Origin of the sequence: Flavobacterium sp. W1B (assembly GCF_047344965.1) — a bacterium.
GTDB lineage: Bacteria > Bacteroidota > Bacteroidia > Flavobacteriales > Flavobacteriaceae > Flavobacterium.
Genome location: NZ_CP178845.1, coordinates 1,326,446 through 1,557,131 on the forward strand (window position 1 = coordinate 1,326,446; position 230,686 = coordinate 1,557,131).

The window sequence follows — 230,686 nt, forward strand, 5'->3', positions numbered from 1 at the left end:
TAAGTGGTATTACTATGATTGCAATGGTTACTGTATACCTAAAATCAAGAGGATATTTAGAATATGTGAATACGAGTCATATCCACGATTTAGCTAAATTCATGTTTGGAATTAGTGTTTTCTGGACTTACCTATGGTTCTCTCAATTCATGTTAATATGGTATGCGAACATTCCTGAAGAGGTTACTTATTTCATAACTAGAATTGAATTGTATAACCTACCGTTTTTTGGTGCAGTTGTTATGAATTTTGTTTTCCCATTATTAATATTAATAAACACAGATTTCAAAAGAATCACTTGGGTAATAGTTATGGCAGGTGTCGTAATATTGGCAGGACATTATTTAGATTTTTTCAATATGATTATGCCTGGAACAGTAGGTGACAGATGGTTTATTGGTGTGTCTGAAATTGCATCGGTTCTTTTCTTCCTTGGATTATTTATTTTTGCGGTTTTCACTGCATTGACTAAAGCTCCTTTGTTGCCAAAAAGAAATCCATTTATAGAAGAAAGTAAACATTTCCATTATTAATATTTAAAGAGATAAACAGATGACAAGTTTGTTGGTAATTATAGTTTTAGTTTTATTGGCTGTTGCCTTGTGGCAATTGACAAAAATATTTGACCTTACTCAAGTAGGTTCAAATACAGACTGTTCGGAAATAGCTACAGATAAAGATAATAATGTTCAGGGATATTTAATGTTTGGTTTTTTAGCCTTTCTTTACATATTTTCAATTTATGGATTAATCAAATGGGGACCTTTAGTACTTCACACACCTGCATCTGAGCATGGTAGTGATGTTGATTATCTAATGAATATTACTTGGGTTTTAATTTTTATTGTTCAAGCAATTACACAGGTTTTATTGCATTATTTTGCTTTTAAGTACAAAGGTAAAAAAGATCAAAAAGCGTTGTTTTTTGCTGATAATAACAAATTAGAAGCAATTTGGAGTGTAATTCCTGCGGTTGTATTAGCTGGTTTGATTTTATACGGACTTTATGCTTGGACAAATATTATGTTTGTTGATGAAGATGAAGATACTGTTGTGATTGAATTATATGCACAACAATTTAAATGGACTGCAAGATATGCTGGAGAAGACAATGTTCTTGGAAAAGCTAATGTTAGATTGATTGAAGGAATAAATACTCTTGGAGTTGACATGTCTGATCCTTATTCACAAGATGATATTGTGGTTTCTGAATTGCATATTCCAAAAGGGAAAAAGGTGCATTTTAAAATGAGATCGCAAGATGTTTTACACTCAGCTTATTTCCCTCATTTTAGAGCACAAATGAACTGTGTTCCGGGTATGGTAACTGAATTTGCTTTTGAGCCTGTTTATACTACTGCTGAATATAGAGAATTGCCTTACATGATTGAGAAAGTAGCTAATATCAATGCTTTGAGAGCAAAGAAAAGTGCTGAGCTTATTGCTAAAGGTGGAAGCGCTTTAGATCCTTATGCCTTTGATTATTTGTTACTTTGTAATAAAATTTGTGGAGCTTCACATTACAACATGCAAATGAAAATAATTGTTGATACTCCAGAGGATTATAAAAAATGGTTGAATGAGCAAGCTCTTTTAGTAAAACAAGTGAAAGAAGCTAAAGCACCAGCTGCTCCTGTTGATGGAACTATTCAGGTAGATTCTACAAAAGGAGAGGATACCACAGCTGTTGCAAAAATAGCAATGAAATAAAATTATTAAGAAAATTTAAAGTATACATATATGTCAGCAGAAGGTCACGATCACGCACAGGATCACGAACACGAACACCATCATAAAGAAACTTTTATTACTAAATATATTTTTAGTATAGACCATAAAATGATTTCCAAGCAGTACCTGATAACGGGTATTATAATGGGAGTTATAGGGATTTTGATGTCTTTGCTTTTTAGAATGCAAATTGCTTGGCCAGAAGAATCTTTTAAAATATTCAATGTGTTGTTAGGAGATAAGTTTGCTCCTGAAGGTGTCATGGCTAATGATATTTACTTAGCTTTGGTTACAATTCACGGGACCATCATGGTTTTCTTTGTTTTGACTGCCGGTTTAAGTGGAACTTTTAGTAACCTACTTATCCCACTTCAAATTGGAGCTAGAGATATGGCTTCTGGATTCATGAATATGGTTTCTTACTGGTTGTTCTTTGTTTCAGCTGTTATTATGATTTGTTCATTGTTTGTTGAGGCAGGTCCTGCATCATCTGGATGGACAATTTACCCTCCTTTGAGTGCATTGCCACAAGCAATTCCTGGTTCAGGTATGGGTATGACACTTTGGTTGATTTCTATGGCTATTTTCATCGCTTCTTCTTTAATGGGATCTTTGAATTATATTGTTACTGTAATTAACCTTAGAACAAAAGGGATGTCAATGACAAGATTACCGTTAACAATTTGGACTTTATTTGTTACAGCTATCATTGGTGTGGTTTCGTTCCCAGTATTATTATCAGCAGCTTTATTGTTGATTTTCGATAGAAGTTTTGGTACTTCTTTCTTCTTGTCAGATATTTATATCGCTGGAGAAGTTTTACATTACCAAGGTGGTTCTCCAGTATTGTTTGAGCACTTATTTTGGTTTTTAGGTCACCCAGAGGTATATATTGTAATTTTACCTGCAATGGGAATTGTATCTGAAGTTATGGCTACTAATGCTCGTAAACCAATTTTTGGTTACAGAGCGATGATTATGTCTGTTCTCGCAATTGCATTCTTATCTACAATTGTTTGGGGGCACCATATGTTTATTTCAGGAATGAATCCATTTTTAGGTTCTGTATTTACATTTACGACCTTATTGATTGCGATACCATCAGCGGTAAAAGCTTTTAACTGGATTACAACTTTGTGGAAAGGGAATTTACAATTAAATCCTGCAATGTTGTTCTCAATTGGAATGGTTTCTACTTTCATCACTGGAGGTTTAACAGGAATTATTCTTGGAGATAGTACTTTGGATATTAATGTGCATGATACTTATTTCGTTGTTGCTCACTTTCACTTGGTAATGGGTATTTCTGCTCTTTATGGAATGTTTGCTGGTGTTTACCACTGGTTCCCTAGATTGTACGGAAGAATGATGAATAAAAACTTAGGTTATGTTCACTTTTGGGTATCTGCAATATGTGCTTATGGAGTATTTTTCCCAATGCACTTTATCGGATTAGCAGGTTTGCCAAGACGTTACTATACAAATACTAACTTCCCATTATTTGATGATTTGCAAAATGTGAATGTGCTTATTACTGTATTCGCTTTAGTTGGTGGAGTTTTTCAATTGGTTTTCTTATACAATTTCTTCGTTAGTATTTTCTACGGTAAGAAAGCAGTTCAGAATCCTTGGAAATCTACTACTCTTGAATGGACCGCTCCAGTTGAACATATACATGGAAACTGGCCAGGTGAAATTCCAGAAGTTCACAGATGGCCATATGACTATAGCAATCCGAATCATGATGTGGATTTCGTTCCTCAAAATGTACCAATGAAACCAGGTGAAGAAGTTTTACATCACTAGTTTCTATAAATATAAAAAATGCCTTTCTATTCAGAGAGGCATTTTTTTTTACTTGTAACTTTGTTCTATCTTTGTTCCATGAATGAAAATTTAGATCCAACAACCAAAGGGTATAATTCGGAAGAATTTGATCTTGAAAAAAAATTAAGGCCATTATCATTTGATGATTTTGCGGGTCAAGATCAGGTATTAGAAAATTTAAAAGTTTTTGTTGAAGCTGCAAATCAAAGAAACGAAGCGCTTGATCACACTCTTTTTCACGGACCTCCGGGTTTAGGTAAAACGACTTTGGCTAATATTTTGGCTAACGAATTACAAGTTGGAATAAAAATTACTTCCGGTCCTGTTTTAGATAAACCAGGTGATTTAGCCGGATTGTTGACTAACTTAGAAGAAAGGGATGTCTTATTTATTGATGAAATCCATCGTTTAAGTCCAATTGTTGAAGAATATTTATATTCGGCAATGGAGGATTTTAAGATTGATATCATGATTGAATCTGGGCCAAATGCACGTACTGTGCAGATTAATCTGAATCCTTTTACCCTGATTGGAGCGACAACACGTTCAGGGCTGTTAACAGCGCCTATGAGAGCGCGTTTCGGTATTTCATCGAGATTGCAATATTATACCACTGAATTGTTAACGACAATTGTCGAGCGAAGTGCTTCTATTTTAAAAATGCCTATTTCTATGGAAGCAGCAATTGAAATTGCCGGCAGAAGTAGAGGGACGCCGCGTATTGCGAATGCTTTATTGCGCCGAGTTCGTGACTTTGCACAAATAAAAGGAAATGGAACTATCGATATTGAGATTGCTCGTTATGCATTAAAAGCCTTAAATGTTGATGCGCATGGACTCGACGAAATGGACAATAAAATTTTGAATACCATTATCGATAAGTTTAAAGGTGGTCCGGTTGGCTTGTCAACTCTTGCAACCGCCGTTTCCGAAAGTAGCGAAACCGTTGAAGAAGTTTATGAGCCTTTCTTGATTCAGGAAGGATTTATTATGAGAACTCCTAGAGGGCGTGAAGTGACTGATAAAGCTTATAAGCATTTGGGAAAAATAAAAGCAAATATTCAAGGGGGATTATTTTAGGAGCTTTTCCTGATCCCGATGGTTCGGTACGTTATATCCACGCTAAAAACGATTGGTTTAATTAATTATATATAGAATTATCAATTCAAAATCTCAATATACACAGTTTATAAAATCCGAAGCCAAACGCCTCGGATTTTTGTCTTGTGGTATATCAAAAGCCGGTTTCCTTGAACAGGATGCGCCAAGACTTGAAGATTGGTTAAGCAAAAATAGAAATGGTCAAATGGCTTATATGGAAAACCATTTTGACAAACGTTTAGATCCAACTAAGCTTGTAGATGATGCCAAAAGTGTTATTTCTCTTTTGTTGAATTACTATCCGGATCAACAACAATCCAGAAGCGACGGGACAGATTATTATAAGATTTCTAAATATGCTTATGGTCAGGATTATCATTTTGTAATTAAAGAAAAGCTAAAAGAATTTTTGTTTTCAATTCAGGAATCCATCGGTGAAGTTTCCGGTCGCGCCTTTGTAGATTCGGCTCCAGTACTCGATAAAGCTTGGGCAGCCAAAAGCGGTTTGGGCTGGATAGGAAAAAACAGTAATTTGTTGACTCAAAAAGTGGGCTCATTTTATTTTATAGCCGAATTAATTATTGATCTCGATTTAGAATATGATCACGTTACTACAGATCATTGTGGCACTTGTACTGCCTGTATTGATGCTTGTCCTACTCAGGCAATTGTATCTCCCTATGTTGTTGATGGAAGTAAGTGCATATCCTATTTTACCATTGAACTCAAAGAGAATATTCCTTTGGAAATGAAAGGAAAGTTTGATGATTGGGCTTTTGGTTGCGATGTATGTCAGGATGTTTGCCCGTGGAACAGATTTTCAAAACAGCATTCGGAACCATTATTCAATCCTAATCCGGAAATGCTTTCTATGTCTAAAAAAGACTGGGAGGAAATCACCGAAGAAACTTTTAAAACGGTATTTAAAGATTCTCCACTAAAGAGAGCAAAGTTTCAAGGCATTAAACGTAACATCGATTTTTTAAAATAACAATCCTGTTTTCGAGTTGTCAAATGTTTCTTTTTATTTGGTTCCCTGTATTTTATTTTAAAGTGCTGACTTACAATATTGTTTTTTTTAAATTTTGATTTTGTTACAAGTAAAAAATATTATTTGTATACTTTTTTTTATAACTTTAGAGTAAATTAAATTGTGTGTTATGACTGTAAATCAAATATTAAGCAGAAAAGGAAATGCAGTCTATTCTGTTGTTTCTACAATTACGGTATATGAAGCCTTAAAAGTAATGGGTGATAAAAACATTGGTGCTATTTTGGTAATTGATGATTCGGATTTAAAAGGAATTTTTTCAGAAAGAGATTATGCCCGAAAAATTATTTTAAAGGATAAAGCTTCCAAAGAAACGCTCGTTAAAGAGATTATGGTACAAGAAGTCATCACCATAAAACCAACTGATAATTTAGATTATTGCATGGAATTAATGGCTACAAGAAGGGTTCGCCATCTTCCGGTTGTAGAAAATAATTTGGTTTTGGGAATTATTTCCATAGGTGATGTTGTAATGGAGATAATCGAACTTCAAAAAAGTACTATTCAACATTTGGACTCTTATATTAGTGGAAGTAAGACTTAGGTTAAAAATTATGAGATTTGTATTAATAGCTGCAAACTTATGCAGCTTTTTCTTTTTGTTTTCAAAGAAGCTGGTTTTTTATAAAAGAATATTATAAAAGCTTCCTTTTTAGGCCAAGTCTTATATCTTTGTAAACTAGAATAAAATCTAATAAAATGAACAAAAATAGCAAAAGAAGAGAGGCATTGTTATATCATGCTAAGCCTACTCCAGGGAAAATTCAGGTGGTTCCTACCAAGAAATATGCAACTCAAAGAGATTTGTCATTAGCTTATTCTCCGGGTGTGGCTGAACCTTGTTTGGAAATCGCCAAAGATGTAAATAACGTATATAAATATACGGCAAAAGGAAATTTAGTTGCTGTAATAACTAATGGAACTGCTGTTTTAGGACTTGGGGATATTGGTCCAGAAGCATCAAAGCCAGTTATGGAAGGCAAGGGATTATTATTTAAAATATTTTCTGATATTGACGTTTTTGATATTGAAATAGGAACTAAAGATATAGAGGAGTTTATACAAACGGTAAAAAATATTGCTCCAACTTTTGGAGGTATAAATCTTGAGGATATTAAAGCTCCCGAGTCTTTCGAAATCGAGCGCAGACTTGTTGAAGAGTTGAATATTCCGGTAATGCATGATGATCAGCACGGAACGGCTATTATATCCTCGGCGGCATTAATAAATGCATTAGAACTGGCTGATAAAAAAGCAGAAGACGTGAAAATGGTTGTGTCGGGAGCTGGTTCGGCAGCAATAGCTTGCGCAGATTTATATGTTTTGCTAGGAGTTAAGGTTGAAAATATATTGATGTTTAACAGTAAAGGTGTTTTGACAAAAGACAACCCATCTCTGTCTGCTATGCAACTAAAATATGCTAAAGATATAACGCCAGTAAGTCTTGAAGAGGCTTTAGTGGGTGCAGATATATTTTTAGGTTTATCATCAGGAAATATCATGACAGCCCAAATGTTGTTAGGTATGGCTGAGAACCCGATTGTTTTTGCTATGGCAAATCCTGATCCGGAAATTGATTATAATTTGGCTGTTGAAACCCGTAAGGATATTATAATGGCAACGGGAAGATCGGATCATCCTAATCAAGTGAATAATGTACTTGGATTTCCATACATATTTAGAGGAGCATTGGATGTTCGTGCTACCAAAATTAATGAAGAAATGAAGATGGCTGCCGTAAAGGCACTAGCTATATTGGCCAAAGAATCAGTTCCAGAGCAGGTAAATATTGCTTACGGAGCTACTAAATTAGTTTTTGGTAAAGATTATATTATTCCAAAACCATTTGACCCTAGGTTAATTTCGATTGTTGCTCCTGCTGTTGCAAAAGCGGCAATGGATTCTGGAGTAGCATTAAATCCTATTACAGATTGGAAAAAGTACGAAGAAGAGCTTCTAGATCGCTTAGGGAATGATAATAAAATGGTTCGATTGATTACCAATAGAGCCAAAATGGAACCAAAAAGAATTGTTTTTGCTGAAGCTGATCATCTGGATGTGTTAAAAGCGGCTCAAATTGTATTCGAAGAAGGTATTGGTTTTCCGATTTTATTGGGAAACAAGGAAATTATTTTGGAACTGAAAGAGGAATTGGGCTTTGATGTCGAAGTCGAAATTATTGACCCGAAAATAAAAGAAGAAGAAGCTAGAAGAAACCGATTTGCAAACAAATATTGGGAATCTAGAAAAAGAAGAGGTATCTCTTTGTTAGATGCTCAGAAATTAATGAGAGAGCGAAACTATTTTGCAGCTATGATGGTCAATGAGGGCGAAGCTGATGGTTTAGTATCTGGATACTCCAGAAGTTACCCTTCAACAGTGAAGCCAATGTTGCAGCTTATCAGTAAAGCGCCAGCAGCTTCTATTGTGGCTACCACAAATATGATGATGACTGCACGTGGACCTATGTTTTTATCGGACACGGCTATAAATATAAACCCATCGGCGGATGATTTGGCTAAAATTGCAATTATGACTGCAAAAACAGCCAGAATGTTTGGAGTAGAACCGGTAATTGCTATGGTTTCATTTTCTAATTTTGGATCATCGACTGATGCTAACGCAGCTAAAGTTAGAGAAGCGGTAGCTTACTTGCACGCGAATCATCCGGAGATGATTATTGATGGTGAAGTTCAGGCTGATTTTGCTTTAAATCCAGAGATGTTAAAAGAGAAATTTCCGTTTTCTAAATTGGCAGGAAAAAAAGTAAATACCTTGATTTTTCCTAACCTTGATTCGGCAAATATTACTTATAAGCTATTAAAAGAATTGAATAAGGTTGACTCAATAGGGCCAATAATGTTAGGAATGGGGAAACCGGTTCATATTTTTCAATTAGGAGCTAGCGTAGAAGAAATGGTTAATATGGCTGCCATCACAGTTATTGATGCGCAAGAAAAACAGAAGAGAAAAAACAATTAATTTGAATTGAAGGTTCCTTGAGGATTCAAGGAACCTTTTTTTGATTTTAAAAAACAGATAGGTATTTTGATTTATATAAAAAAATAAATGATAGCACAACTTCAAGGGAAATTAGTAGAAAAAACACCAACGCATGTTGTTATCGATTGTGGAGGTGTAGGTTATCATATAAATATTTCATTACATACTTATTCGTTGCTTCCGAATACTGATTTTATAAAATTATTTACGCATCTTCAAGTAAAAGAAGATGCACATACTTTGTTTGGATTTATTGAAAAATCAGAGAGAGAAATTTTTAAATTGCTATTGTCTGTTTCGGGTGTTGGTGCCAGTATCGCCAGAACGATGCTTTCTTCTTTAGACCCTAAACAAATTACAAATGCAATTGGCTCAGCTGACGTGGCTACAATCCAGTCTGTAAAAGGGATTGGAAGCAAAACAGCTCAACGGTTAATACTTGACTTAAAAGAAAAAGTGTTAAAATTGTACGATTTGGATGAAGTTTTGGTTTCGCAAAGCAATACAAATAGAGACGAAGCGTTATCAGCTTTGGAGGTTTTAGGTTTTGTTCGAAAAAACTCTGAAAAAATTATTGAAAAAATCGTAAAAGAGGACCCGGAAGCTTCTGTTGAGTCGATTATAAAGAGAGCTTTGAAGATTCTATAAAAGTATTCAAAAACACGAATTGTATGTATAGATTTCATATTTTTTTGCTGGTTTTGTTTTGTGGTTTTATATCACAAGCCCAGATAAAACAAGAAGTTCAGGATACAGTTAAAGCTGGTTTTTCTAAAGGCAAGATTCAAATAAAAGACCCTAAAAGTATTTTATCGGGTTACACTTATGATCCTGTTAGTGATAGGTATATTTATACTAATTCCATAGACGGATTTTCCATTAATTATCCTGTGGTCTTGACTCCAAAAGAATATGAAAGTTTGGTGTTGAAAGAATCTATGAAAGCCTATTTCAAGAAAAAAGCAGACGCCATTGATGGGAAAAAAGAAGGTAGCGAAGAAGCTAAAAAAGATTTATTGCCTAAATATTATGTAAATTCAGGTCTTTTTGAATCTATTTTTGGAAGTAATACTATTGATGTAAAACCCACCGGTTCAGTAGAAATGGATTTAGGTGCTCGATATACCAAACAAGATAATCCGTCCTTTTCTCCTAGAAATAGATCCAATCTTTCTTTTGATTTTGAACAGAGAATAAGCATGAGCTTGATGGGGAAAGTGGGTACACGATTGAATGTGAATGCTAATTATGATACCCAATCTACTTTCGCTTTCCAAAACCTAATGAAATTAGAATATGCTCCATCTGAAGATGATATTATTCAAAAGATTGAGGTAGGAAATGTAAGCATGCCTTTGAACAGTTCTTTGATTAGAGGTGCTCAAAGTTTATTTGGGGTAAAAGCCCAATTACAATTTGGAAAAACAACGGTTACAGGAGTTTTTTCGGAACAGAAATCGCAAACTAAAAGCGTAGTTTCTCAAGGAGGTGGTACCATTCAAGAATTTGATGTTTTTGCCCTCGATTATGATAGTGACAGACACTTTTTCCTGTCGCAGTATTTTAGAAACAAATATGACGCTTCGCTAAAAAATTATCCTTTTATAGATAGTAGGGTTCAAATAACAAGATTGGAAATTTGGGTAACAAATAAGCAAGCAAGAGTTAATACAACTTCTAATAATTTAAGGAATATTATTGCGCTTCAGGATTTAGGTGAAGGACAATTAACAGATTTAAAAGGCAACCTAATAAATGACAACGAAGTAGTAGTTTTGAATCCGTTACCAGCTAACTTTTTTAAAAACCCAGGTGTTTTTGATTTACCTTCAGATAACTCAAACAATAGGTTTAATCCATCAGATATTGGGGGTACAGGTTTTTTGAATAATAATATTCGTGAAATCGTAACCGCAAATTCAGGATTTACGAATGATGTAACAATTAGTGAGGGACAAGATTACTCAAAATTAGAAAATGCAAGAAAGCTTACATTGAATGAATATACGTATCATCCTCAATTAGGTTATATTTCATTGCAACAAAAATTAGCTAATGACGAAGTACTTGCTGTGGCATATGAATATACTATAGGGGATAAAGTGTATCGTGTGGGTGAGTTTGGAAGTGATGGGATTGATGCAACAGTTGTAACGGGCACAGATTCAAATAAGGCGATTGTTACTCAAAGTTTGATTTTAAAAATGCTGAAAAGTAATTTGACCAATGTTAAAAACCCGGTTTGGAATTTGATGATGAAAAATATTTATCAAATACCAGGGGCATATCAAGTAAAACAAGAAGACTTTAGGTTTAATATTCTTTATACGGATCCTTCTCCTTTAAATTACATAACAGAAGCTAAGGATGCGGCCGGAAACCCGATTCCATTTCCTAGCAATCCGTCTGCAGAAAACAAGGTAAAAGAAACGCCGCTACTAAAGGTGTTTGATTTAGATAAACTGAATTACAATAATGACCCACAAGTTGGCGGGGATGGTTTTTTTGATTTTATACCGGGCTTGACGATGGATTCTCAAAACGGGCGAATTGTTTTTACTACCAAAGAGCCATTTGGTGAGCTGCTGTTTTCTAAATTGTCCAACACAGGTGCAGGCGAAAATTATAATGATGCCAATTCGTATAATCCAAATCAAAAAAAGTATGTGTTTAGAAACATGTACCGCAACACTCAATCTGGTGCCTTGCAAGACAGCGAAAAAAATAAGTTTCTTTTAAGAGGTAAGTATAAATCATCTAGCGGAGACGGGATTCCTATTGGTGCATTTAATGTTCCTCAGGGCTCGGTTGTTGTTACCGCCGGAGGAAGGGTTTTAGTAGAAGGTATTGATTATAGTGTGAATTATCAATTGGGAAGAGTTCAAATTCTAGATCCATCACTTCAAGCCTCTAATACACCGATTAATGTTTCTTTGGAAAATAATTCAATTTTTGGACAACAAACCCGACGCTTTATGGGGGTCAATGTAGAGCATAAAATTTCGGATAAATTTTTGGTTGGAGCTACTTTCTTAAAAATGACCGAAAAACCATTTACCCAAAAATCCAGTTTTGGGCAGGAATCGGTTAACAATACTATTTTTGGTTTCAATACTAATTTTTCTACAGAGGTTCCTTTTTTAACGAGATTGGTTAATAAATTACCCAATTTAGATACAGATGTTCCATCGAATCTTTCTGTAAGAGGGGAAGTTGCTTTCTTGAAACCGGATTCACCAAAAGCGGATCGTTTTGAAGGAGAGTCTACTATTTATATAGATGATTTTGAAGGTTCACAATCTACTATCGATATGCGTTCGGCTTATGCGTGGAGTTTGGCATCTACTCCTGCAAATAACACCTATAGCACCTATGATTTTAATGCCAATGCCAATGATTTGAGTTATGGTTTTAAAAGAGCAAAGTTGGCTTGGTATTCGATAGATCCTATATTTTATGCTCAAAAACCAGCTGGAATTTCAAATGATGATTTGTCATTTAATACCACCAGAAGAATTTATAGCGAAGAATTGTATCCCTTGACGGATATTGCACAGGGACAATCACAAGTAATAAATACGTTGGATTTAAGTTATTTTCCTTCAGAAAGAGGACCATATAATAATAATATAAATTATGCTGCTGATCCTGCTTCTAACTTTGGTGGAATTATGAGATCCATAAATTCTACAAATTTTGAACAAGGAAATGTAGAGTATATTCAGTTTTGGGTTTTAGACCCCTATGTCGGAAAAGGTAAAATGGCTGATACGAACATGGGTAAAATTTACTTCAATCTAGGAGAAATATCAGAAGATGTTTTAAAGGATGGAAGAAAGCAATATGAAAACGGTTTAGGTCCAGATCAAATATTGGTGAATCCAAAACCAATTTGGGGAGATGTTCCTGCTTCGCAATCTTTAATTTACGCCTTTGATACCAATGCGGATAATCGAAAAAATCAGGATGTTGGTTTAGATGGTTTATCTAGTGCTAATGAGGGAGCTGTCTATGATAATTTTGCTTCAGAATTAGATCCGGCGGCTGATGATTATACGTATTATTTAAACACCACAGGTAGTGTTATAAAGCGATATAAAGGTTATAATGGCGTAGAAGGGAACTCGACGGTTGATATTAATGATCCTAATAGAGGATCTACTACAGTTCCTGATGTTGAGGATATCAACAGAGATAATACTATGAATACCATTAATGCTTATTATGAATACAGTATTGATATTAGGCCTGGTATGGATATAGGACAAAATTATGTAACAGATGTAAGAAATAAGCAAGTTACATTGGTTAATGGAGAAGTAACAGAGTCCAGATGGCTACAGTTCAAAATTCCGGTTTCGCAACCGCAGAATACGATTGGGAATATTTCTGATTTTCGATCAATCCGTTTCATGAGGATGTTTATGACTGGCTTTAATGAAGAAGTTACGGTTCGTTTCGGAGCTTTAGATTTAGTAAGAGGAGAATGGAGAAGATATACTAATTCGCTTGATGTTAATGATGTAAATACAGTTGATGACGGAACAATTTTAGATGTGTTGGCAGTAAATGTTCAGGAAAATAATGAAAGATGTCCTGTAAATTACGTAATCCCTCCAGGTGTTCAACGTGAACAGTTGTATAATAATAATACGCTTATAAATCAAGACGAACAATCTTTATCATTAAGGGTTTCCGGTTCTGGATTAGAACCAGAGGATTCAAGAGCTGTTTTCAAAAACGTAAGCGTGGATATGCGTCAATTCAAAAAATTGAAAATGTTTTTGCATGCAGAATCTCTGCCAAATGAAACGGTGTTAGGCGACAATCAGATGGTAGGTTTTATCCGTTTTGGAAATGATTTTACTCAGAATTTCTACCAAATAGAAATTCCTTTGAAAGTTACCGTGCCTTCATCAACATCAAGTTCAAATTGTTCGCCTTTGAGTGCAGAATTGGTTTGGCCCGAAGCCAATGAAATTGATTTGTCATTGGAACTATTGACTCAATTGAAAATTATGGCCATGAGTGTCAATCCAAGTGATTTGCCTTTAGACGGAGTTTATTATAAAAATGAAGAGGAACTAAACCCTGCTTTGGCCAATAAAATAAATAAATTGAGATTAGGGATAAAAGGAAATCCTAATTTTGGATTAGTTCGAACTTTGATGGTAGGTGTAAAAAGTAATGAGACACACCAAGATATAAAAGGGGAGGTTTGGTTCAATGAATTGCGTTTGGCAGAAATGGACAATAAAGGTGGGATGGCAGCGGTATTGAATGTTGACTCCAATCTAGCCGATTTTGCCACCGTTTCGGCCACCGGAAAAATGAGTACCATTGGATTTGGAGCTTTAGAACAAGGTTCTAATGAAAGAAGCCGTGAGGATATCCAACAGTATAATATAGTAACTAATATTAATCTTGGGAAACTATTGCCAACAAAATGGGGAATTAATTTGCCTTTTAATTACGGGATTGGGGAAGAAATAATAACACCTGAGTATGATCCTTTTAATCAGGATATCAGGCTGAATCAATTATTGGATAATACAGCAAATGCCGCCGAGAGAGATAATATTAGAAACAGAGCTATAGATTATACAAAAAGAACCAGTATTAATTTTATTGGAGTTAGAAAACAAAGAAGTCCTGAGCAAAAACAACACGTTTACGATCCGGAGAATTTTACTTTTTCTCAGTCTTATAATAAAGTAGAGAGACATGATTTTGAAATTGAAGATTATGCTGATCAGCAAGCCAGTTCCTCTGTTGATTATGCTTATAGTTTTCAACCAAAGTCAGTAGAGCCTTTCAAGAATACTAAGTTCATGAAAAAGAGCAGTTATTGGAAATTGCTTAGCGATTTTAATTTTAATTATTTGCCTTCTAATATATCATTCAATACTAATATTAATAGACAGTACAATCGTCAGCAATTTAGACAGGTAGAAGATGTTTTAGGTATTGGGCTTGATCCGCTTTACAGAAGAAACTTTGCATTTAATTATCAATACGGATTCAATTATAATCTGACTAAATCTTTGAAGCTGAGTTATGCAGCTTCATCTAATAATATTGTTAAAAATTATTTGAATCAGGACAATGAGCCAATTGATAGTTTTACGATTTGGGATAGTTATTGGGATATTGGAAATCCGAATCAGCACATGCAACAGCTCGTTCTAAATTATGAGATTCCGATTAACAAAATTCCATTATTTAGTTTTGTAAAGGCTAATTATTCGTATACGGGAGATTATAGCTGGCAGCGTTCGTCTACAGCATTGTCTCAAATTGAAATTGGTGGAATCGACTATAATTTAGGGAATACAGTCCAGAATGCACGTACTAATAATCTGAACGCAAGTTTTAATATGGAAATGCTGTACAAATATTTAGGATTGTCAAAAAGCAGCAATAAACCGGTAAGTAAACCTAAAGCACAAGCTCCTAAGCCTGGAGAAAAAGTGGTAAACACAAGTGCAAAACAGCCAGCCAATAGCAATGAATTTATGGATGGTTTTATGGGGGTTTTGACTAGTGTGAAAAATATTCAAATTAATTATACTGAGAACAGTGGTACTGTTTTACCGGGTTATACGCCAAGTATAGGATTTTTGGGTTCGTCAAGACCTTCGTTAGGATTTATTTTCGGAAGTCAAGATGATGTGCGATTTGAAGCTGCTAAAAACGGATGGCTGACCAATTATCAGGAATTCAATCAAAATTTTACTCAGGTTGCCAATAAGATGTTTAAAGCAACGGCAAACGTAGATTTATTCCCTGATCTAAAAATAGACTTGACGGCAGACAGATCTTTTTCAGAAAATTTCTCAGAACAATATGATGTTTTTGATGGGATTTACAATTCGCGTTCACCATATACCTATGGTCTGTTTTCTATATCAACGGTTTTAATTAAAACGGCATTTTCAACTAGCAATGAATCTTTCTCGGAGGCTTTTGATGATTTTAGGGCAAATAGGCTTGTGGTTGCTAATAGATTAGCAACACAGCGCGGTATAGACGTTAGTAATCCTGCCAATCTTGATCCAGAAGGCTATCCACTGGGTTATGGTAAAAATAACCAAGCTGTTTTGTTGCCGGCTTTTTTAGCAGCTTATTCAGGAAGCGATGCTTCGGGTGTTTCGCTAGGTGTTTTTAGGAGTTTTCCAATTCCAAACTGGTCCGTTAGATATAATGGACTTATGCGATATAATTTGTTTAAAAAGAACTTTAAGCGTTTTTCATTGCAGCACAATTATAGAGCTTCTTATACAATCAATCAGTACAGATCTAATTTTGAATATGATAATGCACCAAATGGATTTGATACTAATGGGAACTTTTTTAATAAAACCATCATGTCAAATATTAACTTGGTCGAGCAGTTTAGTCCACTTATCCGAATGGATTTTGAATTGAAAAGCTCTTTGAAGTTGCTTACTGAAGTGAAAAAAGACCGAGCTTTATCTATGAGTTTTGATAATAATTTATTGACAGAAGTTAAAGGAATTGAGTATGTAGTAGGTCTCGGATATCGATTCAAAGACGTAATTTTCTCTTCTCGATTAGCGGATAATCCTTCCGGAATAATAAAAGGAGATATCAACATGAAAGCTGATTTCTCTTATCGAAATAATCAAACGATTGTACGTTATTTAGATTACGACAATAATCAACTGGCAGGTGGGCAAAATATTTGGTCCTTAAAATTAACTGCTGATTATACTTTTAGTAAAAATCTGACCGCTATTTTCTATTATGACCATTCTTTCTCAAAAGCAGTGATATCAACAACATTTCCTTTAACAAATATTCGTTCCGGTTTCACGCTTCGTTATAATTTTGGAAATTAATTTTTTGAATCTAAACAAGATTTAAATAGAAGATTGTTACATTTGCCAAACGAAAAAGAATTAATCAATTATCATTAATATTATTATGAGTATACCAGCAAATTTAAAGTACACAAAAGATCACGAATGGGTTAGTCTAGAAGGTGATATTGCAACTGTAGGAATCACACATTTTGCTCAAAAAGAATTAGGAGATATCGTTTATGTTGAAGTGGAAACTTTGGACCAAACTCTAGAAAAAGACGAAGTTTTTGGAACAGTTGAAGCAGTGAAAACAGTTTCTGATTTGTTTCTTCCATTAGCTGGAGAAATTGTAGAATTTAACGATGCTTTAGAAAGTGCTCCTGAAACTGTAAATTCAGATCCTTACGGTGCTGGATGGATGATCAAAATTAAAGTTTCGGATGTTGCTGATTACGATTCGTTGCTTTCAAGTGAGGCTTACAAAGAACTTATTGGTGCATAAACTAATTTTTTTTTGGCTTGCTTTTTCTTGGACCGCTATCGTACTTGTTCTTTGTTTGATTTCATTTAACAATGTTCCATCGGTAAATGTTCAGAATTTTGATAAATACGTTCACGTTTTTTTTCATTTTGTATTTACGTTTCTTTGGATTTTATTTTTAAAGGAACAAACGAAAAATGGAAACAGTAAAAAACCTTATCTTGTCTCTTTTTTGTTTTCTGTCTTTTTTGGAATGCTAATCGAAATAGCGCAAGGAGCGTTTACAATAAATCGACAAGCAGATGTGTTTGATGTTTTAGCAAATACAACAGGAGCTTTTCTAGCTGTTCTAGTTCTCTCGATTTATTTTAGGCTGAAACGCTAAAAAAATATAAATACTAATCCCACTTCGGTGGGATTTTTTTGTTATAAACAAAATTTGTCTTCCATTGGGGATTGTAATGTATTGTTTTTAAAAGTGAAATGATTATATTTATGCCAATGAGGATGTAATATGCATTTTTGTAAATCGTTGATTAGTATCAATATGAAATTTTAAGAGTAATGAATATCAAACAATATTTAGATTCAACTTATTTAAAAACCGCAGCACAAGCGGGGCTTGATGAAAATGAAAATCTTCAGGTAGTTAAGGGTTTTGTTCAAGAAGCAATAGATGAAAAATTTAAGCTTATTATGGTTCGCCCGGATATGGTAGTTATTGCAAAAAAAATGATTGTAGATTCCGGTTCAAAGGTTCAAATAGGAACTGTGATTGATTTTCCGGAAGGGAAGTCAAGTATTACGGATAAGCTTAAGGAGGCAGTTCAAGCCATTGAGGATGGGGCAGATGATTTGGATTTTGTTTGCAATTATGAGGCATTCAAAAATGGCAAAGTTGATTTGGTGAAAGAAGAAATTCTGAAATGCACCCAGTTGGGATTAGAAAATAATAAAGTCGTAAAATGGATTATAGAGGTAGCAGCCCTCAATGAAAAGCAAATTACTCAATTATCGGCTTTGATAAAAAATGTAGTTATTTCAAATTTTAAGGAGGCTGATTATGCGTCGGTTTTTGTGAAGTCTTCAACAGGGTTTTATAAAACGGATAATAATTTGCCAAATGGCGCCACAGTTGCAAGTATAATTATGATGCTCGAAAATGCCTCACCGCTTCCTGTAAAAGCGGCGGGAGGAGTAAGAACGTATGAAGAAGCAATCGAAATGATTCGATTAGGGGTGAAAAGAATAGGAACCTCAGGCGCAAAAGCAATTGCAAATCGCGAAAACGCAAAGCTCGGATACTAAATCAACAATCAGAATCATATGGAAAAAGGTTGGCTAACATTGGTTTTATCATTTTTTTATTTTTTTGCGTATTCTCAAAATATAAATAATCGTGTTTCGCAATCCAATCTTTCTGCTGAACGATTTCCTGTTTTTCCTAATTGCATTGGCTTAGAATCTAATGAATTGGAAAATTGTTTTTATGACAAGGTGCAAGACTTTGTTTTTCAAAATTTTGTTGTTCCCGAAAAACTGATTCGAAGTCATTTTAATGGAAATGTGAAAGTGCTTTTTGAAGTTGATGAAAACGGAGTCTTTAAAGTGATTTATGTGAATGCTTTGGATACGGAGTTGATTCAGGAAGCTAAGAGGGTTTTTGCTAAGCTTCCTAAGATTATAGCAGCAACTTATAATGGCGCGCCAACTTATTCAAAATACAATATTAATATAGCGATTCCGCTGAAAAGTCCTGAGGCAATTGCTGCGGAAGCCCTTGCTAAAGCCGAAATTTTACAGAATAACAGCCAACAACTTACGGAACTGGATAGCATTTTATATAAGCAATATAGAAATCCAGAATACACAAGCCACTTGAATATTCCTTTTTCTCACAGTTATTATGCGCAATTTGATGCTTCGTTAAATCGAGTTGGGAGTAATAATCATACGGGATCAAAACCTTATACTTATACTGAGGTCGCGAAGTATTATGATGTAAAAGGGCAAAAAGAAAAGCTCAAAAAAAACGTATCGGGTTGGTGGGCTAGAAAATTATGGAATGAAAACTTGGTTCAGATTCAAGGTGAGGATTATTGGGTTGCATTAAATCCAATTTTGGATTTACAGCTCGGAAAAGCTTCTGATGATAAAGCTTCTTATACTTATGTGAATACTAGGGCGATAAATTTTCGAGGAGGATTAGGAAAACAGCTTAATTTTACGACGACTATTTTTGAAAGTCAAGGGCGTTTTGCGGATTATTTTAATAATTATGCTAAGTCTATCATGCCTGCGGGTGGAAATCCCGCAATCATTCCCGGAATGGGAATAGCTAAAGATTTTAAAACGGATGCTTTTGATTTTCCTTTGGCAGAAGCCAATTTGACTTTTGCGCCTTCAAAACACATCGATTTGCAGTTGGGTTATGGGAGAAATTTTATTGGTGATGGCTATCGTTCTTTGCTTGAAAGTGATGGAGCCAGTCCGTATCCTTATTTTAAAATGAACACTAGTTTTTGGAAAATAAAATATACAAACACCTATATGTGGCTTAAGGATGTTCGCCCCGCCGTTACACTCGAAAGAACCTATGCGACCAAGTTTATGGCAAATCATTATTTGAGTTGGAACGTGTCAAATAGATTGAATCTCGGATTCTTTGAATCGGTTATATGGACCGATACCAATGATAGAGGCTTTGATGCTAGTTTTGTGAATCCAATTATTTTTTATCGGTCTGTTGAGTTTGCTTCTTCGGCCAGAACAGGAAATGCGCTTTTGGGATTAACGTCTAAATACAAATGGAACAATCAGGTCAATTTATATGCGCAGTTTCTTTTGGATGAATTTTCGCTTGGCGATATAAAAAAAAGAGATAATAGTTGGAGAAATAAATATGGATACCAATTAGGGGTTAAATATTATAATGCTTTTCATGTTGATAATTTATTATTGCAGTTAGAATACAATAATGTGCGTCCTTATGTGTATTCTCATAGTGAGCCTATTACGAATTATGGGCATAATAATCAGAGTGTAGGACATCAATGGGGTGGAAATTTCAGAGAGTTTATTGCAATTGCTCGCTATCATAAAGACCGATATTTTGCCGATGCCAAAATAACAATCGGAACTAGAGGATTGGATTTTGATACAAATGAAGATGATCGTAATTATGGTGGGAATATTTATAAAGATTATGATGAAAATAGACCTTTTGATTCGGGTGTAAAAGTAGGGCAAGGAAATAGGACGAATGTTTTTATAGCAGATATTCAAGGAGGGTATTTGGTAAACCCGGCTACAAACTTGAAGCTTTTTGGAAGTTATATTTATAGAAGCTTTGATCCTAGAATGAATACTGCGACTACTTTTAATCAAAGCACGAATTGGTTTGCTTTAGGATTAAGAGCCGATGTGTTTAATTGGTATTTTGATTATTAGAGGTTTACTGTTAATTTGACTTGTGTTTTGATTGATTATTAGCGATTAAAATGGATTATTAGCGATGTGTTTTCTTAATAATCTATTGTCGAAAAAAATGTAAATTCTTAATTTCTATTTCTGTATCTAATTTGTACATTTGCAACAGTTTTATAAAATCTAAAGAAAGCCGCATTGAATACGATATCTAATACATTTTCCCTTAAAACGGTTTTTACGGATTTCAAAGAAATCACAAAAGCAGGACTAGCTATAAGTGTTTTGTTTTCTTCAATTGCAGGTTATTTCCTAGGGATTGATGATAAACATCCGTTTCAGTGGTCTGTTTTGATAATGCTTGCAATAGGTGGCTATTGCATGGTTGGAGCTTCTAATGCTTTTAATCAGGTTATTGAAAAAGATTTAGATGCTTTGATGGATCGTACAAAGAACCGGCCGGTTGCTTCGGGAAGAATGTCTCCCATTGGGGCTTTGGTTTTAGCGAGTACTCTTACGATAATTGGAATTTCGTTGCTTTATGCGATTAATCCTAAAACGGCCATGTTTGGCGCTATTTCAATATTTTTATATACAAGTGTTTATACTCCTTTGAAGACGATGACTTCCTTGTCTGTTTTTGTTGGGGCTTTTCCTGGAGCAATCCCTTTTATGTTGGGTTGGGTTGCTGCAACAGGTGAATTTGGAATAGAAGCAGGGACATTGTTTTTGATTCAGTTTTTTTGGCAATTCCCTCATTTTTGGGCTATTGGATGGTTTTTGTATGAGGATTATGAAAAAGCGGGTTTCTTTATGTTGCCTACGGGTAAGAAAGATAAAGGTACGGCGCTTCAGGTTATTTTGTATAGTGTTTGGCTTCTTATAGCATCGCTTTTGCCAGCATTAGGGTTTACAGGGCAATTATTCATTACGCCAATATCAGCAGTGATTGTTTTTTTATTGGGGCTTTGGATGTTGTTTTATGCGGTTCGGTTATATAAAGTAAGAAGTGCAAAGGCAGCTAGGACTTTGATGCTGGTGAGTGTTTCTTATATTACCTTATTACAATTAGTGTATATATTTGATAAATTTTTAAGATAGTTATGAGTATGATAATGACAACAGAAGAGCATAAGGAAAGGGCAGCGAGGTCATCTAAGATGATATTGTTGTTCGCTATAATTAGTATGACTATGATGTTCGGAGGATTGACGAGTGCTTTTATAGTGAGTAAGTCCCGGGTAGATTGGTTGAAAGATTTTAATTTGCCAACAGTCTTTTATTTTAGTACAATTGCAATTGTAGGTTGTAGTATTACGATGCATTTGGCAAAAAAAGCGATCCAAAAAGACAAAAGAAGCGAAACTTCTTCGTATCTTTTAGCTACATTAGCGTTGGGGATTTTGTTTGTTATTTTGCAGTTTGTAGGCTTCTCTAATCTGATTGGAATGGGGTATTATCCTACAGGTCCTTCAAGCGTAATTACAACAACATTTTTATACGTTATTGCATTTGTGCACTTGTTGCACTTGGCTGGAGGTCTAATTTCACTTCTAATTATAATTTATAATCATTTTAAACAAAAATATAATTCGACTCAAACTCTTGGCATAGAACTAGGTGCAATGTACTGGCACTTTCTAGATTTGTTATGGGTTTGTTTATTTGTATTTTTATATTTCTTTAAATAAGAAAAAAACGTAAATTTGGGAACTTTTTAACGAATAACTTTTATGAAAGCGACAGTTACTACTGCAAATAGTGAAGAAAAAACTTGGGGAGGCGGCAATGAGCCATTGGGAGCAAGTTATGGTAAATTAATGATGTGGTTTTTTATCATGTCTGATGCCTTAACGTTCTCTGGATTTTTAGCAGCTTACGGTTTTTCTAGATTTAAATTTATTGAAACTTGGCCTTTGGCCGATGAAGTGTTTAATCACTTCCCATTTATGCATGGTGTAGATGCACCAATGTATTATGTGGCATTAATGACTTTTATTTTGATTTTCTCATCTGTAACAATGGTTTTGGCTGTTGATGCAGGTCATCAAATGAAAAAAAATAAAGTTATTGTTTATATGTTTTTGACCATTGTTGGTGGTATGATCTTCGTAGGATCACAAGCTTGGGAATGGAAAAATTTCATAAAAGGAGAGTTTGGTGCAATCGAAACAAAAGGAGGTAGTTTACTTCAGTTTGTTGACAAAGATGGTAAGCGTGTAGCGCTTGCTGATTTTGCGGCAACTTTGAATGAAGGTAGAGATCAACTTAAAAGAAATGATGCAACTTGGTTTATGGGCGAAGGGTCTTTGCCTAGTTATTCAGTAGCAGAAATTCAAGCTGGTTTCAAAGCACATCCTGAATTGCTAATTAGAACAGAAGTTATTTATGAAGGTGGTCCGGAAGCAATTAAGGATACTAAAGTAAATCATGAATTGTCTAAAGTGAAGTTCAAAACGGTTTTGACTAGAGCTGAATCTGAGTTAAGATTAACCCAAGCAGCTCATGTTGTTGAAGGTGCTAACTTGGTAAGAAATGAATATGGAAATAAATTATTTGCTGATTTCTTTTTCTTTATAACAGGATTTCACGGGTTTCACGTATTCTCAGGGATTATAATCAATATCATCGTGTTTTTTAATGTACTTCTTGGTACTTATGAGAAAAGAAGAAGTTATGAAATGGTTGAAAAAGTGGGGTTATACTGGCACTTTGTTGATTTAGTTTGGGTATTTGTATTTACAGTTTTCTACTTAGTTTAATTTTAGATTTATTATTATGTCACACGAACACGTTTCTAATTCAAAAAGAATTTGGTTTGTTTTCGCATTGTTATCAGTGGTAACAACTGTAGAGGTTTTCCTAGGTATTTATAAGCCGGCAATATTTCATATGAATCATTTTCTAGGTATGAATTTGCTGAATTGGATTTTTTATATCCTTACGGTTTATAAAGCATATTATATTGTATGGTCATTTATGCACTTAGAGGGTGAAAAATCAAGTCTTAGATGGTCAATTGTTTTGCCTGTTGTTTTCTTGATTTTGTATATACTTTTTATTCTTTTGACAGAAGGAGATTATATTTTCGAGGTTTTTAGAGATTCTACCATTAAATGGAACTTTTAACAATATATTAATTCAAAAAAAGGGTACGCATTGCGTACCTTTTTTTATTTTTGCCGATTAAACATTATCTTAATTATAATGAAAAAAAATATCGTTCTTTTTGTTCTTTTTATTTTACCAATTGTTGCTTATTTATTCTTTGCATCTGGTGTAAATGGTTTTACAAAATTACCTGTCATTATTCCTAAAATTGCTGATTTTGGTCAATGGCAGTCTTTAGACGGTAAAAAAGCTACCTTAGATAACAAGATAACAATTCTTGGTTTTGGTGGTTCCGAGGTTTTAAAAAACAGAGGGAATCTTTTTAATCTTAACGAGAAAATTTATCAAAAATACCATACGTTTAAAGATTTGCAATTTGTCATGATTTGTCCTTTGGGAACAGAAGGAGATGTCAAGAACATTATGGATGCTTTTGATGATTTTACGGATGTGTCCAGTTGGCATTTCTTATTTGCCACGCCTGAGGAAATCAATGCCTATTATAATAAATTGAACCTAGTTGAGAAATTGGATTCAAATTCGGGAACTCCAAATGTATTTATAGTAGATAAAGAAAGAAATCTTAGAGGAAGAAAGGAAAAAGAGGAATATAAAGAAGGGTATAATACTTTTCATCCCTCAGAGTTAAGTAATGAAATGGGAGATGATTTTAAAATCATCTTGTACGAATACAGAGCCGCTCTTAAGAAAAACAACAATGCTTCAAAGCAGCTTTAAATCTATTAACTATGTTTAAAAATAAATCTTATATCGGAATTTCATTTGTAATTCTTGTCTTTGGCATTTTTGCAGTGCCCAAAATAGTTTCAAGAATTGAGAATGGCGAAATTGTTAAAGGAGAGCGTTTAGATAAGGTGTCTTCTTCTGCAAAAAATGATGATGGTAAATTAGTTGAAATTGGTCCAGCACCAAAGTTTGAATTAACGAGTCAAAATAATGTGAGCATTAGTAACGAAGCTTATAAAGGGAAGGTATATGTTTTGGAGTTCTTCTTTACATCTTGTCCTACGATTTGTCCAAAAATGAATCAAAGCATGTTGGAAATTGAAAAGAAATTCTTTGGAAATCCTAATTTCGGAATTGTTTCCATTACAATTGATCCTGCTAATGATACGCCCGAAGTTTTGAAATCACATGCGGATTTATTAGGTGTTAAATCTTCAAACTGGAATTTTTTGACAGGAGATAAAACAGCTATTTTTGATTTAGCAAATAAAGGATTTAATCTTTATGCTGGGGAGAACGCTAAAGTAAATGGCGGATTTGAACATTCGGGATTATTTGCTTTGATTGATAAAAATGGAAATATTCGCTGCCGAAGAGATAATTTTGGGAATCCAATCTTATATTATGATGGTTTGGATAAAAATGGTGTGAGAGATATTCAACAAGATATTAGCCAATTATTAAAAGAATAAAACAGAATGAAAGATCAAAATTTAGAACAAAAATATAATAAATGGATTGTGGTATTGTCAGTGACAATTCCGCTCGTTGTAGCCCTGCTTTTTGGTGTTAATTTGAGAAAATTGGGTTATGATGTTGAACCTCTTTCCTTTTTGCCTCCTATTTATGCAACAATAAATGGGTTTACTGCATTGTTTCTAGTTTTGGCTGTAGTGGCTATCAAAAAAGGAAACAGGAAATTGCATGAAAATTTGATGAAAACGGCTATCGGATGTTCTGTTGCCTTCTTAGCAATGTATGTAGCTTATCACATGACTTCTGATTCTACTAAGTTTGGTGGCGAAGGAACGATTAAATATATTTATTATTTTATTTTGATAACACATATCATCTTGTCTATTGTCATCATTCCATTGGTGTTGATTACTTATGTTCGAGGATTGGCTCAAGTATTTGATAAGCACAAAAAAATTGCCAAAATTACTTTTCCTATTTGGTTATATGTTGCGATTACTGGTGTTGTAGTGTATTTAATGATTTCTCCTTATTATGTATAGTATGTCTAAAGTAAAAAAATTGGAGTATAAAAAAGGGAATATGAAGTTTAAAGTAACTGTTGCTTTTCTGTTTGTATCTATTTTGTTTTCTCTTGAAGCAACAGCGCAATGTGCTATGTGTCGCGCTGCCTTAGGAGGAGATTCTAATACGGAACAAGCGCAGGCTGTAAATGACGGAATCGTATATTTGATGGCAATTCCTTATATGCTCGTTGCGGTTATTGGTTATGCGGTATATAGGATGAGAAAGAAAAAAGTAAAGTAAGACAGTATATTGTAAAATACCAAAGGCATCAAGTTTAGATATAAATTTTGATGCCTTTTTTTATTGTAAAATCGTCGATGTTTTTATAATATGCTTTTACTTTAAGCCATCAACAGCAACGTTTATTTCACCGTCTATTTTTATAAAAGCAATGATGGCATTATTTGTTAGTTGAATTTTTTGAAATTGGATGTCGCCTATTTTTCCATTTACAAAAACACCAGGCATGGGTGAATAATTTTTTAAATAAGTCATCATGGTTTGTTTGCCTTCTTCTAAATTTGGTTTTATTGAGTAGCGGCAACTTTCCTGAATTTTCCTCAAGATGATTCCTTGGGCTAGCCAGTTTGCCGTGCGCATTAGTTTGTTTTTTGTATCCAAAGCATAATCCAGTTTGTCGAAATATATTTCCTTTGTTTTGTCATCGTATTGCGGCAAACCGGCCAGATAAATAGTTCCGTTTACTGAGCCTAAAAGATCCAACGCAATGACCATTTTACCGTCTTTATGCCAAATAGCAACATTCTGAACTTTTACTTTCTTAGTTCCTGAACCAAATTCTTGTCCGAAAAAATTTTTTGTCATTATTTTTGAAGCATCTCTATAGCTAGAAACGGCAACAATATTGGCCGAAATTTGATTCGGGATTTTGATTACTGGTTTTAGAATAATTTTATTGGAATCAAACTTTGTCTCGGGTTGCTGACCAATTAAAGTTTCCATAGTGCATTTCATCCCCATTTGTAATAAAAAAGAATCGTTTTTTAATTTGGCAGCTGTTGAATATATTTCTACGGGAACAATTCTAAGCCAGCTTTCGTAAGCCTCATTCATTTTAAACGGCGTACACATTTTCTCTAAGGCAGCGAGAACATTAGGTTTAAAATCCATTGATTTTTCAATTGCGTCATCAATTTTTCTTTCTATTTTGGATTTGAATAATTTTATGGCCGGGTTGATGAGATAGGTTATTGGTACATTTTTTCCAAAAACATTCATCGTAGGACTTTCGTTCCATTCTAATGATTTTAATTCGGTTTTTGTTTTCAGATTCCAGTTGTTTAAAGCAACATCGCTGGTTAAGGTGACTAGTCCGTTCAAATTGAATTCCCGAGTGTTGTATAGTTCAGTACCTAAAGTTTTTGTGCCAATTCGGTATTTAACCAATGCTTTTAATGGTAATATTGTTTTTATTTTTTCTCCTGCTTTTCCGTTGTCATTCTCAATTGTGATTGGTGCCAGCTTCCAAATTTTTATTTCGATATCATTATCTTCGATGTTATTGTCCTCATAGATCAGTCCTTTTAATAAAGAATTGGTTTGGTTTTCAATATCTTTTAGTTTTACGCTAATAGGTATATTAATAAAGGAAGGGCTGTTGTCGTATATTAAAGGGCTGGCATCATCCGGTTCCAGCTTTAAGGCAGTTATTTTTTGAGAACTTGTACAACCTGAAATGCTAAAAACGAATAGAATTACAAGGAAGGCGCAAAAGAATTTTATCATTTGTTTGAATTTATTACGGCAAAATTACTAAAAGAGGAATGTTTTTTTGTTTGAAACTGTAACATTTTAACTCAAATCTTGTCTTATTTAAAGAAGTAGGAAAAGTTATTAACGTTTCTTTAGTACAATTTCTTTTGCAAAATATTTAATATTGTTTAAAATAGTAAGAATATGATTGAAATTAAAGATCTCCATAAATCCTATAAAATGGGAAATTCGGAATTGCACGTTTTAAAAGGAATCAATTTCAATATAAAAGAAGGAGAGTTAGTAGCCATAATGGGTTCGTCTGGTTCAGGAAAATCAACTCTGTTGAATATTCTGGGAATTTTAGACGAAGCCGATTCCGGGAATTACATTTTGGATAACGTAGCCATTAAGAATCTTAATGAAACGATTGCTTCTAAATACCGAAATCGGTTTTTAGGTTTTGTTTTTCAATCCTTCAATTTGATTAATTATAAAAGCGCTTTAGACAATGTGTCTATGCCATTGTATTACCAGGGTATAAAAAGAAAAGAACGTCATGAAATTGCTATGAGCTACCTCGAAAAAGTAGGTTTAGCATCACATTCTCATCATTTGCCAAATGAACTTTCAGGAGGACAAAAACAACGTGTTGCAATTGCAAGAGCTTTGGCTTCAAATCCAAAAGTATTATTGGCCGATGAGCCTACTGGGGCTTTGGATACAAAAACTTCTTATGAAGTGATGGAATTGATTCAGGGCATTAATGATGAAGGGAAAACGATTTTGATTGTCACCCACGAACCGGATATTGCCGCTATGTGCAAAAGGAATGTGGTTTTAAAGGACGGTTTAATCATTGATGATAAAATGGTAGAACAAGTTAGAGCAGCTGATTATGTTTAATATCGAGCGTTGGCAGGAAATATTTGAGGCAATTGCCAAAAACAAGCTGAGAACCTTTCTTACCGGCGTTTCTGTGGCATCGGGTATATTTATTTTGGTAATTCTTTTAGGAGCTGGAAAAGGGCTTCAAAACGGAATCGAAAGACAATTTGAAAATGATGCCAATGGTTTGATTTCAGTTTGGACGGGCACAACAAGCAAAGAGTATAAAGGTTTAAATCCGGGAAGGCAAATTCAATTAAGAAACAGCGATTATGATGTTGCTGTGCAGAAATTCGATGATAAATTAGAAATTAGATCTGCCAGTTATACTTTCTGGAGTGGGGTTATGGTTTATGGCAAAGAATCGGGGAATTATAGATACATAGGAGTTTATCCGGATTATCAAGGTGTCGAAAATGCTGTGATTATTCAAGGAAGATTTATCAATGATAATGATTTGATTAATAGTGAAAAAGTAACGGCGATTGGGCAAAAAGTAAAGCAGGATTTATTTAAAGACAAAAATCCAATAGGAGAACAAATTGTCATAAGCGGAATTAATTTTAAAGTTGTTGGGGTTTTTACGGATCCTGCGGGAGAAAGAGAGGAGTCAAGGGTTTATTTGCCAATAACGACGACTCAAAAAGCCTTTGGTGTAGGGGATAAAATTAGTAATCTGAATTTTACCCTCAAGAAAAAAGACACTTATGAAGAAGCATTGGCACAATCTAACAAGTTTACCGAAGAGTTAAGCCAGTTGTTAAAAAGTAAAAATACTATAGCGCCAGATGATGATAGTGCGATAGGAGTTCACAATTCAATAAAGGAGGCCAAACAGTTTTATGATTTGAATCTTTATATCAGGCTGTTTTTTTGGTGGGTTGGAATTTGTACCATAATAGCTGGAGTTGTAGGTGTTAGTAATATCATGTTGATAATTGTAAAAGAAAGAACCAAAGAGATTGGTATAAGAAAAGCGCTTGGAGCTTCTCCTGTTTCTATTGTTGGGATGATTTTGCATGAGTCGGTTTTTATTACTACAATAGCAGGATTCATGGGGCTTTTGGCTAGTTTGTTACTTTTAGAACTCGTGGGGCCACAGGTAAAAAGTGATTATTTTTTGAACCCAGAAGTTGACTTTAGCGTTGCGCTTACAACCTTAGTCATACTTGTACTTGCAGGAGCAATGGCTGGTTTTTTTCCTGCCTATAGAGCCGCCAAAATTAAACCGATTGTAGCACTTAGAGACGAATAGTTATGTTTGATAGAGATAATTGGAACGAAATTTTAGAGGCACTTACAGCAAATACTTTTAGGACTATCCTTACCGCTTTTGGTGTTTTTTGGGGGATTTTTATTTTGGTGATTTTGCTTGCAGCCGGAAATGGTTTAGAAAATGGCGTTAAGAAAGGTTTTGATGGCATTGCAACTAATACCATGTTTATGTGGACACAAACTACATCAAAACCCTATAAAGGATTGCCAAAAACGAGAAGATATGATTTTAAAAATAGTGATGTTGCAGCCTTAAAAGAGAGTTTACCTGATTTGCTATATGTTTCACCTCGAAACCAACTAGGCGGTTTTGAAGGAGCAAATAATGTAGTTAGAGGTACAAAAACAGCAGCTTTTACCGTTTATGGGGATTATCCGGAACTGATCAAGCAGCAACCAAAAGATATCATCAAAGGTCGTTTTGTGAATCAGCAGGATATTCTTTTAAAGAGAAAAACAGCCGTTATAGGTCAAGGAGTCATTAAGGAATTGTATGATAAAACTGAAGAAGTTATTGGGAGTTATATTAAGGTTAATGGTGTGAATTTTATGGTAGTTGGAATTTATAATTCCAAATCGAATCAAGGTAACGCTGAGGAGGAACAGAAAGAAATATTCGTGCCATTTACCACCTTTCAACAAGCATTTAATTATGGAGATAGAGTAGGCTGGATGGCAATTACGGCAAATGATAATTCTTCTATAACCGATTTGAAACCAAAGATACTAGATATAATTAAATTGCGACATTCTATAAATCCTACAGATGACAGGGCTATTGGTAATTTTGATTTATACGAACAATTTAATAAGATACGAGGACTTTTTACAATATTAAGATTTATAGCTTATTTTGTTGGTACTCTGGTCTTGATTTCAGGAGTCATCGGGATTTCGAATATTATGTTAATTGTCGTTAAAGAAAGAACTAAAGAAATTGGAATTCGAAGAGCATTAGGTGCCACGCCGAGAGCCATTCGTTCCCAAATATTATCAGAAGCTATTTTTTTAACTATTATAGCAGGGATGTTTGGCATTGCTGCCGCAACAGGATTATTGGCTATTCTCAATATGGTTTTAGATTCAATGCCTAGCGAAGGGATGATGTTTGCGAATCCAAGCATTGATTTAGGCGTTGTGTTTATTGCCTTGCTTATATTGGTTGGCTCCGGTTTATTGGCCGGATTTATACCTGCCCAAACGGCTATAAATATAAAACCCGTAGATGCCTTGCGTACCGAATAAATTATCAATCAAAAAATAACCGACTAATCTAATATTTCAATGAAAAAAGGAGCTACAATCACAATCTTAATTTTTATAACAGTACTTTTTTTTGGATCTCTCTATTATTTGTATGCAAAAAATCAGGAGTCTCCAGTAGTTTTTGAGACAGATAAAGTAGAAGTGAAAACAATTGTTAAAAACACCATTGCTACGGGTAATATTGTTCCAGATGAAGAGGTGTTGATCAAGCCGAATATTTCGGGTATTATTGAAGCAGTTTATATCAAAGCTGGTGAAAATATCAAAGCGGGAGATTTAATAGCAAAAATAAAAGTAGTTGCCAATGTTTCTAATTTGAGTAATTCTCAAAATCAGGTTCAAACAGCTAAGATTGCTTTAGACAATCAGGAAAAAGTATATCAAAGACAGAAAACCTTGTTTGATAAAGGAGTGATTTCTGCTAATGATTTTGATGCTGCCCAATTGGCTCATAAGCAGGCCAAGCAAGCCTATGCTTCATCTAAACAAGGTTTTGATATTGTAAAAACAGGAACAACATCCGGCTTGGGGAATTATGCCAATACCTTAATCCGATCTACTGTAAACGGAATGGTGCTTGATGTTCCGGTAAAAGTAGGAAATCAGGTTATTGAAAGTAATAATTTTAATGAAGGAACTACCATTGCTAGTGTTGCCGATGTGGGAAGGATGATATTCGTTGGTAAAATAGACGAATCAGAAGTTGGTAAGATAAAAGAAAAATTACCGATCGAAATTACGATTGGTGCAATTGAAAATAAAAAGTTTGATTCTGTTCTAGAATACATTGCTCCAAAAGGTAAGACAGAGAATGGAGCGATTCAATTTGAAATAAAGGCTTCGCTTTCTAACGCAGAAAATACTTTTATCAGAGCAGGTTTGAGTGCTAATGCTTCGATTATATTAGAAAAAGCCGATAAAGTTTTGGCAATCAAAGAATCGCTGTTGCAATTTGATAAAAAAACACAAAAACCTTATGTCGAAGTAGAAACTGCCGGTCAAAAATTTGCTAGAAAAGATCTTGCGTTGGGAGTTAGTGACGGAATTTATGTCGAGATAAAAAGTGGTTTGAAAGCTTCGGATAAAATTAAAGTATGGAATCAAGGCTTGAAAAAGGAAGAGCCTAAGCCTTAATTTGACTTTAAAAAGAAATTTTGTTTTAAAAAAAATGTTAATCTTGTGTAGTATCTTTGCTACACCACCATTTAGAATATATGAAAAAAAATAGCTGTATATCTTTAGTCTTAATCTTCATCTTTAGTTTGTCTGCTCAGGCACAAACCAAAAAATGGTCGTTAGAAGAGTGTGTGAATTACGCCATACAAAATAATATTACAATCAAGCAAACCGAATTGGATACTAAAACGGCTCTGATTGATAAGAAAGGGGCGATAGGAAATTTTCTACCTTCTTTAAATGCAAATGCATCACATTCTTGGAATATTGGTTTAAACCAGGATATCACGACTGGGCTTTTGCAGAATCAAACGACTCAGTTTACTTCTGCCGGGGCTAGTGTGGGGATTGATATTTATAAAGGTTTGCAAAATCAGAATACACTCCGAAAAGCCAATCTTTCGATTGTTGCGGCAAAATATCAGTTGTTAAAAATACAAGAAGATATTGCGCTTAATGTTGCCAATGCCTTTTTACAGGTTCTTTTTAACAAAGAAAATTTAAAGGTTCAAAACGAGCAAAGAAGTATTAATGAGAAACAATTGTCTCGTTCGGAGGAATTAGTGAAAGCAGGAACAATTCCGAGAGGAGATTTATTAGACGTGAAAGCGACACTGGCATCTGATAATCAAAAAGTAATCACAGCCGAGAATGCGTTGCTGATTTCTAAATTAAGTTTAGCCCAGTTGTTGCAACTAAAAGATTTTGAAAATTTTGACGTAGTAGATGATACAATGGCCAAAGATGAGAATAACATTCTTTCCCAAACTCCGGTTACCATTTATGATAAGGCTAAAGAAAATAGGACAGATCTAAAAATTGCTGAAACAAATCTTGAAATAGCACAGAAGAATTTAGCTATTGCAAAAGGTGGTTTTCAGCCTACTTTGCAAGGTTTTTATAACTTTAGTTCTAGGATTTCATATGCTGATATTCCTTTGAGAGATGTGAACGGTGCAATAATTGGAACGCAATCGCCACCGCCATTTTTTGATCAATTCAATACTAACAAAGGGCAATCGTTTGGAGCGCAATTAAGTATTCCAATTTTTAACGGATTCTCTGCCAGAAATAATGTGGAGCGCTCTAAAGTGAATTTAGAAAAATCTAAAATTGCCGTTGAGCAACAAATTTTAGATTTACAAAGAAATGTTTACACCGCTTTTACGGATGCTAAAGGAGCTTTAAAAGCACATGAATCAGCGCTTGTGGCATTAGAATCAAGACAGGAATCCTATAATTATGCCAAAGAAAAATTTGATGTTGGTTTGATGAATTCCTTTGATTTAAACCAATCGCAAACTTTACTCTCTAATGCACAATCAGATGTGTTAAGATCGAAGTACGATTATATTTTTAAAATTAAAATATTAGAATTCTATTTTGGAATTCCTATCATTAAAAACTAATACATTATGTCTAAAAAAACGATTTATTATATAATTGGCGGAGCAGTTTTACTAATAGCTGTATTGATTGCACTTTCAAAAAACGGAGTGATCGGGAATAAAGATCATGGGATTGAGGTGGAAACGGCCCAACTAAACATTTCAACAATTGTTGAAACGGTTTCTGCCACAGGTAAGATTCAACCGGAAATTGAGGTTAAAATTGCTTCGATGGTTTCGGGTGAAATTATTTCTTTGCCGGTAAAAGAAGGGCAAGTGGTGAAAAAAGGGGATTTGTTAGTTAAAATTAATCCAGATTTATATACTTCTAGTTTGAATAGAACCATTGCAGGTTTATCAGGGTCTAAAGCGGGCTTGACTCAAGCAGATGCACAGTTTAAAGAAGCGAAGTCAAGTTATGACAGAAACAAGGCTTTGTTCGAAAAAGGCATTATTTCTAAATCAGATTGGGACAAAGCCACAGCTTCTTTTGAAGTAGCAAAAGCAACTAAACAATCGGCTTATTTTAATGTTCAGAGCGCTTCGGCATCTGTAAATGAAGCGCAAGATAATTTGGGACGAACCATAATTTATTCGCCTGCAGATGGAACTATTTCGATGCTTAATGTAGAATTAGGGGAACGCGTATTGGGAACGCAACAAATGACTGGGACAGAAATTCTAAGAGTAGCCAACCTGAATAATATGGAAGTTGAAGTTGATGTTAATGAAAATGATATTGTAAAAATAAAAGTAGGAGATCTGGCAAATGTTGAGGTTGATGCTTATTTGAAAAAACAATTTAAAGGAGTAGTTACCAGTATTTCAAATTCAGCAAGTACGGCATTGACAGCAGATCAGGTAACAAATTTTAAAGTTAAAGTAAGAATTTTAAAAGAATCCTATGAAGATCTATTAGCCGGAAAACCGGAAACTTATTCTCCTTTTAGACCAGGAATGACAGCTACGGTTGATATTATTACTAAGACAAAATCGAATGTTTTAAATGTGCCAATAAGCTCTATAGTTATCAAGACAGATACTGCAGCTGTAAAAGGAGTGAAAATTCCAGATGCAGATGATAAGAAAACAACTCCTAAAAGCGATAAAAAGTTTGAATGTGTGTTTGTAAAAGTAGGTGATAAAGCCAAAATACGTATAATCAAAACCGGTATTCAAGATGATACTAACATTGAGGTTTTAAGTGGTCTTAAAAAAGGAGATGTTGTGATTACGGGACCTTATACAACAGTTACCAAAGAATTGAATTCAGGAGATAAAGTGACTATTAAGACAGATAAAGAAAAGGCTAAAAAATAAATAGTTTTATTTTACATTTGTAGCTCTTATCGATTTTCAATCTTAAATATAAAAGCATTGTCCTATATTCTTAATATCGAAACCTCCACAAAAAATTGTTCAGTAGCTGTAGCAAAAGAAGGAAAAACTATTGTGTGCAAAGAAATTGCCGAAGAAGGCTATTCTCATGCAGAGCGATTGCATGTTTTTATTGAAGAAAGTTTAAAAGAAGCCAGAATTACTTATAAAGATTTAACTGCTATTGCCGTAAGTCAAGGGCCTGGTTCCTATACTGGTTTGCGAATAGGAGTTTCGGCAGCTAAAGGCCTGTGTTTTGCGTTAGGGATCCCTTTGATAGCGGTAGATACGTTACAGATTTTGGCAGCTCAGGCAAATATTCCTGATGGATTAATCATTCCGATGATTGATGCCAGAAGAATGGAAGTTTATAGTGCCATATTTACTCCTGATTTAGAAAATAAAAGAGCAACTGCGGCAGAAGTTATCACAGCGGATTCCTTTGAGGATTTTGAGGAAAGGCTCTATTTTGTTGGAGATTGTGCCGAGAAATGCAAGACTGTTTTGGTGAAAGATAATTTTATTTTCTTGGATGAAATTAAGTATCCTTCTGCAAAAGAAATGAGTTTGCTGAGTTTTGATAAGTATAAAAAAAGCGACACGGTTGATGTCGCTTATTTTGAGCCTTATTATTTAAAAGATTTTATGATTACAACTGCCAAAAAAGTATAGAACTGTACTTTATAATTAAAATCATATTACTTATCGAAATTTATTTGGTGTGTGGCTGGATTGAAATCCCTGCCGCATCAAATGCTGTTTTGCAGCTTTCTAATGTTTGAGAAGAAACGGTGCCAAAATCTTCATTATTTGCCCATGGCCTTACCGCAAATTGAATTGCAGAGTCAGTTAGGTTTTTTACAAAAACTTCCGGCTTAGGAGTTTGAAGTATTTTTGGATTAGTAGTTAAAACAGTTGTGATTATATCTTTTGCTTTTTTGATATCCGAATCATAGGAAATGGCAAAGGTCAAATCAGCTCTTCGATAGCCTTGCATCGAATGGTTGATAATAGTGCCATTAGACAAGGCTCCGTTTGGTACGAAAACAGTTTGATTGTTTGCTGTTATTAGTTTGGTTACAAATATTTGTATTTCACTAACCGTAGCTAATACACCTTGTGCCTCAATGGTATCTCCAACTTTGAATGGTTTGAATAAAATTATCAATACGCCACCTGCAAAATTAGACAGCGAGCCTTGAAGAGAAAGTCCTACCGCAAGTCCCATGGCGCCCAGAATGGCTACAAAAGAGGAAGTTCCTATTCCTAATTTTTCGATAAAAGACACAAATAATATTACTCTTAAAACCCAAAGTAAAATATCGGCAAGAAATTTAGTTAAAGTGGGTTCTAACTGCCTTTTGATCATTACTCTTTTGATAAACCTATTGATAAACCGAATGGCATAAAGCCCAACAAAAAGAATTAGAAAGGCAGAAATTAATTTTGGGGAATAATCAATTAATACTTTGACAAGGTTTTCGGCATAACCGCTAAGATATTCTGGACTTAGGTACATTTTTATTTAATAAAAAACCCTCTCTTAGAGAAGGTTTGGGTTTGTTGGGCAAAAGTACAAATTAATAGTTTTTCATAAAAACCATTTATTCCTTTTTTAAGTCATCCGTTTCTTCTGTAGCAGGATTTGTTTCTATCTCATCAGAAACGATTTTCATTGTGTTTGATGCCAATTCTTCTGTTTTTTCTATTGGTTCCGTTGTATTGTTTTTCTCAACGACATTCTCTATAAGATTGCTTGCTTTTTCGGTATACTCGTTTACTAAATCTTTCGCATGTTCAGCATGTGCTTCCGCTTTTTCAATAAAAGGTTCTGCTGCTTCTTTTAAATCGTTAATTTTTTCTTCTGCAAAAGCTTGGGCTTTTTCCATATAAGGGGCCGCTGTTTCTTTTGCTTGCTCTAAAGCTGTTTCTGCTTTAGCCGAAAGTTCATTTGTTGTTTCTTTAGCAGAGCCAAATAAATTCTTTAAAAATGATGATAGTCCCATGTTTTTTTTTATTTGATTAATTAACAATATTAAGCATTTTTTTCATTGCTTACTTTATTTAATAAATAATAATTCACTGACAATCAGAACTTAGTATTTGGTTTTGGTTAATTGAGTAGAAATGGGTTGTTATCTTGTGATTTTATTTTGACAAAAGCTGCTCTGACCTACCTTAATTGTTGAGAGAGGAATATTCAAAGTAGAATAAATAAAAAAAGCGCCTCTTACGAAACGCTTTAATAATTTTTCAATCAAACTTATTCAAGTTCAAAGGTTATTTTTAGATTTACTCTATATTCCGAAACTTTGCCTTCTTTTACTGCGACACTTTGTTCTTGCACATAGGCTGAACGTATGTTTTTTACAGATTTTGAAGCTTTGGCAATTGCTTTTTGAGTTGCATCCTCCCAGCTAACTTCTGAACTAGAAAGGACTTCAATGACTTTTAATACTGACATAATTTCTATCTTTTAGTTAGATTTAAATGTAATGAATTTTTTTAGAATTTCATTAAAAAAGCTAAACTTAAATTTTGTAACAAAAAGATAGTTAGTGTGTTGCGATTTATGTTGTTTAAGAGTTTACTGCTTCAACATTTATTTTATCGTCGTTTAGCATACTTTTTAGCATGTTTTCGATACCGCTTTTTAGAGTAAAAGTTGAAGAAGGGCAACCGCTGCAAGCTCCTTGAAGGATCACTTTTACAGTTTTACTTTCTTCGTCGAAAGAATCAAAAGCAATGTTTCCACCATCGGCTGCAACAGCTGGTTTAACGTATTCTTCAAGTATATTGATAATTTGTTGAGATGTAACATCCAGTTTGTCGAAATCTTGATTTTTCTCACTTTCTTTTTTCTCATTTATAGAAATCAGACTTTCGTCAAGAACGGTTCCGCCATTCTCGATGAATTGTTTGATAAAGCTTCTTAATTCTAAAGTAATTTCGTCCCAGTTGTTTACTTCGTATTTGGTTACCGAAATGTAGTTTTCATCGATAAAAACTTCTTTCACATATGGAAATTTGAAAAGCTCTTGTACCAATGGTGATGCAGTTGCCTCGTCAATATTTTTGAATTCTATTGCATTTTTTGTCAGCATTCTGCTTACTACAAATTTCAATGCAGCAGGATTTGGAGTTGTTTCTCCGTAAACGGTTATAGGCTGTTTTTTTGCCTTATTCTCGTCGATTGTTACAATGGTTCCGCCATTGTTCACAAAGGCTTCAATTTGTTCCGCTACGGCATCTTTTACATCTTCCCATTCCACAATGCTAAATCTTTCGATGGCTATAAAATTTCCGGAGATATAGACAGTTTTTACAAATGGTAAATAAAATAATTGTTGGGCAAGCGGCGATGCTTTTGCCTCGTCTATGTTTTTAAATTCAAAATTTTCGTTTTTTGTGATAAAATCTTCAAATTCAAATTTCAGTATAGTCGGATTTTGTGTTTCTCTTATGGTAACCTTTGTCATGATTTTGTAATTTTTTACAAATTTAGTAAAGTTATTTTCTGTAAATAACTATATTTGATATATTAATGAATTAATTAACTTTAGTTTAGCTGTTTTTACCTTTTTTATTGAATTAATGTTTTTTATATCGAAATAGTCTATGAATATCAAAATCAAATATGTTTTATTTTGTTTGTTTGTAAACTTCTATTCTTTTTCTCAAGAGAGTATTCCGGTTTATTCTGACTATCTTTCAGATAATTATTACTTGATCCATCCTTCGATGGCTGGAGCTGCAAATTGTGCCAAAATTAGATTGACGGCTCGCAAGCAATGGTTTGGTCAGCAAGATGCACCGGAACTTCAAACCTTGAGTTTTAATGGAAGAGTGGGTGAGAAATCGGGAGCAGGAATTATTATTTTTAATGATAAAAATGGTTTCCATTCTCAAAAAGGAGTTAAACTGACTTTTGCGCATCATATTATGTTTTCTAGAGACGAAATTGATTTGAATCAATTGTCTTTTGGGGTCAGCGCAGGATTAATTCAAAGTCAATTAGACGAAACTAGTTTTCTGCAATCAGGTGTTTCTGATCCTATAATATTTGGGCAAATTCAAAAAGATTCTTATTTTAATGTGGATATTGGAGCTTCATATAATTATTTGGATTTCTACGCCCATGCGACTGTTCAAGGTGCTTTAGAAACAAGGAGAGATCTTTATACGGAGTATGAAAGTGATAATTTAAGAAAGTACTTATTGAGTGCGGGTTATATTTTTGGGAATAAAGACAGAATATTGTTTGAGCCATCTGTGTTATTTCAGCTTGTTGATAAAACCAAAGAAAAATCGATTGATTTAAATATGAAAGTATACAAAAGCATCGATTTTGGACAACTTTGGGCCGGTTTATCTTATCGAAGAAGTTTTGATGGTGCTCAATATCTCAATGGTACTACTATTGATAGACAAAAACTACAATACATAACTCCTATTCTAGGGGTTAATTACAAAAATTTTATGGTTGCCTATACTTATTCTCATTTGTCTGGGGCTGTAAAATTTGATAATGGTGGCTATCATCAAATCACTTTAGGGATCAATTTGTTTTGTAAACGTGAAAAATACGATTGCTTTTGTCCCGCGATTAATTAAATCTAAAATTTTATATTATAATGTTAATAAAAGCAGTTAACGGAAAATCTCCGTTTATACCTGAGGATTGTTATGTAGCCGAAAATGCTACTATTGTTGGTGACGTAAGTTTTGGAAAATCCTGTAGTGTTTGGTTTAATGCCGTTATTAGAGGTGATGTGAATTTTATTAAAATAGGCGATAAAGTAAATATTCAAGATGGGGCGGTTATTCATTGTACTTACAAAAAGCATCCTACAATTATAGGAAATAATGTTTCAATAGGTCATAATGCAATCGTTCATGGTTGTACGGTTAAAGACAATGTGCTGATTGGAATGGGAGCAATTGTTATGGATAATTGTGTTATTGAGAGTAATTCCATTATTGCAGCAGGTGCCGTTATAACGCAAAACACGACGGTTGAATCTGGATCAATTTGGGCGGGAGTTCCTGCTAGAAAGGTAAAAGATATTGATCAGTCAGATTTTGCAGGGGAAATAGAGCGTATTTCTAATAATTATGTAATGTATTCAAGCTGGTTTAAAGAAGAGTGAGAACTTAACAGAATCAAAAATCTTTTTCTATAACGTCATATTTATTTCCTAAAATTTCCTTTAGTACTTTTGAATTTGCATTGGTATAGAAAATTGGTTTTCCATTCTTTTCTGTAGCGAAGCCTAGGTATTCTTTCAAAAGATTTTGCGTCTGTTTGGCTACCGCCTCACCAGAATCAATAATCTGAATGTGATCTGGAAGTATTTTTCGTATCTGCGGAATCAAATAAGGATAATGACTGCAGCCCAATACTAGATAATCTATATTGGCTTCAATCATTGGTGTAAGATAGGAGTGGAGCAGTTGAGTCATTTCTTGTGAATTGATTTTTCCGTCTTCAATTAGTTGTACTAATCCATGACCAACTTGTTCTATTATTTTTGTGCTTTCATACTTTTGAACCGTTCTGTGAAAAAGTTCGCTATTTAGTGTGCCTTGAGTGGCTAGAATTCCAATGGTTTGTGTTTTTGAATTGGTTGCTGCGGGTTTTATTGCCGGTTCAATACCAATGAATGGGATGTGGCTGTATTTCTCTCTTAATTCCTTAATTGCATTTGTGGTTGCCGTATTGCACGCCACAACTATTAGTTTACAATTCATGTGAAGCAAGAAGTCAGTATTTTTCATACTTAATGCAATAATCTCTTCTCTGGTTTTTTGTCCATAAGGCGCATTTTTAGTGTCTGCCAAATAGATTGTTTTTTCATTAGGAAGGAGCTGGTGTATCTCTTTCCAAATTGAAGTGCCTCCAATCCCTGAGTCAAATATTCCTATTGCTTGATTATTTTCCATTTTAACAAAGTTAAGTTCTCTGGATTAATTATCCTAAAAAATTATTCGGGCAAAAAAAAACCGCTCATTCCAATTTTTTGGTTGAGCGGTTAATTATGTTGAGGTTTGTATATTAGAAACCTAAATCTTTTTTTACATCTGCAGTCAAGTTTGGACCATCAGCTAGTAAAAGAGAAGAACCGTCTAAAACATATTGGAATCCTTTAGCTTTTCCTACTTTTTGGATTGAAGCTCTTACTTTTTCCATTAATGGTTTTACGATGTCAGACTCTTTTTGTTGCAATTCTTTTTGAGCATTGTCTCTGTAGTCAACAATTCTTTTTTGCATGTCCTGAACTTCCTTAGAACGATCAACATTAACGGCTTCAGTAACAGTTGCTGATTCAGCTTCGTATTTTTTTAGTTTTGTTTGGTACTCATCAACCATTTTTTTGTATTCAGCATCATAAGTTCCACTTAATTTTTCTAGTTGTTTTTGGGCATCTAGCATTGCTGGCATTTTGGACATGATTTCACTTACATCAACATGAGCTGTTTTTGCTTGAGCATTACTAGTTTGGCTTGCTCCTAGGATAAATATTGCAGCAATTAATAAAGTTTTAATTTGTTTCATCGTTTTTAAAATATTAAGTATTAATTTATTGTTTTGGTTTTAATTTTTCTTCTCTTGCTTTTGTAATGGAATCTCTTACCTGAAGCGTTCTTAATCTTTTCTGTTCAATTGCTTTTTTACGGTCTTCAATTACCTTTTTTCGCTCTTCTAATGTTTTGGCTTTTATATCAGCTTGCTTTTGTATTGCTTCTTCAGCTGCTGTTTTTTTAGTTTCTTTTAAAGTTGTACTATTGTCCGCGTTTGGTTTTGAATCCTCCTTCTTGTCTGTGGCAGAAACCGTGCCGTTTTTTTTAGCTTCTCTATCAGCTAAAATTTTAGCTCTTCGATCTTCAAAGTCTTTTTTCTTGGCTTCTTGGGCTAATTTTCTATCAGCCATGATTTGCTCTCTGGTGGATTTTCTTTCGTCTAAAACTTTTTGCCTTTCTGCCAAGTCAGGATTTTCATCAATTGCATTTTGTTTGTTTTCTAATGCTTCTTCATCCGCCAATTCCTTTTTTGTTAGCGGTTCTCTTTTTTCTGCTCTATTTAATACGCGTAAAATTTGGTCGCTAATATCGTATTTTTTTGCTGCAAAGAGCATTGTTAGGTCAGAAGATTTATCAAAAATAAAATCATATTTTCTTGCTTCTGCAATATCTTGTATAGCAGTGAAAACCTGATCTTGTATTGGCTTTGTTAAAGCTAGTTTTTGAATCATCAAATCGCCATTGGCGCCAAACCTACTTTGTTGATAATCCAGTATTTCATTTTCAAGGAACTTAATTTCGGATTCTCTTTCTTCTATTAGATCTTTTGTTAGTAAAGGTTTTTCAGAATTCAGAGCTTCTCTTAACTTGTTAACATCAATCTTTTTGGCTTCAATTTCTTGTTTCCACTTTTGGGCTTTTTGTTCTAGCTGGACATTGGCTTCATTGTAACTGGGGACATTTTCTAAAATGTATTCCATGTCGATGTAGCCTAGTTTGGTTCCCCTTGCTTGCGAATGGATTGTAGTATTTGCTACAATCGAGGCTAAAAATAGAAATAAAAATTGTTTTCTCATAACTTTATAGTATTAGAAAATTATATGCCAATTTTTTTTTAAAATTGCTGCCCAATAATGAAATGGGTTTCCCATCCATTTGGTTTTGATTGTCCTGGTAAGGCATCGAAACCGTTTGCAAAATCTATTCCCAATAATCCAAATGCAGGCATGAATACACGTAAACCAACTCCTGCAGAACGGCTTAACGCAAATGGATTATAGCTCTTGAAATCCGGATAGGATGAACCTGCTTCCAAAAATGCCAATGCATATATAGATGCAGATGCTTTCAATGTTATTGGATAACGTAATTCCATAGAGAATTTATTGTACACAGTTGCTCCAATTTGTTCTCCAACATTATTAATAGGTGTCAAAGAGTTGTTTGGATAACCTCTCAATTGTATCGTTTCTCTACCATCCATTGAATAATTTGCCATTCCATCTCCACCTACGTAAAAACGTTCAAAAGGAATTGCACCTCTTTCTTGATTGTATGATCCCATAAAACCAAATTCGGTTAATGTTCTCAATACTAATTTACCATAAATTTTGGTGTACCAGTCTGCTTTGAACTTTATTTTGTAATATTCTAACCAATCAAATTTCTTTTGGTCTACTAATGCAGGATCTGCAGCGGCATCTTTATAGTCGAATACTTTATTTCCTGCGGCATCAATATAGTCTCCTATGTTAACCGTATTTCCATTTGCATCAAGTTGGTTAGATCTATCTACAGTGTTTTTCAATTTGTACTCTGCTTTATCTCCTAAAGTAGCATAATTTGTGCCATTAAGCAAAGAATAAGGTGGAGTCATTTTTGCTGTAATGCTAAATTCTGATCCATATGTTGGGAAAATAGGGTTAACTCCTTTGTTACTTCTTGATAGTCCAACTGTATAAGCTAGGTTTCTAGAGGTTCCGTTACCAAATGTGAATAAACCAGTATTGTAATTATTCAAATCATAATGTTGGTAACTGATTGATTGTGATAAAACAAAGAAATCATCCGGTACAGTTAATCTTTTGGCTAATCCAACGGATAGAGTCAGGATATTAAAGCTTTTTTCTTTATCAACTTTATAGGTGATGTAATTATTTAAAAATTGTTTACTATACGATAAGGATGTACTAAACTGTACTGGTTTCTTTTGTCCAAACCAAGGTTCTGAAAAGGAAACACTATAAGTTTGGAAATACGTACTTCCTTGCAAACGTAAAGAAACTTTTTGCCCGTCTCCCATTGGTAATGGTTTATAGGCATTTCTGTTTAATAGGTTTCTGGAAGAGAAATTATTGAAAGACAATCCTAATGTACCTATAAATCCTCCACCGCCATAACCTCCTTGAAGTTCTATTTGGCTGGATCCTTTTTCTACAAGATTGTATTCGATATCAACTGTTCCTGCTGAGGCGTCAACATTTTTGAATTTTGGATCAATTGCTTCAGGGTCAAAAAAGCCTAATTGCCCAATTTCACGAATGGTTCTTACCAGTTCATCTTTACTGTATTTTTCTCCTGGTTTTGTTCTTAATTCGCGGTAAATTACACGGTCATTCGTTTTGTCATTTCCCACAACCGAGATTTTGTTGAAATAAGCTATTGGTCCTTCTGTAACTCTTATTTCAAAATCAATTGTGTCATTGGCTGTTTTTACTTCTACGGCATTTATATTCGAAAACAAATAACCATTGTTTTGATATAAATTGGTAATGTCTTCACCGTCTGGTTTTGACTTATCAGCAATTCTTTTTTCCAAAAGAACTCCATTGTAAGTTTCCCCTTTTTTGATGCCTAGTATGCTGCTAAGTCCTTGGTCAGAATATACGGTGTTTCCTAGGAACTTAATATTTCCAAAGTAATATTTGTTTCCTTCTTCTACATTTATTTTTATTGCTAATGTGTTTTTATCTTTGTTGTAAGCAACGGTGTCAGAAAGAATTCGAGCATCTCTATAACCTTTTTCTTTATAGACAGCAATTACTTTTTCTAAATCAGTCTTGTATTTGTCTTTTATGAATTTAGATCCTTTTAATATTCGGATAGGATTTTTTTGCTTGGTATCTTTCATCGCCTTGCGCAATGTTTTGCTAGATAATTTTTCGTTTCCTACAAAAGCGATTTCTTGAATTTTTATTTTTTCACCTTTATCAACATTAACGACCATATTTACTTGGTTCGTTGCCGAGGTGTCTTTTACGATATTCAGATTTACTTTAGTATTGTAAAAACCGTCTTTTTTGTACTTGTTTTCAATGTAGTTTTTAGTGGTTGTAATTAAGTTTTCATTAACTACTTTCCCTTTATTAAGGCTATTGTCCTTAATTAAAGCTTCGGTTTTGCTTTTTTTAACTCCAACAAATTTTACTTCGTTCAATTTAGGAAGTTCCTTGATGTCTAAATCAAGGTAGATACTGTCATTTTGAATTCGATTGACATAGAATGAAATTTCATCAAAAAGACCTAGTTTCCCCAGTTTTTTTATGGCGCTGCTTATCTCTTCTCCGGGAACTGTGATTTCCTGTCCTTTTTCAAGTCCTGCAAAGGTTACTACAGTTTGTTCGTTGAAGCTTATATCGCTAGTTACGGAAACGCCAGCTAAGATGTATTTTTTTCCTTGGTCAAAAGGAACTTTTTCTTGAGCTTTAATTTGTGAAAAACTTCCCAATAATAATAGGGAAAGGATTGCTTTAGTACTTTTATTCAACACTGAAAATTTATTTAATTTGTTCACTTGTTTTTCCAAATCTACGTTCTCTTTTTTGATAACTAATAATAGCCTCATATAAATCTTGTTCTTTAAAGTCAGGCCACAATATATCAGTAAAATATAATTCTGCATAGGCGATCTGCCAAAGCAAAAAATTACTTATCCTATGTTCTCCACTTGTTCGTATTAATAAATCTACATCAGGTAAATTATGCGTGTAAAGATGCTCATTTATAATTGAATCGTCAATAGAGTCTATTGAAATTATATTATTTTTAACTTTATTACTGATGTCTTTTACTACACTTATTAGTTCTTCTCTTGAGCCATAACTCAATGCTAATGTCAAAGTCATTCGAGTATTGTCCTTAGTTTTTTCTATAACATCAAGGAGTTCTCTTTGAGTAGATTGCGGCATTTTATCCAAATTACCGATAGTATTTAATCTAATATTGTTGTTTTGCAAAGTTGGAAGTTCCTTTTTCAAAGCATTGACAAGGATCTTCATTAAGGTGTCAACTTCTAGTTTAGGTCTGTTCCAGTTTTCTGTAGAAAAAGCATATAGCGTAAGATATTCAATGCCTAGTTTGGCACTTGTCTTGATGATTTCTTTCACTGATTTCGAACCGCTTTCATGTCCAAATGCTCTTAAAAAACCTTGCTGTTTAGCCCAACGACCATTACCGTCCATAATTATGGCTAAATGTCTTGGCAAATTATTCTTGTCTATAGTATCTTGTAAATTCATTTTTTATTCTGCGCAATAGCAAGGTTTTTCGCCAAAGGTATATGTTAATGTTAACCCTGAAAAAACATACCAATCATTATTATTTATATTTCCAAATTGGAATGGTTTCAAATTTTCATTCTTTGGATTGCTACCGTCTAAATTATCAGTAAATGTATAACGTGCTCCAACTTCCATTGCCAAGATTAACCTTCTTGAAATGTTTGATTTTATTCCTACAACCATTGGTATAGCAAATGAATTTGAGTTTTCGTCTTTCTTTGTTTCTCCCGATATATAATAAAACTCTTCATATTTAAAATAGCTTAGTCCGCTATAGACATAAGGGGTGATTTTTTTTCCAAAATGATGAAGATCGAAGTCGAAAAAGTTAAATTCAAGGCCTAAAGATAATTCTTTTAGCCTATTTTCAAAACTATAGCCTCTTTGGTTTCTGCTGGGTTCTTTTGAATCTAGATCGTTTGAACTGATTTTCGATTGGGTGTATGAAAGTCGCCATGAGTGTCTTGGACTTTTATTCCATTTGTACAGCAATCCCACAGCAGGTTCATTAGGGGCAATATAGGTTGTAGGGCCTATGTCGCCAACATAGTTGCTTCCGCCAATAAACACACCTAATTCATGTATTTGTGACTGCATAGTCATACTTAGGAACAGGCATGTGAATAAGCTGAATTTTTTTGTCATTTTAATTAAAAATTGCGTGCAAATATAATAATAATCAATACGAATCAATATCTAATATGTTAAATATGGTTATTATTTGAATAATAAGTAGATAACAGTGATATTGAATGAAAATTGTTTAAAGTAAAACGGATAAAATAGGTTGAATCGTATAGTTTAGGTCCCAAAAAAAATTAATTTCTTTTGTCTTCTCCCCAAAGTAATTTTGAACGAAGCGTTTTTAAGAATGTTTCATCTGGAATTTCGACCATATTGATTTGAAATGGGGTTTTCTTTATGGTTAGTATCGATTCTTTTTTTATGGTTGTTACTCTGGAGTCTAAAGAAACTAAATAGTGCTCCTCTCTGCCTGTTATTTTTAATCTGATTTCGGTTTCATCAGGAATAACAAGTGGTCTTGCATTTAAATTATGTGGCGCAATTGGGGTTATGACTAAGCTTTTTACATCGGGAGTCAGTATTGGTCCTCCACAACTTAAAGAATAACCTGTCGATCCTGTAGGAGTTGATATTATTAAACCGTCGGCCCAATAGGAATTCAGATATTCGCCATTCAGATAAGTTTCGATGGTTATCATCGAAGTGGTGTTTTTTCGACTAACAGTAACTTCATTCATTGCAAAATTAAGTTCCTGAATGGATTCGTTTTCTGGAGAACAAGTCAAAGTCAATAAGGTTCTTTTTGATAAGGTATAGTTCTTGTCGATTGCTAATTGCATAAATTTAGCAATGTTTTCTTTTTGAACAGTGGCAAGAAAACCCAATCTCCCCGCATTTATTCCTAGTATGGGTACGCCTGAATCTCGCACTAAAGTGGCAGCTCTCAAGATAGTGCCGTCGCCACCAATACTTATTAGCATATCAAAACTTTGATTCAATTCGGTATGGGATTCAAAAGTTTTGTATTCTTTCTCAACTATTTTTTTTTCATAAAGAATCTTCAAGAAATTAGATTCAATGACCAACTCTACATTTGTTTGATTAAAAAACACGAATATGTCTCTTATGATTGGTTCGGTACTGTTTTGATAATATTGACCGTATATAGCTATTTTCATTGTCTTGTTTAATCGTTAATTTGGTTATTCGGGAATTTGTTGATTTGATTATGAATAACCGAATCAACAAATTCCCGAATAAGCGTTTACATATTAAGGTATTTGTCTAAATAATCCGAACGCTCCTTTAGATTGTTGATGTAATCATCTTCATTGTGTTCAGATGTGATTTCGTAATTATACCTTCTAAAAGTTTGGATGATTTCGTTTATCGCGCCAAAGGTTATTTTAATGGTCACTTCAACGCTTTCGGTGTCTGACTCGGAAATGAATAAACCTAAGAGTTTGCCGTTATTGCTTTCCACAATTTGTGTGATTTGAGCCATCGAATAATCCAAGATTCCTTTTTTTACTTTTATGATTCTTCCTTGCTCCTTTAAAAAAGGGGTTTCGTGAAAGAAACTCATGATGTCTTCTATTTCGTAATAACCAACATAGATGTTGTTTTTGTCTAAGACCGGAATTAAATTAGTGTGGTTTTTTGCAAAAACTTCCAATACTTCAAGCCAAATAGAATCTGTTTTGGTAAAAAAACCTTCAAGAGTATATTTGTAATCAATTATCTTTTTATCATCGTCAAAAGTTTCAATGTCATCCGATGAAAGACAACCAATGTAAATTTCATTTTCAATCACAGGGAAATGCGAATAGCTCATGTCATTGAAAAAGTCTTTGACAGCGGCAATAGTTTCTTGGCTGTCAATGGCTTTAAAGTCGTTGGTTATGTAGTCCGTAATTTCCATCTTAAATTAGTCCTCAATTTTTATGCAAAATAATCAAAAAAAGGCAAATACACCTACCTTTTACTTTGTATTTTTGCCCTCGTAAAACAGTTGTTTCATAAATAAAAAGTGTACCAATGACAAAGTTAAGTGTAAATATCAATAAAATAGCTACTTTGCGTAATGCGCGTGGAGGAAATGTGCCAGATTTACTAAAAGTGGCTGCCGACATCCAAAAGTTTGGTGCGCAAGGAATCACAATTCATCCTCGCCCGGATGAGCGTCACATTCGCTATCAAGATGCTCGCGATTTGAAAGCAATTGTTTATACCGAATATAATATTGAAGGTAATCCACAACATAATTTCATAGACTTAGTTTTAGAGTGCAAACCAGATCAGGTGACTTTAGTTCCTGATGCTATTGGCGCAATAACTTCATCGGCAGGTTGGGATACTATAAAAAATCAAAGTTATTTGACTGAGATGATTCAGGAATTTCAAAGTCATGGAATTCGTACTTCCATTTTTGTGGATCCTATTCTTGAAATGATTGAAGGAGCTAAAAAAACGGGTACTGATCGAATCGAATTATATACAGAAGCTTTTGCACATCAATATGGTTTAGGAAACGAAAGAGGTATTGATCCTTATGTGAAAGCGGCTGTTTTTGCAAATGATTTGGAGATGGGAATCAATGCAGGTCATGATTTAAGTTTAGATAATATTCAGTTTTTCAAGCAAAATATTCCGGGATTACTTGAGGTTTCCATAGGTCACGCTTTAATTTCCGAAGCTCTTTATTTGGGATTGGATAATGTCGTTAATATGTATTTGCAAAAATTAAAATAAAATGTTGTATTCAAAAATAGAAGGTTCAGGCCAACCGCTTTTAATTTTACACGGATTTCTGGGAATGTCTGATAACTGGAAAACACTCGGGACGCAATTTGCTGCTGATGGTTTCGAAGTTCATTTATTGGATTTGCGAAATCATGGTCGTAGTTTCCATTCGGAAGAATTTAGTTATGAATTATTGGCTCAGGATGTTTTCGAATATTGTCAAGCGAATAATTTAGATAAGGTTGATATTATTGGACATTCGATGGGTGGAAAAACCGCGATGTTGTTTGCAACAAAGCATCCAGAAATGGTAAACAAACTTATTGTTGCTGATATTGGTCCCAAATTCTATCCGCAGCACCACCAAATTATTTTGGCGGGCTTGAATGCCGTTGATTTTGCCAAAAAACCAAGCCGATCCGAAGTTGAAGAAATTTTATCTCAATACATAATTGATTTCGGAACTAGACAATTCCTGATGAAAGGTTTGTACTGGAAAGAACCGGGACAATTGGCTTTCCGATTTAATTTGGAAGTTTTTAATAAAAAAATGGATGAAATAGGGGTGGCATTGCCGGCTGATTTGGTTTTTAATAAACATACGCTTTTTATTCGTGGCGGAAATTCAAATTATATTTTAGATGATGACATCCAAAACATAAAACAGCATTTTCCGGATTCAGCTTTAGAAACAATCCCAAATGCAGGGCATTGGCTTCATGCCGAAAATCCAGTATTGTTTCATCAAATGGTGTTTTCTTTTTTAAAATAAAAGCAACTAATTTAAATTAGTAGTACTTTTATTTAAAATTTTAAAAAAAAACTGAATATGAAATTAATCTTTAAAATTCTGATTACGGCAGCTTTAGTTTTGCTGATTTCGCATATTATGCCAGGGGTTCATGTAGCCGGTTTTACTACGGCTTTATTTGTTGCAATAGTACTCGGTTTACTTAACATATTTATTAAACCCATATTAGTGATTTTTACATTACCAGTTACGATTCTTACTTTAGGATTGTTTTTGTTGGTCATCAATGCGTTGATTATATTATTGTGTACAAATATCGTGGGTGGATTTAAGGTGGATTCATTTTGGATCGCCTTATTATTTAGTATCATCTTGTCCTTATTGCAGTCTATAATGAACGGTATATTGGGCGAAGGGAAGTAATTAGTCGTTTTTAACAACTATTTGTGAAGGTATAAAATGGCAATAACGGCTAATTTTATACCTTTGTTTTTTAAATTAGCATAAATGTCCAAAAAGTTTTACATCTTATTGTTGGTTATGTTTGGTTTCGTTATGATGCCAAGCATTGCTTTTGCATGTGGAACTAAGACGGAAAAATCCTGCTGTAAAAAAGAATCTTCTTCACAAACTAAAAAAGCAGACTGTTGTAAGAAGAATAAAAAATCGAACGAAGGTTCACATAGTGGCTGTGATGGAGCCTGCAAAAATATTTCTTGCAGTCCGGTTGTCCATCTAAGTTTACCAACTTTGTTTTATGCTGAATCGAATCAGCCTTTTGTTTTTTCTCAAAAAAAACAAAATTATTATTATTCAGAAATCTTTATTTCTTCAGATTTCCGTGCTATTTGGCTTCCACCTAAAATAAGCTAAATTCCTTTATTGATAGCCAAAAATGGGTCTAGTTGAAAGCCTTTTTGCGCTCTAAAATCATTAAATTTTAATTCAATGCCGTTCTAATTATAGCAATTTTGCTGTAGTTAATGTCTTGCTTTAAGATTATTTCACTTCAAAAATAATAAAACGATGCGGCAGCCATGTTTGTGAAAGCATAAATGGAAATTATAATATGCTTCAAGCTGGCGTATCGCATATTTCTAATAAAAAAATAAAAAATTCAATATGAAATCAATAAAAAATATATTGATGGCAATGACACTATTGCTTTCAATCACCATTGGGAACGCACAAATTAAAAATGCCAAAACAGAAACTGTAAAAGTTTACGGAAACTGTGGAATGTGTAAAAAGACCATCGAAACCGCTGCAAATCTTAAAAACGCAACTAAAGTAGATTGGAATGTGGAAACGAAAATGCTTACAATGACTTATGATACTAAGAAAACCAATCCGGACGAAATTTTAAAACGTATTGCTCTGGCAGGTTATGATAGTGATAAGTTTCTAGCGCCAGATGCGGTTTATGACAAATTGCATGGCTGTTGTCAATATGATAGAGAAGCAAAAACTGCTGTAAAAGTAGAAGCGAAAAAGTGAATATAAACAATAGGAATGATTCAGTAAATACTGTTTAAAAACAATAAACTAATGTTTAAAATAAAAAATATAATTCTGGCGTGCAGTTTAATGTTGGTTTTTTCAGCAGTAAATGCACAGGTGAAATTGGGAGATACTTTTCCCGATGTCAAACTTCAAAGCGATAAAAATGCTGAGGTTGCGCTAGTTTCTTTCAAAGGGAAAACGGTTTTGGTAGATTTTTGGGCTTCCTGGTGCGGCCCTTGCCGATTAGCAAATAGAAAATTGGTTAAAATGTATGATGCCTATAAGGATAAAAACTTCGAAATCGTAGGGATATCAATAGATACAGACAAAACGAAATGGCTGAATGCTATTGCGAAAGACAAAATGAAGCACCAACAATTAATAGATTCCAAAGGTTTTGATGCTAAATCGGCGGTGGTTTTTGGAGTGGAAGAATTGCCGGCTGCCTATCTTTTTGACGCCTCAGGAAAACTTATAGCGATTAATCCAACTGAGGAAGAGATTATTGCTCAAATAAATAAATAAACAGATGAAAATAGTAAATATAAAATTTTTAGCCATTGCACTTTTGGTATTAATAACAAGTGTAAAATCCTATTCTCAAATCTCTAAAGCCGAAATAATGGCGACGGGATTAACCTGTTCGATGTGTTCGAACGCGATAAACAAACAGTTAAAAGCAATGCCCGAAGTTGACAGCGTTGGCACTGATTTGAATACCAATACTTTTACGGTTTATTTCAAGAAGAACAGTCCATTGCAACCTAAAGTATTGAAAAATGCGGTTGAGAAAGCAGGTTTTTTTGTAGGATCGATGGTGTTGACAATGCCGTTTGATAATTTGAAAGTTGAAGATAATAGCGTCGTTAAAAAAGGCGATGCTTCATTTGTTTTCATTGACACAAAAGCACAGATTTTATCAGGTGAAACTAGAGTTAAAATTTCAGACAAGGGTTTTGTGACTCAAAAAGAATATAAGAAATTGGTCAAATCCTATTCAAAATATCCAACTTATGCGGTAGAAAAGGAAAATGAGTATCACGTAAAAACTTTATAATATGAGGTATTTATCTATTGTTTTCTTGGTATTAATTTCATTTCAAATTAATGCACAGGAACTGTTTGTAGTGACTGAACCTGCCAGTAATGTTCCGGCAGGTTCTATCGGGATTCGTCTTGGTCAATCTTTGATGGAAAAAGAAATCGGTGGCGGATCTGTTTATAGCTTATCGCCGGAAGTAACTTGGGGAATCAATAAAAACTTGATGGTGCGTGCTTCTGCTTTTTCAAACAATGCAAGTAATGACTTGAAAGGAGAAGGAGCTGGAGTATATGCCAAATACCGTTTTTTTTCTGTTGACGATTTGCAAAGTCATTTTCGTATGGCCGCTTTTGGGCGATACAGTTGGAATAATTCACCTATAATGCAAGAAGCGATTGATCTGTCTGGCGGAAATTCGGGTTTTGAAGCGGGTGTGGTTGCCACGCAGCTAATCAAGAAAGTAGCAATCAGCTCTTCGGTTAGTTATGCAAAGGCATCTGACAATAAACCTAACTATGAATTTCCGGAATTTCAAAGTAGTGGTGCTTTCAATTATACCTTTTCTGTTGGAAGGTTAATGTATCCAAAACGATACACTAGCTTTAAGCAAACGAACATTAATACGATGTTGGAATTTGTTGGGCAAACATTGACCGATAATGGGAAATCCTATTTAGATGTTGTGCCTTCAATCCAGTTTATTATCAACAGTCAGGCGAGAATTGATGTGGCATACAAAAAGGAATTGTATAGCTCGATGCTTCGTTTTGCCCCTGATGGTTTTTATTTAAAATTGGAATATACTTTTTTTAATGTTACCAATTAGGCTAACATAGAAAATTGGGATGGCTTTAAAAAAAGGTATCGATGAAATACCAAACTGAATAATTAAATTTTAGAAAATGAAAAATATAGTACTTTCAATGATTGCATTTGCATTCTTATTTATTGGGTGTAATCAAAAAACAGCAGTTATTGAAACCAAATCAGAAACGGAAACCGGAAAAGTTGTTTCCTCTTTGTTAGATATAAACGAAGTAGTAGCTAATTATTTGAAGCTTACAAATGCCTTGGCGAAAGATGATTCTAAAACAGCAGCCGATGTAGCTGAAATTTTATTCGTAACTTTAAATACTCTGAATACTGATAAATTAGATACAAAAGGGAAAAAGGAATATGCTGAAATTGCGGATGCTATTGTTGTACATCTAAAGCATATCAGCGATAATTCAACTGATATCGGTCATCAAAGAGAATATTTTGCATTAGTAAGTAAAGAAGTGAATGATTTAATAAAAACTTTTGGAACGGATCATAAGCTATATCAGGCTTATTGTCCGATGTATGACGAGGGGAAAAGCGGTTATTGGATTTCTGAAACGGAAGAGATTAGGAATCCGTATTTTGGTTCTAAAATGTTAAATTGCGGAAGTATTGTAGCAACTGTAAAATAATATTTTGAAATTATATATAAAAAACATGGTCTGCAACCGATGCATAATGGTAGTGGAGTCTGAACTGGAAAAGTTTGGACTTCGTGCCGTTTCGGTTGAATTAGGGGAGGTAGAAATTGCTGAAACCTTAGATAAAGAAAAAGAAGAGGAACTGAATGGACGATTCTTGGCTTTAGGTTTCGAAATCATTGATGACAAGAAAAAACGAGTGGTTGAAAAGGTTAAAAACCTAATTGTAGAATTAGTACATTTCAAGGATAACCGTTTCAAAACAAATTTATCCGATTATATAGTTGCGGCCATTGGGCAGGATTATAGCTATATCAGTAATTTGTTTTCATTGCAGGAAATCACCACTATTGAGCAATATTATATCCTTCAAAAAATTGAAAGGGTCAAAGAATTACTTGTTTATGATGAATTAAGTTTGAATGAAATTGCTTTTCAGCTCAATTACAGCAGTGCTTCGCATTTGAGCAAACAATTCAAAAAAGTTACCGGTTTGACGCCTACGTCATTTAAAAACCTGAAAGAGCAGAAAAGGCAACCTCTTGAAAATCTATAAAAGATACAGAAGAGAACCAAAATTGTATAAGAGTCTAAGCCGCATTTAGTGGCAATTTTGTATTACTAATTTAAGATACAATATAATGACACATAACTATACTATTAGCGGAATGAGTTGTGACGGATGTCGCGCCAAAGTAGAAAAAACGCTGAACGGCATTGAGGGGATTCAGGCCGTGGTCGTTTTAGAACCGCCGGTTGCCATCATTACAATGGAAAAACACATTCCTACAGAAAGCTTGCAAGAAGCTTTATCTGCAGTTGGTAAATATACGATTAAGATGGAAATGCCAATGGGCACACCTTCTAAAAAGGAAGAAAAACCAAAAGCAGAATCGTGTTGTAGTGCTGTAAAACAAGAGGATAAGCCAACAGAAAAGTCCTGTTGTGGTGCAGAAAAACATCATCATAAAACGGAGTCCCCCATCTTGATAAATGCTCCGGGTAAATATTATTGCCCGATGCATTGTGAAGGTGATAAAGTATATGATGAAGCAGGAGATTGCCCTGTATGCGGCATGGATTTAGTGCAGCAACCCGTTCTCAATGTAAGGCAGCAATATACTTGCCCTATGCATCCCGAAATAATACAAGATAGTCCTGGATCCTGTCCGATATGCGGCATGGATTTAGTCCCGATGGAACCCAAGGAAAGTGAGGAGAACAAGGCTTACCTTGATTTATGGCATAAAATGAAAATCGCTATAATCTTTACGCTGCCCATTTTTATAATTGCGATGTCGGATATGATTCCCAATAATCCGATGATGAAAATCATGGATGTTGAAAAATGGAATTGGGTGCAACTAATTTTATCGCTTCCTGTTGTTTTTTATGCTTGTTCGATGTTTTTTGTCCGTGCTTGGAAATCCATTGTGACTTGGAATCTGAATATGTTTACGTTGATCGGAATTGGTTCTGGAATGGCTTTTTTATTCAGTTTGGTCGGTTTGTTTTTTCCGGATATTTTCCCCGATGAATTTAAAACGCATAACGGAGCTGTTCATCTCTATTTTGAAGCGACGACAGTAATATTAACCTTGGTTTTGTTAGGACAACTATTAGAAGCCAAAGCCCACAGCCGCACCAGTAGCGCGATAAAAGAGCTGTTGAAATTGGCGCCAACAGAAGCCACTTTGGTTAGCGGCGGCGTTGATAAAATAATTTCAATCCATGATATCAAAAAAGGCGATTTGTTGCGTGTGAAACCCGGAGATAAAATTCCCGTTGACGGAAAAATCACTACCGGAGAAAGCACCATTGACGAATCGATGATAACGGGAGAGCCAATTCCTGTTGATAAGAAGGTGGGTGATTCGGTGGTTTCGGGAACCATAAACGGAAACAAATCCTTTGTGATGATTGCCGAGAAAGTGGGATCGGAAACCTTGCTTTCGCAAATCGTACAAATGGTCAATACCGCCAGTCGTTCCAGAGCCCCTATTCAAAAACTAGCCGACAGAATTGCAAAATATTTTGTTCCTATCGTTGTTGCGGTGTCCCTGATGACCTTTTTGGTTTGGGCAAATTTTGGTCCTGAGCCAGCATTGGTTTATGGATTTATAAATGCTATTGCGGTGTTGATTATTGCTTGTCCTTGTGCATTGGGATTGGCCACGCCAATGTCAGTAATGGTGGGTGTGGGTAAAGGAGCGCAATCCGGGGTTTTGATAAAAGATGCCGAAGCCTTGGAGAACATGAATAAGGTGAATGTTTTGATAACGGACAAAACGGGAACACTAACGGAAGGAAAGCCTTCTGTTGAGAAAATTTTTTCAACTCAGAATAATGAGAATGAATTGTTGCAAAATATAGCTTCCTTAAATCAGTATAGTGAACATCCTTTGGCGCAAGCCGTAGTCAATTTTGCGCAAGCGAAAAATATAGCAGTATTGGAAGCCAAAGATTTTGAGGCAATCATCGGAAAAGGTGTTGTGGGAATTGTTGGTGATAAAAAAGTGGCTTTGGGAAACAAAAAGCTAATGGAACAGTTTGATGTAGCAATTTCTCCGGAAATAGAAAACAAGATTGTTGCTGAACAAAAATTGGGAAAAACGGTTTCTTATATAGCCATTGACAATGTTGTTTTAGGTTATGTAACTATTACCGATGCGATAAAAGAAACGACTAAGGTCGCGATAAAAGAATTGATGCGCCAAGGAGTAGAGGTAATTATGCTTACGGGCGATAATGTAAATACAGCGAAGGCGGTTGCCGATGAGTTGCATTTGGCTTCTTTTATAGCCAGTTGTTTGCCGGAAGATAAACTCAAGGAAATTCAACGATTACAGGCCGAAGGTAAAATTGTTGCGATGGCTGGTGACGGGATAAATGATGCGCCGGCTTTGGCTCAGGCCAATGTGGGAATTGCTATGGGAACCGGAACTGATGTAGCTATTGAAAGCGCTAAAATAACCTTAGTAAAAGGGGATTTACAAGGCATTGTAAAGGCGAAAAACCTCAGTCATGCCGTGATGAAAAACATCAATCAGAACCTGTTTTTTGCCTTCTTTTATAATGTTTTAGGAATTCCAATTGCCGCCGGAGTCTTGTATCCTTTTTTCGGATTGTTATTGTCTCCTATGATTGCGGCTTTGGCGATGAGCTTTAGTTCCGTTTCCGTAATTGCGAATGCGTTGCGATTGCGAAATGGGAAGTTGTAGTTAGAAAACTATTAAATTATATGGTGCTGTTTTAATTATTCTAAAAACGATACAATTATGATTGATAAAGTAAAAGAAGTAATGGATTCGGAAGCCTATTCCTTCATCGGATTGCCTTTGTTTTGGTGGGTTTCAATCTTGGTTTTTGCTCTGTTTTTATTAGTAGCGGCTCATATGTATAGGAGAAAAAAATAATTTGTTTAAAAAAGGAACGGAAAATGAAAATTAAATTAAGCGTTTTCTTATTGTTCATTGCATTTATGGCAAATGCTCAAAAAGTGGTTCGGTACGATTTGTACGTACGAGATACTCTTGTCAATTTTTCGGGTAAGGAGAAAAGAGCCATTGCTGTAAATGGACAGATTCCTATGCCGACGCTAACATTTACAGAAGGTGATATCGCCGAAATTCATGTGCATAATGAACTTGACGAAGATACTGCCTTGCATTGGCATGGGGTATTTTTGCCCAATAAAGAAGATGGTGTTCCTTATTTGACACAAATGCCTATAAAACCGCATACCGAATATGTGTATAAATTCCCTATAATTCAACACGGCACGCATTGGTATCATAGCCATTCCGGTTTGCAGGAACAAATAGGAATGTATGGCGCCATGATTTTAAATAAGAAACAAGAGGATTCTAATCTCAGAAAAGGAATTGATGATTTGCCAACGATTCCTGTGGTTTTGAGCGAATGGACAGACATGAAACCTGAAAATGTGCATCGCATGTTGCATAACGCTTCAGACTGGTTTGCTATCAAAAAAGGAACTACCCAAAGTTATGCCGAAGCTATAAAAAGTGGTCATTTTAACACAAAACTTACCAATGAATGGAAACGAATGAACGCCATGGATGTGAGTGATGTTTATTATGATAAATTTTTGATTAATGGTAAAAATGAGAGCCAACTTTCGCAGTTTAAAGCAGGGGATAAAGTTCGATTGCGAATAGTAAATGCCGGAGCGTCCACTTACTTTTGGCTGACTTATGCCGGCGGAAAAATAACCGTTGTGGCCAATGATGGAAACGATGTGGACCCTATTGATGTCGACCGATTAATTGTTGCCGTTTCTGAAACCTACGATGTTGTCGTGACTATTCCTGCCGATAAAACAGCCTATGAGTTTTTGGCGACAGCCGAAGATCGCACAAAATCGACTTCTCTTTATGTGGGAGATGGGATCAAGCAATTAATTTCGCCTTTACCCAAATTGAATTATTTTGAAGGGATGAAAATGATGAACAAAATGATGAAAATGGACGGCAGTCTGAATGACATGGGAATGCAGATGAGTTTGCAGAAAATGGATATGAACGCCGTGATGTACCCGGAAATCAAAGGAGGAAATCACAAATCAAAAGATGAAAATCATGAGATGAGTCATGAAATGGATCATTCAAAACATGATATGAATACAAATAAAGATATTGTGACTCTAAATTATTCGATGCTGAAATCCCTAACTAAAACAGCACTTCCCAAAGATGCTCCTGTAAAAGAATTGCGATTTGAACTTACTGGAAATATGAATCGTTATGTTTGGAGTTTGGACAATAAAGTGGTTTCGGAAGCCGATAAAATTCTAATCAAGAAAGGCGAAAATGTGCGTATTGTGTTGCATAATAACTCGATGATGCGCCACCCAATGCACTTACATGGGCACGACTTTAGGGTTTTGAATGGTCAGGAAGACTATGCTCCCTTAAAAAATGTATTAGACATCATGCCGATGGAAACCGATACGATAGAGTTTAATGCCAATGCTGACGGCGATTGGTTTTTTCATTGTCATATTCTGTATCACATGATGGCGGGAATGGGTAGGATTTTCAGCTATGAAAACAAAGCGCCAAACCCTTTGATTCCAAATCCTAAATTGGCGCAACGCAAGTTATTTGCCGATGACAGAATGTTTCATCTAATGGCCGAAAATGATTTTGCCACAAACGGAAACGACGGCGAGATCATGTTGGGGAATACACGTTGGAGTATTGGTACGGAATGGCGGTTGGGTTACAACGCCCATCACGGATATGAAACCGAAACCCATATTGGAAGATATATTGGGAAAATGCAATGGTTGATGCCGTTTATAGGTTTCGATTGGCGTTATAGAAAAATGAAAGAAGGGGAAATGGAGCAAAATATTTTCGGGCAGCAAAATACCAAAAACAAACGGGCGGTTGCCAGTTTAGGATTTGAATATACCTTGCCTATGCTGGTTAAATTTCAAACCGAAGTTTTTAGCGATGGAAAAGTCAGATTGCAATTGGAACGAAAAGACATTCCCATTTCAAAAAGATTGCGCATGAATTTGATGTGGAATACCGACAAGGAATATATGGCGGGATTACGTTATATTGTCAAGAGAAATTTTGGGCTGACCACACATTATGACAGTGATATGGGACTTGGTTTTGGCTTGAATTTGAATTATTAAAAGACTGAAAAACAATTGTTTTTTATCATATAATGTGCAGTCTAGGCGCTATAAAGAACTCTTTTTGGAGCTGGAGCGTTTTTTATTCCAATTTTCTTTTTTTAATTCAAACCAATTTGTCAAGTCTCCTTCATAGTCAAATGTCTCTAGAAGGTCAAAGCCTAATCTGGTGAGAACTTTTTTTGAGTTTGTATTTTTAGGGTCAGTTATTGCAAATACGGAGTCAATGTTTAAATTTTTAAATCCATAATCTAAAATTGCAATCGAGGATTCTGTAGCAAAGCCTTTTCCCCAATGCTTTTTCTTAAACCTGTAGCCAAGCTCGTAAAAATTAATGTGATTGTTTAAAGGTTCTCTAAAATATTTTAACCCTGACCATCCAATACATTCGTTTGTTGCTTTGTCAACTACAGCCCAACGAGCAATTCCGTTTTCTTGATATTGCTTTTTAAGTATTTCGATAACTTTTTTTATTTCATCTATTGATTTTACAGGATTGTTTTCAATAAACAAATGAACCTCTGGGTCAGAGTCCATCTCAAATAAGTCGTTTTCGTCTAAGTGTTCTAATTCTCTTAAAATAAGACGTTCTGTTTCTGCAAATATTTTCATTTAATCTTTCGTTTTTTAAAGGCTGACGTTTGCTGAGTTTGGTGAGATTCCGAAGCAGAGTATTTTCTGTTAGACGGAAACACGATAATTCCACTATAACCCCAATCTATCTGAGTTTGTTGGTGGCGGTGCTTATTTTGTGGAACGGTTCATTTTTGTAAGATCCCTTTTTCAACGCTTTCGTTTATTAAGTTCTCGGCATAATTCCAAATTGAATTTGAGCCGTCTTTTATTGCTTTCTTTTTTTCGTAAACTTTATCGTAGTTCACTCCAAATTCTGCCCAAGTTCCTCCGTTATTTGAAATGTTTTGAAGTAATGGTTCAAATCTGTCCATTGCTTTAGCAAATTTTGCCTCATTGGTTTGTCCATTTTCAAATTCTTCCCAGACCGAAATTAATTCGTCAGCTTGTTCTTTGGGTAGCATTCCAAAAATTCGATTTGCTGCTATTCTTTCTTCGTCAGTATTTGAATGGTTTTTCGTTGTGTCGTAAATAAATGTGTCTCCTGCATCAATTTCGACAATATCGTGTATCAAAACCATTTTCAGCACTTTCAAAATATCAATCGGAACATCAGAATGTTCTGCTAAAACAATTGTCATCATTGCTAAATGCCAACTGTGCTCAGCGTCATTTTCGTTTCTGTCGCTATTGAATAGTTTTGTCTTACGCTGAATATATTTGACCTTGTCTATTTCCTTGATAAAGTTGATTTGCTGTAATAAATTGTCTGCCTGCATTGTTCGTCTTGTTAAAAGTGTTGTTCTGATATTGCCATCAACGTTTCGCAACTAAGCGATTGTTGCGAAAATAGGAGCAGAGTATTTTCTGCTGAAACGAAAATACGATTAAAAACGTTAATTGCAGCAAAACACCAATATTGACAAGCTGATAGCTGAGGTGTTTTTTAATGAGTAATGTAGTAGAAGAATTTCCCAAAACGGTATCCAAATCTATAAATAAAGAATATACTTAATGTAATTAGGATTAAAATAATTGTAACAGATTTTCTAGTTAGTATATTCCAAATTCTATTTAAGGATTTATTTTCAAGAATAATTTTTTGAAATATAGGATCATTCTCAATATTTTTAAACATATTTATTGCGTAGTTTTTCATATTCTAAAATTTATAAGAATTTATATTTTTATGCTCGCTTTTGGTACTTGGTGAGTTTGGGGATTAAAGATGTGAGTTTTTTCTGTTTGATACAAATTCCCCAAATACAAAATCAGCTTTAAGTTCCGCTAAAATCCTAATCTTGCCAAGATGTTCGCTGAAGTGGTTTTAAGCTAAAACTCGATTCCATTTTTTTTCAATCTTTTTCAATGATGTAAAGATTAGAATTAAAAGGATTATTTCTATTGGAAAATAGAATTGATTGGAATCATTGAAATATAATTTTAGCAGAACTGAAATCGAACAAATGACAATTCCGACTAGACAATTTAGTTTCCCAAACTTTAAACCAAACTTAACTCCACGAATTAATAAAATCCCTGAAAATAAATTGAATAGAAGCAAGGAAGAAAATGTTACAAATAAAAAAGAAGATTGTTGTAGGGTTCTAAAACCATAAATATTTACTTCAACATTTGGAGAGATTTTATTTAGGAAGATGGATGACATTAATATTACTGAAATAGTTATTTGTAAGGAAAAAAGTAATTTCATCCAAATTGGTAGTAATTTGATTCTTGTATTTCTAGATGATTTGTTTTTTGTTAAAGTTTTAAGTGTTTTGTCCATAGCAAAAAGTGTTAAGTTATTGATGTCTCAGCAACTTGTATATATCATCAAATATATATCTTTTTCTGCTTTTAGAATGTTTATTATAGCCTTTATCTTTCTTATTTAGTGAATAGTTTGTGTTTTCTCTTTATATAGTTTCTGTCTTTAGTCGCGTGAAGGATGGCAGAGGAGCTCTTTATGGCTTTGCTTTTTTTGCAAAACATAAAAGCGAGAACGAACAGCCTGACGCGCCGCAGGGAAACGGAGGTGGGGCACGCCCAAAACAAGCGAAATATCCCGGTTTTCTGTTGTTGGAATCCGTTGAAATTCAATCCCGAAGGTTCGGGAGTAAAAAGCTTGGATGGCTTGTAAAAATTTTATAATTTTGCAACCCAATTTTATTATGTAAATTAAAGAAGAAGATGGATATTAAAAGAATAGCAATAGACGCTGTAAACGAGACGATTGTAATGACAGTGGTTCACATGGATTACAAAGGTCAAGTGGCAAAAAGAATAAACGAAAAAATGCCTTTGGCAACCGTTAAAGGATTTAGAAAAGGGGCTGTGCCTAAGGATCTTGTTGAAAAACAATACGGTAAAAAAATAAAAGAAGAGGAAGTTCAAAAAGTGGTTGACTTGGCTTTAGAGCGTTTTGTGCAATCTGAAAGATTAAATCTTCTTGGAACTCCACTTGCTAAAGTAAACGAAGATTTTTCTTGGGATGCTGAAGAATTGGTATTCGAATACGAAATTGGATTGGTTCCAAACTTCGAATTAGACTTAGAGGCTAAAAACGACATCGTAAAATATGTTGTTACTGCTGATGATAAATTGATTGACGGTCAAGTAGAGCGTATCCAAAAACAATTTGGTACTGCAATTCCTCAAGACGTTGTTGTAGCTGGTTCTGATTTGTCTGGAACTTTCTCAAACGAAGAAGCTGGAATCAATAACGGAACAACTATTTCTTTGGATATTTTCAAAGACAAAGCTACTGCTGATAAATTCATCGGTAAAAAAGTAGGTGATGTTGTTACCGTAAACACAAAGGAATTATTTGAAGACGCTCATCAATTGATGGACGTAATGAAAATAGCTCATGATGAGGTTCACACTATTGCTGTTGATGTAGATTTCACTATCGAAGCGATCAACACAACAGAATTGGCTGAATTAAACCAAGAATTGTTTGATAAACTTTTCGGAGCAGGAACTGTAGCTTCATTGGATGAATTGAAAGCAAAAATCAAAGAAGATGCTGAAAATCAATTCGCTCAACAAGCAGATCAAAAATTATTAGGAGATGTTACTGAGTTCTTGATCGAAAACACAAAATTCGATTTACCAGCTGAATTCCTTAAAAAATGGTTGCAAACTGTAGGAGAGAAAAAAATGACTGCTGAAGAAGCTGAGGTTGAATATGCGCGTTCTGAAAAAGGATTGCGTTTTCAATTGATCGAAGGTAGAGCAATGGCGCAAAGTAACATTCAAATTACTTTTGAAGACTTGAAAACTTTCACGACAAAAAATATCCGTCAACAAATGGCACAATTCGGACAAACAAATCCTACTGATGAAGAAGTTCAAGGAATTGTAGCTAGAGTTTTGTCTAACCAAGACGAAGTAAAAAGACTTTCTGACCAAGTTGTAGCAGAGAAATTATTGGAATTGTTTAAAGAAAAAGCAAATCCAACAACTAAAGAAGTTACTTACGAAGAATTTATTGCCGCTTCATACGGAGAATAATTTCTAAAAAAATAAGTATATTTGAGCGTCAAAAGAATATTTTTTTGACGCTCTTTATTTTTATTGGTTTAAGGTTTAAAGTTCAAAACGGAGCAACCTTAAACTTTAAACTTTTTTAAACTTAGAACGAAAAATATGAACTACGGTAAAGAATTTAAAAAATTTGCTACAAAGCACCAAGGAGTGAATGCGATGTATTACGATAAAATCGTAAGTGCTATGAATCCTACAAATATGACTCCATATATTATTGAAGAACGTCAACTGAATATTTCTCAATTAGACGTTTTTTCGAGACTGATGATGGACCGAATTATTTTCCTTGGAACAGGAATTGACGATCAGATCGCTAATATCGTTCAGGCACAGTTATTGTTCCTTGAAAGCGCAGATGCTTCAAAAGACATTCAGATTTATTTGAACTCTCCAGGAGGAAGTGTTTATGCAGGATTGGGGATTTATGACACGATGCAATACATTAAGCCGGATGTAGCTACTATTTGTACAGGAATGGCAGCTTCTATGGGAGCGGTATTGTTGTGTGCTGGTGCTGCAGGAAAACGTTCGGCATTGCCGCATTCTAGAGTTATGATTCACCAACCATCAGGAGGGGCGCAAGGAGTTGCTACTGATATGGAAATCAACTTGCGTGAAATGTTGAAACTGAAAGATGAATTATATAAAATTATTTCACACCATTCAGGGCAAACTTTCGAAAAAGTACACAATGACAGTGAACGTGATTATTGGATGATTGCTGAAGAAGCAAAAGCATACGGAATGATTGATGAAGTTTTAATAAGAGGATAAATAAGTATTCAGTATAAAGTGATCAGTATTAGATGGGTCACTTAATACTGACCACTGCTAACTACAAAAGATGGCAAAAGAAGTATTACAATGTTCTTTCTGCGGAAGAAAGAAACCAGAGACCAGTTTACTGATTGCTGGAATCGATGCGCACATTTGTGATAAATGTATCGAGCAAGCTCATGGAATTGTTCTCGAAGAATTAAAATCAAGTGGAAGTTCTAAGTTGGTTGGAGATTTAATTTTAAAGAAACCAAAAGAAATTAGAGCATTTCTTGATCAGTATGTAATAGGGCAGGACCAAACTAAGAAAGTAATGTCGGTTGCGGTTTACAATCACTACAAGCGTTTAATGCAACAGCAACTAGACGATGAAGTAGAGATTGAAAAAAGTAATATCATCATGGTGGGACAAACCGGAACAGGAAAAACATTGGTAGCCAAAACCATCGCAAAAATGCTAGATGTTCCTTTGGCTATTGTTGATGCGACTGTACTTACCGAAGCGGGTTATGTAGGAGAAGACGTCGAAAGTATTTTGACTCGTTTGCTACAAGCTGCAGATTATGATGTTACCAAAGCAGAACGCGGAATCGTATTCATTGATGAAATTGATAAAATTGCCCGCAAGAGCGATAATCCATCGATAACACGTGATGTTTCAGGTGAAGGTGTGCAACAAGCTTTATTGAAATTATTGGAAGGAACTGTTGTGAATGTACCGCCAAAAGGAGGACGTAAGCATCCGGACCAAAAATTCGTAGAGGTAAATACGCAAAATATCTTGTTTATTGCCGGTGGAGCTTTTGATGGGGTTGAAAGAATTATTTCTAAAAGACTAAACCGTCAAGCTGTTGGTTACAGCACTTCAAAAAATGTTGATAATATTGATAAAGACAATTTGTTGCAATACATTATCCCAAAAGACATCAAAGATTTTGGATTGATTCCGGAGATTATTGGTCGTTTGCCGGTATTGACCCATATGGATCCTTTGGATAGAGAAACCCTGAGAGCTATTTTGACTAAACCTAAAAATGCTTTAATCAAACAATATCAAAAATTATTTTTGATGGATGAGGTAGAATTTACAATCACTGATGAAGCTTTGGATTTTATTGTTGATAAAGCATTAGAATACAAATTAGGAGCTCGTGGATTGCGTTCTTTATGCGAAGCCATCTTAACGGATGCAATGTATGAATTACCAAGTTCTGACGATAAAACATTAGAAATTACCAAGGAATACGCAAAGGAAACCTTGAATAAGAATTTATTAAAACGATTGGAGATCGCTTCATAAGTAATATTTTTTATTATACATAACAAACCTGTTCGTTTAATCGAACAGGTTTTTTTATTTAGTTATTTGTTTGATTTATAGATATTTAGTATTTTTATACTAAAAAAATATGGAAACAAAATTATTTTTAAATCTACCGGTGAAAGATTTATCAAAATCGATTGAGTTTTTTACAGAATTGGGATTCTCATTCAATCAGAAATTTTCAAATGAAAAAGGTACTTGTATGATAATTGGAAATAGCTCTAATGTTATGTTATTGGTTGAAGAATTTTATAGAACTTTTACCCATAAGACAATTTGTGACGCTTCAAAGTCTAGCGAAGTCCTTATTTCTATATCTGTTGAAAGAAGGGAGGAAGCAGACAAAATGATAGAAAAAGTTATAAAAGCGGGTGGTTCCGAATATATGGAATCTAAAGACTTTGGCTGGATGTATCAAAGGTCTTTTCTCGATTTAGACAATCACCATTGGGAAGTATTCTTTATGGACGAAAGTTTAATGCCAAAGGAGTAATGTGTTTATTTTCGAAAAATAGATAATGTTATAATGCAATTGCTGTAGAAGTAATTGGTAGAAATCGAAAAGGATATTTTTTATTCTTTAAACCGTTATTATTTTAAGTTGCATGTTTTTTAATTGATCCAAATAATCTCTTTGGTTGGATAATCTTGGGATTTTATGTTGTCCGCCTAGTTTATTGCGATCTTTTAGCCAGTCATAAAACAAATTTTCACGAGCTATATTTATCACCAGAGGGTTAAGGGTCATGTTGTTGTGCCTTTTTGCTTCGTAATCTGAATTTAAAGATTGCAAAGTATCGTCTAAGGCTCTTTGGAAAACGGATATATCAGCAGGTGTTTTTCTGAATTCGATCATCCATTCATGGGCACCTTTTTCTTTATCGATCATAAAAACGGGAGCAACAGTATAATCAATGACTTCGGAGTGAGTCAAATGACAGGCTTTGGCAATGGCCTGATCTGTGTTTTCGACCATTAGCTCTTCGCCAAAAACATTGATATGGTGCTTGGTTCTTCCGGTAACTCTGATTCGATACGGGCTCAATGAAGTGAAACGAACGGTGTCGCCAATTAAATAACGCCACAAGCCAGAATTAGTGGTGATTACCAAGGCATAATTTTTGAAAAGCTCCACTTCTGCCAAACGGATTATTTTTTGATTGGGCGTACCAAAAGTGTCCATCGGAATAAATTCATAGAAAATTCCGTAATCGAGCATTAAAAGCAAATCACTCGAATTATTCAAGTCCTGAATGGCAAAAAAGCCTTCAGAGGCATTGTATATCTCGTAGTATTTGAAATCTTTTTTTGGAAGTATTTTTTTGTATTGTTCGCGATAGGGTTCAAAATTTACGCCTCCATGAAAATAGACTTCTAAGTTTGGCCAAATTTCCAATAAGTTCCCTTTTCCTGTTTCTTCGAGCATTTTATTCATCAAAACAAGCATCCACGAAGGAACTCCAGCAAAACTGGTTACATTCTCATTTTTAGTTTCGTTTATGATGGCTGCAATTTTGGCTTCCCATTCGCTCATCAAGGAGGTTTTGTTGCTTGGTGTGCTACTAAATTCAGCCCAAATAGGCATGTTTTCAATTAATATGGCCGATAAGTCACCAAAAAAAGTATTCTTGTCTTCGTATATTTGAGAGCTTCCGCCGAGTCGGAGACTTTTTCCAAGAAAGAGCTCAGAATCTTCGTTATTATTCAAATACATACAAAGTAAATCTTTGCTTCCTTTGTAATGGCAATCTTCTAGGGCTTGATTGCTTACCGGAATAAATTTGCTTTTTGCATTGGTTGTTCCGCTTGATTTAGCAAACCATTTTATGGGTTCTTCCCAAAAAACATTCTGTTCGCCTTGCCTGGTGCGTTCTATCAAGGGCTGTAATTCTTCGTAAGTAGAAATAGGAACTCTGTCGGCAAATGTTTGGTATGATTTTATCGATGCATAATCATATTTAGTGCCTATAATCGTTTTTTCAGATGCGCGTACCAAATTCAACAACAATTCTTCCTGAACTTCATTGGGGTATTTTATGAAAAGTTCAATCTGGTGAATCCGCTGTTTTAGTACCCAAGATGCAAAAGAATTGATTATTGTTAAAGGCATATAAATTTCAGATTGTTGATTAACGATTTTAGATTTCAAGTTTTTGCAATTGCAAAAAGGCTGAAATTTAAGATTTGAATATTAACTTTACCAAAAATAACAAAATTTGTCAAACTTCAAACTTTAAAATTTAAACTTAATGCAATACGAGGGAGTACTTACTAAGATGCAAACAGAATTTGGGGATCCAATTCAATATTATTTGGTTTTTGAGGATAGTTTTTTAAACGTAAATCAATTGTTAGATAAAAATATTGAAATCAATTTTGAGGGTTACCAATGTTTGAATTGTGGAAAAAAGAAAAAGATATTCCGACAAGGATTTTGTTATGATTGTTTTTATTCCAGTGCAGCTGTTGGCGATTGGATTATGAAGCCGGAGTTGAGCACTGCCCATCTTGGGATAGAAGACAGGGATTTAGTCTATGAAGAGAAAGTACAATTGCAACCGCATATTGTGTATTTGGCTTTGTCGAGTGAAGTGAAAGTAGGGGTGACCAGAAAAACCCAAGTTCCTACTAGATGGATTGATCAAGGAGCAGTTCAGGCAATTTCTATTGTCGAAGTGCCTAATCGATATTTGGCAGGAATAACAGAGGTAGCGCTTAAGAATCATTATGCAGATAAAACGAATTGGCGTAAAATGTTGACCAATTCTGTTGAACATATTGATTTAATTCAGGAAAGATTAAAACTGGAAAATCTGATTCCTGCAGAGGTTCAAGAGTACTTCTTTTTGGAGAAAAATGATTTATATGAAATGCATTATCCGGTTATTCATTATCCAACAAAAGTAAAAAGCCTAAGTCTGGATAAAACCCCAAACTTTCAGGGAAAATTAACCGGTATAAAAGGACAGTATCTTTTGTTTGAAGACGGAACTGTGTTTAACGTTAGGGGCTCTGAGGGTTATGTGGTAAGGATTTTAGTTTAGCAAAAAATATTACTTAAATTATTGAACTAAAAAAGAGGAATCTCAATGAGTTGAGATTCCTCTTTTTTTAGTTGAATTAATAAATAGTTGCTAATTAACTTTTGTGGTGTCAGCTACTTTTTTCTTTTTATTAAAAAATCCGTTCAATAGTTCCGAGGCTTTTGCCTTAACTTCCTCTTTCGCCTTTGTTTTTACTTCTTCTTTAGTTGCCGGGATCACTGTTTTGGTAGTGTCGCCAGGCTTTTTGTTTTTGTTGATCAAATCAGTCAATGCCGATGTGCCTTTGCCTACCAATTTTTCTTTTTGTTGCTGTACCAATTGGTTGGTTAGATTGGTAACCGCAGTTTTTAAATCAGTGGATATTTTAGGGTTCGAAAAGTTCCCTGTCAAAATAGCATTAATTGGAATGTTTTCCAGCTTTGCTGCATCAGCAGGAGAAAGTTTTGCTATTAAAGCATTGGCTTCAGAACCTAAATATTTAGCAGGTACGTCAAATTTTAAATTGTAATTCATGTTTTGGTCAAATCCATGTGTTCCTCCAATGGAAGCTTTGATGTCTTGGTATTTGATCTCAAAAGGTTTCACGTTCACCATTCCATTTTTGAAAGTTATAGCGGCTTTTAAATCATTAAGATTGATTTTTTTTAGATCGAAAAATTTCAAATTAGAGCTTAAAGCAGTCAATAAGGTTGAATTACTTGAGTTAACCGTCGTTGAAAGCAATTGCCCTAATAAATCTCCGGTCAATGTTTTTAAATCAGGACTCATAGACTCGGTAAGATTTCCATTCAATTTTATCGTAGAATTTAGTTTTCCGTTGATGATTCCTGCTATTGGTGCAATTTTTTTCAACATATCCAGTTGGGTAAAAGACTGAGCGATATCTACTTGGTTTAGCCCCAGATTCATGTCAAAAGTAGGTGTTTTTCCTTTTGTGGAAACGGCTCCGTTCAAGCCAATGGTTCCGCCAAAAATAGAAGTTTTGACATTCTCCATTGTCACTTTTTCGTCTTTTACAATCAATTTTCCAGAAACGTCTTTCAGTGTTAAATTGTCATATAAAACGGTGTTAGCTTTTGCCGTAAGCGAACAATTCAAGAAAGCTGGGATTTTCATGGCTTCGGTTTTTTTAGTCTCTGCTTTAGCAGTTTCTTCCGTGGTCATAAAATCGCTAACAGCCAATTGATTTGAATTCAGATTGAAATTCCCTTTTAACTCCTGGTTTTTAAAAATAAAACCATAGAAATTTTCCAAGACTCCGGTGACGCTTAAATCACTTTTTCCGGTTGCAGCATCAAATTGTTTCAGATTGACCTGATTCGGGTTAAACTGTACCAAGGCTTGGCTAATGTTCATGGTTTTGCCGTTTTCATCAGAATATTTAAAGCCGGACAGACTCATTGTTCCTGCATTATTGATGTTTTGGTACTGGCTTTTTTCAACCGATTGCATATCGAATTTTGTTGTCACATCGGCTTTCAAAATCCCCGTTAAAGGCTTGTCTAATTTTATAGGATAGGCTTTGGATAAATTTGCAAGATTGATGGTTCCTTTTAAAGCGGCATCGACTAAGGCGTTTTGGGTAACATTTCTAATATTTGCTTTTGCGTTAAAAACATCCTGATCGATTCTAAAAGAAAGCTTGTCCAGATTCACATAAGTGTCGTTTAAGATTCCGGTTTCATTAATGATTTTAGTGTCAATGACAATATTTTGAACTGATTTTGGTAAATCAGGATATTTAAATGAGGCATTGTTTGATGCAATTTCGATATTGAATTTTGGTACAGTAGTATCGGAATAGAGTCCTTTTGCAAAACCTATAACAGTAAAATCACCAGTGGTTTTTACATTGTCTAGACTCGAAGCATAAGCTGCCGGAATAACGCCTAAGAAGTTTTTAAAAGAGGAAGTTGGTGTTTTGAATTTCAAGTCATATTGCTGTCCAGCTTCAACCATTTGGATAAATCCGTCAAATTCCAGTGGCAATTGATTGATTAAGGCCTTGTTTTCTTTGAAAGTGTATTTGCTTTTTTCTAAATCGATACCCAAAACAGCATCCAGTGTCAAAGCTACATTTTTCATATAATTGACCTTGTCCATATCAAGAGAAACTTTTGCTGTCGATTTGGTAACTAAATCTAATTTTGAAGCTGCAAAATCTCCCGTGCCTTCATGGTTTAGGCTATCGATTTGCATTTTTATTTTTGAACTTTCATCAAAATACCTAAACTGAAAATTTTCAATTTTATAATTTTGGATTTTCAATGCTAATGGTTTGCTTTTAGTATCCTCTTTATTAGTGTCCTCTTTTAACGCAATGTCATAATTGCCGACACCGTCTTTGTTAAAAATGATGTTTATCAAACCGTTTTTTGAGGAAATTCCGTCAATATTCATCGCTTCGTTCTCTCCTTTGAAAAGCTCTTTGATAGACATTTTTAAATTCAATTCTCCCAAGGAAACTAAAGTATCTCCCTCAAATGGGGCTTTATTGATAATAACTAATTTGTCTAGAGTAACTGTTGCATTGGGGAAATTCTTAAATAAACTCAAGTCGGCATCCTTAAAAGCGACTTTTGCATCTACTTTTTGATTTATTGCATCTGCAATTTTGGCTTTTATTTGATCCTTAAAGAAATACGGAATTGCGAATAATGCCGCAATAAATAGGATGATTGTAATTCCGGTGATTTTTAAAATTTTCTTCAGCATATGTTTAGATGTTTTTTATTTTCTATTTGTATAGCAAAAATACTACCATAATTTATTTACAAAAATAATGTTTTATGAATTAGCTATTCTTTAAAGTTGTCATAAATAATGGATTGCCCTTTTTGAGTTTAAAGAAGAGGACTAACTCTGCCGTTTACTTGGACTTGAACAATAAGCTTAAAAAAATCCGTTTGAAAAATTTCTCAAACGGATTCTTTTTAAAGTTTTAACTGTTTATTGGATATTGATCTCAAATGGCATCATGGCCTGAACTCCTTTCTTAGTTTGTAATCTTTTTACTTGTTCCAAGACTTTGTAGTTTTCTTCGCCAATCTCTTCTTTTATTAAAGCCTCTTTTGATTGTCCGAAAGGGAAATTAGCAAAAAGATCATTGAAGTCTTTCTTGTATTCCGGATAATTCTGAGTAGAGTAGTTTTTTGTTTTTGATAAAGTGGCAGCTTCGCGAATAGCATCATTCAATCCTCCAATTTTATCTACTAATCCTATTTTGATGGCTTCAGAACCTGCCCAAACTCTGCCTTGTCCAATAGCATCTACTTGTGCAAATGTCATTTTTCTTCCTTTCGCAACATGAGTTACAAAGGTGTTGTATATGTTTTCTACTCCTTCAAGTGTAACTGCTTTGAATTTTTCGTCCATTGGTACAAATGGGCTGTATCTTGCTGAATTTTCATGTGTTTTTACCTGTTCGGTGTTTATTCCTATTTTAGTGGCTAACTGGCTAAAGTTTGGCAATACTCCAAAAACACCTATCGAGCCTGTAATGGTATTGTTTTCGGCAAAAATAGTATTGGCATTACAAGCGATGTAATATCCTCCAGAAGCGGCATAATTCCCCATTGACACTACTACAGGTTTCACCTTTTTTGTTAATTCGACTTCTCTCAAAATTAAATCCGAAGTCAAAGCGCTTCCACCAGGGCTGTCAATACGAAGCACGATAGCTTTTATATTCTTGTTTTTTCTTGCTTCTTGCAGGGAACGGCGCATTGATCCTTCTCCTATAGTATTAACATCTCCTTCTCCGCTCAGGATTTCGCCCTGGGCATAAATAATAGCTATCTGATCTTTGCTGCTATCGAGTGCTGCAGTTGTGATCATTTTTTTAGTATATTCAGAAATACTAACTTTATTATAGTCTTCGTCTTTCTGTACTTTCAATGCTTTTTTGATAGCATCATGATACATATCTTCATAAGCTATAATATCTACTAATTTTTGTTCTTTTGCCATTGCTGGTGTTCTGGCAAGAAGGCCATTGGCAATTTGATTGAGTTGGGCAACAGATACATTTCTGCTTTTCGAAATATCGGCTGTAACGGAACTCCATATTGAATTTAATAATGCGCTAACTTGTTCTCTGTTGGCATCACTCATCTTGTTTTCAAGGAAAGGCTCTACAGCGCTTTTGTATTTTCCGTGACGTATCACTTCCATTTTCACACCAGATTTGTCTTGTAAATCTTTGAAAAACATAATTTCAGAAGATAAACCTTTGAAATCCATTTCTCCAACGGGATTTATGTAGATTGTATTGGCAACGGAATTTAAATAATATTCCTTTTGAGAATAGGAATTGGCGTATGCCATTACAAATTTGCCAGATTTTTTAAAACTTTCTAAGGCATCTCTTAGGGTTTTGCTTTGTGCCATTCCTAATGAAGATTCGTTATTTAAGATAGAGATTCCTTTGATGTTATCATCTGTTTTTGCATCTTCAATTGCAGTGATAATATCCGATAATCCGATACTTTTTTTGTCTGAAAAAATAGTTATCAAAGGATCTTCGTATTTTCCGGCATAATCGTGTTTTATGTGTTTCAGATCTAATTCGATTACCGAATTGTTTTTGACTTCTACTGTTTCGGTTTCACCTCCAAAAACGGTTGCGATAATGAGTATCCCAAAAAAGAATAACATGCAAAAGACAAATAGACCAATAATGGTTGCCAAAACATTTCCTAAAAACTTCATATCTAATATTTTTATTTAATAAGTATCTAAAAGCGCTAAAATGTTACAGTTTGAGATCGTAAATTGAGAATTTTGTTCCAACACTTTGTACAAATATATCGTTAATTCTAAAATTCTTTTAGTTAATTTGTGCCTAATTATGAAAGCACAGCATCAGGTTATTTTATCTATAGGGAGTAATCAAGGCGATCGTCTTGAGAATGTAAAGGAATGTATTGCGTTGATACATCAGGAAATTGGTACAGTAATCAAAGTTTCAAAGGTTTATGAAACACCTTCCTGGGGTTTTGAAAGTGATGCTTTTTATAATTGCGCTTTAGTTTTGCACACTTTTAGTACAGCGCATAAAATTTTGTCGCAAGCTTTAAAGATCGAAAAAAAATTGGGGCGTATTCGGTCAGTAGAAAAAGGATATCAATCTCGAATTATAGATATTGATTTGATTGCTTATGACGAAGAAATTATAGATTCCGAAAAGCTTCAAATTCCGCATCCTTTGATGCAAGACAGAAAATTTGTGCTGTTGCCCATTCAGGATTTGAATTTAGATTGGAAACACCCTGTTTTAGAGAAATCAATTTCAGAATTGCTTGAGATTTCCTCTGATTTAAGTGTTTGCGAAGCGGTTCAGAATTTAGAAAGTCCTTTGCAGCATATTTCTTTGGAACAGTTTAATTATGTTGCTTTCGAAGGGAATATTGGTGCGGGAAAAACAACTTTGGTCTCTAAAATTGCCGATGATTTTAATGCCAAAACAGTTTTGGAGCGTTTTGCTGATAATCCTTTTTTACCTAAATTTTACAAAGATCAAAACCGCTATGCTTTTCCGTTGGAAATGTCTTTTTTGGCTGACCGATACCAGCAATTGTCCGATGATTTGGCGCAATTTGATTTGTTTAAAGATTTTCTGGTTGCCGATTATCATATTTTTAAATCCTTGATTTTTGCCAAAATCACACTGGCTGAAGATGAATATCGTTTGTATCGCAATCTGTTTGATATTATTTACAGAGAAATGCCAAAACCCGACTTGTATATTTATTTGTATCAAAATTCGGAACGACTGCTTCAAAACATCAAGAAAAGAGGTAGAAGTTACGAACAAGAAATCCCAGCAGAATATTTAGACAAAATCAATAGTGGTTATTTGGATTATATTAAATCTCAAACTGATTTGAATGTATTGATTATTGATGTCTCTGATAGGGATTTTGTAAAAAACCAGGAAGATTATCTTTATATTTTAAATGAGATTAAAAAGAAAATCACTTAGGCCAATTTAGTTTCTGGAATAAATCCCAAACTACAATTCCTGCGCTAACCGAAATGTTCAATGAATGTTTGGTACCTAATTGCGGAATTTCGATACAGCCATCACATAAGGCAACCGCTTCTTGAGAAACACCATGAACTTCATTTCCGAAAACCAAAGCATATTTTGTGTCTTTTTCAACTTTAAAATCTTGGAGAAAAATAGCGCTTTCGACTTGTTCGATAGCTAAGGTCTTTATTTTTTCTTTTTTTAGGTTGGCTATGACTTCAAGTACGTTTTCGTTATGCTCCCAGTTAACCGTTTCAGTTGCGCCAAGTGCTGTTTTGTGAATTTCTTTGTTTGGAGGTGTTGCAGTTATTCCACACAAATATATTTTTTCGATCAAAAAAGCATCGGCAGTCCTGAATACTGAACCGATATTGTGTAAACTACGCACATCATCCAATATTAAAATGATTGGTGTTTTTTCTGATTTTTTGAAATCCTCGATTGACTTTCTTTCTAGTTCACTGTTTTCTAATTTTCTCATTCTCTTTTTGGGGTATGTTTAAATAAAAAAAGCTTCCAAGAGTGAGGAAGCTTTTTAATGGTATTATTTTAAAATTTAGCTTTTTGGAGCATCAGCTGCCAATACATTTCCTTTTATAGTTAAAACTTTATTAGAAGGATTGGCATTGGTTGTCAAAGTTACTGTTTTGGTGAAAGGTTGCCCAGCTCTAGAAGTGTCGTATTTTACGCTAATAACTCCTTTTGCACCTGGAGCAATTGGCTCTCTAGGATAGGTTGGTACAGTACATCCACATGAACCTTGAGCATTTGTTATGATTAAAGGTTTGTTTCCGTTATTTGTGAATACAAAATCACGTTTTCCGTCAGAATTGTATGCAACAGTACCATAATCAATTGTTTCAGTAACAAAAACGATTCCTGCTCCGTCAACTTTAGCAACGCTTGCTTTAGTTGCTGCTTTCGCTTTTATTTTTTTGGTAGTTTCTTGGGCGCTAGAAGTCGTAACCCCTAAAATTGTAAGCACAGCTAGTAAAAATATTTTTTTCATTTTGTGTCGTTTTAATATTCATAACAAATTTATAGAAAATATTGAAATTAAAGCTTAAAAAATGTATAATTTTTTCTACTTTTTACTTTAAGTGTTTCCTTATTCGCTATTAAATATCTTAAATTCGCTGTCATTTCTAACATTAATATAAATATCAATAATTTGGCAGCTAAAGATAAGGTAGTTAAGGAAACGCCGTTAATGAAGCAATATAACGAAATCAAGAGGAAATATCCAGATGCTTGTTTGTTATTTCGTGTGGGAGATTTTTATGAAACATTTGGAGAAGATGCTGTTAGAGCTTCTAAAATATTAGGAATTACCTTAACTAAAAGGGGAGCAGGTTCCGAAACGGAGACTGCTTTGGCAGGGTTTCCGCATCATTCCATAAATACCTATTTGCCAAAGTTGGTCAAAGCGGGGCTTCGCGTTGCAATTTGTGATCAGTTGGAAGATCCAAAAATGACCAAAACTATCGTGAAACGAGGCGTGACTGAATTGGTGACTCCTGGGGTTTCTATGAATGATGAGGTTTTGCATTCAAAAACAAATAACTTTTTGGCGTCGGTATATTTTGCTAATAAATCAATAGGAATTTCTTTTTTAGATGTGTCTACCGGAGAGTTTCTTACGGCTCAAGGAAATGCAGAATATATTGATAAATTATTGCAGAATTTTAATCCTTCAGAGGTTTTGGTTCAGAAAAATAATAAAAATGATTTCCGTGAAAATTTTGGCTATGATTACCATAGTTTTTATTTGGAAGATTGGATTTATAAGGAGGATTATGCAAATGAAATATTAACGAAACATTTTCAGACGACTTCCTTAAAAGGATTTGGAATTGAGGATTTGAAAGAAGGGATTATTGCTTCGGGTGCTATTTTGTATTATTTGTCCGAAACACAACATAATCGAGTGCAACATATCACTTCGATTCAACGTATTGCCGAAGATGCTTACGTTTGGATGGATCGATTTACGATTCGAAATCTGGAGTTGTATCATAGTTATAATCCAAATGCGGTTACGCTTCTGGATGTTATTGACAGAACGCTTTCGCCGATGGGTGGTCGTTTGTTAAAACGATGGTTGGCTTTGCCATTGAAAGATGCTAATAAAATACAAAGCCGCCATCAGGTGGTTTCCTATTTGAAAGAAAATCAGGAAGTGTTGCAAAGCATGCAATATCAAATAAAGCAAATTTCTGATCTGGAGCGTTTGATTTCGAAAATCGCCGCAGGAAAAGTGTCGCCGCGTGAGGTTGTTTATTTGAAAGAATCTTTGGATGCTATCATTCCTATGAAGAAACTAGCGTTGGAGAGTTCGCAAGAAGCAGTTAAGATTATTGGAGATAGTCTTCATAGTTGTGATTTGCTTCGTGAGAAAATTAAAACGACGCTAAATCAGGATGCTCCCGTGGCTGTTGCCAAAGGGAATGCGATTGCAAAAGGAATCAGTGCAGAGTTAGATGATTTAAGGGCGATATCGACCTCAGGGAAAGAGTTTCTTGAAGGAATAGAATTGAGAGAGTCGCAACGAACAGGGATTACGTCTTTAAAGATTTCTTTCAATAATGTTTTTGGGTATTATATCGAGGTTAGAAATACGCATAAAGATAAGGTGCCGGCTGAGTGGATTAGAAAACAAACTCTTGTTAATGCAGAGCGTTATATTACCGAAGAACTAAAAGAGTACGAAGTCAAAATTCTTGGTGCCGAAGAGAAAATTCATAAAATAGAATTGGAGTTATTCGAGCAATTAGTGGCTTGGATTTCGACCTATATTAAACCTGTTCAGTTGAACGCTAATTTAGTGGCTCAGTTGGATTGTTTGTGTTCTTTCGCGCAATTGGCTATTGAAAATAAATATGTTTGTCCTGAGTTGGATGAAACTTTTGAATTGGATATTAAAAACGGAAGGCATCCTGTTATCGAAAAACAATTGCCGGTGGGAGTTCCTTATATAGCTAATGATGTGTATTTGGATAGAGAAACACAGCAATTGATTATGATTACGGGTCCCAATATGTCTGGAAAGTCTGCTATTTTGCGTCAAACAGCCTTAATTGTACTCTTGGCTCAAATGGGAAGTTTTGTTCCTGCTGACAGTGTTAGAATGGGAATTGTGGATAAGATATTTACCAGAGTAGGAGCGAGCGATAACATTTCGATGGGGGAATCTACTTTTATGGTCGAGATGAACGAGACGGCTTCCATTTTGAACAATATTTCCGATAGAAGCCTGGTGCTTTTGGATGAGATTGGTAGAGGAACCAGTACTTATGACGGGATTTCTATTGCTTGGGCAATTGCGGAGTTTTTGCATGAGCATCCTTCAAAACCAAAGACTTTGTTTGCGACTCATTACCATGAGTTAAATGAAATGAGTGAGTTGTTGCCTCGAATTCAGAATTATAATGTCTCTGTAAAGGAGTTAAAAGATACGGTTCTTTTTATTAGGAAATTGGTAAAAGGAGGAAGTGCTCACAGTTTTGGTATTCATGTGGCTAAGATGGCTGGAATGCCTCAGTTAGTGATTTTAAAAGCGCAGAAAATATTAAAGAAATTAGAGAAAGATCATTCGGGAGAAATGCTAAGCGGTGTTAAGCCGGATAAAGATGAGGTACAGATGAGTTTCTTTAATCTGGATGATCCTTTGTTGGAAGAAATCAAAGAAGAGATTCTGAATTTGGATATAAATAGCGTAACGCCGGTGGAGGCTTTGATGAAGCTCAATGAGATTAAGAGAATGCTTACTGGGAAATAATTTTATTTGTTTTTAAAGTTTAGGTTCTCAGAAGTTTAGCTTTTATCTTAATTTTTTTTACAGAAAAGGCTTGTGTAATTCAATAAATGTCCTAAATTTGCATCCGCAATACAGAACAAGTGTTGCGGTTCTTTTTAAGAATTGAAAATGCGAAAATAGCTCAGTTGGTAGAGCGCGACCTTGCCAAGGTCGAGGTCGCGGGTTCGAGCCCCGTTTTTCGCTCCACACCACACAATGCTCGGATGGTGAAATTGGTAGACACGCTGGACTTAAAATCCAGTGAACAGCAATGTTCGTGCGGGTTCAAGTCCCGCTCTGAGTACAAAGAAAACCCCTTAATTTTAAGGGGTTTTTTTGTTTAATAATGTTTTCAAATGAATAAAAGCTTATTCGGGCTTTTATAAGAAAAAAAATCACTCAAAATAAATATGGCTTCTTTTGTAATTAGTAAAAGGTTTAGTGGTGATTATAAATTTGAATTTACTTCTAGGAAGGGAAAGACGATTTTTACGAGTAATGCGTATGAGTTGCGAATGGATTGTGAGTCGGCGGCAGAGCATTTAAGGTCGGTTTTTGAGACTTGTTCTTATGTGAAGTTTAAAACAACTAAGGGGAAGTTTTTTTTTAGAGTAGTGGTAGATAATGAGGTTGTGGCCGCAAGTAGAAAGTATAGTACGGAGTTGATGGTTCAGAAAGGAATCAACGAAATAATGAAGTACGGTTCAAAGGCAGAGATATTAGACTTTTCGAATAATAATTTTGTTTTTGAGGATTAGCCTGATTAGATAGATATGATGTAAAAAAGCGCCTGAAATAAATAATATTTCAGGCGCTTTTTTGTGTTTTGTGATTACAAAAAAAAGCCATTACACAATTGTGGAATGGCCTTATTTTTTTGATGTAATTTAAAATTACTTAGCAGCAGGAGCTTCAGTAGCAGGAGCTTCAACAGCAGCAGTGTCAACAGCAGTAGTGTCAGCAACAACAGCAGTAGTATCAGCAACTACAGCAGTAGTATCAGCAGCAGTAGTTTCTTCAGCAGCAGCGTCAGATTTTTTACAAGATACAACAGTTAAAACAGCAACAACAGCTAAACTTAAAAATACTTTTTTCATCTTACTTTATTATAAAAGGTTAATTATTAATTCGAGGCAAAGATATAAATTTTTTGATATGTAAAATATTTTTTTATTTTTTTTTTGAAAAAATAGTGCTTTTTTTCAACCTTAAATCCAGATGCGATTATTATCCCTTTAAAACCAATGCTTTTGTGAAAAAACCGCATCATTTGGAAGGTCTGTTTTTTTGCTTATTTCTGCTTTATTTTTTTGGATTTCAGTGTTTTAACCTTTTTTGGGTGAACTAATTTCAATTCGGAGATCAAGTTTTGTGCATTAGCATATTTATCCATGATGAATAAGATGTATCTGACATCAACCATGATGTTTCTGCAAATGCTTGGGTCGTAATAGATGTCACTCATTGTACCTTCCCAAACTCTGTCAAAATTAAGTCCTATTAGGTTTCCTTTTGCATCAATGGCAGGACTTCCTGAGTTTCCTCCTGTAGTATGATTCGTACCAATGAAGTTTACAGGCAGTTTGCCATTTTCGCCATAAATTCCATAATCTTTGGTTTTGTATAAATCAATTAATTTAGCAGGGACGTCAAATTCATAATCACCAGGTATGTATTTCTCCATAACTCCTTCTAAATAGGTTATAGGTGTGTAGATGGTAGCGTCCTTTGGTTCGTATCCTTTTACTTTTCCGTAAGTAACTCTTAATGTACTGTTAGCATCTGGGAAAATTCTACTGTCTTTATTTAATTCTAACTGTGCCTTCATGTATGTTCTTTGAAGGGCAGTAATCGTTAAATTGATTTCGTCGTATTTTGGAGCAATTTCTTTAGAATATTTATCAGCCAACTCTTTTACAAGTTGATAGGCTTTGTCGTTATTCAGGTTCGTTAAAACTGTTTTTGCATCGCCAGTCAATAGTCCTTTTAATTCTTCATAGCTTCTAAGCTTAGATTTACTGTAAATTTCCGATGCCAAATTCTTAGCGTCAATATTTGTTAGACTTTGTGGTAGAAACTGTTTTGGAGATTTTTTAGCATACAAATCTATTAATTGCTCAAAAACATTTTGATCAACATTTAAATTAAAATTTTTATAGAATCCAGCGAGACCGGTTACTAAATTAGTTTTTCGGTCAGTAAAGGATTGTTCGCCATTAGTTTTGTAGGCTTGCTCTAATTGGTACAATCTGTAGGCAACGCTTAATAACTCGGTATTGCGCTGTACTACTTCTTGAAAATAGTCTCTTGCCAAGGCATAAGGAGCAATTTCGGTATAGTTTTTATCAAAATCGGTCAATAGGTTACCGTATTCTTTTTCTTTACCTGCTTTTGTAATTTTAGACTGAAAAGTTTTTTCAGATTCTTTTTTTATGGCAATAGTATTTGATTTTTTTAAACCTTGAGTTTCGCCAATCCATTTTTTCCAATAATTAGCAATTCCTGCATATTTAGAGGCATATTGTATTTTAATGGCATTGTCTTCTCTCATAAAGCCATCAGCAACTTTTAATGCTTTGTCTCTAATTTCAATTTTTGCCGGATTTAATTCGTTTACAATTTGTTCTATAGCTATAGATGGCAAATATTCGTTTGTTTTTCCAGGATACCCAAAAACCATAGTAAAATCATCTTCGGCTACACCATCAAGAGAGATAGGTAAGAAATGTTTAGGCGTGTAAGGAACATTGTCTTTAGAGTAAGCAGCCGGACGGTTATTTTTATCGGCATAGATTCTGAATAAAGAGAAATCTCCGGTATGGCGTGGCCAAACCCAGTTGTCAGTATCAGATCCAAATTTTCCGATTGAAGAAGGCGGAGCGCCAACCAAACGAACATCGGTAAAGGTTTCTGTTAAAAACAGCATGTATTGATTCCCTTCGAAAAAAGTACGAATCTTATTTTCCTGCCAGCTTTCTTTTGGTAAAGTGCGGCTAAGGATTGCAATGTTCTGTTGAATTTTGTTCTGTTTTTCCGCTTCATCGGTAAGCGCGGCTGTTCCTTCTAATACAGCTGTGGTTACGTCTTCAATTTTCACGATAAAAGTTACGTTTAAATTCTCGTTTGGTAATTCATCTTCCATTTTGTAAGCCCAAAAACCATCGGTCAGATAGTCGTTTTTTACAGTAGAATGCGATTGGATTTGAGAAAAACCGCAATGGTGATTCGTTAGGATTAACCCTTTTGGAGAAATTACTTCCGAGGTGCAGCCGCCGTTAAAATGCGGGACAGCATCTTTTAAGCTGGATTGATTGACATCATAAATTTCTTTTATCGACATTTTCATGCCTAAATTTTTCATTTCTGTTTCATTCATTCCTTTCAAAAGAGAAGGAATCCACATTCCGCCTTGTTGGGCTTGGGTTTGAATGACAAATAATAATAGGAATAATTTTAAAAATTTCATGTTTATAAATTTAATTTGCAATTTTATCTGGTTTTGTATGCCATTAATTTTCGATTATGCAATTCGAAACCGCTGGCAAGATACAATTTTTGTGCGTTTTGATTGTGGTTTTCTATTTCTAGGTAGATTAATTTTAGCGCTTCTTTTTTGCTTTCTTCCAAAACAAAGGCAATAGTTTTGCTTCCGATTCCTTTGCCTCTTGCTTTTTCGGATAAATACAATTCGTCTAGGAAAGCAATTTTTCCTTGGTATTCAAAGCTGAAAATAAAGGTTAAAATAACGTAGCCTACAACTTCGTTTTCGGACAGAATGAGCCATGCTTTTCCCAAGTTTTCATTGGTGATAAACTCTTTAAATAAAGAATTAGAGATTTCAATGTCAATTGGGTAATTGTCTATAGCGTAGAATTGCTGCATCAAATCCACGATGGCATCAATATCGGAAAGCGCTAAAGGTTTAAATTGGATCATTGAAAATGTTTTTTAAAATTATAGCCGTAGCTCCTTTGTTCATTAAGACAAAAGTGTCGCAAATGTGTCCTTTCTCGCTTCTGAATTCTTCATTTATGATTAAATCATCAAAAGCGGCATTTAATTCACTCTTGTTTTTGACTGAAATGCAGCCACTCATATTGACCAAAGCGGTCGCTTCGGCAAAATGAGAATAATTAGGGCCAATTATTATTGGGACGCCAAATGTTGCCGGTTCTAAAATGTTGTGTACGCCGGGATTTCCAAAACCACCGCCCACATAGGCGATATCGGCATAACTGTAAATTTTGGTCAGAATGCCAATGGTGTCGATAATAAATACATCAAAATCGGCGAGGTTTTTACTCGTTTTTTCAGAGTATAACACCGTTTTTTTAGTTAACTTACTTTTTAGCTGATGGATTTGTTCGCTTTTGATATTGTGTGGCGCAATGATAAATTTGATCTTATGCTTGGTTGAATTGATATAATCGATCAATAAATTCTCGTCTTTTGGCCAAGAACTACCAACGACTAAGGTAAGTGTGTTATTTTTAAATTCAGAAATAAAATCCAAGGAATTGTCTTTTTCCAAAATGGTGGCCACTCGGTCAAAACGAGTGTCGCCAGAAATTGCAACATTGGTTTTACCTAATTCTAGTAATAATTTTTTAGAGCTTTCATTTTGGACAAAGAAGAAAGTGAAAGCCTCTAACGCTTTTCTGTAAAAGCCTCCGTACCATTTGAAAAACATCTGATTCTTTCTAAAAATCCCAGATATCAAATAGGTTGGAATGTTTTGTTTTTTTAGCTCGTTTAAGTAGTTAAGCCAAAATTCGTATTTGATAAAAAACACCATTTCAGGATGTGCAAGTTTTAAGAAATTTTCGGCATTACTTTTAGTGTCCAAAGGCAGATAAACAGTTACATCTGCCACAGTATTATTTTTTCGGACTTCATATCCTGAAGGAGAAAAGAAGGTAAGGATGATTTTGTGGTTGGGGAATTTTTCCTTAATTTTTTCGATTACTGGCAAGCCTTGCTCGTATTCGCCTAGTGAGGCAGCATGAAACCAGATGGTTTTATCGGAAGCTTTTATTTTTTGTTCCAAAATAGGAAAAACAACTTTTCGACCATCTACAAAAAGTTTGATTTTTGAATTGAAGAAAGCGATAGGTTTTAGGAGTAATTGAGCAATTTGTATTGCCGCATTGTATAGAAATAGCATACGGATAAATTTATTTTGCTAAAATACAGTTTCTTTTGTTTATCATTTAAATCTTAGTGCTTAAATTCATATTTTTGCCATTAAGAATTTTAATGAAGTCTAAAGAGGACTGCTCCCATGTAGAATTGAACAATGTCATGGATACAATGTGTTGGCTAAGCCAGATTATTGAGATTCGGAGCTAATTGATTTAAATAAAATAGAAATGAAAAAAATCCAAATGGTTGACCTAAAAAGTCAATATGATAAAATTGCAACAACTGTAAATGCTTCTATTCAAAATGTTTTAGATACAAATACATACATCAATGGGCCGCAGGTTCATCAATTTCAAAAAGAGTTAGAAGAATATCTAGATGTAAAACATGTAATTCCTTGTGCAAACGGAACCGATGCTTTGCAAATTGCGATGATGGGATTAGATTTAAAGCCAGGCGATGAGGTAATTACTGCCGATTTTACCTTCGCTGCAACGGTAGAAGTGATCGCATTATTGCAATTAACACCTGTTTTGGTTGATGTAGATATACATAATATGAATATTTCGCTGGAAAGAATTAAGGCAGCTATCACCCCTAAAACTAAAGCGATTGTTCCGGTTCATTTATTTGGTCGTGCGGCCAATATGGAAGCGATCATGGCCTTGGCCAAGGAACATAATTTATACGTTATTGAAGATAATGCTCAAGCAATTGGAGCCAATTGTAAATTTTCGGACGGGACTAAAAAGAAAGCCGGAACAATAGGACATGTAGGAGCGACCTCTTTTTTTCCTTCTAAAAACTTAGGTTGTTATGGTGATGGAGGAGCAATTTTCACTAATGATGATGCTTTGGCACACAAACTTCGCGGAATTGTAAATCACGGAATGTACGAGCGTTACCACCATGATGTTGTAGGAGTGAATTCTCGTTTAGATAGTATTCAAGCGGCAGTTTTAAATGCAAAGTTACCGTTATTAGATGTGTACAATAAAGCAAGACAAGATGCGGCCAGGAAATATTCTGCTGCTTTTGAAGGGCATAAGAATATTGTGGCGCCAAATATCTGTGATGTTTGCGACTGTCATGTTTTTCACCAATATACTTTACGAATTATAGATGCTGACAGAAACGCTTTGATGCAACATTTATTAGATAAAGGGATTCCATGTGCTATTTATTACCCGATTCCTTTACATTCTCAAAAAGCATATTTAGATTCAAGATACAAAGAAGAAGATTTTCCGGTAACAAATCAGTTGGTGAAAGAAGTGATTTCTCTGCCAATGCACACAGAGTTGGAAGACGAACAAATCAAATTTATAACAGACAGTGTTTTAGAATTTTTAAATAAATAAGTGATTTTGCTATTTGGTTTTAAGAGAAATTCAAATGGTCAAATCAACAATTGCCAAATTAATAATAAATGAAAGTATTAGTAACAGGAGGATTGGGTTTTATAGGTTCGCACACAGTTGTTGAACTGCAAAACGAAGGATTTGAAGTAGTAATTATTGATAATCTTTCTAATTCTTCAGAAGAAGTTTTGAAAGGGATTGTGGCCATTACTGGTAAGATGCCCATTTTTGAGAAATTAGATTTAAGAGAAAAAAAATCAGTTCAAGATTTTTTTAAGAAATACAATGATATTTCAGGAGTTATTCATTTTGCGGCTTCAAAAGCAGTAGGCGAAAGTGTTGAAAACCCGTTGTTATATTATGAAAACAACATCAATACCCTAGTTTATTTGCTGCAAGAACTACAGCAAAAGCCAGAAGCACATTTTATTTTTAGTTCATCGTGTACTGTTTATGGTCAAGCCGAAACTATGCCGATAACTGAAAATGCTTCGATTCAAACAGCGATGTCGCCTTATGGAAATACCAAGCAAATTGGAGAAGAGATTATTACTGATGTGGCTAAGGTTACCAATGTAAACGCCATCTTATTGCGTTATTTCAATCCGGTTGGTTCACATCCTTCTGCTGAAATTGGAGAATTGCCTATCGGAGTTCCTCAAAATTTGGTGCCATTTATTACCCAAACCGGTTTTGGTTTGCGTCAGGCCTTATCTGTTTATGGTGACGATTATCCAACGCCTGATGGAACAGCGATTCGCGATTATATTCACGTTGTTGATTTGGCGAAAGCGCACGTAATTGCTTTGCAACGATTGTTGAATAAAAAGAATGAGGCTAAAGTTGAAACGTTTAATCTGGGAACCGGAACAGGAAGTTCTGTCTTGGAAGTGATTCATGCATTTGAGAAAGTAAGTGGTAAAAAACTACCTTATAATATTGTTCCTCGTAGAGAAGGTGATATTACGGAAGCTTATGCCAATACGGATAAAGCAAATACTGTTTTAGGCTGGAAAGCTAAATCTACTTTAGAAGAGTCTTTAGCCAGTGCCTGGAAATGGGAAGTTAAGATTCGTTCTTAGTTAGGTTTTAGATTCTTTTGTAAGCTATAAAAAAGAAAAAAGTCCCCATAAAATATTTTATGGGGACTTTTTTTAGTTATTTCTTAACTGCCTCTTTCATTTTATCCGCAGCCTTATCCATTTTTTCTTCTCCTTTTTTAACTGCTGACTCCATTTTAGCTTTTGCAGTATCAACTGCAGTTTCTGCTTTAGCGGCTACAGTGTCCATTTTTTGTTCTACTTCGGTTCCAATCTCTTTTGTAGCGTCTTCAATTTTGTCTTGTGTTTTGTCTTTGCATGAGATCATTGCAATGGCGACAAAAGCTACTGTTAAAAATGTTTTTCTCATCTTTTGTGGTTTTAAGGGTTAATAGATTGCAACAATTTATTTTGTTGTTCTTCAAATGTAACAAAAAAATCCTCACAAACTTTCGTCTATGAGGATGAATATTTATGTGAATTATAAATTACAGAAGCTGAGTTCGACTGATAACCAGAACTTAAGCGTTCGCGGTAACTGCTTCTTTGTCAATTTTACCAATCAATCCTGCTAATACTTTTCCTGGACCTACTTCTGTAAATAATGTGGCGCCATCTGCAATCATTTGTTGAACCGATTGTGTCCATTTTACAGGAGCAGTCAATTGAATGATTAGGTTTTTCTTAATTTCGGAAGGGTCAGATATAGCACTTGCTGTTACGTTTTGATAAACCGGACAAATAGGAGTCGAGAACGTAGTTGCTTCAATAGCTGCGGCTAGTTCTTCTCTTGCTGGCTCCATCATTGGCGAGTGAAATGCGCCACCTACAGGCAATAATAAAGCTCTTTTTGCACCGGCTGCTTTCATTGCTTCGCAGGCTTTTTCTACGGCTGATGTTTCTCCCGAAATCACTAATTGTCCCGGGCAGTTGTAATTTGCTGCTACTACAACACCATCGATCGAAGCACAAACTTCTTCAACAATATTATCCGCTAATCCTAAAACCGCTGCCATAGTCGAAGGTTTGATTTCGCAGGCTTTTTGCATCGCCAAAGCTCTTTGTGAAACTAATTTTAGCCCATCTTCAAATGATAAAGCACCATTGGCAACTAATGCCGAAAATTCTCCCAAAGAATGTCCCGCTACCATTTCTGGTTTGAAATCTTCCAAAGTTTTTGCCAAAATTACCGAGTGCAAGAACACCGCTGGCTGGGTTACTTTGGTTTCTTTCAATTCCTCTGTCGTTCCTTCAAACATGATGTCAGTGATGCGGAAACCCAATATTTCGTTTGCTTTTTCGAATAATTCCTTTGCTAATGGGGAGTTTTCATATAAGTCTTTGCCCATTCCTGTGAACTGTGCACCTTGACCTGGAAATACGTATGCTTTCATAAAAAGTTGTTTAAAGTTTAAGGTTTTATTTTTTAAAAAATAAAACCGACTGCAAAAATAGTGTTTTTTTTAGGAGCACCAACTTTTGTGCTTTTAATGAATAATTCTCCTGCTGTATGTTTCAATCTTTACAGCCTAACCCCGGCTGCAAAGGATTTTTACTTCCATCAGGGCTAAATCAGAACTTTTTGTTTTATAATTGTATAAAAACAACCCTATACTTCAATTTGAAATATAGGGTTGTTGTGGTGTTTGTAACCTAATTTGTTTTTGAATTATACTTTTGCTAATTGCAATTCAATTTGCAAGCGTACCTCGTCGCTTACTAAAAGACCACCTGTTTCCAAGGCAGCATTCCAGTTTAGTCCCCAGTCTTTGCGGTTAATTTTTCCTGAAATGTTCAAGCCGGCTTTAGTGTTTCCCCAAGGATCTTTCATCAATCCGCTAAATTCAACTGGAAATTGTACAGGTTTTGTTACACCTCTTAGACTTAAATCTCCTGCCAAAGTGTAATTATGATCGTCTATCTTAGAAAAAGAAGATGCTTTAAAACTAAGTTTAGGATGATTGTCAGCGTCAAAAAAGTCGGCACTTTTTAGGTGGGTGTCTCTGTCTGCATTATGAGTGTTAACAGAGTTAATGTCTGCCGAAAAATCAATTTTTGCATTTTCGAAGTTTTCATCTTCGGTAGTAATCGTAGCATCATAAGTTCCAAATTTACCTGAAACGTTAGTAAACATCATGTGTTTTACTTTAAAACCAATTTCTGAATGTGTTGGGTCAATTGCCCATTTTGTTGTTGCCATAAGTTTTTTTATTTGTTGTTTTTGTAATAAATTAAAGCTCTCGATGGGCATTTTTGTACCGCGTCAATAGTTCTTTCTGTAGATGAACTTTTAGTTTTAATCCCTGTTTTTTTTGATCCAAAAAATATTAGAATTTTTAATAACTCAGCTGCCTGAGTGAATCTATAATTATAAAACGTCTCTAAATTCTGGTGTTTTGTCAAACACACTTTTAGCAAAAGGGCACAAAGGAAGAATTGAGATTCCTTTTTCTCGGGCAAATTCAACTGCTTTTACAAGCATTTTCTTTCCGAAACCTTTGCCGTTATTTTCGGGGCTTACTTCTGTATGGTCGATTATAATTTTGTATTCACCAGCAAAGACAAAGGTCATTTTAGCTTCGATTTTATCGTCAACCATTATGCAGAAATATCCTTTTTTTTCATTGTATTCTAATTCTAGGATTTCATTCATGATCAAGATTTTTAATTAATAGTGCATCGGTATTTCCATTAATAAGAACTCGGTATCTGAATCCGCTTTAATATCCAAAGTGCTAATATCCCAGATTCCAAAGCCATCACGAGTTTCTAATTCTTGTCCGTTGATAGTTAACTTACCCGAAAGGACAAAAGCATAAACGCCGTTTCCTGCTTTTTTTAAATCGTAGGTTGTTGCAACTCCTTTGTCAAATTTGCCCAAATGAAACCAAGCATCTTGATAGATCCAAACACCTGCATCATCGGCATTTGGTGAAAGGATTTGCTGCAATTTGTTTTTTCTTTCTTCAGGATTTAAGGTGATTTGTTGGTAACGCGGTTGCACGTTTCTTTTATTTGGAAAAACCCAAATTTGCAATAATTTGGTTCTCTGGTCTGCATTTGGATTAAATTCACTGTGTTGAATTCCGGTTCCGGCACTCATCACTTGGACATCGCCATTTTTGATGACTTCTGTATTTCCCATGCTGTCTTTATGCGCTAAATCCCCTTCAAGCGGAATCGTAATGATTTCCATATTGTCATGCGGATGCGTTCCAAAACCCATTCCAGCAGCAACAGTATCGTCGTTCAAAACGCGAAGTGCACCAAATTGGATTCTGTCTGGATTGTACCAACTTGCAAAACTAAAACTGTGGTAAGCATTCAGCCAGCCGTGGTCAGCGTGTCCTCTTGTATCTGCTTTATGTAAAACGGTATTTTTCATGACTTATAAATTTAGTGATTATTATAATACAAATTTACGATCATTGAAAAGAGTTAGCACTTAATGTAGATTAAGAAAAGTAATCAGTATGAAGTATTCAACTGAATAACAGCTGAATACCGAGCATTACAAATTATTTCCTAAGCAACCGACTTTTCATTTTACTAAAGAATTCTGGAGTAACGCCAATATAAGAAGCGATTTGTTTTTGTGGAACTTTCGGGATTAAAGTAGGGTATCTTTTGCAGAATTTTTCAAAACGTTCTTCGGCCGATAGGCTCAAACTATCCATTAATCGTTCTTGGTTTGCCACCAAGGAGTTTTCGGTTAGGATTCTAAAAAAACGTTCGAGTTTCGGGATTTCGGTATAAAGTTGTTCTTGATTTTCTTTTGAAAGTAGGACAACTTCGGCATCTTCTAAAACTTCAATAAAAAGATTGCCGGGTTTTTGGGAAATTAAACTATACATGTCGCCAATCCACCAGCCTTCACAGGCAAAATTTAGCACATGTTCTACAATATTATCATTGATATTGAAGCTTCTCAATATTCCTGAATTTACAAAATAAGAATGTTTGCAAATTTGTCCGGAATTCAATAAAATAGTTTTGGCTTTAAAATGATAGATTTCAATTTTAGACAAAAAAAGTTGTAGCTCTTCTGGGCTAAGCGTTACGTGCTTTGCAATATTTTCAAGAATTTGGGACACTATTTTTGCGGTGTTTTCTTTTCTTCGGGAACTAATTTAAATTGGGTGACTACAAAACGATTGTTTTTTATTTCGCCAACCACTTCGGCTTTTCTTATTTTGGCACAAAAACCGTCATCGGCATGTGCATCACCGTGAGAATCTATAGACGTTCCATCGACAAAATAACTTTTCCCGTCGATACGAACCGCTAAATCACAGCCGTGACCTTCCATTTTAAACTGGCATTGCCCGCAAGCAGCATCTAAAATTTTTGTTTTTGGCTGTTCTTTTTTATCTTGTGCATTTACCAATAGCATTGAAAACAAGAATATTGAAGTAATAATTTTTTTCATTTCTTTTGAAATTTATTACTGACAATATAGTTATTTTTTGTTTTGTTATCCCAAATTTTACATGGAATAATTCTTGAACATATAAATCCACAATAATCTAGAAAGGCGAATATTCAAAGAAGCCATTACAATGATAACGACTCCAATAATGGGAATGATTCTCAAATCGAAGGCTTTATCAAAAAAGAATTGACCTATAACATAAGTGGCTATAGCTTCCGCCACGGTCAAACCGTAACTCACGTACATAGCGCCAAAAAAATAACCTGGCTCTTTCTCAAATTTATAATTGCAATGAGAACAATGGCTATTCATTTTTGGAAAGCCAAATTTCAAAAAGATGTTTTTTTCGTTGAAAACCTTACCCTGAAAGCAATGTGGGCAATCATTGTTCAGGATGTGTGTGATAGCGTTAGACATTTTTATTTTTTTTTCAAAGGTATTTATTATCCATGTTCTGGATGTTTTCTATATTCGCTTATTGTAGCACAAAAAAGACATTTAGTAAAGCCATGAAAAAGTATCCTGTTTATAATATTCAACGGTTTAACTGTAATTCGGTGAATCAAGATTTGTATATAAATACGTTTAAAAATCACTTAATCAATCATAGTTTTGTTGAGGAACCACATCGCCACAATTCCTATGTGTTGGTTTTTTTTACCAAAGGTTCTGGTATACATGAGATCGATTTTGATCGATTTGCAATTCAGCCAGGAAGTGTGTTTTTTTTACAACCGGGACAAATGCACCATTGGGATTTGTCTGATGACATCGAAGGATTTGTTGTTTTTTATTCGCAGGAAATGTACAATCTCTATTTTGGGCAAAAAACCATAGACGAATATCCGTTTTATTATTCGGTGAATACCAGTCCTGAGATTATGTTTGACAGTGCCGAGTCAAAAGCGATTTTGCCTTATTTTAATAGTATGATTGCCGAAATTCAAGGAAACAAACTGTTGAAGCAAGACAAGATTATGAATCTTTTGGATATCATACATATTGAGATTGCCAGAAAATATAGTGAAACCCATATGCATGAAATGCATTCTTATAATGTAAAGATTAAAGATTTTGAAAAGCTTTTGGATAAAAACTTCGTGGAAGAAAAAACGCCTTCTTTTTATGCTTCAAAACTCAATATTACTCTAAAACATTTGAATCGGATATGCAATGAGATCTTAAAAAAGACCACAACCGAAGTGATTACCGATAGAATTATTCTCGAAGCAAAGCGAATGCTGATGGATAAAAACAGAACCGTCAACGAAGTTGCAACTACATTGGGTTATGATGATTATTCCTATTTTACTAGGCTATTCAAAAAACATACTGCAATTACACCAACAGCATTTCGCATTTCTAAAAAGTAATTAAGAGTTTACGGTAATTAATTTAGCCGCATTCTGAGCTCTTTCAACGATCTCTTCGATTGGTGTTTCCAAGCTGTCATTTGTTAATGCAACTCCCATTCTTCTGTATGGTCTTGAGGTTGGTTTGCTAAAGATCCTGAAATCGGTTTTGGGTAAGGCGGCAATTTTTTCTAAACCTGAATAAGTTGGGTTTGTTGAATTTTCAGAGGCTAAAATCACGGCGCTTGCTCCGGCTTTTTCTAGTGTGATTTCAAAAATAGGTAAACTCAAAATAGCACGTAAATGCAATTCAAATTCATTGAAATTTTGGGTTCCCGCCAAAGTTACCATTCCGGTATCGTGTGGGCGAGGTGATAATTCAGAGAAATAAACGCCATCATCGGTCAGGAAAAATTCCACGCCAAAAAGTCCCGCGCCTCCAAGTGCTTCGGTAACTTTTTCGGCCATGTCCTGTGCTTCATATAAATCTTTATCGGAAATTCTTGCTGGTTGCCAGCTTTCCTGATAATCACCGCGTTCTTGTCGGTGGCCAATTGGCGCACAAAATAGGGTAGGATTGTTGTTTTGAACAACAGTTAATAAAGTAATCTCCGAATTGAATGTGACAAAAGCCTCAACGATAACTTCCACGACATCACCGCGTGAACCTTCTACGGCATAACTCCAGGCTTTCTCGATATCGCTCTCTGTTTTTATCGTCGATTGCCCTTTTCCTGAAGACGACATTAAAGGTTTTACAACACATGGCATTCCAACTGCTTCGACTCCTTTTTGCAATTCTTCGGCGGTTGTGGCGTAGCGATAGGCGGCGGTTTTTAAGCCTAATTCTTTGGCGGCTAAATCCCGAATCGCTTTTCTGTTCATCGTGAAGTTTGCGGCTTTCGCCGAAGGAACGACCGTAATTCCTTGTTTTTCGTAATCATAAAAACGTTCGGTACGGATGGCTTCTATTTCGGGAACGATAAAATCGGGTTGGTGTTTTGCCACTATTCGATCCAAGGCATCGCCATCAAGCATGTTGATGACTTCATAGCTATGAGCAACTTGCATGGCGGGCGCATTTTCATAACTATCTACTGCAATTACGGTTTGTCCGATGCGTTGTGCGGCGATTGTGAATTCTTTTCCTAATTCGCCTGATCCGAGAAGAAGTATTTTAGACATTTTTTATAATTTAAAAACCATTAAGAAAATCAGAATAATTAAGGGTTTGTGCTTAATGAAACTTAATTTCTTAATGGTTTATTGTTTTTGCTACTTTAAAATTTTAGAGAAAATTAAAGCTAAAAGATATTTTTATGCTACTGCTTCTTTAATTCGGCGTAAAGCTTCTTTTAATATATCTTCGCTTGTTGCGTAAGAGAAACGGATGCAGTTTGCATTACCAAATGCTTCCCCTGTTACGGTTGCTACATTAGCTTCGCCTAAAAGATACATTGAGAAATCATTGGCATCTTTGATTAAATTTCCTTTTAATGTTTTTCCGAAGAAAGAAGAAACGTCTGGGAATACATAGAAAGCACCTTCTGGAACGTTGATTTTCATTCCTGGAATTTCTTTGATTAAACCTACAACTAGATCTCTACGACTGTGGAAAGCTTGAACCATTTCGTGTAATACGGATGGATCAGCATCTACTGCAGTAATTGTAGCGCGTTGTGCGATGCTGTTGGCGCCACTGGTTACTTGACCTTGAATTTTGGTACACGCTTTTGCGATGAATTCCGGAGCTCCAATATAACCGATTCTCCATCCTGTCATAGCGAATGCTTTTGCTACTCCGTTTACGGTGATTGTTCTTTCTAACATGCCCGGGATGGATGCAATGCTGCAAAAAGTTCCAGAGAAATTAATGTGTTCGTATATTTCGTCGGCAACAACATAAACGTTTGGATATTTTTCCAATACTTTAGCCAATGCCGTTAATTCTTCTCTGCTGTATACAGAACCACTTGGGTTACAAGGTGAGCTGAACCACATCATTTTTGTTTTTGGTGTGATTGCTGCTTCTAATTGTTCTGGTGTGATTTTGAAATCAGTTTCTACAGAAGTAGGAACTTCTACAGGAACTCCGCCTGATAGTTTCACGATTTCGAAATAAGATACCCAGTAAGGAGCTGGTAAAATTACTTCGTCACCGTCGTTTAGCATTACTTGTGCAATGTTGTACAACGACTGTTTTGCACCGGTTGAAACTACAATTTGTGATGGTTTGTAATCTAAATCGTTGTCTCTTTTGAATTTTCGGCAAATCGCTTCTTTCAATTCTACATAACCATCAACAGGTGAATAGGTACTGTAATTTTCGTCAATTGCTTTTTTTGCCGCTTCTTTAATGAAATCTGGGGTGTTAAAGTCAGGCTCGCCTAAACTTAAACTGATAATGTCTTTTCCTTGTGCTTTTAATTCTCTGGCCAAAGCTGCCATTGCTAATGTTTGTGAGGTAGCCAGGTTGTTGATTCTGTCTGAAAGTGGATTCATTGTAAATAGGTTGTAGTTAAATATTTTTAGATACGTTTTTAGTTCTCTTGTTAGTTAAGTTCCGGTTTCATTCCTAAATCTTTTAGATGCTTGAAGTGAGCAATAATAGCACTTCGCATCGTTTTGTATTCGTAATAAGGCAGGTTGCATTCTTGGGCCGTTTCGCGAACAATTTTTGCAATGTTGCCATAATGAATGTGGCTGATGTTTGGGAAAATATGATGCTCTATTTGGTGATTTAAACCGCCGGTGTACCAGTTTACGATTTTGTTTTTTGGAGCAAAATTTGTCGTGGTGAACAATTGATGAATCGCCCAAGTATTATCCATTTCGCCTAATTCATTCGGAGATGGATTAGTGGTTTCTTCGACAACATGCGCCAATTGGAATACGATGCTTAAAATTAATCCAGCTGTATAATGCATGACAAAGAAACCGATAAGTACTTTCCACCAAGTGATTCCAATTACGATTGGTAAAACAATCCAGATAGAAACATAAATCATTTTTGTGATGATTAAAGTGGTCCAAAGAATTTTTGGGCTTTTGGCTTCTCCATAAGATAATTTTCTTTTGAGGTAACTTCTCATTTGCTTAAAATCGGTAGTGATAGCCCAATTGAAAGTAAGCAAGCCGTATAAAAATACAGAGTAATATTGTTGGAAACGGTGAAAGCTATGCCATTTTGCGCTTTTCGTAAAACGAATTATTCTTCCGGCATCCAAATCTTCGTCATGACCGGGAATATTGGTGTAAGTATGGTGCAATACATTGTGTTGCACCTGCCAGTTGTATACGTTTCCGGCCAATACATAAATGGTTCCTCCCATGATTTTATTAATCCAGCTTTTGTTGGAGTATGATCCGTGGTTACCATCGTGCATGACATTCATCCCAATTCCAGCCATTCCAATTCCCATGACAATGGCCAAAAGCAGGTGTGCCCAAAACGGCATGCCAAGAGTTAGAATAAGAAAATAAGGAACCAGAAAAACTGTAAATAAGATGACAGCTTTGAGGTGAAGTTTCCAGTTACCCGTTTTTTGGATATTGTTTTCTTTGAAGTAGCTGTTAACTCGCGTGTTAAGCGTTCTAAAAAATTTTAATGGGTCTTGCTTAGCAAAAGTAGGAGCGTTATTATTCATATGAAAAGTAAATAGTTTTCAAAGATAATTATTATAAATTTTCAATTTGCAAAATTGAGTTAAATATTTCAAAGCTAAAAAGAGTACTTTTGTTAAAAAAATTGAATAATGGACGAGATTCTTAAGTATTTTCCTGATTTGACTGATGTTCAAAAAGAACAATTCGCAAAATTGGATTTCCTTTACCACGATTGGAACGAAAAAATAAACGTTATTTCCAGAAAAGATATAGATGCTCTGTATACCAAACATGTTTTGCATTCTTTGGGAATTGCAAAAATCATGAAATTTGAACCCGGAACCTATGTTTTGGACGTTGGGACAGGTGGTGGTTTTCCTGGGATTCCATTGGCAATTCTTTTTCCTGAAACACGATTTTTCCTGATTGACGTCATAGCCAAAAAAATAAAAGTAGTTCAAGGTGTAGTAGATGCTTTGGAGTTGAAAAACGTAAAAGCGGAGCAATTGCGTGCCGAAAACGTAAAAGGCGATTTCGATTTTATCGTGAGTCGTGCCGTGACCAATATGCCTGATTTTGTTTCTTGGATAAAAAATAAAATTAAAAAGAATAACAAACACGAACTCAAAAACGGGATTCTGTATTTAAAAGGCGGTGATTTAACCGAGGAATTAAAAGACTTCCCAAAAGCAATGCAATACGATTTAGCCGATTTTTTTGAAGATGAATTTTTTGAAACTAAAAAAGTCGTGCATTTACCGTTGAAATTTACGAGTTAAAGAAATAATATGATTTTTAGTTTAAAAAATAAACCCACAAGAATTCAAAAATTTGAATCTTGTGGGTTTTTAAATATTTAAAATGTGATTGCTTTGTTTTTCGCAATGACTATTCTCCTAAGAAAGGGTATCTGTAATCTTCTGGAGTTACGAAAGTTTCTTTGATGGTTCTTGCTGAAGCCCAACGCAATAAATTTTGCATAGAACCTGCTTTGTCATTAGTTCCTGATCCTCTTGCTCCACCAAATGGTTGCATTCCTACAACGGCTCCAGTTGGTTTGTCATTGATGTAGAAGTTACCTGCAGCATTTTGTAGTTTTACTGTAGCTTCTTCGATAGCGTAACGGTCTTGACTGAAAACGGCTCCAGTTAAAGCGTAATCAGAAGTAGTGTCTACTAACTCTAAAGTCTCTGCCCATTTTGCATCTTCATAAACATAAATAGTTACTACAGGTCCGAATAATTCGGTTTCCATTGTAGTGTATTTAGGGTTTGTTGTCAAAATAACCGTTGGTTCAATGAAATATCCTTTTGATTTATCATAATTTCCACCAATAATTACTTCAGCATCTGTATCTTTTTTAGCTTGCTCGATAAAACGTGCTAATTTGTCGAATGATCCCTCAGAAATAACAGCAGTGATGAAGTTACTCATGTCTTCCGGAGAACCCATTTTCATAGATTTTAAATCAGCTTCTAATTGTTCTTTGATAGCTGGCCACAAACTTTGAGGAATATATACACGTGAAGCAGCACTACATTTTTGTCCTTGGTACTCAAAAGCACCACGAGAAATTCCAGTAGTAACTTGTTTTGGATTAGCTGATGGATGTGCGATAATGAAATCTTTTCCGCCTGTTTCTCCTACAATTCTTGGATACGTTTTGTATTTGCTGATGTTTGTACCAATTTTTGCCCAAATATCATTGAAAACTCCTGTTGAACCTGTGAAGTGAACTCCCGCGAAATCTGGACTTGCTAATAATGTTTCGGTTATCATTCCTGAATCTCCCGTTATCATGTTGATTACACCGTTAGGTAATCCTGCTTCTTTAAAGATTTGCATCAATAAATTTGCTGAATATACTTGAGTTGCAGCTGGTTTCCAAACCACAACGTTACCCATTAAGGCAACACAAGAAGGTAAGTTTCCTGCAATTGCGGTAAAGTTAAAAGGTGTAATTGCGTATACAAAACCTTCTAATGGCCTGTATTCAACGCGATTCCACATGTCTGAATTAGACTTTGGTTGCTCGTTGTAAATTTGCGTCATGTACTCTACGTTGAAACGTAAAAAGTCGATAAGTTCACATGATGCATCGATTTCGGCTTGGTAAATAGTTTTTGATTGAGCAATCATTGTTGCAGCGTTAATTCTCGCTCTGTATGGCCCAGCAATCAATTCGGCTGCTTTTAAGAAAATAGCGGCGCGTTGTTCCCATGCCATTTTTGACCATGAAGTTCTAGCTTCAAGTGCAGTTGAAATGGCTTTCTCAATATGTGATTTTTCAGCTTGGTGGTAAGTTCCTACGATATGTTTGTGATCGTGAGGTGCTGACATTGTTTTAGTATCTCCGGTTCTAATTTCTTCGCTTCCAATATAAAGTGGGACGTCAATTTTAGAATTCCACATTTCTGCATAGGCTGCAAGAACAGCTGCTCTTTCTGGTGAGTTGGGTGCGTAGCTTTTTACGGGTTCGTTTACTGCTTTTGGTACATGAAAAAATCCTTTTAGCATGATGTTGTAATTTGTTAATCTGTTTGAATACAGATAAGATTAGACATTTGAAAAATAAATTACGCTAATTGTTGCGAATAATTTACTGCCCAACAAAAGTACAAAGGATAAATTAAAAAATAGTATAAATAAAAGATAAGAAAATCAAAATTATTCAATAGCGAAAGATTAATTCAGAGCAAATGGAGCGCATAATCTAAAAGTGGGTACAAAAACTTTGAAATTTTTTGTGCTTGTAAAATTAATCATATTAAAATAGCCTTTCATAGATCCGAAAGGAGATGATAATAAGCAACCAGAGCTATAGGTGTGTTGTTCGCCTGGTTTTAAAACGGGTTTTTTTCCAATAACGCCTTCTCCATCAACAATTTCGATGTCGTTTAGAGAGTCTAAAATTTCCCAATGACGTGATATGAGTTGAACAGAATCCTTACTGTGGTTTTCGATTGTGATTTCATAACTAAAGGCAAAGTGAATCTTATAGTTCTTGAAGTAAGTCCCTTCAAAACTAGTCAATACTGATATTTTTATGCCTCTTGTTATTTGAGTAACCATATTAAGTACAGTAAATGGGTTAGTTACAGAAACAAAAGTACAAAATTTTTGGTTTGGTTTTGTTGTTTTCGCGGATGTTTTTTTAGTTGATGATATTTGTCGAATTAGCCGTGCCTTTTCCGACCACTTTATCGTATCGATCTGTGTTTTCTCGGTAATAGACCAAGACGGAATAGTCATTTTCTGTTTGGTAAAAATTTCCATCTATAGCATTTTCGCGGTCAATTTTTTTATTGTCATCAGCTATGGTATATTCAAAATTTGTAAATCCTTGTTTTATCAAAACAGCTTTTTCGTAAATTCCTTTTTTTGAATTGTAATCCATTTTGTATTCTGGGGTCAGGCTGTAATTGTTGAACATACCAGTAACATAGATTCCTTTGTTGAGTCTGTAAGTAGGTGCAGAAAGACTAAAATAGACCCAAGCATAATCAGCTTCAATTTCATCGTTTGTTGAATTTAAATTGCGTACCACAAAGTTTCCATTGATGTCTTGGATTATAGAATAAGGAAAATTTGTTCTGGCATTATTGGTGTACAAATAGGAATTGTAAATGTCAGTATTAGCATCTATATGTGCTACATTATTGGTTGCGGCTCTTATGTCTTTGTTCTCAAAATACAAAAATTCATTTCCTGCCCAAAATTGTGTTTCGGAATCGTATTTGTAAATTAAATCATTGCCAATTGTGTATTGCGGTTTGATGTTTTTAATAGCACTATTGAATTTTCCGTTTTGAAGCAATACTACTTTGACATTTTTTAAAGGGTTTTGGAAAGTGATCAGCTTTGATTTTATTGTAAATTCTAAGTTTTGTTTAGATTCTAAATTGCTGATGGTTCTGGCTCTTTTTACCTGAATGGGAACCGTTACCAAATCTTCGTAAAGGATGAATTTTCTTGAAAAAACAACTTCTTTGTCGCTGTTTAAAACTTTGAGTATGTAATTTCCACTAATAAGTAATTGCTGTGTATACTGATTAGGAATAGCTAGTTTGTAGTGGGAATAAATTTGTAAGGTGTTAAAAGAATTGGAGTAATCTTGAATTCTTTGATTGTCAAAACCTTCTAGGTATTCATTTTTAGGTATGCTTGATGAAATCCAGTTGTAATCACAATGAACAATTTCGTAAAAGTAATCAGCCTCATTTCCAAACAAATCATCAAATTGCAATTGAAATCCGCTTCCTAATGGGAATATTGGAATTGCATTTTGATTGTTTTGAATAAAAGAAATGGTTTTGATGTTATATGGAGGTGTTACTTCATTCTCAGTTTGCGCTAAAGAATAATGAAACGAATGTAGAATCAGAATAAAGAAGAATATTTTGTGAAATGTTTTTGTCATTTTTTCAGAACTAAAAAATTACATATTAAGTAAAGATAGTAATTCGAGCTTATTTTTATTGAATTGTTTTTTTTACTTGTTAAAGGCTATAATTTAATTCGTACGTAATTTCTGTTAAATATTTCGTAACGACTTGTAAATATTCGGGTTATATATTTAGCTTTATCTAAAAATAAAACTGAAATTTATGAAACACCTTAGTAAATTAGCTTTAGGGCTATTTTTATTTCCAGTAGTAATTTTTGCACAGGAAATAGATTATTCAAAAACGATCCCATTTGATTCTAGCGTGAAAACCGGGAAACTGGCAAATGGATTGACGTATTACATCAAGAAAAATGCCAAACCCGAGAACAAAGTTGATCTGAGATTAGTTGTCAATGCGGGTTCAATTCTTGAGAATGATGATCAACAAGGATTGGCTCACTTTATGGAGCATATGAATTTTAATGGAACCAAACGTTTTCCTAAAAACAAGTTGGTGGATTATTTACAAAGCATTGGTGTGAAATTTGGGCAGCATTTAAACGCTTACACCAGTTTTGATGAAACGGTTTATTTTCTTCCAATTCCTTCTGATAGCCCAGAAAAGCTCGAGAATGGATTTAATATTATTGAAGATTGGGCTTTTAATGCTAATCTTACTCCGGAAGAAGTTAATAAAGAAAGAGGAGTTGTTTTAGAAGAATACCGAATAGGGCTTGGAGGTCAAAAAAGAATGATGGGCCGTTATTTGCCAAAAATGATGTATAAATCGCATTATGCTAATCGTTTGCCAATTGGTAAAAAAGAAATCTTGGAAAATTTCAAACACGACAAAATCGTAAGTTTTTATAAAGAATGGTATCGCCCTGATTTAATGAGTGTAATAGTAGTTGGAGATATTGATGTTGCTCAAATGGAGCAAAAGGTTATTGACCATTTTTCGAAGTATCAAAATCCAAAATCCAAAAAACCACGGAAAGTTTTTGAGGTACCCAACCACGCCGCAACATTTGTAGCCATTGAAAGCGATAAAGAAGCAACAAGTGCACAAGTGCAATTGGTTTATAAAGATCACGGACTTCCAAAACCAATAGTGACCGTTGGAGATTTTAAAAATGAGTTAGTTGAGGGATTGTTCACAACGATGCTAAATAATAGGCTAATGGAGTTGTCAAATTCTGCTACGCCACCTTTTACTTATGGGTATTCATATCATGGAAAGACATGGGCTAGAAACAAAAAAGCCTATCAGTCTATAGCCATGTCGCAAGAAGATAAACAATTGAGTGCTTTGAAGGTGTTGGTTACTGAGAATGAAAGAGCCAGAAAATATGGATTTACGCAGGGAGAATTAGACCGATCTAAAGCGGAGTTTTTAGCTTCTATTGAAAAAATGTATAATGACAGAAATAAAACAGAATCCGAAAGATTTGTGGCAGAATACCAATCCCATTTCTTAGAAAAGGAGCCAAGTCCAGGAATTGAATGGACATTTAGTACCATGAAGCAAATTTTGCCTAAAATAGAATTGAAGGATGTTAATAGTCTTATTAAAGAATTTATTAAAGAGGACAACCGAGTTGTGATTTTAACGGGACCTGAAAAAGAAAATCTGAAAAAGCCAACAGAGCAAGAAGTGTTGAATACATTGAAAGTCAATGTGGAGGAGATTAAGCCATATGAAGATGTTGCTGTGGCTAAAAGTCTTTTAAGAAAAGAAGTTGTTTCAGGAAGCATTGTAAAACGGGAAAGCGATGATAAAATTGGGACAAAAACCCTATTTTTATCAAATGGAGCGAAGGTGACTTATAAGAATACGGATTTTAAAAATGATGAAATTCTTTTTGAAGCAGTAAGTTTGGGAGGGAGCAATTTGTATTCTAATGAAGAATTGAAAAAGGTTCAGTTTGCTAATGGCGCTTTGACCGAAGCAGGTTTTTCAGGGTTGAAATTGAATGATGTCAATAAGTTCATGACCGGAAAAATAGCGAAAGTGAATCCATATATTGGTACTACAACAGAAGGTTTAAGAGGAAGTACTACACCTAAGGATTTAGAATATTTATTTCAAATGACTCATGCTTATTTTACTGATTTGAATTTGGATCCAACCGCTTTTGAAGGTTATAAGCAAAAAATGTCTGCTTTTTTCAAAAATATGTCATCACAACCAGGATTTTTTTTCCAACAAGAATTTAATAGTTATTTGAACAAGGAGAATCCTAGATTTAACGGATTGATTCCAACAGATAAAACCTGGGCTGAAACCGACTACACCTTGGCCTACAACAAATACAAAGAGCGTTTTGCTAATGCTGGAGATTTTGAATTCTATTTTGTGGGTAATGTAGACGATAAAACAATAGAAGATTATGCTACTAAGTATATAGCCTCTTTGCCTTCTTCGGATAAGAAGGAAAAAGCGACTGATTTAGGTTATAGAATGCTTAAAGGAGATTTGAAAAAAGTGGTGAACAAAGGAGCAGATCCTAAAAGTACCGTGACTATTATGTATTATGGCGATGCTGTTTATTCTTCAAAAGAAGCGTCAGCGATGGAGGCGTTAGGGGAAGTTTTGACTATCAAATTAATTGAAGAGTTAAGGGAAAACGAAAGCGGGGTTTACGGAATCAGTGCTAGAGGAAGTATGAATAAAGTGCCAAACGGTGCTTATAGTTTTTCTATTGGATTTCCTTGTGGACCAGAAAATGCGGAAAAATTAACTGCTTCTGCTCTGAAAGAATTGCAGAAAATTATTGACAACGGGCCGGAAGCTAAAGATGTCGATAAATTCAAAGAGGCGGAATTGCTTGATAACAAAAAAAGTGTCAAGGAAAATAAATTTTGGCTTTCTAATTTTACCAAATCATACATAAACGGAAGTAACCCTGACGAGGTTCTTCAAAACGAGGAAAAAATAAAGGCTATCACAGCAAAAGACATTCAAAATGTGGCGAAAAAATATCTTACCAAAGATAAAGTTATCGGAATGTTGATGCCGGAAAAAACTAAGTAATTTATTTTTTTAAGTTAGAAAGCCCGCTAAACTTTGGTTTAGCGGGCTTTTGTATTATTGGTACAAATTTTTGTCTATTTAAAACAAACAGGGATAATTTCTCCTTTTGCCAAACAATATTTCTCAACTAGTTCTGGTGAGATTTTGTTTGTATAATCTTCTTCAATTACTTTGAAGCCAATGCTTCTTAATTTATCAAAATAATCGCGTCCATAAATACGAACATGATCGTATTGCCCAAATATTTTAGCGCGCTCTTTTTGATCAGTAATCGAATCATCGGCAAAAGTTGTCGCTCTTGATAAATCTTGTGGAATTTGTAAAACGGCCATTCCGCCAGGTTTTAAAACTCTGAATAATTCCTGCATTGCTTTGGTATCATCCGGGATGTGCTCTAAAACGTGATTGCACAAAATAACATCATATTGATTGTCCTTAAAAGGTAAATCACAAATATCAGCTTTTACATCTGCCAAAGGAGAAAACAAATCAGTTGTGGTATAATCCAGGTTTTTCTGTTTTCTGAATAATTTATAGAAAGCCTGTTCGGGCGCAAAATGCAATACTTTCTTTTTTTCTTTCGAACTAAAAAAGTCGGTTTCCTTGTTCAAATACAGCCAAAGCAATCGGTGTCTTTCTAGTGAAAGTGTACTTGGTGAAAGTACATTGTTGCGTTGTGTTTCGTATCCATAAGGCAACATCGATTTAAAACTTTTTCCATCAATAGGATCTGTGTATTTATTTCCTTTTAATGAAAAAGCGATAATAGGACGCGCTACATAACTTAAACGAATAAGTAATGGGCGAGGGATGGTATTGAGTACGAGTTTGAAAAGTTTTTTCATTACAGGACTAAAGGTATTTTTCTAAATTCATCCTCCTCATTACTAACAATTCCCAAAGCTTTATATATGTAGGCAAAAGTAGATAGTATTTCCGGTTTTCCGTCAATAATAGCTACGTCATGCTCAAAATGGGCAGATGGTTTTCCGTCTGCAGTTGTAATTGTCCAGCCGTCTTTATGTTGTTTGATATTACGCGTGCCTAGATTAATCATCGGTTCAATGGCAACTACCATTCCTTCGATAAAAAGTTTTCCGCGACCGCGTTTTCCGTAATTAGGCATTTCAGGGTCTTCGTGCATTTTTTGGCCAACTCCGTGTCCTACTAATTCGCGAACTACGCCATAACCATGTGATTCTGTATATTTCTGAATGGCATTACCTACATCTTCAACGCGATTTCCAAGTTTGAATTCTCGGATACCAACGTATAGGGATTCTTTGGTTACCTGCAATAATTTTTTTACTTCAGGAGCTACTTCTCCAATTTCAAAACTGTAGGCATGATCTCCATGATATCCATTTTTATAAGCACCACAATCAACAGATATAACATCGCCACTTTCTAATGGTTTGTTGTTTGGGATTCCGTGTACTACTTGCGAGTTTGGACTCATGCAAAGTGAATTTGGAAATCCGTATAAGCCAAGGAAACTTGGTTCGGCACCATGGTCACGAATGAATTCTTCTGCTAATTTGTCAAGGTATAAAGTAGTTACTCCTTCTTTGATTTCAGAAGCAATCATCCCTAATGTTTTTGATACGATCAATGCACTTTCGCGCATTAATTCTATTTCTTCATGTGATTTTACTATAATCATATTTCTTGTTTTTCAGTTTGCAAAAGTACGATTTTATAATTTCTTATAAAATCAAATAAATCATAATTAAAAAAGCTGTCCCAATTGGAACAGCTTTAGTTGCGAATTATTTAAATTTTAATTCAATCGCTATTTTATAACAAAGAATGGCAGCTCATTACCTCTGGTTTTTCGACTCCCATAAGCTCTAAAATTGTTGGAGCAATATCTCCCAAAACACCATTCTGAATTGCTTTCAAATCTTTGTCTACCAAAATAATTGGAACAGGATTTGTTGTGTGAGCTGTGTTTGGACTTCCGTCAGGATTAATCATTGTTTCACAGTTTCCGTGATCGGCAATAACTATTGTAGTGTAACCATGGGCTAGGGCAGCGGTGATTACTTTCTCGGCACATTTATCTACGGCTTCACAGGCTTTGATTGCTGCGCTCATGATTCCGGTATGTCCTACCATGTCTCCATTGGCAAAATTAAGGCATACAAAATCTACTTCTCCTTTTTCAAGTTCTGGAACTAGTGCATCTGCTAGTTCATAAGCACTCATTTCCGGTTGTAAATCGTAAGTGGCAACTTTAGGAGAGTTTTTTAAGATGCGGCTCTCACCAATGAAAGGTTCTTCTCTTCCTCCTGAAAAAAAGAAAGTTACGTGAGGATATTTCTCTGTTTCGGCAATTCGTATTTGTTTTTTATTAGCTTTTTCTAAAACCTCACCTAATGTTTCGGTGATGTTGTCTTTGTTGTAAACTACTTTTACATTCTTATAAGTTTCGTCATAATTAGTAAGAGTAACATAATATAAGTTCAATTTGTGCATGTTTTGCTCATGACAATCCATTTGACTCAATACTTCTGTCAATTCTCTTCCTCTGTCGGTTCTGAAATTAAAGAAAATAATAACATCATCGTCTTGAATAGTTGCCAGCGGTTTGCCATTTTCATCTACCATAACAATAGGATGAATAAACTCATCTGTAACATCTTTTTTGTAGCTTTCTTCTATCGATAAATCGAGATTTTTCGAATGAGTTCCGGTCCCGTTTACTAACAAATCATAGGCAAGTTTTACTCTTTCCCAGCGTTTGTCACGATCCATAGCATAGTATCTTCCAATTACCGAAGCAATTTTCACCGAAGTGTTTGCGATATAATTTTCCAGATCCTGAATGTATTTCTTCCCGGATTTAGGATCAACATCTCTACCATCAGTAAAAGCGTGTACAAAAACATCTTTCAATCCATAATCTTGTGTTGCGTCAATCAAACCTCTTAGGTGAGAGGTGTGAGAGTGAACGCCTCCATCAGAAACCAGTCCTAGAAAGTGTACTTTTTTATTGTTATCCTTTGCGTATTGAAAAGCATCTTTAAGTACTTGCTCTTTTGCCAAAGTTTTATTAGCTACCGCTAGATTTATCTTTGCTAAATCCTGATATACGATTCGGCCCGCACCAAGATTCATGTGACCTACTTCACTATTTCCCATTTGGCCCTCAGGCAAACCTACGTTTAAGCCGTCAGTTCTAAGTTGAGCACTTGGGTAATTTTTGTAAAGGCTATTTATAAATGGAATATTGGCATTATCAATTGCAGAAACTTTAGGGTCAGGAGATTTTCCCCAACCATCTAAAATCATTAGAATTACTTTCTTGTTCATTTTAATTAATTTTATACAAAGATAAAGTATTTCTAAAATCTTCTTTGCGAACGAAACCACAATTATGCATTTGCAAGCTAAGCGAGTTGAAAAATCATAAATGCATTTTCTATCGGAGTTTTTTTTAAATTAATTATATCTTCTTTATTTATTTGAAGCAAATAGAATGTCTTTTCCTTATTTGTAAAGAAAGATTTAATGAGTAGTTATTGTCGCTTAAACTTCTTTATAAGCGAGTGCCGGAAATTAAAACTTGTTTTTTACGGAATTGTAATCAATAAAATAGCGGAGACTTATCGAAAAGATATTAGTCATGTTGCTGTTGAAAACATTTTTCAGATTGGTGTTTAAGTTTTTTTCGACATCGCGAGTGCTTTCTTGTGCATAGTTGCGGTACAAAATCGATAATTCGCTGCCGGGAGCAAACCACCAAGAGTAAGATAAATCAAAATTCCATGAATTGAAATTTCTGTTTTTATTTAAAGAGTAGTCGTCGTTTTGAACTAAATAACCATTGTTTTGTAGGGTAAGGAATTTTTGATTCTCAGAATAAGACCAATAATAACGGGCTGTTAGGTTTAATGTCATTTTGTTGCTTAGGGCATATTTTCCGGTAAAATCATGCTGTGCAATTTCTCTGTTGCGTTGGGCAAAAATGATGTCGGTATCCGTGAAAGCGACCCATCCGCGGTCATTTTTTTTATGGGTGTAATCTAAAGTATATTCTAATGAAAGTTTATCATTGAATCGGTATTTTGGTCTAACAGCAACTCCATAAGTAATTCTCCCATCCTCGTCAAACTTGGCTCCAGATAGCGTAGCATCAATGGTTAGCGGATGGTTTCTGTCGGATTCGATTCCTAAATAAGAAGATACACTTTTGGGAATGTGAACATAACTACCATAATTGCGTGGTTCATAAAAATCAAACTTTTCAAGCGGATTTGCAATTAATGCAAATTCTATATAGTGATTGTTTATTGTGCTTGCTTTTATTAGCGTTTTGTACCAGGCTTCTTGTATTTTTCCGGTAGTGTTTTGAGATTCAAAATTCAATTCTTGCTCTATTCTGAATTTGTTAAACAGAGTAGTGGGGTTTAATATTCGATAACTTACATTGGCGGAAGCGCCATGGTAATTGTTGTAAAAAATGATTCCTAAATCATTAATGTCGTAATTTTTAGAAAGGTATTTTCCGGTAAAAAGGTAACGATATCTTCCGCTTGTTTTTGCAAAATTTAATCCGGCTTTAAAGCCATTATAGTCCTCAATATCATTGATGCTACTGTATTTGAAATCTCCGTATAGGTTGTAGGAATTAGCTTTGGTGCTTAAATCAAATAATAAGGCCGAAACATTTGCGTCTCTAAAACTGCCATTTCGGGTTGTGTTTGTGTTGACAAAAGAGACAGAGGAATTTTGTCTGAAACGTTGGTCGAAAACCAAAACATTATAATTAGTCAGAGGCTCTACGACTTCTTTGCGGGTCTCATTGGTTTCATTGTTTAAAATAGTCGCATAAGTTTTCTTTGTTACAGCGTTCAGAAAACCAATTCCCAATCCATTCTCGGTTCTACCAGATACTTTTACGGCATTAATTAAATCGACTTTGCTTGGGTAGTTTGTAACTTCTTCATTTGTTACAGTTCCTGGTTCGGTACTTGGTGCGCCTCCAATTCTTCTGGAATAAAATAAATTACCGATACTAAATAAATTAGTGCCTTCGGTAAAAAAAGGTCTGTTTTCTTCTAGTTTTTGTTCAAAAGGCTCTAAATTCAAAATCGCATTATCGAATCTCGTCTGCCCAAAATCTGGAACTAAAATTGCGTCTAATGTAAAGGAGTCATTTATGCCGTATTTAATGTCAAGACCGGCTTTGAATGTTCTATCAGAGGCAAAATCATCTTCTTGGTAATAGGCCGAAGTATAAGGGATGAAAAAAAGACGCGTTGCTGTTTTCATGTTTTCAATGCCTTCAAGAATACCTGCCTGAGCAATTACAGCTCCAATTTTAGTGTCGACATGATTCCAAGTGTATTTTTGAACATCACGTTTTATTTCGCGCATGAAATTTAATCCCCAAATCTGCTTTTGGGTATTCGAAAAACGTAAGGCGGCATATGGGATTTTCATTTCAACAACCCATCCAAAATCGGTTATTGCAACTTTGCTGTCCCAAATAGCGTCCCAAGCAAAGTCTTCATTGTCTTTTGTCGCCAAGCAATCCATTTGAACGCCGGCTGCACTTACGTAAAATCTAAAATCTTGTTGGCCATCATTAAATCCATTTATGAAAACTGAAAAATGATCAGATACGCCAAAAACATCTCGATTGGTTATTTCTTTTTGGATTTTTTGAGGCTCATTGTCGTATAAAATTGCCGAAATATAAATGGCGTCATTATCATAGAGCACTTTTACTTCTGTTTTTTTGTTTTCGCTTATAGCTTTTCCATTATCTGGCTCAAACATGATGAAATCTGTTGCGATTTCGGTATTCGCTTTCCAGTCATCTTCAATTATTTTTCCATCGATGGTTATGTTTTCTGTAATAGATTTCGCTTTTAAGCTCTTTTTTTGGCTAAAAGCTGTAAAATTGAAGAAAATTAAAAAGTATAACGGTAAATAGTAGAATTTTGACATGAATTTAGTGGTATGGTAAGCAAAAATAACATAATTAACACAATAAGCAAATCTTTAACAGTTTTAAACGTGCTATTTTGATTACAAAATCGACTTTTTTGCTTTGGGTTGTTTTTGAAAACACATATTATGTTATAAATTTGGCACCGTTCGAAAAATATATAAAACAATAACAATCAATGATTTATAAAATTTGCCCCGCTTTATTACTAGTGTTTATTTCATTATTTCCAAGTAAGTTTTTCTTTAAAGATACTAAAAGTAGTACTCAAATTGAACTGACTAAATCTAGTTCTGTAAACGAAGAAGAAACAGTTTATAATAAGTTGCATTCTGATCAATATGCTTTGCCAAAATTAGAGAGCTTTACTCAGGCTTTAAAAGGTTTTAATAGATTAAAAGAGGAAGGTGTAATTAGTAAAAACATACTTACGCTGATTGATTTTAGTTTGTCGTCTAATTCCAAAAGGCTTTGGGTGATTGATTTGAATACCAATAAAATTTTGTACAACTCTTTGGTTGCTCACGGAAGAAATACCGGAGAGGAATTCGCTACTAGTTTCTCAAATTCAGCTCAATCTTTCAAAAGTAGTTTAGGATTTTATGCTACGGGAGAAATATACAGCGGAAAACACGGAAAGTCATTAAGACTAGACGGATTGGAAAAAGGGATTAATAATAAGGCCAGAGAAAGAGCTGTTGTAATTCATGGGGCAGACTATGTTTCTGATTCATTTATTAAAAATAATAAAAGATTGGGAAGAAGCCTTGGTTGTCCTGCGATTCCTTTGCAATTGGTTGATGAGATAATACAAACGATTAAAGATAAATCTTGTTTGTTTATTTATTATCCATCAGAAAGTTATAAAGGAGCTTCTGGGCTGATTTCATAATCAGGTTTGGATTCATATTTTCTAAAGGAATCTGTTTTGTTCTCTCTTGTTTAATAAACAGTAGAGAACAAAACAGATTTTTGTTTCATTAGTGTTGTTCTGATAATAGGATATCGAGCCAAATGTGTCTATTGATGTGAGATTTTTTTGACTGAATGGATATTGATGAAAATAAATTAATTTGTAATTGTTTAATTTTAAAAACGTTAAGATTTTTGGTGGTTTTTTATTGAATTTTTATTAAAAAAAGCTTGTTTCAAAGCTAACTTATTTTCTATATTTGCACCACAGTAATGCGAAAGTAGCTCAGTTGGTAGAGCTCCAGCCTTCCAAGCTGGTTGTCGCGAGTTCGAGCCTCGTCTTTCGCTCTAAAACCTCAAACGTATGTTTGAGGTTTTTTGTTTTTAGTTCAATCCATTTTTTATTTTAAATTATTTAAAAAAATAAATAAAAAAAACTTGCGTCGAATTGAATTTAGTTTGTATATTTGCACCCTGTTAATGCGAAAGTAGCTCAGTTGGTAGAGCTCCAGCCTTCCAAGCTGGTTGTCGCGAGTTCGAGCCTCGTCTTTCGCTCTTTTAAAAAAAAACCGTCTTGTTCTACAACAAGACGGTTTTTTTATTTTAGGTAACTAATGTCGGTTCCGCTTTCTATTTCTACTGTAGTTTGGTTTTGTCTAAACAATCGGGCTGATAAATTGCCTTTTAAAAGTGTTTTTTCGCCTTTTACTTCCAGCCAACTGCCTTCTCTTAGTCCTAAAACAGGAATAGTGTTAAATACATGAAATTCTTTTATTCTTGTCTCACGTGTTTCACCCATATGCGTCGATTGTGTGTCAGGATCAAGATAATGTGCATTTATGTTGAAAGGAATTAATCCCAAGGTTTTGAAGCTAGGCGGATAAATAATAGGCATATCATTCGTGGTTTGCATGGTCAATCCGCAAATATTGCTTCCGGCGCTAGTGCCTAGGTAAGGTGTTCCTTTTTTTACCGCGTCGGCAAGAATGGTCATGAGTTCGTTTTTGTACAATTGTGTAACCAATAAAAAAGTGTTTCCACCTCCTGTGAAAATTCCTTGAGCATTTTGGATCGCAGATGGCGCATTCTCAAATTCGTGTATTCCTTTTATGGCTATGTTTATTTTGGCAAAAGCCAAAGTAACTTTTGCTGTATAATCCTCATGCGAAATTCCGCTTGGTCTCGCATATGGAATAAAAAGTATGGTTTTGCAGTCTTTAAAATGGTTTTGTAATTCCGGTAAAATATAGTCTAGATAATCTCCGCCATGAAGAGTAGACGTACTGGCAATAATTATATTTTTCATCTGTATTTGCTTAAAAAATTTGGCTAAAGGTATAAAATCGTATTTTTATGATATTGTGTTTTTGATTTTTAATTAACAAATTTTTATCAAGCCCTTAGTAATTAATTTGGAACGTATTGGAATACTTTTACAAGCAATCCATATTTAAATTGGTGTTAATTTGATGTTTAGATTTGTATTAATGCTTTTTGTTTTCAGTTCGGGTAATATTTTAGGACAAGTAACTACGGGTGAAATAGTACACGGAAAAGTGAGTAATGAGGTTAGCGATCTTGAAGGAATCTATGTGGTCAATTTAAAGACAGAAAAGGGAGCTATCACTCAAAAAGGAGGTGTTTTTTCGATTCCGGCAGCGGTGGGCGATACCTTAGTTTTCTCCGGCTTTCAATATAAAAGAGTCCAAATTGCGTTGACTGCTAATCATTTTGAAAATGGCTTTCTTCTTGTTCATATGCAGCCTATAGTGAATCAATTGGATGAGGTTGTGATTAGACGTTATAATAATATTAATGCCGTTTCGCTGGGAATTATTCCTTCAAACCAAAAATCATATACCGAGGCAGAGCGTAAGTTATACACTGCTACTGACCTTAATGCTTCGGCAAATGCAGGCGGAATGTTAGGTGGTTCCGTTTCGGCCGATCCTTTGATTAACTTTCTTTCCGGTAGGACTGCAATGCTCAAAAAAGAGCTTGAAGTAGAGAAAAAAGAGTCGTATATGAAGCTGTTGGAAAAGCTATTCGATAGAAATCATTTTGTGAATAGATTAAAAATCCCATCAGATTATGTAAAAGGATTTGAGTACTTTGCCGTCGAAAATGAAAAATTCACTAAAATTCTGGCTTCAAACAATAAAACAACAACAGAGTTTCTATTAGGCGAATTAGCCATAAAATATAAAGAAATCATTGCCTGTGAAAACGAATAATACGCTGCTAATTTTACTGGTTTTCTTGTGCCAGATTTCTTTTGGGCAGATAAAGGAAATAGAAATTCATGGCAAAATCAGTGTCGACTCCAATTCTGTTGAGGAGGTTAATGTTGTAAATAGCACAACATCCAAGTCGACGGTAAGTGATAAAAATGGGGGGTTTTCTCTTTTTGTAAAAGAGGGCGATGTTTTGATTTTTTCTGCAGTAAATCTCGTAACTTTACGTAAGCGAATTAATACACAAGATTTATCAGTAGATATTGTCAGGGTTCAAATGGTGGTAAAAAGTATTGTTTTGAATGAAGTAATCATCAATGAAAATCCACAAATAACCGCCGAAAATTTAGGGATTATTCCTTACGGTCAAAAAAAGTACACTCCAGCCGAAAGGAAATTATATACGGCTACATCAGGAGGTGGAATTGATGGTTTGTTAAATTCAATTTCGGGGCGTAAGAAGATGATCAAAAAAGAAATTGCAGTAGAGAAGAAAGAGCAGGCATTAAATAAATTAGAATATCTTTTTGATGAAAAATATTATGTTGAAAAACTGAAAATTCCTAAAGATTATATTCAGGGATTTCAATATTATTGCGTTGAAGACAAAGATTTTGTAGCGGCTTTAAATGTCAAAAACAAAACACTATCTATGTTTTTAATTACTATTTTGGCTACGAAATACAATAAAACGATAACAGATGAAAACTAAAACAGCAATAGTAATATTCTCTTTGTTTTGTCAATTTTGTTTTTCTCAAATAGAAACGAGAAAGACATTGAAAGGTCAGGTGAGAAACGATTTGGTGCCGGTTGAAAATGTAATTGTGTTTAATGTGAATTCTCAATCAGGTACGGTTGTTAATCAATATGGGTTTTTTACTATTTTAGCAAAAGTGAATGATACCTTAGTTTTTTCTAGTTTGGCATTTAAATCGAAAAAAATTGTTCTTTCTGATAAGGAATTCATCAATCCGCCATTTGTTGTGAAATTGGATGTTTTTACCAATGAATTAGCCGAGGTGTTGGTTTTGGCAAAGAAAGAGCTGAATCCCATCGGCGGAAATACACAAAAGTATGTAGATAAGCAGTATTTTGATGATGAGAAATCTTCTCCTAAAAATAGGACGCTGCCGCCAATTGGTGGTATTGAAAACGGGATGGATTTTGTTCGTATATACAAAGGCATTTTGAAAACGTTGAGAAAAAATAATCCTCAAAAAGTTGATTTCTATCAGGAAACCAGCTTTTCTGAACTTGTTTTGAAGCGAATTGATTATTCTTTTTTTTCCAATACATTAAAGTTGAAAGATGACGAAATTAAACTTTTTCTTGTTTTTTGTGAAAATGATCCAAAATCTAGGACTTTAATGCAGCCTAAAGACGAATTTCAATTGATTGATTTTCTGGTTACAAAAAACAAAGTTTATAAAAGTATTACTGCTCTTGAAAAATAGACACTTTTTTACAGAAGCCAAGGTAAATGCCGTCTTAATTGATTTTCTTATTGCAAGAAATCAAGAGTTTAAAAGAATTGTTACTTTTGTAAAATGAAAAAAACAATCGTTTACTTCTTTTTCGGATTATTATTCTTGAGCTTAACTTCCTTTGGCTTTCATAAATTTTATATGGGCATCTACCAAGTAGATTACGCGCCTGATAAAAAAATGCTACAAATAACTTCTAGAATTTTTGTAGATGATTTGAATCATGCATTGGAGAAAAAATACAATAAAAAACTGTATTTGGGCACCGATAAAGAATCTTCAGAAGAATTGATTTTGCTAAAAAAATACATGGCCGAAAAGTTTTCCCTTTCGATCAATGGACAATTAAAATCTATCAACTTTTTGAGTAAAGAATTAGACGGAGATGTAATGGTTTGTTATTGGAATATCAAAGATGTTTCTAAAATTAAATCTATTGAAGTTTATAATGCGGTGTTGGTAGATTGGAATTCGGAACAACAAAACATTACCCATTTTAAGGTGAATAATGCAAAGAATAGTTTTCTTTTTACGAATTCTTCAACTCGAGAAGTGTTAAAATATTAAATAATGCTTATAAATTTGTGTGAAATTATTATTTTCACCCACTTAAATAATTTCGAAATCTATCCATGAAAAAAATCACATTATTTCTTCTTCTTCCGATGGCATTGTTTGCTCAGGAAAAAACAGCGACTGTAGCCCCAAAAGAAGCTGGTAAATATGATACAAATAAATTTCGTCAGATGTACGATTTATTGGCTACTCCTAATATGTTTCGTACCGCTTCCGGTGCTCCCGGACCGGCTTATTATCAGCAACAGGCCGATTATAAGATAGACATAGAGTTGGATGATAAAAATGCTAAACTGAGTGGTTCAGAAGTTGTAACCTACCATAATAATTCTCCTGATAGTTTAGAGTATTTATGGGTGCAATTAGACCAAAATCAAGCTGCTAAAAATTCTGAGTCTCCTTTGGCTGATAATGAGAAAATCGAACAGGTATTGCCAGCGGAGAAATTCACGAATGAGTTTTTGAAGGAAGGATTGGATCGTGGGTTTAAGATTGATTATGTAAAAGACTCCAAAGGAAATCCATTGAAATATACGATTAATCAAACGATGATGCGTATTGATTTGGTAACTCCTTTAAAACCAGGAGAAAATTTTTCGTTCTCAATAAAATGGTGGTATAACATAAACAATTACCAAAAAGACGGTGGTCGTTCCGGTTATGAATTTTTCGAAAAAGACGGAAATAGATTATATGTGATTGCACAGTTTTATCCAAGGATGGCTGTTTATAATGATGTTGAAGGTTGGCAAAACATGCAGTTTTGGGGAGGTGGAGAATTTGCTTTGCCTTTTGGAAATTTTGATGTAAATATTACTGTTCCTGCGGATCATGTGATGAATGCAACAGGAGAATTGATGAACAGAAGTGAAGTTTTTACGCCGGCACAAGTGAAAAGATATGAGTTGGCTCAGAAAACTTTTGACAAACCGGTAGTAATTGTAACTCAAGCTGAAGCTGAAGCAAATGAAAAAGGATTTTCGGATAAGAAAAAAACATGGAAATTCAGTGCTAAAAACGTTAGGGATTTTGGTATTTCTACATCAAGAAAGTTTATTTATGATGCAATGGCGGTGCAGTTGAGTACCAAAGTGGTTATGGCAGAATCGATTTATCCTAAAGAAGCTAATCCGCTTTGGGGAGAAACTTCTACAAGAACTGTTGCTCATACCTTAAAAAGTTATTCTTCGCATACATTTGATTATCCTTATCCAAAAGCGGTTTCGGTATCTGCGGAAGATCAAGGAATGGAATATCCTATGATTTGCTGGAATTACGGGCGTCCTGATGAAAATGGCGTGACGAGTGAACGAATCAAAAATGGTATGATAGGCGTGGTGATTCACGAAGTAGGTCATAACTTTTTCCCGATGATTGTCAATTCCGATGAGCGTCAATGGACTTGGATGGACGAGGGTTTGAATTCATTTATGCAATATATGGCCGAACAGGAAATGGGAACTAATTTCCCTTCTAATCGCGGGATTCCTAGTAAAATTGTGCCTTACATGAGTGGCGATCAAAAATTCTTGGAGCCTATTATGTCTAATTCTGAAAGTATTATTCAGTTTGGTAATAATGCTTACGGAAAACCGGCTGCGGGATTAACTATTCTTAGAGAAACCATTATGGGGAGAGAATTGTTTGACTATGCTTTTAAAGTATATGCTAATAGATGGAAATTTAAGCACCCTACACCGGAAGACTTTTTTAGAACTATGGAAGATGCTTCGGCAGTAGATTTAGATTGGTTTTTTAGAGGCTGGTTTTACTCAACTGATTTTGTAGATATTGGTATAAATGAAGTGAAACAATATTATGTTACCGAAACACCAACTAAAGAACTGAAAGATGCCAAGGTAAGAAGAGGGCGTTTTGGTTTAGATAAAGGACCGTTTTTGTATTTAGTTGCCGATAAAAATGAAGAATTGAGTCCTTCATCAAAGAAAGCATTGAAAATTGAAGAGGTGAAATTGCTTTCGGATTATATCAATAAAAACCTCTCTGCTGAAGAAAAATCAAAACTTAAAAATCCTAAATACTTCTATGAAGTAGAGTTTAGTAAGCCAGGAGGGATGTTAATGCCTATTCTTGTTGAGTTTACATACGAAGACGGAACTGTGGAGAATTTTAAATATCCAGCTCAAATTTGGAGAAAAAATAATGATACCGCCAGAAAAGTGTATGCTACGGAAAAAGCAATTAAAAAAATTCAAATAGATCCAAAATTAGAAACAGCGGATATCGATGTGACTAATAACACTTGGCCGAAGACAGAATTAAAATCTAAATTCGATTAAATGATAAAAAAAAGGACTCTTTCATAGAGTCTTTTTTTTATGAAAAAATTAAATAGCAAGGTGTTAAAATTTAATATCTTTGCGTCAATAAAAAATAATAAATATGTTTGGCATAGGAGGAGGAGAGTTAGTTTTCATTATGTTTATTGTGCTCATGCTTTTTGGAGCTGATAAAGTGCCCGAAATGGCGCGTACAATGGGTAAAGCGATGGCGCAATTAAAAAATGCAACGAACGATATAAAAAGTGAAATTCAAAAAGGTGCTGAGTCCAATGGTCTTGATGCAAAATCTTTGTCAGATATGACGGGGAATATAACTTCTGAAATTAATAAAGCAAAGGACGATCTTTTGGGAGATTCTGTTATTCAAGCTAATAAAGTTAAAGAAGATATCGAAGATATTACCGGCCCAGTAAAACGAAATATATAATGCTAGAAAAAATACTATCACTTGATACCGAGTTATTAATATTTTTGAACGGACTTGGTTCAGAAACTTATGATGGGTTTTGGCTTATAATTACCAAGCAAATCTATTGGACTCCTTTATTTTTGCTGTTGTTGTATTTTATTTTTAAAAAAATTGGAACAAAGCAAACCTTGTATTTGATCTTGTTCATAGCTCTTTTGATAACATTTACGGATCAAGTGACAAACTTGGTTAAGAATAATGTTCAAAGATTGAGACCTTGTAGTAATCCGGAAATCAATACTATAATAAGAGTAGTTAAATCGAGTAGTTCGTACAGTTTTTTCTCTGGTCATGCTTCAAACAGTATGGCAGCAGCTGTTTTTTTATATTTCAATTTTAAACGACATTTCAAATATTTTGGGTTTCTTTTTTTATGGCCTTTAATATTCGCTTATAGTAGGATATATTTAGGATTACATTATCCTGTTGATATTATTTGCGGTTATTTATTTGGTCTGTTTTCAGGTTTTATGTTTTATAAAATATATCAAGCAGTTCAAAAGAAATATTTTCCTCAATAATTTTACAAACAAAAGAGCTTCCCAACGGAAGCTCTTTTGTTTGTAAAAACCTAGAGTATTCGGCTTACTGTTAATCCGTCCCGGATAGGCAATAAAACCGTTTCTACACGAGGATCATTTATTAATAGATTATTGTATTCCAAAAGTATTTTAGTACTCAAATCATTTTTCTGTAATGGTTCCAATACTTTACCACTCCATAGCACATTGTCCGAAAGAATAATACCGCCTTTGTTCATTTTAGGAACAATCAATTCAAAGTAATTGATGTAGTTTTCTTTGTCGGCATCAATAAAAACCAAATCAAATTTTAGGTCAAGTGTTGGAATGATGTCAATTGCTTCCCCTAAATGTTGCACAATTTGCTTTCCCCAAGGTGATTTGTCAAAATGCTTTCGTTGAAAGTCTATTAATTCTTCTTTAATATCAATTGTATGAAGTTGACCGCTTTCTTGCATTCCTTCGCATAAACACAAGGCCGAATAACCCGTATAAGTTCCAATCTCAAGAATATTCACAGGACGAATCAATTTGGCCAACATGCTTAAAACGCGTCCTTGAAAATGCCCACTCAGCATGCGTGGTAGCAAAATTTTCTGATAGGTTTCTTTGTTCAATGCCGCTAACAACTCGGGTTCTTTTTGAGAATGTTGCTCAATATAATCTTCTAATTCTTGGGATATGAAATGCATTTTAGTGTGTTTTTTTCAATTTGGAACAAAGTTACCAAATTATCAAAACAACAAATCAACAAAATGTCCTTAAATTTGCAGCATGCAAATCGATAAAAAAGACATACGAGCCTTATCTAAAGAACAATTACGTGATTTTTTTGTCACCCAAGGGGACAAAGCTTTTCGTGGTAATCAGGTCTATGAATGGTTGTGGAGTAAAGGCGCCCATAGTTTTGAAGATATGACGAATGTGGCAAAGGCTACTCGGACTATGCTTGAGACGAATTTCGTTATCAATCATATCAAAGTAGATACAATGCAACGAAGTGAGGACGGAACCGTTAAAAATGCAGTCCGTTTACATGATGGTCTAGTGGTAGAATCCGTTTTGATTCCTACAAATACCAGAACAACGGCTTGTGTTTCCAGCCAAGTGGGCTGTAGTTTAGATTGTAATTTTTGCGCCACAGCGCGATTAAAAAGAATGCGGAATCTGGAGCCGGCTGAAATCTATGATCAGGTTGTTGCCATTGACAAAGAAAGCCGTTTGTACTACGATCATCCGTTATCGAATATAGTTTTCATGGGAATGGGTGAGCCGCTTATGAATTACAATAATGTGCTGAAAGCGATTGAAATGATAACTTCGCCTGAAGGTTTAGGGATGTCTCCAAAACGTATTATGGTTTCGACTTCGGGAGTGCCAAAAATGATTAAAAAACTAGCTGATGATGATGTGAAATTCAAATTGGCTGTTTCTCTTCATTCTGCAATAGATGAAATTCGTTCTCGAATCATGCCCTTTAGCGAAAATTTCCCTTTGAAAGATTTACGCGAGTCATTGGAATATTGGTACAGAAAAACCAAAAGCAAGATTTCTTATGAATACGTGGTTTGGAAAGGTATCAATGATAATAAAGAGTCTGTTGATGCTTTGGTGAAATTCTGTAAATATGTTCCTTGTAAAGTGAATTTGATTGAATACAATCCGATTGATGATGGAGAATTTCAACAAGCATCAGAAGAGTCAATAAATGCCTATATCAAAGCGCTTGAAGCGAGCGGAATTGTTGTTAAGGTAAGAAGAAGCCGAGGAAAAGATATTGATGCCGCTTGCGGACAATTGGCGAATAAAGAAGCATAGGATCAGTTTAGCTTTTAAACTGTAAAAATAAAATATTAGATTCTGTACCTATATCTAAAAGGGTTGACTTATAAAAAGTCAACCCTTTTGTTTTTTATCTGTTTTTAAAAGTAATCAATGCAATACTTCAGAGATTTCGTTGGCTATTGGTTGCTTGGCTTCAAAAGTATAGCCCATTAGTTTGGCAATTGTTTGAGCAAATTGCTTTTGGTATAATTGTCCTTCTGTTTTAATTTCTCCTTTGGCTTTTATTTCTGGGCCCATTGCGGCAAACCATATTTCTGAAGCGCCTTTAATTTGGCTTCCATGACTGGTCCAGTCTGCTTTTATTTCGTCGCCACGACCGTGATCGGTAGTAAATACTAAAGTAGTTTTATTTTTGTATTGAGGATCATTTTGTACAAAGTCCCAAATTTGTTTGATCCAGGCATCCACTTGATGGGCGGCGTCTAGATAGGAACGATAATAGCCGTGATGTGCCCATTCGTCTGTTTCGCCATAGGCAATATATAAAACGCGTGGTTTTTTTGTTTTTAATTCCTCCATTGCTTCATAATGTGTAAACACATCCAGACATTCGTCTTCGTGAAACGGCTTGTAAGAATCAGCAAGCATATCATTTATTAATTTTTGTTTAGGAGTTGGGTTGTTTCCTCCAATTTTATCAAAAGCTGAAACTACGGGAAAACCACTTCTTTTTTCGTTTAAGATTCTGTCGAATGCATTCCAAGCACCAAAAGCGGCCACTTTTCCTTTTAGTTTTGGTTGGTTGTTTAAGAATTCTAATACATTAACATTTGGATTAGCTTTATAATCATTGGAATTAATTAATGGATCAGCATGACCCGTCATCATTTCGCTATAACCAGGATAGCTAAACCAATAAGGATTGGCATTGTTTACGTTGTTATTGTAATCTTTGTTTCCGTATAATTGGCCTTTTGAGGCGAATAGTGACCAAATAAAAGGACTGAGTTTTTCTCTGCGCTCTTGTATATTGTCACTCCAATATTTTTTATAAATATAAGTGCTGTCCCCTTGATTGAACTTTTTGTTGTTTGCTAAAGAAGGATCCATTCCTTTAAAAAGCTCCTGCCATCTCAGGCCATCGGTTGTTATGATGATGATATTCTCCGTTTTTTGGGCTTGTGTTAGGGCTGAAGCAAATAGTAATAAGCTTAAAATTGTTTTTCGCATTTTTGGGGCTTAGGATTATGGTTGGAATTAGTTTTTAGAAATCAATTTTATTTTTTAAAAATAGAGTTATTTTAGAATTTATCAAAATTAGTTTTAAGACTATTTATTAGTTAACAAAAATGTATCTTTGGGTCCTAAATGAATGTTACTTCTCAAATAAAACAGCCTATCTTTAATGAAATGGAACTTTTTGAAAAAAAGTTCTATGAGTCCATGACTTCAAAAGTGGCTTTGTTAAATAGGATTACGTATTATATCGTGAACCGCAAAGGAAAACAAATGCGTCCCATGTTTGTTTTCTTGACTGCAAAAATGGTTTCAAACAGTATCGTTAATGACCGTACCTATCGCGGTGCTTGTGTTATTGAGCTTATTCATACTGCTACTTTGGTTCATGATGATGTTGTAGATGACAGTAATCGCCGAAGAGGTTTTTTCTCACTTAATGCGCTTTGGAAAAATAAAATTGCCGTTTTGGTAGGCGATTATTTGCTTTCAAAAGGATTGTTGCTTTCTATTGATAATGGTGATTTTGATTTGCTCAAAATTATATCTGTCGCTGTGCGCGAAATGAGCGAAGGCGAATTGTTACAAATTGAAAAAGCCAGAAGATTAGATATTACAGAGGATATTTATTACGAAATTATTCGAAAAAAGACAGCAACACTTATTGCTGCTTGTTGTGCTCTTGGAGCTAAATCAGTTATTGAAGATGAAGTTCAGGTCGAGAATATGCGAAAATTTGGTGAACTCATCGGAATGGCATTTCAGATAAAAGATGATTTGTTTGATTATACTGAAGATGCTATTGGTAAACCAACAGGAATAGATATCAAAGAGCAAAAAATGACTTTGCCGCTAATTCATGTTTTGAATACTTGTACTTCAAAAGAAAAAAGTTGGCTGATTAATTCCATAAAAAACCACAATAAAGATAAAAAAAGGGTAAAGGAAGTCATTGCTTTTGTCAAAGATAATAATGGCTTGGGTTATGCTGAACAGAAAATGATCCAATTTCAACAAGAAGCCCTTTTACTTTTAGATAATTATCCCGATTCCGAGTTTAAAGATGCCTTGATCTTGATGGTGAACTATGTAATTGAAAGAAAAAAATAGATTAGAAAATTAGGTAATTGTAAAATTATTAATTTTTTTAACTGACTGTTTTCTTGTTTAAATTATTGAAAATCAGAAAAATGTATTTGCATGATCTGTTTTTGTTTAATAATTCTCACAATTTTTAATTACCCATACAACCTTTTCGTGTTAAATATCGTCTATGTTAATAGAAGTCAATTTTTAGTGTTTTAACTGAATGCTAAAAACTGTACACTGAGCATTAAAAATGAAGGTAATCAACTTATATCAAGAAGAGAATGAAATAATCCAGTTGGCTGTCGAAAATAATCGACAAGCGCAACAGAAGATTTATAGCCAGTTTTCTCCAAAAATGCTAGGTGTTTGCAGGCAATATATTAAAGACATTCATCAGGCAGAAGATATAATGATTACCGCTTTTATGAAGGTGTTTGTAAATCTTAAAAATTTTCAGCACCAAGGTAGTTTCGAAGGTTGGATTAGAAGGATAATGGTCAACGAATGCATTTCTTTTATTCGAGTTCAAAAAAAAGTAAGCTTTGTTGAAGACGAAACTTTTTTTGACGAAACTTTTAATAATGTCGAAAGCCAGTTTTCGGTAGATGATATTCAGTTTTTGATAGACAGTTTGCCCGAAGGTTATAAAATGGTTTTTAATTTATACGCTATTGAAGGTTTTAAACACAAGGAAATTGCAAATATGTTAGAGATTAATGAAGGGACATCAAAATCGCAATTGTCCCACGCCAGAAAAATGCTGCAAGGACAGATCAATAAGTTAAAAAATTATGAGTATGGAACCGAGTAAACTTGATAAACAATTTAGAGAGCAATTAAATTCTCGAGAGATCAATCCATCGGAAATGGCTTGGGATAGATTAGACGGTATGTTAGCTGTTGCTAAAAAGGCAGATAAAAAGCCTAAGCTGAATTGGATGTATTTTGCCGCGAGTTTTATTGGGTTTGTTTTCATTGGAACGATTTTTTTTAAGACTTATGAGACAAAAAAAATAGATCTGAATGTGCCGGTGGTTATTCAACAAAATGATAATGAAAATTCTTCTGAAGAATCAGGAATCATTGAAGAGGAAACGACGGTCTTAAATTCTATTAAAAATAAAAATACAGTAAAACAAGGAGTTGCTCAGAATAATAACTTAACAAAGGAGCCGAAGCAACTTAGAAATAAAACGGATGAGGTTTTAGTCATCAATCAATCAAAAGAGAATAATGTTATTGTTAATTCTTCTGAAAACAAGAACAATGTATCAATAAATAAAGATAAATACATTTCGGCAGAAAAATTATTAGCAGAAGTTAGCAATGCTAAATTTGAAACGAAAGCTTCGGATAAAATTATTGAAAAAACGATAAAAGTCATTTCTATAGATCCAAACAGTTTATTGTCAAATGCTGAAGCAGAATTAAATCAATCTTTTAGAGAATCTGCCTTGGATAGACTCAACAAAAATTTTAATGCTATAAAAACAGTTTTGGCTAATAGAAATTATCAAGAATAAATAAAAAGTAATCATCATCAATCATCAATCAAAAAACGAAAATCATGCAGAAAATTATTTTATTTACAGCAATACTATTGGTTGGCTTAGTAGCCAAATTAAATGCTCAAGAAGTAGATTCCGGAAAATTCCCTTTAGAATGGAGTACAGGTCAAAGTGAGCCGAAAAGATATGAAATTGGACCCGACAAAAGCCTTGATCACAATGGTCAAAATGTTTTAACAATTAAATCAATTAAGAGTAAAATTGATGGTTTTGGGAGTAGTATGAAAACTATAAATTCTGATTTATATGCAGGAAAAACCGTTAAAATGACTGGTTATGTAAAAAGTGAAAAAGTAAGATCATGGGCTGGACTTTGGATGCGTGTAGATTATTATACAGCCGCTGTTCTCGCTTTTGATAATATGCGAAATAGAGCTATAACAGGAACAACTGATTGGGCAAAATATGAAGTTGTTTTATTTGTGCCAGCGGAGGCAACATCAATTTCTTATGGGGTTTTATTGGCTGAGACAGGTCAAATCTGGTTTAAAGATGTAATTCTTGAGGTAGTTGAAGATACTGTTCCAGAAACGGGCTTGACTAAAGGACGAAATCAAAAAACAATTTCTTTTGAAGCAAGAGCAAAAGCAATTGGTGATGAAATTAAAGCAATAACAGATCGTGAAAAAAAAGCGTTAAAGTCTGAAATAGAACTATTAGATAAGGAAGTTGTAAAAGGATCAATATCTAAAGAAAAGGCGGAAGAGCTTAAATTAAAAGAAGCAGAAGAACGTGCCGCAAATATTGAAACAAAAGTTGCTGTTGAAGAAGGGAAGTTGAATCAATTAATTCAGGATAGAGTTGATGGGAAGCTAGAGGATAAATATATAAAAAAAAGTGGCAGAACTATGGTTGTTTTAGGAAGTAATATTGATCCTATTGGTAAGAATAGTAGAGAATTCAACATCACTTCAATGAAATTTTACAATGGTTACGAAGATAAAGATAAACGCCAATCAAAACGAACAACTACCCAAGTCGTTTTTGCGGCAGGATTAAATAATGTTGTCACAAATGGTAGTGCAGATGAATCAGATTTTAGATACTGGGGTTCTCATTTTTACGAATGGGGTTTGACATACAATACTAGGATGCTGAAAAACGACAATTTGTTACATGCAAAATACGGATTTTCTGTTATGTACAACAATCTCCGACCAATAGCTAATAGAAGTTTTGTAGTGAATGGCAATCAAACGAATTTGGAAGTGAATCCAATTCAGCAGGATGATTCTCGTTTTAAGAATGTGAACTTGGTATTTCCGCTACATTTAGAATTTGATTTTTCAGGCAATAAAGATTCTGCAGGTAAACCATTTTTTAGAACTCACAATAGTTTCCGTTTAGGCATCGGTGGGTATGCGGGAATCAATTTGAAATCAAAGCAAATTATTAAGTATGATGATAATGATCTTCATGCTACTGAAAAAGTTAGAGGTGATTTTAATACTAGTAATTTTATATACGGTTTGAGTACCTATATAGGTTATAAATCTACAAGTTTGTATTTGAAATACGATTTGAATCCTCTGTTTAAGGATAATAGCGTGAAGCAAAATAATGTTTCATTGGGATTGCGCTTCGATTTGAATTAAGTTTTAGTTGAATTAGTTTTATACTTTAAAGAGCGCTTCGAAAGAGGCGCTTTTTTATTTAAGATGTGGAATTATCAATGATGATTTGTGTATTTTTGCATTCTTTCAATAACTAAAATTTCCATATATTTTGATTTCAAAAGCGACTATAGACACTGTTTTCGAAACTGCTCGTGTTGAGGAGGTTATTGGTGATTTTGTGCAGTTAAAACGGGCAGGGACTAATTTTAAAGGATTGAGTCCGTTTTCTGATGAGCGTTCGCCATCGTTTATGGTTTCTCCTGTAAAAGGAATTTGGAAAGATTTTAGTACAGGAAAAGGAGGGAATTCGGTTAAATTCTTAATGGAACACTCTCATTTTACGTATCCAGAAGCCATCCGTTATTTGGCTAAGAAATACAATATCGAAATTGAAGAAACAGAGCAAACAGATGCAGAAAAAGCAAATACAGATATTAGAGAGAGTATGTATTTGGTTTCTGAGTTTGCAAAAGATTATTTCCATAAGACACTTTTAAAAACAGAAGAAGGTAAAGCTATTGGGCTTTCGTATTTCAAAGAAAGAGGTTTTACTAATGATACTATTGAAAAATTTAGTTTAGGGTATTCGCCTGAAACCTGGGATGCTTTTACCAAAGAAGCTTTAGGGAAAGGTTATAAATTAGAATTTCTAGAAAGCACAGGTTTAACTATTCCTAGAGAAGACCGGCCTTTTGACCGATTCAAAGGGCGTGTGATGTTTCCTATTCAAAGTATGTCTGGGAGGATTTTGGGTTTTGGAGGTCGAATTTTATCTAATGATAAAAAAGCGGCAAAATACCTAAATTCACCAGAGAGTGAAATTTACCATAAGAGTAAGGTTTTGTATGGTATTTTTCAAGCCAAGCAATCTATTGCTAAATTGAATAATTGTTATTTAGTAGAAGGTTATACCGATGTGATTCAGTTCAATCAAGCTGGGATTGAAAATGTGGTTGCATCCTCAGGAACTGCTTTGACTCCAGATCAAATTCGATTGGTAAACCGATTAACTAAAAATATTACCGTTCTTTTTGATGGTGATGCCGCTGGACTTCGGGCGTCAATTCGTGGAATCGATTTGATTCTGGAAGAAGGTATGAATGTCAAAGTTTGTACTTTTCCTGAAGGAGATGATCCGGACAGTTTTGCAAAAAAGACTTCTTATGATGATCTTGTGGCTTATTTGGAGAATAACGCCAAGGATTTTATTCAGTTCAAAGCATCGCTTTTAATGAACGAAGCCAAGAATGATCCTATAAAAAAAGCCGATTTGATTCGCGATATGGTATTGAGTATTTCGAAGATTTCGGATAAAATTCAGCGTGAAGTATACATCCAGGAATGTTCCCGAATCATGGATATTTCTGAGCAAGTATTGGTGAGTACTTTAGCGCAATTGGATCAAAAGGACAATTTGGATGTTGCTAAGAAACAAAAGCAGGAATACAAACCTTTAGAAGTTGTAAAAAATGAAAATCCCTCTGGTGCTGAAAAAGTTGATGTTCTTGGAAATGTAGAAAGAGAGATTATTAAGATTCTTCTTTTGTATGGGAATAAAACAGAGGAATTTGAGGACGTTCTTATGAAAACTGATGATGAGGGTGAAATTAAAAATTTTGTTGAGAAGAAAGAATATAAGGTATTCCATAGAATCTATTTGAGTTTACAAGAGGATGAAATAGATTTCTCAACTATCAAGTTTAAAGAATTATATAATAATTTGATTAATTTTTATCTTCAAAATGACAATTTTAGTCTGGAGCAGTACTTAATGCATTTGCAACCTGAATTTGCGCAAGAGGTAACGGATATTTTAATGGATGATGAAAGGTATGTAATACATGATTGGGAAGGACAGAATATTTTTCCTAAAACCAAGGCTGAAACGCTTCGTCAATATGTTACAGATGTGTTATTTACTCTAAGATGGTTTTTACTTAGTGAGATTGTTGATAATTTTAAGCATTCTCTTTCAAACGAATCTGGAGCTGATAATAGAGAATTATTGTCTATGGTTATAGATTATAGTAAGCTTAAAACGGAATTTTCCAAAACAACAGGAAGAGTTGTCGTTTCTTACCATTGATCTGATTTAGGTAAAATATACATGATATAAAAAAGCTCTGCATTAACCAAATAAGATTTGGCTAATGCAGAGCTTTTTCTTTGACAAAAAGATTTGTCAGGTATTTTTTGGAGCTAAAAGCAAAAAAATAGTTTAGAACTATTTTCTTATACTATTTCCAGAGTTTTTGCTTTGTTAACTAAATCAACTAAATTAGTAACGTTTAGTTTTGTCAATAGACGTAACTTATAAGTACTAATTGTTTTTTCGTTAAGATTTAGTATTTCGGCAATTTCATGGTTTTTCTTTCCTGCGCTTAAGTAGCGTAAAACTTCTACCTCACGATTGGAAAGTTTTCTGTACAGTCTTTCGCTTTTGCTTTGTTTGGCAATTAAGGCTAGGTTTTTCTTGACAGTTTCATTCATGATAATTTTCCCTTGGTGAACTTTGATGATTGAGGCGCCCAAAGTTTCCAGCTTTTCTTTTTTATGAACAAATCCCGATACACCTGCTTTAATAGCATTTGGCGCGTAAATTTGTTCCGAAAGACCACTAAAGATGATAATCTTTGTCTTAGGGAAGTTTTTCAGAATTGATTTTACTTCAAAAATACTGGAAAGTCCTTCCAGTTCTAAATCTAGTACTAAAACATCAATATCTTTAGTAAGGAGTATATCGCGGATCATCAAAAAACTGCCTACATTGGCAACGATTGATATGTCGGAATGGTCTTTAAAATAAGATTTAACACCAAAATGTACGACTGGGTAGTTATCTGCAAAACAAACTTTAATCATAACTTTAAATTTTTAAGAGTTGTTTGTTGAAATCATTTATAAATTTAATTAAAAAAACACATTATTACTAATTTTCCTGATAAAATGCAATTATGTTCGATCAATTAAACAAATTGGTATTTCTTTCATTTTGTGTTGGTTAGTTCTGTTAAGACATTTGTAAATGTCAAAAACTTCTTTCTTTCTTCCGGAGAAATCATTTGTTGATTTTCCGGCTTCGGCGGCAAGCATGGCCCATTCTAATTCATCATAATTGGCACCTAATTGTTCCTCATCTGTTTTTTCGTCACCAAATAAACCGTCTGAAGGGGCTGCTTTTAGTATTGAATCTGTGATTTTTAAATAATTCCCCAGAGCAAAAACTTCGGATTTCATTAAATCAGCTATAGGACTGAGGTCAACTCCACCGTCACCATATTTTGTAAAAAATCCAACGCCAAAATCTTCCACTTTATTGCCTGTTCCGGCTACTAATAATCCATGAACACCTGCATAATAATATAAGGTGGTCATTCTCAGTCGAGCACGTGTGTTTGCTAGAGTTAGGTGTAATTTGCTTTCTTCGAAATCAGCAGGTAATTCTTTTTTGAAAGTTTCAAAAACTGGAGTTAAATCAGTTAATGTATTGGTGACATTAGGGAATCTTTCTTTTAATTGCTCTATGTGTTCACGTCCACGGCTGACATGGTCTTCGTGTTGGTAGATTGGCATTTCTACGCATAAAACCTTCAAGCCAGTTTGGGCACATAATGTAGAGGTTACTGCAGAATCAACTCCGCCTGAAATTCCTATGACAAAACCATTGACATTTGCATTTTCGGCATACGTTTTTAACCAGTTCACAATATGTGTGTTCACTTTATCAGCCTGAAAAGCGACTTTTTTAATCATAAATAGTTTAAGTTTTAACGAGTAGGAATGTATATTTGCAAAATCATTCGGATATTTACTCGTTTTCTGAATGCAAATTTAATTAAAAAAAAATGAAGTTATATAAAATTTCTCTTATCTTATTTCTGTTTTTTTTATCCTGCGGTAAAAAGAGCAAGATGGATAAAGTTGTCGATGAGATTCCTGTAGCTATAAGGGTAGAGCGTTTTGATAAGGCTTTTTTTGAAACAGCTCCTAAGGATTTAGATAAGGTAAAAAAGGAGTTTCCGTTTTTCTTTCCAGTCGGAAATAATGATGCTGTTTGGTTAGAGAAGATGCAAAATCCGCTTTGGAGAGAATTGTATGCTGAAGTTCAAAAAAAGTATGCTGATTTTGAACCTGAGCAAAACGAATTGGAGGCGCTTTTTAAGCGTGTAAAATATTATTTTCCTAAAACGAAAACACCAAAAGTAATTACCGTAATTTCTGAAATGGATTATAATAATAAAGTGATTTATGCGGATAGTCTGGTTATTATTTCTCTTGAAATGTATTTAGGTAAAGATCATAAGTTTTATCAGTTTCCTAATTATATTAAACAAAATTTTGAACGAAAACAAATGATGCCGGATGTGGTTTCTAGTTTTTCAAAACAGCTGATGGCTCCTAATTCTGATAAAAATTTGTTGGCTAACATGATTTATGTTGGGAAGGAATTATACATGAAAGATTTGTTGCTGCCTGATTATACCGATGCCGAAAAAATGGGATATACCGATCCGCAGTTAGCTTGGTGTGTTGAAAATGAAAGCTATATGTGGCGCTATTTTATAGAAAACGAAATGCTTTACAGCGATGACCAAAAACTGATTCCTCGGTTTATAAATCCTGCTCCTTTTTCTAAATTTTATTTAGAAATAGATAACGAAAGTCCCGGACGGGTAGGTACGTGGATAGGATGGCAAATTGTTCGTTCTTATATGAAAAACAATGAAGTATCTTTGCAGCAATTATTGAGTGCAAATGCTAAAGAAATATTTGAAAAATCAAAATACAAACCTAAGAAGTAATGTCAGATAAAAACAGATCAGAAATTAAGTTTCTAGTAGAATTAGATGAGAACCGTGTTCCTGAAAAATTGTTATGGTCCGCAAAAGACGGAGGTGTAGAATTAGAGGAAGCGAAGGCAATTATGTTATCTGTTTGGGATAGCAAGGCTAAAGAAAGTATGCGTATTGATTTATGGACAAAAGAAATGCCGGTAGATGAAATGAAAATTTTCTTTCATCAAACTTTGGTTGCTATGTCAGATACTTTTCATCGTGCCACAGGCGATGAAAAAATGTCGGATACGATGAAAGATTTTTGCGATTATTTTGCTGAAAAATTAGAATTAAAAAAGCAGTAGAAAGCTTTTTGAAATAAAAAAATCCCAAAACTTAGATGAGTTTTGGGATTTTTTTTTATTTGAATAAATCGTTTTTAAAATTGACTATTGTTTTTAAAAACCTCTTGATTTACTTCATCTATATAATTCAATAGCTCGTCTTTTCCTAATGATTCTGTAGATGAGGTAACAAAATAATGAGGCATTTCGGCCCAGTGATTTGCAAACATTTGCTTTTTGTAAGCCGCAATATGAGAGTCAATTTTTGTTTTGCTTATTTTATCGGCTTTTGTAAAGATGATACAAAAAGGGATTTCACTTTCTCCCATGTATGACATGAATTCAATGTCGATTGCTTGAGCGTCATGACGAATGTCGATTAGCACAAAAGCACATACGAGTTGTTCTCTTTTTTCAAAATAGTCTGTGATAAACTGTTGGAAAACCGATTTGGTTTTTTTGGATACTTTAGCGTAGCCATATCCTGGCAAATCGACCAAAAACCAATTGTTATTGATTAAGAAGTGATTTATCAGCTGTGTTTTTCCAGGTCTTCCGGAAGTTTTAGCTAATTTTTTTTGGTTGGTCAACATGTTGATTAATGATGATTTTCCAACATTTGACCTGCCTATAAAAGCGTATTCCGGCAAAAAATCCTTAGGACATTTGCTAACGTCTGAGTTGCTGATTATAAATTCGGCGGTATTGATTTTCATATTCTGTTTGTGTAAACCACTTCTAGGGAAGAGGTGCTTATAAATTGTTTTCAGTCAGCCACTCTTCGAGTAAGCGATTGAATTCTTCTGGTTGTTCCATCATTGCTGCATGACCGCATTTGTCAATCCAATACAAGTTAGAATTAGGTAGTAATTTGTTAAATTCTTCAGCAACTTCTGGTGGTGTAACTTTGTCGTTTTTTCCCCAAATTATGCAGGTTTTAACATGCATTTTTGGTAAGTCTTTTGCCATATTGTGACGAATAGCACTTTTGGCGATGGTCAGGGTTTTTATCAGTTTTATTCTGTCATTAACGGTAGCGTAAACTTCGTCAATAAGTTCTGGCGTAGCTATTTTAGGATCATAAAATACATCTTCTGCTTTTTTCTTGATGTATTCATAGTCGCCTCTTTTTGGATAGCTGTCTCCCATTGCGCTTTCATATAATCCGGAGCTTCCAGTTATTACCAGACCTGCAACTTTTTCAGGATACATTTTGGTGTGGTATAAGGCAATATGACCTCCTAATGAATTTCCTAATAGAATGACTCTGTCGAATCCTTTATAAGTAATGAAGTTTTTAACGTAAATAGCGAAACTTTTGACATTAGTTTTTAAAATATTCTGGGTATATATAGGTAAATCCGGGATGACTATTTTGTAGCCTTTTTGAGAAAAGTGACTTGCAACTGCGTCAAAATTACTTAGTCCTCCCATTAGGCCGTGTAATATTACAATTGGTGTTCCTTCTCCTGCTTCATAATAGCTGTATTTACCTTCTTTTTTATAGTTTTTTTCCATGTTTTTTGGATGGTGATTTTCAATTTTCACAAATATATGATTTAATAAATTAAAATATATTTTTGAGCACTTTTTTTTGTTTTTTGATGACTTTTTTGGGGTAGGATTTGGGGTGTTTTTGCAGCTTTTTTTGTTAGAAATCATTTGATTTTAGAACAGAATTTCATGCATATTGATTGTTCTTTTTTGTGATGTATGAACATTCTTGCAAGTGAAATTTGAAATAGCTAATGTCTTGATAGACCATAAATTAAGGGTTTTTATTGAAAAGTGGTTAAACTTATTAACAAAGTGGTAAATTGTGGTAAATGGTGGTAATATTTTTTATATTTTTGCTCTACATCATTTTTAATAAAAATTTTCACTTGAATACAATTGTAGGAACATATGAATGTAAAGTCGATGCTAAAGGAAGGCTCTTGTTGCCGGCTCCTTTAAAAAAGCAATTGGCTTCTTCACTTCAAAGCGGTTTCGTTTTGAAACGTTCTGTTTTTCAGCCTTGTCTGGAATTGTATCCGATGGATGAGTGGGATTTGATGATGCAAAAAATCAACAAGCTCAACCGATTTGTTAAGAAGAATAATGATTTTATTCGAAGGTTTACGGCGGGTGTAAAAATAGTTGAAATAGATGCTTTGGGAAGGCTTTTGGTGCCTAAAGATTTAGTGGTTTTTGCAGCTATTGCTAAAGATGTTGTTTTTTCTTCGGCAGTGAATATTGTTGAGATTTGGGATAAAGACTTGTATGAAAAATCTATAAATGGTGAAGATATAGATTTTGCGGATTTAGCGGAAGAAGTAATGGGAAATATAAATGACGACGACAATGGAATATCATAATCCGGTTTTGCTTCAGGCAACAGTAGATGGTTTAAATATTAAACCCGATGGAGTATACGTTGATGTTACCTTCGGTGGAGGTGGGCATTCAAAAGAGATTTTAAGAAGATTGGGTCCAAACGGGAAACTTTTCGCTTTTGATCAAGATGAGGATGCTTTGGCAAATGCTTTGACTGATGAGAGATTTACGCTTATTAATGAGAACTTCAGATACATTAAGCGTTTTTTGCGTTTTTATGGTGTGAAAAGTGTTGATGGAATTTTGGCTGATTTAGGAGTTTCATCGCATCAGTTTGATGTTGCGGAGAGAGGTTTCTCGACTCGTTTTGATGCTGGATTAGATATGAGGATGAGTCAGAAAAATGATCTTAATGCTTATAGAGTAGTAAATGAATATGATGAGGCTAATTTGAAAAGAGTCTTTTTAGATTATGGAGAATTAAAAAGTGCTCCAGCTTTGGCAAGAACAATTGTAGAGGCTAGAGAGAAGCAGTTAATCAAAACAACTGATGATTTGAAAGAGGTTTTGGCAAAATATTTACCTGAAAAAGTTAGGAATAAAATATTAGCTCAAATCTATCAGGCAATTCGAATTGAAGTAAATCAAGAGATGGATGTTTTAAAGGAATTTCTTGAGCAGTCCTTAGAAATATTAAATCCAAATGGAAGATTAAGCGTGATTTCTTATCATTCATTAGAAGATAGATTGGTGAAACGATTTATGAAAAACGGAATGTTTGAAGGCGAACCTGAACGTGATTTCTTTGGAAATTTTTCAGTTCCATTCAAAACAGTTGGGAAATTAATAGTTCCGGACGCTGCTGAAATAAAAATAAATAATAGAGCCCGAAGCGCTAAATTGAGAATTGCAGAAAAGAGATAATAATAAGGAATGAAATACGGTGTTTATAACATATTAAAAGCGAGGTTTCTTATCGATGATGATGCGGTAAAAAATTGGCGCTTTATTGTTTTCCTTATTTTCTTGGCTATAATTATGATTGCTAATACGCAACGTTTTGAACAAAAAGTGTTTAAGATTGCCGGATTGACAAATGAAGTGAAGGAATTGAGATCTGAATTCGTAGACAGACGTTCTCAATTAATGAAGTTAAAAATGGAGTCGACAGTTTCTGATAAGATGCTCGAAAGAGAAATTTTTCCATCGACTGTTCCTCCAATTAAGATAAAAGTAAAAAAAGAAGAAGAAAAAAGTTTTCTTAAAAAAATATGGCAGTAGAAGATAAATACATATCGTACCGAATCTATCTGGTTGCATTTGCTATTTTTTTGATAGCCATTGCGATTGCCGTAAAATTAACTAATATCCAATGGGTTGAGGGTGATTATTATAGAAAATTAGCGAAAGAAAGAACCGTTAAGAATTTTGTTATTCCTTCAAATAAAGGAAATATTTATTCGGCTGATGGAAGTTTATTGGCAACATCGATACCTAATTATGCAATACGTTTTGATGCTCTTGCGCCAAAAAAAGAAAATTTCGACAAAAATGTAGAGTCATTGTCTGATTCACTGGCTTCTGTTTTAGGGAAATCGAGTGGTTATTATTTAAATGAACTTAGGAAAGCTAGAGCAAATAAGAATCGGTATTATTTAATTGCCCGTGATTTAAGTTATACGGAATACGTGAAAATCAAAGGGTTTCCTTTGTTTAACCTTGGCGCAAACAAAGGTGGTATCATAATCGAGCAAAAGACAATTAGAGAACATCCTATTGGGAAAATTGCCGAAAGAACTATTGGGTACGAGAGAAAAATGCCCGATGGAACTTTTGACGGAAAAGGAATTGAATGGGCGTATAGAGACTATCTGAATGGGAAAGATGGCAAGGTTTTGAAACAGAAAATTGCTAAAGGACAATGGAAGCCTATACGAGATGTTAATGAAGTGGATCCTCAAGATGGCTATGATGTAATTTCGACAATTGATGTTTATATTCAGGATATAGCCCACCATGCGTTGTTGAAGCAATTAGAGGAGTTTGAAGCAGATCATGGTTGTGTTGTAGTTATGGAAACACAAACGGGACACGTAAAAGCGATATCGAATTTAGGTCGAGCTAAGGATGGAAGTTATTACGAAACGACTAATTATGCGGTTGCTGAATCTCATGAACCTGGTTCTACATTCAAATTGGTCAATATGATGGCTATTTTAGAAGATAAAGTAGCTGATACCAGTACGGTTTATGATACGAATGGTGGAGAAATTCGATACTCGGGCAAAGTGGTTCGGGATTCTCATAAAGGAGGATATGGAAAGGTTTCTTTGGCAAGAGGATTTGAGTTGTCTTCAAATACAGTTCTTGTGAAGGCGGTTTATGATAATTACAAAGACAGTCCTTCTAAATATGTTAAACACGTAAATTCATACGGATTTAATAAAAGATTGGGGATGGATTTTCAAGGAGAAGGAAGACCATTTATTCCGCAGCCAAGTGATAAGAATTGGTCTAATATTTCGCTTCCATGGATGGCTTTTGGTTATGGAGTTTCGGTAACGCCAATGCAAACATTAGCCTTTTATAACGCTGTTGCCAATAATGGTAAAATGGTAAAACCGCAGTTTGTTTCTGAAATCAAGGAATGGAACAGAACTATCAAAAAAAATGATGTAGAAGTTATAAATCCGAGGATTTGTTCACCGGAAACCATATTGAAATTGAAAGCGGTATTGGCTAATGTGGTTAAGAAAGGTACCGCTTCTAAATTGTATTCTAAAGATTTTTCGATGGCAGGAAAAACAGGAACCGTTGCTGCAAATTATGGTAAAGATGGTGGTTCGGGAAAATATTATATTTCTTCTTTTGCAGGTTATTTTCCGGCAGATAAGCCTAAATATTCTTGTATAGTTGTGGTTCATAAACCAAGTACGGTTAGAAATAATTATTATGGTGCAGATGTGGCAGGTCCAGTTTTTAAAAGAATCGCACAAAAGATTTTTACAGATGTTCCTTCGACAAATGAGATAAAAAAATTGAACAAGAAAGTTCCAAAACAGGAAGAAAGTTACAATACTTATTTTGCTAATGTGCAAAAACAACAGCAATCGATTCCTAATGTTAAAGGAATGCCGGGTATGGATGCAATTGCTTTATTAGAGAATTTAGGTTTAAAAGTAAAAGCAAATGGAATTGGAAAAGTAAAAAATCAATCGCTTCAAGCGGGTCAGGATATAATGAAAAACACAACTATAACATTAGAATTATTGTGATTATACTAAAAGACATATTATATAAAGTAGCTATAGAAGTTGTTCACGGCGCAACGGATATCTCCATTGGTAAAATTGATTTCGATTCTAGAAAAATTGAGAAAAATGATGCTTTTGTCGCTATTCGTGGATCAATTTCTGATGGTCATGATTATATTCAAAAAGCAATAGAACAAGGTGCTGTGGCAATTGTTTGTGACACTTTTCCAGAAACCTTCGAAAAAGGAGTCACTTACATTCAAGTAAAAGACACAAATAAAGCGTTAGCTTTTATGGCAGCTAATTATTTTGGAAATCCTTCAGAGAATCTAAAATTAGTTGGTATAACAGGTACAAACGGCAAGACTACAATTGCTTCTTTGTTGTATCAATTGTTCAAAAAAGCAGGCTTTAAAGTTGGTTTGTTATCAACTGTAAAAATTTTAGTAGAAGATATTGAATATAAAGCGACTCATACAACTCCAGATTCCATTACAATCAATCATTATTTGAAAGAAATGATTGATGCTGGAGTCGAATATTGTTTTATGGAAGTGAGTTCTCATGGAGTTCATCAAAAGAGAACCGAAGCCCTGCATTTTGTAGGTGGCGTTTTTACTAATTTATCGCACGATCACTTGGATTACCATCCTACTTTTTCGGAATATAGAGATGTAAAGAAATCATTTTTTGACAGCTTGCCTAAATCGGCTTTCGCTTTGTCGAATATTGATGATAAAAATGGTGCCGTAATGTTGCAAAATACTGCCGCAAGAAAACGCACTTATGCCTTAAAAACGTATTCTGATTTTAAAGCACAAATTCTCGAAAATCAATTGTCAGGCTTGTTGTTGAAGATTGATGGAAATGAAGTTTGGGTAAAACTAATTGGGACTTTTAACGCTTATAATGTTTTGGCAATATACGGAACAGCGATTGAGTTGGGCTTGGATAGTTTAGAAACACTTCGCTTATTGTCTGAATTGGAAAGTGTTTCGGGGAGGTTTCAATATATCGTTTCGACTGCTAATATTACTGCCATTGTGGATTATGCACATACACCAGATGCACTTGAAAATGTGCTGAAAACAATAAATGATATTCGTACCAAAAACGAACAGTTAATTACTGTTGTTGGTTGTGGTGGGAATAGAGACAAAACCAAGCGACCAATTATGGCTGGTATTGCTTCGGAATTAAGTGACAAGGCAATTTTGACTTCTGATAATCCAAGAAATGAAGATCCGCAAACGATCATTGAAGAAATGGAAAAAGGGGTTGCTGCTCAGAATTATAAAAAAGTATTGGCTATAACTGACAGGAAACAGGCTATTAAAACAGCTTGTCAATTGGCTCAGCCAAACGATATTATTTTGATTGCCGGAAAAGGGCATGAAACTTATCAGGAAATTAATGGTGTACGTCATGATTTTGATGATATGAAAATTGTAAAAGAAATATTAGAACAACTTCATAAATAGTAAAAATATGCTGTATTACTTATTTGAATATTTTGACAAAACATTAGACATTTCTGGAACCGGTGTTTTTCAGTACATCACTTTTAGATCGGCACTGGCTTTAATGCTTTCGTTGTTGTTGTCTACTATTTATGGTAAAAGAATTATTGGTTTTTTGCGAAATCAACAAGTTGGCGAAACAGTTCGTGAACTAGGATTGGCGGGGCAAAATGAGAAAGCCGGAACGCCAACCATGGGAGGGCTAATCATTATTTTTGCTACGCTGGTACCAGTTTTGTTGTTTGCAAAATTGCATAATATTTATATCGTGTTGCTGATTGTAACTACTTTATGGATGGGAACTATCGGTTTTGTGGATGATTATATCAAAATTTTTAAGAAAGATAAACAGGGTTTAAAAGGAATTTTTAAAGTTTTTGGTCAGGTAGGATTAGGTTTAATTGTTGGTTTTGTGCTTTATTCTCATCCGGGTGTAACGGTGCGTAAGGATACCGGTAAAAAGGATGTCTTTAAAATCACTACCGAAAATGTTATAAATCAGGCTCCTTTAGAGGAGAAATCAACGGCAACGACTATTCCGTTTTTTAAAAATAATGAGTTTGATTACGCTGAGTTATTGGCATGGACAGGTGAAGGCTATGAAAAATGGGCTTGGTTAATTTTTATCCCGGTTGTGATTTTTATTATTACGGCGGTTTCAAACGGAGCTAATTTAACAGATGGAATTGATGGACTCGCAGCCGGAACTTCGGCAGTATCCGTTTTGGCATTGGGGATTTTTACTTTCGTTTCGGGGAATATTATTTTCTCTAATTATCTCAATATAATGTACATCCCAAATTCCGGTGAAATGACCGTATTTATTGCGGCATTTGTGGGTTCGTTGATCGGATTTCTTTGGTATAATTCTTATCCGGCTTCTGTGTTTATGGGAGATACAGGAAGTTTAACTATTGGAGGAATCATTGCTGTATTAGCAATCGCTGTCCGAAAAGAATTATTGATTCCATTATTGTGCGGAATATTTTTGGTCGAAAATTTCTCGGTTGTTTTGCAAGTCGGTTATTTTAAATATACCAAAAAACGTTTTGGCGAAGGACGTAGAATATTTTTAATGTCTCCGCTACACCATCATTATCAAAAGAAAGGTTATCACGAGAGTAAAATTGTAACTCGATTTTGGATTGTTGCCATCATGTTAGCGATACTATCAATTGTCACTTTAAAACTAAGATAATATGAGATTAGTTGTTTTAGGTGGAGGAGAAAGTGGTGTTGGAACTGCTATCCTTGGAAAGAAAAAAGGTTATGATGTTTTTTTATCTGACTTTGGAAAAATAAAAGATACTTACAAGGAAGTTCTTGTTGAATATGAAATAGAGTGGGAAGAAGAAAAGCATACGGAAGATTTGATTCTAAATGCCGATGTGGTCATGAAAAGCCCAGGAATTCCAGAGAAATCTCCGATTATAAAGAAACTTATCGAAAAAGGGATTTCGGTGATTTCAGAAATTGAATTTACGGCTCCTTTTACAAATGCCATTACGATAGGGATAACAGGAAGTAACGGAAAAACCACCACGACAATGTTGACCTATCATCTGCTTAAATCGGCTGGTTTGAATGTGGGTTTAGCGGGTAATATTGGAAAGAGTTTTGCTTGGCAGGTTGCAGAAAATAATTTTGATTCCTATGTGCTCGAATTGAGTAGTTTTCAACTGGACGGGATTGTTAATTATAAGCCGCATATAGCCATTATTACTAACATAAGTCCTGATCATTTAGATCGCTATGAGTATAATTATCAAAATTATATTGACTCAAAGTTTCGGATTACTATGAATCAAACCGAGGAAGATTACCTCATTTATGACGCTGATGATGAAGCCATCGAAGAATGGTTGAAAAATAACAAAACGAAAGCTAAATTAATTCCTTTTTCATTGACAAAAACATTCAGTGAAGGAGCATATATAAAAAACAACAAAATGGAAGTAATTATCAATAAAGAGGAGTTTTTAATGGAAACAGAATCTATTGCCTTAGAAGGAAAACATAATATGAAAAATGCAATGGCAGCAACCTCTGTGGCAAAATTGATGCAAATACGTAAATCAACAATACGTGAAAGTATGTCTAATTTTCAAGGAGTGGAACACCGTCTTGAAAAGGTGCTAAAAATTCAAAACGTGCAATACGTGAATGATTCTAAGGCAACTAATGTGAATGCTACTTTTTTTGCTCTTGATAGTATGAATACGCCAACGGTTTGGATTGTTGGTGGTGTTGATAAAGGGAATGATTATAATGAATTGATGTCACTTGTACGCGAAAAAGTGAAAGCCATTATTTGTCTTGGTTTGGATAATAAAAAAATTATCGATGCTTTTGGAAATGTAGTAGATGTGATGGTTGAAGTGAATAATATGAATGATGCCGTGAGAATGGGTCAGCGATTAACCGAAAAAGGGGATACCGTTTTGTTGTCGCCAGCCTGCGCCAGTTTCGATTTGTTTGAAAATTACGAAGACAGAGGAAATCAATTTAAACAAGCTGTATATAATTTGTAATAATCTCAGATTTTAGATTTCTGATTGAAAATAATTACTCAATAAAGTTTATATGACAACGAATGAACTGAAATTAAGGACAAAGAGTTTTTCTTTGATGGTAATTGATTTAGTAGAGAAATTACCGGAATCAATTTCAGCAAAAGTTGTTGCGAATCAGATAGTAAGGAGTGGTACTTCCGTTGGAGCAAACTACAGAGCGGTTTGTAGGGCTAGAAGTGATAGAGAATTTGTTTCTAAAATGAATGTAGTATTAGAAGAGGCAGATGAAACTTTATTTTGGATTGAAATTATTATTGAAAGGAATGGTTTGATAAATTAGAGTTAGAGTCAATTTGGAAAGAAGGAAATGAACTAACTGCAATTTTTGTGAGTACATTAAAAACGATTAATAGTAGAATAAATCAGAAGTAGATCTAATATCAGAAATCTAATATCAGAAATCTAACATCTAAAATTTAAAAATGAAACAACTAATAAGCAAATTAAAAGGAGATAAAGGGATATGGTCATTTGTGGCCTTATTGGCTTTGTTTTCGTTTATGCCTGTTTTTAGTGCAAGCAGTAATTTGGCTTATTTAGGTCATGGAACCGGAAATACTCTGGGTTATTTGGTAAAACATTTGGGGCATATTGGTTGTGGTTTTTTCATTATTTATTATATTCATAAAGTACCGTATCATTATTTTCGCTCTATTTCTAAATGGCTGTTGCCAGTGGTTTGGGTTGTTTTGGCCATTACAATGATTAAGGGAACAGTGATTGGTGGGGCTAATGCAAGTAGATGGCTTCAAATTCCTTTTGTAGGGATTTCGTTTCAACCCTCGGCTTTTGCGTCATTGGTTTTATTTGTTTTTGTAGCTCGTTACTTGTCAAAAACTAGGCAAGAGCCTATTGATTTTGTAGAGTCATTCAAGCAGCTTTGGATTCCAGTTTTTATTACTTTGATGTTTATTCTTCCTTCGAATTTTTCGACTACAGCATTAATTTTTTCAATGATAATAATGTTGGTGTTTATTGGGAAATATCCATTAAAGTATATTGGATTTATTATAGGAATGGGGATTTTTTCGCTAGCTTTTTTTGTCTTAGTGGCTAAAGCTTTTCCGGATGCTTTTAAAAACAGGGTAAATACATGGGAAAGTCGCATAGAAAATTTTATTAGCGATAAACCGGATGAAGACGATTATCAAATCGAAAAAGCTAAAATTGCGATTGCTTCCGGTAAAATATATGGCTTGGGTCCAGGAAAAAGCGTTCAAAAGAACTTCTTGCCACAGTCTTCTTCTGATTTTATTTTTGCCATTATTGTTGAGGAATATGGACTTATAGGAGGTTTAGGAGTTCTTTCTTTGTATTTATTATTGCTTTTTAGATTTGTTATTGCCTCACACAAAGCCAAGACCATATTTGGTAAATTAGTGGTTGTAGGTTTAGGGTTTCCCATGATATTTCAGGCTATGATTAATATGGCTGTTGCGGTTGAATTGTTGCCGGTTACAGGGCAAACACTACCATTGATAAGTAGTGGAGGTACTTCTATTTGGATGACTTGTATTGCATTGGGAATCATCATTGGTGTTACCAAAAAAGACGAAGAAATTGAAGAAGAATTGAAAATTGCCGCCAAAAGAGAGGAAGCACTTCAAAAACTGATTGATGCTGAATTAGCTTCTAGTGAAGAAGTTTCCATTGATTATTCCATTGAAGATAAAACAGCAAATCCTATGGATGCGGTTTTGAATAAATAATATTTTTTAGGAGTAAAGTGTTTTTCAAAAATTATTATAACTTATAGAAAGATGAGGCAATATAAATTCATATTAAGTGGCGGCGGAACCGGAGGGCATATCTATCCTGCTATTGCGATTGCCAATGAATTGAAGTTGCGTTTTCCAGACGCAGAATTTCTTTTTGTGGGTGCCAAAGACAAAATGGAAATGCAGAAAGTGCCTCAGGCAGGTTATGCAATAAAAGGATTGTGGATTGCTGGTTTGCAACGAAAAATAAGCTTGCAAAATCTGATGTTTCCACTAAAATTAGTTGATAGTTTGTGGAGATCCAGAAAGATAATAAAGCAATTTAATCCAGATGTTGTTATAGGAACCGGTGGTTTTGCCAGTGGTCCATTGTTGAAGACGGCTAGTTTAATGGGGGTCCCAACGGTAATTCAGGAACAAAATTCATATCCTGGAATTACTAATAAGTTATTGAGCGACAAAGCCAATGCAATTTGTGTGGCTTATGAGAATCTGGAGCGATTTTTTCCGGCTGATAAAATGATTTTGACTGGGAATCCTGTGCGTCAGGATTTAATTGATATTGCAAGTAAAAGAAACGAGGCAATTCAATATTTTGACTTAGATGCAAATAAAAAAACACTATTGGTTCTTGGCGGAAGCTTAGGAGCAAGAAGAATGAATCAATTAATTGAAAAAGAATTAAAAAATATTCTCTCCCAAAATGTTCAAATTATCTGGCAATGTGGGAAATTGTATTATGAAGATTATAAAAAATACGATTCAGCTAATGTAAAAGTGGTTGCTTTTATCGAAAGAATGGATTTTGTTTATGCTGCAGCGGATATTATTATTTCAAGAGCGGGCGCATCATCGGTATCAGAACTGTGCATTGTGGGTAAGCCGGTAATTTTTATCCCTTCGCCAAATGTAGCCGAAGATCATCAAACAAAAAATGCAAAAGCAATTGTAGATAAAAAAGGAGCAATCTTATTGAAAGAAGCAGAGCTGGATTCTCAATTCGGTCTCGTTTTTGAAGCTTTGCTAAAAGATCAGGGCAAGCAGAATCAATTAAGTGAGAATATAAAACAATTGGCAATGCCTGAAGCAACAAAACAAATTGCAGATGTAATTGTGAAGTTAATTAAAAATAAATAGGAAAGTATATCAATGAATTTAAATCAAATACATAACGTCTATTTCATCGGAATTGGAGGCATCGGAATGAGTGCTTTGGCTCGCTATTTTAAAAATATTGGAAAGCAGGTTTCAGGCTATGATAAAACTCCTACGGCTTTGACCAAAGAGTTGATAGCAAGCGGAATTTCAATTCATTTTGAAGACAATATTGGTTTGATTCCAAAAGATTATTTTGTTGAAAATACTTTAGTGATTATTACTCCGGCTGTTCCTAAAACACATTCAGAATGGAATTATTTCTTGGAGCGCGAATATCATGTTAAAAAAAGAGCAGAGGTTTTAGGAATAATAACAAAAGACACTTTTTGTTTTGCTGTTGCTGGAACGCACGGAAAAACAACGACTTCAAGTATTTTGGGGCATATTTTGTTCGAAAGCGGTGCTGATGTTACTGCTTTTATAGGTGGAATAGTAGAGAATTATAATTCGAATTTGATAGGAAGCGGAAAAACGGTAACTGTTGTTGAAGCAGACGAATTTGATCGTTCTTTTTTGCATTTGCATCCTAATATTGCTTGTGTGACTTCAATGGATGCCGATCATTTGGATATTTATGGTACAAGTGATGCCATCGAAGAATCTTTTGTGGAATTTGCTAATAAGATTCAGGATAAAAAGAGATTGTTTATAACTCGGGAATTGCCTTTAGAGGGGGTTACGGTGGCTGTAAATGAAGAGGCGGCGTATAGCGCTTTTAATATTCGAATAGATAATGGTAGTTACATTTTTGATATAAAGACGCCAAATGGGATTTTAATAGATTTTCGTTTTGGTTTACCCGGAAAACATAATTTGATGAATGCTTTAATGGCTATCGCAATGGCAATAGATTTTGGCACCCCAACCGCTGCTATTGCGGCAGCCTTAGCTTCATTCAAAGGGATAAAGAGAAGGTTTTCGTATCAAATAAAAACAGATAATTTAGTTTATATTGATGACTATGCACATCATCCAACGGAGATCAATGCAGTCTATCAGGCGGTTAGGGAATTGTATCCCGGCAAAAAAGTATTGGCCATTTTTCAGCCTCATTTATTCAGCAGAACAAGGGATTTTGTTGATGATTTTGCCAAAAGTCTTTCTAACTTTGACGAAGTTATTTTGATGGATATTTATCCTGCTAGAGAACTTCCAATGGAAGGAGTAACATCTGAATGGTTGTTGGGTAAAATTGATAATTCAAATAAAAAATTGGCTTCAAAAGAAATTTTAATTGATGCGATTTTGGAGAGTGATGCACCGATAATTGTGACAATAGGAGCAGGTGATATAGGGGAATTAGTGGGAGAGATTAAATTGGCTTTAAATGAGAATATTTAATTGGGCAAATATCAGATTGGTTTTAATGATTGGAGTTGTTCTTTTTCTATTTTCATTCACTTCTAAGCGAAACGGAAATAGAAAATTGACTAAATCAGTAGTTGTTTTCGTTGGCAATAACACTCTTTTTTTGAAAAGAGAAACGGTTAATAAATTGTTAATAGAAAATAATGAGAATGCTTCAAGTATAAGAAAAGATAAATTAGCTTTGAATAGACTGGAGAGAATACTGTCTTCGAACAATATGATTGAAAAATCGGATGTGTTTGTAAGTATTGATGGTGTTCTGAAAGCAGTAGTAAAACAGAAAACCCCTATAGCTAGGGTTTTTAATGGGAATAGCTCTTTTTATATTGATTATGAGGGGGGTGAGATGCCATTATCTGACAATTTTGCGGCTAGAGTTCCGCTTGTTTCTGGTACAATAAATGAAAAAAATAACGAAAAATTAGTCCAATTGTTACGGGTAATTTATGATGATGATTTTTTGAAAAAAAACATTGTTGCTATTCAAATCATGCCTAGTGGGAGCTTAAAAATGTTCAATAGGAATTTTGATTACCAAATTAATTTTGGTGGAACAGCAAATTTCGAAGAGAAATTCAAGGATTACAAGGCCTTTTTTCAAAAGGCGGTTTTAGATAGTTCGTTGTATAAATATAAAAAGATAGATCTCAGATTTACAAAACAAGTAGTTTGCACTAAATAATAGATAATGGAAAAAGAGAATATTGCAGTGGGTCTAGATATTGGGACTACCAAAATTGTTGCCATGATAGGCAAGAAAAATGAGTATGGTAAGTTAGAAATTTTGGGAGTTGGTAAATCTAAAAGTTTAGGTGTTGCCAGAGGAGTTGTTAATAACATTACCCAAACAATACAGTCTATTCAGCAAGCAATAAATGAGGCCGAAAATAATTCGGGTTACAAAATTAAAGATGTTGTTGTAGGAATTGCAGGTCAGCACATACGTAGTATTCAGCATACAGATTATATCAGCAGAGACAATCCTGAAGAAGTGATTGGAGGAGCGGATATTCAGTTGTTGATAGACCAAGTAAATAAACTGGCTATGTTGCCGGGAGAGGAAATAATTCACGTTTTACCTCAAGAATTTAAAATTGATGGCCAATCTGAAATCAAAGAGCCTATAGGAATGTACGGCGGAAGATTAGAGTCTAGTTTTCATGTTGTAGTTGGTCAGGCATCATCGATACGAAATGTAGGGCGATGCATCCAAAGTTCAGGGATTGAGTTATCAGGATTAACGTTGGAGCCATTAGCATCATGTGATGCCGTATTGAGTCAGGAAGAAAAAGAAGCTGGAGTTGCCTTAATTGATATAGGTGGTGGTACAACAGATTTAGCGATTTTTAAAGATGGAATTATTCGTCATACCGCAGTAATACCTTTTGGTGGAAATGTTATTTCGGATGATATAAAAGAAGGTTGCTCAATTATTGAAAAGCAAGCTGAATTATTGAAAGTTAAATTTGGTTCAGCTTGGCCAGGTGAAAATAAAGACAATGAAATTGTTTCTATTCCTGGGTTAAGAGGAAGAGAACCAAAAGAAATTTCTTTGAAAAACTTATCGAAAATTATTCATGCTCGTGTCGTGGAAATTGTAGAACAGGTTTTTACCGAAATAAAAGCTTACGGACATGAAGATCCGCGCAAGAAACTAATTGCTGGAATTGTGCTTACCGGTGGTGGAGCACAGCTAAAACATATTAAGCAGTTAGTGGAATACATTACAGGGATGGATACCAGAATAGGATATCCAAACGAACACCTAGCTGGCGATTCTGATGAGGAATTTTCGAGTCCATTATACGCAACAGCTGTTGGATTGGTAATGAATAGTATCGAAAACAACACTCGAAGTGCGGTTAGAAAGGACGAAATTGTTGCTCCAAAAGTGCCGGTTTATAGAGCACCCGCTTACGAAAGAACTGAATTAATGGAGGAAGATGAAGACGAAGAAGAGAAAACTAAAAAATATGTAAAGAATGAAGAATCTACAGGAGATAAGATTAAGAGATCGTTTTTTGATCGTTATGTAGATAAGATTAAGGATTTTTTAGATAATGCAGAATAGGGCAGTGCCCAAAATAATAAAACAACAATTTATAATTAATATCAAAAACCAAATAAAATGATGAGCAACTCAGAATTTGGAAGTATTTCATTTGATTTACCAAAAAACCAATCAAATGTAATCAAAGTAATTGGTGTCGGTGGAGGCGGTAGTAATGCTATTAACCACATGTTTAAACAAGGAATTAAAGGAGTAGACTTTATTGTTTGTAATACTGATTCTCAGGCATTACAGAATAGTTCAGTTCCTAATAAAATTCAGTTGGGAGTGAATTTAACTGAAGGTCTTGGTGCTGGTGCAAATCCAGATGTAGGACAACAATCAGCTATTGAAAGTATTGCCGATATCGAAAAGATGTTGGATCGCAATACCAAGATGGTTTTTATCACAGCCGGAATGGGTGGAGGTACCGGTACAGGTGCTGCTCCAGTAATTGCTCAATTGGCAAAAGAAAGAGAAATTCTTACTGTAGGTATCGTGACATTGCCATTTTTGTTTGAAGGGAAAGTACGTCAAGAACAAGCAAAAATAGGGATTGAAAAGCTACGCAAACAGGTAGATTCTTTAATCGTTATCAACAACAATAAATTAAGAGAAGTATATGGGAATCTTGGTTTCAAAGCAGGATTTTCAAAAGCGGATGAAGTTTTGGCAACTGCCTCAAGAGGTATTGCCGAGGTAATTACGCATCACTACACACAGAATATCGATTTACGTGATGCTAAGACAGTTTTAGCAAATAGCGGAACTGCAATTATGGGTTCTTCTGTTTCTTCGGGTGAAAATAGAGCTAAAGATGCTATTATTTCAGCCTTGGATTCTCCTTTACTAAATGATAATAAAATCACAGGTGCCAAAAACGTTTTGTTGCTCATCGTTTCTGGATCTAATGAGATCACTTTGGATGAAATTGGGGAAATCAATGACCATATTCAAACTGAAGCGGGTTTCAATGCCAATATTATCATGGGAGTTGGAGAAGATGAAACATTGGGGGATGCTATTGCAGTAACTATTATTGCGACAGGATTTGATATTGAACAACAAAACGGAATTGTAAATACAGAGCCAAAAAAAATAATTCACACCCTTGAGGATGAACAAAGAAGTGTTTATAATTTAACAAAAAATGCAGTTCCTGCTTTTGATTTAAATACCGAAACACCGAAAGCTAATACAGAAGAGAGAATTGTTTTTGAATTGACAGAAGATAGAGTTGCTCCGGAGCCAATCGTTCCTGTAGAAGGTAACGAAGATTTGATGGTAATGTCGGAGTTTATCAAAAACCTAGATGTTACTTTTGAAATCGTTTCTCCAATTAAAGATATTGATTTTACTTTCACGGCGCCAAAAGCGGCTGAAACTAGAGAAGTACCACAGCCTAAGGTGATTGAAAGACAAGAGCAAACGGCTTTTTCTTTTGATTTACCACTTTCTAAGCCAGAGCCGATAGCAGTACAGCAAAATGAAGTTTTGTTTGAATTAACGAATGAAACCAGAGAGATAAAAGTAAATCAGCCAGTTCAATTTGTGCCTGTGACCGAGTTGTCGGACAAAGGAGTTGTTAGATATTCTCTTGAGGAATATATGGAAGTAGAGAATGATTTTATTGCTTCAAAACCTGTTTCAAAAGTAGTTGAAGAGGTTATTCCTGAGGAAATGAACATCACAATGAAACAAGTTGATACTTATACAAGTGCGCCTTCTAAATTTGAAGAAATTTCTCCGATGGAAATGTCAATCGAGGAAACTTTGAGACTTAGAGCTGATGAAAGAAGAAAGAAACTTAAAGAGTTCAATTATAAGTTTCATAATAATGTATCTAAAATTGAGGAGTACGAGAAAGAGCCGGCTTACAAAAGATTAGGTATAGATATATCAAATACACAAGCTAATAATACAAATTCAAGAATGTCTGTTGGGATGGATAGTAACAACGATTTACAGTTGCGTTCTAACAACTCGTATTTGCATGACAATGTAGATTAACGAACTCGAATCAAAATCAAATCAACCCGAAAATTGAATTTAATTTTCGGGTTATTTTTTTTATCTTCGCACCGCGATATCCCTTTTAGTTTTTTAGGAAATTAATTTCTGTTTCCGTTGAGTATTTTTCTCATGAAATACTTTTATTACCATTTGAGACAACAAAAGGGTGTTTCTTCAAATCAAAAAAAATAAACTAAGCAATAGCGCTTAATAAAATAAAAAAAATGAGTTTATCAACAAATATCATGGACGAAATGAAAACCGCCATGAGAGCTAAGGATACAGTTGCATTAGAAGCTTTAAGAGCGATTAAATCTGAAATCCTTTTGGCTCAAACTGCATCAGGGACAAAAGAAGAAATCTCAGAAGATGATGAAATTAAATTGCTTCAAAGATTAGTGAAAACCCGCAAAGAAAGCGCGAAAATTTTCACTGAACAAAATCGTTTAGATTTAGCTGAACCAGAATTGGCACAAGTGGCAGTAATTGAGAAATTCTTGCCAGCTCAATTAAGTGAAGCTGAAGTGGAAGCTGTTATTGCAAAAATCATTGCTGAAACAGGTGCTTCTGGAATTGCCTCAATGGGTAAAGTGATGGGACTGGCTTCGGCACAGTTAGGCGGAACTGCTGAAGGGAAAACCATTTCCACTATCGTTAAGAAATTATTAGTATAAATAATTTAGGATTTGGGGATTTAGATTTAAGATTGTGAAAATCCTAAATCTAAATTCGTAAATTATATATTAAATGGCTGCGTAGTTCAACTGGATAGAATATCAGATTTCGACTCTGAGGGTTGCAGGTTCGAACCCTGTCGCGGCCACTTAAAAAAGCAACAAAATGACAAAGCATAATTTGTCATTTTGTTGCTTTTTTTGTTTTCAAATTAGAGTTTTTGTAGTTTAGTTGTGTTAACCTCAGTCAAGATTTTAATTAAATGGATGTAGTTCAGATTTTAGTAGTTGTGTTTTTCGGTATTCTTTTCGCAGTATTGATTTTTGGGGCAATCATCGAGCCTTTATATGTGCTTATTTTTAATAAACCAATTTATATTCATTGGTATCCTTTTGCGCTTAAATTAAGCGATTCTCAAAGAAATATCCTCGAAAAGGAATTTGTGTTCTATAGAAAATTATCTGATCAAAGGAAACGTTTTTTTGAGTGCCGAGTAGCAGCGTTTATTGAGAAATATAAATTTATCGGACAAGCAGATTTTGTTGTTACTGATCAAGTCAAAGTTTTAATTTCGGCCACTTTTGTGATGCTTACTTTTGGAATGAGATATTATTTGATTAGGGTTTTTGATAAGATTATTATTTATCCGGAAGCTTATTTTTCTACGATAAATAAAGAATTTCATAAAGGAGAGTTTAATCCAGGTTTGAAGACAGTGGTTTTTTCTTGGAAAGATTTTGAAGAAGGTTTTCGATATGAAAGTGATAATATAAATCTTGGCTTGCACGAATTTGCACATGCTCTGTATTTTCATGGATTAAAAGGAAAAGATCAAAGTAGTATTGTTTTTGCGGATGCTTATGTTAAAATACAGGAGTATTTAGTCCGTTCTAATGTTTTGGATCATCTCATTGCATCAAAATATTTCAGGATTTATGCTTATACCAATCAAGTGGAATTCTTTGCCGTTGTTTTGGAACATTTCTTTGAAACACCTCAAATTTTTAAGAAAGAATTCCCCGAGTTGTACAATGATATTAGAGAAATGATAAATTTTGATGAAGAGGATTTAAAGTAAAAAAGCCTTTTTGTTTTAACTAGCTTGAGCTTTCAAAAGCATCAAGTAGAGATGATAAACATCATGTTTTTTGTTTTTGATTTGAATTAACTTTGGTTAAATCTAAAGCTAGAATATCATGAAACAAAATGTGCCGGTATCAGTTATAATGAGTAAAAATGTTATTAAATTAAATAAGTTAGATGATTTAACAAAAGCAGAAAAGCTTTTTAAACAACATAAAATAAGGCATATTCCTGTTGTGGATGGCAATAGAATAGTGGGGATGTTGAGTTATACCGATTTATTGCGAATTTCTTTTGTAGATGCCGTTGATGATGATGCAGAAGTGGTAGATGCTACGGTGTATAATATGTTTACAATCGAGCAGGTTATGGCTAAAAAATTGGTCACCATTTCGCCTGAAACAACAATTAAAGAAACTGCCGAAATCTTATCTAAAAAGGAGTTTCATGCTTTGCCGGTTTGTTTGGGTGATTTGTTGGTAGGGATTGTAACTACCACCGATCTGATAAAATATTTGATTGATCAGTATAAGTGATGTAAATAAAAAAGTCCCTTTCGATATTTTGAAAGGGACTTTTTGTTTTTTTAGAAGGATGTTAATTTCTTTAAATCAGCAATGGTTTCTGTTGGGTTTGCAGCTTTAAAAACAAAGCTTCCGGCAACAAGTACATCGGCTCCAGCTTCAACTAGTTGTTTTGCGTTTTTATTAGTTACTCCGCCATCCACTTCGATTAATGTAGAGGCGCCTTTTTTATTGATTAGGTCTTTAAGTTTTCTAACCTTGGCGTAAGTGTTTTCAATGAAAGATTGTCCTCCAAAACCAGGATTTACACTCATGATACAAACCAAGTCTATATCATTGATAATATCTTCCAATAAATCTATATTAGTATGTGGGTTAATAGCAACTCCGGCTTTCATTCCCTCAGCCTTGATAGCTTGTAGTGTTCTGTGAAGATGTGTACATGCTTCATAGTGTACACTTAGAACATTAGCTCCTAAATCAGCAAAAGTTTTGATATAACGATCTGGATCTATAATCATTAAGTGAACGTCGATGGTTTTTTTAGCGTGCTTGTTTATAGCTTCTAAAACGGGCATGCCGTAAGAAATGTTTGGCACAAAAACGCCGTCCATGATGTCAATATGAAACCAATCGGCTTCGCTATTGTTGATCATTTCGATATCGCGTTGTAAGTTTCCAAAATCAGCTGCTAGAACCGATGGAGCAATTAATGTGTTTTTCATTGTGTAGTTGAATTGTTTGTGCAAAAGTAAAAATTTTAAATGCAAAGTTGATAAAGTTTTTTGCAAAGTTCACAAAGAAAAGCATTTGTAATCGATGCGCACAAATGCTATTTCAGGATTCATTAATCTGGTTGAATATTTGAACTTAAAATAATAAAGGATAAAGAGCTTAGAATATTCAATTTTGAAGTTTGTGCAAAAAATAAAACTCCGGTAATCAGCCGGAGTTTCAATCATCAATCAAAAAACGAACAGTCAATCAAACTGTTGTTTGCTTTATATTAGAAAGTCAAATGTCTTAAAGACAAAAGATTTCCTAGCTTTAAGGTTTATTAACCTAAATAAGTTTTAAGAATTTTACTTCTTGAAGTATGTTTTAATCTACGGATTGCTTTTTCTTTGATCTGACGTACACGCTCACGAGTTAAGTCGAAAGTTTCACCAATTTCTTCAAGAGTCATTGGGTGTTGGTCACCAAGTCCAAAGTACAAACGCACTACATCAGCTTCTCTTGGAGTTAATGTTTCTAAGGAACGCTCGATTTCGGTACGTAAAGATTCGTGAATTAATTCTCTGTCTGGATTTGGAGATTCTCCAGAACGCAAAACGTCGTAAAGGTTAGAATCTTCTCCTTCTACAAGAGGCGCATCCATTGATAAGTGACGACCAGAGTTTTTCATAGACTCTTTTACGTCATTTACGGTCATGTCAAGTTCTTTTGCAATTTCCTCAGCAGATGGTGGACGCTCGTTAGATTGCTCTAGTAAAGCGTACATTTTGTTGATTTTATTGATAGAACCAATTTTATTTAATGGTAAACGAACGATACGAGATTGTTCAGCCAATGCTTGAAGAATCGATTGACGTATCCACCAAACAGCATATGAGATGAATTTGAAACCACGTGTTTCGTCAAAACGTTGTGCGGCTTTTATCAATCCTAAATTTCCTTCGTTAATTAAATCAGGAAGTGTAAGTCCTTGATTTTGGTATTGTTTTGCTACCGAAACTACGAAACGTAAATTCGCTTTTGTCAATTTCTCAAGGGCTCTTTGATCCCCGGCTTTAATTTTTTGTGCTAATTCTACTTCTTCGTCAGCGGTAATAAGGTCAACTTTTCCAATTTCTTGTAAATATTTGTCTAATGAAGCAGTTTCACGATTGGTAACCTGCTTGGTGATTTTAAGTTGTCTCATGTTGTTTTGTCTCCTCAATTTTAAGTGTACGAGTTGTTATACGTATGGAGTTGCTAAAAAGTTACAAAAGGGATGAAAATAATTATTTATTAAAATATAAACATAAATCGTCGATTGAATAGGATTTGTATTTTAATTTGAAGTTTTGTCATTTACTTCAATAATATCTTTTATAAAAACGGCTTTGCCACTTGCTGAGAGACCTTCTAAAGTTACTTCAAATTTGCCAGAAACATCAGAAGTGTAAAATTGGATATTTGAGTTTTTATTACTCAAATCAACATTTGATAGCCACAAAAGTTGATGTCTATAATCTGGAGTTCTTGAGTTTTTATTATTGGTGTAATCAGGTTGAAAATATTCTTTTTTAGCTTGAGGTCTCAAAATATCAGGCCTTATTATAAAGTCGCCCTTAAGTTTTGTTTCGTAATCTCCATTTTTGGTTGTAAAGCAAATTAAGCCGTTAAATGTTTTAGAACCATAATAATAAAGTCCTTTTACAACGTTTACTTTATTGATGTTTTTAGGGTTATATGTAAAGAATTCATTCAAATCTTCAATTAATAATCCGTCAACCACAACTAATGGCGCTAAGGGAGATTCATAATTTTCATCGTAATCATAAACTTGTAGTGTATAGTTGTTATTTTTTTTTATAAAAATAACGCCGGCTACTACTTCGGTAATAGTTTCTTGCATTGTTGTGAACCTTGTGAAATCATCAAGTTTGTATTCTTTAGATTGTGATCCATAAAACGGAATAAAACCATTAGGAGAAATTAAGCTGTCTTTTTTTACGTTATAATAGGCATTTTCTACTTGGCTAGAAATTAATCTTTCAGTTATGTTCTTGTTAGATTCTGAATGGAATTGAAGACTTGAAAATGAAAGACTAGAAAAATCCGTTTTCTTTGGTTTGTCTATTTCAATAATGTATTCGTCTTTATTACCTTCAAGTACTTGAATAACAATATTTGAGTTAGGATTTGATTTTTCTAAGTTAAAAATGAATTTGCCCTGTTCGTCAGTTTTAGATAATTTTAAATCATAATTTTTTCCTATAAAAGAAAGTGCTATTTTTTTATTTTTAATTTCTTCTGAAACAGACGTTATTCTGCCAGTAATTATTTCTCCTCGTAATTCAGGAAGTACAAAACTTAAATTATTAATCACACTGTTAGAAGCTTTACTTTGATTTAATGCTTGATATTCTTTAAGAGTAGTTTTGCTTTGAGCTGAAAACCCATCTGCCTTTCTAACTGATATAGTATAGTTTCCTTTTAAAAAATCGTCAGACATGGTCTTGATTTTTAAATTCACTAGAGTTCTATTGCTGAATGTCTTGTCCTTAAAATCAAAGGAAATATTGTTGTCGGTTATTGCTTCTAATGGTGTTGTTTCTTTTTGAGCAATTGTCTGGATTGATTTTTCTGTATAAGGATTTATAATGTAAATATCTGTAAAAAAATATTCTTCAATATTTTTGTTCAACATCCAGCTAGTGTATCCTATTATTTTGTAAGTGCCCGTTTCTAATGTTGTTGGGATGAAAAAATCACCGTCGGCAGTGCCGTCTTTAAGAAATAATTTATGGGTAAAAATTGTTTTTTTATTGCTGTCTACAAGTTCTAAATATGCAATTTTGCTATATTTTGTTGGAATGTGTGTTGTTTTGTCTGTGCAAAATATCTTATACAGTATGGTTTCTCCTGATAAGAATGAATTAGTGTTTGTGCTGATAAAAATTGATTCGTTCAAAATTTTATCAATTACATTGAGTTCAGCTATGGAATTGTTGTTTTGTGCAAAGATAGTTTGCTGACAACTTAATAATAAAGTTAGGGCTAATATATGTTTTAATCTATCCAAAATGTTGGTTTTATGTTTGATGAAAAAGAAGTGCAATCTCCACATTCTATAGGGAATAAAGTATATTTTGTGCCAATGTAACTCACAAGAACCATATCTCTGTTCTGAATAAAATCTAAAATTAGGTTTCCTTGACAACTTGGCGTTGGTGAAAAACAATAATTGTACAAAAATGGATTAACTGGATTTTCAGGATCAATCGCGGGGCATTCGTATTGATAATTTGGACGTTGGATATCCGGTAGGATATCCGAAAAATTGAAAAATAATCTTTTTTCAGAATAAGAAGAAACGTCAAAAAAACCAATTACTTTTTCTCTTGGATTGTCAACGGATTTTATGTTTCCGTAAAAGAAACCAGGTTGCGTTTGGGATAGTATGCTTCCGTCACTTGATATTTTTTTGAGTGTTTCGTAAAAGGTATGAGCGGCTAAACTCTGTACATATTGTTTTACTAAAATGCTATAACGGTTTCTAATTATGGGATTTTTACTACTAATGAATCTTACCGGAAAATCAATTACTTTGTCTTCTGATAATTTATTGGTATTGGTTAAAATCAAGTCTGTTGATACCTCATTTAAATAGCAAACTCTGGCTTCTGTTGTTCTTTCTTCAATAATGATTTTACCTTTTGGATTAGATCCGGGGCTAAAAAAAACTGCAACCGCCTTTTCAGGACTCCACAAAGGAGCAATTACTTTGTAAGTTTCCTCATATTCGTATCTATAATATTTTGATGTATTTGTAGGGTCAAAACTGTTTACTGTAATTTCTACACCAGTTACTCCCTCTTTATTAACTGCTCTAGCTTGTAAATTTTCAATTGGATTTTGAGTGGTCAGCTTTTCGGTTCTGGAAAGATAAGATTTCCCATCCTTGGTAAGGATATGCAGTTGATACTCTCTGTCATGACTAGCTTGAAATTTATTTATCGAAATATACGATTCTTCACCTTCGTCAAACTCATATTTGTTTCCCGTGTTATCAGTTACATAGACAACAGCTTCGGTTTCAAATTTTTGACTACTTTCTTCAAGAGTGTATGTTCTAGAAAGTTTTATTTCTTGGTATTTATTTTCGTTTGTGATTGTTGCTTCTATTACAATAATATCTTCAAAACCATTGGATTGATAATTATATGGTGTTGTACAGCTAAATGCTGAAGCGAGCAATATTATAAGAAGAAATCTATACAGTAAGATTTTTTTCATAATTTTTTAAAATTTAAAATTATAAGTAATAGTTGGGATCGGAATTGCAAATATTGAAGTTTGATAGGCTTTTATTCTCCCTTCTTTTGTTACGAAAAAAATAGAATATGGGTTATTTCTACCTAGAACATTATATATCGAGATATTCCAAAAACTATGTGCTAGTTTTTTTATTTTATGATTTCCTTCAATATTTATTCCTATATCTAATCTGTAGTAATCGGGTATTCTAAATTTATTTCGATCACTATAAAGCGTATATTGGGCATTATTATAATAGTATTTACCTATTGGATAGGTTACGGGTCTTCCTGTTTGATAAACAAAATTAGATGAAAAACTGTATCGATGTGTAAATTTGTAATTCATTACAATGCTGACATCGTGTGGTTTGTCAAAATTTGTGGGGAAATAATTACCATTATTTACTTTCTCATCATTAAATTGACTATCAAGTTTTATAAACGCTCTTGAATAAGTATAGCCAATCCATCCGTTAAGTCTTCCCTCGGTTTTTTTTAATAAAAATTCTATTCCATATGCTTTTCCATCACCCTGAAGTAATTCAGTTTCTAAATCTTGGTTTAAAATTATGTTTGCTCCTACTTTGTAATCCAAAATATTTTTAGATGTCTTATAATAACCTTCTAAGCTAAGCTCAATGTCTTTATCGTTTAGTTTTTTGAAAAGGCCTAGTGAGTATTGTAAGCCGCTTTCTGGTTTTACATTCAAATCAGATAATTTCCAAGTATCTGTAGGCGCTTGTGTTGTATTGTTTGATAATAAATGAATGTATTGAAAGTTTTTATCAAAGCCAGCTTTTATAAAAAAGCTGTCATCAAAAATATATCTTAATCCTATTCTGGGTTCAAAGCCTCCAGAAGTATTAATTACTTCATTATTGCCGAATTTTTTTTCTTCTATTATTGTTGAAGGGGTCATAGGAACTCCTTCTTGATAAATTTTTTGAGTTGATTCTCCTAGCGCTGTATATAATGAGTATCTGGCTCCAATGTCAAATAATATTTTTTCGGATATTTTAAAATTATCAGATAAAAACAAAGCCGATTCTAAGCCTTTTTCGTTGTCTATTTTTTGTGGTTCTACAAGTGAAAATGATCCGTTAGGAGATAATTCTCCGGGGTTTACCTTATAAAACTTATTTGAAATTCCGTAAGTAAATTTATGTTTAGAGCTGTATGAAGTATTAAATTTTAGATTGACTTGACTTTCATTTATTTTGTATTTAAAAATGAATGATTCTGGATTAGAAGATTCATAATTAATGTTGAATTTATATTCGCTGTTGGTAACGTTAAATTCACTATTCGTTTTTTCGCTAAAAGTATGTTTCCATTTTAAAGAAATAAGTCTGTTGCTGTACTTGTACAATGAGTCTGGAGTTATGCTATAGGCATCTTTGCTATAATAGGCAGTACCTTCGACAGAATTGTTTTGATTTATTTTGTGATTGTATTTTGCAAATAAATCATAAAAAGAAGCTTGACTGTTTTTAAGATTTTCATCATCGATAGATTTTAAAACCCAATCAGAATATGTAGCCCTTCCGCCAATGAATAAGCTGGATTTTCCTTTTACTACAGGAATAGAAGCTGTTAAGTTGCTCGTTACAGGTCCAATTCCTCCTTCACCAGAAAATTTTTCTGTATTTCCATTTTTAGAAATTATATCAAAAACAGAAGATAATCTTCCTCCAAATTCGGATGGAATTCCTCCTTTATAGATGTCTACTTTGCTTATTGTATAAGGGTTAATAGAAGAGAAAAAACCAAATAGATGAGTAGGGTTGTATATTGTTGCATTGTCTAGTAAGATTAAGTTTTGATCTTCTTTTCCTCCACGTACATTGAACCCTGATGAGCCTTCGCCTGCGCTTTTTATTCCAGGAATAGTTAAGGCTACTTTTAGAATATCTCTTTCCCCAAGAACAAGTGGGATGGTTTTCATTCCTTCTGCCTCAATTGTTGTTAAGCCTGTTATAGCAGTTCTAATGTTTTGACTACTTTTTCCTTTTATGATTACTTCTTTTAATTGGTTTATTTTTTCTGCGATAGAAAAATCCAAATTTCCGTTGCTGTAAATCATTATTTTTCTAGATGCACTTATGTAGAGTATTGATTCAATTTCAATTGTGCTTATTCCTGTAGGGAGTCTTAAGCTATAAAATCCTAATGCATCTGTGATGGTGCTAATTGTAGTGTTTTTAGCTTTTACAGTTATGTCTGCCAAAGGTTTTTCGTCTTTCAGATCTGTAATATGGCCTGAGAGGGTATAAAAGTCAAGTTCAGAATCGATTTCTTCTTTTCCAATTAAGGCAATCGGATTTTCAGCGCTAGTTATTTTTTTTCCAATCGAATCGTATTGTTGGAAAAATATGGGTGCTAATTCCCTTGTGTTTTTGGATGGATATTTGTCGTAAATAATGCTGTTTTTGGTAAGTATTATTCTGTTTTTATCTATGAAAAAGTTCAGATCACTATCTTTAAAAACTTTAGTTAGCACTTCTTCAATAGTTTTGTTGGTGTAATTTCCAGATATTAAAACAGTATTGTCAAACCACTTTTCTTGAAAATAGAATTTATAATTTGTAGAAGCTTCAATTTTTTTTAAAACGTCAACTTGGCTAATATTGCTGTAGTTTATACTAATAGTCGGCTTTTGGTCTTGTGAATACAGGAATTGATTTAAACCAAAAAATAATAAAATAATAGTGAATATTCTCATTTAGATGATTTCTAGATATTAAAATTGTTAATGTATTTCATTAGACTTTTCATAAATAATCCGGGATCATCCTTTTTTAAATTTGTATTCATAAAGAAGAAATCATTTATTTTTCTTTTTTTATCAGGGAACAGTTTTATGATTTCTTTTTTATCATTTATAAGAATGAATTTGTTCTCTTTAAGTAATACATATTCATTTTTTTGTTTAAATTTAATAAGAAAAAAGTTATCTTTTAGGATGTCGTTTTTTTCTTTATAATACTTTATATAAAGAATAGAATCATCTCCAATAGGAGCTTCTTCATAATATCCACCTTTAAAGTTAGGGTTTAGCTCTTTCAGATTTACAAACTTTTCAATTCCTATTTTGAAAGAACTTATATTTTCTTTAAGTAGACTAATTTGAGTGTGGTTCGATTCGCTGTAAGGACTTAAGATTAGCTCATCATTATAGATGTCATACTTTAAGTAAAGATTTGAATAGATTTGATTGTTGTAATTAATACTTCCATTTCTAAAACCATCTGTAATATAATAGCGATTTTCATTGTCGACCGTTTTGTCAAAATTAAAATGTGCAGAACCATTTTTAAAGTCTAAAGATTCTATGCCAATATTTTTATCAAACCAATTATAGATTAAGGCTTCGTTGTTGTTTTGGCTGTAGGTGTTAAAGGTGTTTAGGAATAATCCAAATAAAATTATTAAATAAGGTTTTTTTTTAATTTTTTTCAAAGGATTGTTAGTTTAAATGTTTTTTTATTTTCAAAAATATTGAAAAAATCTTACAAAACTATTTTATAATGTTAAAATGTAATTTATTTTTTACATTTTTAAAGCGAAAAACCCCAATTCAAATGAATGAATTGGGGTTTTCTATAAATAAACCTTTAGTAAACTAAGATCTGATTACTCTTTTTTCTCCTCGCGTGGAGGTCTTGGCATAAGTGCTTTTTTAGACACTTTTTCTTTTCTAGTTTTTGGGTCAAGTCCTAAGTATTTCACTTCGAAAACATCTCCCATTTTAACTACATCGGCAACGTTTTCTGTACGTTCCCATGCCAATTCAGATACGTGTAATAAAACTTCGTTTCCTGGAGCAGCAGTATATTCAACTACAGCACCAAAATCTAGCATTTTGATTACTTTCACTTCGTAAGCTTCACCCATTTGTGGTTTGAAAGTGATTGACTTAATTTTAGCCAATACTGCTTCAATACCTGCGGGATCCGTTCCTAAGATTTCGATTACACCTTGCTCATCAACTTCGTTGATAACGATTGTAGTTCCAGTAGCTTTCTGTAATTCTTGAATCACTTTTCCACCAGGTCCAATCAAAGCACCAATAAAGTTTCCAGGAATTGTTCTAGTGATAATTTTTGGAGCATAAGGTTTAACATCTTCTTTTGGAGCTGCTAAAGTTTCGATTAATTTTCCAAGAATATGCAAACGACCATCTCTAGCTTGAGCTAAAGCTGCTTCCATAATCTCGTATTTCAATCCATCAATTTTTATGTCCATTTGACAAGCTGTGATTCCTACAGAAGTTCCAGTTACTTTAAAGTCCATATCTCCTAAGTGATCTTCATCACCAAGAATATCAGACAATACAGCAAAACGTTCTCCGTCGGTAATCAATCCCATTGCAATTCCAGAAACTGGACGAATCATTTGAATACCAGCATCCATCAAAGATAATGTTCCAGCACAAACTGTTGCCATAGAAGAAGAACCATTAGATTCTAATACTTCAGATACCACACGAATGGTATAAGGACAATCAGCAGGGATCATGTTTTTTAATGCTCTTTGCGCCAAGTTTCCGTGACCAACTTCTCTTCTTGAAGTTCCTCTTAAAGGACGTGCTTCACCAGTTGAGAAAGGAGGGAAGTTATAATGCAAGTAGAATTTTTCTTCACCTTGTTCCGATGGAGAGTCGATTTGGTTTGCTTCTCTAGAAGTTCCTAAAGTTGCTGTTGCCAATGCTTGCGTTTCTCCACGTGTAAACAATGCAGATCCGTGTACAGATGGTAAATAATCTACTTCTGACCAGATTGGTCTGATTTCTGTAGTTTTTCTTCCATCTAAACGTGTTCCTAAATCTAGGGTTACGTTACGAACAGCTTCTTTGTTTGTTTTGTAAAAGTATTTAGAAACTAAATCGCCATTTTCTGCCAATTCTTCTTCTGTAAATAAAGCTTTTACTTCTTCTTTTACCTCTGCAAATGCAGCAGTACGTTCTTGTTTTGAAGAACCTTTACTTGCAATAGCATAAATTTTATCATAAGATGCTGCTTTTACTTTAGCATAAATAGCGTCATCTGTTTTTTCAGTTTCGTAAGTACGAACTTCTTTTTTCCCAAAAGCAGCTTGCAAACGTAGTTGAGCTGAAATTTGATTTTTGATATGTTCGTGTGCAAATTTAATTGCTTCTAACATTTCCGCTTCCGAAATTTCTTTCATCTCTCCTTCTACCATTGCGATAGAATCCATTGAAGCCCCAATCATCATATCAATATCTGATAATGCTAATTGAGCGCGACTTGGGTTGATGATGAATTTTCCATCAATTCTACCAACTCTAGCTTCAGAGATTAAAGTTTCGAAAGGAATGTCAGACAAAGCTAAAGCTGCTGAAGCGGCTAAACCTGCTAATGCATCTGGCATTACATCTTCGTCATAAGACATTAACTGAATCATAACTTGCACTTCTGCATGGTAATCATCTGGGAAAAGTGGACGTAAAACACGGTCAACTAGGCGCATTGTTAATACTTCGCTGTCACTTGGTCTTGCTTCTCTTTTGAAAAAGCCACCTGGGAAACGTCCAGCTGCAGCAAATTTTTCACGGTAATCTACCGTAAGAGGTAAAAAATCGATACCTGGACTTGCTTTCCTTGAAGAAACTACTGTTCCTAAAATAACAGTTTTTCCTATTCTTACTACTACAGATCCGTCCGCTTGTTTGGCTAAACGACCTGTCTCGATTGTGATGTTTCTGCCATCACCTAAATCGATACTTTCTACAAATAATTGTGGAATCATAAATTTAATTATAATTAGTTAAACATGGGTTCTAGTTGTGTTGTAGTTGTTGTTTGCGTAGTTAATGCCTAAAACCCAATGAAAAACCAAACTTTTTTTCTTAATAAAATAATTGTAAATAAATACAATCTGTAAAAACAAAAAGAGGCACTTTCGCACCTCTTTTTTTATATTGATTATTTTCTAATACCCAATACTTTGATAATTTCACGATATCTGTTGATTTCTTTCTTTTTCAAGTAATCCAACAAAGATCTTCTTTTACCTACTAATAATACTAATGAACGCTCAGTATTGTAATCATGACGATTTTTTTTCAAGTGCTCAGTTAGGTGACTAATTCTGAAAGTGAATAAAGCAATTTGTGCTTCAGCTTTTCCAGTGTTTGTTTTTTCTCCGTGTTGTGCGAAGATTTCTTCTTTAATCTCTTTAGTTAAATACATTCCAATATTATTTAATGATTTTTATGTATGTCATACAGCTATTGTAAGACGGTGGCAAAAGTAAAACAAAATTTTGAATTGACAAATAGAATTAATGACTTTTGTGTGGTTTCCCTAATTGGTTTATACAATGGTAATTGGAATGGTATGGGAGACTCTTACAGGTACGCCTCTCATTTTTCCAGGAACCCACTTTTTATAGTTTTTTATCACTCTTATAGCTTCTTTGTCTAGCTCGTTATCTAGTCCTTTTAGAACTCTTACATCAACAACGCTTCCGTTTTTTTCAATAGTAAATAATAAATAGATTTTTCCTGAAATTCTATTTATTAAAGCTTCCTTTGGTATTATTAAATTATTACCAACATACTTATAAAAATGTTCTATTCCTTTTTCTGATTTTGGTTTTTCAAATAAGGCTGTGTAAGGCAATTCTATACCGTTAGAATCAGTTGTTATTCCTGAAACTAATTTTCCTTCAGTATAAAATTCGATGAATTTCATACTGAACGATTTGCTGTAACCTTGCCATTCTCCATCTTTTAATCCGTCTTTAATTCTTCCTTTTAAATAGATACCAGCGCTGTCTGTTGTTTCGTATTCTCCATTGCCATTAATTACTTTTTGTTCACGCTCTTTATTCCAAAATTGAATTATCTTATAATTATCCACAAGTTCGGAATGGTTCTCTATAACTTCATTTACACCCTGAATGGTTCCATCATCAAAATAATTATATTGGATTCCATATTGTGTATTATTTTTATAATTTGAAATAGATTTTTTATTCCCGTTTTCATAATAGTTGATGAAAGCGCCTTCTCTCTTGAGGTTGTCTCTGTTTGTAGAGATGCCTTTCATTTTTATTTTTCCTGATTTGTAGTAATCGTTAATCACATAGCTATCGCTTTCTAAATTATAATTTCTAATTATTCTATAGTATTTATGATTTGCTTCTGAAGTTTGACTACCCAGTGAATCTAGGAAAATCTTCGCGCTGATAGCTTTAGAAGTTTGCGAAAAAGCGATGCTTGTAATTAAGAGTAGTGCAATTGTATATAGCTTGTTTTTCATTGTTTGGTTTTGATGAAAAACAAATGTAAAAATTTTAGTACAATTTGGCAATCTCTTCGTTTACAAATTCTAAAAATCGCTCGTCAGCTTCTGTAAATGGATCAATTACATGACTGTCAATGTCTATTTGGCCAATGTTTTTTCCGTTAACAAATAATGGAACAACAATTTCGGATTTTACCGTAAAACTGCAGGCGATGTAATTGTCTTGGGCGGCAACATCGGGCACAACAAAATTATTGTTGGAAACAGCCACTTGTCCGCAAATACCTTTTCCAAAAGGAATTACGGTGTGATCCGTTTCGGCTCCAATATATGGTCCTAAGTGTAGGGTTTGGGTGTCGTGATTTGCAAAATAAAACCCAACCCAGTTGTAGTACTCTATATTTTTATTTAAAAGTTGACAGACAGCTAAAAGTTTTTCGTCTTTCGAAAGTTTTTGGTCTAATGTAATTGCGGATACTTTTGGTTTTAATTCCTGAAATGTCATGTTTTTATTTTTTTTGTAAAAGTATTTAAAGTACCTTTTGAAAATTATATAAATTTGTTAAAAAAATAGATTTTGAAAAAATACTTTACTCTGTATAGGCCTTTTTTGCTTTTTTTGACAAAGTTTTTTTTGACATATATTATACTTACCTTGGTTTATCAAAAGTTTTTGGAAAGTTTTGATAACAATAAGGTCGATTTTGTTACTCAACTAGTGGCCGATAATACAAAGCAACTGATGAATTTGTTTGATGCTGATGTGGCGATCGAGAAAGATAAATCGGAGTCATATATTCGGTTGTTTTATAATCAACAATATGTAGCCCGAATAATTGAGGGTTGTAATGCAATAAGTGTGATTATTTTGTTTGCTTCATTTGTAGTGTCGTTTTCAGGAAGATTGAAATATACTTTGTCTTTTATTGTTTTAGGAAGCTTATCTGTTTATGTATTAAATGTGGTGCGAATTGCTGTATTATCTGCTTTATTGTATTTTTTTCCGAGTCAAAATTCAATAATTCATGGAGTTGTTTTTCCGCTATTTATTTATGGAGTTGTTTTTGTTTTATGGATAATCTGGATTCGTAAATTCTCTTTATATGCTAAAAATACTGCTGAAACATAAGATAAGAATTGTGTTCGGATTGTTTTTTATTCTTCTGTTTGCCTTAGTACGCGCTTTTGAGGATTATTTGTTTTATGATCCCTTTTTGAGTTATTTTAGAAGTGATTTTAGTGGTTTGTCTCTTCCTTCTTATAGTCCGATTAAATTGTTTTTCGGTTTGCTTTTTAGATATTCGCTAAACTGCTTAATATCGATAGCGTTGATCTACGCTCTTTTTAAAGATGTTTCAATGGCGAAATTTGCTTTGTTTTTATATCTTCTTTTCTTCTTGATTTTGATTTTCTGTTTCTATGCTATTATTTATTTTTATGGAGAAACAAATAACTTGATGCTTTTTTATGTGAGGCGTTTCCTTATACAGCCTCTTTTTGCCTTATTGTTTATCCCAGCATTTTATTATCAAAAATTAAATATGTGATTTTTTTTGTTTATCTTTAATTGATTGTTATTTGGTTGTATTTCAATTAATTGAGCGTAATGAAAATAGTTAAACACTCGGGAGATGTAGTTGATTTTGAACCTGAAAAACTTAGGAAGTCACTAATGAAATCGGGTGCTGATTCGCTGATTGTTGATGATATTGTAAATAAAATTAACAAGGAAATTTACGAAGGGATCGCTACAAAGCATATTTACAAAAGAGCTTTCGGTTTATTGAAAAAGGAAGCAAATTCACATGCCGCTCGTTATAATTTAAGAGCGGCCCTTCAATTATTGGGTCCTGCTGGTTTTTTCTTTGAAAAATATATTGCACGGCTTTTTTCTGCAGAAAAATACGAAATACGAAATAATTTAATTCTGCAAGGTAGATGTGTGTCTCATGAAATAGACGTTTTGGTAAAAAAAAACGATGTAATAGCCATGGTAGAGTGTAAGTTTCATGCTGGTCGAGAAGCTGCTTCTGATATAAAAGTCCCTTTGTATGTTCTTTCTAGATTTAATGATTTGAAAGGAAAAGAACATGTCATTTTTTCTAAAGAAGAAACGGTTTCTAAATGCTGGATTGTTACCAATAATAGATTTACTTCGGATGCTACCGAGTTTGCAAAGTGTTCTGGAATGAGTTTGTTGAGTTGGGATTATCCAAAAAATGACAATTTGAAAACAAAAAACGATATTGATTGTCTTTATCCTGTAACCTGTTTGACTACACTTTCTATTGCAGAAAAAGATAAGTTGTTAATTCTGGATATTATTTTGGTTAAGGAAATAATGAATAATTCGAATTGTTTGGAGAAAATTGGCTTAAGTGCAGCAAGGATAAAAAATGTTTTGAAAGAAGTAAGAGAGTTAAGCCGATGCGTTTTAAAGCTTTGAATTTTATTGATCTTTAAAAAACAATGTCATGAAAATTAAATTTATTGGAGGAGCCGGAACTGTAACTGGTTCAAAAACATTAGTAGAAAGCAATGGAATTCGGATTTTGATTGATTGTGGCTTGTTTCAAGGGATAAAGCCTTTGCGGGAACTCAATTGGGAGCCTTTGCCAGTTTTGCCATCAACAATAGATTTTGTTTTGTTAACTCATGGGCATTTAGATCATTGTGGTTGGCTGCCAAGATTGGTAGATCAAGGTTTTAAGGGGAAGATTTATTGCACAGGACCTACAAAAGAAATTTCAAAGCTAATTCTGCTAGACAGTGCTAAAATTCAAGAAGAAGAAGCGGAGAAAGCTAATAAAGGAAATTATTCCAAGCATGAGATTGCGGAACCTCTTTATGATGTAAAGCAAGCTGAAAAAGTTTTTCCTTTTTTTAGAGTGATTAAAACCAATGAGGCTGTTCCTTTGGATGCTCAAATCGAGGCTGTTTTTATCACTGCGGGTCACATTATAGGTGCGTGTAGCATTGAATTAATGCTTGAAAATAAAACCTTGGTTTTCTCGGGCGATGTTGGTCGGGATAATGATGCCTTAATGTATCCGCCAACCAAGCCTAAAAAAGCAGATTATGTATTTCTTGAAAGTACCTATGGTGATAGACTTCATCCCGATACTGATGCTAAGTTAGAGCTAGAGATGTATATTAATAATACTTTTGAAAAAGGCGGCACAACCATCATTCCTAGTTTTGCAGTAGAACGAGCTCAAACGATTATGTACTTATTATGGCAACTTAAACAGGAAAATAAAATTCCTGATATTCCTTATATTATAGATTCTCCAATGGGAGTTGGGGCTTTTGATGTTTTTTTTAATAATTTGAAATGGCATAAGCTAACATTGGATGAGTGTATAGCAATGAGTAAGATGTTTGTGATGATTACGGATTATAAAGACACAATAGAAGCTATTTACGATAAAAATCCTAAAGTTGTGATTGCGGCAAGCGGAATGGTGACTGGCGGAAGAGTTTTGAGTTATTTAGAACACTATATTGGTTTGCCTGAAACGACAGTCATTATTGTAGGTTATCAGGCAGAAGGAACGCGTGGCAGAAAATTAATCGAAGGAGCCAAAGAAATTAAAATTCATGGTAAGTATTATCCTGTATTGGCAAAAGTTCTTGAAATAGAAGGCTTGTCGGCGCATGGAGATCAGAAAGATTTACTGAATTGGCTTTCAGCCTTGGAGAATAAACCTACGAAAGTGTTTTTGGTTCATGGCGAGAACCAGCCGGCAGATGAGCTTCGTATAAAAATTCATGAACATTATGGTTTTGATTGTACGGTTGCTTTGATGGGACAAGAGTTTGAGATTTAATTTTTAACATGTATTTAACTGTAAAAAAGATATTAAATTGTTATTTTTGCTGTATGAAGTTTAAGAAGCACATTAGTTTACTTTTAGCAATTTTCTTATTGGTTTCCAATTTGGGATTGGCTATAAATGTGCATTATTGTGGCGGCGAAATTGCTTCTGTTGCTCCAGTCTATTTAAAAAAAACCTCAGTTGAGCAAAGTGCTGAAAAAGCTTGTTGTAGTGTTGTTTCAAAAACCAAAGAGGAATGTTGTAAGGATAAAGTTGTTCATTTTGAGAAAAATTCAGATAACTTTGTTGTAAAAAAATTCTTTTCTAGTATAGCAATTGCTATTCTGGTGCATGAATGGAGACCTGCTGTTTTTTTATCAACTTCAAATTTTAAAGTTTACTCAGTACCTCCTTATTTTTGTGATGCAAACGCACCTCCTTTTTTTAAATTATACAACCAATATATTTTCTACGCCTGATTTTAATGTTTATATAAGGGTTAGCTACTTATTGTGGCTAAAAAAAACTTTTTAAAACATTAAAATTATATCATGAATAAACAAATTACAATGCTTTTGTTGTTTTTGTTGTGCGCTTTTAATTCCTATTCTCAAGATACTTTACAGGAAATTAAAGTTAAAACAACGCGTAAAAGCTTAAAAAAATCGTATACCTTAACTTCAAATACAACTACGCTTACGAGCAAGGAATTACTCAAAGCTGCTTGTTGTAATCTTGCCGAAAGCTTTGAGACCAATCCTTCTATTGATGTTAGCTTTTCCGATGCTTTAACGGGAACTAAGCAGATAAAAATGCTCGGCTTGACGAGTCCTTACTTGATGATTACCGAAGAGAATATTCCATCTGTTCGAGGAGCTTCTCAAGCGTATGGTTTGTCATTTACGCCAGGTACTTGGGTCGAAAGTATTCAAATCACCAAAGGAGCAGGATCTGTTGTGAATGGTTTTGAAAGCATTTCGGGGCAAATAAACACAGAATTGATTAAGCCAATAAACGATATTCCTTTTTTCTTGAATGTTTATGGGTCAACGGATTCCAGATTTGAATTGAATACTCATTTCAATAGGAAAATTTCCGATAAATGGAGTAGTAGTCTTTTTGTTCACGGAAACGCTAGGGTTTCTAAAAACGATATGAATGAAGATGGTTTTTTGGATAATCCATTAGGGAAACAAATCAATGTATTGAATCGTTGGCAATATACTGATGCTGAAAAAGGCTGGGTGAGTTTTGTTAATTTCCGTTATATGAATGACAAAAAACAAACGGGCGAATTAGGATTTGATCCTGATAGAGATAAAGGAACAACCAATTATTGGGGTTCAGAAATAAACACGGAGCGTATTGATGTTTCCACTAAGTTGGGTTATGTTTTTCCGGAGATGCCTTATCAAAGTTTTGGTTTTCAAAATGCTTTCAACAGCCATGACCAAGATTCTTATTTTGGGTTGAATCAGTACAATATCAAGCAAAAAAGCTATTATTCAAATTTGATTTTCAATTCGATAATCAATAATACCATGCATAAATTTGCTACGGGTTTGAATTTTGCATACGATGCATATGCTGAATTTGTGAATGTTGTTGATTATAGCAGAATTGATAATTCGATTGGTGCTTTTTTTGAATACACCTATGATAACTCCGATGATTTTAGTTTAGTTCTAGGAGCAAGGGTCGATAATCATAATCGTTTGGGAACTTTTGCTACGCCAAGATTGCACGCTAGGTACAATCCTTGGGAGAAAGGGGTTTTAAGATTCTCGGCAGGAAGAGGCAAGAGAAGTGCTAATATTTTTGCAGAGAACCAACAGCTTTTTGCGAGCTCAAGAACATTTGATATTTTAAATACCGGCGGAAAAAATTATGGATTAAATCCTGAAATTGCTTGGAACTACGGAGTGAGTTTTATGCAGGGATTTAGCTTGTTTAATAGGGGAGGTGATTTTGGATTTGATTTTTATAGAACCGATTTCAAAAATCAGGCAGTGGTTGATTTATTTGAAAGCCCACAACAGGTTTTGTTTTATAATTTGAATGGAAAATCTATTGCTAATAGTTTGCAAGTGGAGTTTAATTATGAACTAGCCAAACATTTTAGTCTTCGAACCGCCTATAAGTATTACGATATTCAAACCGATTATTTATCTGGAAGCTTTCAAAGACCGCTGCAAGCGAAACATCGTTTTTTTGGTAATTTAGCTTATGAAACGCATATTGTAGAAAAAGGAAAGCAATGGAAATTTGATTATACTTTAAATTGGCTAGGAAAACAGCAATTGCCTTCAACTAATGGGAATCCAACGGAGGATAGACTGCCGGATTTTTCACCTTCTTTTTCTGTGATGAATGCACAGATTACTAGAACTTTTTCTTCTACTTTTGAGGTTTATGTCGGAGGGGAGAACATTGGAAATTACAAACAAGAAAAAGCAATTCTTGGCGCTGGTAATCCTTTTGGAACTACTTTTGATACTTCAATTGTGTATGCGCCTGTTTTTGGTCAAATGTATTACGCAGGATTGCGTTTTAAAATTAAATAAACTTTTAATAAATATTAAAGAATGAAAAAAGTAATTATAATGATGGCCGTGCTGTTTATAGGATTGAGCACTCAAGCACAAGAAAAAAAGAATAAAAACGCCAAACATAATGTTACCGTTAATGGTAATTGTGAGATGTGTAAAAAGCGAATAGAGAAAGCTGCTTATGCTGTTTCGGGAGTAAAGTCAGCGACTTGGGATATTAATACACATGTATTGGGCTTGATTTTAAACGAGCAAAAAACAGCACTTTTGGATGTTGAGAAAGCAGTTGCAAAAGTGGGACATGATACAAAAGATGTTAAGGCGACTAAAGAGGATTATGATAATCTTCATGGCTGTTGCATGTACGAAAGAAATTAGTTTTAGAATCCAAGGCGTAAGCCTTGGATTTTTCTTTAAATTAATAGTTAATAAAACTTTAAAACGAATCAATAAATTGTTGTTGTTGTAATTTATCATTACTTTCACGCACGAATTATTTTAGCATAAAAAACATAAAGAATGAGCGATTTTGATTGGAAAAATTTGATTGACCCACTATTTTATATTCATTTTGATATTAATGGGGTAAAAATGGGGATTTACATAGTTTTATTTATTGTATTTGCTGAAACAGGACTTTTTGCCGGTTTCTTTTTGCCAGGAGATAGCTTGCTTTTTCTTGCAGGAATTTATAATAGGGAGTTAATTGAAAATATATTATTTATTGAAAGTGATTTTGTAAATGTTGTGCTTTTGTCGTCAATGGTGGCAGTGGCTGGTATTTTGGGTAATATGATAGGTTACTGGTTTGGTTCTAAAAGCGGTTACTATTTGTATAATAAACAGGATTCTTTCTGGTTTAAGAAAAAATACCTCGTTCAGTCCAAAGACTTTTTTGAAAGACATGGTGGAAGAGCTATTATTTTTGCTAGATTCTTGCCTATTTTTAGGACTTTTGCGCCAATTGTAGCCGGAATTGTGACTATGGAAAAGAAGAAGTTCATGTTTTATAATGTGGTGAGTTCTATAGTGTGGTCATTTACTTTAATTTTCGCAGGGCATTATCTGTATGGATTTTTGCTTGATAACTATGAAATTGATTTGAAAGAGCATATTGAATTGATCGTTATTGGTTTGGTGGTTCTTACACTTTTACCAGTGCTTCTTAAATTTGCTAAAAAAAGTCCTGTAACGGAAGAAGGTAAATAGAAAATAATCTATATAGCGTTTTAATTGGTTTCTCAAAAAAATCAGTTTTATATAATAAAAAAATCCGTCTCGTTAGATAACGAGACGGATTTTTTATTTTCAAGAAAGTCTGATATTACATCATTCCCGGCATACCGCCACCCATTGGCATTCCGCCAGCGTTTTCTTCTTTAATATCGATTAATGCACATTCTGTAGTTAAGATCATTCCAGAAACAGATGCAGCATTCTCAAGTGCAACACGAGTTACTTTTTTAGGATCAATAATTCCAGCTTTTAGCATATCTACATATTCGTCAGTTTTTGCATTGTATCCAAAATCACCAGAACCTTCAGCAACTTTTGCAACAACTACAGAACCTTCAAGACCTGCATTTTCAACAATAGTTCTTAATGGAGATTCAATAGCGCGAGATACAATTTGGATTCCGGTTGCTTCGTCAGCATTGTCTGCTTTTAAGTCAGCTAAAGCATTTTTAGCTCTTAATAAAGCCACACCTCCGCCAGCAACAATTCCTTCTTCAACAGCAGCGCGAGTAGCGTGTAAAGCGTCATCAACTCTGTCTTTTTTCTCTTTCATTTCAACTTCAGAAGCGGCTCCAACATAAAGAACAGCAACACCACCAGCTAATTTAGCTAAACGCTCTTGCAATTTTTCTTTATCATAATCAGATGTAGTAGTTTCCATCTGACCTTTGATTTGGTTCACACGATTTTTGATCATGTCAGCTTCACCAGCACCACTTACAATTGTAGTGTTGTCTTTGTCGATAGTTACTCTTTTTGCAGTTCCTAACATTTCGAGAGTGGTATTTTCTAAAGTATATCCTCTTTCTTCAGAAATTACAGTTCCACCTGTTAAGATTGCGATATCTTCTAACATTGCTTTTCTTCTGTCTCCAAAACCAGGAGCTTTTACAGCAGCAATTTTAAGAGCACCACGTAATTTGTTTACTACTAATGTTGACAAAGCTTCGCCATCAACATCTTCGGCAATAATTAATAATGGTTTTCCTGATTGAGCAACTGGCTCTAAAACAGGTAGTAATTCTTTTAAAGAAGATACTTTTTTATCATATAATAAGATGTATGGAGAGTCTAATTCAACTTCCATTTTCTCAGGATTTGTAACAAAATATGGAGAAAGATAACCTCTGTCAAATTGCATTCCTTCAACAACATCAACGTAAGTATCCGTTCCTTTGGCTTCTTCAACAGTAATTACACCTTCTTTACCAACTTTTGCAAAAGCATTAGCAATTAATTCGCCAATTACTTCGTCATTGTTAGCAGAGATTGATGCAATTTGTTTGATTTTATCAGAATCACTTCCAACCATTTTAGATTGCTTTGCAAGGTCAGCAACAATAGCTTCAACTGCTTTGTCAATTCCTCTTTTTAGATCCATTGGATTTGCGCCTGCGGCAACGTTTTTCAAACCTTCTTTTACGATTGCTTGTGCTAAAACGGTAGCAGTCGTTGTTCCGTCTCCGGCTAAATCGTTGGTTTTAGAAGCTACTTCTTTAACCATTTGAGCTCCCATGTTTTCTAATGGGTCTTTTAATTCGATTTCTTTTGCAACAGAAACACCATCTTTAGTAACTGTTGGTCCTCCAAAAGATTTTCCAATGATTACATTACGACCTTTTGGTCCTAGGGTTACTTTTACTGCATTTGCCAATGCATCAACACCACGTTTTAATCCGTCACGTGCTTCTATATCAAATTTTATGTCTTTTGCCATTTTTAAATTGCTTTAGGCAGTAGGCTTTAGGTTTTATGCTTTTTCCTGACTGCGGATTATTATTTGTTTTTTGCTTGAAGCTTAAAGTGTGTTGCTTAAAGCTTTTTTTAATTTGTAAATTTTGCTTTTGATTATATTTATTGATTTCTCGAGATTTTCAAATAATTCAATATTTATATAATTTAAATCTTTTGAAAGAATGAGTAAATATTCTGTCTCATTTGCTGAACCTAAAGCAATATTAAGAAATTGATTAAATTCTTTGTCACTGTTTCTTCCACAACCTTCACTTATATTTGTTGGGATTGAAGACGATGCTCTACGAATCTGACTTGTTAAACCATATAATTCTTCTTTAGGAAAATTAGAAGTATGTTTATAGATTTCTAAAGTGAAAGAGTGGCTCAATTGCCATATTTCATATTTCTTGAAGTCTCTCATTTTCTTTTTGCGTATTGCTTAGAGCCTATAGCTTAAAGCTCTTTTAGATTATTGCAAGAATATCATCTTCTCTCATTATCAGGTAATCTTTTCCTTCTAATTTCAATTCGGTACCCGCATATTTTCCGTAAAGTACACTATCGCCAATTTTAACGGTCATTATGTGTTCTTTGGTTCCGTTTCCAACTGCAACAACAGTTCCTTTTTGTGGTTTTTCTTTAGCGGTATCTGGAATAAAAATCCCTGACGCAGTTTTGGTTTCAGCAGCTACTGGTTCTATAAGAACGCGGTCAGAAAGTGGTTTAATGTTTAAAGCCATGATTTTATTTTTTTTAATTTTATGAATGTTTTAGATTTCAGAAATTGTGCCATTCTCCTAAAGATGACATTTTTTCTTATAAAAAATGCCAGCTTTGACAGGCTGGCACTTAGTGTATTTGAGTAATGAATTATTTTCCTGAATTTGCTGGTGCTGGTGTGTTTTGAACAGGTGCAGCAGGAGCAGTAGTTTCTGTATTGTCGATAATTTTAGAATCGGTATCGCTTAATGTTCCAGTGAAACTTAAACTTGAAAGCAATACTAATGCGATTAAGATAGTTGCCAATGTCCAAGTGCTCTTGTCTAAAAAGTCAGTTGTTTTTTGTACACCACCTAACATTTGAGAACCACCTATAGTTGATGATAATCCACCGCCTTTAGGATTTTGAACCATTATAACTACGATCAATAGAAAACAAACTATAGTTATTAAAACTAAAAAAATTGAAAATGTGCTCATTGTTTATTTAATTATTTTGTTGTAAAATCTTTATATCCGAGATGCGGTCTGCAAAGAAACTACTTTTTTCTGGATATTTCAAAATTAATATTTCATAAGCTTGAATCGCTTTTTGATATTTTTTTTGTTCTAAATAGACTCTTGCCAAAGTTTCGGTCATCAGATAGGTATTGTCATCCTTATTTATATCAATATGGATTATAGGTGTCGCACCATTTTTAACTGGTGATATCTTTGGACTGGCTTCAATGAATTTGTCTATTAATTCTGCTTTTTTCTTTTTTTCTTCGCTTTCGAATACAGGTTTTGGAGCATTGATGACTTCCTCTTCTCTGATTATGCGCTGGGTACTGGAAAGCTGTAGCCATTCTTGGAAAGAATGTGTTTCTTTTTTTGAAAAGTCTAAAGGTTTTCCAATAGACAGTTTATCTTCAATTTCAGTTGAATCCTCTTTGGTTTCACCCGCTTGGGCTTCCTTAATAGAAGTTAGAATCGATTGTTCTATGGTATTTGCTTTTATTTCCAGTTTTCTTTCTGGAACAAGTACCCTGCTGTCAATTACATTTATATCGAGAAGTTCGAGTGCTTTCTTATCGTATAACTTTTTCTCAATCGCAATAAAATAATCAGATGTTATAAAATCGAACAAAACCGCTCTGTCGGTAGTATAAGCTGCGGTTACTTTTAAAGCTTGATTGTACTTAAAACTATTTTGATTATAGAGTCCTTTTAATCGTAAAGCTCTTGCGCTTTGGAAAAAAGGAAACTCCTCCAAAACTTTTTCCAAATCAAGCGTTTGCTTCTCGGAAATTGAGTCGGGTTTGTTAATTAAATAAGTATAATCGGTTACATTCATAAAGATTATTCGTTTGTTTTGTTATTCGTTTATTTGTTTTCCGATTAATCGAAATGAACAAATCAACACATCCTTTACCATTTAGCAAGAGATTCATTGAAAATATCTTGGGTAATTCTTTCAAAAATATCTTTTAAGGCTGCATTCAATGTTGCCCCGGTAAGTTGTTGGGTTGCGGGATAATCGTAATAAAATTCGAAAGGCTTTTCAAAATTGTCTGCCTCTTTGTTTTTATTGGTAAATCGAACATTGATTCTTATTTTCAAACGGTTTTGTGATGCTTGTTGATCAGCAGTTGCTGTCATTGGGCTAATTCTATAATCTACAATTTCACCTTCGTAGGTTAAATCACCTCCATTTTTCACCAGATTTAAATTGGTTTGATTCTGAATAAGTTCTTGTAATGCAAGTGTAAATGTTCTGTCAATTCCAGGTTCAATCAAATCAGCATTGTTTTGAAAGAAGTTTACTTGAAATGTTTTTGCGTCAATTTTTCCTGTTCCGGTAAAGTTGTATACGGAGCAGCTGCTAAAAGTAGCAAGCAATGCAAAAGAAATTATTAGGTGTAAGTGTCTCATTGTTCTGTTTAAAATTGCTTTGCCAGTCCGCTAACGTTTGGGTCAAAGATATTCATTTTAATGTTTAAATTATTTGTTGGGGATTACTCTCTTTATTGGAACAAATTATAAATCAAATTGTTTTATTTTTCGGTATAAGGTTCTTTCGGAAATTCCTAATTCATCGGCTGCGGCCTTTCTTTTTCCCTTGTTTTTTTCCAATGATTTTTTAATCATCTCAATTTCTTTTTGTTCTAATCGCAAAATTTCTTCTTCTTCAATAGTTTCTGCAAAAAGATAGCTATCATCATTTTCCTGATAATCTTCCTCTTTATTTTGGGCAGTAATCAAAGCAGTTCTTGGTTCTTCTTCAAAATCGATTTCACTGTCGTTTTCTTTCGAACCGTATATTTTTTTGATTAAATTGGGATTGGTTTCCTGTACTTTAGAACTGCCATTTTGCATTAATTCTAAAGTAAGTTTTTTTAAATCATGCAAATCACTTTTCATGTCAAAAAGCACTTTGTACAAAATTTCTCTTTCGTTACTGAAGTCGCTTTCTTCTTTTTTGGTTTTTATAACTGAAGGTAAATTACTTCCTTCGGTTGGTAAGTAGGATTGTAAAGTTCCGGCAGTGACATCGCGATTGGTTTCTAAAACCGAAATTTGCTCCGCTACATTTCTTAGCTGACGGATGTTTCCATTCCATCTGAATTTTTGCAATACTTGGATGGCTTCTTCATCCAGTCTTAAAGGGGGCATTTTATACTTATGAGCAAAATCAGCAACAAATTTTCTGAATAATAAATGTATGTCATCTTTTCTGTTACGTAAAGGAGGTAATGAGATTTCTACGGTGCTTAGACGGTAGTACAAATCTTCACGGAATTTTCCTTTTTCGATGGCATTGAATAAGTTGACATTGGTGGCTGCCACAATTCTTACATCTGTTTTTTGTACTTGTGAAGAACCTACTTTTATAAATTCGCCATTTTCCAGTACACGCAATAATCTCACTTGTGTAGTCAGGGGTAATTCGCCTACTTCGTCAAGAAAAATAGTTCCACCATTGGCGACTTCAAAATAGCCTTCGCGAGTATTGGTTGCTCCTGTAAAAGAACCTTTTTCGTGGCCAAAAAGTTCGCTGTCAATTGTTCCTTCGGGTATTGCACCACAGTTTACGGCAATATATTTGCCATGTTTTCTATGCGAAAGAGAATGAATGATTTTTGGAATACTTTCTTTTCCAACACCACTTTCTCCTGTAACTAACACTGAAATGTCAGTGGGAGCAACTTGAATTGCTTTTTCTATGGCGCGATTAAGCTTCGGGTCATTCCCGATAATCTCAAATCGTTGCTTTATATTTTGAACTGTTTCCATTTGTCTTTGCGAGGCACGAAGCAATCTCTTTTTTATTTTACCAAAAATTCGCGAATTTCAACCAAACCAAATTTTGCGATTGTGTTTTAATTCATTTCACTTAATCCAACAGCTTCACCTTTCAAAGTTCCGCTGGTGCAAGAGATGATTTTCACGTTCACGAAGTCGCCAATCTTGTAGTCTTCTTTTGGAAAAACTACTGTGATACTTTGTGAGTTTCTACCTGAAAATTCTTCGGTCGATTTTTTCGAAACTTTCTCTACCAGAACTTCTACTGTTTGACCAATAAATTCTTCAGAGCGCAACCAAGCATGTTTTTGTTGCAAGTCTACAATTTCCTGTAATCTTCTGGCTTTCGTTTCTTCGGTTACGTCATCTTCCATTTTTCTTCCTGCCAAAGTTCCCGGACGTTCTGAGTACGAATACATATAACCAAAATTATATTTTACGTATTCCATCAAACTCAAGGTGTCTTGATGGTCTTGTTCGGTTTCAGTAGGAAAACCAGCAATCATATCTTGCGAAATAGAACTGTTGGGAATGATGGTTTTGATTTTGTCAATCAAAGTCATGTATTCTTCCCGAGTGTGCAAACGATTCATTTCCTTCAAAATTCGGTTGCTTCCTGATTGAACCGGTAAGTGAATGTGTTTGCAAATATTTGGATGCTTCGCAATAACGTGCAATATGCTTTCGTGCATGTCTTGCGGGTTTGAAGTTGAAAAGCGAATACGCATTTTAGGAAAACCTACCGCTACCATTTCAAGCAATTGGTCAAAATCTACCGCCGTTGCTTTTTGCATTTCAGAGGCATTTTCGAAATCTTTTTTCAATCCACCGCCATACCATAAATAACTGTCAACATTTTGTCCCAAAAGCGTAATTTCCTTAAAGCCTTTGTCCCACAAATCCTGAATTTCCTTCATGATACTTTGTGGTTCTCGGCTGCGTTCGCGCCCTCTTGTAAAAGGGACCACGCAAAAGGTACACATATTGTCGCAACCGCGTGTAATGGAAACCAAGGCGGTAATTCCATTACTCATCAATCGCACCGGAGAAATATCGCCATAAGTTTCATCTTTCGATAAAATTACGTTGATAGCATCTCGTCCTTCCTCAACTTCGGCTAATAAATTAGGTAAATCTTTATATGCATCCGGACCTACAACTAGGTCTACAATTTTCTCTTCTTCTAAGAACTGACTTTTCAAGCGTTCGGCCATACAGCCCAAAACGCCCACTTTCATCTTTGGGTTAATGCGTTTTACGGCATTGTATTTTTCTAAACGTTTGCGAATTGTTTGTTCCGCTTTATCTCTAATGGAACAGGTGTTTACCAGGACCAAGTCGGCTTCTTCTAAAGTTTGGGTGGTATTGTATCCGCCATCAGATAATATGGAAGCTACGATTTCACTGTCGGAAAAATTCATTGCGCAGCCGTAACTTTCTATGAATAGTTTTTTAGTGTTTTGCGGTTTTTGTTCTAAGACAAGAGTTTCCCCTTGTTTGCTTTCTTCAATAATCTTTTCCATAATTCACTTTCAAAAGTGTGTTTTAATAAGGCGGTAAAGGTACAATTATTTGAATGAATCTGACAAGATGTCAGACGAAGAATTAACATTGTTTTTTGTTTTTAAAGTAAAGAGGGTGGTCTTTCTGTTGTAAATAAAATTGATTTATTACTACTTGTTAAGGAAAGGATGTTGGAACATTCGATGTTAAAAAAAGAAGGTTTTTGATACTTATTTTTATTTATCTTTGATTGATTTAATTTTTAAAAATCCCTATATTTAAAAAAAATAGATACTTTTGTCCTAGAAAAATAGAGCAATGGCAAAGAATTTAGTGATAGTTGAGTCACCTGCAAAGGCGAAAACGATAGAGAAATTTCTGGGGAGTGATTTTCAAGTAGAATCAAGTTATGGGCATATTGCCGACTTGCCTTCTAAGGAAATCGGGGTAGATGTAGAGAATGGTTTTAAACCTAAATATGAAGTTTCTGCTGATAAAAAAGCATTGGTCTCCAAGTTAAAAACTTTAGCCAAGAATGCCGAAATGGTTTGGTTAGCAAGTGATGAGGATCGCGAGGGAGAGGCTATTTCTTGGCATCTTGCCGAAGAATTAAAATTAGATAAAAAGAAAACAAAACGAATCGTTTTTCACGAAATTACCAAAACGGCAATTCTGAAAGCGATCGATAATCCGAGAGAAATTGATTATAATTTAGTCAATGCGCAACAAGCAAGAAGGGTTCTTGATCGATTAGTAGGTTATGAATTGTCTCCTGTTTTATGGAGAAAAATTAAAGGCGGTTTGTCGGCTGGGCGTGTGCAATCAGTTTCAGTACGTTTGATTGTAGAACGCGAGCGTGAAATCCATAATTTCAAGGCGATAGCTACTTATTCTGTTGTGGCAGAATTCACTAATGAAGCGGGAAAATCATTCAAAGCGAAACTTCCTAAAAACTTCAATACAAAAAAAGAAGCCGAAGATTTTTTAAATAAAAATATAGGTTCTACATATAAGGTAGCGGATTTAGAAACAAAACCTACCAAAAAAACACCAACGGGCCCTTTTACTACTTCTACTTTACAGCAAGAAGCGGCGAGAAAGCTGTATTTACCGGTTGGAATCACGATGCAATTGGCGCAACGTTTATACGAAGCCGGACTTATTACTTATATGAGAACGGATAGTGTGAACTTGTCAAAAGACGCGATGGAAGCTGCTGAGGCTGAAATTATCAAATCGTATGGTAAGGAATTTTCTAAACCTCGAACATTTACCAATAAAAGCAAAGGAGCACAGGAAGCACACGAGGCGATTCGTCCTACGGATATGTCGCGTCATACTGTGAATATCGACAGAGATCAAGCGCGTTTGTATGATTTGATCTGGAAAAGAACCTTGGCTTCGCAAATGAGTGATGCACAATTGGAACGTACCAACGTGAAAATTGAAGCAAACAATCACGGTGAGGTTTTCACGGCTTCAGGCGAAGTTTTGCTCTTTGAAGGTTTCCTAAAAGTGTATTTGGAAGGTCATGATGACGATGAAGAAGAGCAGGAAGGTATGTTGCCGGCGATGAAAGTCAATGAAAAATTACAAAATAATTACATCACAGCTACCGAAAGATATTCTCGTGCAGCAGCAAGATATACAGAAGCTTCTTTGGTTAAAAAATTAGAGGAACTTGGAATCGGTCGTCCTTCTACTTATGCGCCAACTATTTCTACGATAATCAACAGAAATTATGTAGAGAAAGGAAATCTAGACGGTCAGGAAAGAAACTACACTCAATTGACTTTGCAATCTGGAAAAGTAGGAGAGAAGTTGTTGAAAGAAAATACGGGTTCTGATAAAGGGAAATTGGTTCCTACGGATATCGGGACAATTGTTACCGATTTCTTGGTGAAGAATTTCGGAAATATATTAGATTATAATTTCACGGCAAAAGTGGAGCATGATTTTGATGAAATTGCCGAGGGAAATATGGAATGGGCAAAAATGATGCAGGAGTTCTACGATCAGTTTCATCCAACGGTAAAAGATGTTGAAGCTAATGCAGAGAGAGAAAGTGGTGAGAGAATCTTGGGGACGGATCCAAAAACAGGAAAGCCAGTTTCGGTTCGTTTAGGGAAATTTGGTCCGATGGCTCAAATTGGTGCAGCAGATGATGAGGATAAAAAATTTGCTAGTTTAATGGCAGATCAAAATATCGGAAATATTACTTTGGAGGAAACGCTGAATTTATTTTTGTTGCCAAAAAATCTAGGACAATATAAGGATGAGGAAGTAGAGGTGAGTAATGGTCGTTTTGGACCATACATTCGCCACGGAGCGGCTTTTGTTTCTTTGCCAAAAGGCGAAAATCCCTTAGACGTTGATTTTGAAAGAGCAAAGGAATTAATTGATGAAAAAGCATTGGCTGATGCTCCGATAGCAGTTTATAAAGGAGAAGGTGTTCAGAAAGGCGTTGGCCGTTTTGGGCCTTTTATCAAGTGGAATGGCATTTTTATAAACGTAAGCAAGAAATACAATTTTGATAATTTATCTCAGGCCGATATTGAGGCGTTGATTGAAGATAAATTGCAGAAAAACATTGATAAAGTTTTGCATAACTGGGAAGAAGAAGGGATTTTGGTTGAAAAAGCTCGTTGGGGACGCTCAGTAATTACTAAAGGAAAAATTAAAATTGAACTAAGCAAAGATGTTGATGCTACAAAATTAACATTGGCGGAAGTTCAAGAAATGATTGCCAAAAAGACTCCTGCTAAGAAAGTTGCTGCCAAAAAAGCACCAGCTAAAAAAACAGCTGAGAAAAAACCAGCAGTGAAGAAACCCGTAGCTAAAAAGAAATAAGAATGGAATTTGATTTTCTGCAACCTGTAAATGATGGAATCCTCAAATTGGTACAAGGATTCACTTCCCAGCAATTGGGCAGTAAAATTGTTTTTCATACTAAGGATCAATTTCCGGATTTAAACAAGATTAATATTGCTGTAATCGGTGTTTTGGAAAATCGAGGAAGTGATAATGTTATTGCTAATATTGATTTATCAGCTATTCGTACGGAACTTTATAGCATGTTTCCTGGTAATTGGGATGCTTCTATTGCTGATCTAGGTGATATTTTACCTGGAAATTCTACTACAGATACTTATTTTGCATTGCGCAAAGTTGTTTCCAGTTTAATCAAAAATAAAATTATTCCTATTGTGATAGGAGGTTCTCAAGATTTGACTTACGCTTTGTATAGAGCTTATGATGATTTGGAGCAAATGGTGAATTTGGTGTCTATAGATAGTAAATTTGATTTTGGCAAAGAAGATAATGATGTTTTGGCTTCGTCTTATTTGACCAAAATAATTATTGATGAGCCTAATAATCTTTTTAATTATTGTAACATCGGTTATCAGACTTATTATAATTCGCAAGAAGAGATTGATTTAGTTGAAAAATTATTTTTTGACGCTTATAGATTAGGTGAGGTTTCTAATAATATTGCTATTGCAGAGCCGGTATTTAGGGATGCTGATATTGTTAGTCTTGATTTAAATTCGGTAAAATCATCGGATTCTGGGAATTTTGTAAAATTTATGCCAAACGGTTTTAACGGAAAAGAGATTTGTTCTTTGTCTCGATATGCCGGAATTAGCGATAAAGTATCTTTGTTCGGGATATTTAATCACAATGATTCGGTTCAAGAATCTGTTTTGGTAGCTCAGATTATTTGGTATTTTATTGAAGGCTTTCATTATCGTTCTCATGAATACCCATTTGGTAGTAGAGAAAATTACATAAAGTATATTGTGCCGATAGAAGAAGAAACACTTGTTTTTTATAAGAGCGATAAAACTGACAGATGGTGGATTGAGATACCTTTTGTTTCAAATGGAAGTAATAAATTAAAAAGGAATACGTTATTACCATGTTCTTATGAGGAGTATTTAGGTGCTTGTAATCAAGAATTGCCTGAAAGATGGTGGAAAGCACAGCGTAAGAATGTTCTGTGATTTGTTTTTTAAAATGCGAAAATAACCTTAAAAGTTTAGGATAAATTCTTATTTATGATAATTTATTGTAGGTAAAAACGTATTTATTTATGGTATAATGCTTAAAAATGTACATTTAATCGTTATTTATAGTCTTTTTGTCGATAAATTATTTTTTTTGTAATTTAATTAACTTTAATTTTGAATCGTGAACATATTTTAAGGAAAAAAAATATTGTTTTATTAATAAATAATAAATAGGTTTACACACTTAAAAATAATGAATATAATAACCCAAATTTATATGAAGAAGTTCATTGCATCTATGGCAATTATGGTGCTATTAATTAGCTGTGGGAAGTCAAGTGACAAAGGCGAGTTGGTTGGTGTTAAAGGTGCAAAATGGCATCCAGAGAAACCTTATGGGATGGCTTTAATTCCTGGAGGAGCTTATATTATGGGTAAATCCGATGGGGATTTGGCTGATATTCAGGATGCTCCTACTAAAACGGTAACCGTTAGGTCGTTTTACATGGATGAAACCGAGATCACCAATAGCGAATACCGACAATTTGTGGAATGGGTAAAAGACTCTACATTGAGAGTTCGATTAGCTATTTTGGCAGACATGCAAGGTATGAGTGGTGGAGACGCAAAAGGAAAAGGTAAAAATGCAGGTAGCATTGGAGATTTTGCTTTTAACGATTCTGATCCTGAAAAAATGACCGCTTATGATAAATATATGTACGACAACTATTATAGTGTCGGGACAAAGGATGATCCTTATGCGGGAAGAAAACTAAATAAAAAGGTAAAACTTATTAAAGATCCTAAATTATATCCAGACGAATATTATACCGAAGTTATGGATTCAATGTATTTGCCAATAGAAGCTTCTTATAATGGTTTGAGAACTATGGACGTAAATAAATTGAAATTCCGTTATTCATGGATGGATATTCAAGCGGCTGCTAAAGCAAAAGTAGGAAATAGAAAAGATTTTATTAAAACAGAGGAAGTTAAGGTTTATCCTGATACTACAGTTTGGATTAAAGATTTTGCTTATTCTTATAATGAGCCAATGCACAATGACTATTTCTGGCATAAGGCTTACGGGGATTATCCTGTAGTAGGTGTTAAATGGACTCAGGCTAAAGCTTTTTGTGCTTGGAGAACCTTAAATAAAAATAGCTATATCAAATCTAAAAAGAAAGGTCATGATTTGATAAATAGCTTTAGATTACCAACAGAAGCAGAATGGGAATATGCTGCAAGAGGTGGATTACAGTCGGCTACATATCCTTGGGGTGGACCTTACACTAAAAACGACAGAGGTTGTTTCTTGGCTAACTTCAAGCCAAATAGAGGAGATTATGCTGCAGATGAAGCTTTATATACTGTAGAAGCAAAATCGTATGAGCCTAATGGTTATAATTTGTATAATATGGCAGGAAACGTTTCGGAATGGACAGATTCTTCATACGATCCAAATGCTTACGAATATGTGTCTTCAATGAATCCAAATGTTTTAGATGCTTCAAACAAGCGCAAAGTTGTTCGAGGCGGTTCATGGAAAGATGTTGCTTACTATTTACAAGTAAGTACAAGAGATTTTGAATACGCTGATTCTGCAAGAAGTTTTATCGGTTTCAGAACTGTTCAAGATTATATGGGACTACAAACAACTGGTAACGGAAACGGAAACGGAAGCAGAAGAAAATAAATATCAAAAATTAAATCAAAACCTACTAAATAAATCTACTAAAAACTTTAAAAATTAAAATTATGGCAATACTAGGGAAAAAAGCAATGAATTTCTGTTATGGAATGGGTGCTGCAGTTGTGATCATCGGAGCTTTATTCAAAATAACGCATATCGAGTTCGGTTTTATTACAGGAAATTTAATGTTGACTATTGGACTTGTTGTTGAAGCTGCTATTTTTGCCCTTTCTGCATTTGAACCAGTTGATGATGAATTAGACTGGACACTTGTATATCCAGAATTAGCTAATGGAACACCTGCAACAGCTAGAAAAGCAAAAGTAGAAACAACTGCTGATGCTCAAGGATTATTGTCTCAAAAATTAGATGCTATGTTGAAAGACGCTAAAATTGATGGCGAATTGATGTCAAGTTTAGGAAATAGTATTAAGAATTTTGAATCTGCTGCAAAAGGTATTGCGCCAACTGTAGATTCAATTGCTTCTACAAAAAAATACAGTGAAGAGTTAACTTTGGCAGCTGCACAAATGGAATCTTTAAACAGTTTATATAAAATACAATTACAAAGCGCTTCAAGAAATGCTCAAATCAATGAAGAAGTTGCTGAGAATAATTTAAAATTAAAAGAGCAAATGCAGTCATTGACTTCAAATTTATCTTCTTTGAACAATGTTTACGGTGGAATGCTTTCTGCAATGAATAATAAAGGATAATTAGTTTCAAACTATTAAAAAAATAACTAATTAATTATTAGAAAATATGGCAGGAGGAAAACTAACCCCTAGACAGAAGATGATAAATCTGATGTATTTGATATTTATTGCAATGTTAGCGTTGAATATGTCAAAAGAAGTATTGTCAGCTTTTGGATTAATGAATGAAAAATTTGAAGGCGCAAACTCTTCAGCACAATTATCTAACACTCAGATGTTAGCTGGCTTAGATGCTAAAGCTTCTGAAGCCGGTGGAGAATTTGCAGATGCTTCGGTTACTGCACACAAAGTAGAAGCAATCACTAAGAACTTTTATGATTATATTGGAAATATAAAAACTCAAGTTTTAGAAGGAACTGAAGTTGATCCGGAAACTGGTAAATTGCCTTACGAAGCAATGGATAAAGGAGATAATATAGACCATTTGTGGTTTAGTCCTGCAGGATATTCAGCAAAAGGTAAAGAAGTTATCGCTACAATTGAAAAGTATAAGTCAGATATGAAATCGGCTTTAGGAAATAATAAAAAATTATCTCCTATTCTTTCTGAAGTTGACAGTAAATTTAATTTAGCTAATGTTAAAAATAAAGATGGTGTAGCTATTGAATATTTAGACTATCATTTTAAAGGTTTTCCAGCGGTTGCATCTTTAGCAAAACTTTCTGCTTGGCAGAATGACGTAAAAAAAGCCGAAACAGATGTTTATAATACTTTATTAGGTAAAGCTGCTGTTGCTGCTGCATCATATAGTAATTATCAAGCGATTGTTGTTCTTGATAAAAGTGCTTATTTCCAAGGTGAAAAAGTAACAGGAAAAGTGGTATTAGGAAGATATGATGAAAATACTAAACCTACTTCATTTTCAGGTCCTGGTAAAATTGTAAACGGTCAGGCTGTTATTGCAATGACTGCAGGAAATGTTGGTGAACAAACGATAAATGGTCAGTTTAGTTTTTTAGAAGATGGTAAAAATATACCTCTTAAATTTAAAGGAAATTATGTTGTAGTGCCAAGACCTAATTCGGCTACTATTTCTGCTGACAAAATGAATGTTGTTTATAGAGGTGTTGTAAACCCTATGACGATTTCTTTCGCAGGTGTTTCTGCTGATAAAGTTTCGGTATCAGCTCCAGGTTTGTCTTCAGCTGGTGGTGGTAAGTATAACTTGAGCCCGGGTGCAGGAAATGAAGTTGTTATTAATGTGACAGCTACTTTGAATGATGGCTCAAAAGTTTCGGATAAAAAAGTATTTAGAATTAAAGGTATACCAGGTCCATTGGGAACAATTAGAGGAGATGTAGGTGTTGTAAAAGGACCTAAATCAAATTTAGAAATTGCAACAATTGGAGCGAAATTAGCTGATTTTGATTTTGAAGTTGGATTAGATGTTGTAGGTTTCAATCTTAAAGTTACTGGTCAGCCAACTGTAGTTGTTCAGGGAAATAAGTTGAATGCGCAATGTAAATCAATTATTTCTAAAGCTGGGCGTGGAGATCAAGTTACGATTTCTGAAATTAAAACAAAACTAGTAGGAGCGGGTAGTTATTTATTACCAAGAACTGCTCCGGTAATTTTTGAAATACAATAATAAGTAATTTGCCTTAAAAGCATTTTCAATATCTTATAATCATACCAAGATGAATGTTAAAAATTTTTTAATAGCTATTGTTTCTATTGCTGGGAGTTTTGCCTCTTTTGCGCAATCTAATTTGCTTAATGCAAAAATACCAGAGGAAATAGGACTAAAATCTGCTGCACAACTCATTTCAGATAATGATAAGCCATTAGCTTATGGTTATGTTCATGACAGGGATGTTTTAATGGGGAAAATGACTTGGGAGGTTATTGACTTGAGCGAAAGAATCAATTTCGCTTTGTACTTCCCAATTGACACTGCAAATATTGGTTCTGATAGGCGTTCTTTATATGATGTCTTAACGAAAGCGATTAAAAACGGTTCCATTAGTGAAGTGTATTCAGATAGTTATTTTAATACAAAAAAATCATTCAAAGATATTCAAGCTTCTTTGACACGTGTCGATACTACGGATGCAGGAAGAGAACAATTTAATGCAGGGCAAAAAATATCGCCTGAGTATATCATACCGACGGATTTAACGGCTCAAGATGTTACTCAATATAAGATAAAGGGATATTGGTATTTTGATAAAAGACAGAGTGAATTGAAATATCGTTTACTTGGAATTTGTCCTATTACTCCGGATGTTTACACGATAAATAACGAGGAGAAAGATTATGTTGAATTGTTTTGGATCTTTTTCCCATCTGCAAGAGATGTTTTGCATGAGGCGAAAGCTTTCAATAATAAAAATTCAGCGATGCCGATTTCCTTTGATCAAATATTAAATTCGAGGCATTTTAACGGTGTAATTTACAAAGAAGAAAATGTATACGGAGATCGTGCGATAGCCGAATATATGAAAGATAATGCCCAAAATCAATTACTCGAAGCTGAAAGAGTAAAAGATAAGATACGCAATTTCGAATCAGATATGTGGAATTACTAAATTTCAACATCAATATAAAAAAAACTCTTACCATAACGGTAAGAGTTTTTTTGTTTTAATAGGCTTATCTTTGTTTCGTTTTTTAAAAGTTAGTATTTCAAATGATTGATTATTTAATAATAGGTTCGGGTTTGGCTGGGATTTCTTTTTCTGAAATGGCTTTGCAAAATAATAAGACTGTTTTAGTATTGGATAATAATTCGCAAAACTCTTCCAAAATTGCGGGAGGTTTGTACAATCCGGTTATCTTAAAGCGGTTTAGTGAAGTTTGGAAAGCACAAGAACAATTGGCTTTAATGGAAGAGTTTTATCTTGTTTTAGAAAAGAAGCTAAATACAAAAGTTGATTTTAAAATGCCAATTTTGCGAAAGTTCTTTTCAATAGAAGAACAAAATAATTGGTTTACCGCCTCGGACAAAGAAGCTTTAACGCCTTTTTTGTCAACCCAATTAATATCAAAAAACTATCCAGGGATTGATTCGCCTTATGCTTATGGCGAAGTATTGCATACGGGTTATGTTGATACGGCATTATTGCTAAATAACTATCGTAGCTTTCTTGTGGAGAATCAAATGTTTCGGGAGGAATCATTCGATTATAGTATTTTGCAAGTTGAGAATGGTTTTGTGCGCTACAAGGATATTGAAGCAAAACACATCATATTTGCCGAGGGTTTTGGCTTGCATGCCAATCCATATTTTAATAATCTGCCTTTAGACGGAACAAAAGGAGAGCTTTTTATCATAAAAGCAGCCAAATTAGATCTGGATGTGATTGTGAATACAAGTGTCTTTATTTTGCCTTTAGGTAAAGATTTGTTCAAAGTTGGAGCTACTTACAATTGGAAAGACAAAACGGCATTGCCTACAGATGAGGGAAAGGCCGAACTAATTGAAAGAATCTCTGAAATTTTAAATTGTGAATTTGAAATAGTGGAGCATTTTGCCGGTGTTCGCCCCACCGTAAAAGACAGAAGGCCTTTGGTGGGAACCCATTCGGATTATAGTTCTCTTCATATTCTCAACGGATTGGGAACAAGAGGCGTTATGCTTGGTCCGGCTATGGCCAAAGCGTTATTTGATCATATAGAAAATCAAATTCCTTTAGAGGTGGTAATTGATATAAAAAGATTTCGACCTAAAAATCAGAAATAAAAAATATTATTCCTTTTTATATTTCGGATCATACGAAACAAACATATTGATATAGATATTCCTTGATCCACGAAGTACGTAAGGATACAAAACAAGCAGCGATGCAATTATCGCAATAAAGGCGGTTTTTAAGGAAGAGTTTAGAATTACGTAAGAAATTATAAATGCAGCTATTCCAAGAGCGACATTCAAGCCATAACTTACGTACATTGCGCCATAAAAAAAGGACGGTTCAATTTGATATTTTAAACCACAATGGCTACAATGCTCATGCATTTTCAAAGTAGAGCTTAAATGAAATGGATTTTTATCCAAATACATACTCTCATTCTGACATTTAGGACAAGTTCCTGTTAAAATACTATATAATTTGGATCCTTTTTTTAACATTTGCAAAAAATTTAATTTTCCTTTTTTGGAACTGTAAAATTACAAATTCAAAAAGGAATAAAATAACAATACATGCTTAATATACATAATTTATCGGTTTCGTTCGGAGGTTCTTATTTGTTTGAAGAAGTTACATTCAGATTGGGTGCTGGAGACCGTGTAGGTCTTGTTGGGAAAAACGGAGCCGGAAAATCAACCATGCTCAAAATGTTGGCCAAAGACTTTGCTCCTGATTCGGGAGTTATTTCTCAAGAAAAAGACCTTCGAATGGGTTTTTTACGTCAAGATATCGATTTTGAGCAAGGAAGAACGGTACTTGAAGAAGCCTATGAAGCTTTTACCGATATTAAAATTGTAGAAAAAAAATTAGAAGTAATCAATCATCAATTAGTTACCAGAACTGATTATGAAAGTGAGGAATACAGCCAGATAATTGAAGATTTATCCGATTATACACATCGTTTTGAATTATTGGGTGGTTATAATTATGTAGGTGATACCGAAAAAATTCTTCTTGGTTTAGGTTTCAAAAGAGAAGTATTCGATAATCAAACCGAAACTTTTTCGGGTGGATGGAGAATGCGTATCGAATTAGCCAAGCTATTATTGCAAGCCAATGATGTTTTATTACTGGATGAGCCTACGAATCACTTGGATATCGAAAGTATCATTTGGTTAGAGGGTTTCTTGCGTAACTATCCAGGTGTGGTGGTGATTGTGTCACACGATAAAATGTTTTTGGATAATGTTACCAATAGAACTATCGAAATTTCTCTTGGTAAGGCTTATGATTTCAACAAACCGTATTCTCAATATTTAGAATTGCGTCATGAAATACGCGAAAAACAATTGGCTACACAAAAGAACCAAGCGAAGAAAATTGAAGAAACGGAGAAGTTAATCGAGAAGTTCCGTGCTAAAGCTTCCAAAGCTTCGATGGCGCAATCTTTAATAAAAAAGTTAGATAAAGTAGAGCGTATTGAAGTTGATGAAGATGATAATTCGGTGATGAATATCTCTTTTCCGGTATCAAAAGTACCTGGGCGAGTTGTTATTGAAGCCGAAGATGTAACCAAAAGTTATGGTGACAAAACCATTTTAAAGGATATTTCTTTGTTGGTGGAACGCGGCAGCAAAATTGCTTTTGTGGGACAAAACGGTCAAGGAAAGTCTACTTTTATCAAGGCAATTGTCAACGAGTTTGAATATGAAGGAAGCATAAAGTTAGGACACAATGTTCAGGTAGGTTATTTTGCCCAAAATCAGGCCGAATATTTGAATGGTGAGATTACCTTGCTTCAAACAATGGAAGATGCAGCAACTGATACTAATCGTTCCAAAGTGCGCGATATGTTGGGTTCATTTCTATTCCGTGGCGATGATGTCGAGAAAAAGGTAAAAGTCCTTTCAGGAGGCGAAAGAAATCGTCTGGCGCTATGTAAATTACTTTTGCAGCCTATAAATGTGTTGGTGATGGATGAGCCTACGAATCACTTGGATATAAAATCCAAAAATGTATTGAAAGCTGCTCTTCAAAAATACGAAGGAACTTTGCTTTTGGTTTCTCACGATAGGGATTTTCTTCAAGGAATGTCAAATATCGTATATGAATTCAGAGATCAAAAAATAAAAGAATATTTAGGGGATGTTAACTATTTCTTGGAACAACGCAATTTAGAAAACATGCGTGAGGTTGAGAAAAAAGATGCCATGAAAGTATCGGCACCAAAAGACAGCAACAAAGCTTCTTATGAAGAGCAAAAAAAGGGCAAAGCATTGCAGAATCGTTTAAGTAAAGTAGAAAGTCAAATAAAGCAATTAGAAAAAGACATTCAAAATGATGATAAGATGTTAGCTTCTAATTACGACAAGCATATCGAAGACGCTAAGTTCTTTATGGCTTACAACAAGAAAAAAGCAGAACTGGATAAATTGCTTTCGGATTGGGAAATTGTTCAAGAAGAAATTGATAATTTATAAAAAAGAGAGTCCCAATTAGGGACTCTTTTTTTATGAAATAATTCCAATTAATTTAGAATGTGCAATGGCTTCACTGCTATTTTTAAAATAGCAAACGGTCACGTTTAAAGTCTCCAGATTTTGCAAGGCTTTTATAACTTTTTCTTTTTTTTGTTTGCCCGTTTGGCGTATATAAATTGCTTTTACGGTCAAAGGAAAAATCTTGCTTATCGCTTCGTACAAGAAAGGGTCGTGTTGCGAATCATCTCCAATTAGAACATATTTTAAATTGGGGTAAAATTCTAAAATGTGTTTTATTTTATCAAATTTATGATTGTGACTTCCTCTGCCTGTCCAAAAAAAGTTAGTCAGGCTTGTTTTGATATCTTTCAACAATAAAACGGCTTTGGGAAGTTGGTGAATTTCTGTAAATTTTACAATAAATCGATACAAATTCCATTCACTGCTCGAGATGTAAAAAAAAGCATTTTGTTCTTCTTCATTGCTTCTCCCTGCTAAACTCAAGGCTTTATAATGCGGTACCACATTATCAAAAATCTCGCGAGAAGCAACATTTCTAAACAATAAATGATACATTTTTTTTATAGGATTTAAGGTGTAGGAAACTAAAAACGTATCGTCAATATCAGATATAATACCTAGATTTCCCACTTTTGGCCTTATGTAGCTTTCCTTTGTTGTTATTGTTTTGTTTTCAAAAATGATGCTTACCTCATAATCAACCCATCCATAATTGTCTTGATCCAATGGAATGCAAAATTTAAAATAGCCGTCAGCGAGTGTTTTGGTGTGTATTTTTTTGTTATTGTGTTCTAGATAAACATCGGCGTTTGCTTGGGTTTTAATTCGAAACAAGCTGATAATTGAGCTTGCATTTTTGAAACTGCTGTGTTGGAAATTATAGTCCTTTTTTTTTGTAGGTTTAAATACATGGCCCATCACAATTAGTTCCTGTTCATTGGCATAACCGCGATATAATTTTAAAATAGGCTTCATATTATTTAATAACTTTTGAAGTGTTCTTAAAATTAATTATTTTTAAGGAATAAAAGAAATAAAGTCTTGAAAAAGAATGTGATAATGGTGGTGAATCCTGTTTCAGGAGGCTTTGGAAAATCTGAGTTTATTCAAGAGACAGCCCTTTTTGCGGTCAAGGAAAATTTGAATTTTGTACTTTATGAAACATTAGGTAAAGAAGATATTTCCAAAATAAAAAGCTTGTATAAGATGTTTTTGCCTGAAAGAATTATTGTTGTTGGAGGAGATGGAACTTTAAAAATGGTTGCCGAAGCAGTTCTTGAGGAAGATGTGATTCTAGGGATTTTACCAGCGGGCTCCGCCAATGGTTTAGCGGTTGAATTAGATTTAATAAAAACATTCGACGAAAATTTGAAGATTGCTTTTAGTAATGATTATGCAGAAATGGATGTTATTGTCATTAATGGTCAAAAAAGTTTGCATCTAAGTGATATAGGATTGAATGCGGAACTTATTAAAAACTATGCAAAAAGCTCCAAGCATGGAAAATGGGGATATGCTTTGCAGGCTTTTAATACTTTAGTTGATGTCGATAAATTGTTTGCGGCAACAATTACTGCCAATAATCAAATTGTGGAATGTCAAGCGCGGATGATCGTTATTGCAAATGCACAAAAATACGGTACGGGCGTAATAATTAACCCCGAAGGCGTAATGAATGACGGAAAATTCGAATTGATAATTTTGAAAAATCTGGATTTAAAGGTTTTTGGCAAAATTATCACAGGAAATATGCCGATTGATCTCCAAAATATTGAAATTATTTCGACAGATAAAGCAACCATTCAAACCAATATGCCGGTAAGTTTTCAAATTGATGGAGAATATTTTGGCGCTGTAACGGATCTCAATATTAGTATTTCTCCGCATAAACTGAAAATTGCAATTCCTTGATTTTTTAACTACTTAAAAGGATTGCGCTCTTGCCATTCCATTTTTGGTTCAAAATAACTAAAAGTTTTCGAGACAAATAAGTTGACAAAAGGATTGCTATGTTTCATCAATCCATACATATTGATCGGTTTAGCACCTACGGAGCTTTTAATTTCTAATGCTGTTCTTGCAAAAATGATGCGGCGGTATCCTTTATTTATAGAATAGCCAATCATGTCATAAAGCATATTCAAATACAACATTTTTTCTCGTTGAAAATTTTCATCATATCCAAGGAAATAGGTGTCGATGTCGTTTCCGTTTTTTATTAGAGTATTGAATCCTATTAGTTCTTCTCCGATAAAATAACCGTAAAAAAGAAATCGATCTTTCAATGATTTTTTAAAAATTTCGAAATGATTTTCGGGTAGATAAAAAGTGTTGAACGGAGCGTTTTTAGCCACATTCATGTACAATTGGTATATACGAATGCGGTGATTTGTGATTTCTTCGAGCGATAATTTTCTTTTCGAAATTCCATCCGTTTTTTTTCTGGCTCTTTTATATTGATCGCGGTATTTCTTACTGATGCTGTCAATATAATCATCAAATTGATGCCAGGAATCCCTAATTTCAAAAATCATATTTGGCTGAGTAGAGAACCGAAAGAAAGATTTGTATTTGGGGATTTTGAAATTTTGTATTTCAGGCTCTAAGAAATCTTTAAAAATAGTCAGGTGCACATTCATCCCTTTTTTAGTAAAAACGCTCTTCAGTTCATCGGCTGCATTTTTTAGCAAAAGTAATCCTGCTGCGGTGGGAAGTTTTTTGTCAAAAAAATAGCCGTTCTGTCCCGTTAGCATATTGTTTCCGATGATCAAAACTTTGGAGCTAAGATTCCTAAAAACAAAACTTCTGATTTTTGTTTTGATGCAATTATCACGCTCGCCAAAAGAGGGTATGTCGCTCAAATTAATGAATTGCGATACGGCTAAACCCAGTAATTCCTCATCTTGAAACAAGCCAATATAATGACAACTCATGTTTTTTGGAGCAGATATTTCAAGTACTGTCAAATAATCTCTTGAAAGGAAAATGTTGTTTGTCGCTAAGGAATCCCAATTTGAAGGGAGATTTTTGACTGAAGAATAAATTTTATAGGAGAAATTGGAACTCAATTGACAGAATGTTTATGTTCGTCTAAATTAATATATAAAGTTAAATGCGAAAACGATTTGGCAGATTTTAACTAATTTTATGAAAAAAAGATGGATACCTATAACGAAAATTCAGCGCAGCCTCTATTGAAAGATTTAGTAGATTGGAGATTTAACAATAATGGGATCGAAAAGAAATTTGCTTTCAAAAATTTTAGTCAAGCCTTGGGGTTCATTGTTCAAGTTGGTGTTTTGGCCGAGAAGCACAATCATCATCCGGAGCTGTTCAATGTTTATAATAGAGTAGATATTCGATTATCGACACATGATGCGAATGGACTTACCGACAGAGATTTTGATTTGGCAAAAGCCATAGAAAAGCTATCGTCATAAAAAAAATTAGAATAAAGTGATGTTTTTTTGAAATGCGGATCCAAACGAGATGAAGGAGTCAGTACCGCCTACGCCTTCAATATTGTGTATTTTTTCATAAAGAACTTTTCTAAATTCCTCATTGTTAGCGGCCACAATTTTCAAAAACAAAGCATATTTTCCCGATACAAAATGACATTCCACTACCTCAGGAATTTCTTTCAGTTTTTCGGCAATAGAATAGGCAAAGCGCGCTTCTTTGGTCGTAATTCCCGTATAAGTAATTGTTTCGTAGCCAATTTCTTTGGCGCTCAGTTGAACCGAAAATCCGCTGATAATTCCTGTTTCTTGTAATTTTCGAATGCGCTGATGCACTAAGGAATTAGAGATCTTCAATTCTTTTGCAATTTCTGAATAAGCAATACGCCCATCTTCGCTTAACATTTTTATAATTTGTTGATTGATGAAATCAATATTTTCATTTTGTTTGTTCATGATATTTTTGCTGGAAAATTAAATAAAGTGCCGTTTTCTATTGATTAATTATTAGAATTAAAAGGTGATTTTTAGTGAAAACAAAACCTTTAAAAAGCTAGGAAAATAATTTTGATTGTAAATCATAGAAAAGTGACTGTGTTTGATGTCAAATTTACATTGTTATGGTTTATAAATGTCATAAAATTTAAAAAAGAAGAAGTGTAGTGTAAATGTAATTATTTACAAGCTAGATTTGTGTCATATTTACTAATTGATATTAGCGTTATGAATAAAGATCTTTTACTGTCAAAATTATGGGAGCAATATAAAAGTATAACTCCTTCTGCAAAAAAAATACATGCCTTGTTAGAGCAAAATGGCGAAAAAATCGAAAATGACCATATTGCCATCAGGACTTATAATGATGTGCGTGTTAATATTGCTGTTTTGGAGAAACCTTTTGTAAAAGCGGGTTATGTTGCCCAAGGAGAATATTTTTTCGAGTCGAAAAAATTGTATGCGAAACATTATGAACATGCAACAGATTCAACTGCGCCAAGAATTTTTATTTCGGAATTGGAATTGGAGAAATGTTCCGAAAGATTACAAGATTCGGTTAAAGCTCTTTTGGATAGCTGTGATCAAAATATTTTTGAAAACGAGGATTTGGTTTTAAGCGGCACAGTTTGGAACCCGAATTCCTATGCTGATTATTCATCGCTTTTAGAAGAGTCAGAATATGCTGCTTGGATGTATGTGTATGGTTTTAGAGCAAATCATTTTACCATAAATGTAAATGCGCTGACTAACTTCAACGATTTGGAGGAGTTAAATGCTTATTTAAAAGAGAATAATTGGAAAATGAATGCTTCTGGAGGAGAGATAAAAGGAACACCGGAGCAATTATTGGAACAATCAAGTACTTTGGCTGATTTGTATGCAGTTAGTTTTGACGAAGGTGTAAAATATATTCCTTCTTGTTATTATGAATTTGCACTTCGTTACCCGATGTCAAACGGAGAGTTGTATCAAGGATTTGTTGCGGCATCTGCAGACAAGATATTCGAAAGTACTGATGTAAAGTTGCAAAGAATGAATTAATTATGTGCTTTTTTTGATAAATTAATAAAATTAAGCTCTCTTGTCAAATTAAGAGGGCTTTTTAAATATACATTGGTTTTCTTTGCATTGTGAAACAAAATAATTTGCGTTTCAATAGATTGGAATTTATTAAAAACTACAGCAACAAACACACAATGATTAAGAAACAAGAAACTTTTATTTTTGATTTTGACAGTACTTTTATTCAAGTGGAAGCGCTTGATGTTTTATGTGAAATCATTTATGCAAACAATAGTACAGGTAAGCAGGTTTTGGCAGAAATTCAAAGACTCACTGATTTGGGAATGGAAGGAAAGTTGTCCTTAAAAGAATCATTAACGAAACGAATTGGTTTATTGCATGCAAACAGAGATCATTTAGGATTATTGATTGATTCCCTAAAAAATAAAGTGTCTTCATCGGTAGTTCGAAACAGAGCTTTTTTCAAGCAAAATGCTCAAAATATATATATAATTTCAAATGGATTTAAAGAAATCATTATTCCAATTGTTCAGGAATATGGTATAAAGCCAGAGCAGGTTTTGGCTAATACTTTTAAATTTAACCATGATGGAAATATTATTGGTTTCGATGAGAAAGATGAGCTGTGTGAAAATCAAGGAAAAGTAAAAAAAATAAAGTCTCTTAAATTAGAAGGTGATGTTTTTATGATTGGTGATGGTTATACTGATTATGAAACCTTGCAAGGTGGAGCTGTTTCTAAATTTTATGCTTTTACCGAAAATGTCAGCCGACAAATAGTGATAGATAATGCAGATCGTATTGCGCCTTCATTAGACGAAATTCTATTTGATTTGTCATATAAAGCTTCGGTTTCTTATCCTAAAAATAGAATCAATGTATTGTTGTTAGAAAACGTACATGCAGATGCAGTTGCTGCTTTTGCAAAAGAAGGTTATAATGTAGAAACTGTAAAAGGATCTTTGTCAGAAGAGGAATTGTGTGAAAAAATAAAAGATGTTTCCATATTGGGGATTCGTTCCAAAACGCAAATCTCTAAAAAGGTGTTAGATCAGGCAAGCAAACTTCACGCTATTGGTACTTTTTGTATAGGAACTAATCAGGTGAATTTGCCGGAGTGTAGCGATAGAGGAATAGCAGTTTTTAATGCGCCCTACAGCAACACACGTTCCGTAGTAGAGTTGGCTTTGGGTGAGATGATTATGTTGGTTCGCGATACTTTTGAGAAAAGCAATAAAATGCACAAAGGAATTTGGGACAAATCGGCTAATAATAGCGTTGAACTTAGAGGGAAGAAACTCGGAATTGTGGGTTACGGAAGCATTGGATCACAACTTTCAATCATCGCCGAAGCCTTAGGGATGAAGGTGTATTTTTATGATGTTGTTGATAAATTAGCTTTAGGAAATGCCAAAAAGTGTTCGTCTTTAAAAGAATTGCTTTCTATGTCGGATGTAGTTAGTTTACATGTCGATGGAAGAAAAAGTAATTTGAATGTAATTGATGCCCAAGCTTTCGAAAACATGAAAGACGGAGTAATCTTTTTAAATCTATCAAGAGGCCATGTCGTTGATATCAGTGCATTGCTGGCTAATTTGAAAAATGGAAAGATAAAAGGTGCCGCTGTTGATGTTTTTCCTGAAGAGCCAAAAAGTAATGACGAAGCTTTTATATCTGAATTATGTGGAATGCCAAACGTGATTTTGACACCGCATATTGGAGGAAGTACCGAAGAAGCCCAGATAGATATTGCACATTTTGTTTCTCAAAAAATCATTAATTATATCAATACAGGAAGTACTTACGGAAGCGTTAATCTTCCTGAAATTCAGTTATCGGAATTTGACAGAGCACACCGAATTATGCATATCCACGAAAATGTAAAAGGTATTTTGGCACAAATAAATACGATACTTACGGATTCAAACAGTAATATTTTAGGGCAATACCTAAAGACAAATGAGCAATTGGGATATGTAATTACCGATATTGATGATATCTACAATCCTGAATTAGAAAAGAAATTAAAAGAAATCCCTAATACTATTAGATACAGAATATTGTATTAATTGATTTAAGGAATACTAATTAAATAAAAAAATACCACAATGAATCTTCAAAGTTTAGCTGATCAAATAGAAGGGAAATTGTTTTTTGATGACACGATGCGTACGCTTTATGCTACTGATGCCAGTGCTTACCGAGAAATGCCGCTTGCTGTAGCGATCCCTTCGACTAAACAAGATATTCAGAAAATAATTAAATTTGCAAGGGATAACAAAACAAGTGTTATTCCTAGGGCAGCAGGAACATCACTTGCAGGGCAGGTTGTAGGGAATGGGATTATTGTAGATATTTCGCAGCAATTTACCCAGATACTTTCGGTAGATAAAGCAACTAAAACTGCTTGGGTGCAACCAGGAGTGATTCGAGATGAATTGAATTTGCATCTAAAATCTTATCAGCTGTTTTTTGGACCGGAAACTTCCACCAGTAATCGTTGTATGATTGGAGGAATGGTGGGAAACAATGCCTGTGGCGCTCGTTCCGTTATTTATGGTTCTACTAGAGAGCATTTGTTGGAAATAAAAGGTTTTTTGGCCGATGGTAATGAAGTTACATTCGGAGCATTAACCAATGAAGAGTTTGAAGCCAAATGCAACGGAATAAATGTAGTAAGTGAACTAGAGCAAAATATTTACCTTCAGGCAAAAGCTATTTTGTCAAATAAGACAAACAGAGATTTATTTGACGAAAATTACCCCAAAAAATCAATTCCGCGTCGTAACACCGGCTATGCGTTAGATTTATTGGCGGATAGTAAGCCATTTGGTGATTTTGAAGGAGAATTCAATTTTTGTAAATTAATTGCAGGATCGGAGGGAACTTTGTTTTTTTCGACTGAAATTAAATTGAATTTAGTCGATGCATTAAAACCGTTTTCGGGTTTGGTTTGCGTGCATTGTGATAGTATCAATGAATCCTTGAAAGCAAATTTAGAAGCTTTGCAGTTCAATCCGGACAGTGTAGAATTGATAGATCATTATATTTTAGATTGTACCAAAGAAAATATCGAACAAAGTAAAAATAGGTTCTTTGTTCAAGGTGATCCCAAAGCAATTTTGGTGGTCGAATTTTTGCGAGATTCTAAAGAAGAAATTCTGGAATTAGCCGAAAAAATGGAAGCTCAGATGCGCGCCAAGAATTTAGGACATCATTTTCCGATAGTTTTTGGAGAAGATACCAATAAGGTTTGGACGCTAAGAAAAGCAGGTTTAGGCTTGCTGTCTAATATTCCTGGTGACGCAAAAGCGGTTGCTGTAATTGAAGACACGGCTGTTGATGTAAACGATTTGCCCGATTTTATAGAAGATTTTAATGCTATTTTAAAGGAACGTGGTTTAAATTGTGTGCATTATGCTCATGCCGCAACAGGTGAATTGCATTTGCGTCCTATTCTGGATTTAAAAACAAAGGAAGGGACGGTTCTTTTTAGAACGATTGCTACCGATATTGCTCATTTGGTAAAAAAATACAAAGGCTCATTAAGCGGAGAACATGGCGATGGGAGATTAAGAGGGGAGTTTATTTCATTAATGTTGGGGGATGAAATTTATCAAATTTTTAAAGATGTAAAACATACTTGGGATCCTTGGAATGTTTTTAATCCGGGTAAAATAGTTGATACGCCGCCGATGGATAGTTCATTGCGCTATACCGCTGGACAGGATACACCTATGCCGGACACCTATTTTGATTTTTCGGAAACGAATGGAATTCTTCGTGCTGCCGAAATGTGTAATGGATCAGGCGACTGTAGAAAGACGGAGAAAAGCGGAGGAACAATGTGTCCGAGTTATATGGCAACACGAAATGAAAAGCACACCACGCGTGCCCGAGCCAATATGCTTCGTGAAACCATAACGCATTCTGATAAGGAAAATAAATTTGACAGCGAAGCTTTACTTGAAGTGTTGGATTTGTGTTTGAGTTGCAAAGGATGCAAATCTGAATGTCCTTCAAACGTGGATATGGCCAAATTAAAAGCTGAAACCCTACAGCAATATCATGATAAAAACGGGGTAAAATTCCGTTCTACGCTAATAGGAAATACGCCTTTAATAAATAAAATGTTTTCTAATATTCCGGGAGTTTACAATCTTTCTACAAAAGGATTTATTGGGAACTTGGTAAAGAAAATGACGGGTTTTGCTACGGAGCGAAAACTCCCAACGATGCACAAAATCACTTTTTCTAAATGGTTTAAAACCTATTCGCAACAAGGAACTTTTGATAAGCCTACAGTTTATTTGTATAATGATGAATTTCTGAATTTTTATGATGTAGCTATTGGTCAAACAGCAGTAAAACTTTTAAATAAATTAGGCTATAAAGTTATTGTTCCTGAACTAGGAATTAGCGGGCGCACCTATTTATCTAAAGGAATGCTAAAGCAAGCCCGAGATATAGCCGAACAAAACATTGTTGATTTTGGAAAAAATATTCCAGTTGATGGATTGCTAATCGGAATAGAGCCTTCGGCAATTTTGACTTTTAGAGATGAATATCCGGAGTTGTGTCGCGGCGAATTGAAAGGGAAAGCCAAAGAAATTGCCAAACGAACTTTTTTAATTGAAGAGTTTTTGGCTAATGAAATGGAAACTGGAAATATAATTTCAAGTTTGTTCACGGATTCCGTAGAGCGTATTCGTATGCACGGACATTGTTTTCAGAAAGCATTATCCTCATTGGTTCCTTTGAAAAAAATACTTTCGTTGCCCGAGAATTATAATGTTCTTAATATTCCGAGTGGATGTTGCGGTATGGCAGGTTCTTTTGGCTATGAAAAAGAGCATTATGAAATTTCAATGAATATTGGAGAGCTTGTTTTGTTCCCAACCATTAGAGCCGAAGAAACAACTACATTGATTTCGGCATCCGGAACAAGTTGTCGTCATCAAATTGCCGATGGAACCGGAATTCTGGCTTTGCATCCAGTTGAGATTTTGTACAAAGCTTTAAAATAATTCATTTAAAAATGATTGATAAAAATCTCGCCTCTTTTAAAAAGGCGAGATTTTTATGTTTTGGTCTATTAAATCCAGGCGCAAATAATGCCTCCCATTAACATAAAGCAAACAATCCAAAAACCGCCGCTTATCAAAGTATATTTCCAGCTTCTTCTTTCAAAAAGTGCGTTGGTACCAATTATCGGAAGTGCAAGGAATAAACCTGAGATAAATCCATGTAGCATTCCATGTTTAAAAGTGCGGAAAGCAGTTCCGTAATCAGCCATAAATGCGGCATAAGTTGGTTTTGCAGTCTCTACTTCGCCGCCAACCATACCAAATGCTCCAAATTGATGAATTACCAAGAATTGGAGAATCATCGAAATTAGAAAAGCATAGAATACTGCCATTCCAAAAATTAAAGCCATGTTGCTTCCTTTCATTTTATCTTCAGTCATACCGGCTTCTTTCATCCAGATTGTTCCAAATACTTTGGGATGATACCAAATAAATCCTACTACTAAAGTTGATACGGCAGCTACTAAGAGTGCTAAAAAGTTGATTTGCATAAATTAAATATTAAGGTTAGTGAGTCAAATGTAATAAAATATTTTCTTGTTAATAAATAATTTATTTGTAGGAAAAATACGGTTTTATTTTTCAAAATTATGCAGTTTGTCGATTATATTTGCTGATAAACTTCTTTGTGAGTACTTTTAAGTATTCAATAAAGTAAAATTTAGAGGTCATGAAAAATCTATTCACTATTGTTTTAACGGTTCTTACTTCATTTTCAATGATGGCTGAGGTTTCGACTTCGGATAAAAAGGTGCTTTTGAGATTGTATAAGGCAACTCATGGTGAAAATTGGAAAACAAAATGGAACTTGTCTTCGCCTGTATCTACTTGGTACGGTGTTAAATTAAGTGATGATAAAATAATTTCGGTGAACCTTTCCGATAACAATTTAGAAGGGGAGTTGCCTAATGAAATTGGCAATCTTGTAAGTCTACAAGAATTGAATTTACATAAAAATGCTTTGTCAGGAAAAATACCTTCTACTTTGGCCGGCCTAAAGAAATTAAAGGTTTTGGATCTTTCATTTAATAAATTAGTAGGGTCTATTCCTTCTTCTTTATGTCAAATGAAAAACTTAACAAAGCTGGAGCTTTATATGAATAGACTTTCTGGGCAATTGCCTTCTCAAATTGGTGATTTGCAACAATTGGAAACTTTATCATTATTTAATAATGATATTGAAGGCCAAATACCAAGTTCTCTTTATGAAATCAAGAGTTTAAAAATATTGCTTTTAAACAGTAATAAGTTTAATGGAAGATTAAGTATGGATGTAGCAAATTTAAAAAAGTTGGAAAATTTGAGTTTGTTTGAAAATAATCTTGAGGGACAAATCCCTTTTGATCTAGAAAAGTTGAAGAATTTGAAAGAAATGAATATTTCATACAATATGTTTAGTGGGTTAGTTTCTAGAGATCTGGCAGTTTTGGATACTTTAAATCTAACTATGATTAATGATAAAGGAGTTGCTGTCTTGATGGATGTTGCAATGGAGGTTGAAAGACCTTTGGTGTCTGAGGATTAGAAGCTCGTTATTTGAATCAAGTATTTCGAAAAAAAGAAAATTTTAGTTGCTCTAAAATATGTTTGTTTTGGTAGATTTAGTTCGTTAAAACCCGTGTTGTTTGCGCTTCACGGGTTTTTATGTTTAATGATTTTTGAAGTTGAAATAAGGGGAATAAAAAAAGCTCCAGATTTCTCTGAAGCTTTCTAGTAGCGGGAACAGGACTCGAACCTGTGACCTTCGGGTTATGAGCCCGACGAGCTGCCTACTGCTCTATCCCGCGATGTGCGTTTTGTAATCTCAATAAGGCTACCTTAGTAGCGGGAACAGGACTCGAACCTGTGACCTTCGGGTTATGAGCCCGACGAGCTGCCTACTGCTCTATCCCGCGATGTTTCGGGTGCAAATGTACAACGAAATTCTGTATTTCCAATGAAAAATTTAAAAAAATGTTTTATTTCATCTATTGACTTGATATAACTACCTTTGCAAAATAAATATAATAGAAATGTCACATAAAGCAGGTTTTGTAAATATCATAGGGAATCCAAACGTTGGGAAGTCAACTTTAATGAATGCCTTCGTAGGAGAAAGATTGTCTATCATTACATCTAAAGCACAAACAACTCGTCATAGAATCCTTGGGATCGTTAATGGCGATGATTTTCAGGTTATCTTATCGGATACGCCCGGAATCATAAAACCGGCATACGAGATGCAGGAATCCATGATGAACTTTGTTAAGTCTGCCTTTGAAGATGCTGATATCTTGATTTATATGGTTGAAATTGGTGAGCAGGATTTGAAAGACGAAGCTTTCTTTAATAAAATTATTCATGCTAAAATTCCGGTTTTATTATTGTTGAATAAAATCGATAATTCGAACCAGGAACAATTAGAAGAACAAGTCGCTTTCTGGTCTGCTAAGGTGCCAAATGCGGAGATTTTCCCGATATCGGCTTTACAGAATTTTAATGTGCCGGAAGTTTTTGGAAGAATAATTGAATTATTACCGGAATCTCCAGCCTATTATCCAAAAGATACTTTGACAGATAAACCGGAACGTTTCTTTGTAAATGAAACCATTCGTGAGAAAATCTTGTTGAATTACAGTAAAGAAATTCCGTATGCAGTAGAAATCGTTACCGAAGAATTTATTGAAACGGATGATATTATTAGAATCCGTTCTTTAATAATGGTAGAAAGAGATACACAGAAAGGGATCGTTATTGGTCATAAAGGAGCCGCATTAAAGAAAGTAGGGATGGAGTCTCGTGCTGATTTAGAGAAATTTTTTGGAAAACAAATACATATTGAGTTGTACGTGAAGGTGAATAAAAACTGGAGAAGCAATGCCAATATGTTGAAGCGTTTTGGTTACAACCAATAAAAAGATCATTTCTTTATATGGTTATTTGTTTAATCGTATGAAAATGATTTATTACCACAATTCCCTAGCCCAGATGGAAGGGAAAATCCTTTTTTATTGTTTTTACAATAAAAAAGATTGGAATGATAGCTGGAAAAAGCTTCAAATAAAAATAAAAATTCAGCAAATTAGGAACTTAGCGACTTAGTCACTTTTTTAACTACCTTTGCAAAAAATTAAAAATGCTCTATTTGGAGTTTTTTAAAGTGTAATATGATTTTAGGAAACTGAAATCTAAAATCTAATCCCGGTAGCTATTGGGACTAAAATAAAAAAAATGAATAACATTGTTGCGATAGTAGGAAGACCTAATGTAGGGAAATCAACCCTTTTTAATAGGCTGATACAAAGAAGAGAAGCTATTGTGGATTCAGTTTCTGGTGTTACCAGAGATAGAAACTACGGTAAAAGCGAGTGGAACGGAAAGGAGTTTTCTGTAATTGATACTGGAGGTTATATCCGTGGATCCGATGACGTTTTTGAAGGTGAAATCCGTAAACAAGTTGAATTGGCTATTGATGAAGCCGACGTAATTATATTTGTGGTTGATGTTGAAGAAGGCATCACACCAATGGATGATGCGGTTGCGAAATTGTTGCGTAAAGTAACGAAGCCTGTTTTACTTGCTGTAAATAAGGTGGATAATGCGATGCGCGAAAAAGACGCAGTTGAGTTTTATAACCTTGGTTTAGGGGAATATTACACTTTTGCGAGTATTTCAGGAAGCGGAACTGGAGACTTATTGGATGCATTGATTGATGCTTTTCCTATAAAACCAGAACCAACACAGGAAGAAGTGGTTTTGCCTCGTTTTGCTGTTGTAGGACGTCCTAATGCCGGAAAATCAAGTTTTATCAATGCATTGATTGGTAAAGACAGATATATTGTTACTGATATTGCGGGTACAACTCGTGATTCTATCGATACGAAATTTGACCGTTTTGGTTTCGAATTTAACTTGGTAGATACTGCCGGAATCCGTCGTAAGGCCAAGGTGAAGGAAGATTTAGAGTTTTATTCGGTTATGCGTTCTGTGCGTGCGATCGAGCATGCCGATATTTGTATCTTGATAATTGATGCCACCCGTGGTTTTGAAGGACAAGATCAAAGCATCTTCTGGTTGGCTGAAAAGAATAGAAAAGGAGTTGTGATTTTGGTAAACAAATGGGATTTGGTTGAAAAAGAAACTATGTCTACCAGAGATTACGAAGAAAAAATCAGAAAAGAATTAATGCCATTTACAGATGTGCCTATTCTTTTTGTTTCCGCTTTAACAAAACAACGTTTATTGAAAGCATTAGAAGCAACGGTAAAAGTTTATGAAAATAGACAACAACGTATTGCAACTTCAAAATTCAATGAATTTATGTTGAAAGTGATTGAAGCTTATCCGCCGCCAGCAACCAAAGGAAAATACGTTAAAATTAAATATTGTATGCAATTGCCTACGCCAACTCCTCAGTTTGTGTTTTTTGCCAATATGCCGCAATATGTTAAAGAACCGTACAAACGTTACCTTGAAAATAAAATTAGAGAAAACTGGGACTTCTCAGGAGTGCCAATCGATATTTATATTAGAGAAAAATAAAATGTTAAATTTTATGTAAGAAATTACATTGTTTAACAATAAATAACTTAATTCGCTGTTGATATTCAATTATTAACAGCGAATTTTTTATTTATGAAAAAAAAATATTTTCTTATTTTGTCTTTCTTTTTAAGTGTTTCTTTATTTGCGCAAAGCAATATTACCCTCAAAGGTAAAATCTTAGATAAGAACACTCAGGTTCCCGTAGAGGCTGCTACTGTTTTTTTAACTTCGGTAAAAGATTCGACAGTTATTGATTACACTATTTCTGATAAAAATGGTTTCTTTAAAATGGATACCAAAAAAATCAACAAGCCTTTCTTTTTGAAGATCTCCTATATGGGATATCAGCCTTTCAAGCAGGAAGTTCAATCAATTACGGAAAATAAGGATTTTGGTGTTTTACATCTTTCTGAAAATCCAAATGTGCTGTCTGAAGTAGTTATTAAAAGTGAGGCGCCGCCAGTTAGAATAAAGAAAGATACTTTGGAGTTTAATGCTTCTTCTTTTAAAGTTCGCCCTGATTCTAATGTAGAAACTTTATTAAAGCAACTACCTGGAGTAGAAGTTGGAACGGATGGTAAAATTACCGTTAACGGAAAGGAAGTAAATCAGATTTTGGTAAATGGAAAACCTTTTTTTGATAAAGATGGGAAAATTGCACTTCAGAGTTTGCCTTCGGATATTATTAATAAAGTTCAAATTTCGGATACGAAAACGAAGAAAGAGGAGCTTAATAAAGAGGCTTCGACTTCAAATAATGCCAGTATCAATTTGACTATTGATGAAAATAAAAACAAAGGGCTTTTCGGAAAATTTATGGGAGGCTACGGAACTGATGACCGTTATGAAAGTAGTGCTTTAATTAATTATTTTAAAAACAAAAGAAAGATTAGTGTTTTGGCTTCGTCCAATAATATCAACTCGACGGGTTTCTCGATGGACGAAATTTTTGATAACATGGGCGGAGGAAGAAACAGCTCGATGTCATATAATTCAGACGGAGGGTCTTTTACGCTTAATGGCAACCGTTTTGGCGGCGGAAAAGGAATTACCCGTTCTAATATGTTGGGGATAAATTATTCGGATCAATTCATGAAAGATCTGGAAACTAGTGGAAGTTATTTTTTCTCCAATTCTAATTCCGATAATGTAAACAGAACTAAAATGATTACATTTTTACCGACGGGAAATATAAACAGAGAATCTGAAGCAACAACCAATGGTGAAAATTTAGGGCATAATGTTAATTTTCAATTTGAATATAAAATAGATTCTACAGCGAGTATTTTTGTTGGGCCAAAATTCACCAAGTCGAATTCTAAATTCACGAATGATTCTTCTGAAAGATATTTTAATGACAGCGGTCAATTGGTAAATGAAAGTACTGCTTTGGTTTTTGATGACAGTGATCGTGGGAGCTTTAGCAATTCTATAAATTTTAACAAGAGATTCAAACGAAAAGGTCGTTTTTTAAGTTTGTCATTTAATAATGAAAACTCAAAAGAGGATGTAAGTTCTTTAAATAAAACCAATACCGTTTTTTATCAAAGTACTGATCCGGATGTTATTCGCGATCAAATTAGAAAAAATAGGAATTTAATGGATAAGTATGTCGCTGAAATTGAATATGCTGAACCTATTACCGATTCTCTGAATGTTAAATTTGGGCTGAATTACACCAATGAATCGAAATCAGATGACAGAAATACCTTTGATTTTGATTCTGGATCTCAAACTTATTCTGATTTAGATCCGGAGTTGACCAATCATTTAGCTTCCGGTAAAAAAGTGTTTCGTCCTCAAACGGGATTCAGTTTAAATAAGAAAAAATTTAACATTACTGTTAATGGTGGTCCTTCATTCGTGCAATTTGATGCAAATTCGCTTTATCTTGGGCAAGCTACTAATTTGACTGAAAATTATGTTTTGCCTTATGCAAATGCCCGACTTGGATATCGATTAACGAAGTCCAAATCGATTTATATGAATTATAGTTATGATTTTGATTTTCCTACAGCAAGTCAAATTTTACCGGTTGAGGATTTATCCAATCCTTTGAGTACCGTTATGGGTAATATAAATTTAAAACCGAGTAGAAATCAATGGGGGTATTTTAGCTTCAATAATTATGACTATGCCACACGCTCCGGTTATTCAATTTATTTTGGTGGAAATTTGTATGGAGATCAAGTTGCCTCTTCAGTTTCATACGATAATGAAAATTTAACGAACTTCACTACTTTCGAAAATGTTTCCGGAACCTATTCTACTTGGCTTGGAACTAATTGGAACAAGTCAATCAAAAAAGACGCTCATAATTTTAAATTTGGTTTGGGTTTTAGTTCTAATTATGGATTGTCAAAAGGTTTTATTGATGGAGAAATGTTTGAAGCCAAAACCTTAAGGTTGAATCCTAGAGCCAATTTTACTTATGAATATGGCGAGTTGCTGGTCATTAATCCAACTTATAATTTTACTTACAATGACTCTAAGTACACTAATTACAGAACAAGTGGTGCTTCGAGTGTTGTACATCGTTTTAATGTGCAAACGACTAATTATTGGCCTAAAAATTGGGTTTTTGGAAATGATTTCGGATATACCTATAACTCTAATATTGCAGATGGTTTCAAGAAAGATTTTTATTTGTGGAATACCAGTTTAGCATATAGCTTTTTTGATAAAAAAATGACCGCAAAAGTAAAAGTCTACGATTTGTTGAACCAAAATCAAAGTGCCACAAGAACCATTTCGCCAACAAACATTCGCGACGAGGAAAATGTGGTTTTAAAAAGATATGCGATGTTTTCATTGACTTATAAACTTAGTAAGTTCGGAGGAAAGGAAAAACCAGCTCGTGGCAACGGTATTATTTTTCGCTAAAAAATAGTTTTTCTGATCTGTTTATTCTCTGATATAAATAAAAAAATCCCGAGCAATCGGGATTTTTTTTTATGGTTTACACTTTCTTGTGTATTAAAAAAGATTTTTTTTTATTGTTCTTTTGAATTATAGTTTTCTTATTTAATATCTGCCACACATCTAAAACCGGTATGACCTAAGCCGGTATCAGGCGATGATTTCATACGAGCTGTAACGCGATATCCTTTGCAATAGGATGCATTGCAGAGAAATGAACCTCCTCTAACCACTTTTTTAGGTACTGTAGGCTCCATAGGGTCGTAACTTTTTGAAGGTCCTTTTGGGTTATTTGCAATGCTGCCATATAAATCTTTATAGTATTCGGGTGTATACCAATCGCTGCACCATTCCCAGACATTTCCTGCCATGTCATACAATCCATATTTATTGGGGGCAAATGATTTTACGGGTGAAGCTCCTATAAATTTATCTTTGGTTGTATTCAGATATGGAAATTTTCCTTGCCAGATGTTAGCTTTTGGCTTGCCTTTTTCAGGGTCTTCATTCCCCCAAAAATATTTTTTGTCAATTAATCCTCCTCTGGAAGCGAATTCCCATTCGGCTTCGGTAGGTAGTCTTTTGCCTGCCCATTTTGCATAAGCATTGGCATCGTCCCATGAAATGTGTATCACAGGATAGTTTTCTCTTCCTTTAATGCTGCTTTTTGGTCCTTCCGGATGTTTCCAATTGGCTCCTTCGGTCCATCTCCACCATTGGGAAGCGTCATTCAAATCGACTGCAGTAGTTGTTGGAGTAAAAACGAGCGAAGCAGCTACTAATAAACTTTCGTCTGGTTTTGGCGTTCCTGGCGGTAATTGTTTTTTTATTTCTTCCCAATCCGGTTTTATTTCGGCTGTGGTAACATAGCCCGTTGCTTTTACGAACTTTTCAAACTGCGCATTGGTCACTTCGGTGGCATCCATCCAAAAACTGCTAATTTTAACTTGATGTTGAGGATATTCATCTTGTCTGCCTTCGTCATCCGAAGCGCCCATCAGGAATTCGCTGGCAGGAATTTGTACCATGCCATCATAAGAAACCATTTTTGACTGATTGATTGTTGTGGTGTTATTTGTAGCCGAAAATCGGGCTGGGAGGGAAGATTCACAACTCATGGTTTCTATGCTGCCCATGGCAGTATTCTGTTCTTCTTTTTTGCCACAAGCACAGACTGAAAGTAGTAATAATCCCAGAGTAATCGATTGATGTCTCATTTGTTGTTTATTTAACCCGGTTTTAAAGCTAAAAATAGTTTTAATCAGCGGCGTATTCTTTGTTTATTGGAAAATAATTAATCCTTATTTTTTTGTTCTTTTATTTTTTGCAGTAAACTTGCCAATTCATTTGCAATCTTCGGCTGTTGGCTGGCAAGATTCTCTTTTTCTCCAATATCTTTATTTAAATCATACAATTGTGGTTGCGGATTATTCCCCAATTCGATATTGGTTAATAAATCTATTGCCGGTCTATTATTTGGTTCGATGTATTTCCAATTGTCTCTTAGGATTGCCAAAGATGAGATTCCTTGTTCGATTAGGATGGTTCTGCCTTTGGTCGTTTTACCTAACATGACATCGAGCATATCCTCGCTATCTGTAATTTCGTTGTTTTTTATGTTGAGCATTTTTGAAAACGAAGCCATAAAATCAATTTGACTAAGCAAAGCTTCGGAAACACCTGATTTAGATTTTTTCGGCCAACTTATAATCATCGGAACCCTTGTTCCTGCTTCAAAAGTACTATATTTTCCGCCGCGCAAAACACCTGCAGGAGTATGTCCGTTTAATTTTGAAACGGCTTCGTCTTGATAACCATCATCGAGTACGGGGCCATTATCACTGCTGAAAACGATCAAGGTATTTTGAGCTATGCCCAAATTTTCAAGTTGTTTCATGATTTCGCCTACCGCCCAATCCATTTGTAAAATGGCATCGCCGCGATAGCCTAGATTACTTTTTCCCTTAAATAAGGTTGAAGGCATTCGGGGTACATGTGGTTCTGTTAGCGCGTAATAGAGGAAAAACGGATGCTTTTTATTGGTTTCGATAAATTCTTTGGCTTTCGCCAAAAAAGTCAACGGCATTTCTTCATCGGACCATCTGGCTTTGTTGCCGCCGCTCATGTAACCAATGCGACCGATACCGTTTACGATGGTATTGTTGTGTCCATGATTGAGTGAAGAAGGCATCTTTAAAAGTTCAGGATGTTCTTTTCCAGTAGGATCATTACCTACTTTTTTCTTGTAATCAACCTGAATAGGATCATTAGCGTCTAAGGCAATCACTCGATTGTTTTCGACAAACACGGTTGGAACGCGATCGGCTGTTGCCGGAAAAATAAAGGAATAATCGAAACCTACTTCGTTAGGTCCTGGTTTCAATTCTCCGTTCCATTCTTTTTCGAGTTTATCCCCCAATCCTAGATGCCATTTTCCGACGATGCCGGTCTGGTAACCCTCTTTTTGGAAAAGGGAAGCTAAGGTTGTTTTGTCAGTTGGTACAATTAAGGCTGCATCTCCGGGTAAAATACTTGTTCCCGCTTTTCGCCAAGGATAAATTCCGGACATTAAAGCATAACGGGATGGAGTACAGGTTGCTGAGGTTGAATGCGCATTGGTGAACCGAACTCCCTGTTTTGCCAGTTTGTCGATATTTGGTGTACTGATTTTGGTGGCTCCATAACAACTCAAATCTCCATAGCCTAAATCATCAACATAAATGAAAACGACATTGGGTTTTTGTTGTGAAAAAACGGAACTGCTTATTAAAAAGCCAATGATTATAGCCTTAATTCTATTCATATTTCTATGTTTTATTGTTCTCAAATATAGTTTAAAACGATTTGCTTTTAGTGCGTTTCGCTTTAGCTTCTAAAAAATGTTTTATCTATAAATTGCACAAATTTCCATCAATTAATTGATGGAAATTTGTGTTAGCCTTTTTACTTGGAAGTCTTTCAATCTGTAAAACAAAATCTATGAACTGGAAGTTTATAGTGGCTCAATTTACTTCGGTCACCGAAAAATAGCCAGAAAATTATTCTTTTACGGCTACTTTTGGATTGATAAATTCCCAGTCATTTATATGAGTAGGCTGATGTTCTGCCTTTAGTATTTCTTCAAATTTCTTTGCTAATTCGGGATGTTGGCTTGCTAAGTCGGTAGTTTCATTTACATCTGTTCTAAGATTGTAAATTTCCCATGGGGCATTTTTATTTTTCTTCATTTTGCTTTTTACGCCTTTCCAATCTCCCATCCTAATGGCTACCTGACCGCCTTTTTCTGGAAATTCAAAATAGATATATTCTCGTTTTTTTTGTTTTTTATCTTTGCCTAATAAAGTTGGTAAGAATGAAACTCCATCATTTTTCCATGCTTTTACTCCGGTTAATTCGGATAAGGTTTCCATCAAATCATATTGGGTCGAAATAAGATCAGTCACTTTTCCCGCCGGTATTTTTCCTGGCCAACGCGCAATAAACGGCTCGCGAATTCCACCTTCGTATAAATCTTGTTTTCTTCCTCTTAATCCTGCGGTGCTATTGAAAAACTTGGTATCAGCTCCCCCAGTGTCGAATGTAGCTCCGTTATCGCTTGAGAACATTACGATGGTGTTTTTGTCAAGGCCAAGTTCTTTCAATAAATCCATAATTTTTCCTACTTGTAGATCCATATAGGTAATCATGGCAGCATAAGTTGATTTTGGATAAAGAGACGATGCATATCCTTTTTCGCCGTGATAAGGTTGCTCTTCAAATTTCCCGATGTACTCTTTAATGGCTTCTTCGGGAGCCTGCAAAGAAACGTGAGGGCCGGTATATGGAAGGTATAAAAAGAAGGGTTTTGTTTTGTTTTCTTTGATGAAATCAAGTGTCTTTTCGGCCATTTTGGTAACCGAATAATCTTTTCCTTTGAAATATTCAAAAGCCGAGTCCGGAGCATCTTTAGCCAAAGGTTTGTGAACTTGGATGTAACTATTGTCCAATGCTACTGATTTTCCGTTTTCCCAAAGGTGGGTTGGATAAAAATTATGTGCTTGCTTCTGACAAAGATAGCCATAAAAGTAGTCGAATCCCTGTAGATTAGGGCTGCCGGTAGCATCGCTCATTCCTAATCCCCATTTTCCAATAGCGCCGGTTGTATAGCCTGCTTCTTTCATCAATTTAGCGATGGTGAAAGTGCCTTCCGGAAGAGGCATTTGTCCGCCTTCATTTTCATCTTCAAAACCTCCTAGTTCATAGTTGCCTCGGATATAGGATTTTCCGCTGTTTTTCCCGGTCATCAACATGCATCGAGATGGTGCACAAACTGGTGCTCCTGCATAGTGTTGGGTGAATTTGATTCCTTCTTTGGCAATTTTATCCAAATGTGGGGTTTTTATTTTTTCTTGACCATAGGATCCTAATTCCCCGTATCCCAAATCATCGGCATAAATGTATATGACATTCGGTTTTTGTTGGGCAAATAGCAAATTTGTAACTAATAAGAAGGTTATGAATAATGCTGTTTCTTTTCTCATTTTGAATAATTTAAATGTTGTCTTTGTTGGTAGTTCAATGATGCTTTCTGTTTAATTGATTGCTGCTTTTAAGATAATTTTTTTTGATTTAATGATTCTATTATATTGTTTTTTTTAAATACTGAAATGTTTTTGTATAAAGCAAAAGAAGCCTTTTGGATTTTTTATTGGACTATTTTTTTATTAAGTTGTAATAATTTGAATTCAGAAGATGGACTGAAAATATTCCACAAAAAAAAACAGTGTTTTACTCTCAATTATATAAAATAATAATTTATTAAGCATGTTTAAAAATCAACGATTATAAATAGTAAAAGACTTTTTACGAAGAAAAAGCCTTTTACTGGATGATATAATTTATTTAATAATATTTATTTCCAACCAGGATTTTGTACCAAGTTAGTATTTAAAACTATTTCGTTAGAAGGAATTGGGTATAGATAATAGTATTCTGGAAAATTTCCTAGTGGTGCTCCGTATATTGTAACATATCCTTCAGAAGCTCCATTTTGTATAGTTAACTTATTTCCATAATCGGAATTTTTAACCCAACATCCGAATTGTTCAAAATCTGTATAATTCATTTTTTTCCATCTTCTAAGGTCATTAAATCGATAACCCTCACCCATAAGTTCAATAGCTCTTTCTCTACGGATTTCCCAAAGAGTAGGAGTAACTGATGCGTCACGTGTAATATCTGTTGGTTCAGATCCAATTACTAAATGGGCAACGCCACCACGATCTCTTAGTTTGTTAATTGTAGAATTTGCAATAGTCTGATTAAATTCGCCGAGCTCATATTTTGCCTCAGCATAGTTTACCATGACTTCAGCAATTCTAAAAATTGGGGCGTCACTGATATCAACATTTTGTATGCTTAATAAATTATTGTAGTATTTATACAGTTGGTAACCTGTTTGGCCTGCGATAAATCCTTGACCATTATTAAAATCTCTAAAATGTGGAGATTGTTTTAGTACTAGTCCTTGCCAGTTTCTAGCAGGTTCCCCTTTGTGTTTTGTATCAGAAAGCGTTGCTAAAAGATCAAGATACTCCCTGTGTTTAGGGTTGGTATCATACGTCCAAGTTAAATTGTTAGCATTAACTTTAAATGGAGGAAGTATAGTGTATAACATTCTTTTGTCGCGGTTCCTAAACTCTTCGTAAGGATCTTTGTCTCCAATGAACAATGGGCTGCTCCAGCGGGTTTGTCCATCAGTAAGTAAATACATGTCGGCAGCTTTTTTTGTTAAATCCCAATTACCGGATGAGTTTCTGTGTGCGGAACTTAGTGTATGGGTGATTTGTGCATTTGCATATTGTTTGTACAATATGATTCCCGGAACACCAGCCAATGATTCGCTGTTAAACTCCAAATCGTAATTAGGGTTCAAAGTTGGGAAGCTAACCAATAATTTTTCTGAAGCATCAGCACTGGCTCTTAAATACTTCTCAGCATCATTTAACGAATGGTATTTTCGCCAGGTTCCTTCAAAGAGACCAAATCTAGAGATTAAGGCACGCACAGCATGAACTCCTATTGAGTTAGGGCCGTCTCCAGCAGGTTTTATGTTAGATTCTGCATAAAGCAAGTTGTCTAGCATTTTTTGTGTAACCTCATTCCTAGGTGTACGTGCTGCATATAGTTCAGGTGACGAGTCATTAAGCGTATGCTCGAGCCAAATTACATCACCGTATTTGCTGACTAAATTATAATATTCATATGCTCTAAAAAAATAACCAACGCTTCTCCAGTGATCTTTTTCGGCTTGGGTGATAACATTGGATTTATCAATGTTATCTAGTAAAATGTTAATCTTTCTGATGTTCGTATATGGTTCAGTATAGGAGCCGCTTGAAGAAGGAATAGTTATTAATTGTTTAATCCAATCTGACATAGAAAGTTTTGAATTACTATTTAAAAATAGATCTCCATTAAACTCTTCATCAAGGGGACCGCGATTATAGCCGGGAAAAGTATTGTAAAATCCCCAAGCATAGGCTTTAATATTGTTGTAACTGGTAAAAGTAGTTTCGATTACAAGTTGATCCTTAGGTGTTTGAGATAAATATTCTGTTTCACAACTGCTTGTAAGTAATGAAGAAATAGCAATAAGTGTTAAATATATTTTTTTCATGTTTTTAATTTTTAGAATGATACATTTATTCCAAATGAATACTGTTTCAAGAAAGGATAGTTTCCGCCGTTTCCTAAATTCGAAAGTTCTGTATTAATACCGTCAGGTAAATGGTCGTAAGTGAATAGGTTTTCTCCTGAGAAGTATAATTTTACATTTTGGATTGGCGATCTTTTTAAGATTGCTTTTGGGAGGCTGTATCCTAATGTTATATTTTTCAGACGAACATAAGATCCATCTGCTAAATATTTAGTTTGAGTTCTTAAGTTATAGCCATAATTTCCTCCACCACGAGCATAATTTCTAGGATAATAAGCATCTGTGTTCTCTGGAGTCCAGTAGTCCAATTGATGAGCGTAAATAATCGAAAACTCTCCCGGATAAGGAAATACAACTTCGTTGCTCAACCAAACGTCTCTTTTTCCAACTCCTTGTACGAATACCGATAAATCAAATCCTTTATAAGAAGCCCCAGCATTAATGCCGTATTGATAACGTCTAGTGTTATTTCCAATTACTTTGCGATCACCAAGACCTGTGTTAGGTATCATTTCCCCTGTTATAGCATCATATTGTGTATATAAAGTGTTGTTTCCGGAGTTAATGATCCCGTCTCCATTTAAGTCTTTGTACTTAATGTCTCCTGGGTTAGGATTGACTCCTTGAACTTTTACGACCCCTGGATTTAATGTTCCATTTTGAAGATTGGAATCTAACGTTCCTGATACAAAATCATTATTGTTATAATAACCATCAGTTTCATAACCATAAATTTCGCCTAATTTTTGCCCAACATAATAATTGCCTAATAAACCGGAAGTATTATTATATCGGGTAATTTCTGCTTGACTATCCGAAAGATTGAAACCTGCATAATAGGAAAAATTGTTAATTTTACCTCTCCATTTCATTTCTAACTCCCATCCATTAACTTCTAGATCTGCTGCGTTTTGTAAAGGAGGGGTTGCTCCCAAAATAGATGGTAAACTAGCGCCTGGTCCTAACATATCCAACGTTTGTCTTTTGAATAAATCAAAAGAACCTGTAAGCCTGTTGTTAAAAAAACCAACATCGATTCCGTAATTAAGGGTCCTTACTGTTTCCCAGGTAAAATTATTACGCACTAATGCAGGAGTTGACAGGGAAGTGTATTTAATTCCAGTACTAGGATCAATCCATCCAGCTTGAACACCTGAAAGACCTTCGAAAAAACCATAATATTCGGCAGTTACTCCATCTGATTTTCTAATGTCTTGATTACCAATTTCACCTAAAGATGCTCGCAGTTTCAGTAATGAAACAGATGTTAAGTTTTCCATGAAGGATTCATTTGTTATGTTCCATGCAGCTGATGCAGATGGGAAAAAGCCCCAACGTTGCTCTTTTGGGAATCTGGAAGATCCATCGCGACGACCATTTACTTCTAAGAAGTATTTTTCCTTATAATTATAACCAAAACGACCAAAGAACCCCATTACAGACCAATCGTTGAATGAGTCATTAGCGTATTCCGTCCCAGTAGCTAAATCAATAGATGGTAAGCTTGGATCTATCAAGCTAGTTACTCCTCCTTCTAAACTGGTACTTTTACTCATTTCATTGTTAAATCCAGTTAAGAGCTCAAAGTTATGACTCTCAAATTTTTGTTTGAATTTTGCATACAAGTTTGTTGCATTATAGCGGGTTTGACCATTAGATAAATTAACACTAGTTTTTGTTGGATCTCCTAATAAAGGAGTATATCTTAATGCATCTATAAATGTTGCTTGATTGTTAACGCTTTTGAAATTTGAAGTAGAATATCCATAAGTGTATTCTCCGATAACGGAAAGCGATTTAAATGGTTTGTACTCCATTTTTGAAAAAAAGCGGAGATTATCTCGTTGTGTTTTTGGAGCAACTCTAAATCTCTCCATGTTTCCAGGTGTATCGTATGGTATTAAAGAGCCATCTGGTTGAGTTTGAAAGCCTGTAGGTGCGTAAGCTGCAAAAGTTATATAGCGATAATAGTCCCCTATTGGATCTTTTGTTAATGAGTTAAGGTAATTTACATTCATGTCAAATGTTAGTTTATCTGATAGATAAGCTCTGTAATCCGTATTTAATGTAAATCTTTTAAAGCTATCATTATCTGTGACAATAATACCGTCTTGTTTGGTGTAACCAGCTGACATACGAAAGTCAGATTTTTCACTTCCTCCGGAAATACTTAAATTATGAATTGTTGTAGTTCCTAAGTCACTGTAAAAATCTTTTCCGGCCTCGTCATTTCCAGTGAGTGGGTAAGTTACATTATTTATAACTGTACTTCCGTCAGGATAATTTGCAGGATTTAGTTTGTAAGCATCTAGTGCACCTTTCCAAGTTGGGATATCTTGATTAGTCCAAAAACCAGTTGTTCCCCAGGTGTTTAATGCGTTTACAAAATCATATACTGAAGCTTTTTCGGGTAAATTTGTTGCATAATCAAAACTAGAAGAAGTTGAATAATCTATCTGGATTTCTTGATTTTTTTTACCTGTTTTAGTAGTGATTAAGATAACGCCAAATGCAGCTCTTGCTCCATAAATAGACGTAGCTGCAGCATCTTTCAAGACAGTAACTGATTCAATGTCTTTGGGGTTAATATTGTCCATACTCATTGGTACGTTATTAACAAGTACTAGTGGGGATCCTCCGTTGATAGACTGAAATCCACGTATTTGCACATCAAATCCCTGACCAGGCCTACCACTTCCTGAAACTACCTGTAATCCTGGAAGTGCTCCCTGGATTGCAGAAGCTGTGCCTATAATGGGTCTATCGCCAAGAACTTCATTCATCTTTACAGATGTAACGGAGCCGGATACATTAGATCTTTTTTGGGCACCAAAACCTACAACTATAACTTCTCCTAAGGAAGAAACTTCGTCTTCCATTATGATTTTTATTTGCGTTTCGTCAGTTGTGGAATATTTTTTTGTTTTCATACCAATGTATGAAAACTCCAGAATATTTCCTTTATCGGCCATTATAGAAAAATTCCCGTCAAAATCGGTTAATACATTCATTGCTGTATTTATATTTTTAACAGTTACACCAGCTATGGGTTGGCCAGATGCATCAGTAACTTTACCGGATATTTTTTTTTCTTTAGCTAAGTTAGCTTCAATGTTGTTTTTTGCTTCAGCTTTATCAAATTCTAGTTCTATAGAAGAATAGTTTATAGAAATCTTATTGTTACTTGCATTGCTATGAGCATTTATGCCAAAGGCAGAAAATAATAACAGAGATGTTGTTATAGTTTTCTTTAGGTTGCTTTTTGAAAGATTTGAATGTAATAAACCTTTGGTAATGGTTTTTTTCATAAAAAGGGTTGGTTATTTAATTTGGTTATTATGCATGCTTATATTTCAGTACTCGTAGTATTTGGCATGTAGTTTATTTTATAGGATTTAAATTAGAGTTTTGGATTTGTCCTTTATTTCATTTCATGGATTTTATCATTTTAATGGTTTATTAAGTTTTTATTTGATATTAATTCGGAATATTTAATGTATTATCGGTTAGGTGATTTTTTTTATTAAAAAAGAATTTCAAAAATATAATAGTTTTTATGATAAATATACCAGTACCTACCAGTTTGTTTTTGGGTACTGTATAAAGTGGTTTAAAATAATGTGCTAACTTTTAAAAAAAAACTTTTTTGATTCTGAATCTAGAAAATAATATACTTGCTGGTTTTTGTTAATTTGATGCAATATGTTTAGGTTGATTTTTTAGATGTTTTTTTGATATAAATGTTGAAAATTAGGACTTTTTGTCTGTTAATATTTATTATTTGAGGGAAACAAAAAAATCCCGAAGAAGGGGATTTTTATGAATTTTAAGTTGGTTTAAATAATCTATTTAAAAAGTATGCTATTGTTCTTCATCTAAAGTTTCCATCGGATGGTCTTCATACCAATCTTTAAAAGTTTTTGAGGTAGAGTAGTTGTCTTTCAAAACGGTATAAACCATAAATAGAATCAAGAAATGTCCTATAATAAAGATATTAATTAGTATTGTTAAATCGATATTAGTTTGACATAAACCGGCAAAAATAAAAACAAACAAAGTGGTAAACCACACGAGTTTAATTGCGAAATTTTTCATGGCTTTTTCTATTAAAGTTACATTTAATAGCTGTTATTTTAAGTTAATGTATTCATAATCAATACTTAATTAAGAGTTTTGAACTTGTTCTATGATTTTTTTTGTAAGCCTTTTAGTTGGACTCATGAAAATGCTATTGTCGAATTCATTTGTATAGAATATTCATCTTTTATGATATAAGTGCTTGATTGATTTCGGATTTTAAATAAAAAAACACCGAGATAAGTTGTGCTTACTTATCTCGGTTTATATTTTATGGTTCAATGTAATTTACAAGCTGTAACGTAAACTTATGCCATAAGTTCTTTGATCTCCCAACACCGCGGCATATTGACCGGCATTACCGGCAGCGGGCAATAATTGTTCATAATAATCTTTGTTGAAAAGGTTTCGACCCCATAAGAAAAAAGATAGTCCTTCTGAAGCTCGAAATCCAATACGACCATTAAACAAAGCGTAAGAATCAATTACTAAATACTTTGAAGGGGAAGCGCTTGAAGAAAAAGAAGAACGGAAGTAGGAATCAATTGCAACGAAGAATTTCCCTTGATTTTGAAAGAATTTCCCCGATTCAGATAAATCACCTCCTAAAGTACTGGTCCATCTTGAAATACCGGGTAAATTGCTTCCTGATATATCTTTAAAGGATACCGAGGATCCGGTTTCTTCTAGTGGTAGTGGAGCATTTTTGAAACTAACATAAATTCCTTCGGTGTAGGATAATGCTCCGTTAAAAGTTAAGTGTTTAGTTGCTTTAATATTGGTTTCCAGTTCGGCACCTCGTACTCGTACTTTTTCGGCATTAGCCAGATAACCACGATTTACTCCTAATTCAGCTGATTGTACTTGCGCTTGGTAGTCTTTTATATCGGTATTAAATATCGTAAAGTTTAAGATGGAATTTTTGAATGGTGAAGATTTTACCCCTATTTCATAATGGTTGACTTCTTCGGGTTTTATTATGGCCAAATCCAAAAGAGGCTTGCTATCTGCAGTAGGAAGACCTCCTAGGTTAACACCAATAGGTTTGTAACTTTTTGCAAAAGTTGCAAAGGCATTGACACGATCAGAAGCTTTGAACGCTAAAGTTAAATTCCCTGAAAAGTTTGTGTTATCAACATTTGTTTTGAAAGCTTGATCACTATAAACTAATTTTTTTAATGCAATAAGTGCGGGGTCGTTTGTTTGTAAACCTCCATAAGTCTTGCGGTCGTAATCAATTTTTTTGGCATCGTAATTATATCTTATGCCTGGTAATAGATGTAAACGATCGGTTATTTTCCAATCTAGTTGTCCAAATATTGCTCCGCTGTAGGTGTTAAGTGTAGATTTCGTTTTTATGCCGTATCCGTCAAAAAGACCGGGTGTTTCCCATAATGAACTGTTTGTACTTTTGGAAAAGCGCCATTGTGCCGATCCAGATTCTTCAATATGATATGGATCAGTTTTTAGATCTTGTCCGATAAAAAATATTCCAAAAACACCACTTAGCCGGGTCGAGAAATTTCCAGCATAACGTATTTCTTGTGACCATTGTTGATGTTTGGATGTTGCTTGTGATAGTTTTAATACCGGAAGACCTGTAAAATCTCTATCATTAGATGGGTCCCAATTCCAGTAGCGCCAAGCTGAGGTTGAGGTAAGAGTCCCTTCGCCAATTTTAGTTTCAACATTCAGAGATATTCCTCCCAAATCCTGAGAAGAACGCCAAGGGGTGTCATGATCAATCTTACGGTCAAAAGCATTTTGACTTGGAAGGGAATAGTTAAGATCGGCAATGATTTGATTGAACTGTCGGTATGCTGCCCTTTGAGTAGGGGCGACACCAGCAATCACTTGTGCATAACCATCCGGACGTTGGCGCGAAAAGTCGGCTGCTAATGTAATATCTAAATTATCTGTTGGTGTAAATAGTAATTGTCCTTTAACGCCCTGATTGTTGATGTTGTTTACGGATTTTCCCGTGGCAACATTTTCGATCAAACCATCGCGTTGGGTTCCCGAAAAAGAGAGTCTTCCGGCAATCTTTTTGCCCAAGGCTCCCGTAATTGAAGCTTTGGCTTGAAGAAATCCATAATTCCCGAAGCTTAGTTCAAAGTTTGCGCCTGATCTAAAACTTGGTTTTCTAGTTATTACGTTAAATGTACCAGCGGTTGTATTTTTTCCAAATAAGGTTCCTTGTGGCCCTCTTAGTACTTCGATTCGGTCAACATCAATAAAGTCTAATGTTGTTGCTGCCGGACGCGCATAATAAACACCGTCAACATAAAAACCAACACCGGGATCGATACCATCATTGGTAAGCCCGAAAGTCGAACCCAGACCGCGAATAGTAATAGCCGTGTTTCGTGGATTGGAAGAGTATAACTGAACCGAGGGAACAAGTTCTTTCAGTCGATTTACGTTGAATGCACCTGCTTCTTCGGCTTGTTTGCCTGTTATTACAGCAATTGGAATTGGAACATTTTGCACTTTTTCTATGCGGCGTCTCGAAGAAATAACAACTTCTACTAATAGATTGTCTTCTATTAGTCTTATATCCAAAGGAAAGACAGTTTCTTTTTTTATATGAACTGTTTCTGATTTATATCCCTCCGATTTAATCAGAATTTCTATTGGTAGTTCCCTGTTGATTTCTAATGAAAATACACCATTATTGTCGGACGTTATATTAGTAGTAGTCCCTTTTAGTGTTACGGTTGCATCTTTTATCGGTATGTTTTGGCTGTTTTTGATCGTGCCAACCACTATATTTTGTGCCTTAACAGATGAAAAAAATAGGACTAGGAATAAGCTTGTAATTGTTTTTTTATAGATAGCTTTCATTTTATATTAATTATATGTAATTAGTAGAATTAAAAATTAAATTTTTTTTACTAACACATGCACATCACTACTATTCTATATATTGCTTTTTGAATTTTGTTTTTTTTTCCAGATTGTTCATAAGATAGGATGAACTCAGTTTGATAGATTTTCATGCTTTTTATTTAGATTTGTTAATTAGAAGTTAATTTCGGAAACAAATGTATATAAATTCTATCAATTTAGTAGAGTTTAAAATATATTTTTTTATTTTTTTACCAATGAAGCAATTGTAATGCCTTCCATTGCTTTTAAAGTTTCGTCTCGAATAGTCATTAAACCGTGTCTTAACAAGCATTCCGCTTCGTTTGTGCAATCAGAACAAGGTTCATAAAAATTTAAGGATGCGCAAGGAAGTAAGGCAATTGCACCGTCAAATAACCGATGGATTTCGGCCAATGTAATGTCGTTTTTTGATTTTAGAAGATAATAACCACCAAATTTACCCTGTTTGCTACCTACAAAATGACCTCTTTTTAAATCCAATAAAATTTGCTCCAAAAACTTTTTGGGAATGTTTGCAGCTTCGGCAATTTCAATCGTTCTGGAAATATGAGTTTCTTCTTGCTGTGCTAAATAGAGTAGAGCTTTAAGAGCATATTTGGTTTTGTGTGACAACATAGTTTTTAAATTTTATCCCTTTCAAGGTTGAATCTTGAAAGGGATAATTATAGGTAGTTTTATAATAGCATTAATTTGTATGATGACATTTGAGCTAAGCAGTAAATTTAATTGATTTTTAAAGATTACCAATTCCCGCTTGAACCTCCTCCGGAGAATCCTCCGCCACCAAATCCACCACCAAAACCGCCGCCGCCAAATCCACCACCAGATGATCCGCCACCAAATCCTCCGCCTCCGCCACCGCGACCAAGGCTACTCAGAATAATAACATCTAATAAGCTAGGACCTTGGAATCCGCCACGGTTATTGCCGGAGTTTCCGCCACCGCCGCCTTTATTTTTTAAAGCAAGGATTAGGATGAATACGATAATGATGATGAAAGGTAAAATAGGAAAATCGGATCCTTTGCTTTGTTTTTTTCTTTCGCCTTTGTATTTGCCTTTAAAAACATCAATAAGCGCATCAGTTCCTTTGTCTAGTCCTTTGTAAAAACTTCCGGCTTTGAATTCAGGAGTGATGATGTTTCTAATGATCTCGCCACCAATTCCTGCTGTCAATCGATCTTCAAGTCCATAACCGGGATTAATTGCAATTTTTCTTTCGGCTTTCGCCAAAAGGATAATAACACCATTGTCATCTTTTGCAGTTCCACCAATTCCCCAGGTTTGTCCCCATTTAGTTGCCAGTTGACTTACATCTTCATTTTTGAGACTTTCTATTGTAATCACTACAATTTGAGTCGTTGTAGAATCGGAATATTTAATTAGTTTTTCTTCTAATTGTGCTTTTTCGGTTGCGCTTAACAAATTAGCATAGTCATAAACGCTAGTTTGAAAATCAGGTTTAGCTGGAATTGTAAATTGAGCAAAACCAATTTGTGTGATAAATAAACAAACGAACAGTTTTAGGGAAAAAGAAATAGTTTTTTTTGTTTTCATTATCCTTTTGATATTTCGTTTGATAATTCATTTACATCTCCTTCTTGATAAGGGAAATGTTTTTTTAATTGTTCTCCAGCTCTGTCAATTCCGTCAATAAGTCCTTGTTTGAAATTGCCGTTTTTAAAATGGGCTACCATAATCTCTTTGGTACAGTCCCAAAAATCATTTAATACAATATCATTAATTCCTTGGTCTCCACAAATTACAAACGTTCTGTCTTCAATAGCTACGTATATTAAGACACCGTTTTTGAGTTGGGTCTCATCCATTTTAAGATCATGAAAAACTTCCATGGCGCGGTCATACGCATCCATGGAAGTGGTTTTTTCTAAATGAACTCGAATCTCTCCAGAAGTATTTTTTTCGGCCAAGCGAATGGCTTCCACAATTTCTTGTTCTTCTTTTTGGGTTAAAAAATCTTCTACTTTTGACATGGGAAAAATTTTTGAATGAAGATTAACGATTTTTAATTTTAGAAGTATTCCTACTGCGATCAAAAATCGTTAATCGAAAATCTGAAATCGTTTTTTAGAATTTTACTTCAACAGGCTTATCTGCTCCTTCAACTGAATTGAAATATGCTTTTTCCTTAAATCCGAATACTCCTGCAAATAAAGAGTTAGGGAAGGTTTTAATATGCGTGTTGTAAGGTTTCACAGCTTCGTTAAAACGAGTTCTTGCTGTCAAAATTTGATTTTCGGTACTTGCTAATTCATCTTGTAATTTCAAGAAATTTTGATTAGCTTTTAAATCAGGATATTTTTCAACAGTAACTAATAAACGTGATAAAGAACTACTAACGCCACTTTGAGCTGAGTTGAATGCAGCTAATTGTTCTGGAGTAATATTCGTAGGATCTACGGTTGTTTGAGTTGCTTTGGCACGCGCCTCAATAACTGCAGTTAAAGTGCTTTTTTCAAAATCAGCAGCTCCTTTTACAGTATTGACCAAATTTCCAATTAAATCATTTCGTCTTTGGTAAGCAGTTTGTACGTCTCCCCATGATTGTTCTACGGTTTGATTTAAAGTTACTGCGGTATTGTTAATTCCCTTAACCCAGCTGTAAATTCCAAAAATAATAACGGCTCCGATAATCCAAGGCAAAAATCTTTTCATGTTTGTTTAATTTAAAGTTATTGTTTTGTTTGATATTTAAAGTTTGATGTGTTGCCGCAAAAGGAGGCAAGCTTCAAAATTTTGAGTCTAAAATAGATAATTTTAGATTATAATTGATTTTTAATGTTTGTCAATTGTGTTTTTATGGTTTCCAGTTTTCTAATAATTTCAAACTTATCTAAGGTTTTCTTTTGACCTTCTTTTAAATGGATTTTGGCTCCTTCGAGTGTAAACCCTCTTTCTTTTACCAAGTGATAAATAAGCTGTAAGTTTTTAATATCTTCTGGAGTAAACATTCTGTTACCTTTCGCGTTTTTCTTTGGTTTAAGAATATCAAACTCACTATCCCAAAAACGGATAAGAGATGCATTTACATCAAAAGCCTTGGCAACCTCGCCAATGCTGTAATATCTTTTATCAGCTGATAGTTCTATGTGCATTTCTTTGCCTTTATTTTGTAAATTAAGTTGTTTTTCTAAATCTTAAAAAACAACAATTTGAAATCGTTAATCTAATGATTGGTTCTCTTGGTTCGCTAATTTTGAAATAGCAACATATTCAACTGCCGAAATATTGCCGTAATAAAAATTAAGCGGATTAACTACTTTGCCGTCTTTGTGAACTTCATAATGCAAATGAGGGCCTTCGGATCTTCCGGTGCTGCCTACATATCCAATAATGTCGCCACGTTTTACTCGTTGACCGGCTCTACAGTTGTATTTACTCAAATGAGCATACAAAGTTTCGTATCCATAACCATGCCTAATTACCACATGATTCCCAAAGCCGGAAGCTTTATTGTCAGCTTGAGTAACAACCCCATCACCAGTGGCGAAAATTGGAGTCCCAGTTTTTGCCGTAAAGTCCATACCCTCATGCATTTTCTTCGCTTTGGTAAACGGATCTGTTCGGTATCCAAAACCAGAAGCCATTCTTTTTAAATTTTCGTTTCTTACTGGCTGAATGGCAGGAATGGCTGCCAACAACTTGTTCTTTTCTTTTGCCAGTTTTAAAATGTAGTCAAGAGATTTTGATTGTATCGCTAATCGTTTAGTAAGAACATCTATTTTTTTGGTGGTATTCAGTACTAGTTGGGTGTTGTCATAACCTTCTAAAGCAGCATATCTATTTACGCCTTTAAAACCTGATTTTCGTTCTTCTTCCGGTATCGGTGCGGTATTAAAATAGGTTCGGTATAAATTATTGTCCCGGTCCTCGATGGCTTCAATGACATCATCAACCTGCTCCATTTTTTTGTTCAAAACGGCATAATTCAGTTTCAAATTTTCATTTTCACGAATCAGCAGTCGGTCTTTTGGTGTGTCAAAATAGGGTGTGTTCAATAAAATCACAAAACTGATGAAGCCAAATAATGCAGAAGCCACTAGGAATAAGGCTGCAAAACCAAATTTCCATCGTTTTTTTGTTTTTATTTTTCGATATGCCAGATTTTCGGAATCGTAATAATATTTTACTTTCGCCATGTTTTAAAATACCCTATTTTTGCACCTTGATAAAGTGTTAGTTGAACAAATTTAATAAATGTTTCATTTGTTCGACCTTTTTTTCAATAATAAATAAAATAATGTGCCTATTCCAGCTATGCGTTTCAAGTTTTCGTTTAGCAATCTTTTTTTCTAAATGATTCTGCAGGAGCTTCCTTTGGTCGCCCTGCCGTATCAAGAAAAAATAAATTGCCTAAACTCGAAGCTTTCCACTGTTATCTGGGGCATTAAAAGTTGATGTGTTGATTTGTATATTCGTTTAATACGATAGTCTCAAATTCTCCAAATTAACAAATAACCGAATAAACAATAAAAATGAAATCACAAGACATTCGCAAAGCGTATTTACAATTCTTTGAAAGTAAAGGACATTTAATTGTTCCTTCGGCACCTATTGTTCTAAAAGATGATCCAACCTTGATGTTTAATAACTCAGGAATGGCACAGTTTAAAGAATATTTTTTAGGAAACGCCACGCCAAAAAGCCCAAGAATTACCGATACCCAAAAATGTCTTCGTGTTTCAGGAAAACATAATGATTTAGAGGATGTAGGTTTTGATACTTACCATCATACGATGTTCGAAATGCTAGGAAACTGGTCTTTTGGAGATTATTTCAAAAAAGAAGCTTTGCCTTGGGCTTGGGAATTCTTGACTGAAGTTTTAAAATTAGACAAAGACCGTTTGTATGTTTCTGTTTTTGAAGGAAACGAAGCAGAGAATGTGCCTTTTGATCAAGAAGCTTTTGATATTTGGAAACAATTCGTATCTGAAGACCGAATTATACTTGGAAACAAAAAAGACAATTTCTGGGAAATGGGAGATCAAGGACCTTGTGGACCTTGTTCTGAAATTCACATCGATTTACGTACCGATGAAGAAAGAGCAGCTGTTTCGGGTAGAAGTTTAGTCAATGCCGATCATCCGCAAGTAGTGGAAATCTGGAACAACGTATTTATGGAATTTAACCGTAAAGCCGATGGTTCATTGGAAAAATTACCAGCACAACATGTAGATACCGGAATGGGATTTGAGCGTTTGTGTATGGCAATGCAAGGCGTGACTTCTAACTATGATACCGATGTGTTTACGCCGCTTATCCAAAAAGTAGAGCAAATTACAGGATTAAAATACACTTCAAACGAAGTAAAAAATATCTCAGAAGAACAAAATAAAACTAATATTGCCATTCGCGTAATTGTAGATCACGTTCGTGCCGTAGCTTTCGCTATTGCCGACGGGCAATTGCCATCTAATACAGGAGCAGGATATGTAATTCGTCGTATTTTGCGTCGTGCTATTCGTTACGGATTTACTTTTTTGAACACCAAAGAAGCTTTTATCTATGAACTGGTTGCTGTTTTGGCAAACCAAATGGGTGAGTTTTTCCCGGAAATCAAAAAACAGCAAACTTTGGTTACCAATGTAATTCGAGAAGAAGAAGCTTCTTTCTTGCGTACATTAGACCAAGGATTAGTTTTATTAAAAGATTTGATGTTAGCTCATACAGGCCAAATTTCTAAAGAAAAATTAGAAATTGGTGGCGACTATATTTTTAAACTATATGACACTTTTGGTTTCCCGGAAGATCTTACAGCGCTTATATTAAAAGAAAACGGTTTTACTTATGATAAAAACGGTTTTAATGAAGAACTTCAAAAACAAAAATCACGTTCTCGTGCCGCATCTGAAGTTTCTACTGACGACTGGAAAATTCTAGTTGAAGGAAATACAGAATCTTTCGTTGGTTACGACCAAGTAGAAAACGAAGTGAAAATCACTCGTATTCGTAAAGTAGATTCTAAAAAAGATGGTGTTTTATACCAAATAGTTCTTGATGCTACGCCATTCTATCCAGAAGGTGGAGGACAAGTGGGAGATAAAGGAACTTTGGTTTCGGCTAATGAAACTATTGAAATTATAGATACCAAAAAAGAGAATAACTTAATTTTGCATTTTGCTAAAAAACTGCCAGAAAATGTAAATGCTAGTTTTATAGCAAAAGTAAATACAGATTTAAGAGCAGATTCTTCTAAAAATCACTCAGCAACACACTTAATGCACCAAGCTTTGCGCTCTGTTTTGGGAACTCATGTGGAGCAAAAAGGATCTTTGGTAAATCCAAACAATTTGCGTTTTGACTTCTCTCATTTTTCTAAAGTGACTGATGAAGAATTGCAACAAGTAGAAGCTTTCGTTAATGCTAGAATTCAAGAGCAATTGCCATTAATAGAAAGAAGAAGCATTCCTATAAAACAAGCTTTAGACGAAGGCGCTATGGCTTTATTTGGAGAAAAATACGGTGATAATGTTCGCGCGATAAAATTTGGCGAAAGTATGGAGTTGTGTGGTGGAATTCACGTGAATAATACTGCTGATATTTGGTATTTCAAAATTGTTTCAGAAGGAGCTGTTGCAGCTGGAATTCGTCGTATCGAGGCGATTACTGGAGATGCGGTAAAAGCGTTTTTCGCTTCGCAGGAAAACACTTTAAATGAAGTGAAAATAGCTTTGAAAAATCCTCAGGATGTTTTGAAAGCAACACTTTCGCTTCAGGACGAGAATACAAAACTGAAAAAACAATTGGAAGTTTTGTTGAAAGAGAAGGCTAAAAATATGAAAGCGGAATTAGCCAAAGAACTTCAAGAAGTTAACGGTATACAATTCTTAGCAAAACAAGTCGATTTAAATCCGGAAGGTGCTAAAGATTTGGCTTACGAGTTAGGTAATTTAGGACAGAATTTGTTTTTAGTTTTGGCTACAGCCGAGGAAGGAAAACCAATGCTAACATGCTATATTTCTAAAGAATTAGTTGCTGATAAAAATTTAAATGCGGGTCAAGTGGTTCGTGATTTGGGTAAATTTATCCAAGGCGGAGGCGGAGGCCAGCCATTCTTTGCTACTGCGGGAGGAAAAAACGCTGCTGGAATTCCGGAAGCCTTAGCAAAAGCAATTGATTTTGTGAAATAAAATACAAGTAGCGATACTAAAATTGAAACCTTTCAGTCTTTATTAGATTGAAAGGTTTTTTGTTTAAAATTAGGTTTTTGTATTATTATGATTACATTTATTGAAATTATATTTAACATTAAACAACCTACAAAATGAAAAAATCACTTTTATTATTTAGTGCTACTTTGTTAGTACTTACTTCTTCTTGTTCTAATGATGAAAAATATGAAGAAGCAGCTACAGGAACATTGTTGCCGAAAAAAATTGTTGAAACAATGGTAGAAAATGGCGAATCAGCTAGTGTTACTTATACAATGACTTATGACGGGAATAAATTGAAAGATATTAGACTTACAGATGATTCTAGATCTGTTTATACGTATACAGGAGATCTTATTACTAAAGTTGAGTTATTCGATTCTTCAGTTTTGTACAGTAGCGATGATTATGCCTATAGCGATGGTAAATTGGTTTCTAAAATCACGACTTATGCCGATGATACTAGTATTAAAGATAAATTAACTTTTGTTTACAATGCAAACGGGACAGTTAATGTAAATCAATCTAGAATAATTAACGGACAAGAAGTAAAATATGATACGACCACTCTTTACACATTTTCAAATGGAAATATTGTTTCTATTGAATATATAGATGACGTAAAAGAAAAAATAACAAGTGTGTTTGATGATAAAAAAAGTCCTTTTAATAATATAACAGGGGTAAAATTTTTGTTGGATTTAGATACTTATTTTGATTTCTATTCAATGAATAATACTGTAAAAAATACTACGGAAACTTATAATAGTTCAGGAGGAGTTACTCAAACTGCAGTTGTAACTTCCGAAAATAAATATAATGAAAGTAATTTTCTTATTGGTTTATTTTCAGGTGATACTAAAAATTCTGTTAAGTTAGAGATTAGCTATTAGTTTTTATACAAATGAAAAAAGAGTCCCCATATATTCATTATTGATTATGGGGATTTTTTTGATCCATAAATGAATTTTAGGTACGCTTCTGAAACAGTTTTTCAATCGATTTTGATTCAAATATTGTGTGCTTAAGTTATTGATTTTCAGTTTGTATTGAGGGGAAATGGGATTGTTTCTAGTTCGAGAAGGCTTGTATTTCATTTGAGATTTTGTTCTATCCGTAATAGTTTTGTTAAAAAAAAGACTGTTTGACGAGTTTTTTAGCCAATCGGCGTTATTTTGAGGTCTAAGTGAATTAAGATTTTAACTTTGGATGTGGCTCCATTTTATTTTTAAAATTAACGGTATTAGAAAGGATGAATAAAATAGTTGTTGTCTTAATTGTTTCGTTATTAGTATTTTATTCTTGCTCCGATAATAAAGAGGGTAATGGTAAACTTTTGATCAAAACAGTCGAAACTTCTGAAAATGGAACTTCGGTAACTACTTTATTTAAGTACAATGGGAATGAAATACTAAGTGCTGTTGGTGTCAAGAATCACATTGCTTATACGTATGAAAATGGACTTATTACCAAAATCACCTCTAAAGACAAAGAAAACCAACTTAGTGTCACTTTAGAATACTCCTATGATAAAGGAAAATTAGTGCGTATGAAATCTTCTGAAAATTATGTGATAAATTACACACATAATTCGGACGGAACAGTTTCTTATGAAAAAATTACTGTTGATCCTCAAAATCAAGGAACGGAGCTGTTTTACGGAACCTTATATTTTGAAAATAAGAATTTAATAAAAGACGAGCGGACTATAGATGATGTAGTTCTTGGTTTAGTATCAAAATATAAGTTTAGTTTTGAATACGATTCAAAGATGAACCCTTTTTATAATATCTTGGGATATGAGAAGTTATTAAATCAGAATGAAATAATTTCATTCAATAATAGTGTGATGAGCGTTTTGGAAATCACTATTACAAAAGACGGTAAAATTATTTCTTCGGCAAATTTATATAGAGGTGCTTTTAAATATGATGAAGACCATTATCCAACCGAACAGCTTTCTGAGGCTAGTATTGCCAATCCAAATTATTTGAAAACGCAGTATTTCTATTAATTAATACTTAATTTTGGCAAAAATTCTAAAATGCAATTCAGAACCCAAATACCCATTGCTACAGGTAGTTTTCCTATTGATTACAAATCAAATATTATTTCATTAGGCTCTTGTTTTGCCGTCAATATGGCTGAAAAACTGGACTATTTTAAGTTTGAGAATTCTTGTAACCCATTTGGGATTTTATTTCATCCATTGGCGATAGAGAAGCTAATTGAATTTGCGATTTCCAAAAAGGAATTTTCCGAATCCGATATTTTTTTTCATAATGAACAATGGCATTGTTTCGATGCTCATTCGGATTTAAGCAATACCAATGCTAATGAATTATTGAACGATTTGAATGCTATAATCAAATCACTGGAAGAACAAATCAATAAGGCAACGCATATTATTATTACTTATGGGACGGCTTGGGTTTATCGAAATGACAAAAGCAATGAAATAGTAGCTAACTGTCATAAAGTGTCTCAAAAGGAGTTTAAAAAAGAGTTGTTGTCTGTTATTGAAATAGAAAAAAGTATCGATAGAACGATTCGTTTGATTCAGTCTGTAAATCCGGAAACAAATATCATTTTTACGGTTTCGCCCGTGCGACACATCAAAGATGGAGTTGTCGAAAATCAATGGAGTAAGGCAAATCTGATTTCTGCGATACAAGAAATCGTAAATCGTAAATGGGA

At 34.4% G+C, this 230,686-nt stretch carries 203 protein-coding genes, 7 tRNA genes and 1 pseudogene (2 of these 211 cut by a window edge); 124 read left to right on the plus strand and 87 right to left on the minus strand.

Features of this window, described 5'->3' with window-relative positions:
• The 21 genes from ACMDB5_RS05800 to ACMDB5_RS05900 form a co-directional block, all read left to right on the plus strand.
• Positions 1 to 533: the 3' portion of a quinol:cytochrome C oxidoreductase gene (locus ACMDB5_RS05800; protein ID WP_414000067.1), read on the plus strand. The gene continues 811 nt to the left of window position 1, outside the view; 533 of the gene's 1,344 nt are visible here — the last part of the coding sequence; the start codon falls outside the window, past its left edge; its stop codon occupies positions 531 to 533.
• Positions 534 to 552: 19 nt separating this feature from the next.
• Positions 553 to 1,710 carry a cytochrome c oxidase subunit II gene (locus ACMDB5_RS05805; protein ID WP_414000068.1) on the plus strand — a complete coding sequence of 386 codons (1,158 nt, stop codon included), beginning with the start codon at positions 553 to 555 and terminating at the stop codon, positions 1,708 to 1,710.
• 30 nt (positions 1,711 to 1,740) lie between these two features.
• Entirely contained in the window at positions 1,741 to 3,537 is a 1,797-nt protein-coding gene (locus ACMDB5_RS05810; protein WP_414000069.1) for a cytochrome c oxidase subunit I, read from the plus strand.
• Between the two features lie 78 nt (positions 3,538 to 3,615).
• A complete protein-coding gene (gene ruvB / locus ACMDB5_RS05815; protein WP_414000070.1) occupies positions 3,616 to 4,638 on the plus strand; it encodes a Holliday junction branch migration DNA helicase RuvB in 1,023 nt (340 codons plus the stop codon).
• Positions 4,639 to 4,714: 76 nt separating this feature from the next.
• Complete coding sequence (gene queG / locus ACMDB5_RS05820) at positions 4,715 to 5,650, plus strand: tRNA epoxyqueuosine(34) reductase QueG (protein WP_414000364.1); 936 nt, start codon at positions 4,715 to 4,717, stop codon at positions 5,648 to 5,650.
• A gap of 169 nt (positions 5,651 to 5,819) precedes the next feature.
• On the plus strand, positions 5,820 to 6,254 hold the full coding sequence (locus ACMDB5_RS05825) for a CBS domain-containing protein (protein ID WP_414000071.1): 435 nt from the start codon (positions 5,820 to 5,822) through the stop codon (positions 6,252 to 6,254).
• Positions 6,255 to 6,409: 155 nt separating this feature from the next.
• Complete coding sequence (locus ACMDB5_RS05830) at positions 6,410 to 8,692, plus strand: NADP-dependent malic enzyme (RefSeq protein WP_414000072.1); 2,283 nt, start codon at positions 6,410 to 6,412, stop codon at positions 8,690 to 8,692.
• Positions 8,693 to 8,779: 87 nt separating this feature from the next.
• Positions 8,780 to 9,361 (plus strand): Holliday junction branch migration protein RuvA, encoded by a 582-nt coding sequence (gene ruvA, locus ACMDB5_RS05835; protein WP_414000073.1) that lies wholly within the window; start codon positions 8,780 to 8,782, stop codon positions 9,359 to 9,361.
• Between the two features lie 23 nt (positions 9,362 to 9,384).
• Positions 9,385 to 16,575: a cell surface protein SprA gene (gene sprA / locus ACMDB5_RS05840; protein WP_414000074.1), complete on the plus strand. Its 7,191-nt coding sequence runs from the start codon at positions 9,385 to 9,387 to the stop codon at positions 16,573 to 16,575.
• Positions 16,576 to 16,660: 85 nt separating this feature from the next.
• Entirely contained in the window at positions 16,661 to 17,041 is a 381-nt protein-coding gene (gene gcvH / locus ACMDB5_RS05845; protein ID WP_414000075.1) for a glycine cleavage system protein GcvH, read from the plus strand.
• Complete coding sequence (locus ACMDB5_RS05850; RefSeq protein WP_414000076.1) at positions 16,980 to 17,405, plus strand: VanZ family protein; 426 nt, start codon at positions 16,980 to 16,982, stop codon at positions 17,403 to 17,405. The genes gcvH and ACMDB5_RS05850 overlap by 62 nt, the downstream gene beginning before the upstream one ends.
• A gap of 179 nt (positions 17,406 to 17,584) precedes the next feature.
• Positions 17,585 to 18,328, plus strand: coding sequence for a deoxyribose-phosphate aldolase (deoC, locus tag ACMDB5_RS05855; RefSeq protein ID WP_414000077.1), 744 nt, complete (start codon positions 17,585 to 17,587; stop codon positions 18,326 to 18,328).
• A gap of 18 nt (positions 18,329 to 18,346) precedes the next feature.
• Entirely contained in the window at positions 18,347 to 20,470 is a 2,124-nt protein-coding gene (locus ACMDB5_RS05860) for a gliding motility protein RemB (RefSeq protein WP_414000078.1), read from the plus strand.
• 174 nt (positions 20,471 to 20,644) lie between these two features.
• Positions 20,645 to 21,547, plus strand: a complete 903-nt coding sequence (gene cyoE / locus ACMDB5_RS05865) for a heme o synthase (RefSeq protein ID WP_414000079.1) — start codon at positions 20,645 to 20,647, stop codon at positions 21,545 to 21,547.
• A 2-nt stretch (positions 21,548 to 21,549) separates the two neighbouring features.
• Positions 21,550 to 22,137 carry a heme-copper oxidase subunit III gene (locus tag ACMDB5_RS05870; protein ID WP_414000080.1) on the plus strand — a complete coding sequence of 196 codons (588 nt, stop codon included), beginning with the start codon at positions 21,550 to 21,552 and terminating at the stop codon, positions 22,135 to 22,137.
• Between the two features lie 42 nt (positions 22,138 to 22,179).
• Positions 22,180 to 23,208: a cytochrome c oxidase subunit 3 gene (locus ACMDB5_RS05875; protein ID WP_414000081.1), complete on the plus strand. Its 1,029-nt coding sequence runs from the start codon at positions 22,180 to 22,182 to the stop codon at positions 23,206 to 23,208.
• Between the two features lie 16 nt (positions 23,209 to 23,224).
• Entirely contained in the window at positions 23,225 to 23,575 is a 351-nt protein-coding gene (locus tag ACMDB5_RS05880; RefSeq protein ID WP_414000082.1) for a cytochrome C oxidase subunit IV family protein, read from the plus strand.
• Between the two features lie 78 nt (positions 23,576 to 23,653).
• On the plus strand, positions 23,654 to 24,295 hold the full coding sequence (locus tag ACMDB5_RS05885; RefSeq protein ID WP_414000083.1) for a hypothetical protein: 642 nt from the start codon (positions 23,654 to 23,656) through the stop codon (positions 24,293 to 24,295).
• Between the two features lie 11 nt (positions 24,296 to 24,306).
• Complete coding sequence (locus tag ACMDB5_RS05890; protein WP_414000084.1) at positions 24,307 to 24,996, plus strand: SCO family protein; 690 nt, start codon at positions 24,307 to 24,309, stop codon at positions 24,994 to 24,996.
• Between the two features lie 6 nt (positions 24,997 to 25,002).
• Complete coding sequence (locus ACMDB5_RS05895; RefSeq protein ID WP_414000085.1) at positions 25,003 to 25,542, plus strand: DUF420 domain-containing protein; 540 nt, start codon at positions 25,003 to 25,005, stop codon at positions 25,540 to 25,542.
• A gap of 40 nt (positions 25,543 to 25,582) precedes the next feature.
• Entirely contained in the window at positions 25,583 to 25,807 is a 225-nt protein-coding gene (locus ACMDB5_RS05900) for a hypothetical protein (RefSeq protein ID WP_414000086.1), read from the plus strand.
• 96 nt (positions 25,808 to 25,903) lie between these two features.
• Here the strand turns inward: ACMDB5_RS05900 and ACMDB5_RS05905 are convergent, their stop codons facing one another.
• Entirely contained in the window at positions 25,904 to 27,313 is a 1,410-nt protein-coding gene (locus ACMDB5_RS05905; RefSeq protein WP_414000087.1) for a DUF4403 family protein, read from the minus strand.
• A gap of 171 nt (positions 27,314 to 27,484) precedes the next feature.
• Here ACMDB5_RS05905 and ACMDB5_RS05910 point away from each other — a divergent pair, with 171 nt between their 5' ends.
• The 7 genes from ACMDB5_RS05910 (at position 27,485) to tsaB (ending at position 35,322) form a co-directional block, all read left to right on the plus strand.
• Positions 27,485 to 28,186, plus strand: coding sequence for an ABC transporter ATP-binding protein (locus tag ACMDB5_RS05910; protein ID WP_414000088.1), 702 nt, complete (start codon positions 27,485 to 27,487; stop codon positions 28,184 to 28,186).
• The gene (locus ACMDB5_RS05915) at positions 28,179 to 29,423 is read left to right on the plus strand and encodes an ABC transporter permease (protein ID WP_414000089.1); all 1,245 of its coding nucleotides are present in this window, start codon (positions 28,179 to 28,181) and stop codon (positions 29,421 to 29,423) included. Before ACMDB5_RS05910 ends, ACMDB5_RS05915 begins: the two co-directional genes overlap by 8 nt.
• A 2-nt stretch (positions 29,424 to 29,425) precedes the next feature.
• Positions 29,426 to 30,688 carry an ABC transporter permease gene (locus ACMDB5_RS05920; RefSeq protein ID WP_414000090.1) on the plus strand — a complete coding sequence of 421 codons (1,263 nt, stop codon included), beginning with the start codon at positions 29,426 to 29,428 and terminating at the stop codon, positions 30,686 to 30,688.
• A gap of 39 nt (positions 30,689 to 30,727) precedes the next feature.
• The gene (locus tag ACMDB5_RS05925) at positions 30,728 to 31,843 is read left to right on the plus strand and encodes an efflux RND transporter periplasmic adaptor subunit (RefSeq protein WP_414000091.1); all 1,116 of its coding nucleotides are present in this window, start codon (positions 30,728 to 30,730) and stop codon (positions 31,841 to 31,843) included.
• Between the two features lie 80 nt (positions 31,844 to 31,923).
• The gene (locus tag ACMDB5_RS05930) at positions 31,924 to 33,294 is read left to right on the plus strand and encodes a TolC family protein (RefSeq protein WP_414000092.1); all 1,371 of its coding nucleotides are present in this window, start codon (positions 31,924 to 31,926) and stop codon (positions 33,292 to 33,294) included.
• A 6-nt stretch (positions 33,295 to 33,300) separates the two neighbouring features.
• Positions 33,301 to 34,593, plus strand: a complete 1,293-nt coding sequence (locus tag ACMDB5_RS05935; RefSeq protein ID WP_414000093.1) for an efflux RND transporter periplasmic adaptor subunit — start codon at positions 33,301 to 33,303, stop codon at positions 34,591 to 34,593.
• A gap of 57 nt (positions 34,594 to 34,650) precedes the next feature.
• Entirely contained in the window at positions 34,651 to 35,322 is a 672-nt protein-coding gene (gene tsaB / locus ACMDB5_RS05940; RefSeq protein ID WP_414000094.1) for a tRNA (adenosine(37)-N6)-threonylcarbamoyltransferase complex dimerization subunit type 1 TsaB, read from the plus strand.
• Positions 35,323 to 35,362: 40 nt separating this feature from the next.
• Here the strand turns inward: tsaB and ACMDB5_RS05945 are convergent, their stop codons facing one another.
• The 4 genes from ACMDB5_RS05945 to ACMDB5_RS05960 all read right to left on the minus strand — a co-directional run bounded on the left by ACMDB5_RS05945 (position 35,363) and on the right by ACMDB5_RS05960 (position 38,129).
• The gene (locus tag ACMDB5_RS05945) at positions 35,363 to 36,169 is read right to left on the minus strand and encodes a mechanosensitive ion channel family protein (protein ID WP_414000095.1); all 807 of its coding nucleotides are present in this window, start codon (positions 36,167 to 36,169) and stop codon (positions 35,363 to 35,365) included.
• 85 nt (positions 36,170 to 36,254) lie between these two features.
• Positions 36,255 to 36,683, minus strand: coding sequence for a YtxH domain-containing protein (locus ACMDB5_RS05950; RefSeq protein ID WP_414000096.1), 429 nt, complete (start codon positions 36,681 to 36,683; stop codon positions 36,255 to 36,257).
• Positions 36,684 to 36,913: 230 nt separating this feature from the next.
• Positions 36,914 to 37,114 (minus strand): dodecin family protein, encoded by a 201-nt coding sequence (locus ACMDB5_RS05955; protein WP_414000097.1) that lies wholly within the window; start codon positions 37,112 to 37,114, stop codon positions 36,914 to 36,916.
• Positions 37,115 to 37,229: 115 nt separating this feature from the next.
• Positions 37,230 to 38,129, minus strand: a complete 900-nt coding sequence (locus tag ACMDB5_RS05960) for a NifU family protein (protein WP_414000098.1) — start codon at positions 38,127 to 38,129, stop codon at positions 37,230 to 37,232.
• 139 nt (positions 38,130 to 38,268) lie between these two features.
• Between ACMDB5_RS05960 and ACMDB5_RS05965 the strand changes: the two genes are divergently transcribed.
• Both ACMDB5_RS05965 and ACMDB5_RS05970 read left to right on the plus strand, forming a co-directional pair.
• On the plus strand, positions 38,269 to 39,264 hold the full coding sequence (locus ACMDB5_RS05965) for a type IX secretion system membrane protein PorP/SprF (protein WP_414000099.1): 996 nt from the start codon (positions 38,269 to 38,271) through the stop codon (positions 39,262 to 39,264).
• 20 nt (positions 39,265 to 39,284) lie between these two features.
• A complete protein-coding gene (locus tag ACMDB5_RS05970) occupies positions 39,285 to 39,800 on the plus strand; it encodes a gamma carbonic anhydrase family protein (RefSeq protein ID WP_414000100.1) in 516 nt (171 codons plus the stop codon).
• A gap of 13 nt (positions 39,801 to 39,813) precedes the next feature.
• On the opposite strand, the gene murI is transcribed toward ACMDB5_RS05970, so the two are convergent.
• The 8 genes from murI to ACMDB5_RS06010 form a co-directional block, all read right to left on the minus strand.
• Positions 39,814 to 40,593 (minus strand): glutamate racemase, encoded by a 780-nt coding sequence (murI, locus tag ACMDB5_RS05975; protein ID WP_414000101.1) that lies wholly within the window; start codon positions 40,591 to 40,593, stop codon positions 39,814 to 39,816.
• Between the two features lie 112 nt (positions 40,594 to 40,705).
• Positions 40,706 to 41,206 carry an OmpH family outer membrane protein gene (locus ACMDB5_RS05980; RefSeq protein ID WP_414000102.1) on the minus strand — a complete coding sequence of 167 codons (501 nt, stop codon included), beginning with the start codon at positions 41,204 to 41,206 and terminating at the stop codon, positions 40,706 to 40,708.
• A gap of 25 nt (positions 41,207 to 41,231) precedes the next feature.
• A complete protein-coding gene (locus ACMDB5_RS05985; RefSeq protein ID WP_414000103.1) occupies positions 41,232 to 42,248 on the minus strand; it encodes an OmpH family outer membrane protein in 1,017 nt (338 codons plus the stop codon).
• 38 nt (positions 42,249 to 42,286) lie between these two features.
• A complete protein-coding gene (gene bamA, locus ACMDB5_RS05990; protein WP_414000104.1) occupies positions 42,287 to 45,016 on the minus strand; it encodes an outer membrane protein assembly factor BamA in 2,730 nt (909 codons plus the stop codon).
• The gene (locus tag ACMDB5_RS05995) at positions 44,949 to 45,689 is read right to left on the minus strand and encodes an isoprenyl transferase (protein WP_414000105.1); all 741 of its coding nucleotides are present in this window, start codon (positions 45,687 to 45,689) and stop codon (positions 44,949 to 44,951) included. Before ACMDB5_RS05995 ends, bamA begins: the two co-directional genes overlap by 68 nt.
• Positions 45,690 to 45,692: 3 nt before the next feature.
• The gene (locus ACMDB5_RS06000; RefSeq protein ID WP_414000106.1) at positions 45,693 to 46,376 is read right to left on the minus strand and encodes a DUF6089 family protein; all 684 of its coding nucleotides are present in this window, start codon (positions 46,374 to 46,376) and stop codon (positions 45,693 to 45,695) included.
• Positions 46,377 to 46,549: 173 nt separating this feature from the next.
• Positions 46,550 to 47,434, minus strand: a complete 885-nt coding sequence (locus ACMDB5_RS06005) for an NAD kinase (protein WP_414000107.1) — start codon at positions 47,432 to 47,434, stop codon at positions 46,550 to 46,552.
• 86 nt (positions 47,435 to 47,520) lie between these two features.
• Positions 47,521 to 48,177, minus strand: a complete 657-nt coding sequence (locus ACMDB5_RS06010; protein WP_414000108.1) for a CBS domain-containing protein — start codon at positions 48,175 to 48,177, stop codon at positions 47,521 to 47,523.
• A 116-nt stretch (positions 48,178 to 48,293) separates the two neighbouring features.
• Between ACMDB5_RS06010 and ACMDB5_RS06015 the strand changes: the two genes are divergently transcribed.
• The 13 genes and pseudogenes from ACMDB5_RS06015 (at position 48,294) to ACMDB5_RS06075 (ending at position 59,428) form a co-directional block, all read left to right on the plus strand.
• Positions 48,294 to 49,007, plus strand: coding sequence for a pyridoxine 5'-phosphate synthase (locus tag ACMDB5_RS06015; RefSeq protein WP_414000109.1), 714 nt, complete (start codon positions 48,294 to 48,296; stop codon positions 49,005 to 49,007).
• 1 nt (position 49,008) lies between these two features.
• Complete coding sequence (locus ACMDB5_RS06020; protein ID WP_414000110.1) at positions 49,009 to 49,770, plus strand: alpha/beta fold hydrolase; 762 nt, start codon at positions 49,009 to 49,011, stop codon at positions 49,768 to 49,770.
• A gap of 57 nt (positions 49,771 to 49,827) precedes the next feature.
• Positions 49,828 to 50,172 carry a phage holin family protein gene (locus ACMDB5_RS06025; protein WP_414000111.1) on the plus strand — a complete coding sequence of 115 codons (345 nt, stop codon included), beginning with the start codon at positions 49,828 to 49,830 and terminating at the stop codon, positions 50,170 to 50,172.
• A gap of 84 nt (positions 50,173 to 50,256) precedes the next feature.
• Entirely contained in the window at positions 50,257 to 50,622 is a 366-nt protein-coding gene (locus ACMDB5_RS06030) for a hypothetical protein (RefSeq protein ID WP_414000112.1), read from the plus strand.
• 249 nt (positions 50,623 to 50,871) lie between these two features.
• A pseudogene (locus ACMDB5_RS06035) lies at positions 50,872 to 51,234 on the plus strand (heavy-metal-associated domain-containing protein); the annotation flags it as partial.
• A 63-nt stretch (positions 51,235 to 51,297) separates the two neighbouring features.
• Complete coding sequence (locus tag ACMDB5_RS06040; RefSeq protein WP_414000113.1) at positions 51,298 to 51,777, plus strand: TlpA family protein disulfide reductase; 480 nt, start codon at positions 51,298 to 51,300, stop codon at positions 51,775 to 51,777.
• A 4-nt stretch (positions 51,778 to 51,781) separates the two neighbouring features.
• The gene (locus tag ACMDB5_RS06045; protein WP_414000114.1) at positions 51,782 to 52,309 is read left to right on the plus strand and encodes a heavy-metal-associated domain-containing protein; all 528 of its coding nucleotides are present in this window, start codon (positions 51,782 to 51,784) and stop codon (positions 52,307 to 52,309) included.
• A 1-nt stretch (position 52,310) separates the two neighbouring features.
• Positions 52,311 to 53,120, plus strand: a complete 810-nt coding sequence (locus ACMDB5_RS06050) for a hypothetical protein (protein ID WP_414000115.1) — start codon at positions 52,311 to 52,313, stop codon at positions 53,118 to 53,120.
• Positions 53,121 to 53,196: 76 nt separating this feature from the next.
• A complete protein-coding gene (locus tag ACMDB5_RS06055) occupies positions 53,197 to 53,748 on the plus strand; it encodes a DUF3347 domain-containing protein (protein WP_414000116.1) in 552 nt (183 codons plus the stop codon).
• Between the two features lie 46 nt (positions 53,749 to 53,794).
• Positions 53,795 to 54,313 (plus strand): helix-turn-helix domain-containing protein, encoded by a 519-nt coding sequence (locus tag ACMDB5_RS06060; RefSeq protein ID WP_414000117.1) that lies wholly within the window; start codon positions 53,795 to 53,797, stop codon positions 54,311 to 54,313.
• Between the two features lie 85 nt (positions 54,314 to 54,398).
• Complete coding sequence (locus ACMDB5_RS06065) at positions 54,399 to 56,978, plus strand: heavy metal translocating P-type ATPase (protein ID WP_414000118.1); 2,580 nt, start codon at positions 54,399 to 54,401, stop codon at positions 56,976 to 56,978.
• Positions 56,979 to 57,035: 57 nt separating this feature from the next.
• A complete protein-coding gene (locus ACMDB5_RS06070) occupies positions 57,036 to 57,173 on the plus strand; it encodes a hypothetical protein (protein ID WP_414000119.1) in 138 nt (45 codons plus the stop codon).
• Positions 57,174 to 57,196: 23 nt separating this feature from the next.
• Positions 57,197 to 59,428, plus strand: a complete 2,232-nt coding sequence (locus ACMDB5_RS06075) for a multicopper oxidase domain-containing protein (protein ID WP_414000120.1) — start codon at positions 57,197 to 57,199, stop codon at positions 59,426 to 59,428.
• A gap of 48 nt (positions 59,429 to 59,476) precedes the next feature.
• On the opposite strand, the gene ACMDB5_RS06080 is transcribed toward ACMDB5_RS06075, so the two are convergent.
• Together ACMDB5_RS06080 and ACMDB5_RS06085 are read right to left on the minus strand one after the other, a co-directional pair.
• Positions 59,477 to 60,040, minus strand: a complete 564-nt coding sequence (locus ACMDB5_RS06080; RefSeq protein ID WP_414000121.1) for a GNAT family N-acetyltransferase — start codon at positions 60,038 to 60,040, stop codon at positions 59,477 to 59,479.
• Positions 60,041 to 60,189: 149 nt separating this feature from the next.
• A complete protein-coding gene (locus ACMDB5_RS06085; RefSeq protein ID WP_414000122.1) occupies positions 60,190 to 60,780 on the minus strand; it encodes an HD domain-containing protein in 591 nt (196 codons plus the stop codon).
• A gap of 1,172 nt (positions 60,781 to 61,952) precedes the next feature.
• Here ACMDB5_RS06085 and ACMDB5_RS06090 point away from each other — a divergent pair.
• The 5 genes from ACMDB5_RS06090 (at position 61,953) to ACMDB5_RS06110 (ending at position 66,150) form a co-directional block, all read left to right on the plus strand.
• Positions 61,953 to 62,144 carry a hypothetical protein gene (locus tag ACMDB5_RS06090; RefSeq protein ID WP_414000123.1) on the plus strand — a complete coding sequence of 64 codons (192 nt, stop codon included), beginning with the start codon at positions 61,953 to 61,955 and terminating at the stop codon, positions 62,142 to 62,144.
• Between the two features lie 50 nt (positions 62,145 to 62,194).
• Positions 62,195 to 63,520, plus strand: coding sequence for a trigger factor (locus ACMDB5_RS06095; protein ID WP_414000124.1), 1,326 nt, complete (start codon positions 62,195 to 62,197; stop codon positions 63,518 to 63,520).
• A gap of 135 nt (positions 63,521 to 63,655) precedes the next feature.
• Positions 63,656 to 64,330, plus strand: coding sequence for an ATP-dependent Clp endopeptidase proteolytic subunit ClpP (gene clpP / locus ACMDB5_RS06100; protein WP_414000125.1), 675 nt, complete (start codon positions 63,656 to 63,658; stop codon positions 64,328 to 64,330).
• 70 nt (positions 64,331 to 64,400) lie between these two features.
• Entirely contained in the window at positions 64,401 to 65,633 is a 1,233-nt protein-coding gene (gene clpX / locus ACMDB5_RS06105; protein WP_414000126.1) for an ATP-dependent Clp protease ATP-binding subunit ClpX, read from the plus strand.
• Between the two features lie 109 nt (positions 65,634 to 65,742).
• A complete protein-coding gene (locus tag ACMDB5_RS06110) occupies positions 65,743 to 66,150 on the plus strand; it encodes a VOC family protein (protein WP_414000127.1) in 408 nt (135 codons plus the stop codon).
• An 87-nt stretch (positions 66,151 to 66,237) separates the two neighbouring features.
• On the opposite strand, the gene ACMDB5_RS06115 is transcribed toward ACMDB5_RS06110, so the two are convergent.
• Positions 66,238 to 67,767 (minus strand): GH3 auxin-responsive promoter family protein, encoded by a 1,530-nt coding sequence (locus ACMDB5_RS06115; protein WP_414000128.1) that lies wholly within the window; start codon positions 67,765 to 67,767, stop codon positions 66,238 to 66,240.
• Positions 67,768 to 67,906: 139 nt separating this feature from the next.
• Here ACMDB5_RS06115 and ACMDB5_RS06120 point away from each other — a divergent pair, with 139 nt between their 5' ends.
• Positions 67,907 to 68,701, plus strand: a complete 795-nt coding sequence (locus ACMDB5_RS06120) for a DUF2797 domain-containing protein (protein WP_414000129.1) — start codon at positions 67,907 to 67,909, stop codon at positions 68,699 to 68,701.
• A 90-nt stretch (positions 68,702 to 68,791) separates the two neighbouring features.
• On the opposite strand, the gene ACMDB5_RS06125 is transcribed toward ACMDB5_RS06120, so the two are convergent.
• Both ACMDB5_RS06125 and sppA read right to left on the minus strand, forming a co-directional pair.
• Positions 68,792 to 71,416: an AsmA-like C-terminal region-containing protein gene (locus ACMDB5_RS06125; RefSeq protein WP_414000130.1), complete on the minus strand. Its 2,625-nt coding sequence runs from the start codon at positions 71,414 to 71,416 to the stop codon at positions 68,792 to 68,794.
• A 234-nt stretch (positions 71,417 to 71,650) separates the two neighbouring features.
• Entirely contained in the window at positions 71,651 to 73,411 is a 1,761-nt protein-coding gene (sppA, locus tag ACMDB5_RS06130) for a signal peptide peptidase SppA (RefSeq protein ID WP_414000131.1), read from the minus strand.
• Positions 73,412 to 73,550: 139 nt separating this feature from the next.
• On the opposite strand from sppA, the gene folK reads away from it, so the two are divergent.
• Complete coding sequence (gene folK, locus ACMDB5_RS06135) at positions 73,551 to 74,684, plus strand: 2-amino-4-hydroxy-6-hydroxymethyldihydropteridine diphosphokinase (protein ID WP_414000132.1); 1,134 nt, start codon at positions 73,551 to 73,553, stop codon at positions 74,682 to 74,684.
• Here the strand turns inward: folK and ACMDB5_RS06140 are convergent.
• Complete coding sequence (locus ACMDB5_RS06140; RefSeq protein ID WP_414000133.1) at positions 74,677 to 75,213, minus strand: RNA methyltransferase; 537 nt, start codon at positions 75,211 to 75,213, stop codon at positions 74,677 to 74,679. The two genes, folK and ACMDB5_RS06140, sit on opposite strands and share 8 nt — an antisense overlap.
• Before the next feature lie 75 nt (positions 75,214 to 75,288).
• The gene (locus ACMDB5_RS06145; RefSeq protein ID WP_414000134.1) at positions 75,289 to 75,741 is read right to left on the minus strand and encodes a DUF1573 domain-containing protein; all 453 of its coding nucleotides are present in this window, start codon (positions 75,739 to 75,741) and stop codon (positions 75,289 to 75,291) included.
• A gap of 162 nt (positions 75,742 to 75,903) precedes the next feature.
• Between ACMDB5_RS06145 and mutS the strand changes: the two genes are divergently transcribed.
• The 4 genes from mutS (at position 75,904) to ACMDB5_RS06165 (ending at position 79,286) form a co-directional block, all read left to right on the plus strand.
• Entirely contained in the window at positions 75,904 to 78,510 is a 2,607-nt protein-coding gene (gene mutS / locus ACMDB5_RS06150; protein ID WP_414000135.1) for a DNA mismatch repair protein MutS, read from the plus strand.
• Positions 78,511 to 78,659: 149 nt separating this feature from the next.
• Positions 78,660 to 78,735, plus strand: a tRNA-Gly gene (locus ACMDB5_RS06155).
• Between the two features lie 11 nt (positions 78,736 to 78,746).
• Positions 78,747 to 78,832: transfer RNA gene (locus ACMDB5_RS06160), tRNA-Leu, on the plus strand.
• Positions 78,833 to 78,938: 106 nt separating this feature from the next.
• Positions 78,939 to 79,286 carry a DUF1508 domain-containing protein gene (locus tag ACMDB5_RS06165; protein ID WP_414000136.1) on the plus strand — a complete coding sequence of 116 codons (348 nt, stop codon included), beginning with the start codon at positions 78,939 to 78,941 and terminating at the stop codon, positions 79,284 to 79,286.
• A 135-nt stretch (positions 79,287 to 79,421) separates the two neighbouring features.
• Here ACMDB5_RS06165 and ACMDB5_RS06170 read toward each other — a convergent pair whose 3' ends face one another.
• From ACMDB5_RS06170 to ACMDB5_RS06185, 4 genes are all read right to left on the minus strand, one after another.
• On the minus strand, positions 79,422 to 79,625 hold the full coding sequence (locus ACMDB5_RS06170) for a hypothetical protein (protein WP_414000137.1): 204 nt from the start codon (positions 79,623 to 79,625) through the stop codon (positions 79,422 to 79,424).
• 194 nt (positions 79,626 to 79,819) lie between these two features.
• Positions 79,820 to 81,994 carry a S46 family peptidase gene (locus ACMDB5_RS06175; RefSeq protein WP_414000138.1) on the minus strand — a complete coding sequence of 725 codons (2,175 nt, stop codon included), beginning with the start codon at positions 81,992 to 81,994 and terminating at the stop codon, positions 79,820 to 79,822.
• Positions 81,995 to 82,017: 23 nt separating this feature from the next.
• A complete protein-coding gene (locus ACMDB5_RS06180; RefSeq protein ID WP_414000139.1) occupies positions 82,018 to 82,464 on the minus strand; it encodes an N-acetyltransferase family protein in 447 nt (148 codons plus the stop codon).
• On the minus strand, positions 82,451 to 83,692 hold the full coding sequence (locus tag ACMDB5_RS06185; RefSeq protein ID WP_414000140.1) for a 3-deoxy-D-manno-octulosonic acid transferase: 1,242 nt from the start codon (positions 83,690 to 83,692) through the stop codon (positions 82,451 to 82,453). The genes ACMDB5_RS06180 and ACMDB5_RS06185 overlap by 14 nt, the downstream gene beginning before the upstream one ends.
• A gap of 205 nt (positions 83,693 to 83,897) precedes the next feature.
• Between ACMDB5_RS06185 and ACMDB5_RS06190 the strand changes: the two genes are divergently transcribed.
• Positions 83,898 to 85,031 (plus strand): DegT/DnrJ/EryC1/StrS family aminotransferase, encoded by a 1,134-nt coding sequence (locus ACMDB5_RS06190; protein WP_414000141.1) that lies wholly within the window; start codon positions 83,898 to 83,900, stop codon positions 85,029 to 85,031.
• 68 nt (positions 85,032 to 85,099) lie between these two features.
• On the plus strand, positions 85,100 to 86,113 hold the full coding sequence (gene galE, locus ACMDB5_RS06195) for a UDP-glucose 4-epimerase GalE (RefSeq protein WP_414000142.1): 1,014 nt from the start codon (positions 85,100 to 85,102) through the stop codon (positions 86,111 to 86,113).
• A 76-nt stretch (positions 86,114 to 86,189) separates the two neighbouring features.
• Here galE and ACMDB5_RS06200 read toward each other — a convergent pair whose 3' ends face one another.
• The 8 genes from ACMDB5_RS06200 to ACMDB5_RS06235 form a co-directional block, all read right to left on the minus strand.
• On the minus strand, positions 86,190 to 86,441 hold the full coding sequence (locus ACMDB5_RS06200) for a hypothetical protein (protein ID WP_414000143.1): 252 nt from the start codon (positions 86,439 to 86,441) through the stop codon (positions 86,190 to 86,192).
• Between the two features lie 151 nt (positions 86,442 to 86,592).
• Positions 86,593 to 87,465: an ACP S-malonyltransferase gene (fabD, locus tag ACMDB5_RS06205; protein ID WP_414000144.1), complete on the minus strand. Its 873-nt coding sequence runs from the start codon at positions 87,463 to 87,465 to the stop codon at positions 86,593 to 86,595.
• Between the two features lie 275 nt (positions 87,466 to 87,740).
• Positions 87,741 to 88,271: a YceI family protein gene (locus tag ACMDB5_RS06210; RefSeq protein WP_132108541.1), complete on the minus strand. Its 531-nt coding sequence runs from the start codon at positions 88,269 to 88,271 to the stop codon at positions 87,741 to 87,743.
• A gap of 168 nt (positions 88,272 to 88,439) precedes the next feature.
• A complete protein-coding gene (locus ACMDB5_RS06215) occupies positions 88,440 to 88,724 on the minus strand; it encodes a GNAT family N-acetyltransferase (protein ID WP_414000145.1) in 285 nt (94 codons plus the stop codon).
• Positions 88,725 to 88,739: 15 nt separating this feature from the next.
• A complete protein-coding gene (locus tag ACMDB5_RS06220; RefSeq protein ID WP_414000146.1) occupies positions 88,740 to 89,456 on the minus strand; it encodes a pirin family protein in 717 nt (238 codons plus the stop codon).
• Positions 89,457 to 89,589: 133 nt separating this feature from the next.
• Complete coding sequence (locus ACMDB5_RS06225) at positions 89,590 to 90,165, minus strand: Crp/Fnr family transcriptional regulator (RefSeq protein WP_414000147.1); 576 nt, start codon at positions 90,163 to 90,165, stop codon at positions 89,590 to 89,592.
• Entirely contained in the window at positions 90,165 to 90,500 is a 336-nt protein-coding gene (locus ACMDB5_RS06230) for a DUF6370 family protein (protein WP_414000148.1), read from the minus strand. Before ACMDB5_RS06230 ends, ACMDB5_RS06225 begins: the two co-directional genes overlap by 1 nt.
• 57 nt (positions 90,501 to 90,557) lie before the next feature.
• On the minus strand, positions 90,558 to 90,920 hold the full coding sequence (locus ACMDB5_RS06235) for a DUF983 domain-containing protein (RefSeq protein ID WP_414000149.1): 363 nt from the start codon (positions 90,918 to 90,920) through the stop codon (positions 90,558 to 90,560).
• A gap of 92 nt (positions 90,921 to 91,012) precedes the next feature.
• Between ACMDB5_RS06235 and ACMDB5_RS06240 the strand changes: the two genes are divergently transcribed.
• Complete coding sequence (locus ACMDB5_RS06240; RefSeq protein ID WP_414000150.1) at positions 91,013 to 91,876, plus strand: helix-turn-helix domain-containing protein; 864 nt, start codon at positions 91,013 to 91,015, stop codon at positions 91,874 to 91,876.
• Here ACMDB5_RS06240 and purT read toward each other — a convergent pair whose 3' ends face one another.
• From purT to ACMDB5_RS06255, 3 genes are all read right to left on the minus strand, one after another.
• Positions 91,877 to 93,040 (minus strand): formate-dependent phosphoribosylglycinamide formyltransferase, encoded by a 1,164-nt coding sequence (purT, locus tag ACMDB5_RS06245; protein WP_414000151.1) that lies wholly within the window; start codon positions 93,038 to 93,040, stop codon positions 91,877 to 91,879. It lies immediately after the preceding gene.
• Between the two features lie 132 nt (positions 93,041 to 93,172).
• Entirely contained in the window at positions 93,173 to 94,357 is a 1,185-nt protein-coding gene (locus ACMDB5_RS06250) for a pyridoxal phosphate-dependent aminotransferase (RefSeq protein ID WP_414000152.1), read from the minus strand.
• Positions 94,358 to 94,407: 50 nt separating this feature from the next.
• Positions 94,408 to 95,502, minus strand: coding sequence for a fatty acid desaturase family protein (locus ACMDB5_RS06255; RefSeq protein ID WP_414000153.1), 1,095 nt, complete (start codon positions 95,500 to 95,502; stop codon positions 94,408 to 94,410).
• Between the two features lie 108 nt (positions 95,503 to 95,610).
• Between ACMDB5_RS06255 and rsmG the strand changes: the two genes are divergently transcribed.
• A complete protein-coding gene (gene rsmG / locus ACMDB5_RS06260; RefSeq protein WP_414000154.1) occupies positions 95,611 to 96,240 on the plus strand; it encodes a 16S rRNA (guanine(527)-N(7))-methyltransferase RsmG in 630 nt (209 codons plus the stop codon).
• Between the two features lie 109 nt (positions 96,241 to 96,349).
• Here rsmG and pruA read toward each other — a convergent pair whose 3' ends face one another.
• The 3 genes from pruA to ACMDB5_RS06275 form a co-directional block, all read right to left on the minus strand.
• Positions 96,350 to 97,978, minus strand: a complete 1,629-nt coding sequence (gene pruA / locus ACMDB5_RS06265; protein WP_414000155.1) for an L-glutamate gamma-semialdehyde dehydrogenase — start codon at positions 97,976 to 97,978, stop codon at positions 96,350 to 96,352.
• A gap of 168 nt (positions 97,979 to 98,146) precedes the next feature.
• Entirely contained in the window at positions 98,147 to 98,533 is a 387-nt protein-coding gene (gene apaG / locus ACMDB5_RS06270; protein ID WP_414000156.1) for a Co2+/Mg2+ efflux protein ApaG, read from the minus strand.
• A gap of 82 nt (positions 98,534 to 98,615) precedes the next feature.
• On the minus strand, positions 98,616 to 99,881 hold the full coding sequence (locus ACMDB5_RS06275) for a DUF5103 domain-containing protein (protein WP_414000157.1): 1,266 nt from the start codon (positions 99,879 to 99,881) through the stop codon (positions 98,616 to 98,618).
• A gap of 187 nt (positions 99,882 to 100,068) precedes the next feature.
• On the opposite strand from ACMDB5_RS06275, the gene ACMDB5_RS06280 reads away from it, so the two are divergent.
• Positions 100,069 to 102,882: a M16 family metallopeptidase gene (locus ACMDB5_RS06280; RefSeq protein ID WP_414000158.1), complete on the plus strand. Its 2,814-nt coding sequence runs from the start codon at positions 100,069 to 100,071 to the stop codon at positions 102,880 to 102,882.
• Positions 102,883 to 102,956: 74 nt separating this feature from the next.
• Here ACMDB5_RS06280 and ACMDB5_RS06285 read toward each other — a convergent pair whose 3' ends face one another.
• The 4 genes from ACMDB5_RS06285 to ACMDB5_RS06300 form a co-directional block, all read right to left on the minus strand.
• Positions 102,957 to 103,727 (minus strand): class I SAM-dependent methyltransferase, encoded by a 771-nt coding sequence (locus ACMDB5_RS06285; RefSeq protein ID WP_414000159.1) that lies wholly within the window; start codon positions 103,725 to 103,727, stop codon positions 102,957 to 102,959.
• Positions 103,727 to 104,545, minus strand: coding sequence for a type I methionyl aminopeptidase (map, locus tag ACMDB5_RS06290; protein WP_414000160.1), 819 nt, complete (start codon positions 104,543 to 104,545; stop codon positions 103,727 to 103,729). The genes ACMDB5_RS06285 and map overlap by 1 nt, the downstream gene beginning before the upstream one ends.
• Positions 104,546 to 104,679: 134 nt before the next feature.
• On the minus strand, positions 104,680 to 106,197 hold the full coding sequence (gene gpmI, locus ACMDB5_RS06295) for a 2,3-bisphosphoglycerate-independent phosphoglycerate mutase (protein ID WP_414000161.1): 1,518 nt from the start codon (positions 106,195 to 106,197) through the stop codon (positions 104,680 to 104,682).
• A gap of 246 nt (positions 106,198 to 106,443) precedes the next feature.
• Entirely contained in the window at positions 106,444 to 108,840 is a 2,397-nt protein-coding gene (locus tag ACMDB5_RS06300; protein WP_414000162.1) for a DUF5916 domain-containing protein, read from the minus strand.
• Between the two features lie 179 nt (positions 108,841 to 109,019).
• On the opposite strand from ACMDB5_RS06300, the gene ACMDB5_RS06305 reads away from it, so the two are divergent.
• The 3 genes from ACMDB5_RS06305 (at position 109,020) to ACMDB5_RS06315 (ending at position 110,308) form a co-directional block, all read left to right on the plus strand.
• Positions 109,020 to 109,733, plus strand: coding sequence for a murein L,D-transpeptidase catalytic domain family protein (locus ACMDB5_RS06305; RefSeq protein ID WP_414000163.1), 714 nt, complete (start codon positions 109,020 to 109,022; stop codon positions 109,731 to 109,733).
• Between the two features lie 295 nt (positions 109,734 to 110,028).
• Positions 110,029 to 110,101: transfer RNA gene (locus ACMDB5_RS06310), tRNA-Gly, on the plus strand.
• A gap of 134 nt (positions 110,102 to 110,235) precedes the next feature.
• Positions 110,236 to 110,308, plus strand: a tRNA-Gly gene (locus ACMDB5_RS06315).
• Between the two features lie 43 nt (positions 110,309 to 110,351).
• Here the strand turns inward: ACMDB5_RS06315 and pepE are convergent.
• Positions 110,352 to 111,059, minus strand: coding sequence for a dipeptidase PepE (pepE, locus tag ACMDB5_RS06320; RefSeq protein ID WP_414000164.1), 708 nt, complete (start codon positions 111,057 to 111,059; stop codon positions 110,352 to 110,354).
• Positions 111,060 to 111,222: 163 nt separating this feature from the next.
• Between pepE and ACMDB5_RS06325 the strand changes: the two genes are divergently transcribed.
• The 7 genes from ACMDB5_RS06325 (at position 111,223) to ACMDB5_RS06355 (ending at position 117,343) form a co-directional block, all read left to right on the plus strand.
• The gene (locus ACMDB5_RS06325; RefSeq protein WP_414000165.1) at positions 111,223 to 111,987 is read left to right on the plus strand and encodes a hypothetical protein; all 765 of its coding nucleotides are present in this window, start codon (positions 111,223 to 111,225) and stop codon (positions 111,985 to 111,987) included.
• Positions 111,974 to 112,699 (plus strand): hypothetical protein, encoded by a 726-nt coding sequence (locus ACMDB5_RS06330; RefSeq protein ID WP_414000166.1) that lies wholly within the window; start codon positions 111,974 to 111,976, stop codon positions 112,697 to 112,699. The genes ACMDB5_RS06325 and ACMDB5_RS06330 overlap by 14 nt, the downstream gene beginning before the upstream one ends.
• The gene (locus ACMDB5_RS06335) at positions 112,689 to 113,444 is read left to right on the plus strand and encodes a hypothetical protein (protein WP_414000167.1); all 756 of its coding nucleotides are present in this window, start codon (positions 112,689 to 112,691) and stop codon (positions 113,442 to 113,444) included. Before ACMDB5_RS06330 ends, ACMDB5_RS06335 begins: the two co-directional genes overlap by 11 nt.
• A gap of 93 nt (positions 113,445 to 113,537) precedes the next feature.
• Positions 113,538 to 114,041 (plus strand): DUF6702 family protein, encoded by a 504-nt coding sequence (locus ACMDB5_RS06340; protein ID WP_414000168.1) that lies wholly within the window; start codon positions 113,538 to 113,540, stop codon positions 114,039 to 114,041.
• Positions 114,042 to 114,106: 65 nt separating this feature from the next.
• Positions 114,107 to 116,350 carry a M1 family metallopeptidase gene (locus tag ACMDB5_RS06345; protein WP_414000169.1) on the plus strand — a complete coding sequence of 748 codons (2,244 nt, stop codon included), beginning with the start codon at positions 114,107 to 114,109 and terminating at the stop codon, positions 116,348 to 116,350.
• A gap of 103 nt (positions 116,351 to 116,453) precedes the next feature.
• On the plus strand, positions 116,454 to 116,780 hold the full coding sequence (locus tag ACMDB5_RS06350; RefSeq protein ID WP_414000170.1) for a twin-arginine translocase TatA/TatE family subunit: 327 nt from the start codon (positions 116,454 to 116,456) through the stop codon (positions 116,778 to 116,780).
• Positions 116,780 to 117,343, plus strand: a complete 564-nt coding sequence (locus tag ACMDB5_RS06355; protein WP_414000171.1) for a phosphatase PAP2 family protein — start codon at positions 116,780 to 116,782, stop codon at positions 117,341 to 117,343. The genes ACMDB5_RS06350 and ACMDB5_RS06355 overlap by 1 nt, the downstream gene beginning before the upstream one ends.
• A 50-nt stretch (positions 117,344 to 117,393) precedes the next feature.
• Here ACMDB5_RS06355 and ACMDB5_RS06360 read toward each other — a convergent pair whose 3' ends face one another.
• The gene (locus tag ACMDB5_RS06360; protein WP_414000172.1) at positions 117,394 to 118,035 is read right to left on the minus strand and encodes an O-methyltransferase; all 642 of its coding nucleotides are present in this window, start codon (positions 118,033 to 118,035) and stop codon (positions 117,394 to 117,396) included.
• 82 nt (positions 118,036 to 118,117) lie between these two features.
• Between ACMDB5_RS06360 and rlmN the strand changes: the two genes are divergently transcribed.
• Positions 118,118 to 119,161, plus strand: coding sequence for a 23S rRNA (adenine(2503)-C(2))-methyltransferase RlmN (gene rlmN / locus ACMDB5_RS06365; RefSeq protein ID WP_414000173.1), 1,044 nt, complete (start codon positions 118,118 to 118,120; stop codon positions 119,159 to 119,161).
• A 114-nt stretch (positions 119,162 to 119,275) separates the two neighbouring features.
• Here rlmN and ACMDB5_RS06370 read toward each other — a convergent pair whose 3' ends face one another.
• Complete coding sequence (locus tag ACMDB5_RS06370) at positions 119,276 to 120,358, minus strand: sulfatase-like hydrolase/transferase (protein WP_414000174.1); 1,083 nt, start codon at positions 120,356 to 120,358, stop codon at positions 119,276 to 119,278.
• Positions 120,359 to 120,496: 138 nt separating this feature from the next.
• Between ACMDB5_RS06370 and ACMDB5_RS06375 the strand changes: the two genes are divergently transcribed.
• The 5 genes from ACMDB5_RS06375 (at position 120,497) to dnaG (ending at position 126,723) form a co-directional block, all read left to right on the plus strand.
• Positions 120,497 to 121,474 carry a polyprenyl synthetase family protein gene (locus ACMDB5_RS06375; protein WP_414000175.1) on the plus strand — a complete coding sequence of 326 codons (978 nt, stop codon included), beginning with the start codon at positions 120,497 to 120,499 and terminating at the stop codon, positions 121,472 to 121,474.
• Positions 121,475 to 121,703: 229 nt separating this feature from the next.
• Positions 121,704 to 122,264 carry an RNA polymerase sigma factor gene (locus ACMDB5_RS06380; protein WP_414000176.1) on the plus strand — a complete coding sequence of 187 codons (561 nt, stop codon included), beginning with the start codon at positions 121,704 to 121,706 and terminating at the stop codon, positions 122,262 to 122,264.
• Positions 122,251 to 122,976, plus strand: a complete 726-nt coding sequence (locus tag ACMDB5_RS06385) for a hypothetical protein (protein WP_414000177.1) — start codon at positions 122,251 to 122,253, stop codon at positions 122,974 to 122,976. The genes ACMDB5_RS06380 and ACMDB5_RS06385 overlap by 14 nt, the downstream gene beginning before the upstream one ends.
• A 44-nt stretch (positions 122,977 to 123,020) precedes the next feature.
• Positions 123,021 to 124,616: a hypothetical protein gene (locus ACMDB5_RS06390; protein WP_414000178.1), complete on the plus strand. Its 1,596-nt coding sequence runs from the start codon at positions 123,021 to 123,023 to the stop codon at positions 124,614 to 124,616.
• A gap of 130 nt (positions 124,617 to 124,746) precedes the next feature.
• On the plus strand, positions 124,747 to 126,723 hold the full coding sequence (gene dnaG, locus ACMDB5_RS06395) for a DNA primase (protein ID WP_414000179.1): 1,977 nt from the start codon (positions 124,747 to 124,749) through the stop codon (positions 126,721 to 126,723).
• Positions 126,724 to 126,869: 146 nt separating this feature from the next.
• On the opposite strand, the gene ACMDB5_RS06400 is transcribed toward dnaG, so the two are convergent.
• Both ACMDB5_RS06400 and nadE read right to left on the minus strand, forming a co-directional pair.
• Complete coding sequence (locus ACMDB5_RS06400; RefSeq protein WP_414000180.1) at positions 126,870 to 127,499, minus strand: LuxR C-terminal-related transcriptional regulator; 630 nt, start codon at positions 127,497 to 127,499, stop codon at positions 126,870 to 126,872.
• Between the two features lie 90 nt (positions 127,500 to 127,589).
• Positions 127,590 to 128,390 carry an NAD(+) synthase gene (gene nadE, locus ACMDB5_RS06405; RefSeq protein ID WP_414000181.1) on the minus strand — a complete coding sequence of 267 codons (801 nt, stop codon included), beginning with the start codon at positions 128,388 to 128,390 and terminating at the stop codon, positions 127,590 to 127,592.
• Positions 128,391 to 128,482: 92 nt separating this feature from the next.
• On the opposite strand from nadE, the gene gldB reads away from it, so the two are divergent.
• Positions 128,483 to 129,439: a gliding motility lipoprotein GldB gene (gldB, locus tag ACMDB5_RS06410; protein ID WP_414000182.1), complete on the plus strand. Its 957-nt coding sequence runs from the start codon at positions 128,483 to 128,485 to the stop codon at positions 129,437 to 129,439.
• Positions 129,439 to 129,777, plus strand: a complete 339-nt coding sequence (gene gldC / locus ACMDB5_RS06415; protein WP_414000183.1) for a gliding motility protein GldC — start codon at positions 129,439 to 129,441, stop codon at positions 129,775 to 129,777. The genes gldB and gldC overlap by 1 nt, the downstream gene beginning before the upstream one ends.
• A gap of 74 nt (positions 129,778 to 129,851) precedes the next feature.
• Here the strand turns inward: gldC and yihA are convergent, their stop codons facing one another.
• Both yihA and ACMDB5_RS06425 read right to left on the minus strand, forming a co-directional pair.
• Positions 129,852 to 130,472, minus strand: a complete 621-nt coding sequence (yihA, locus tag ACMDB5_RS06420) for a ribosome biogenesis GTP-binding protein YihA/YsxC (RefSeq protein ID WP_414000184.1) — start codon at positions 130,470 to 130,472, stop codon at positions 129,852 to 129,854.
• 37 nt (positions 130,473 to 130,509) lie between these two features.
• A complete protein-coding gene (locus ACMDB5_RS06425) occupies positions 130,510 to 131,274 on the minus strand; it encodes an alpha/beta fold hydrolase (RefSeq protein WP_414000365.1) in 765 nt (254 codons plus the stop codon).
• A 365-nt stretch (positions 131,275 to 131,639) separates the two neighbouring features.
• Between ACMDB5_RS06425 and mraZ the strand changes: the two genes are divergently transcribed.
• The 18 genes from mraZ (at position 131,640) to ACMDB5_RS06515 (ending at position 150,020) form a co-directional block, all read left to right on the plus strand.
• Positions 131,640 to 132,113 (plus strand): division/cell wall cluster transcriptional repressor MraZ, encoded by a 474-nt coding sequence (mraZ, locus tag ACMDB5_RS06430; RefSeq protein WP_414000185.1) that lies wholly within the window; start codon positions 131,640 to 131,642, stop codon positions 132,111 to 132,113.
• On the plus strand, positions 132,088 to 132,996 hold the full coding sequence (gene rsmH / locus ACMDB5_RS06435; RefSeq protein ID WP_414000186.1) for a 16S rRNA (cytosine(1402)-N(4))-methyltransferase RsmH: 909 nt from the start codon (positions 132,088 to 132,090) through the stop codon (positions 132,994 to 132,996). Before mraZ ends, rsmH begins: the two co-directional genes overlap by 26 nt.
• Before the next feature lie 9 nt (positions 132,997 to 133,005).
• Entirely contained in the window at positions 133,006 to 133,353 is a 348-nt protein-coding gene (locus ACMDB5_RS06440) for an FtsL-like putative cell division protein (protein WP_414000187.1), read from the plus strand.
• Positions 133,344 to 135,347: a penicillin-binding protein gene (locus ACMDB5_RS06445; protein ID WP_414000188.1), complete on the plus strand. Its 2,004-nt coding sequence runs from the start codon at positions 133,344 to 133,346 to the stop codon at positions 135,345 to 135,347. Before ACMDB5_RS06440 ends, ACMDB5_RS06445 begins: the two co-directional genes overlap by 10 nt.
• On the plus strand, positions 135,344 to 136,807 hold the full coding sequence (locus ACMDB5_RS06450) for a UDP-N-acetylmuramoyl-L-alanyl-D-glutamate--2,6-diaminopimelate ligase (RefSeq protein WP_414000189.1): 1,464 nt from the start codon (positions 135,344 to 135,346) through the stop codon (positions 136,805 to 136,807). Before ACMDB5_RS06445 ends, ACMDB5_RS06450 begins: the two co-directional genes overlap by 4 nt.
• Positions 136,808 to 136,814: 7 nt before the next feature.
• Positions 136,815 to 138,044: a phospho-N-acetylmuramoyl-pentapeptide-transferase gene (gene mraY, locus ACMDB5_RS06455; RefSeq protein WP_414000190.1), complete on the plus strand. Its 1,230-nt coding sequence runs from the start codon at positions 136,815 to 136,817 to the stop codon at positions 138,042 to 138,044.
• 1 nt (position 138,045) lies between these two features.
• Positions 138,046 to 139,377: a UDP-N-acetylmuramoyl-L-alanine--D-glutamate ligase gene (gene murD / locus ACMDB5_RS06460; RefSeq protein ID WP_414000191.1), complete on the plus strand. Its 1,332-nt coding sequence runs from the start codon at positions 138,046 to 138,048 to the stop codon at positions 139,375 to 139,377.
• Between the two features lie 52 nt (positions 139,378 to 139,429).
• Positions 139,430 to 139,699 carry a four helix bundle protein gene (locus ACMDB5_RS06465; protein ID WP_414000192.1) on the plus strand — a complete coding sequence of 90 codons (270 nt, stop codon included), beginning with the start codon at positions 139,430 to 139,432 and terminating at the stop codon, positions 139,697 to 139,699.
• 142 nt (positions 139,700 to 139,841) lie between these two features.
• On the plus strand, positions 139,842 to 141,128 hold the full coding sequence (locus ACMDB5_RS06470; protein ID WP_414000193.1) for an FtsW/RodA/SpoVE family cell cycle protein: 1,287 nt from the start codon (positions 139,842 to 139,844) through the stop codon (positions 141,126 to 141,128).
• A 51-nt stretch (positions 141,129 to 141,179) separates the two neighbouring features.
• Positions 141,180 to 142,274 (plus strand): undecaprenyldiphospho-muramoylpentapeptide beta-N-acetylglucosaminyltransferase, encoded by a 1,095-nt coding sequence (murG, locus tag ACMDB5_RS06475; RefSeq protein ID WP_414000194.1) that lies wholly within the window; start codon positions 141,180 to 141,182, stop codon positions 142,272 to 142,274.
• 12 nt (positions 142,275 to 142,286) lie between these two features.
• Positions 142,287 to 143,636 (plus strand): UDP-N-acetylmuramate--L-alanine ligase, encoded by a 1,350-nt coding sequence (gene murC, locus ACMDB5_RS06480; protein WP_414000195.1) that lies wholly within the window; start codon positions 142,287 to 142,289, stop codon positions 143,634 to 143,636.
• A complete protein-coding gene (locus ACMDB5_RS06485; RefSeq protein WP_414000196.1) occupies positions 143,623 to 144,345 on the plus strand; it encodes a cell division protein FtsQ/DivIB in 723 nt (240 codons plus the stop codon). The genes murC and ACMDB5_RS06485 overlap by 14 nt, the downstream gene beginning before the upstream one ends.
• Before the next feature lie 6 nt (positions 144,346 to 144,351).
• Positions 144,352 to 145,734, plus strand: coding sequence for a cell division protein FtsA (gene ftsA, locus ACMDB5_RS06490; protein ID WP_414000197.1), 1,383 nt, complete (start codon positions 144,352 to 144,354; stop codon positions 145,732 to 145,734).
• Between the two features lie 57 nt (positions 145,735 to 145,791).
• On the plus strand, positions 145,792 to 147,723 hold the full coding sequence (gene ftsZ, locus ACMDB5_RS06495) for a cell division protein FtsZ (protein WP_414000198.1): 1,932 nt from the start codon (positions 145,792 to 145,794) through the stop codon (positions 147,721 to 147,723).
• A gap of 227 nt (positions 147,724 to 147,950) precedes the next feature.
• Positions 147,951 to 148,400 (plus strand): GatB/YqeY domain-containing protein, encoded by a 450-nt coding sequence (locus ACMDB5_RS06500; protein WP_414000199.1) that lies wholly within the window; start codon positions 147,951 to 147,953, stop codon positions 148,398 to 148,400.
• 75 nt (positions 148,401 to 148,475) lie between these two features.
• Positions 148,476 to 148,549 (plus strand) — tRNA-Arg (locus ACMDB5_RS06505).
• 114 nt (positions 148,550 to 148,663) lie between these two features.
• Entirely contained in the window at positions 148,664 to 149,479 is an 816-nt protein-coding gene (locus ACMDB5_RS06510) for a zinc-dependent peptidase (protein ID WP_414000200.1), read from the plus strand.
• 118 nt (positions 149,480 to 149,597) lie between these two features.
• Positions 149,598 to 150,020 (plus strand): CBS domain-containing protein, encoded by a 423-nt coding sequence (locus ACMDB5_RS06515; protein ID WP_414000201.1) that lies wholly within the window; start codon positions 149,598 to 149,600, stop codon positions 150,018 to 150,020.
• Between the two features lie 50 nt (positions 150,021 to 150,070).
• Here ACMDB5_RS06515 and rpe read toward each other — a convergent pair whose 3' ends face one another.
• From rpe to ACMDB5_RS06565, 10 genes are all read right to left on the minus strand, one after another.
• Positions 150,071 to 150,733: a ribulose-phosphate 3-epimerase gene (gene rpe / locus ACMDB5_RS06520; RefSeq protein ID WP_414000202.1), complete on the minus strand. Its 663-nt coding sequence runs from the start codon at positions 150,731 to 150,733 to the stop codon at positions 150,071 to 150,073.
• Between the two features lie 332 nt (positions 150,734 to 151,065).
• A complete protein-coding gene (locus tag ACMDB5_RS06525; RefSeq protein ID WP_026707723.1) occupies positions 151,066 to 151,929 on the minus strand; it encodes an RNA polymerase sigma factor RpoD/SigA in 864 nt (287 codons plus the stop codon).
• A gap of 132 nt (positions 151,930 to 152,061) precedes the next feature.
• On the minus strand, positions 152,062 to 153,798 hold the full coding sequence (locus ACMDB5_RS06530) for a hypothetical protein (RefSeq protein WP_414000203.1): 1,737 nt from the start codon (positions 153,796 to 153,798) through the stop codon (positions 152,062 to 152,064).
• A complete protein-coding gene (locus ACMDB5_RS06535; RefSeq protein WP_414000204.1) occupies positions 153,786 to 155,012 on the minus strand; it encodes a DUF4249 domain-containing protein in 1,227 nt (408 codons plus the stop codon). The genes ACMDB5_RS06530 and ACMDB5_RS06535 overlap by 13 nt, the downstream gene beginning before the upstream one ends.
• A 6-nt stretch (positions 155,013 to 155,018) precedes the next feature.
• Positions 155,019 to 157,757, minus strand: coding sequence for a TonB-dependent receptor plug domain-containing protein (locus tag ACMDB5_RS06540; RefSeq protein WP_414000205.1), 2,739 nt, complete (start codon positions 157,755 to 157,757; stop codon positions 155,019 to 155,021).
• A gap of 11 nt (positions 157,758 to 157,768) precedes the next feature.
• Positions 157,769 to 158,494 (minus strand): hypothetical protein, encoded by a 726-nt coding sequence (locus ACMDB5_RS06545; protein ID WP_414000206.1) that lies wholly within the window; start codon positions 158,492 to 158,494, stop codon positions 157,769 to 157,771.
• Positions 158,495 to 158,668: 174 nt separating this feature from the next.
• On the minus strand, positions 158,669 to 160,804 hold the full coding sequence (locus tag ACMDB5_RS06550) for a polyribonucleotide nucleotidyltransferase (RefSeq protein WP_414000207.1): 2,136 nt from the start codon (positions 160,802 to 160,804) through the stop codon (positions 158,669 to 158,671).
• A 176-nt stretch (positions 160,805 to 160,980) separates the two neighbouring features.
• Positions 160,981 to 161,247 carry a 30S ribosomal protein S15 gene (gene rpsO, locus ACMDB5_RS06555; RefSeq protein WP_367755033.1) on the minus strand — a complete coding sequence of 89 codons (267 nt, stop codon included), beginning with the start codon at positions 161,245 to 161,247 and terminating at the stop codon, positions 160,981 to 160,983.
• A gap of 123 nt (positions 161,248 to 161,370) precedes the next feature.
• A complete protein-coding gene (locus ACMDB5_RS06560) occupies positions 161,371 to 162,321 on the minus strand; it encodes a TonB family protein (protein ID WP_414000208.1) in 951 nt (316 codons plus the stop codon).
• Between the two features lie 34 nt (positions 162,322 to 162,355).
• A complete protein-coding gene (locus ACMDB5_RS06565; protein ID WP_414000209.1) occupies positions 162,356 to 162,811 on the minus strand; it encodes a GAF domain-containing protein in 456 nt (151 codons plus the stop codon).
• 72 nt (positions 162,812 to 162,883) lie between these two features.
• Here ACMDB5_RS06565 and xrtF point away from each other — a divergent pair, with 72 nt between their 5' ends.
• The 8 genes from xrtF (at position 162,884) to ACMDB5_RS06605 (ending at position 169,882) form a co-directional block, all read left to right on the plus strand.
• Positions 162,884 to 163,435 carry an exosortase family protein XrtF gene (gene xrtF, locus ACMDB5_RS06570; RefSeq protein WP_414000210.1) on the plus strand — a complete coding sequence of 184 codons (552 nt, stop codon included), beginning with the start codon at positions 162,884 to 162,886 and terminating at the stop codon, positions 163,433 to 163,435.
• Positions 163,410 to 163,853 (plus strand): exosortase F system-associated membrane protein, encoded by a 444-nt coding sequence (locus ACMDB5_RS06575; protein ID WP_414000211.1) that lies wholly within the window; start codon positions 163,410 to 163,412, stop codon positions 163,851 to 163,853. Before xrtF ends, ACMDB5_RS06575 begins: the two co-directional genes overlap by 26 nt.
• A gap of 59 nt (positions 163,854 to 163,912) precedes the next feature.
• Positions 163,913 to 164,752: a restriction endonuclease gene (locus tag ACMDB5_RS06580; protein ID WP_414000212.1), complete on the plus strand. Its 840-nt coding sequence runs from the start codon at positions 163,913 to 163,915 to the stop codon at positions 164,750 to 164,752.
• Positions 164,753 to 164,780: 28 nt separating this feature from the next.
• Positions 164,781 to 166,136, plus strand: coding sequence for an MBL fold metallo-hydrolase (locus ACMDB5_RS06585; protein WP_414000213.1), 1,356 nt, complete (start codon positions 164,781 to 164,783; stop codon positions 166,134 to 166,136).
• A 53-nt stretch (positions 166,137 to 166,189) separates the two neighbouring features.
• Positions 166,190 to 166,603, plus strand: coding sequence for an HYC_CC_PP family protein (locus ACMDB5_RS06590; RefSeq protein ID WP_414000214.1), 414 nt, complete (start codon positions 166,190 to 166,192; stop codon positions 166,601 to 166,603).
• A 72-nt stretch (positions 166,604 to 166,675) separates the two neighbouring features.
• Positions 166,676 to 168,688, plus strand: coding sequence for a TonB-dependent receptor plug domain-containing protein (locus ACMDB5_RS06595; protein WP_414000215.1), 2,013 nt, complete (start codon positions 166,676 to 166,678; stop codon positions 168,686 to 168,688).
• A 21-nt stretch (positions 168,689 to 168,709) separates the two neighbouring features.
• Entirely contained in the window at positions 168,710 to 169,051 is a 342-nt protein-coding gene (locus tag ACMDB5_RS06600) for a heavy-metal-associated domain-containing protein (protein WP_414000216.1), read from the plus strand.
• A gap of 141 nt (positions 169,052 to 169,192) precedes the next feature.
• A complete protein-coding gene (locus ACMDB5_RS06605; protein ID WP_414000217.1) occupies positions 169,193 to 169,882 on the plus strand; it encodes a DedA family protein in 690 nt (229 codons plus the stop codon).
• Between the two features lie 115 nt (positions 169,883 to 169,997).
• Here ACMDB5_RS06605 and groL read toward each other — a convergent pair whose 3' ends face one another.
• The 8 genes from groL to miaB form a co-directional block, all read right to left on the minus strand.
• Complete coding sequence (groL, locus tag ACMDB5_RS06610; protein WP_414000218.1) at positions 169,998 to 171,626, minus strand: chaperonin GroEL; 1,629 nt, start codon at positions 171,624 to 171,626, stop codon at positions 169,998 to 170,000.
• Positions 171,627 to 171,707: 81 nt separating this feature from the next.
• Positions 171,708 to 172,067, minus strand: coding sequence for a four helix bundle protein (locus ACMDB5_RS06615; protein ID WP_414000219.1), 360 nt, complete (start codon positions 172,065 to 172,067; stop codon positions 171,708 to 171,710).
• Positions 172,068 to 172,110: 43 nt separating this feature from the next.
• The gene (gene groES / locus ACMDB5_RS06620) at positions 172,111 to 172,386 is read right to left on the minus strand and encodes a co-chaperone GroES (protein ID WP_414000220.1); all 276 of its coding nucleotides are present in this window, start codon (positions 172,384 to 172,386) and stop codon (positions 172,111 to 172,113) included.
• A 130-nt stretch (positions 172,387 to 172,516) separates the two neighbouring features.
• Positions 172,517 to 172,846: a preprotein translocase subunit SecG gene (secG, locus tag ACMDB5_RS06625; RefSeq protein WP_414000221.1), complete on the minus strand. Its 330-nt coding sequence runs from the start codon at positions 172,844 to 172,846 to the stop codon at positions 172,517 to 172,519.
• Positions 172,847 to 172,853: 7 nt separating this feature from the next.
• A complete protein-coding gene (locus ACMDB5_RS06630; protein WP_414000222.1) occupies positions 172,854 to 173,702 on the minus strand; it encodes a tetratricopeptide repeat protein in 849 nt (282 codons plus the stop codon).
• Positions 173,703 to 173,776: 74 nt separating this feature from the next.
• Positions 173,777 to 174,280, minus strand: coding sequence for an LptE family protein (locus ACMDB5_RS06635; protein WP_414000223.1), 504 nt, complete (start codon positions 174,278 to 174,280; stop codon positions 173,777 to 173,779).
• Positions 174,281 to 174,385: 105 nt separating this feature from the next.
• Positions 174,386 to 175,642 (minus strand): sigma-54 interaction domain-containing protein, encoded by a 1,257-nt coding sequence (locus tag ACMDB5_RS06640; RefSeq protein WP_414000224.1) that lies wholly within the window; start codon positions 175,640 to 175,642, stop codon positions 174,386 to 174,388.
• 86 nt (positions 175,643 to 175,728) lie between these two features.
• The gene (gene miaB / locus ACMDB5_RS06645; protein ID WP_414000225.1) at positions 175,729 to 177,174 is read right to left on the minus strand and encodes a tRNA (N6-isopentenyl adenosine(37)-C2)-methylthiotransferase MiaB; all 1,446 of its coding nucleotides are present in this window, start codon (positions 177,172 to 177,174) and stop codon (positions 175,729 to 175,731) included.
• A gap of 298 nt (positions 177,175 to 177,472) precedes the next feature.
• On the opposite strand from miaB, the gene topA reads away from it, so the two are divergent.
• The 7 genes from topA to ACMDB5_RS06680 all read left to right on the plus strand — a co-directional run bounded on the left by topA (position 177,473) and on the right by ACMDB5_RS06680 (position 187,255).
• Entirely contained in the window at positions 177,473 to 180,004 is a 2,532-nt protein-coding gene (gene topA, locus ACMDB5_RS06650) for a type I DNA topoisomerase (RefSeq protein ID WP_414000226.1), read from the plus strand.
• Between the two features lie 2 nt (positions 180,005 to 180,006).
• A complete protein-coding gene (locus ACMDB5_RS06655) occupies positions 180,007 to 181,158 on the plus strand; it encodes a formimidoylglutamase (RefSeq protein WP_414000227.1) in 1,152 nt (383 codons plus the stop codon).
• A gap of 283 nt (positions 181,159 to 181,441) precedes the next feature.
• Positions 181,442 to 182,860 (plus strand): gliding motility lipoprotein GldK, encoded by a 1,419-nt coding sequence (gene gldK / locus ACMDB5_RS06660; RefSeq protein WP_414000366.1) that lies wholly within the window; start codon positions 181,442 to 181,444, stop codon positions 182,858 to 182,860.
• Positions 182,861 to 182,922: 62 nt separating this feature from the next.
• Entirely contained in the window at positions 182,923 to 183,573 is a 651-nt protein-coding gene (gene gldL, locus ACMDB5_RS06665; protein WP_414000228.1) for a gliding motility protein GldL, read from the plus strand.
• Positions 183,574 to 183,619: 46 nt separating this feature from the next.
• The gene (gene gldM / locus ACMDB5_RS06670; RefSeq protein WP_414000229.1) at positions 183,620 to 185,161 is read left to right on the plus strand and encodes a gliding motility protein GldM; all 1,542 of its coding nucleotides are present in this window, start codon (positions 183,620 to 183,622) and stop codon (positions 185,159 to 185,161) included.
• 49 nt (positions 185,162 to 185,210) lie between these two features.
• On the plus strand, positions 185,211 to 186,101 hold the full coding sequence (gldN, locus tag ACMDB5_RS06675; protein WP_414000230.1) for a gliding motility protein GldN: 891 nt from the start codon (positions 185,211 to 185,213) through the stop codon (positions 186,099 to 186,101).
• A 101-nt stretch (positions 186,102 to 186,202) separates the two neighbouring features.
• Complete coding sequence (locus ACMDB5_RS06680) at positions 186,203 to 187,255, plus strand: NAD(P)/FAD-dependent oxidoreductase (protein ID WP_414000231.1); 1,053 nt, start codon at positions 186,203 to 186,205, stop codon at positions 187,253 to 187,255.
• A 6-nt stretch (positions 187,256 to 187,261) separates the two neighbouring features.
• On the opposite strand, the gene ACMDB5_RS06685 is transcribed toward ACMDB5_RS06680, so the two are convergent.
• Positions 187,262 to 187,645 carry a DUF983 domain-containing protein gene (locus tag ACMDB5_RS06685; protein WP_414000232.1) on the minus strand — a complete coding sequence of 128 codons (384 nt, stop codon included), beginning with the start codon at positions 187,643 to 187,645 and terminating at the stop codon, positions 187,262 to 187,264.
• Positions 187,646 to 187,717: 72 nt separating this feature from the next.
• On the opposite strand from ACMDB5_RS06685, the gene abc-f reads away from it, so the two are divergent.
• Positions 187,718 to 189,625: a ribosomal protection-like ABC-F family protein gene (abc-f, locus tag ACMDB5_RS06690; protein WP_414000233.1), complete on the plus strand. Its 1,908-nt coding sequence runs from the start codon at positions 187,718 to 187,720 to the stop codon at positions 189,623 to 189,625.
• Positions 189,626 to 189,655: 30 nt separating this feature from the next.
• Here the strand turns inward: abc-f and ACMDB5_RS06695 are convergent, their stop codons facing one another.
• Positions 189,656 to 190,621 (minus strand): App1 family protein, encoded by a 966-nt coding sequence (locus tag ACMDB5_RS06695; protein WP_414000234.1) that lies wholly within the window; start codon positions 190,619 to 190,621, stop codon positions 189,656 to 189,658.
• Between the two features lie 66 nt (positions 190,622 to 190,687).
• Here ACMDB5_RS06695 and ACMDB5_RS06700 point away from each other — a divergent pair, with 66 nt between their 5' ends.
• Positions 190,688 to 191,557: a diacylglycerol/lipid kinase family protein gene (locus tag ACMDB5_RS06700; protein WP_414000235.1), complete on the plus strand. Its 870-nt coding sequence runs from the start codon at positions 190,688 to 190,690 to the stop codon at positions 191,555 to 191,557.
• An 8-nt stretch (positions 191,558 to 191,565) separates the two neighbouring features.
• Here the strand turns inward: ACMDB5_RS06700 and ACMDB5_RS06705 are convergent, their stop codons facing one another.
• Complete coding sequence (locus tag ACMDB5_RS06705; RefSeq protein ID WP_414000236.1) at positions 191,566 to 192,714, minus strand: 8-amino-7-oxononanoate synthase; 1,149 nt, start codon at positions 192,712 to 192,714, stop codon at positions 191,566 to 191,568.
• A 90-nt stretch (positions 192,715 to 192,804) separates the two neighbouring features.
• Between ACMDB5_RS06705 and ACMDB5_RS06710 the strand changes: the two genes are divergently transcribed.
• Positions 192,805 to 193,086, plus strand: a complete 282-nt coding sequence (locus ACMDB5_RS06710; RefSeq protein WP_414000237.1) for a 4a-hydroxytetrahydrobiopterin dehydratase — start codon at positions 192,805 to 192,807, stop codon at positions 193,084 to 193,086.
• 6 nt (positions 193,087 to 193,092) lie between these two features.
• On the opposite strand, the gene ACMDB5_RS06715 is transcribed toward ACMDB5_RS06710, so the two are convergent.
• Positions 193,093 to 193,560 (minus strand): Lrp/AsnC family transcriptional regulator, encoded by a 468-nt coding sequence (locus tag ACMDB5_RS06715; RefSeq protein WP_414000238.1) that lies wholly within the window; start codon positions 193,558 to 193,560, stop codon positions 193,093 to 193,095.
• Positions 193,561 to 193,827: 267 nt separating this feature from the next.
• On the opposite strand from ACMDB5_RS06715, the gene ACMDB5_RS06720 reads away from it, so the two are divergent.
• From ACMDB5_RS06720 to ACMDB5_RS06730, 3 genes are all read left to right on the plus strand, one after another.
• On the plus strand, positions 193,828 to 194,643 hold the full coding sequence (locus ACMDB5_RS06720; protein WP_414000239.1) for a DUF1338 domain-containing protein: 816 nt from the start codon (positions 193,828 to 193,830) through the stop codon (positions 194,641 to 194,643).
• A 155-nt stretch (positions 194,644 to 194,798) separates the two neighbouring features.
• Entirely contained in the window at positions 194,799 to 196,694 is a 1,896-nt protein-coding gene (gene serA / locus ACMDB5_RS06725) for a phosphoglycerate dehydrogenase (RefSeq protein ID WP_414000240.1), read from the plus strand.
• A 39-nt stretch (positions 196,695 to 196,733) separates the two neighbouring features.
• On the plus strand, positions 196,734 to 199,652 hold the full coding sequence (locus tag ACMDB5_RS06730; RefSeq protein WP_414000241.1) for an FAD-binding and (Fe-S)-binding domain-containing protein: 2,919 nt from the start codon (positions 196,734 to 196,736) through the stop codon (positions 199,650 to 199,652).
• A gap of 68 nt (positions 199,653 to 199,720) precedes the next feature.
• Here the strand turns inward: ACMDB5_RS06730 and ACMDB5_RS06735 are convergent, their stop codons facing one another.
• Positions 199,721 to 200,203, minus strand: a complete 483-nt coding sequence (locus tag ACMDB5_RS06735; RefSeq protein WP_414000242.1) for a DUF1761 domain-containing protein — start codon at positions 200,201 to 200,203, stop codon at positions 199,721 to 199,723.
• Between the two features lie 179 nt (positions 200,204 to 200,382).
• Here ACMDB5_RS06735 and ACMDB5_RS06740 point away from each other — a divergent pair, with 179 nt between their 5' ends.
• Positions 200,383 to 201,237: a leucine-rich repeat domain-containing protein gene (locus ACMDB5_RS06740; protein ID WP_414000243.1), complete on the plus strand. Its 855-nt coding sequence runs from the start codon at positions 200,383 to 200,385 to the stop codon at positions 201,235 to 201,237.
• Positions 201,238 to 201,426: 189 nt separating this feature from the next.
• Here ACMDB5_RS06740 and ACMDB5_RS06745 read toward each other — a convergent pair.
• Together ACMDB5_RS06745 and ACMDB5_RS06750 are read right to left on the minus strand one after the other, a co-directional pair.
• A tRNA-Met gene (locus tag ACMDB5_RS06745) sits at positions 201,427 to 201,499 on the minus strand.
• 35 nt (positions 201,500 to 201,534) lie between these two features.
• Positions 201,535 to 201,607 (minus strand) — tRNA-Met (locus ACMDB5_RS06750).
• A 117-nt stretch (positions 201,608 to 201,724) separates the two neighbouring features.
• Between ACMDB5_RS06750 and era the strand changes: the two genes are divergently transcribed.
• From era to ACMDB5_RS06765, 3 genes are all read left to right on the plus strand, one after another.
• Positions 201,725 to 202,606 (plus strand): GTPase Era, encoded by an 882-nt coding sequence (gene era, locus ACMDB5_RS06755; protein ID WP_414000244.1) that lies wholly within the window; start codon positions 201,725 to 201,727, stop codon positions 202,604 to 202,606.
• Between the two features lie 316 nt (positions 202,607 to 202,922).
• Positions 202,923 to 204,233: a ribosome biogenesis GTPase Der gene (gene der / locus ACMDB5_RS06760; protein WP_414000245.1), complete on the plus strand. Its 1,311-nt coding sequence runs from the start codon at positions 202,923 to 202,925 to the stop codon at positions 204,231 to 204,233.
• A gap of 93 nt (positions 204,234 to 204,326) precedes the next feature.
• Positions 204,327 to 207,119 (plus strand): outer membrane beta-barrel protein, encoded by a 2,793-nt coding sequence (locus ACMDB5_RS06765; RefSeq protein WP_414000246.1) that lies wholly within the window; start codon positions 204,327 to 204,329, stop codon positions 207,117 to 207,119.
• Between the two features lie 137 nt (positions 207,120 to 207,256).
• On the opposite strand, the gene ACMDB5_RS06770 is transcribed toward ACMDB5_RS06765, so the two are convergent.
• The 13 genes from ACMDB5_RS06770 to ACMDB5_RS06830 form a co-directional block, all read right to left on the minus strand.
• On the minus strand, positions 207,257 to 208,372 hold the full coding sequence (locus tag ACMDB5_RS06770; RefSeq protein ID WP_414000247.1) for a formylglycine-generating enzyme family protein: 1,116 nt from the start codon (positions 208,370 to 208,372) through the stop codon (positions 207,257 to 207,259).
• 77 nt (positions 208,373 to 208,449) lie between these two features.
• A complete protein-coding gene (locus tag ACMDB5_RS06775; protein WP_414000248.1) occupies positions 208,450 to 209,958 on the minus strand; it encodes a sulfatase family protein in 1,509 nt (502 codons plus the stop codon).
• A gap of 235 nt (positions 209,959 to 210,193) precedes the next feature.
• Positions 210,194 to 211,675, minus strand: a complete 1,482-nt coding sequence (locus tag ACMDB5_RS06780; RefSeq protein ID WP_414000249.1) for an arylsulfatase — start codon at positions 211,673 to 211,675, stop codon at positions 210,194 to 210,196.
• Positions 211,676 to 212,046: 371 nt separating this feature from the next.
• Entirely contained in the window at positions 212,047 to 213,813 is a 1,767-nt protein-coding gene (locus tag ACMDB5_RS06785) for a RagB/SusD family nutrient uptake outer membrane protein (protein ID WP_414000250.1), read from the minus strand.
• Between the two features lie 11 nt (positions 213,814 to 213,824).
• A complete protein-coding gene (locus ACMDB5_RS06790) occupies positions 213,825 to 217,160 on the minus strand; it encodes a SusC/RagA family TonB-linked outer membrane protein (protein WP_414000251.1) in 3,336 nt (1,111 codons plus the stop codon).
• 553 nt (positions 217,161 to 217,713) lie between these two features.
• On the minus strand, positions 217,714 to 217,947 hold the full coding sequence (locus ACMDB5_RS06795) for a hypothetical protein (RefSeq protein ID WP_414000252.1): 234 nt from the start codon (positions 217,945 to 217,947) through the stop codon (positions 217,714 to 217,716).
• Between the two features lie 270 nt (positions 217,948 to 218,217).
• Positions 218,218 to 220,773, minus strand: coding sequence for a TonB-dependent receptor (locus tag ACMDB5_RS06800; RefSeq protein ID WP_414000253.1), 2,556 nt, complete (start codon positions 220,771 to 220,773; stop codon positions 218,218 to 218,220).
• 246 nt (positions 220,774 to 221,019) lie between these two features.
• Entirely contained in the window at positions 221,020 to 221,433 is a 414-nt protein-coding gene (locus ACMDB5_RS06805; RefSeq protein ID WP_414000254.1) for an RrF2 family transcriptional regulator, read from the minus strand.
• A gap of 125 nt (positions 221,434 to 221,558) precedes the next feature.
• Entirely contained in the window at positions 221,559 to 222,374 is an 816-nt protein-coding gene (locus tag ACMDB5_RS06810; protein ID WP_414000255.1) for a TPM domain-containing protein, read from the minus strand.
• Positions 222,374 to 222,811, minus strand: a complete 438-nt coding sequence (locus ACMDB5_RS06815; RefSeq protein WP_414000256.1) for a TPM domain-containing protein — start codon at positions 222,809 to 222,811, stop codon at positions 222,374 to 222,376. Before ACMDB5_RS06815 ends, ACMDB5_RS06810 begins: the two co-directional genes overlap by 1 nt.
• A 94-nt stretch (positions 222,812 to 222,905) precedes the next feature.
• A complete protein-coding gene (locus ACMDB5_RS06820) occupies positions 222,906 to 223,493 on the minus strand; it encodes a LemA family protein (protein WP_414000257.1) in 588 nt (195 codons plus the stop codon).
• A gap of 107 nt (positions 223,494 to 223,600) precedes the next feature.
• Positions 223,601 to 223,933 (minus strand): MerR family transcriptional regulator, encoded by a 333-nt coding sequence (locus tag ACMDB5_RS06825; RefSeq protein ID WP_414000258.1) that lies wholly within the window; start codon positions 223,931 to 223,933, stop codon positions 223,601 to 223,603.
• A gap of 66 nt (positions 223,934 to 223,999) precedes the next feature.
• Complete coding sequence (locus tag ACMDB5_RS06830; protein WP_414000259.1) at positions 224,000 to 224,977, minus strand: M23 family metallopeptidase; 978 nt, start codon at positions 224,975 to 224,977, stop codon at positions 224,000 to 224,002.
• Positions 224,978 to 225,313: 336 nt separating this feature from the next.
• Here ACMDB5_RS06830 and alaS point away from each other — a divergent pair, with 336 nt between their 5' ends.
• The 4 genes from alaS to ACMDB5_RS06850 form a co-directional block, all read left to right on the plus strand.
• Positions 225,314 to 227,968 carry an alanine--tRNA ligase gene (alaS, locus tag ACMDB5_RS06835; protein WP_414000260.1) on the plus strand — a complete coding sequence of 885 codons (2,655 nt, stop codon included), beginning with the start codon at positions 225,314 to 225,316 and terminating at the stop codon, positions 227,966 to 227,968.
• Between the two features lie 134 nt (positions 227,969 to 228,102).
• Positions 228,103 to 228,882: a hypothetical protein gene (locus ACMDB5_RS06840; RefSeq protein WP_414000261.1), complete on the plus strand. Its 780-nt coding sequence runs from the start codon at positions 228,103 to 228,105 to the stop codon at positions 228,880 to 228,882.
• A gap of 359 nt (positions 228,883 to 229,241) precedes the next feature.
• Positions 229,242 to 230,003 carry a hypothetical protein gene (locus tag ACMDB5_RS06845; RefSeq protein ID WP_414000262.1) on the plus strand — a complete coding sequence of 254 codons (762 nt, stop codon included), beginning with the start codon at positions 229,242 to 229,244 and terminating at the stop codon, positions 230,001 to 230,003.
• 30 nt (positions 230,004 to 230,033) lie between these two features.
• Positions 230,034 to 230,686, plus strand: partial view of a GSCFA domain-containing protein gene (locus ACMDB5_RS06850; RefSeq protein ID WP_414000263.1) — the 5' portion only. Its footprint extends 298 nt past the window's final position; only the first 653 of its 951 coding nucleotides appear in the window; the start codon lies at positions 230,034 to 230,036; its stop codon lies beyond the right edge, outside the window.

Bases quoted from the DNA above. Each gene is read 5' to 3' on its own strand.
- ACMDB5_RS05805 (WP_414000068.1), top strand. From the start codon at position 553: ATGACAAGTTTGTTGGTAATTATAGTTTTAGTTTTATTGGCTGTTGCC.
- ACMDB5_RS05810 (WP_414000069.1), top strand. From the start codon at position 1,741: ATGTCAGCAGAAGGTCACGATCACGCACAGGATCACGAACACGAACAC.
- ruvB (WP_414000070.1), top strand. From the start codon at position 3,616: ATGAATGAAAATTTAGATCCAACAACCAAAGGGTATAATTCGGAAGAA.
- ACMDB5_RS05825 (WP_414000071.1), top strand. From the start codon at position 5,820: ATGACTGTAAATCAAATATTAAGCAGAAAAGGAAATGCAGTCTATTCT.
- ACMDB5_RS05830 (WP_414000072.1), top strand. From the start codon at position 6,410: ATGAACAAAAATAGCAAAAGAAGAGAGGCATTGTTATATCATGCTAAG.
- ruvA (WP_414000073.1), top strand. From the start codon at position 8,780: ATGATAGCACAACTTCAAGGGAAATTAGTAGAAAAAACACCAACGCAT.
- sprA (WP_414000074.1), top strand. From the start codon at position 9,385: ATGTATAGATTTCATATTTTTTTGCTGGTTTTGTTTTGTGGTTTTATA.
- gcvH (WP_414000075.1), top strand. From the start codon at position 16,661: ATGAGTATACCAGCAAATTTAAAGTACACAAAAGATCACGAATGGGTT.
- ACMDB5_RS05850 (WP_414000076.1), top strand. From the start codon at position 16,980: ATGTTGCTGATTACGATTCGTTGCTTTCAAGTGAGGCTTACAAAGAAC.
- deoC (WP_414000077.1), top strand. From the start codon at position 17,585: ATGAATATCAAACAATATTTAGATTCAACTTATTTAAAAACCGCAGCA.
- ACMDB5_RS05860 (WP_414000078.1), top strand. From the start codon at position 18,347: ATGGAAAAAGGTTGGCTAACATTGGTTTTATCATTTTTTTATTTTTTT.
- ACMDB5_RS05870 (WP_414000080.1), top strand. From the start codon at position 21,550: ATGAGTATGATAATGACAACAGAAGAGCATAAGGAAAGGGCAGCGAGG.
- ACMDB5_RS05875 (WP_414000081.1), top strand. From the start codon at position 22,180: ATGAAAGCGACAGTTACTACTGCAAATAGTGAAGAAAAAACTTGGGGA.
- ACMDB5_RS05880 (WP_414000082.1), top strand. From the start codon at position 23,225: ATGTCACACGAACACGTTTCTAATTCAAAAAGAATTTGGTTTGTTTTC.
- ACMDB5_RS05885 (WP_414000083.1), top strand. From the start codon at position 23,654: ATGAAAAAAAATATCGTTCTTTTTGTTCTTTTTATTTTACCAATTGTT.
- ACMDB5_RS05890 (WP_414000084.1), top strand. From the start codon at position 24,307: ATGTTTAAAAATAAATCTTATATCGGAATTTCATTTGTAATTCTTGTC.
- ACMDB5_RS05895 (WP_414000085.1), top strand. From the start codon at position 25,003: ATGAAAGATCAAAATTTAGAACAAAAATATAATAAATGGATTGTGGTA.
- ACMDB5_RS05900 (WP_414000086.1), top strand. From the start codon at position 25,583: ATGAAGTTTAAAGTAACTGTTGCTTTTCTGTTTGTATCTATTTTGTTT.
- ACMDB5_RS05905 (WP_414000087.1), bottom strand. From the start codon at position 27,313: ATGATAAAATTCTTTTGCGCCTTCCTTGTAATTCTATTCGTTTTTAGC.
- ACMDB5_RS05910 (WP_414000088.1), top strand. From the start codon at position 27,485: ATGATTGAAATTAAAGATCTCCATAAATCCTATAAAATGGGAAATTCG.
- ACMDB5_RS05915 (WP_414000089.1), top strand. From the start codon at position 28,179: ATGTTTAATATCGAGCGTTGGCAGGAAATATTTGAGGCAATTGCCAAA.
- ACMDB5_RS05920 (WP_414000090.1), top strand. From the start codon at position 29,426: ATGTTTGATAGAGATAATTGGAACGAAATTTTAGAGGCACTTACAGCA.
- ACMDB5_RS05925 (WP_414000091.1), top strand. From the start codon at position 30,728: ATGAAAAAAGGAGCTACAATCACAATCTTAATTTTTATAACAGTACTT.
- ACMDB5_RS05930 (WP_414000092.1), top strand. From the start codon at position 31,924: ATGAAAAAAAATAGCTGTATATCTTTAGTCTTAATCTTCATCTTTAGT.
- ACMDB5_RS05935 (WP_414000093.1), top strand. From the start codon at position 33,301: ATGTCTAAAAAAACGATTTATTATATAATTGGCGGAGCAGTTTTACTA.
- ACMDB5_RS05945 (WP_414000095.1), bottom strand. From the start codon at position 36,169: ATGTACCTAAGTCCAGAATATCTTAGCGGTTATGCCGAAAACCTTGTC.
- ACMDB5_RS05955 (WP_414000097.1), bottom strand. From the start codon at position 37,114: ATGTCAGTATTAAAAGTCATTGAAGTCCTTTCTAGTTCAGAAGTTAGC.
- ACMDB5_RS05960 (WP_414000098.1), bottom strand. From the start codon at position 38,129: ATGACAAAGGTTACCATAAGAGAAACACAAAATCCGACTATACTGAAA.
- ACMDB5_RS05965 (WP_414000099.1), top strand. From the start codon at position 38,269: ATGAATATCAAAATCAAATATGTTTTATTTTGTTTGTTTGTAAACTTC.
- ACMDB5_RS05970 (WP_414000100.1), top strand. From the start codon at position 39,285: ATGTTAATAAAAGCAGTTAACGGAAAATCTCCGTTTATACCTGAGGAT.
- murI (WP_414000101.1), bottom strand. From the start codon at position 40,593: ATGGAAAATAATCAAGCAATAGGAATATTTGACTCAGGGATTGGAGGC.
- ACMDB5_RS05980 (WP_414000102.1), bottom strand. From the start codon at position 41,206: ATGAAACAAATTAAAACTTTATTAATTGCTGCAATATTTATCCTAGGA.
- ACMDB5_RS05985 (WP_414000103.1), bottom strand. From the start codon at position 42,248: ATGAGAAAACAATTTTTATTTCTATTTTTAGCCTCGATTGTAGCAAAT.
- bamA (WP_414000104.1), bottom strand. From the start codon at position 45,016: ATGAGGCTATTATTAGTTATCAAAAAAGAGAACGTAGATTTGGAAAAA.
- ACMDB5_RS05995 (WP_414000105.1), bottom strand. From the start codon at position 45,689: ATGAATTTACAAGATACTATAGACAAGAATAATTTGCCAAGACATTTA.
- ACMDB5_RS06000 (WP_414000106.1), bottom strand. From the start codon at position 46,376: ATGACAAAAAAATTCAGCTTATTCACATGCCTGTTCCTAAGTATGACT.
- ACMDB5_RS06005 (WP_414000107.1), bottom strand. From the start codon at position 47,434: ATGAAAATAGCTATATACGGTCAATATTATCAAAACAGTACCGAACCA.
- ACMDB5_RS06010 (WP_414000108.1), bottom strand. From the start codon at position 48,177: ATGGAAATTACGGACTACATAACCAACGACTTTAAAGCCATTGACAGC.
- ACMDB5_RS06015 (WP_414000109.1), top strand. From the start codon at position 48,294: ATGACAAAGTTAAGTGTAAATATCAATAAAATAGCTACTTTGCGTAAT.
- ACMDB5_RS06020 (WP_414000110.1), top strand. From the start codon at position 49,009: ATGTTGTATTCAAAAATAGAAGGTTCAGGCCAACCGCTTTTAATTTTA.
- ACMDB5_RS06025 (WP_414000111.1), top strand. From the start codon at position 49,828: ATGAAATTAATCTTTAAAATTCTGATTACGGCAGCTTTAGTTTTGCTG.
- ACMDB5_RS06030 (WP_414000112.1), top strand. From the start codon at position 50,257: ATGTCCAAAAAGTTTTACATCTTATTGTTGGTTATGTTTGGTTTCGTT.
- ACMDB5_RS06040 (WP_414000113.1), top strand. From the start codon at position 51,298: ATGTTTAAAATAAAAAATATAATTCTGGCGTGCAGTTTAATGTTGGTT.
- ACMDB5_RS06045 (WP_414000114.1), top strand. From the start codon at position 51,782: ATGAAAATAGTAAATATAAAATTTTTAGCCATTGCACTTTTGGTATTA.
- ACMDB5_RS06050 (WP_414000115.1), top strand. From the start codon at position 52,311: ATGAGGTATTTATCTATTGTTTTCTTGGTATTAATTTCATTTCAAATT.
- ACMDB5_RS06055 (WP_414000116.1), top strand. From the start codon at position 53,197: ATGAAAAATATAGTACTTTCAATGATTGCATTTGCATTCTTATTTATT.
- ACMDB5_RS06060 (WP_414000117.1), top strand. From the start codon at position 53,795: ATGGTAGTGGAGTCTGAACTGGAAAAGTTTGGACTTCGTGCCGTTTCG.
- ACMDB5_RS06065 (WP_414000118.1), top strand. From the start codon at position 54,399: ATGACACATAACTATACTATTAGCGGAATGAGTTGTGACGGATGTCGC.
- ACMDB5_RS06070 (WP_414000119.1), top strand. From the start codon at position 57,036: ATGATTGATAAAGTAAAAGAAGTAATGGATTCGGAAGCCTATTCCTTC.
- ACMDB5_RS06075 (WP_414000120.1), top strand. From the start codon at position 57,197: ATGAAAATTAAATTAAGCGTTTTCTTATTGTTCATTGCATTTATGGCA.
- ACMDB5_RS06080 (WP_414000121.1), bottom strand. From the start codon at position 60,040: ATGAAAATATTTGCAGAAACAGAACGTCTTATTTTAAGAGAATTAGAA.
- ACMDB5_RS06085 (WP_414000122.1), bottom strand. From the start codon at position 60,780: ATGCAGGCAGACAATTTATTACAGCAAATCAACTTTATCAAGGAAATA.
- ACMDB5_RS06090 (WP_414000123.1), top strand. From the start codon at position 61,953: ATGGCAGAGGAGCTCTTTATGGCTTTGCTTTTTTTGCAAAACATAAAA.
- ACMDB5_RS06095 (WP_414000124.1), top strand. From the start codon at position 62,195: ATGGATATTAAAAGAATAGCAATAGACGCTGTAAACGAGACGATTGTA.
- clpP (WP_414000125.1), top strand. From the start codon at position 63,656: ATGAACTACGGTAAAGAATTTAAAAAATTTGCTACAAAGCACCAAGGA.
- clpX (WP_414000126.1), top strand. From the start codon at position 64,401: ATGGCAAAAGAAGTATTACAATGTTCTTTCTGCGGAAGAAAGAAACCA.
- ACMDB5_RS06110 (WP_414000127.1), top strand. From the start codon at position 65,743: ATGGAAACAAAATTATTTTTAAATCTACCGGTGAAAGATTTATCAAAA.
- ACMDB5_RS06115 (WP_414000128.1), bottom strand. From the start codon at position 67,767: ATGCCTTTAACAATAATCAATTCTTTTGCATCTTGGGTACTAAAACAG.
- ACMDB5_RS06120 (WP_414000129.1), top strand. From the start codon at position 67,907: ATGCAATACGAGGGAGTACTTACTAAGATGCAAACAGAATTTGGGGAT.
- ACMDB5_RS06125 (WP_414000130.1), bottom strand. From the start codon at position 71,416: ATGCTGAAGAAAATTTTAAAAATCACCGGAATTACAATCATCCTATTT.
- sppA (WP_414000131.1), bottom strand. From the start codon at position 73,411: ATGAAGTTTTTAGGAAATGTTTTGGCAACCATTATTGGTCTATTTGTC.
- folK (WP_414000132.1), top strand. From the start codon at position 73,551: ATGAAAGCACAGCATCAGGTTATTTTATCTATAGGGAGTAATCAAGGC.
- ACMDB5_RS06140 (WP_414000133.1), bottom strand. From the start codon at position 75,213: ATGAGAAAATTAGAAAACAGTGAACTAGAAAGAAAGTCAATCGAGGAT.
- ACMDB5_RS06145 (WP_414000134.1), bottom strand. From the start codon at position 75,741: ATGAAAAAAATATTTTTACTAGCTGTGCTTACAATTTTAGGGGTTACG.
- ACMDB5_RS06165 (WP_414000136.1), top strand. From the start codon at position 78,939: ATGGCTTCTTTTGTAATTAGTAAAAGGTTTAGTGGTGATTATAAATTT.
- ACMDB5_RS06170 (WP_414000137.1), bottom strand. From the start codon at position 79,625: ATGAAAAAAGTATTTTTAAGTTTAGCTGTTGTTGCTGTTTTAACTGTT.
- ACMDB5_RS06175 (WP_414000138.1), bottom strand. From the start codon at position 81,994: ATGAAATTTTTAAAATTATTCCTATTATTATTTGTCATTCAAACCCAA.
- ACMDB5_RS06180 (WP_414000139.1), bottom strand. From the start codon at position 82,464: ATGATCCAATTTAAACCTTTAGCGCTTTCCGATATTGATGCCATCGTG.
- ACMDB5_RS06185 (WP_414000140.1), bottom strand. From the start codon at position 83,692: ATGCTATTTCTATACAATGCGGCAATACAAATTGCTCAATTACTCCTA.
- ACMDB5_RS06190 (WP_414000141.1), top strand. From the start codon at position 83,898: ATGAAAAAAATCCAAATGGTTGACCTAAAAAGTCAATATGATAAAATT.
- galE (WP_414000142.1), top strand. From the start codon at position 85,100: ATGAAAGTATTAGTAACAGGAGGATTGGGTTTTATAGGTTCGCACACA.
- ACMDB5_RS06200 (WP_414000143.1), bottom strand. From the start codon at position 86,441: ATGAGAAAAACATTTTTAACAGTAGCTTTTGTCGCCATTGCAATGATC.
- fabD (WP_414000144.1), bottom strand. From the start codon at position 87,465: ATGAAAGCATACGTATTTCCAGGTCAAGGTGCACAGTTCACAGGAATG.
- ACMDB5_RS06210 (WP_132108541.1), bottom strand. From the start codon at position 88,271: ATGGCAACAACAAAATGGGCAATTGACCCAACACATTCAGAAATTGGT.
- ACMDB5_RS06215 (WP_414000145.1), bottom strand. From the start codon at position 88,724: ATGAATGAAATCCTAGAATTAGAATACAATGAAAAAAAAGGATATTTC.
- ACMDB5_RS06220 (WP_414000146.1), bottom strand. From the start codon at position 89,456: ATGAAAAATACCGTTTTACATAAAGCAGATACAAGAGGACACGCTGAC.
- ACMDB5_RS06230 (WP_414000148.1), bottom strand. From the start codon at position 90,500: ATGAAAAAAATTATTACTTCAATATTCTTGTTTTCAATGCTATTGGTA.
- ACMDB5_RS06235 (WP_414000149.1), bottom strand. From the start codon at position 90,920: ATGTCTAACGCTATCACACACATCCTGAACAATGATTGCCCACATTGC.
- ACMDB5_RS06240 (WP_414000150.1), top strand. From the start codon at position 91,013: ATGAAAAAGTATCCTGTTTATAATATTCAACGGTTTAACTGTAATTCG.
- purT (WP_414000151.1), bottom strand. From the start codon at position 93,040: ATGTCTAAAATACTTCTTCTCGGATCAGGCGAATTAGGAAAAGAATTC.
- ACMDB5_RS06250 (WP_414000152.1), bottom strand. From the start codon at position 94,357: ATGAATCCACTTTCAGACAGAATCAACAACCTGGCTACCTCACAAACA.
- ACMDB5_RS06255 (WP_414000153.1), bottom strand. From the start codon at position 95,502: ATGAATAATAACGCTCCTACTTTTGCTAAGCAAGACCCATTAAAATTT.
- rsmG (WP_414000154.1), top strand. From the start codon at position 95,611: ATGGACGAGATTCTTAAGTATTTTCCTGATTTGACTGATGTTCAAAAA.
- pruA (WP_414000155.1), bottom strand. From the start codon at position 97,978: ATGCTAAAAGGATTTTTTCATGTACCAAAAGCAGTAAACGAACCCGTA.
- apaG (WP_414000156.1), bottom strand. From the start codon at position 98,533: ATGGTTACTCAAATAACAAGAGGCATAAAAATATCAGTATTGACTAGT.
- ACMDB5_RS06275 (WP_414000157.1), bottom strand. From the start codon at position 99,881: ATGACAAAAACATTTCACAAAATATTCTTCTTTATTCTGATTCTACAT.
- ACMDB5_RS06280 (WP_414000158.1), top strand. From the start codon at position 100,069: ATGAAACACCTTAGTAAATTAGCTTTAGGGCTATTTTTATTTCCAGTA.
- ACMDB5_RS06285 (WP_414000159.1), bottom strand. From the start codon at position 103,727: ATGAAAAAACTTTTCAAACTCGTACTCAATACCATCCCTCGCCCATTA.
- map (WP_414000160.1), bottom strand. From the start codon at position 104,545: ATGATTATAGTAAAATCACATGAAGAAATAGAATTAATGCGCGAAAGT.
- gpmI (WP_414000161.1), bottom strand. From the start codon at position 106,197: ATGAACAAGAAAGTAATTCTAATGATTTTAGATGGTTGGGGAAAATCT.
- ACMDB5_RS06300 (WP_414000162.1), bottom strand. From the start codon at position 108,840: ATGTCAAAATTCTACTATTTACCGTTATACTTTTTAATTTTCTTCAAT.
- ACMDB5_RS06305 (WP_414000163.1), top strand. From the start codon at position 109,020: ATGATTTATAAAATTTGCCCCGCTTTATTACTAGTGTTTATTTCATTA.
- pepE (WP_414000164.1), bottom strand. From the start codon at position 111,059: ATGAAAAATATAATTATTGCCAGTACGTCTACTCTTCATGGCGGAGAT.
- ACMDB5_RS06325 (WP_414000165.1), top strand. From the start codon at position 111,223: ATGTTTAGATTTGTATTAATGCTTTTTGTTTTCAGTTCGGGTAATATT.
- ACMDB5_RS06335 (WP_414000167.1), top strand. From the start codon at position 112,689: ATGAAAACTAAAACAGCAATAGTAATATTCTCTTTGTTTTGTCAATTT.
- ACMDB5_RS06340 (WP_414000168.1), top strand. From the start codon at position 113,538: ATGAAAAAAACAATCGTTTACTTCTTTTTCGGATTATTATTCTTGAGC.
- ACMDB5_RS06345 (WP_414000169.1), top strand. From the start codon at position 114,107: ATGAAAAAAATCACATTATTTCTTCTTCTTCCGATGGCATTGTTTGCT.
- ACMDB5_RS06350 (WP_414000170.1), top strand. From the start codon at position 116,454: ATGTTTGGCATAGGAGGAGGAGAGTTAGTTTTCATTATGTTTATTGTG.
- ACMDB5_RS06355 (WP_414000171.1), top strand. From the start codon at position 116,780: ATGCTAGAAAAAATACTATCACTTGATACCGAGTTATTAATATTTTTG.
- ACMDB5_RS06360 (WP_414000172.1), bottom strand. From the start codon at position 118,035: ATGCATTTCATATCCCAAGAATTAGAAGATTATATTGAGCAACATTCT.
- rlmN (WP_414000173.1), top strand. From the start codon at position 118,118: ATGCAAATCGATAAAAAAGACATACGAGCCTTATCTAAAGAACAATTA.
- ACMDB5_RS06370 (WP_414000174.1), bottom strand. From the start codon at position 120,358: ATGCGAAAAACAATTTTAAGCTTATTACTATTTGCTTCAGCCCTAACA.
- ACMDB5_RS06375 (WP_414000175.1), top strand. From the start codon at position 120,497: ATGAATGTTACTTCTCAAATAAAACAGCCTATCTTTAATGAAATGGAA.
- ACMDB5_RS06380 (WP_414000176.1), top strand. From the start codon at position 121,704: ATGAAGGTAATCAACTTATATCAAGAAGAGAATGAAATAATCCAGTTG.
- ACMDB5_RS06385 (WP_414000177.1), top strand. From the start codon at position 122,251: ATGGAACCGAGTAAACTTGATAAACAATTTAGAGAGCAATTAAATTCT.
- ACMDB5_RS06390 (WP_414000178.1), top strand. From the start codon at position 123,021: ATGCAGAAAATTATTTTATTTACAGCAATACTATTGGTTGGCTTAGTA.
- ACMDB5_RS06400 (WP_414000180.1), bottom strand. From the start codon at position 127,499: ATGATTAAAGTTTGTTTTGCAGATAACTACCCAGTCGTACATTTTGGT.
- nadE (WP_414000181.1), bottom strand. From the start codon at position 128,390: ATGATTAAAAAAGTCGCTTTTCAGGCTGATAAAGTGAACACACATATT.
- gldB (WP_414000182.1), top strand. From the start codon at position 128,483: ATGAAGTTATATAAAATTTCTCTTATCTTATTTCTGTTTTTTTTATCC.
- gldC (WP_414000183.1), top strand. From the start codon at position 129,439: ATGTCAGATAAAAACAGATCAGAAATTAAGTTTCTAGTAGAATTAGAT.
- yihA (WP_414000184.1), bottom strand. From the start codon at position 130,472: ATGAAAATCAATACCGCCGAATTTATAATCAGCAACTCAGACGTTAGC.
- ACMDB5_RS06425 (WP_414000365.1), bottom strand. From the start codon at position 131,274: ATGGAAAAAAACTATAAAAAAGAAGGTAAATACAGCTATTATGAAGCA.
- rsmH (WP_414000186.1), top strand. From the start codon at position 132,088: ATGACGACGACAATGGAATATCATAATCCGGTTTTGCTTCAGGCAACA.
- ACMDB5_RS06440 (WP_414000187.1), top strand. From the start codon at position 133,006: ATGAAATACGGTGTTTATAACATATTAAAAGCGAGGTTTCTTATCGAT.
- ACMDB5_RS06445 (WP_414000188.1), top strand. From the start codon at position 133,344: ATGGCAGTAGAAGATAAATACATATCGTACCGAATCTATCTGGTTGCA.
- mraY (WP_414000190.1), top strand. From the start codon at position 136,815: ATGCTGTATTACTTATTTGAATATTTTGACAAAACATTAGACATTTCT.
- murD (WP_414000191.1), top strand. From the start codon at position 138,046: ATGAGATTAGTTGTTTTAGGTGGAGGAGAAAGTGGTGTTGGAACTGCT.
- ACMDB5_RS06465 (WP_414000192.1), top strand. From the start codon at position 139,430: ATGACAACGAATGAACTGAAATTAAGGACAAAGAGTTTTTCTTTGATG.
- ACMDB5_RS06470 (WP_414000193.1), top strand. From the start codon at position 139,842: ATGAAACAACTAATAAGCAAATTAAAAGGAGATAAAGGGATATGGTCA.
- murG (WP_414000194.1), top strand. From the start codon at position 141,180: ATGAGGCAATATAAATTCATATTAAGTGGCGGCGGAACCGGAGGGCAT.
- murC (WP_414000195.1), top strand. From the start codon at position 142,287: ATGAATTTAAATCAAATACATAACGTCTATTTCATCGGAATTGGAGGC.
- ACMDB5_RS06485 (WP_414000196.1), top strand. From the start codon at position 143,623: ATGAGAATATTTAATTGGGCAAATATCAGATTGGTTTTAATGATTGGA.
- ftsA (WP_414000197.1), top strand. From the start codon at position 144,352: ATGGAAAAAGAGAATATTGCAGTGGGTCTAGATATTGGGACTACCAAA.
- ftsZ (WP_414000198.1), top strand. From the start codon at position 145,792: ATGATGAGCAACTCAGAATTTGGAAGTATTTCATTTGATTTACCAAAA.
- ACMDB5_RS06500 (WP_414000199.1), top strand. From the start codon at position 147,951: ATGAGTTTATCAACAAATATCATGGACGAAATGAAAACCGCCATGAGA.
- ACMDB5_RS06510 (WP_414000200.1), top strand. From the start codon at position 148,664: ATGGATGTAGTTCAGATTTTAGTAGTTGTGTTTTTCGGTATTCTTTTC.
- ACMDB5_RS06515 (WP_414000201.1), top strand. From the start codon at position 149,598: ATGAAACAAAATGTGCCGGTATCAGTTATAATGAGTAAAAATGTTATT.
- rpe (WP_414000202.1), bottom strand. From the start codon at position 150,733: ATGAAAAACACATTAATTGCTCCATCGGTTCTAGCAGCTGATTTTGGA.
- ACMDB5_RS06525 (WP_026707723.1), bottom strand. From the start codon at position 151,929: ATGAGACAACTTAAAATCACCAAGCAGGTTACCAATCGTGAAACTGCT.
- ACMDB5_RS06535 (WP_414000204.1), bottom strand. From the start codon at position 155,012: ATGAAAAAAATCTTACTGTATAGATTTCTTCTTATAATATTGCTCGCT.
- ACMDB5_RS06540 (WP_414000205.1), bottom strand. From the start codon at position 157,757: ATGAGAATATTCACTATTATTTTATTATTTTTTGGTTTAAATCAATTC.
- ACMDB5_RS06550 (WP_414000207.1), bottom strand. From the start codon at position 160,804: ATGATTCCACAATTATTTGTAGAAAGTATCGATTTAGGTGATGGCAGA.
- rpsO (WP_367755033.1), bottom strand. From the start codon at position 161,247: ATGTATTTAACTAAAGAGATTAAAGAAGAAATCTTCGCACAACACGGA.
- ACMDB5_RS06560 (WP_414000208.1), bottom strand. From the start codon at position 162,321: ATGAAAAACAAGCTATATACAATTGCACTACTCTTAATTACAAGCATC.
- ACMDB5_RS06565 (WP_414000209.1), bottom strand. From the start codon at position 162,811: ATGACATTTCAGGAATTAAAACCAAAAGTATCCGCAATTACATTAGAC.
- ACMDB5_RS06575 (WP_414000211.1), top strand. From the start codon at position 163,410: ATGCTAAAAATACTGCTGAAACATAAGATAAGAATTGTGTTCGGATTG.
- ACMDB5_RS06580 (WP_414000212.1), top strand. From the start codon at position 163,913: ATGAAAATAGTTAAACACTCGGGAGATGTAGTTGATTTTGAACCTGAA.
- ACMDB5_RS06585 (WP_414000213.1), top strand. From the start codon at position 164,781: ATGAAAATTAAATTTATTGGAGGAGCCGGAACTGTAACTGGTTCAAAA.
- ACMDB5_RS06590 (WP_414000214.1), top strand. From the start codon at position 166,190: ATGAAGTTTAAGAAGCACATTAGTTTACTTTTAGCAATTTTCTTATTG.
- ACMDB5_RS06595 (WP_414000215.1), top strand. From the start codon at position 166,676: ATGAATAAACAAATTACAATGCTTTTGTTGTTTTTGTTGTGCGCTTTT.
- ACMDB5_RS06600 (WP_414000216.1), top strand. From the start codon at position 168,710: ATGAAAAAAGTAATTATAATGATGGCCGTGCTGTTTATAGGATTGAGC.
- ACMDB5_RS06605 (WP_414000217.1), top strand. From the start codon at position 169,193: ATGAGCGATTTTGATTGGAAAAATTTGATTGACCCACTATTTTATATT.
- groL (WP_414000218.1), bottom strand. From the start codon at position 171,626: ATGGCAAAAGACATAAAATTTGATATAGAAGCACGTGACGGATTAAAA.
- ACMDB5_RS06615 (WP_414000219.1), bottom strand. From the start codon at position 172,067: ATGAGAGACTTCAAGAAATATGAAATATGGCAATTGAGCCACTCTTTC.
- groES (WP_414000220.1), bottom strand. From the start codon at position 172,386: ATGGCTTTAAACATTAAACCACTTTCTGACCGCGTTCTTATAGAACCA.
- secG (WP_414000221.1), bottom strand. From the start codon at position 172,846: ATGAGCACATTTTCAATTTTTTTAGTTTTAATAACTATAGTTTGTTTT.
- ACMDB5_RS06630 (WP_414000222.1), bottom strand. From the start codon at position 173,702: ATGAATGTAACCGATTATACTTATTTAATTAACAAACCCGACTCAATT.
- ACMDB5_RS06635 (WP_414000223.1), bottom strand. From the start codon at position 174,280: ATGAGACACTTACACCTAATAATTTCTTTTGCATTGCTTGCTACTTTT.
- ACMDB5_RS06640 (WP_414000224.1), bottom strand. From the start codon at position 175,642: ATGGAAACAGTTCAAAATATAAAGCAACGATTTGAGATTATCGGGAAT.
- miaB (WP_414000225.1), bottom strand. From the start codon at position 177,174: ATGGAAAAGATTATTGAAGAAAGCAAACAAGGGGAAACTCTTGTCTTA.
- topA (WP_414000226.1), top strand. From the start codon at position 177,473: ATGGCAAAGAATTTAGTGATAGTTGAGTCACCTGCAAAGGCGAAAACG.
- ACMDB5_RS06655 (WP_414000227.1), top strand. From the start codon at position 180,007: ATGGAATTTGATTTTCTGCAACCTGTAAATGATGGAATCCTCAAATTG.
- gldK (WP_414000366.1), top strand. From the start codon at position 181,442: ATGAAGAAGTTCATTGCATCTATGGCAATTATGGTGCTATTAATTAGC.
- gldL (WP_414000228.1), top strand. From the start codon at position 182,923: ATGGCAATACTAGGGAAAAAAGCAATGAATTTCTGTTATGGAATGGGT.
- gldM (WP_414000229.1), top strand. From the start codon at position 183,620: ATGGCAGGAGGAAAACTAACCCCTAGACAGAAGATGATAAATCTGATG.
- gldN (WP_414000230.1), top strand. From the start codon at position 185,211: ATGAATGTTAAAAATTTTTTAATAGCTATTGTTTCTATTGCTGGGAGT.
- ACMDB5_RS06680 (WP_414000231.1), top strand. From the start codon at position 186,203: ATGATTGATTATTTAATAATAGGTTCGGGTTTGGCTGGGATTTCTTTT.
- ACMDB5_RS06685 (WP_414000232.1), bottom strand. From the start codon at position 187,645: ATGTTAAAAAAAGGATCCAAATTATATAGTATTTTAACAGGAACTTGT.
- abc-f (WP_414000233.1), top strand. From the start codon at position 187,718: ATGCTTAATATACATAATTTATCGGTTTCGTTCGGAGGTTCTTATTTG.
- ACMDB5_RS06695 (WP_414000234.1), bottom strand. From the start codon at position 190,621: ATGAAGCCTATTTTAAAATTATATCGCGGTTATGCCAATGAACAGGAA.
- ACMDB5_RS06710 (WP_414000237.1), top strand. From the start codon at position 192,805: ATGGATACCTATAACGAAAATTCAGCGCAGCCTCTATTGAAAGATTTA.
- ACMDB5_RS06715 (WP_414000238.1), bottom strand. From the start codon at position 193,560: ATGAACAAACAAAATGAAAATATTGATTTCATCAATCAACAAATTATA.
- ACMDB5_RS06720 (WP_414000239.1), top strand. From the start codon at position 193,828: ATGAATAAAGATCTTTTACTGTCAAAATTATGGGAGCAATATAAAAGT.
- serA (WP_414000240.1), top strand. From the start codon at position 194,799: ATGATTAAGAAACAAGAAACTTTTATTTTTGATTTTGACAGTACTTTT.
- ACMDB5_RS06730 (WP_414000241.1), top strand. From the start codon at position 196,734: ATGAATCTTCAAAGTTTAGCTGATCAAATAGAAGGGAAATTGTTTTTT.
- ACMDB5_RS06735 (WP_414000242.1), bottom strand. From the start codon at position 200,203: ATGCAAATCAACTTTTTAGCACTCTTAGTAGCTGCCGTATCAACTTTA.
- ACMDB5_RS06740 (WP_414000243.1), top strand. From the start codon at position 200,383: ATGAAAAATCTATTCACTATTGTTTTAACGGTTCTTACTTCATTTTCA.
- era (WP_414000244.1), top strand. From the start codon at position 201,725: ATGTCACATAAAGCAGGTTTTGTAAATATCATAGGGAATCCAAACGTT.
- der (WP_414000245.1), top strand. From the start codon at position 202,923: ATGAATAACATTGTTGCGATAGTAGGAAGACCTAATGTAGGGAAATCA.
- ACMDB5_RS06765 (WP_414000246.1), top strand. From the start codon at position 204,327: ATGAAAAAAAAATATTTTCTTATTTTGTCTTTCTTTTTAAGTGTTTCT.
- ACMDB5_RS06770 (WP_414000247.1), bottom strand. From the start codon at position 208,372: ATGAGACATCAATCGATTACTCTGGGATTATTACTACTTTCAGTCTGT.
- ACMDB5_RS06775 (WP_414000248.1), bottom strand. From the start codon at position 209,958: ATGAATAGAATTAAGGCTATAATCATTGGCTTTTTAATAAGCAGTTCC.
- ACMDB5_RS06780 (WP_414000249.1), bottom strand. From the start codon at position 211,675: ATGAGAAAAGAAACAGCATTATTCATAACCTTCTTATTAGTTACAAAT.
- ACMDB5_RS06785 (WP_414000250.1), bottom strand. From the start codon at position 213,813: ATGAAAAAAATATATTTAACACTTATTGCTATTTCTTCATTACTTACA.
- ACMDB5_RS06790 (WP_414000251.1), bottom strand. From the start codon at position 217,160: ATGAAAAAAACCATTACCAAAGGTTTATTACATTCAAATCTTTCAAAA.
- ACMDB5_RS06795 (WP_414000252.1), bottom strand. From the start codon at position 217,947: ATGAAAAATTTCGCAATTAAACTCGTGTGGTTTACCACTTTGTTTGTT.
- ACMDB5_RS06800 (WP_414000253.1), bottom strand. From the start codon at position 220,773: ATGAAAGCTATCTATAAAAAAACAATTACAAGCTTATTCCTAGTCCTA.
- ACMDB5_RS06805 (WP_414000254.1), bottom strand. From the start codon at position 221,433: ATGTTGTCACACAAAACCAAATATGCTCTTAAAGCTCTACTCTATTTA.
- ACMDB5_RS06810 (WP_414000255.1), bottom strand. From the start codon at position 222,374: ATGAAAACAAAAAAAACTATTTCTTTTTCCCTAAAACTGTTCGTTTGT.
- ACMDB5_RS06815 (WP_414000256.1), bottom strand. From the start codon at position 222,811: ATGTCAAAAGTAGAAGATTTTTTAACCCAAAAAGAAGAACAAGAAATT.
- ACMDB5_RS06820 (WP_414000257.1), bottom strand. From the start codon at position 223,493: ATGAAAAGATTTTTGCCTTGGATTATCGGAGCCGTTATTATTTTTGGA.
- ACMDB5_RS06825 (WP_414000258.1), bottom strand. From the start codon at position 223,933: ATGCACATAGAACTATCAGCTGATAAAAGATATTACAGCATTGGCGAG.
- ACMDB5_RS06830 (WP_414000259.1), bottom strand. From the start codon at position 224,977: ATGGCGAAAGTAAAATATTATTACGATTCCGAAAATCTGGCATATCGA.
- alaS (WP_414000260.1), top strand. From the start codon at position 225,314: ATGAAATCACAAGACATTCGCAAAGCGTATTTACAATTCTTTGAAAGT.
- ACMDB5_RS06840 (WP_414000261.1), top strand. From the start codon at position 228,103: ATGAAAAAATCACTTTTATTATTTAGTGCTACTTTGTTAGTACTTACT.
- ACMDB5_RS06845 (WP_414000262.1), top strand. From the start codon at position 229,242: ATGAATAAAATAGTTGTTGTCTTAATTGTTTCGTTATTAGTATTTTAT.